Origin of the sequence: Marinomonas sargassi, assembly GCF_025716875.1 — a bacterium.
Classification (GTDB): domain Bacteria; phylum Pseudomonadota; class Gammaproteobacteria; order Pseudomonadales; family Marinomonadaceae; genus Marinomonas; species Marinomonas sargassi.
In genome coordinates this window covers 57672-288357 of the sequence record NZ_JAOVZB010000001.1, presented here as the reverse complement: position 1 = coordinate 288357, position 230686 = coordinate 57672, and the positions used below count along the sequence as shown (strand labels likewise).

At 41.7% G+C, this 230686-nt stretch carries 226 protein-coding genes, 1 tRNA gene and 1 riboswitch (2 of these 228 only partly in view); of the genes, 148 read left to right on the top strand and 79 right to left on the bottom strand.

Annotated elements, in window-relative coordinates:
• The 3 genes in view from pdxA to OFY17_RS01405 are tightly spaced (at most 2 nt apart) and all read right to left on the bottom strand, a layout consistent with a single transcriptional unit that may run on beyond the window.
• Positions 1–438 carry the 5' end (the start) of a 4-hydroxythreonine-4-phosphate dehydrogenase PdxA gene (gene pdxA / locus OFY17_RS01415; protein WP_263528905.1) on the bottom strand. It extends 582 nt beyond the left edge of the window, so 438 of the gene's 1020 nt are visible here — the first part of the coding sequence; the start codon lies at positions 436–438; its stop codon lies off the left edge, out of view.
• Positions 438–1697 carry a peptidylprolyl isomerase gene (locus OFY17_RS01410; protein ID WP_263528904.1) on the bottom strand — a complete coding sequence of 420 codons (1260 nt, stop codon included), beginning with the start codon at positions 1695–1697 and terminating at the stop codon, positions 438–440. The genes pdxA and OFY17_RS01410 overlap by 1 nt, the downstream gene beginning before the upstream one ends.
• A 2-nt stretch (positions 1698–1699) precedes the next feature.
• Positions 1700–3916 (bottom strand): LPS-assembly protein LptD, encoded by a 2217-nt coding sequence (locus tag OFY17_RS01405; protein ID WP_263528903.1) that lies wholly within the window; start codon positions 3914–3916, stop codon positions 1700–1702.
• A gap of 178 nt (positions 3917–4094) precedes the next feature.
• On the opposite strand from OFY17_RS01405, the gene djlA reads away from it, so the two are divergent.
• Positions 4095–4889, top strand: coding sequence for a co-chaperone DjlA (gene djlA, locus OFY17_RS01400; protein WP_263528902.1), 795 nt, complete (start codon positions 4095–4097; stop codon positions 4887–4889).
• 67 nt (positions 4890–4956) lie between these two features.
• Here djlA and OFY17_RS01395 read toward each other — a convergent pair whose 3' ends face one another.
• Positions 4957–5937 (bottom strand): alpha/beta hydrolase family protein, encoded by a 981-nt coding sequence (locus OFY17_RS01395; RefSeq protein ID WP_263528901.1) that lies wholly within the window; start codon positions 5935–5937, stop codon positions 4957–4959.
• An 87-nt stretch (positions 5938–6024) separates the two neighbouring features.
• Between OFY17_RS01395 and rpe the strand changes: the two genes are divergently transcribed.
• Complete coding sequence (gene rpe / locus OFY17_RS01390; RefSeq protein ID WP_263528900.1) at positions 6025–6699, top strand: ribulose-phosphate 3-epimerase; 675 nt, start codon at positions 6025–6027, stop codon at positions 6697–6699.
• Positions 6696–7376 (top strand): phosphoglycolate phosphatase, encoded by a 681-nt coding sequence (locus OFY17_RS01385; protein ID WP_263528899.1) that lies wholly within the window; start codon positions 6696–6698, stop codon positions 7374–7376. Before rpe ends, OFY17_RS01385 begins: the two co-directional genes overlap by 4 nt.
• A 73-nt stretch (positions 7377–7449) precedes the next feature.
• Here the strand turns inward: OFY17_RS01385 and OFY17_RS01380 are convergent, their stop codons facing one another.
• A complete protein-coding gene (locus tag OFY17_RS01380) occupies positions 7450–8565 on the bottom strand; it encodes a mechanosensitive ion channel family protein (protein WP_263528898.1) in 1116 nt (371 codons plus the stop codon).
• Positions 8566–8897: 332 nt separating this feature from the next.
• Between OFY17_RS01380 and OFY17_RS01375 the strand changes: the two genes are divergently transcribed.
• Genes OFY17_RS01375 through OFY17_RS01360 form a run of 4 tightly spaced genes read left to right on the top strand, consistent with a single transcriptional unit; the run spans position 8898 to position 11794 of the window.
• Positions 8898–9476, top strand: a complete 579-nt coding sequence (locus OFY17_RS01375) for an anthranilate synthase component II (protein ID WP_263528897.1) — start codon at positions 8898–8900, stop codon at positions 9474–9476.
• A gap of 9 nt (positions 9477–9485) precedes the next feature.
• Positions 9486–10526, top strand: a complete 1041-nt coding sequence (gene trpD / locus OFY17_RS01370; protein ID WP_263528896.1) for an anthranilate phosphoribosyltransferase — start codon at positions 9486–9488, stop codon at positions 10524–10526.
• A 20-nt stretch (positions 10527–10546) separates the two neighbouring features.
• Entirely contained in the window at positions 10547–11362 is an 816-nt protein-coding gene (gene trpC, locus OFY17_RS01365; protein ID WP_263528895.1) for an indole-3-glycerol phosphate synthase TrpC, read from the top strand.
• Between the two features lie 24 nt (positions 11363–11386).
• On the top strand, positions 11387–11794 hold the full coding sequence (locus OFY17_RS01360; RefSeq protein ID WP_263528894.1) for an OsmC family protein: 408 nt from the start codon (positions 11387–11389) through the stop codon (positions 11792–11794).
• A 105-nt stretch (positions 11795–11899) separates the two neighbouring features.
• Here the strand turns inward: OFY17_RS01360 and arsC are convergent, their stop codons facing one another.
• The 7 genes from arsC to flgA all read right to left on the bottom strand — a co-directional run bounded on the left by arsC (position 11900) and on the right by flgA (position 16025).
• A complete protein-coding gene (gene arsC, locus OFY17_RS01355) occupies positions 11900–12319 on the bottom strand; it encodes an arsenate reductase (glutaredoxin) (protein ID WP_263528893.1) in 420 nt (139 codons plus the stop codon).
• Positions 12320–12340: 21 nt separating this feature from the next.
• Positions 12341–13354, bottom strand: a complete 1014-nt coding sequence (gene arsB / locus OFY17_RS01350) for an ACR3 family arsenite efflux transporter (protein ID WP_263528892.1) — start codon at positions 13352–13354, stop codon at positions 12341–12343.
• 17 nt (positions 13355–13371) lie between these two features.
• On the bottom strand, positions 13372–14073 hold the full coding sequence (gene arsH / locus OFY17_RS01345) for an arsenical resistance protein ArsH (protein WP_263528891.1): 702 nt from the start codon (positions 14071–14073) through the stop codon (positions 13372–13374).
• A 191-nt stretch (positions 14074–14264) separates the two neighbouring features.
• Positions 14265–14339, bottom strand: a tRNA-Arg gene (locus OFY17_RS01340).
• 74 nt (positions 14340–14413) lie between these two features.
• Positions 14414–14893 (bottom strand): flagella synthesis protein FlgN, encoded by a 480-nt coding sequence (locus OFY17_RS01335; protein WP_263528890.1) that lies wholly within the window; start codon positions 14891–14893, stop codon positions 14414–14416.
• Between the two features lie 36 nt (positions 14894–14929).
• Complete coding sequence (gene flgM, locus OFY17_RS01330; RefSeq protein WP_263528889.1) at positions 14930–15241, bottom strand: flagellar biosynthesis anti-sigma factor FlgM; 312 nt, start codon at positions 15239–15241, stop codon at positions 14930–14932.
• 91 nt (positions 15242–15332) lie between these two features.
• Positions 15333–16025, bottom strand: coding sequence for a flagellar basal body P-ring formation chaperone FlgA (flgA, locus tag OFY17_RS01325; protein ID WP_263528888.1), 693 nt, complete (start codon positions 16023–16025; stop codon positions 15333–15335).
• A 141-nt stretch (positions 16026–16166) separates the two neighbouring features.
• Here flgA and OFY17_RS01320 point away from each other — a divergent pair, with 141 nt between their 5' ends.
• The 23 genes from OFY17_RS01320 (at position 16167) to OFY17_RS01210 (ending at position 41922) form a co-directional block, all read left to right on the top strand.
• Positions 16167–17096, top strand: coding sequence for a chemotaxis protein CheV (locus OFY17_RS01320; RefSeq protein WP_263528887.1), 930 nt, complete (start codon positions 16167–16169; stop codon positions 17094–17096).
• Between the two features lie 82 nt (positions 17097–17178).
• Entirely contained in the window at positions 17179–18015 is an 837-nt protein-coding gene (locus OFY17_RS01315; protein WP_263528886.1) for a CheR family methyltransferase, read from the top strand.
• Positions 18016–18186: 171 nt separating this feature from the next.
• The gene (gene flgB, locus OFY17_RS01310) at positions 18187–18582 is read left to right on the top strand and encodes a flagellar basal body rod protein FlgB (protein WP_263528885.1); all 396 of its coding nucleotides are present in this window, start codon (positions 18187–18189) and stop codon (positions 18580–18582) included.
• Positions 18583–18587: 5 nt separating this feature from the next.
• A complete protein-coding gene (gene flgC / locus OFY17_RS01305) occupies positions 18588–19037 on the top strand; it encodes a flagellar basal body rod protein FlgC (RefSeq protein ID WP_263528884.1) in 450 nt (149 codons plus the stop codon).
• A 10-nt stretch (positions 19038–19047) separates the two neighbouring features.
• The gene (locus OFY17_RS01300; protein ID WP_263528883.1) at positions 19048–19752 is read left to right on the top strand and encodes a flagellar hook assembly protein FlgD; all 705 of its coding nucleotides are present in this window, start codon (positions 19048–19050) and stop codon (positions 19750–19752) included.
• 12 nt (positions 19753–19764) lie between these two features.
• Entirely contained in the window at positions 19765–21462 is a 1698-nt protein-coding gene (locus OFY17_RS01295; protein ID WP_263528882.1) for a flagellar hook protein FlgE, read from the top strand.
• Positions 21463–21592: 130 nt separating this feature from the next.
• A complete protein-coding gene (flgF, locus tag OFY17_RS01290) occupies positions 21593–22336 on the top strand; it encodes a flagellar basal-body rod protein FlgF (protein ID WP_263528881.1) in 744 nt (247 codons plus the stop codon).
• Between the two features lie 72 nt (positions 22337–22408).
• On the top strand, positions 22409–23194 hold the full coding sequence (gene flgG, locus OFY17_RS01285; protein ID WP_263528880.1) for a flagellar basal-body rod protein FlgG: 786 nt from the start codon (positions 22409–22411) through the stop codon (positions 23192–23194).
• Between the two features lie 17 nt (positions 23195–23211).
• The gene (locus OFY17_RS01280; RefSeq protein ID WP_263528879.1) at positions 23212–24102 is read left to right on the top strand and encodes a flagellar basal body L-ring protein FlgH; all 891 of its coding nucleotides are present in this window, start codon (positions 23212–23214) and stop codon (positions 24100–24102) included.
• A 53-nt stretch (positions 24103–24155) separates the two neighbouring features.
• Complete coding sequence (locus tag OFY17_RS01275; RefSeq protein WP_263528878.1) at positions 24156–25244, top strand: flagellar basal body P-ring protein FlgI; 1089 nt, start codon at positions 24156–24158, stop codon at positions 25242–25244.
• Between the two features lie 8 nt (positions 25245–25252).
• Entirely contained in the window at positions 25253–26236 is a 984-nt protein-coding gene (gene flgJ, locus OFY17_RS01270; RefSeq protein ID WP_263528877.1) for a flagellar assembly peptidoglycan hydrolase FlgJ, read from the top strand.
• Positions 26237–26339: 103 nt separating this feature from the next.
• On the top strand, positions 26340–28316 hold the full coding sequence (flgK, locus tag OFY17_RS01265; protein WP_263528876.1) for a flagellar hook-associated protein FlgK: 1977 nt from the start codon (positions 26340–26342) through the stop codon (positions 28314–28316).
• A 7-nt stretch (positions 28317–28323) separates the two neighbouring features.
• Positions 28324–29649 carry a flagellar hook-associated protein FlgL gene (gene flgL, locus OFY17_RS01260; RefSeq protein ID WP_263528875.1) on the top strand — a complete coding sequence of 442 codons (1326 nt, stop codon included), beginning with the start codon at positions 28324–28326 and terminating at the stop codon, positions 29647–29649.
• A 21-nt stretch (positions 29650–29670) separates the two neighbouring features.
• Entirely contained in the window at positions 29671–31248 is a 1578-nt protein-coding gene (locus OFY17_RS01255) for an HD-GYP domain-containing protein (RefSeq protein WP_263528874.1), read from the top strand.
• A 514-nt stretch (positions 31249–31762) separates the two neighbouring features.
• Positions 31763–32647: a flagellin N-terminal helical domain-containing protein gene (locus OFY17_RS01250; RefSeq protein WP_263528873.1), complete on the top strand. Its 885-nt coding sequence runs from the start codon at positions 31763–31765 to the stop codon at positions 32645–32647.
• 1556 nt (positions 32648–34203) lie between these two features.
• The gene (locus tag OFY17_RS01245) at positions 34204–35085 is read left to right on the top strand and encodes a flagellin N-terminal helical domain-containing protein (RefSeq protein WP_263528872.1); all 882 of its coding nucleotides are present in this window, start codon (positions 34204–34206) and stop codon (positions 35083–35085) included.
• An 84-nt stretch (positions 35086–35169) separates the two neighbouring features.
• Positions 35170–35592, top strand: coding sequence for a flagellar protein FlaG (locus tag OFY17_RS01240; protein ID WP_263528871.1), 423 nt, complete (start codon positions 35170–35172; stop codon positions 35590–35592).
• 34 nt (positions 35593–35626) lie between these two features.
• Positions 35627–37045: a flagellar filament capping protein FliD gene (gene fliD, locus OFY17_RS01235; RefSeq protein WP_263528870.1), complete on the top strand. Its 1419-nt coding sequence runs from the start codon at positions 35627–35629 to the stop codon at positions 37043–37045.
• 37 nt (positions 37046–37082) lie between these two features.
• Positions 37083–37517 (top strand): flagellar export chaperone FliS, encoded by a 435-nt coding sequence (gene fliS, locus OFY17_RS01230; protein ID WP_263528869.1) that lies wholly within the window; start codon positions 37083–37085, stop codon positions 37515–37517.
• Complete coding sequence (locus tag OFY17_RS01225; RefSeq protein WP_263528868.1) at positions 37517–37810, top strand: hypothetical protein; 294 nt, start codon at positions 37517–37519, stop codon at positions 37808–37810. The genes fliS and OFY17_RS01225 overlap by 1 nt, the downstream gene beginning before the upstream one ends.
• Positions 37800–39908, top strand: coding sequence for a motility associated factor glycosyltransferase family protein (locus tag OFY17_RS01220; protein ID WP_263528867.1), 2109 nt, complete (start codon positions 37800–37802; stop codon positions 39906–39908). The genes OFY17_RS01225 and OFY17_RS01220 overlap by 11 nt, the downstream gene beginning before the upstream one ends.
• 2 nt (positions 39909–39910) lie before the next feature.
• Entirely contained in the window at positions 39911–40930 is a 1020-nt protein-coding gene (gene pseI / locus OFY17_RS01215) for a pseudaminic acid synthase (RefSeq protein ID WP_263528866.1), read from the top strand.
• A complete protein-coding gene (locus OFY17_RS01210; RefSeq protein WP_263528865.1) occupies positions 40927–41922 on the top strand; it encodes a PseG/SpsG family protein in 996 nt (331 codons plus the stop codon). The genes pseI and OFY17_RS01210 overlap by 4 nt, the downstream gene beginning before the upstream one ends.
• Positions 41923–41931: 9 nt before the next feature.
• On the opposite strand, the gene pseF is transcribed toward OFY17_RS01210, so the two are convergent.
• From pseF to OFY17_RS01190, 4 genes are all read right to left on the bottom strand, one after another.
• A complete protein-coding gene (gene pseF / locus OFY17_RS01205) occupies positions 41932–42657 on the bottom strand; it encodes a pseudaminic acid cytidylyltransferase (RefSeq protein ID WP_318013642.1) in 726 nt (241 codons plus the stop codon).
• On the bottom strand, positions 42654–43838 hold the full coding sequence (gene pseC / locus OFY17_RS01200; protein WP_263528864.1) for a UDP-4-amino-4,6-dideoxy-N-acetyl-beta-L-altrosamine transaminase: 1185 nt from the start codon (positions 43836–43838) through the stop codon (positions 42654–42656). The genes pseF and pseC overlap by 4 nt, the downstream gene beginning before the upstream one ends.
• A complete protein-coding gene (pseB, locus tag OFY17_RS01195) occupies positions 43825–44820 on the bottom strand; it encodes a UDP-N-acetylglucosamine 4,6-dehydratase (inverting) (protein WP_263528863.1) in 996 nt (331 codons plus the stop codon). Before pseB ends, pseC begins: the two co-directional genes overlap by 14 nt.
• A 122-nt stretch (positions 44821–44942) precedes the next feature.
• The gene (locus tag OFY17_RS01190) at positions 44943–45509 is read right to left on the bottom strand and encodes a DNA-3-methyladenine glycosylase I (RefSeq protein ID WP_263528862.1); all 567 of its coding nucleotides are present in this window, start codon (positions 45507–45509) and stop codon (positions 44943–44945) included.
• 105 nt (positions 45510–45614) lie between these two features.
• On the opposite strand from OFY17_RS01190, the gene OFY17_RS01185 reads away from it, so the two are divergent.
• The 5 genes from OFY17_RS01185 (at position 45615) to OFY17_RS01165 (ending at position 50294) form a co-directional block, all read left to right on the top strand.
• Positions 45615–46232, top strand: a complete 618-nt coding sequence (locus OFY17_RS01185) for an NUDIX domain-containing protein (protein WP_263528861.1) — start codon at positions 45615–45617, stop codon at positions 46230–46232.
• 233 nt (positions 46233–46465) lie between these two features.
• A complete protein-coding gene (locus tag OFY17_RS01180) occupies positions 46466–46933 on the top strand; it encodes a DUF1249 domain-containing protein (RefSeq protein ID WP_263528860.1) in 468 nt (155 codons plus the stop codon).
• A gap of 16 nt (positions 46934–46949) precedes the next feature.
• A complete protein-coding gene (locus tag OFY17_RS01175) occupies positions 46950–47531 on the top strand; it encodes a YqiA/YcfP family alpha/beta fold hydrolase (protein ID WP_263528858.1) in 582 nt (193 codons plus the stop codon).
• A gap of 145 nt (positions 47532–47676) precedes the next feature.
• Positions 47677–49575 (top strand): DNA topoisomerase IV subunit B, encoded by a 1899-nt coding sequence (gene parE, locus OFY17_RS01170; RefSeq protein WP_263529512.1) that lies wholly within the window; start codon positions 47677–47679, stop codon positions 49573–49575.
• 104 nt (positions 49576–49679) lie between these two features.
• A complete protein-coding gene (locus OFY17_RS01165) occupies positions 49680–50294 on the top strand; it encodes a UPF0149 family protein (RefSeq protein ID WP_263528857.1) in 615 nt (204 codons plus the stop codon).
• Between the two features lie 78 nt (positions 50295–50372).
• Here OFY17_RS01165 and OFY17_RS01160 read toward each other — a convergent pair whose 3' ends face one another.
• Both OFY17_RS01160 and OFY17_RS01155 read right to left on the bottom strand, forming a co-directional pair.
• Positions 50373–51569: an amino acid aminotransferase gene (locus OFY17_RS01160; RefSeq protein ID WP_263528856.1), complete on the bottom strand. Its 1197-nt coding sequence runs from the start codon at positions 51567–51569 to the stop codon at positions 50373–50375.
• A 308-nt stretch (positions 51570–51877) separates the two neighbouring features.
• On the bottom strand, positions 51878–54013 hold the full coding sequence (locus OFY17_RS01155; RefSeq protein WP_263528855.1) for a TonB-dependent siderophore receptor: 2136 nt from the start codon (positions 54011–54013) through the stop codon (positions 51878–51880).
• A 218-nt stretch (positions 54014–54231) separates the two neighbouring features.
• On the opposite strand from OFY17_RS01155, the gene OFY17_RS01150 reads away from it, so the two are divergent.
• From OFY17_RS01150 to OFY17_RS01130, 5 genes are all read left to right on the top strand, one after another.
• A complete protein-coding gene (locus OFY17_RS01150; protein WP_263528854.1) occupies positions 54232–55185 on the top strand; it encodes a helix-turn-helix domain-containing protein in 954 nt (317 codons plus the stop codon).
• A gap of 166 nt (positions 55186–55351) precedes the next feature.
• Positions 55352–56293, top strand: coding sequence for an ABC transporter substrate-binding protein (locus OFY17_RS01145; protein ID WP_263528853.1), 942 nt, complete (start codon positions 55352–55354; stop codon positions 56291–56293).
• Positions 56293–57312: a FecCD family ABC transporter permease gene (locus OFY17_RS01140; protein ID WP_263528852.1), complete on the top strand. Its 1020-nt coding sequence runs from the start codon at positions 56293–56295 to the stop codon at positions 57310–57312. The genes OFY17_RS01145 and OFY17_RS01140 overlap by 1 nt, the downstream gene beginning before the upstream one ends.
• Positions 57309–58361, top strand: a complete 1053-nt coding sequence (locus tag OFY17_RS01135) for a FecCD family ABC transporter permease (RefSeq protein ID WP_263528851.1) — start codon at positions 57309–57311, stop codon at positions 58359–58361. Before OFY17_RS01140 ends, OFY17_RS01135 begins: the two co-directional genes overlap by 4 nt.
• A gap of 49 nt (positions 58362–58410) precedes the next feature.
• Complete coding sequence (locus OFY17_RS01130) at positions 58411–59202, top strand: ABC transporter ATP-binding protein (RefSeq protein WP_263528850.1); 792 nt, start codon at positions 58411–58413, stop codon at positions 59200–59202.
• Between the two features lie 13 nt (positions 59203–59215).
• Here OFY17_RS01130 and OFY17_RS01125 read toward each other — a convergent pair whose 3' ends face one another.
• Complete coding sequence (locus OFY17_RS01125) at positions 59216–60388, bottom strand: MFS transporter (RefSeq protein WP_263528849.1); 1173 nt, start codon at positions 60386–60388, stop codon at positions 59216–59218.
• A gap of 179 nt (positions 60389–60567) precedes the next feature.
• Here OFY17_RS01125 and OFY17_RS01120 point away from each other — a divergent pair, with 179 nt between their 5' ends.
• The 3 genes from OFY17_RS01120 to OFY17_RS01110 all read left to right on the top strand — a co-directional run bounded on the left by OFY17_RS01120 (position 60568) and on the right by OFY17_RS01110 (position 63249).
• Positions 60568–61353, top strand: coding sequence for an AraC family transcriptional regulator (locus OFY17_RS01120; RefSeq protein ID WP_263528848.1), 786 nt, complete (start codon positions 60568–60570; stop codon positions 61351–61353).
• Positions 61354–61451: 98 nt separating this feature from the next.
• Positions 61452–62249 carry a siderophore-interacting protein gene (locus tag OFY17_RS01115; RefSeq protein ID WP_263528847.1) on the top strand — a complete coding sequence of 266 codons (798 nt, stop codon included), beginning with the start codon at positions 61452–61454 and terminating at the stop codon, positions 62247–62249.
• A 52-nt stretch (positions 62250–62301) separates the two neighbouring features.
• Complete coding sequence (locus OFY17_RS01110; protein WP_263528846.1) at positions 62302–63249, top strand: AEC family transporter; 948 nt, start codon at positions 62302–62304, stop codon at positions 63247–63249.
• Between the two features lie 99 nt (positions 63250–63348).
• Here OFY17_RS01110 and galU read toward each other — a convergent pair whose 3' ends face one another.
• The gene (gene galU, locus OFY17_RS01105; protein WP_263528845.1) at positions 63349–64176 is read right to left on the bottom strand and encodes a UTP--glucose-1-phosphate uridylyltransferase GalU; all 828 of its coding nucleotides are present in this window, start codon (positions 64174–64176) and stop codon (positions 63349–63351) included.
• 81 nt (positions 64177–64257) lie between these two features.
• Positions 64258–65139 (bottom strand): ArgP/LysG family DNA-binding transcriptional regulator, encoded by an 882-nt coding sequence (locus OFY17_RS01100; RefSeq protein ID WP_263528844.1) that lies wholly within the window; start codon positions 65137–65139, stop codon positions 64258–64260.
• A gap of 88 nt (positions 65140–65227) precedes the next feature.
• On the opposite strand from OFY17_RS01100, the gene OFY17_RS01095 reads away from it, so the two are divergent.
• The 4 genes from OFY17_RS01095 to OFY17_RS01080 all read left to right on the top strand — a co-directional run bounded on the left by OFY17_RS01095 (position 65228) and on the right by OFY17_RS01080 (position 69545).
• Positions 65228–65836, top strand: coding sequence for a LysE/ArgO family amino acid transporter (locus OFY17_RS01095; protein ID WP_263528843.1), 609 nt, complete (start codon positions 65228–65230; stop codon positions 65834–65836).
• 186 nt (positions 65837–66022) lie between these two features.
• Positions 66023–67102 (top strand): polyamine ABC transporter substrate-binding protein, encoded by a 1080-nt coding sequence (locus OFY17_RS01090; RefSeq protein ID WP_263528842.1) that lies wholly within the window; start codon positions 66023–66025, stop codon positions 67100–67102.
• Between the two features lie 133 nt (positions 67103–67235).
• Positions 67236–68375, top strand: coding sequence for a MalY/PatB family protein (locus OFY17_RS01085; RefSeq protein ID WP_263528841.1), 1140 nt, complete (start codon positions 67236–67238; stop codon positions 68373–68375).
• A 129-nt stretch (positions 68376–68504) separates the two neighbouring features.
• On the top strand, positions 68505–69545 hold the full coding sequence (locus OFY17_RS01080) for a Gfo/Idh/MocA family protein (protein ID WP_263528840.1): 1041 nt from the start codon (positions 68505–68507) through the stop codon (positions 69543–69545).
• A 112-nt stretch (positions 69546–69657) separates the two neighbouring features.
• On the opposite strand, the gene OFY17_RS01075 is transcribed toward OFY17_RS01080, so the two are convergent.
• The 15 genes from OFY17_RS01075 to OFY17_RS01005 form a co-directional block, all read right to left on the bottom strand.
• Positions 69658–70401: a polysaccharide lyase family 7 protein gene (locus OFY17_RS01075; protein WP_263528839.1), complete on the bottom strand. Its 744-nt coding sequence runs from the start codon at positions 70399–70401 to the stop codon at positions 69658–69660.
• 250 nt (positions 70402–70651) lie between these two features.
• Positions 70652–71380: a prepilin peptidase gene (locus OFY17_RS01070; RefSeq protein ID WP_263528838.1), complete on the bottom strand. Its 729-nt coding sequence runs from the start codon at positions 71378–71380 to the stop codon at positions 70652–70654.
• Positions 71381–71386: 6 nt separating this feature from the next.
• Positions 71387–71902, bottom strand: coding sequence for a type II secretion system protein M (locus tag OFY17_RS01065; protein WP_263528837.1), 516 nt, complete (start codon positions 71900–71902; stop codon positions 71387–71389).
• Positions 71899–73062, bottom strand: a complete 1164-nt coding sequence (locus OFY17_RS01060; RefSeq protein ID WP_263528836.1) for a GspL/Epsl periplasmic domain-containing protein — start codon at positions 73060–73062, stop codon at positions 71899–71901. Before OFY17_RS01060 ends, OFY17_RS01065 begins: the two co-directional genes overlap by 4 nt.
• Positions 73055–74017: a type II secretion system minor pseudopilin gene (locus OFY17_RS01055; protein ID WP_263528835.1), complete on the bottom strand. Its 963-nt coding sequence runs from the start codon at positions 74015–74017 to the stop codon at positions 73055–73057. The genes OFY17_RS01060 and OFY17_RS01055 overlap by 8 nt, the downstream gene beginning before the upstream one ends.
• A gap of 89 nt (positions 74018–74106) precedes the next feature.
• Entirely contained in the window at positions 74107–74709 is a 603-nt protein-coding gene (gene gspJ / locus OFY17_RS01050) for a type II secretion system minor pseudopilin GspJ (protein WP_263528834.1), read from the bottom strand.
• The gene (locus OFY17_RS01045) at positions 74706–75095 is read right to left on the bottom strand and encodes a type II secretion system GspH family protein (protein ID WP_263528833.1); all 390 of its coding nucleotides are present in this window, start codon (positions 75093–75095) and stop codon (positions 74706–74708) included. Before OFY17_RS01045 ends, gspJ begins: the two co-directional genes overlap by 4 nt.
• The gene (locus OFY17_RS01040; protein ID WP_263528832.1) at positions 75076–75537 is read right to left on the bottom strand and encodes a prepilin-type N-terminal cleavage/methylation domain-containing protein; all 462 of its coding nucleotides are present in this window, start codon (positions 75535–75537) and stop codon (positions 75076–75078) included. The genes OFY17_RS01045 and OFY17_RS01040 overlap by 20 nt, the downstream gene beginning before the upstream one ends.
• Before the next feature lie 2 nt (positions 75538–75539).
• A complete protein-coding gene (gene gspG, locus OFY17_RS01035; protein WP_263528831.1) occupies positions 75540–75986 on the bottom strand; it encodes a type II secretion system major pseudopilin GspG in 447 nt (148 codons plus the stop codon).
• A gap of 18 nt (positions 75987–76004) precedes the next feature.
• Complete coding sequence (locus OFY17_RS01030) at positions 76005–77207, bottom strand: type II secretion system F family protein (protein ID WP_263528830.1); 1203 nt, start codon at positions 77205–77207, stop codon at positions 76005–76007.
• A 2-nt stretch (positions 77208–77209) separates the two neighbouring features.
• Positions 77210–78700: a GspE/PulE family protein gene (locus OFY17_RS01025; protein WP_263528829.1), complete on the bottom strand. Its 1491-nt coding sequence runs from the start codon at positions 78698–78700 to the stop codon at positions 77210–77212.
• 1 nt (position 78701) lies between these two features.
• Positions 78702–80600 (bottom strand): type II secretion system secretin GspD, encoded by a 1899-nt coding sequence (gene gspD / locus OFY17_RS01020; protein WP_263528828.1) that lies wholly within the window; start codon positions 80598–80600, stop codon positions 78702–78704.
• A gap of 187 nt (positions 80601–80787) precedes the next feature.
• The gene (locus OFY17_RS01015; protein WP_263528827.1) at positions 80788–81288 is read right to left on the bottom strand and encodes a type II secretion system protein N; all 501 of its coding nucleotides are present in this window, start codon (positions 81286–81288) and stop codon (positions 80788–80790) included.
• 89 nt (positions 81289–81377) lie between these two features.
• The gene (locus OFY17_RS01010; protein WP_263528826.1) at positions 81378–82007 is read right to left on the bottom strand and encodes a hypothetical protein; all 630 of its coding nucleotides are present in this window, start codon (positions 82005–82007) and stop codon (positions 81378–81380) included.
• Between the two features lie 303 nt (positions 82008–82310).
• Positions 82311–83102 carry an inositol monophosphatase family protein gene (locus tag OFY17_RS01005; protein WP_263528825.1) on the bottom strand — a complete coding sequence of 264 codons (792 nt, stop codon included), beginning with the start codon at positions 83100–83102 and terminating at the stop codon, positions 82311–82313.
• Between the two features lie 272 nt (positions 83103–83374).
• Here OFY17_RS01005 and OFY17_RS01000 point away from each other — a divergent pair, with 272 nt between their 5' ends.
• The gene (locus tag OFY17_RS01000) at positions 83375–84103 is read left to right on the top strand and encodes an RNA methyltransferase (protein ID WP_263528824.1); all 729 of its coding nucleotides are present in this window, start codon (positions 83375–83377) and stop codon (positions 84101–84103) included.
• A 79-nt stretch (positions 84104–84182) separates the two neighbouring features.
• On the opposite strand, the gene gndA is transcribed toward OFY17_RS01000, so the two are convergent.
• Positions 84183–85706, bottom strand: a complete 1524-nt coding sequence (gndA, locus tag OFY17_RS00995) for an NADP-dependent phosphogluconate dehydrogenase (RefSeq protein ID WP_263528823.1) — start codon at positions 85704–85706, stop codon at positions 84183–84185.
• A 481-nt stretch (positions 85707–86187) separates the two neighbouring features.
• Between gndA and OFY17_RS00990 the strand changes: the two genes are divergently transcribed.
• The 4 genes from OFY17_RS00990 to OFY17_RS00975 all read left to right on the top strand — a co-directional run bounded on the left by OFY17_RS00990 (position 86188) and on the right by OFY17_RS00975 (position 89956).
• Complete coding sequence (locus OFY17_RS00990) at positions 86188–87744, top strand: phosphoenolpyruvate carboxykinase (protein ID WP_263528822.1); 1557 nt, start codon at positions 86188–86190, stop codon at positions 87742–87744.
• A 106-nt stretch (positions 87745–87850) separates the two neighbouring features.
• Positions 87851–88630, top strand: coding sequence for a TatD family hydrolase (locus OFY17_RS00985; RefSeq protein WP_263528821.1), 780 nt, complete (start codon positions 87851–87853; stop codon positions 88628–88630).
• 5 nt (positions 88631–88635) lie between these two features.
• Complete coding sequence (locus OFY17_RS00980) at positions 88636–89499, top strand: SDR family oxidoreductase (RefSeq protein ID WP_263529511.1); 864 nt, start codon at positions 88636–88638, stop codon at positions 89497–89499.
• A 40-nt stretch (positions 89500–89539) separates the two neighbouring features.
• On the top strand, positions 89540–89956 hold the full coding sequence (locus OFY17_RS00975) for a hypothetical protein (protein ID WP_263528820.1): 417 nt from the start codon (positions 89540–89542) through the stop codon (positions 89954–89956).
• Positions 89957–90039: 83 nt separating this feature from the next.
• Here OFY17_RS00975 and OFY17_RS00970 read toward each other — a convergent pair whose 3' ends face one another.
• Both OFY17_RS00970 and OFY17_RS00965 read right to left on the bottom strand, forming a co-directional pair.
• On the bottom strand, positions 90040–91959 hold the full coding sequence (locus OFY17_RS00970; protein ID WP_263528819.1) for a beta-ketoacyl synthase: 1920 nt from the start codon (positions 91957–91959) through the stop codon (positions 90040–90042).
• Positions 91960–92108: 149 nt separating this feature from the next.
• Positions 92109–93044, bottom strand: coding sequence for a glucosaminidase domain-containing protein (locus tag OFY17_RS00965; RefSeq protein ID WP_263528818.1), 936 nt, complete (start codon positions 93042–93044; stop codon positions 92109–92111).
• A 319-nt stretch (positions 93045–93363) separates the two neighbouring features.
• Between OFY17_RS00965 and OFY17_RS00960 the strand changes: the two genes are divergently transcribed.
• From OFY17_RS00960 to OFY17_RS00950, 3 genes are all read left to right on the top strand, one after another.
• Complete coding sequence (locus OFY17_RS00960) at positions 93364–94500, top strand: GGDEF domain-containing protein (protein WP_263528817.1); 1137 nt, start codon at positions 93364–93366, stop codon at positions 94498–94500.
• A gap of 429 nt (positions 94501–94929) precedes the next feature.
• On the top strand, positions 94930–95571 hold the full coding sequence (locus OFY17_RS00955) for a TetR/AcrR family transcriptional regulator (RefSeq protein WP_263528816.1): 642 nt from the start codon (positions 94930–94932) through the stop codon (positions 95569–95571).
• Positions 95572–95611: 40 nt separating this feature from the next.
• Positions 95612–96232, top strand: coding sequence for a LysE family translocator (locus OFY17_RS00950; protein WP_263528815.1), 621 nt, complete (start codon positions 95612–95614; stop codon positions 96230–96232).
• A 100-nt stretch (positions 96233–96332) separates the two neighbouring features.
• On the opposite strand, the gene upp is transcribed toward OFY17_RS00950, so the two are convergent.
• On the bottom strand, positions 96333–96989 hold the full coding sequence (gene upp, locus OFY17_RS00945) for a uracil phosphoribosyltransferase (protein WP_263528814.1): 657 nt from the start codon (positions 96987–96989) through the stop codon (positions 96333–96335).
• A 265-nt stretch (positions 96990–97254) separates the two neighbouring features.
• On the opposite strand from upp, the gene lon reads away from it, so the two are divergent.
• Together lon and OFY17_RS00935 are read left to right on the top strand one after the other, a co-directional pair.
• Positions 97255–99693, top strand: a complete 2439-nt coding sequence (gene lon, locus OFY17_RS00940; RefSeq protein ID WP_263528813.1) for an endopeptidase La — start codon at positions 97255–97257, stop codon at positions 99691–99693.
• Between the two features lie 104 nt (positions 99694–99797).
• Complete coding sequence (locus OFY17_RS00935; RefSeq protein WP_263528812.1) at positions 99798–101177, top strand: MATE family efflux transporter; 1380 nt, start codon at positions 99798–99800, stop codon at positions 101175–101177.
• Here OFY17_RS00935 and OFY17_RS00930 read toward each other — a convergent pair.
• On the bottom strand, positions 101174–101944 hold the full coding sequence (locus OFY17_RS00930) for a TlyA family RNA methyltransferase (RefSeq protein ID WP_263528811.1): 771 nt from the start codon (positions 101942–101944) through the stop codon (positions 101174–101176). The two genes, OFY17_RS00935 and OFY17_RS00930, sit on opposite strands and share 4 nt — an antisense overlap.
• A gap of 115 nt (positions 101945–102059) precedes the next feature.
• On the opposite strand from OFY17_RS00930, the gene OFY17_RS00925 reads away from it, so the two are divergent.
• Positions 102060–102887 carry a sulfurtransferase gene (locus OFY17_RS00925; protein ID WP_263528810.1) on the top strand — a complete coding sequence of 276 codons (828 nt, stop codon included), beginning with the start codon at positions 102060–102062 and terminating at the stop codon, positions 102885–102887.
• Positions 102888–102956: 69 nt separating this feature from the next.
• Here OFY17_RS00925 and OFY17_RS00920 read toward each other — a convergent pair whose 3' ends face one another.
• Positions 102957–103271, bottom strand: a complete 315-nt coding sequence (locus OFY17_RS00920) for a hypothetical protein (protein ID WP_263528809.1) — start codon at positions 103269–103271, stop codon at positions 102957–102959.
• Between the two features lie 172 nt (positions 103272–103443).
• On the opposite strand from OFY17_RS00920, the gene OFY17_RS00915 reads away from it, so the two are divergent.
• The 4 genes from OFY17_RS00915 to OFY17_RS00900 all read left to right on the top strand — a co-directional run bounded on the left by OFY17_RS00915 (position 103444) and on the right by OFY17_RS00900 (position 107117).
• Complete coding sequence (locus tag OFY17_RS00915) at positions 103444–104610, top strand: nucleotide sugar dehydrogenase (protein WP_263528808.1); 1167 nt, start codon at positions 103444–103446, stop codon at positions 104608–104610.
• Positions 104611–104708: 98 nt separating this feature from the next.
• Complete coding sequence (locus OFY17_RS00910; RefSeq protein WP_263528807.1) at positions 104709–105455, top strand: glycosyltransferase family 2 protein; 747 nt, start codon at positions 104709–104711, stop codon at positions 105453–105455.
• Positions 105445–106227 (top strand): glycosyltransferase family 2 protein, encoded by a 783-nt coding sequence (locus OFY17_RS00905; protein WP_263528806.1) that lies wholly within the window; start codon positions 105445–105447, stop codon positions 106225–106227. The genes OFY17_RS00910 and OFY17_RS00905 overlap by 11 nt, the downstream gene beginning before the upstream one ends.
• Positions 106227–107117, top strand: a complete 891-nt coding sequence (locus OFY17_RS00900) for a hypothetical protein (protein ID WP_263528805.1) — start codon at positions 106227–106229, stop codon at positions 107115–107117. The genes OFY17_RS00905 and OFY17_RS00900 overlap by 1 nt, the downstream gene beginning before the upstream one ends.
• 71 nt (positions 107118–107188) lie before the next feature.
• Here OFY17_RS00900 and OFY17_RS00895 read toward each other — a convergent pair whose 3' ends face one another.
• From OFY17_RS00895 to OFY17_RS00875, 5 genes are all read right to left on the bottom strand, one after another.
• Complete coding sequence (locus tag OFY17_RS00895) at positions 107189–108055, bottom strand: glycosyltransferase (RefSeq protein WP_263528804.1); 867 nt, start codon at positions 108053–108055, stop codon at positions 107189–107191.
• A 128-nt stretch (positions 108056–108183) separates the two neighbouring features.
• The gene (locus OFY17_RS00890; RefSeq protein WP_263528803.1) at positions 108184–108987 is read right to left on the bottom strand and encodes a glycosyltransferase family 2 protein; all 804 of its coding nucleotides are present in this window, start codon (positions 108985–108987) and stop codon (positions 108184–108186) included.
• Positions 108980–110008, bottom strand: coding sequence for a lipopolysaccharide heptosyltransferase II (gene waaF / locus OFY17_RS00885; protein WP_263528802.1), 1029 nt, complete (start codon positions 110006–110008; stop codon positions 108980–108982). The genes OFY17_RS00890 and waaF overlap by 8 nt, the downstream gene beginning before the upstream one ends.
• Entirely contained in the window at positions 110001–110948 is a 948-nt protein-coding gene (gene rfaD, locus OFY17_RS00880; protein ID WP_263528801.1) for an ADP-glyceromanno-heptose 6-epimerase, read from the bottom strand. Before rfaD ends, waaF begins: the two co-directional genes overlap by 8 nt.
• A 78-nt stretch (positions 110949–111026) precedes the next feature.
• Entirely contained in the window at positions 111027–112172 is a 1146-nt protein-coding gene (locus tag OFY17_RS00875; RefSeq protein ID WP_263528800.1) for an AGE family epimerase/isomerase, read from the bottom strand.
• A 97-nt stretch (positions 112173–112269) separates the two neighbouring features.
• Here OFY17_RS00875 and hldE point away from each other — a divergent pair, with 97 nt between their 5' ends.
• The 6 genes from hldE to OFY17_RS00845 all read left to right on the top strand — a co-directional run bounded on the left by hldE (position 112270) and on the right by OFY17_RS00845 (position 120206).
• Complete coding sequence (hldE, locus tag OFY17_RS00870; RefSeq protein WP_263528799.1) at positions 112270–113697, top strand: bifunctional D-glycero-beta-D-manno-heptose-7-phosphate kinase/D-glycero-beta-D-manno-heptose 1-phosphate adenylyltransferase HldE; 1428 nt, start codon at positions 112270–112272, stop codon at positions 113695–113697.
• A complete protein-coding gene (gene msbA, locus OFY17_RS00865; RefSeq protein ID WP_263528798.1) occupies positions 113698–115479 on the top strand; it encodes a lipid A export permease/ATP-binding protein MsbA in 1782 nt (593 codons plus the stop codon).
• Positions 115480–115571: 92 nt separating this feature from the next.
• Entirely contained in the window at positions 115572–116708 is a 1137-nt protein-coding gene (locus tag OFY17_RS00860) for a 3-deoxy-D-manno-octulosonic acid transferase (RefSeq protein ID WP_263528797.1), read from the top strand.
• Positions 116709–116728: 20 nt separating this feature from the next.
• Positions 116729–116844: riboswitch (TPP riboswitch) on the top strand.
• A gap of 64 nt (positions 116845–116908) precedes the next feature.
• Complete coding sequence (gene thiB / locus OFY17_RS00855) at positions 116909–117913, top strand: thiamine ABC transporter substrate binding subunit (RefSeq protein ID WP_263528796.1); 1005 nt, start codon at positions 116909–116911, stop codon at positions 117911–117913.
• Between the two features lie 9 nt (positions 117914–117922).
• Positions 117923–119512: a thiamine/thiamine pyrophosphate ABC transporter permease gene (thiP, locus tag OFY17_RS00850; protein ID WP_263528795.1), complete on the top strand. Its 1590-nt coding sequence runs from the start codon at positions 117923–117925 to the stop codon at positions 119510–119512.
• On the top strand, positions 119499–120206 hold the full coding sequence (locus OFY17_RS00845; RefSeq protein WP_263528794.1) for a thiamine ABC transporter ATP-binding protein: 708 nt from the start codon (positions 119499–119501) through the stop codon (positions 120204–120206). Before thiP ends, OFY17_RS00845 begins: the two co-directional genes overlap by 14 nt.
• A gap of 21 nt (positions 120207–120227) precedes the next feature.
• Here OFY17_RS00845 and OFY17_RS00840 read toward each other — a convergent pair whose 3' ends face one another.
• Together OFY17_RS00840 and OFY17_RS00835 are read right to left on the bottom strand one after the other, a co-directional pair.
• Positions 120228–121109 carry a DMT family transporter gene (locus OFY17_RS00840; protein ID WP_263528793.1) on the bottom strand — a complete coding sequence of 294 codons (882 nt, stop codon included), beginning with the start codon at positions 121107–121109 and terminating at the stop codon, positions 120228–120230.
• 12 nt (positions 121110–121121) lie between these two features.
• Positions 121122–122015 carry a DMT family transporter gene (locus OFY17_RS00835; RefSeq protein WP_263528792.1) on the bottom strand — a complete coding sequence of 298 codons (894 nt, stop codon included), beginning with the start codon at positions 122013–122015 and terminating at the stop codon, positions 121122–121124.
• Between the two features lie 323 nt (positions 122016–122338).
• Here OFY17_RS00835 and rpsF point away from each other — a divergent pair, with 323 nt between their 5' ends.
• From rpsF to OFY17_RS00805, 6 genes are all read left to right on the top strand, one after another.
• Positions 122339–122758, top strand: coding sequence for a 30S ribosomal protein S6 (gene rpsF / locus OFY17_RS00830; protein WP_263528791.1), 420 nt, complete (start codon positions 122339–122341; stop codon positions 122756–122758).
• Between the two features lie 22 nt (positions 122759–122780).
• On the top strand, positions 122781–123011 hold the full coding sequence (gene rpsR / locus OFY17_RS00825) for a 30S ribosomal protein S18 (protein ID WP_067013623.1): 231 nt from the start codon (positions 122781–122783) through the stop codon (positions 123009–123011).
• Between the two features lie 17 nt (positions 123012–123028).
• A complete protein-coding gene (locus OFY17_RS00820; protein WP_263528790.1) occupies positions 123029–123889 on the top strand; it encodes a hypothetical protein in 861 nt (286 codons plus the stop codon).
• 22 nt (positions 123890–123911) lie between these two features.
• A complete protein-coding gene (gene rplI, locus OFY17_RS00815; RefSeq protein ID WP_263528789.1) occupies positions 123912–124355 on the top strand; it encodes a 50S ribosomal protein L9 in 444 nt (147 codons plus the stop codon).
• 120 nt (positions 124356–124475) lie between these two features.
• Positions 124476–125852 carry a replicative DNA helicase gene (gene dnaB, locus OFY17_RS00810; protein ID WP_263528788.1) on the top strand — a complete coding sequence of 459 codons (1377 nt, stop codon included), beginning with the start codon at positions 124476–124478 and terminating at the stop codon, positions 125850–125852.
• Between the two features lie 80 nt (positions 125853–125932).
• Positions 125933–127495, top strand: a complete 1563-nt coding sequence (locus OFY17_RS00805) for a methyl-accepting chemotaxis protein (RefSeq protein ID WP_263528787.1) — start codon at positions 125933–125935, stop codon at positions 127493–127495.
• A gap of 86 nt (positions 127496–127581) precedes the next feature.
• On the opposite strand, the gene bioA is transcribed toward OFY17_RS00805, so the two are convergent.
• Both bioA and OFY17_RS00795 read right to left on the bottom strand, forming a co-directional pair.
• Positions 127582–128865, bottom strand: a complete 1284-nt coding sequence (gene bioA / locus OFY17_RS00800; protein WP_263528786.1) for an adenosylmethionine--8-amino-7-oxononanoate transaminase — start codon at positions 128863–128865, stop codon at positions 127582–127584.
• Between the two features lie 66 nt (positions 128866–128931).
• Positions 128932–129447, bottom strand: a complete 516-nt coding sequence (locus tag OFY17_RS00795) for a ComF family protein (RefSeq protein ID WP_263528785.1) — start codon at positions 129445–129447, stop codon at positions 128932–128934.
• 294 nt (positions 129448–129741) lie between these two features.
• Here OFY17_RS00795 and bioB point away from each other — a divergent pair, with 294 nt between their 5' ends.
• From bioB to OFY17_RS00600, 39 genes are all read left to right on the top strand, one after another.
• Positions 129742–130797: a biotin synthase BioB gene (gene bioB, locus OFY17_RS00790; RefSeq protein WP_263528784.1), complete on the top strand. Its 1056-nt coding sequence runs from the start codon at positions 129742–129744 to the stop codon at positions 130795–130797.
• Positions 130781–131962, top strand: a complete 1182-nt coding sequence (gene bioF / locus OFY17_RS00785) for an 8-amino-7-oxononanoate synthase (RefSeq protein ID WP_263528783.1) — start codon at positions 130781–130783, stop codon at positions 131960–131962. Before bioB ends, bioF begins: the two co-directional genes overlap by 17 nt.
• Positions 131963–131975: 13 nt before the next feature.
• Complete coding sequence (locus OFY17_RS00780) at positions 131976–132776, top strand: alpha/beta fold hydrolase (RefSeq protein WP_263528782.1); 801 nt, start codon at positions 131976–131978, stop codon at positions 132774–132776.
• Complete coding sequence (bioC, locus tag OFY17_RS00775; protein WP_263528781.1) at positions 132763–133569, top strand: malonyl-ACP O-methyltransferase BioC; 807 nt, start codon at positions 132763–132765, stop codon at positions 133567–133569. The genes OFY17_RS00780 and bioC overlap by 14 nt, the downstream gene beginning before the upstream one ends.
• Positions 133570–133599: 30 nt before the next feature.
• A complete protein-coding gene (gene bioD, locus OFY17_RS00770) occupies positions 133600–134280 on the top strand; it encodes a dethiobiotin synthase (protein ID WP_263528780.1) in 681 nt (226 codons plus the stop codon).
• A gap of 82 nt (positions 134281–134362) precedes the next feature.
• Entirely contained in the window at positions 134363–134833 is a 471-nt protein-coding gene (locus OFY17_RS00765) for a helix-turn-helix domain-containing protein (protein WP_263528779.1), read from the top strand.
• On the top strand, positions 134833–135987 hold the full coding sequence (locus OFY17_RS00760) for a sensor histidine kinase (protein WP_263528778.1): 1155 nt from the start codon (positions 134833–134835) through the stop codon (positions 135985–135987). The genes OFY17_RS00765 and OFY17_RS00760 overlap by 1 nt, the downstream gene beginning before the upstream one ends.
• A gap of 1 nt (position 135988) precedes the next feature.
• On the top strand, positions 135989–137335 hold the full coding sequence (locus OFY17_RS00755; protein WP_263528777.1) for a sigma-54-dependent transcriptional regulator: 1347 nt from the start codon (positions 135989–135991) through the stop codon (positions 137333–137335).
• A 67-nt stretch (positions 137336–137402) separates the two neighbouring features.
• Complete coding sequence (fliE, locus tag OFY17_RS00750; RefSeq protein ID WP_263528776.1) at positions 137403–137759, top strand: flagellar hook-basal body complex protein FliE; 357 nt, start codon at positions 137403–137405, stop codon at positions 137757–137759.
• A 27-nt stretch (positions 137760–137786) separates the two neighbouring features.
• Positions 137787–139451, top strand: coding sequence for a flagellar basal-body MS-ring/collar protein FliF (gene fliF, locus OFY17_RS00745; RefSeq protein WP_263528775.1), 1665 nt, complete (start codon positions 137787–137789; stop codon positions 139449–139451).
• A 6-nt stretch (positions 139452–139457) separates the two neighbouring features.
• Positions 139458–140471: a flagellar motor switch protein FliG gene (fliG, locus tag OFY17_RS00740; RefSeq protein WP_263528774.1), complete on the top strand. Its 1014-nt coding sequence runs from the start codon at positions 139458–139460 to the stop codon at positions 140469–140471.
• A 7-nt stretch (positions 140472–140478) separates the two neighbouring features.
• Positions 140479–141288, top strand: coding sequence for a FliH/SctL family protein (locus OFY17_RS00735; protein WP_263528773.1), 810 nt, complete (start codon positions 140479–140481; stop codon positions 141286–141288).
• A 2-nt stretch (positions 141289–141290) separates the two neighbouring features.
• Positions 141291–142622, top strand: a complete 1332-nt coding sequence (gene fliI, locus OFY17_RS00730) for a flagellar protein export ATPase FliI (protein ID WP_263528772.1) — start codon at positions 141291–141293, stop codon at positions 142620–142622.
• Positions 142623–142677: 55 nt separating this feature from the next.
• Positions 142678–143112 (top strand): flagellar export protein FliJ, encoded by a 435-nt coding sequence (gene fliJ, locus OFY17_RS00725; protein WP_263528771.1) that lies wholly within the window; start codon positions 142678–142680, stop codon positions 143110–143112.
• A gap of 48 nt (positions 143113–143160) precedes the next feature.
• Positions 143161–145044 (top strand): hypothetical protein, encoded by a 1884-nt coding sequence (locus OFY17_RS00720; protein ID WP_263528770.1) that lies wholly within the window; start codon positions 143161–143163, stop codon positions 145042–145044.
• A 1-nt stretch (position 145045) separates the two neighbouring features.
• Positions 145046–146911, top strand: a complete 1866-nt coding sequence (locus OFY17_RS00715) for a hypothetical protein (RefSeq protein WP_263528769.1) — start codon at positions 145046–145048, stop codon at positions 146909–146911.
• 53 nt (positions 146912–146964) lie between these two features.
• On the top strand, positions 146965–147918 hold the full coding sequence (locus tag OFY17_RS00710; RefSeq protein WP_263528768.1) for a response regulator: 954 nt from the start codon (positions 146965–146967) through the stop codon (positions 147916–147918).
• A gap of 48 nt (positions 147919–147966) precedes the next feature.
• Complete coding sequence (locus tag OFY17_RS00705; RefSeq protein ID WP_263528767.1) at positions 147967–150018, top strand: flagellar hook-length control protein FliK; 2052 nt, start codon at positions 147967–147969, stop codon at positions 150016–150018.
• Positions 150019–150134: 116 nt separating this feature from the next.
• Positions 150135–150653, top strand: a complete 519-nt coding sequence (locus tag OFY17_RS00700) for a flagellar basal body-associated FliL family protein (RefSeq protein WP_263528766.1) — start codon at positions 150135–150137, stop codon at positions 150651–150653.
• 5 nt (positions 150654–150658) lie between these two features.
• Positions 150659–151642: a flagellar motor switch protein FliM gene (gene fliM, locus OFY17_RS00695; protein ID WP_263528765.1), complete on the top strand. Its 984-nt coding sequence runs from the start codon at positions 150659–150661 to the stop codon at positions 151640–151642.
• 1 nt (position 151643) lies between these two features.
• The gene (fliN, locus tag OFY17_RS00690) at positions 151644–152159 is read left to right on the top strand and encodes a flagellar motor switch protein FliN (protein WP_263528764.1); all 516 of its coding nucleotides are present in this window, start codon (positions 151644–151646) and stop codon (positions 152157–152159) included.
• 5 nt (positions 152160–152164) lie between these two features.
• Complete coding sequence (fliO, locus tag OFY17_RS00685) at positions 152165–152602, top strand: flagellar biosynthetic protein FliO (protein WP_263528763.1); 438 nt, start codon at positions 152165–152167, stop codon at positions 152600–152602.
• On the top strand, positions 152599–153336 hold the full coding sequence (gene fliP / locus OFY17_RS00680) for a flagellar type III secretion system pore protein FliP (RefSeq protein ID WP_263528762.1): 738 nt from the start codon (positions 152599–152601) through the stop codon (positions 153334–153336). Before fliO ends, fliP begins: the two co-directional genes overlap by 4 nt.
• A gap of 2 nt (positions 153337–153338) precedes the next feature.
• The gene (gene fliQ / locus OFY17_RS00675; protein ID WP_263528761.1) at positions 153339–153608 is read left to right on the top strand and encodes a flagellar biosynthesis protein FliQ; all 270 of its coding nucleotides are present in this window, start codon (positions 153339–153341) and stop codon (positions 153606–153608) included.
• Positions 153608–154390, top strand: a complete 783-nt coding sequence (gene fliR / locus OFY17_RS00670) for a flagellar biosynthetic protein FliR (protein WP_263528760.1) — start codon at positions 153608–153610, stop codon at positions 154388–154390. Before fliQ ends, fliR begins: the two co-directional genes overlap by 1 nt.
• A complete protein-coding gene (gene flhB, locus OFY17_RS00665) occupies positions 154383–155522 on the top strand; it encodes a flagellar biosynthesis protein FlhB (protein ID WP_263528759.1) in 1140 nt (379 codons plus the stop codon). The genes fliR and flhB overlap by 8 nt, the downstream gene beginning before the upstream one ends.
• A 33-nt stretch (positions 155523–155555) precedes the next feature.
• A complete protein-coding gene (gene flhA / locus OFY17_RS00660; protein ID WP_318013641.1) occupies positions 155556–157679 on the top strand; it encodes a flagellar biosynthesis protein FlhA in 2124 nt (707 codons plus the stop codon).
• Between the two features lie 101 nt (positions 157680–157780).
• On the top strand, positions 157781–159049 hold the full coding sequence (gene flhF / locus OFY17_RS00655) for a flagellar biosynthesis protein FlhF (protein WP_263528758.1): 1269 nt from the start codon (positions 157781–157783) through the stop codon (positions 159047–159049).
• Between the two features lie 92 nt (positions 159050–159141).
• Positions 159142–159879 carry an RNA polymerase sigma factor FliA gene (locus tag OFY17_RS00650; protein WP_263528757.1) on the top strand — a complete coding sequence of 246 codons (738 nt, stop codon included), beginning with the start codon at positions 159142–159144 and terminating at the stop codon, positions 159877–159879.
• A 55-nt stretch (positions 159880–159934) separates the two neighbouring features.
• Complete coding sequence (locus OFY17_RS00645) at positions 159935–160315, top strand: chemotaxis response regulator CheY (RefSeq protein ID WP_456085669.1); 381 nt, start codon at positions 159935–159937, stop codon at positions 160313–160315.
• A gap of 9 nt (positions 160316–160324) precedes the next feature.
• Positions 160325–161116: a protein phosphatase CheZ gene (locus tag OFY17_RS00640; RefSeq protein WP_263528756.1), complete on the top strand. Its 792-nt coding sequence runs from the start codon at positions 160325–160327 to the stop codon at positions 161114–161116.
• Between the two features lie 12 nt (positions 161117–161128).
• Entirely contained in the window at positions 161129–163255 is a 2127-nt protein-coding gene (locus tag OFY17_RS00635) for a chemotaxis protein CheA (RefSeq protein ID WP_263528755.1), read from the top strand.
• A gap of 33 nt (positions 163256–163288) precedes the next feature.
• Positions 163289–164353, top strand: coding sequence for a protein-glutamate methylesterase/protein-glutamine glutaminase (locus OFY17_RS00630; RefSeq protein ID WP_263528754.1), 1065 nt, complete (start codon positions 163289–163291; stop codon positions 164351–164353).
• Positions 164353–165090: a flagellar motor protein gene (locus OFY17_RS00625; protein ID WP_263528753.1), complete on the top strand. Its 738-nt coding sequence runs from the start codon at positions 164353–164355 to the stop codon at positions 165088–165090. The genes OFY17_RS00630 and OFY17_RS00625 overlap by 1 nt, the downstream gene beginning before the upstream one ends.
• A complete protein-coding gene (locus tag OFY17_RS00620; protein WP_263528752.1) occupies positions 165083–165901 on the top strand; it encodes a flagellar motor protein MotB in 819 nt (272 codons plus the stop codon). The genes OFY17_RS00625 and OFY17_RS00620 overlap by 8 nt, the downstream gene beginning before the upstream one ends.
• A 68-nt stretch (positions 165902–165969) precedes the next feature.
• The gene (locus OFY17_RS00615; RefSeq protein ID WP_263528751.1) at positions 165970–166743 is read left to right on the top strand and encodes a ParA family protein; all 774 of its coding nucleotides are present in this window, start codon (positions 165970–165972) and stop codon (positions 166741–166743) included.
• A gap of 9 nt (positions 166744–166752) precedes the next feature.
• The gene (locus tag OFY17_RS00610; protein WP_263528750.1) at positions 166753–167607 is read left to right on the top strand and encodes a chemotaxis protein CheW; all 855 of its coding nucleotides are present in this window, start codon (positions 166753–166755) and stop codon (positions 167605–167607) included.
• A gap of 35 nt (positions 167608–167642) precedes the next feature.
• Positions 167643–168134 (top strand): chemotaxis protein CheW, encoded by a 492-nt coding sequence (locus tag OFY17_RS00605; RefSeq protein ID WP_263528749.1) that lies wholly within the window; start codon positions 167643–167645, stop codon positions 168132–168134.
• 22 nt (positions 168135–168156) lie between these two features.
• Positions 168157–168561, top strand: a complete 405-nt coding sequence (locus tag OFY17_RS00600; RefSeq protein ID WP_263528748.1) for a DUF2802 domain-containing protein — start codon at positions 168157–168159, stop codon at positions 168559–168561.
• Here the strand turns inward: OFY17_RS00600 and OFY17_RS00595 are convergent.
• Together OFY17_RS00595 and OFY17_RS00590 are read right to left on the bottom strand one after the other, a co-directional pair.
• Positions 168552–168800: an EscU/YscU/HrcU family type III secretion system export apparatus switch protein gene (locus tag OFY17_RS00595; protein WP_263528747.1), complete on the bottom strand. Its 249-nt coding sequence runs from the start codon at positions 168798–168800 to the stop codon at positions 168552–168554. The two genes, OFY17_RS00600 and OFY17_RS00595, sit on opposite strands and share 10 nt — an antisense overlap.
• The gene (locus tag OFY17_RS00590) at positions 168801–170969 is read right to left on the bottom strand and encodes a flagellar hook-length control protein FliK (RefSeq protein WP_263528746.1); all 2169 of its coding nucleotides are present in this window, start codon (positions 170967–170969) and stop codon (positions 168801–168803) included.
• Positions 170970–171102: 133 nt separating this feature from the next.
• Between OFY17_RS00590 and ccmA the strand changes: the two genes are divergently transcribed.
• The 12 genes from ccmA (at position 171103) to OFY17_RS00530 (ending at position 181269) form a co-directional block, all read left to right on the top strand.
• Positions 171103–171717, top strand: a complete 615-nt coding sequence (gene ccmA, locus OFY17_RS00585) for a cytochrome c biogenesis heme-transporting ATPase CcmA (RefSeq protein ID WP_263528745.1) — start codon at positions 171103–171105, stop codon at positions 171715–171717.
• Complete coding sequence (gene ccmB / locus OFY17_RS00580; RefSeq protein WP_263528744.1) at positions 171714–172379, top strand: heme exporter protein CcmB; 666 nt, start codon at positions 171714–171716, stop codon at positions 172377–172379. The genes ccmA and ccmB overlap by 4 nt, the downstream gene beginning before the upstream one ends.
• Positions 172376–173122: a heme ABC transporter permease gene (locus tag OFY17_RS00575; protein WP_263528743.1), complete on the top strand. Its 747-nt coding sequence runs from the start codon at positions 172376–172378 to the stop codon at positions 173120–173122. The genes ccmB and OFY17_RS00575 overlap by 4 nt, the downstream gene beginning before the upstream one ends.
• Positions 173112–173291 carry a heme exporter protein CcmD gene (gene ccmD / locus OFY17_RS00570; RefSeq protein WP_263528742.1) on the top strand — a complete coding sequence of 60 codons (180 nt, stop codon included), beginning with the start codon at positions 173112–173114 and terminating at the stop codon, positions 173289–173291. Before OFY17_RS00575 ends, ccmD begins: the two co-directional genes overlap by 11 nt.
• Before the next feature lie 15 nt (positions 173292–173306).
• A complete protein-coding gene (gene ccmE / locus OFY17_RS00565; protein WP_263528741.1) occupies positions 173307–173741 on the top strand; it encodes a cytochrome c maturation protein CcmE in 435 nt (144 codons plus the stop codon).
• Positions 173742–173770: 29 nt separating this feature from the next.
• Complete coding sequence (locus tag OFY17_RS00560; RefSeq protein WP_263528740.1) at positions 173771–175711, top strand: heme lyase CcmF/NrfE family subunit; 1941 nt, start codon at positions 173771–173773, stop codon at positions 175709–175711.
• A complete protein-coding gene (locus OFY17_RS00555; protein ID WP_263528739.1) occupies positions 175708–176217 on the top strand; it encodes a DsbE family thiol:disulfide interchange protein in 510 nt (169 codons plus the stop codon). Before OFY17_RS00560 ends, OFY17_RS00555 begins: the two co-directional genes overlap by 4 nt.
• A complete protein-coding gene (locus OFY17_RS00550) occupies positions 176214–176636 on the top strand; it encodes a cytochrome c-type biogenesis protein (protein ID WP_263528738.1) in 423 nt (140 codons plus the stop codon). Before OFY17_RS00555 ends, OFY17_RS00550 begins: the two co-directional genes overlap by 4 nt.
• Complete coding sequence (locus OFY17_RS00545; protein ID WP_263528737.1) at positions 176633–177817, top strand: tetratricopeptide repeat protein; 1185 nt, start codon at positions 176633–176635, stop codon at positions 177815–177817. The genes OFY17_RS00550 and OFY17_RS00545 overlap by 4 nt, the downstream gene beginning before the upstream one ends.
• Positions 177818–177882: 65 nt before the next feature.
• A complete protein-coding gene (zipA, locus tag OFY17_RS00540; protein WP_263528736.1) occupies positions 177883–178920 on the top strand; it encodes a cell division protein ZipA in 1038 nt (345 codons plus the stop codon).
• Between the two features lie 93 nt (positions 178921–179013).
• Entirely contained in the window at positions 179014–181032 is a 2019-nt protein-coding gene (ligA, locus tag OFY17_RS00535) for an NAD-dependent DNA ligase LigA (protein WP_263528735.1), read from the top strand.
• Entirely contained in the window at positions 181033–181269 is a 237-nt protein-coding gene (locus tag OFY17_RS00530) for a YheU family protein (protein WP_263528734.1), read from the top strand.
• Positions 181270–181292: 23 nt separating this feature from the next.
• Here OFY17_RS00530 and cysE read toward each other — a convergent pair whose 3' ends face one another.
• A complete protein-coding gene (cysE, locus tag OFY17_RS00525) occupies positions 181293–182108 on the bottom strand; it encodes a serine O-acetyltransferase (RefSeq protein WP_263529508.1) in 816 nt (271 codons plus the stop codon).
• Positions 182109–182222: 114 nt separating this feature from the next.
• On the opposite strand from cysE, the gene OFY17_RS00520 reads away from it, so the two are divergent.
• Positions 182223–182552, top strand: coding sequence for a hypothetical protein (locus OFY17_RS00520; protein WP_263528733.1), 330 nt, complete (start codon positions 182223–182225; stop codon positions 182550–182552).
• A 58-nt stretch (positions 182553–182610) separates the two neighbouring features.
• On the opposite strand, the gene mnmC is transcribed toward OFY17_RS00520, so the two are convergent.
• Together mnmC and OFY17_RS00510 are read right to left on the bottom strand one after the other, a co-directional pair.
• Positions 182611–184620 (bottom strand): bifunctional tRNA (5-methylaminomethyl-2-thiouridine)(34)-methyltransferase MnmD/FAD-dependent 5-carboxymethylaminomethyl-2-thiouridine(34) oxidoreductase MnmC, encoded by a 2010-nt coding sequence (gene mnmC, locus OFY17_RS00515; protein ID WP_263528732.1) that lies wholly within the window; start codon positions 184618–184620, stop codon positions 182611–182613.
• Positions 184610–185161: a peptidylprolyl isomerase gene (locus OFY17_RS00510; protein WP_263528731.1), complete on the bottom strand. Its 552-nt coding sequence runs from the start codon at positions 185159–185161 to the stop codon at positions 184610–184612. Before OFY17_RS00510 ends, mnmC begins: the two co-directional genes overlap by 11 nt.
• 89 nt (positions 185162–185250) lie before the next feature.
• Between OFY17_RS00510 and OFY17_RS00505 the strand changes: the two genes are divergently transcribed.
• The gene (locus OFY17_RS00505) at positions 185251–185538 is read left to right on the top strand and encodes a SelT/SelW/SelH family protein (protein ID WP_263528730.1); all 288 of its coding nucleotides are present in this window, start codon (positions 185251–185253) and stop codon (positions 185536–185538) included.
• A gap of 83 nt (positions 185539–185621) precedes the next feature.
• Here the strand turns inward: OFY17_RS00505 and OFY17_RS00500 are convergent, their stop codons facing one another.
• Together OFY17_RS00500 and OFY17_RS00495 are read right to left on the bottom strand one after the other, a co-directional pair.
• The gene (locus tag OFY17_RS00500; protein WP_263528729.1) at positions 185622–185924 is read right to left on the bottom strand and encodes a YciI family protein; all 303 of its coding nucleotides are present in this window, start codon (positions 185922–185924) and stop codon (positions 185622–185624) included.
• Between the two features lie 2 nt (positions 185925–185926).
• Positions 185927–186463, bottom strand: coding sequence for a septation protein A (locus OFY17_RS00495; protein ID WP_263528728.1), 537 nt, complete (start codon positions 186461–186463; stop codon positions 185927–185929).
• A 64-nt stretch (positions 186464–186527) separates the two neighbouring features.
• On the opposite strand from OFY17_RS00495, the gene OFY17_RS00490 reads away from it, so the two are divergent.
• The 6 genes from OFY17_RS00490 (at position 186528) to OFY17_RS00465 (ending at position 191871) form a co-directional block, all read left to right on the top strand.
• Positions 186528–187379 (top strand): PHP domain-containing protein, encoded by an 852-nt coding sequence (locus OFY17_RS00490; protein ID WP_263528727.1) that lies wholly within the window; start codon positions 186528–186530, stop codon positions 187377–187379.
• Positions 187380–187424: 45 nt separating this feature from the next.
• Complete coding sequence (locus tag OFY17_RS00485; RefSeq protein WP_263528726.1) at positions 187425–188045, top strand: L-threonylcarbamoyladenylate synthase; 621 nt, start codon at positions 187425–187427, stop codon at positions 188043–188045.
• Between the two features lie 115 nt (positions 188046–188160).
• The gene (gene rluB / locus OFY17_RS00480) at positions 188161–189057 is read left to right on the top strand and encodes a 23S rRNA pseudouridine(2605) synthase RluB (protein ID WP_263528725.1); all 897 of its coding nucleotides are present in this window, start codon (positions 188161–188163) and stop codon (positions 189055–189057) included.
• Positions 189058–189095: 38 nt separating this feature from the next.
• Positions 189096–189560: a DUF1499 domain-containing protein gene (locus tag OFY17_RS00475; protein ID WP_263528724.1), complete on the top strand. Its 465-nt coding sequence runs from the start codon at positions 189096–189098 to the stop codon at positions 189558–189560.
• Positions 189561–189622: 62 nt separating this feature from the next.
• Entirely contained in the window at positions 189623–190348 is a 726-nt protein-coding gene (locus OFY17_RS00470) for a response regulator (protein WP_263528723.1), read from the top strand.
• Between the two features lie 5 nt (positions 190349–190353).
• Positions 190354–191871 carry an ATP-binding protein gene (locus OFY17_RS00465; RefSeq protein WP_263528722.1) on the top strand — a complete coding sequence of 506 codons (1518 nt, stop codon included), beginning with the start codon at positions 190354–190356 and terminating at the stop codon, positions 191869–191871.
• Positions 191872–191899: 28 nt separating this feature from the next.
• Here the strand turns inward: OFY17_RS00465 and OFY17_RS00460 are convergent, their stop codons facing one another.
• Positions 191900–192826, bottom strand: coding sequence for a LysR family transcriptional regulator (locus OFY17_RS00460; RefSeq protein ID WP_318013640.1), 927 nt, complete (start codon positions 192824–192826; stop codon positions 191900–191902).
• 88 nt (positions 192827–192914) lie between these two features.
• The gene (gene argF / locus OFY17_RS00455; RefSeq protein WP_263528721.1) at positions 192915–193820 is read right to left on the bottom strand and encodes an ornithine carbamoyltransferase; all 906 of its coding nucleotides are present in this window, start codon (positions 193818–193820) and stop codon (positions 192915–192917) included.
• Positions 193821–194072: 252 nt separating this feature from the next.
• Here argF and grxD point away from each other — a divergent pair, with 252 nt between their 5' ends.
• The gene (grxD, locus tag OFY17_RS00450; protein WP_263528720.1) at positions 194073–194402 is read left to right on the top strand and encodes a Grx4 family monothiol glutaredoxin; all 330 of its coding nucleotides are present in this window, start codon (positions 194073–194075) and stop codon (positions 194400–194402) included.
• Positions 194403–194487: 85 nt separating this feature from the next.
• On the opposite strand, the gene OFY17_RS00445 is transcribed toward grxD, so the two are convergent.
• Positions 194488–195438 carry a LysR family transcriptional regulator gene (locus OFY17_RS00445; RefSeq protein ID WP_263528719.1) on the bottom strand — a complete coding sequence of 317 codons (951 nt, stop codon included), beginning with the start codon at positions 195436–195438 and terminating at the stop codon, positions 194488–194490.
• Positions 195439–195567: 129 nt separating this feature from the next.
• Entirely contained in the window at positions 195568–196446 is an 879-nt protein-coding gene (locus OFY17_RS00440) for a LysR substrate-binding domain-containing protein (RefSeq protein WP_263528718.1), read from the bottom strand.
• A gap of 206 nt (positions 196447–196652) precedes the next feature.
• Between OFY17_RS00440 and OFY17_RS00435 the strand changes: the two genes are divergently transcribed.
• From OFY17_RS00435 to OFY17_RS00395, 9 genes are all read left to right on the top strand, one after another.
• Positions 196653–197255, top strand: coding sequence for a YitT family protein (locus OFY17_RS00435; protein WP_263528717.1), 603 nt, complete (start codon positions 196653–196655; stop codon positions 197253–197255).
• A gap of 159 nt (positions 197256–197414) precedes the next feature.
• Positions 197415–199166 (top strand): ATP-binding protein, encoded by a 1752-nt coding sequence (locus tag OFY17_RS00430; RefSeq protein ID WP_263528716.1) that lies wholly within the window; start codon positions 197415–197417, stop codon positions 199164–199166.
• Positions 199163–200512 carry a cobyrinate a,c-diamide synthase gene (locus OFY17_RS00425; protein WP_263528715.1) on the top strand — a complete coding sequence of 450 codons (1350 nt, stop codon included), beginning with the start codon at positions 199163–199165 and terminating at the stop codon, positions 200510–200512. The genes OFY17_RS00430 and OFY17_RS00425 overlap by 4 nt, the downstream gene beginning before the upstream one ends.
• Before the next feature lie 2 nt (positions 200513–200514).
• On the top strand, positions 200515–201642 hold the full coding sequence (locus tag OFY17_RS00420) for a cobalt-precorrin-5B (C(1))-methyltransferase (protein WP_263528714.1): 1128 nt from the start codon (positions 200515–200517) through the stop codon (positions 201640–201642).
• On the top strand, positions 201639–202457 hold the full coding sequence (locus OFY17_RS00415; RefSeq protein ID WP_263528713.1) for a precorrin-6A/cobalt-precorrin-6A reductase: 819 nt from the start codon (positions 201639–201641) through the stop codon (positions 202455–202457). Before OFY17_RS00420 ends, OFY17_RS00415 begins: the two co-directional genes overlap by 4 nt.
• The gene (locus tag OFY17_RS00410) at positions 202454–203116 is read left to right on the top strand and encodes a precorrin-8X methylmutase (protein ID WP_263528712.1); all 663 of its coding nucleotides are present in this window, start codon (positions 202454–202456) and stop codon (positions 203114–203116) included. The genes OFY17_RS00415 and OFY17_RS00410 overlap by 4 nt, the downstream gene beginning before the upstream one ends.
• Positions 203116–204396 carry a precorrin-6y C5,15-methyltransferase (decarboxylating) subunit CbiE gene (gene cbiE / locus OFY17_RS00405; RefSeq protein WP_263528711.1) on the top strand — a complete coding sequence of 427 codons (1281 nt, stop codon included), beginning with the start codon at positions 203116–203118 and terminating at the stop codon, positions 204394–204396. Before OFY17_RS00410 ends, cbiE begins: the two co-directional genes overlap by 1 nt.
• Positions 204393–205133, top strand: a complete 741-nt coding sequence (gene cobI, locus OFY17_RS00400; protein WP_263528710.1) for a precorrin-2 C(20)-methyltransferase — start codon at positions 204393–204395, stop codon at positions 205131–205133. Before cbiE ends, cobI begins: the two co-directional genes overlap by 4 nt.
• Complete coding sequence (locus OFY17_RS00395; RefSeq protein WP_263528709.1) at positions 205130–205891, top strand: cobalt-precorrin 5A hydrolase; 762 nt, start codon at positions 205130–205132, stop codon at positions 205889–205891. The genes cobI and OFY17_RS00395 overlap by 4 nt, the downstream gene beginning before the upstream one ends.
• A gap of 19 nt (positions 205892–205910) precedes the next feature.
• On the opposite strand, the gene OFY17_RS00390 is transcribed toward OFY17_RS00395, so the two are convergent.
• The gene (locus tag OFY17_RS00390; RefSeq protein ID WP_263528708.1) at positions 205911–206834 is read right to left on the bottom strand and encodes a GGDEF domain-containing response regulator; all 924 of its coding nucleotides are present in this window, start codon (positions 206832–206834) and stop codon (positions 205911–205913) included.
• Positions 206803–209145, bottom strand: coding sequence for an ATP-binding protein (locus OFY17_RS00385; protein WP_263528707.1), 2343 nt, complete (start codon positions 209143–209145; stop codon positions 206803–206805). The genes OFY17_RS00390 and OFY17_RS00385 overlap by 32 nt, the downstream gene beginning before the upstream one ends.
• A 745-nt stretch (positions 209146–209890) precedes the next feature.
• Here OFY17_RS00385 and OFY17_RS00380 point away from each other — a divergent pair.
• Positions 209891–210511, top strand: a complete 621-nt coding sequence (locus tag OFY17_RS00380) for an FKBP-type peptidyl-prolyl cis-trans isomerase (protein WP_263528706.1) — start codon at positions 209891–209893, stop codon at positions 210509–210511.
• A gap of 73 nt (positions 210512–210584) precedes the next feature.
• Here the strand turns inward: OFY17_RS00380 and OFY17_RS00375 are convergent, their stop codons facing one another.
• The 13 genes from OFY17_RS00375 to OFY17_RS00315 all read right to left on the bottom strand — a co-directional run bounded on the left by OFY17_RS00375 (position 210585) and on the right by OFY17_RS00315 (position 223510).
• Positions 210585–211001 carry a GNAT family N-acetyltransferase gene (locus tag OFY17_RS00375; RefSeq protein WP_263528705.1) on the bottom strand — a complete coding sequence of 139 codons (417 nt, stop codon included), beginning with the start codon at positions 210999–211001 and terminating at the stop codon, positions 210585–210587.
• Between the two features lie 35 nt (positions 211002–211036).
• On the bottom strand, positions 211037–212227 hold the full coding sequence (locus tag OFY17_RS00370) for a cupin domain-containing protein (RefSeq protein ID WP_263528704.1): 1191 nt from the start codon (positions 212225–212227) through the stop codon (positions 211037–211039).
• Positions 212228–212317: 90 nt separating this feature from the next.
• On the bottom strand, positions 212318–213691 hold the full coding sequence (gene purB, locus OFY17_RS00365; protein ID WP_263528703.1) for an adenylosuccinate lyase: 1374 nt from the start codon (positions 213689–213691) through the stop codon (positions 212318–212320).
• Positions 213692–213843: 152 nt separating this feature from the next.
• Positions 213844–216063, bottom strand: a complete 2220-nt coding sequence (locus OFY17_RS00360) for an NADP-dependent isocitrate dehydrogenase (protein ID WP_263528702.1) — start codon at positions 216061–216063, stop codon at positions 213844–213846.
• 293 nt (positions 216064–216356) lie between these two features.
• Positions 216357–217532, bottom strand: coding sequence for a quaternary amine ABC transporter ATP-binding protein (locus OFY17_RS00355; RefSeq protein WP_263528701.1), 1176 nt, complete (start codon positions 217530–217532; stop codon positions 216357–216359).
• Entirely contained in the window at positions 217525–218424 is a 900-nt protein-coding gene (locus OFY17_RS00350; protein WP_263528700.1) for an ABC transporter permease, read from the bottom strand. The genes OFY17_RS00355 and OFY17_RS00350 overlap by 8 nt, the downstream gene beginning before the upstream one ends.
• A gap of 83 nt (positions 218425–218507) precedes the next feature.
• On the bottom strand, positions 218508–219509 hold the full coding sequence (locus OFY17_RS00345; RefSeq protein WP_263528699.1) for an ABC transporter substrate-binding protein: 1002 nt from the start codon (positions 219507–219509) through the stop codon (positions 218508–218510).
• A gap of 95 nt (positions 219510–219604) precedes the next feature.
• Positions 219605–220084: a MarR family winged helix-turn-helix transcriptional regulator gene (locus OFY17_RS00340; RefSeq protein WP_263528698.1), complete on the bottom strand. Its 480-nt coding sequence runs from the start codon at positions 220082–220084 to the stop codon at positions 219605–219607.
• Positions 220085–220278: 194 nt separating this feature from the next.
• Positions 220279–220899: a high frequency lysogenization protein HflD gene (gene hflD, locus OFY17_RS00335; RefSeq protein WP_263528697.1), complete on the bottom strand. Its 621-nt coding sequence runs from the start codon at positions 220897–220899 to the stop codon at positions 220279–220281.
• Between the two features lie 19 nt (positions 220900–220918).
• Entirely contained in the window at positions 220919–222037 is a 1119-nt protein-coding gene (gene mnmA, locus OFY17_RS00330; protein ID WP_263529506.1) for a tRNA 2-thiouridine(34) synthase MnmA, read from the bottom strand.
• Between the two features lie 86 nt (positions 222038–222123).
• On the bottom strand, positions 222124–222516 hold the full coding sequence (locus OFY17_RS00325; RefSeq protein WP_263528696.1) for an NUDIX domain-containing protein: 393 nt from the start codon (positions 222514–222516) through the stop codon (positions 222124–222126).
• The gene (locus OFY17_RS00320) at positions 222452–223162 is read right to left on the bottom strand and encodes a pseudouridine synthase (protein WP_263528695.1); all 711 of its coding nucleotides are present in this window, start codon (positions 223160–223162) and stop codon (positions 222452–222454) included. Before OFY17_RS00320 ends, OFY17_RS00325 begins: the two co-directional genes overlap by 65 nt.
• Positions 223163–223288: 126 nt before the next feature.
• Entirely contained in the window at positions 223289–223510 is a 222-nt protein-coding gene (locus tag OFY17_RS00315) for a cold shock domain-containing protein (protein WP_263528694.1), read from the bottom strand.
• A gap of 250 nt (positions 223511–223760) precedes the next feature.
• Between OFY17_RS00315 and clpS the strand changes: the two genes are divergently transcribed.
• On the top strand, positions 223761–224108 hold the full coding sequence (clpS, locus tag OFY17_RS00310) for an ATP-dependent Clp protease adapter ClpS (RefSeq protein ID WP_263528693.1): 348 nt from the start codon (positions 223761–223763) through the stop codon (positions 224106–224108).
• A 20-nt stretch (positions 224109–224128) separates the two neighbouring features.
• A complete protein-coding gene (clpA, locus tag OFY17_RS00305; protein WP_263528692.1) occupies positions 224129–226384 on the top strand; it encodes an ATP-dependent Clp protease ATP-binding subunit ClpA in 2256 nt (751 codons plus the stop codon).
• A gap of 74 nt (positions 226385–226458) precedes the next feature.
• On the opposite strand, the gene infA is transcribed toward clpA, so the two are convergent.
• Both infA and aat read right to left on the bottom strand, forming a co-directional pair.
• The gene (infA, locus tag OFY17_RS00300; protein WP_012070936.1) at positions 226459–226677 is read right to left on the bottom strand and encodes a translation initiation factor IF-1; all 219 of its coding nucleotides are present in this window, start codon (positions 226675–226677) and stop codon (positions 226459–226461) included.
• 228 nt (positions 226678–226905) lie between these two features.
• Positions 226906–227655, bottom strand: a complete 750-nt coding sequence (gene aat / locus OFY17_RS00295) for a leucyl/phenylalanyl-tRNA--protein transferase (protein WP_263528691.1) — start codon at positions 227653–227655, stop codon at positions 226906–226908.
• A gap of 513 nt (positions 227656–228168) precedes the next feature.
• Here aat and OFY17_RS00290 point away from each other — a divergent pair.
• Together OFY17_RS00290 and OFY17_RS00285 are read left to right on the top strand one after the other, a co-directional pair.
• Positions 228169–229014: a hypothetical protein gene (locus OFY17_RS00290; protein ID WP_263528690.1), complete on the top strand. Its 846-nt coding sequence runs from the start codon at positions 228169–228171 to the stop codon at positions 229012–229014.
• A 147-nt stretch (positions 229015–229161) separates the two neighbouring features.
• A protein-coding gene (locus OFY17_RS00285; protein WP_263528689.1) for a DNA translocase FtsK crosses the window boundary here: on the top strand, positions 229162–230686 show its 5' portion. It continues 1208 nt past the right edge of the window; 1525 of the gene's 2733 nt are visible here — the first part of the coding sequence; the start codon lies at positions 229162–229164; its stop codon lies off the right edge, out of view.

Sequence of the window (230686 nt, the reverse complement as noted above, 5' to 3'; positions counted from 1 at the left end):
GAAAAATTCCGTGTGTCCTGAGAAGTGAACCCCAGTTTCACAGAGGATTCCTTTGTGAACTGGCGGTGTGACGATGGCGTCATATTGTTTTTCTAAGCAGCCCCGACCTGCTTGAGTTAAGGTCTCTAAAACATAAGGGGCATTAGCAACATTTAGCTCGCCAGCTTTACTTGGTTCTGCCAACGCAATAGGGGACACATAGATGTTGCCCTTTGTATGGGAGCGAACATCTACAGTCTGATGAACTTCTATGATATTGGCTGAAACACCTAATGTTTGCGCCCTTTCTTCCATTAAACGGATGTCCGCTAACACCACAAGGCGTGCATCAAAAGACTGCTCTTTTAATGCACTAAGGATGATGTCTGGTCCAATACCCGCTGGTTCGCCAGATGTAATGGCAATAACTGGCGTTTCACGGCTTAGGTCTTGCGCCATTATGATTGCTCTTTTCTATCGATAAAAGCATCGGCACGAAGCTCGTCGAGCCAGTTACTCAATACGTCATCTTGCTTTTGGGCAGTTAAGGCTTGTTGTGCTTTTTGTCTTTTTACCTTGTCACTGATGTCTGCCTCACGACGACCTTCTACTGTGAGTATGTGCCAACCGAATTGACTACGGAACGGCTGGCTAATACCACCAATTTTGGTGCTATTCATCACTCTTTCAAATTCAGCAACCATGGTGCCTGGAGTTACCCAGCCTAAATCACCACCTTGCAGGGTAGAGCCTTGGTCTTCACTGTGCTCTTTTGCCGTGGCAGCAAAGTCCGCACCGCTAATTAGTTTCTGATAGAGCTCATCAGCGGCGACTTTAGTTTGTTCTAGGTCGCGAATTTCATTCGGTCTAACCAAGATATGGCGTGTCTTAGTTTGCTGTTGAAATGTTATAGATGGGGAGCGTTTTTCAGCTACCCAAAGTAGGTGGAAGCCTGCATTACTTTGTAATGGACCAACCAACTGACCTTGCTTACTTTCCAAAGCACGCACAAACAAAGGAGGTAGTTGGTTCAATGGTCGCCAGCCTAGGTCTCCGCCTTTGATGGCATTTTGCCCATCAGAGTTATCCAGAGCCTGTTGGATGAAATCCTGCTCAGATTGGATCTGTTGAGCGATGTTTTCAATTTCTTGTTTGGCGGTTGCTTGATTGCTGGCTCTTACAAGGATATGACGCAAACGTACTTGGTCTTTTTCTTTCGATAGACTGCTATCGGCAGAGCTTAGGTAATCGTTTATTTCCTGATCGGTAATAGAAATACGCTTACGTATGGTTTCTCGTTTGACGTTGCTGATTAAAATTTCTTGTTCTATTTGTTGGCGGTAGCGTGCGAAGTCAATGCTTTTGCTAGCGAGAACGTCCTTCAAACCTTGTAGGTCTACCTTCATATTATTCGCTACACCTAACACTGCTTTGTCTACATCCGCAGTAGAAGCGCGCATGCCGATTTTCTTGGCATAATTTACTTGCAGTGTCTCGTCTATTACTTGGTTCAATATTTGGCGGCGTATGTTATCCGTCATGATGCCGCCGGGAATACGGTCTTTGACAATTTGAAAGCGATTTAAAATGTCGCTTTCCATGATAGGTTGAGAATCAACAATGGCTGCAATTCCATCAATTTTTACAGGAGCTGCATACAGAGAGTTAAAGGGTAGCAATATAGAAAAAATAAGTGTTAAAAAAGAAAACAATTTCATGGTTAGTATCCAATTTGTCCTTCGTTCCAGTAAGTATCGGCTATGCTGGTTTCGCTGTTTGCACTGCCAGACTTGCTTAAACTACGTAAAATAAATTGTAAAAAGACGCCCCTGTCACGTTCGTCATCATCGTCAAGCCAATCTTGGTAGCTTAATGATACCTTGATACAGCAGTTTTCATAACCTAGGCCAGTAACTTGTTTAGTGGCATTGTTATCTAAAAAGTCATAGGTGTATTGAGAATACATCGACCAATTTTGGTTAAGTGGGAAGATAGTGGCGATGCTTGCTTGGTTAGCATCGTCATCCGAGTCACTGTTGTTTAGTGAATACAAATAACTAAGGTTGAATTTGACATCTTCAAGGGGTTCTAGTTTCGCTACAAACTCAACTAGGTTAATTTCGTTGTCATCAAGGCTGTAATTTAAGCTGTTTGTGACACTGAAATAGTCGCCGTAATAGCTAGCCGATGTGAGAACATCACTGTGGCTACTATCATCGACAGCACTGCTTGAGCTAGTGTCACCATCAATATCGACATATCTGTCTTTTAAATAAAAAGCTTGTCCAGCTTGAAATGACCACCTTTCACTATTGTCATTATCATAAAGGCTCGCTTCCAAACCTAAACTTATTTGTTCAGTATCACCAATACGGTCATTTCCAGAAAAACGTGAGTGATTAAATAAACGCGCGTAGGTTAGGGTTGGATCGGATGCATCAAAATCTTCGATGGAGGATTGATTGCTATAAGGCGCATTCAAATAACTGAGTTTTGGTTCCAAGGTTTGTCGCCACATCCCATCTTCTTTCATTAAACGGCGCTCAAAGCTTAATGATGTATCTAGGTAGTAAGAGTTGTGAGCGAGTGTTGTTGTGCTGGTGGAATTAGATGTGTAATCGTACACCTCGTAATCTCTGTAACGACTGAGAATGCCGGCAGAAAAGCTCCCCCACACAGGGTCATAATTTAAGCTAGTGTCTTGATTTATGGCTAAACGTTGACCATCAAAGTCATCTTCATCTGGATCATAAAAATCAGTATATTGTGCCTCTATTTTATAATCTAAGTAATTACTTGCTAACTGGTATGAGCTTTCTAATCTTGGTTTCCATTCGAATGGTTTGTCTTCGGAGTCATCAGGTGTTTGATAGGTTAGATAAGTCGCTTTGTTAAGAAAGTTACCTTTATCAAGTTGAATGTAGAGGCTCTGCTCGTAATTGTCCTTCTCACCAATTGAAGTGCTATTAGCTTCTGGGTAAAGGTCTTCTGTTGGGTTTTCTTCATAGGTTAAGCCAGCGCTGAATACATCATTGAATTGTTGAGTTGACGACAACTTTCTGAGTATTTGTAACCCTTCTGTGGAGTCTTCAAAACTGGACTGTTCAAATACAGTTTCACCGTAAGGGCTAAGATGCCTGAATTCTAAATCTATTCCTTCACCTTTGTTTTGAATGTAATGGGGGGTGATTGTCGCATCGTAATTGCTGGCAATATTCCAGTAGAAAGGTGCTGATAGACTGAAGCCGTCATCGTTTGAATAGCTAGCACTTGGGAATAAAAAGCCTGTATGACGTTGTTCGTCAATAGGGAAACGTAACCAAGGGAAGTAAAAGACTGGCCAGCCAGCAATACGTATGTGTACATGCTTGGCGGTACCAAAACCAGTATTTGGGTTCAGTGTGATTGAGTGACCGTATAACTTCCAGCTTTCTTGGTTTGGCTCACAAGTAGTGAAAAAACCTTCTTCAATAAAGACAACGCCTTGCTGATCATTGGTTAGAGATGCCGCTTCTATTCGAGCATTGCTTTCATAATTGAGAAAGTGGGCGTTTTCAAAAACGGTGGCATTGCTATTGTTACCTGAAATATTGTTATCTGAAATGTAGCTATTTGAACTGGAAATAAATTGATCTGCACTTTGTAACGTGACATTGCCCTTGGCCTGATAATAGCCGTTAGGCACCCCTTCTATGCTATCTGCAGATAATGTGGCTTTAGGTTGGAGGATTTGCGCGTTGCCATCTAAGTAGGTGACACCATTTTTGTCTCGATAAATGAGGTCGGCAACCAATGTAGTGTTAGTCTCATTGGTTGCCTGCCAGCTATTCACATAGCTGCCCTGACAATATTTATTCAGTTGGCCTTGTTGCTCAGCTGTTAATGTATCTCTCGAAACCCAGTTCCATTGGCTCTCTTGAGCATATGCAAGAGGCAATATGAAAAGACTTTGAAAAATTACTATGTAGGATCGTAAATACTTAACCATGCACGGTATACTTGTTACCAAATTTTATGACAGAAAATCAGATGCTACCTATGAGCAGATCTATGTGTAGGGCAGATGATAATCTAAGCAGGCCCATAGGGGCTACCGATTCTGGAGAAATATCTTTATGTGGAAGTTTGTTGGCGCAATTCTTGGCGCAATTTTAGCTGGTCTCTTTGGTGGATTAATTGGCCTTGTGATCGGTAGTTTTCTTGATAAAGCACAAAGAGAGGGTAGCTTCGGTAAGTCTAATAGAGGTGCTAATGCGCGCTTACAACAGGATACTTTTTTTCGCACCTTGTTTCTCTTAATGGGGCGCTTAGCAAAATCGGATGGTCAGGTGACAACAGCGGAAATTGAACTTGCTGAAGCCGTCATGCAGCGTTTAGGTCTATCTCATGTTGCCCAAAGGCAAGCGAAGGAGCTATTCAATGAAGGTAAGTCTGCTAATTTTAACCTTCAAGAGGTATTAGAAAACTTTAGGCAAGTGATTGGTACGGGAGACCTTGCGAGAACCTTGTTAGAAGTATTGTTGGTTTCTTCCTATGCAGACGGTCATTTTAGTCTTGAAGAGAAAACCTTTGTTTCACAGGTTTGCGCTTATTTGGGTATTTCAGTAAATGAATTCGAAGCGATACATGCTCAAGTAAAACAGCAAGCGCACTTTAGACAAGGCTATCAGTCATCTGGAGACGCCACAGCGTCAAAAGACTTGTTGAAAGCTGCTTATGAATCCTTAGGTGTTAAAGCAGAAATGAGTGATGCGGAAATCAAAAAGGTCTACCGCAAGTTAATGAGCAAAAATCACCCGGATAAGTTGATTGCACAAGGCTTGCCAGTACAAATGATTGAGTTGGCCAAAGAGCGCACTCAAGAAATTCAATCTGCCTATGAATTGATTAAAAAGTCACGAAAGTCTTAAAGAAGGCACGAACAAGTCCACGGGCTTCAGCGTGTGGATAAGCTTTATTCACTTCATCAAGTGAAGATTAGGAACCTACAGGGCTGTTATAAAATAGCCCTTTTTTAAACTCTGGCAGGTTTTTTCTTTGATCTATTTGATCGGTATTCTGCTTTAGAAAACCACGCACCCGCTGAATGAGTTTTTGAGTTCTGTCATCGCCAATGCCGTTATCAGGTATGGCGCTAAACAAAATGTACTCTCCTTGTACTTCCTCTCTTTGATTGCTGGCCTGTTTTCGCCACGCAATAAACCTAGGGTGTCTATTTTGCGATTCAAGATAATAATCTAATGCTGGTAAGGGTAGCTGCTTAATGTATTGGGCGAGGTCATATTGAGCCACACCGCTGGGTACTTCCATATCGATAAAGACAGCGCCTGCAGCAGAGGTAGGTTCTTGTGCTAAATACTTTAACGCGTATGCGGCACCTGTTTTGTGGCCGAGTAAGATCAACTGTTCTGCGTTATCTTCTTTGGTTTTTTCTATAACGGCGTTAATACGTGAAAACACGTCTTCTTCATTGGGTAAGGCCTCTGAGTCCACACCCTCTTCTGCTGTTGCGGATGAAGGGATCTCAGTAATACTCATGCGGTTGATAATGTCAGGAATTTCTATGGAAAGGGTGCACCAGCCATGTTGCGGTAAAGCATTTCGTAATGGTGCTATGGCATCAGGCCAGTTTGGGTGTTGATTATCCGAGTGTAATAAAACAACACAGCCTTGCGTTTCTGAGGTGCTAGCTTCTCTGTGAAGTGTCAGGAAAGTCGTTCCATTTGCTTCTAATTCAACGACTTGATGAGTGAGCCCTTTTGATATGAGTGAGCCTTTTAATGCTTCAATTCGTGCTAGTTGTGGCTGAGGAATAACATATTCCGTACTGCGTTGTGGGACAGTGCTTTCGTTTGACTCTTGTTCTTCTGCAGGTGCGCTATCTTCTGAGAAAGCTAAGTTGTGACTCAAGGCGAGGGAAGCAATAATAATTTTAAAGAGAGCGGTATTTTTCTTCATTGTTTTCAATACTTCTTATGTTCGCCTTGTTAAAATGCTGACTAAAGTTTCAATCCTGAGTTTATTGTGTCATTGCTGGAGCCAGATATGAATGATTTTATCATTGCCCCTTCTATCCTTTCTGCCGACTTTGCCCGTCTAGGTGAAGAAGTAGACAACGTTCTAGAGGCTGGGGCTGACATCATACACTTTGATGTCATGGACAATCATTATGTTCCCAATTTAACGATTGGCCCTATGGTCTGTAAAGCATTGCGTAAGCATGGTGTTACTGCTGAGATAGATGTTCACCTTATGGTTAAGCCTGTAGATCGCATGATAGGTGATTTTATTGAGGCTGGTGCTTCGATTATTACTTTCCACCCAGAAGCGAGTGAGCACATAGATCGCTCTCTACAAATGATCCGAGATGGTGGTTGTAAAGCGGGTTTAGTATTTAACCCAGCGACACCCTTGCACTACCTGAAACACGTTATGGATAAAGTGGATATGGTGTTGTTGATGTCGGTTAACCCGGGTTTTGGTGGTCAATCCTTTATCCCAAGTACACTGGATAAATTGCGTGAGGCGAGAGCCCTAATCGATGAAAGTGGTTACGATATCCGTCTGGAAGTGGATGGCGGCGTGAGTGCAAAAAACATTGCTGAAATAGCAGCGGCGGGAGCTGATACTTTTGTTGCTGGGTCGGCTATTTTTGGTAAAGATGACTACAAAGCTGTTATAGCCGAAATGAGGGAAGAATTAGCGAGTGTGAGAAAATGAAGACGCCAAAATACTTCTCAACTTGGTTTGAGGGATGGCCTGAACTCGTTTGTTTAGACTTAGATGGTACCTTGGTTGATAGTGTTCCTGATATCGCAGCGGCACTGGATAGCGCTTTAACGGAATTGGGCGTTGAAGCTGCTGGGGAAGAAAAGGTTCGTACATGGATCGGTTTTGGCGCTTCAAAGCTGATTGAGCAAGCACTTGAGTGGGCGCAACTAAGTGAAGATCAGCATGATGATGCTTACCGTCTTTTCTTAACGCATTATCATCAACACCTTACCGATAACTCTACCTTGTACCCCAATGTGAAATCGCTTTTAAAAGCCTTTAAACATAATGGCGTTCCTTTGGCATTAGTAACAAACAAGCCTAGTGTATTTGTAAAACCTATTTTGGATCATTTTGAGTTAACGGAGCAATTTGGCTGGTTATTAGGTGGCGATACACTTGAAGAGAAAAAACCATCAGCTCTACCTCTGTTGTTTTGCAGTGAATCGATAGAGGCTTTACCAGAAAAATGCTTGATGATTGGTGACTCAATTACAGATTTCAAGGCGGCACAAAATGCAGGCTTTAAATGTGCCTTGGTGTCATATGGTTACAATCAAGGAGTCGACCTCAGATCATTAAAAGCCGATGCAGTGATAGATGATTTAGCCGAATTGTTGATCTAAAAAATCGCTGTTCTTTGATTAGAGTGAATGAAAATGCCAAGTGGAAATACTTGGCATTTTTGTATCTGTAAGTTTATTTTTTTGACGTTTCTGAGTCTGCACTTTGGTCCATGTTATTTGCTGCCATGTGAACGGTGTGAGTAGGGAAGGCCACTTCAGCTCCATGGGATTCGATAATCTGCATCGCTTTAAAAAGCACATCTTGTTTAACGTTGTGGTAGGTGCGCCAGTCGACTGTTTTGGTGTAAGCGTAAATAAAGAAATCTAACGAGGATGGGCCAAATTGATTGAAATTGACCATAAAGGTCTCATCTGTATCTAGGTCTTCATGATTAGCTATCATGGATTTTATATCCGCTAGGATGGTAGGGAATACGCGAAAGTCATCGTATCGAACGCCAATGGTTTCGTTAATCCTGCGGTGAGTCATACGCGATGGATTTTCGACTGAAATCAGTGAAAAAGTCGAATTTGGAACATAAAGGGGGCGTTTATCAAAAGTGCGGATGCGCGTTTGTCGCCAACCAATCTGCTCCACAGTACCCTCTATGTTTTTATCTGGTGAACGTACCCAATCACCAATCGCAAAAGGTCGGTCTAAATAAATCATTAAACCGCCAAAAAAATTGGCTAATAAGTCTTTTGCGGCGAAGCCGACCGCCACACCACCTATGCCGCCAAAGGCGAGTACCCCAGAAATGCTGTAGCCTAGAGTTTGTAAAATGACCAAGGTTGAAGTGATGATAATAGAGGCACGAAGCAATTTACTGATGGCGCTTGCTGTTGTGTCGTCAACTTTTTGCTCAGGCTTGTCCGATGCGATGAGTGCTTTTTCTGTTTGTGAAATAACTCTAATGATGAACCAGGTGAGCAAAACAATAATGCCGATCTCGCGAGATAAAGTAATGAGATCGGCAATACGAGGCTCTATTTCTGAACCGGATATCTCTGCGGCAATGCTCAATCCTACTAACCATACAAAAACGCCAGCAGGTTTTTGGGCCGCAATGATAAGGATGTTGTCCCAAAGGTTTTTAGTTTTTTCTAACTGTTTATCAATACGGATTAGTGTTCGACTAACTATGCTATTAGCGACCATGGTGGCTAGGACGATAATGAATACACGGATAATCCAGTGCATTTGGGTGTCACCTAAGCCAATGTAATATTGTATTGCTTCCCAATTCATGAGTTACCCTTTTAAAGTGCGGTGTTTTGTATGGTGTTATTTTATCGAAATGAAGGCTTGTTAGTACACAATTAAAGCGGTTTATAAAAAGAAATAGGGCTTGCAGGGTCATCCACTTAGTTTGTTCGTTAGAGTGAATGATTTATCTTGTGCTTATAAATTTACCTGTTGCTGGGGATATAGTTAGATAGTTTTCAGGCAGCCATAAAAACAGTAGCTTCACTAGGAAATCAGTGTTAGTCATTGAGTGCTAAATCCTTTAAAATCGAACGCTATTTATTTTTTGCCCTTTTGGAAAAAGTAGGGGCATTTTCTGATTTAAGTTGCCTTACATGCTTTTGATGATCGATAACTACGACTCCTTCACTTACAATTTGGTACAGTATTTTCGAGAGCTTGGTGCTGATGTAAAGGTGTATCGTAATGATGAAATCACTGTCGAGGAAATTAAACGCCTTGCGCCAACCCATTTGGTTATTTCCCCTGGGCCTTGCACGCCTGATGAGGCGGGGATTTCTCTGGCAGCAGTAGAGGCTTTTGCAGGAAGTATCCCTGTATTAGGGATTTGCCTCGGTCATCAGTGTATTGCTCAAGTATTTGGTGGAAAAGTAGTTCGAGCTAGGCAAGTTATGCATGGTAAAACTTCCTATATTTACCATGAAAATACTTCGGTCTTTTCAGGCTTGTCTAGCCCTCAATTAGCGACGCGTTATCATTCTCTGGTAGTGGAGCCTGATAGCTTGCCTAATTGTTTAGAGGCAACGGCTTGGAGTCGTGACTCAGAAGGCCAAAAAGACGAAATTATGGGTATTAGGCACAAAACTTTATCGGTTGAAGGGGTGCAGTTCCATCCGGAGTCCATTCTTACGGAAGCTGGACACGCCTTATTAGCCAATTTTTTAACACGTTAGGAGAAGCTGGTGGATATAAAAAAAGCAATTGCCGCTGTTGTTGAGGGCCAAAATTTAACGGCTGATGATATGCGTCTTGTTATGACAGACATAATGACAGGTCAAGCTACTCCGGCTCAGATTGGTGGCTTCTTGATTGGTTTACGTATGAAAGGTGAAACCGTCGAAGAAATTACCGCCGCAGCACAAGTGATGAGAGACTTATCTACTAAAGTCCAGCTTGAAGGCGATCATATTGTTGATACTTGTGGTACAGGCGGTGACGGTGGAAGTCTGTTTAACGTCTCTACTGCCTCTGCTTTTGTTGTTGCCGCTGCTGGTGGTCGAGTTGCGAAACATGGTAACCGTTCCGTTTCTTCTAAGTCGGGCAGTGCTGATGTTCTAGAGCAGGCTGGTGTGTTTTTAGGGTTAGACTCTACACAAGTCGCACGCTGTGTTGATGAAATTGGCCTAGGTTTTATGTTTGCGCAAAACCATCATTCAGCGATGAAGCATGCCATTGGCCCACGTAAAGAAATGGCTACGCGAACTATCTTTAACCTCCTAGGCCCTTTGACAAACCCTGCAGGTGCAAAACGCCAAGTAATGGGTGTATTTGATAAAAAATGGGTTCGACCAATTGCTGAGGTATTGCAGGCTCTAGGCAGTGAACATGTCATGGTAGTGCACTCTGCGGATGGTCTCGATGAAATGAGTATCGCGACACATACTTATGTGGCCGAACTAAAAGACGGTGAGATTTCTGAATATACGGTATCACCAGAAGACTTTGGGATTCCTTTGCAATCTATTGATACCATTCAAGCGGCTGATGCTGAAGCAAGCCTTGAGTTGATTAAGACGGCTTTAGAGGGCAAAGGCAAAGTGAACCCGGCTAGAGATATTGTGGCATTAAATGCTGGCGCGGCGATTTACGTTTCAGGTGTGGCTGACTCTTTGGCGGAAGGTGTCAATATTGCCGAAGATGTTATTGGCGGCGGAACAGCAAGAGTTAAAGTTTCTGAGTTGGCAAGTTTTACTCGTTGTTTTATGAGTTCTGACTCAATTTAAAAAATAGGATTAATAGATCAATGCAAGTAGAAACACCGACAATTTTAAGAAAAATAGTAGCCCGTAAGTTTGAGGAGATTAATGAACGTAAGCTTCATACTTCCTATGCTGATCTAGAGGCTGCAGCGGCAGATGCCAATATTCACAACCCCTCTAGGGGCTTTGCTAAATCGTTGCGCAATAAAATTCATAATGGTGATGCTGGTGTGATTGCTGAAATTAAGAAGGCTTCACCCAGTAAAGGTGTGCTTCGTGAGTTGTTTGTGCCTGCGGATATTGCAAAATCTTATGAGAAAGGCGGTGCAGCTTGTCTGTCGGTTTTAACGGATAGAGACTTCTTTCAAGGCCATGAAGATTACTTAGTTGAAGCGCGCGCGGCTTGTCAGTTGCCTGTTATTCGTAAGGATTTCATTGTCGATGAATATCAAGTCTTAGAGGCCCGTTCAATTGGCGCGGATTGTATCTTGTTGATTGCGGCTTGCTTGAGTGGCGAGAAACTACGCGAATTGGATCTAATGGCCAGAGATCTTGGTATGGATGTTTTAGTCGAGGTTCATAACCGACCTGAATTAGAGTTGGCGTTGGAATACTCTAGTACAGAGCTATTAGGTATAAATAACCGTGATTTACATACCTTTGAGCTTAGCTTGGAGCATACCTTTGAGCTGATGGGCGATATCCCTTCTGACCGTTTGATTGTTACTGAAAGTGGTATCCATACTAAAGATGATGTCTCTATTATGCGCGAGAAAGATATACATGCCTTCTTGGTTGGTGAGGCTTTCATGCGTGCACAAGAACCTGGTGAAAAGCTTGCAGAGCTTTTTCAAGCATAGAATAAAATATAAGTAGGTTAATTGATGAAGACGAATGTAAGTTGGCAAGAAGACGTACACTTTACCGCAGAAACAGGCTCTGGTTTTAAGGTAGAAATTGATGGGAACCAGACTGCTGGGCCAAGGCCGATGGAATTGTTACTTGCTGGTTTAGGCGGTTGTACTTCTTATGATGTGGTTAATATATTAAAAAAATCTCGCCAAGATGTTGTGTCTTGTGTCGCTCAAATTGATGCGGATAGAGCGGATGAAGTGCCTGCAGTTTTTACTGAAATTCGAGTTCATTTTGTTGTTACAGGCCGAAACCTAAAGGAAAAAGTGGTTGCTCGTGCTGTTAAATTATCTGCAGAAGAATACTGTTCTGCTTCTTTAATGCTAGAGAAAGGCGGCGTTAAAATTGTTCACAGTTTTGAAGTGATCGAGGCTGAATAACCGTACATAATGCCAGATAAGCAAAAAGCGCATGGTGGAATGCTCGGTTTACTTTGAGTAATTCTTCATGCGCTTTTTAGTACATGTGTTTTTTAGTAATAGTGGCTATCTTACTCTATTGCCTTGTACATCTATGACCATCTCTCCATCCTCTTTATAAAAAGGTGCCTTTGGCCAATTTTCTAGCAAATCTAAAACAGCTTCGCTTGGTCGGCATAATTGAACACCTTTAGGTGAACAGACGATCGGACGGTTCACCAAAATAGGGTGTTTGAGCATGGCCTCTAAAATAACCTCATCACTCACTGTTAGGTCTAATAATCCAAGCTCCTTTGCTGGTGATTTGGTTGTACGCAAAGCACTTCTTGGTGTTAAGTCAGCCGCTGCAAATAGCGCCTGCAGTTGAGGCCTTGTCCAACCTTCCTTTTGATAATCGATAATTATTGGCTGATAGCCAGCTTTTTCAATGATACTCAGAACGTTTCTTGATGTTCCACAATCGGGATTATGGTGAATAACAATCATAGTCTATCTTCCTTAATAGCTTTAAAACCAATGACGGGTGCGGTTTACAAACCAAACTAGAGATAACATCACGGGAACTTCAACCAGCACACCTACAACAGTTGCTAGTGCAGCACCGGAGTGCAGGCCAAACATGGATATGGCGACGGCTACGGCGAGCTCAAAAAAGTTAGAGGTTCCTATCATGCAAGCAGGAGCAGCAACGTTATGTGGGAGCTTCATGTATTTAGCTAACCAGTAGGCAATAGCAAAAATGCCATAAGTTTGGATTAGTAATGGTATGGCGATTAATGTGATGGCTTCTGGGTTGTTTAAGATGGTCTCAGACTGGAAACCAAACAATAGAGTGACGGTAGCCAGCAGACCTATCACTGACCAAGGCTTCATTGTTTTTAAAAAAGCATCTAGCTTGAAATGGTCACCATGTCGATCAAGTTTCTTTCTAGTGATAACGCCAGCTATTAGCGGAATCAAAACATAGAGTACGACTGATAGAAAAAGGGTATTCCATGGCACGCTAATATCAGTAGCGCCTAAAAGAAAACCAGCGATTGGAGCAAAAGCGAAGATCATGATGATGTCATTAATAGACACCTGAACTAACGTGTAGTTTGCATCGCCTCGAGTCATTTGGCTCCAGACAAATACCATAGCGGTACAGGGTGCAACGCCCAATAAAATCATGCCCGCAATATATTCTGTTGCAGTATCGGGGTTAACCCAGTCGACAAATAGTACTTTAAAGAATAGCCAGCCGAGTAGAGCCATAGAGAATGGTTTTATCAACCAATTGATAATAATGGTTAAAACTAATCCTTGTGGTTTTTTGCCGACATCTTTCAAAGACGAAAAGTCAATCTGTACCATCATCGGATATATCATCAACCAGATAAGTATGGCGATCACGATATTGACGTGTGCAAACTCTAACTGAGCAATAAGGCTAAACAAGGCGGGAAAGCTATTGCCTAGTACTACGCCGATGATAATGGCTAATCCAACCCAAACGGAGAGATATCGTTCAAATAGCCCCATGTCTCTATATTCCTTATTTAAATGGATTTTTGGTTGACGCGTGCGCTGAGTTCTTCTGCATTTTCGACTCGTTCTGAGTAACGGTCGACTAGGTAGTCTTTATTATCGCGAGTAAGAAGGGTGAATTTCACGAGCTCTTCCATCACGTCGACGATACGATTGTAATAAGAAGAGGGCTTCATTTGATTGTTGTCGTCGAACTCTAAAAAGGCCTTTGCAACAGACGATTGGTTTGGGATAGTTAACATTCTCATCCAACGACCAAGAACACGCATTTGGTTAACGCTATTGAAGGATTGAGAACCTCCGCTTACTTGCATAACCGCTAGGGTTTTTCCTTGAGTTGGGCGAACAGCGCCAATACTTAAAGGTACCCAGTCTATTTGGCTTTTAAAAACGCTCGTCATAGATCCATGTCGCTCGGGTGAGCACCACACTTGTCCTTCTGACCACATCATAAGTTCTCTTAGCTCGATGACTTTAGGGTGAGATTCATCTGTATCTGGTTGTGGTAATCCAGTTGGGTTGAATATACGAGTCTCAGCGCCAAGAGACTCGAGAATACGAGCTGACTCTTCTACAACCAAGCGGCTAAAAGACCTCTCCCTAAGTGATCCGTAAAGTAATAGGATACGTGCCTTATGGGAGCTTTGATTTACTGACATCTTGCTATGATCAATAGTATCAAAAGCTTCTGTGTTTAAATTCTTTGGTATCATGGAGGAATATCCTTTTTTTAATATATATGAATATTCGTATATATGGTCTTTTTAGTCAATCAAATTAATGGCTTGAGGTTGTTTTCTCTGTGATTGCTAATGCTCTGTAATTCAGAATTATATGGCTTGTATATGACAATTTTGTGATTTAGGTGGGATCAAAGTGTTGGGGTGGAATGTATATTAAATGATGGTGTCCCTGGCAGGAATCGAACCTGCAACTAACCCTTAGGAGGGGTCTATTATATCCATTTAACTACAGAGACATTGAAGGGATGTCATTATAGTTTTTTTAGTGTCCTATAAACAAGAATGGAAGTTGATTTGTTTGAACGGTTTTTTATGCTCGGCCAATAGTTTGTTTACTGCTTATTGGGCGTGTTGAGCCTGATGAGGTATAAACTTTGTTTTTGCCGCTGTGGCCTTGAAGGAGTTCGAAAAGGTGTTTGTTTCTTTTTTGGAGAGTGCTAAGAATACGTGAATTAGTGTGGTTTTTTGTTTTGCACTCTTTAAGTAATGTTTCACACTCACGGATGAGGAGGCGAATGTCGTCAAAATGACTGTCTTGTTTATCTAGCCACACTTTGAACTCTTCTTCAGTAGGTTTTTTTCTATCCAAAATGTTAAATTTGATAAGGATGTTTAGCCGCTTTTCGTTAAGCTGATCCATCTCATCTAGAAGAGATTGTTTTTGTTCGGAGAGATATACAATTTTTGAGGTGTCGGAGTCGTTATAAGCATGACGTTCTTTATCAAGAAGCAAAGATAGCTTTTCTAAAAGTTCTTTGCTTTTGATAAAAACAGGCACTAAAGGGATCATAAATAAGGCTTTGAGAAGGGCGCTTTATTTATCACTTTAGAATAAGTGATCCATAGAGGCCATATTGCTAGCAAGCTTTTGAGTGTCTATTTTGTATTCACCCGCAGCAATAGCGTTTTTAATTTGTTCTACTTTATCCATATCTATATCCGGTAAGCTGCTAATTTTTGCGTGTTGATCGTGAAGTGACTGTGCCGCGCCGCTTAGCTTTACAGTGTCTTCAGCTAATGTGCCGCCACTTTTCACAGCACTTTGATTGCCTACAGTGTTACCTGTCGCTTCATCTTTATGAGCACGTTCGTTCTTGATGCTGCTTTGGCTTGAAAGACCAGTAAATTGTATTGCCATTGGGTTTCCTCGCCCTAATATGATTGCCTGCCTATTTTATCGACAAGCCCTCAAGAAACTTTAGTAAGAAATTTCTTTTTTATATAACCAACTAATAGTTTACAAGAACCTCACTACTAGTTACAACTTTAGCATACACAATTCGCCCAGAACTTGTGTTTTTAACGCGAATTTGTTGTCCTTTTTTACCATGCTCTAGTGCTATGCCATTCATCTTTACGACAATTGTTCCACTGCTTGCAGTGATCAGTACAGAGTCACCTTTGTTAATAACCCTAGGGAAATCAGTAAGGCTGTCCGTAATAAAGGTATTTAACGGCAAGTTTCGCGATGCAATAAGCCCATATGGCGGATTATTTTCAGTGAAGATTTGCCCTCTTATATTGGATATGTCTACTTCACCGATACTTGTGTTGCTTTTATCTATTACTTGTCCCCGATTAATAGGTGTTGCCGTTTTAATTGCAGAAATAGTGATTGATTGTGTTACTGGTAAATACGATTTCCATACAGGGGAACTACACTTAATCTCGTAGTTTGTTCGTTTGATTGCGTCAGGTCGTTGATTTTGAATATGGATTGCATTGTCATCGCAAGTAGGTAAATAATTTAAAGTCGCCTGATTGTTTAAAGTAATATTTATAATTGCATTAGGATATATAGTAGATAATCTAGGTATTTCTACATCTTCTATGAATACTTGCACTTTTTCTTGTAGTGAGATGGCAAATGCCAAGTTCGTTTGTAGATATAAAAAGGCTATTAATAGCCTTACAATAAGCATGCATTACCCTCAGCATAATAAAAATTGGTTAAAATATCGTTTGCTAGTAAAATATTTGAGCTCACTTTATCATCAGGTGATACAATTTAATACTTTGGATCTTATTACCTTGCATAATAATTACACACTTTGGAGGCGTTTATGGCTGGCGTTTTAGATACGGTTAATCAGCGTACACAGCTGGTAGGAGAAAATCGTCTAGAATTGTTGCTTTTTAGATTAAATGGTAAACAAGTTTATGGGATTAACGTTTTTAAAGTTAAAGAAGTTTTACAGTGCCCAAAACTAACCACTATGCCTCATAGCTCCAAAGTTGTTCGAGGTGTTGCTCATATTCGTGGCGGCACTATACCAATTTTAGACTTGGGCTTGGCCACTGGTGAAAGTCCAATGCCAGACATTGAAACATGTTTTGTTATTATCACCGAATATAACCGCCGCATTCAGGGCTTTTTAGTTCGTGGCGTTGAACGCATTGTTAATATGAACTGGAGTGATATTCAGCCGCCACCAAAAGGTTTATCGAACGACAATTATTTGACTGCGGTATGTCAAGTTGACAAAGAGATGGTTGAAATTATTGATGTTGAACAAATCCTTTCTGAAGTTGCTCCTACAAGGCAAGAGATTTCAGCTGGTATTGTGGATGACGATGTACAAGAAAATGCTCGTCAACATCATATTTTGATAGTTGATGACTCTTCTGTTGCGCGCAAACAAATTAAGCGTTGTATGGAACAAGTTGGTTTCAAAACAACTGTTTTGTGTGATGGTCGTGAGGCGCTAACATTTCTTCAGGATATGGCGGGAGAAGGCAAGGACCCATGTGAGGAGCTTTCAATGATTATTTCAGATATCGAAATGCCTGAAATGGATGGTTATACACTCACTAGAGCAATCCGAGATGATAGTCGATTAGCAGACCTGTTTATTTTATTGCATACCTCTTTGAGTGGTGTTTTTAATGAGGCTATGGTGAAAAAAGTAGGTGCTGACGGATTCTTGGCGAAATTCCAGCCAGATGAACTAGCTCGCTTAGCAATAGAAACTGTTCAAGCTAAATCAGAATAAAACACTAAGTTAGAATTGTGTGGATACTAAATAGTTTGCCTGTTGAAAAAGGGTGCTTTAGAAAGCTTATTATGGAGAGTCAATGTTTAGCAGCGCAAATGCGGTAACACCTCATGGTTATGCTAGGTTTAAAGAGTACCTGCAAAAAGTGTGTGGTATTGCGTTAAGTGATAACAAACAGTACTTGGTTGTCAGTCGTTTAGGAAAAATTCTTGAAAGAGAGAACTTTTCTAAGATTGAGGATCTACTGGATGTTATTGAACGATCTGGCAAATCTAAATTAAAAGAAGAAGTTATCGATGCGATGACGACAAATGAAACTCTTTGGTTTAGAGATACTCACCCCTTCAACATTCTTAAGAATAAAGTTCTTCCTGAGATGAATAAGTCGCCATTGCGAATTTGGTCGGCCGCATCTTCAACAGGACAAGAACCGTATTCAATCAGTATGGTGATTGAAGAGTTTAAGAGTGCAAAACCTGGTGTTTTGAAAGCGGGTGAAAAAATTGTCGCTACAGATATATGCTCTTACATACTGCAACATGCTAAACAGGGTGAGTATGATAGTTTAGCAATAGCTCGGGGTTTAGGAGCTGACCTACAAAAACGTTATTTCGATAAGGTAAATGACCAAACTTGGAAGATTAAGTCCCCGCTTAAAGCTAGAGTGGACTTCCGTTACCTTAATCTAATAGAGCCTTTCTCTTCTCTTGGTAAATTTGATGTGATTTTTTGTCGCAATGTTTTAATTTATTTTACTGCTGAGCTTAAGCTCGATATTCTGAAAAGAATGCATGCTTGCTTAAAACCAGGTGGGTACCTGTTTCTTGGTGGCTCGGAGGCGTTAACAGGCCTATCCGATTACTTTGAAATAGTGCAATGTCATCCGGGTATAGTGTATCGCGCCAAAACGACATAAAACCTAAAATATAATATGAAGGCCCGTCTATTCTAAAATAGACGGGCTTTTTTTTTGCCACTTTTTGCCGCCTTGTTAGATTTAATTCTTAAGGTATTGATTTATAAGTATTTATTTATTTGGCATTCTAATTGCTTGTATAGAGCTGAATTACATTATTTTGAGGTTTTAATGGCGATATCCTTTGATAAAGCATTTGCTGGCTACGATAAGACTTTGCAGTTTAGAAGCGCTAGAGCAGAGGTGCTTGCGAATAATATTGCTAATGCTGATACGCCAAACTACAAGGCAAGAGATCTGTCGTTTGATTCCTTATTACAGGATCAAAGTAATAAGTTGCGTTTGGCTGGAACCAATGAAAAACATATAGGTGGTTTTGGCGATACTGATAGCTTGGGTGGCAGCCTTTTGTATCGAAATGCTAGTCAGCCTTCTTTGGACGGAAATAATGTGGATTTGCAAAGAGAGCAAGCTGAATATGCGCAAAACTCTTTGCAATTTGATACAAGTTTTATGTTTTTAGACCGCAAAATCAGCGGCATGAAAAAAGCACTTACTGGGAATTAATAACCATGTCTTTAAGTAATATTTTTGCTATCTCTGGATCTGCAATGAGCGCTCAAACCGTACGTTTGAATACCGTTGCGAGTAATATGGCGAATGTCGATAGCGTGGCTAGCTCAGCAGATCAGACATATAGGGCAAGAAAGCCAGTTTTCTCTCAAATGATAAATGACAATATGAGAAAGCATGGCTGGAATAGAGCTTTAAAAGACGAAAGTGGTGCGGGTATCGGTGTCAAAGTTGATGCTATTGTTGAATCTGATGCGCCTTTACAGCCAAGGTATGAGCCAGATCACCCTATGGCAAATGAAGAGGGTTATGTGTTTTACCCAAATGTAAATCCAATAGAAGAAATGGCTGACATGATGTCTGCGTCACGGTCTTTTCAGACGAATGTGGAAATTATGAACTCGGCAAAAAGCATGATGCAAAAAATGCTAATGCTCGGTCAGTCATAGGAGCGGATAGATGGATAATATATCGGATACAAAAGGTCTTGGTGGGCTTATTTCCCAATATGGAACAGATGCCGCTAAAGCTAAGTCCGGAATAGAGAAATCAGAAGTACAGAAGAAAGATGATTCGCTGGCAGATCAGAACGTTTTTTTGAAACTGTATATTGAGCAACTTAAGGCGCAGGATCCTACTGCACCTCAAGACTCTAATGACATGGTTGCGCAGATGTCGCAGTTTAGCTCGTTGGAACGCCTAACTGGGATCTCAGATCACTTAGAAAGTATGTCTACCTCATTGACATCGAATCAAGCGTTAACAGCCTCAACTTTAGTTGGTAAATCGATTCTTACTGATGGTAATAAAGTGACGTTAGCAGAAGGGTCGGATGGTGCTTTATTGAAAACTGAAATTCCAGCGGACTCCTTAGAGGCAACGTTAAAAGTATTTGATGCGGATAATAATCTTGTTCGCACTACCCCTTTAACATCCGGGGAATATAAATGGGATGGGTTAGATGACGAAGGTAATGCAGTGCCTGCAGGGGAATATCGTTTTGAGGCGTCCTCAGTAAATGCAAATGGCGAAGTGGCAACTATGACTACCAAACTTCCTGCTCGAATACAGGGAGTAACAATAAATGGTGATAATGGCACCATTTTAAATGTAGAAAGCCACGGGAAAATTAAACTAACGAATGAATTAGAAATATTAGGGTGATTGGAGAGCATTATGGGATTTAATACGGCATTATCAGGCATAAAGGCTTCTGCAGACTTTTTAAGTGTGACAGGTAATAATATTGCGAACTCCGATACTACAGGCTTTAAAAAGTCCCGTATTGAATTTGATGACCTCTACAATAGCAGCGTACTGGGTGCAGGTAGTGGTAATAGCATAGGTTCAGGTGTCAGTGTAAGTAAAGTGGCACAAGAGTTTTCACCGGGCAACCTGTCATATACAGATAATAATTTGGATATCGCTATCGATGGTAGTGGCTTTTTCATTATAGATGGTGGAGTCGCTCAATCTTATACTCGCGCAGGTAACTTTAAGCTTGATCAGGACGGGTATTTTGTTACTAACAATGGTGCAAATCTACAAGGCTATAACGCGGTAGATGGTCTAATTGGCGGTAGCTTAGAGTCTATGAAAATCCCTACGGGACGAATTCCTCCCGAGAAGACTTCGGAAATGGAGTTGAAGTTTAACTTAGATTCAGAGAGTGAAGACGTTCCTCCATTTGTAGCTAAAGAGTTCGACCCAGTAGACCCAGATACATACACTTATACCCAAACACAAGGTGTTGTGGATGCTGAGGGTAAAACAAATATTATTACTTATTACTATGCTAAAAGCCGTTTGCCTAATACCTATCAGGTGTATGCAACCGTTAATGGCAATATGACAGGTGATGATGGTCAGCCGTTCATGGGACAAACTTTTGCTACATTTAACTCGGCTAAGAGTAATGTTGATTACAATGGTGATGGTGTAAACGAAGAGCCATATGAATTGTTGTATGTGGGGGCAACAGAGCCTAATTTAACTGATATTGGCGCTGGAACAAAAACGCCATTGTCTGTTAATGGTACATTGGGTGGGTTGGCCATTGCTGGTACTTTGAACCCGGAAGAAATGCAAGATACTACAGGTGTTGCACGAGAAGAATTTGACCCACTCGAGCCTTCTACTTATACCTATGGTAATACAAGAACCATTTATGATTCTTTGGGTGAGTCGCATACAATAGGGTATTACTTCATTAAACAAGGTGAAGAGAATACCTATGAACTTAAGGTTACAATGGATGGAGATGAAAAGTTTGTTAACCCACTTACAGGTGAGGAAACATTCTATCTAGAGTCAGATACTATGGTCTCATTTGATGAGGCGGGTAATTTGCTTGGTACATACCGAGGCTTACCTCCGTTTAGTGTTTCCGAACCTATTAATTTGGAGTTGGTTGGTTTGGACCCTACTAATCGGGCTTTTACTACGTCTTTTGATTTTACTGGCTCCACTCAATATGCCCTGAATAGCTCAGATAATTTTGAGCAAGATGGTTATACCGCAGGTGAATTACAAGGGGTGAGTTTTGATAATGATGGTTTCTTAATAGCGAATTATACCAATCAACAAACGGCAACTCTTGGCCAGATAGCACTGGCAACATTTGATAGTACAGACGGTTTGGTGCCGAACGGTCATACGTCATGGCTAGCGAGTACGAATTCTGGTCAGGCAGATATTGGGCGCCCAAATTCTGGGGTATTTGGTAAAATCCAAGGTGGGTCATTAGAAGAATCTAACGTTGAGTTAACGACGGAGTTGGTTGCTCTGATTGAGGCGCAGCGTAATTATCAAGCGAATAGTAAAACATTAGAAACAGAAAATGCTGTTACGCAGACGATAATAAACCTTCGTTAATTTTTCTGGAGAGAGAAGTTTAAAGCTGAGGTAGCGCAAGCCATCTCGGCTTTTTTTTGCCCTTTTTATAGTTGGTACGATTCTTGAAGGCTTAGTTAATAACAATGTTTATTTTTCTGGGAGTAGAGTTGTGGATAAAGCTTTATATTTGGCAATGAGTGGTGGTGTACAAACCATGAATGCCCAGACAATACATGCAAATAACTTAGCGAATGTCAGCACGACAGGTTTTCGTTCGGATTACGAACAAGCGCGATCCATGCAGGTGTATGGGGATTACCACCCAAGCAGAGTGTATGCAATGACGGAAAATCCGGCGACTCGATACACACAAGGTGACATGATTCAAACAGGTAGAGAGTTGGATGTGGCCGTCGCTGGAGAAGGGTTTATAACTGTATATGATGAACAAGGTCGAGAAGCGTATACCCGAGCTGGTGACTTGCAAATTAATGCCGCAGGTCAGCTAGTAACAGGTAGTGGTTTGCCTATTGCTGGCGTTAATGGTCCAGTTTTTTTGCCGCCTGCAGACAGAATTCATATTACGGCTGATGGTTCTATATCCATTGTCCCACAGGGGGGGGCTGGTACAGAAGTGGCTATCTTAAACCAGATTAAGCTGGTGAATCCTGATATTGAAAATTTACGCAAAGAAGAAGACGGTTTGATTCATTCACGTGATGGACAAGAATTTGATATTGATCCAAATGTGCAGCTGGTATCGGGCTTTGTTGAAGGTAGCAATGTTAATGCGGTGGAAGAAATGACCCACATTATGAATCTTTCTCGCCGCTTTGAAATGAATGTCAAAATGATGGATACCATCAAAGGTAATGCGGATGCTGCTGCGCGAGTTTTACAGCGCCCTTCTTAAATCAGCATTCATTACAATGATTTTAGTTAGATATTGATAAATACAGAATAATTTATAGGAAAAGAGGTCGGTATGAATTCATCGTTATGGGTAAGTAAAACCGGTTTGAGTGCAATGGATAAGCAGTTAAACGTGGTTGCCAATAACTTGGCTAACGTTTCAACTACAGCGTTTAAAAAAGACAGAGCGGTATTTGAAGATCTAATGTACAAAACAGTTCGAGCTCCGGGTGGTTTGAGCGCACAAAATGCAGAGTTGCCTTCAGGGCTTCAGCTGGGTACAGGTGTTAAGGTAGGAGCAACGCAAAAAGACTTTTCAAATGGTGATTACAATTTAACAGATAGACAGTTAGATATTGCTATTCAAGGTAAAGGCTTTTTACAAGTTTTGCAGCCAGATGGAACTATCGCTTATACGCGTAATGGCAGTTTACAACTTAATAGTGAGGGGCAAATTGCAACCGCAGGCGGACTACTTTTAGAACCTGTTATCCAAATCAACCCAGACGCTGTTGAAATTATGATTGCAGAAGACGGTGTTGTTTCTGTTCGTATGGCAGGCGAAGCTGATTCACAGCAGGTAGGTGCGATTAATATCGCAGGCTTTATTAATCCAACGGGATTAAGCTCAGCAGGGCAGAACATTTATCAAGAAACGAATGCAAGTGGACCGCCAATTGTCGGTGTTCCTGGCACAGATTCATTAGGGACAATTTCTCAAGGTATGTTAGAAGCATCTAATGTTAACTCTGTTGAAGAGCTGGTTAATATGATTAGTACTCAGAGAGCCTACGAAATGAACTCTAAGGTTATTTCTGCAGCGGACGGTATGATGAGTTTTGCAATACAGCAGCTATAGGTTACGCGTGGCATAATATGAAAACTAAGTTAGCAATCTTAATTTTACTGAGTGTGTTTTTGTCGGGTTGTTTGTCGTGGGAAGTAGACCCTGAACAAGCTGATGCTGATACGCCTGTCGCTGAAGGTGAAGAAACCCCTGCTGAGGATGAAGAGGCACCTGAAGGTGAAGAGGCGCCTGAAGGTGAAGAAGCACCTGAAGAGGGAGAGGATGCCGAGCAAACTGAAGAAGATGCAGAACCTGAAATAGAAAGAAAAGGTTATGTTCCAGACGGCACTGATCCATTAAATGGCCCAGAAGTTACTCAGTCGGTAAGAGAGAATGACCCATATTATGCGCCAGTATATCCTAATAACCTGTCGCCTTCACAAGCACCTACTGGCGGAATTTATCAGGTAGGAATGGGGGATGCTTTTTTTGGTGATAGGAAAGCGAGTAAAGTTGGAGATATTCTGACTATTAATTTAAATGAGACGACGACTTCTACAAAAGCGAATGCGGCTACTGTCTCTAAGTCCGCTTCAGCAACAATAGAAAACCCAACGGTGTTGGGAGAAGAACTCAAAATAGATACTCTGCTTCCTCAGCAAGGAACAGATTTTTCCGGCAATGCTTCGGCGAACCAAAACAATAGCTTAAGCGGTACCATTTCAGTTACTGTGTATAAAGAACTACCTAATGGTTTATTGGCCGTTAGAGGAGAAAAATGGTTAAGGTTAAATCAAGGAGATGAGTATATTCGTTTCTCTGGTATTGTTCGTAAGTATGATATTTCCCCAGATAACACCGTTGATTCGGAGCGAGTGGCTGATGCACGAATTACTTACTCAGGTACGGGAGATGTCGCAGCGGGAAGTGAGCAGGGTTGGGTGAGTCGTTTACTTAACTCGCGAGATATGCCCTATTAAACTCGGGCGAGATTAATGCAAAGTGTGAATGCGCATTTTAATTAGGTGACTAGATGAAATACATAACATTATTCGCTTTGGCTTTTTTATCGTTTGCTGTCCAAGCTGAACGTTTGAAAGACATAACAAGTGTGCAAGGGGTTCGTGATAACCAATTGTTTGGCTACGGGCTAGTGATTGGTTTAAATGGAACAGGTGATAGTACTGCATTTACAGACCAAAGCTTCGCCAGCATGTTATCTCGCTTCGGCGTAACCTTACCTCAAGGTGTGAATGCAACTTCGAAGAATGTTGCTGCCGTTTCTTTAACGGCATCATTGCCAGCTTTTTCTAAGCCGGGGCAGAAAATTGATGTGACGGTATCGTCAATCGGTAATGCCAGCGCTTTGCGAGGAGGCACATTATTGCTTTCAACTTTGAAAGGTGCCGATGGTGCCGTTTACGCTATTGCTCAAGGCAACCTAGTCGTTGGTGGTTTAGGTGCCAATGGTGCAGATGGATCAAGAACCTCTTCAAATATTCCCACAGTTGGTCGAATCCCAAATGGTGCGAGTGTGGAACGATCTGTTCCTAGTAGTTTCAATGTTGGTGATACTCTCACTTTTAATCTTAACCGACCTGACTTTACAACAGCGAAACAAGTTTCAGACAAAATTAATAACCTATTAGGCCCTGGTGTCGCAACAACGCTAGACGCTACTTCTATTCGGGTTTCTGCGCCAAGGGACCCTAGTCAAAGGGTGACCTTCCTTTCTATATTAGAAAATTTAGAAGTGGATGTGGCTGCAGAGCGTGCTCGTATTGTCGTAAACTCAAGAACAGGGACAATTATTATTGGCCAGCATGTGAAGGTATCTCCTGCTGCCATTACACACGGTAGCTTGACTGTAACGATTAACGAAACTCCGCCAGTTGTTGGTCAAGATGGTGAATTGACTGGAGGAGAAACGATTATTTCTCCTCGTGAAGGTTTAGAGATTAGCCCTAACAGCGGTCATATGTTTGTTTTTGATCCAGGTGCTTCTCTTAATGACATTGTTCGCGCAGTTAACCAAGTTGGCGCTGCCCCAGGTGATGTGATGGCCATCTTAGAGGGTTTAAAGCAGGCCGGTGCCATTAACGCAGATTTGGTTGTGATATAGGTTAATAAATGAATTCAGTACCACCAACTCAAGACTTTTTTGCGGATTTCTCAACATTAGCAGCGTTGAAAACCAAGGCTCAAAAAGACCCTGAGTCAGCGTTGAAGGATGTTGCCCAGCAGTTCGAGTCTATCTTTATTAATATGCTTTTGAAAAATATGCGATCAACCAATGAGGCGATTGGTAGTGATCTTTTTTCAAGCAACCAAACTAAGCAATATCAAGATATGATGGACTCCCAGATGGCGCAAAGTATTGCTAGCTCTGGGGGAATTGGCCTTTCTGATGCTCTTATACGTCAATATCAAGGGCAACAAGGTATTGTCTCTTCTCCTGAAGCGAAAGAAAGGGGTGATACAGATTTTCTAAACCAAGTTGCTAAACAAGACTTAGCACGAGTGCAGGCATTGGCTCGCCAAGCCTCTAATGATTTCATGGAATCTATCAAAAACGATTCCTCTCTAGCTACTCAAAGTACTGCTAGTGCTACTAACGCATCGACACCGTCTGCCTTATCCGTAGTCTTTGAAACACCTGAAGAATTTGTGAAAACACTATGGCCTCATGCTCAAAAAGCCGCAGAAACTCTAGGTGTTAACCCTAAAGGTATCCTAGCTCAGGCGGCTTTAGAAACTGGCTGGGGGAAATACCCTATAGCGAAAGAAGATGGTGGCGCAAGTTTTAACCTGTTCGGTATTAAGGCTGATAGTCGCTGGCAAGGCGATAGAGCGGTTGTTAATACTTTAGAGTTTAGGGATGGTGTTGCAAAGCGTGAAAGAGCGGCTTTTCGTGCCTATGAATCCTTTGGTCAAAGCTTTGATGATTATGCTAATTTTCTTCGTACCAGTGAACGGTATAAAGATGCCTTGCAGTCAGGTGACAATTCGGCAAACTTTGCCGCTTCCCTGCAAAAAGGAGGGTATGCAACGGACCCTAACTACTCAGAAAAAATTAGTCGCATTGTTGAAAGTGAGTGGTTTCAACGCCTGTAGCCTTTTTTTGTGGTTAATTACACATTGGTAAAGTTCTTGCATTAGTAGTCGATAGACTTAGATAAGATTTTGATTTTTCGACAAAAGTGCTAGAGGTGAGCAAATGCGCTCAGATTTATATTCCATAGGTTTATCTGGATTGCAGTCCAGTAATGCCCGTATCCATACGACAGGCCAGAATACGTCGAATGTCGATACTGAAGGCTATAGCCGTCAAAGAACGGATACTGTTAGCTCCCCCACAGGTGGAGTTGTTCTTCAGGAAACCTCTCGCCTAGTCGATCACTTTGTTAGTGCTCAAATGAGCTCAGATAAGTCCAATCATGCCTACTATGATACTTACCACTCTATGATCACAGTCTCAGATAATTTGTTATCAGAAGAAAGTGTGTCTTTAACAACTTATTTAAATAAGGCGTTCTCTGCACTACAAACTGCTAATAACGATCCGACTTCTACTTCTTTGAGAGAGCTTGCCCATGCCAGCTTAAATAATCTTGTAGACCAATATGAAACATTGTCGAGTATTGTTTCTCGACAAGAATTACTGGTTGATGAGCAATTAGCAGCATCGCTAGTGGATTTGAATTCGATAACATCAAAAATTTCAGATTTAAACGGTAAAATTTTACGGGATGAAGGCTTATCTCGCTCTCCTGCTAATGAGCTTAGGGACCAGCAAGAGGCTTTAGTGCAAGAGTTGTCACAGTATGTAGAAGTGAAGGTAAAGTTTTTAGATAACGGGATCATGAATGTGCAGTTGGCAAATGGTCAACCTTTGGTGACGAATAATATGTCAACAGAGATAACGACTGCCCGAGATCCTTTGGATACTAAAAAAATCAAGCTCATGATGGATTTTGGTAAGTATGAAATTGGACTAAAAACGGAAAATTTAAAAGGTAGTATAGGGGGGCTTGTTGATTACAGGGCTCAATTTAGTACTTATGCTGATCGAACATTAGGACAGCACGCTATCTCAATAGCTGATGCAATGAATGTCCAAAACGCCAAAGGTTTGGATGCGAATGGGCAGTTTGGTCGAGATTTGTTTACGGTAGGTGATATTCAAATTTATACGTCGGACGATAATATTGAAAAATTAGACGGTATTTCAGTAAGGGTGTCGGCAGACGAGGCAAAGAAAATTACGACTGATAGTTATGAATTAATTCGAACCGATGATACCCGTCTAGCGATTAATCGATATGATATTAATGGTAAAAGAAATGGGCCTCCATTAGTGTTTGATCCCACGCAGATGACACCGGATAACTCAGGTTATTACAAAATTGAAGAACTTGGACTGGATATTCGAATAGCGGATTTGGATAGTATTGAGTCAGGAGATGTATTTCGCTTTGTTCCAACTGAAGGTGTAGCTAAAAGTTTGAATTTGAATATTCAGAATGGCGATTTAATCGCCCTCAGTGCCCCTGTTGCTGTTAGTACATCTTCTGAAAATTTATCTAATTCTAAAATATCTCTTCAGTCTATTAGTAATACAGACCCAGCCACATCGGCTTTTGCTGCAGATGGCTCTTTGTATCCCATTGCACCCCATACCATTTATTTTACCTCTTCTGATTCTTTTGTGGTGAAAGACTCTTATGGTGGCGAACTGGCCCGTGTTACCGGTGTGAGCCATTTTAATAACTTGCTTGAACAAGCGGGATTAGCAGGTGATGCAGGCTTTGATGTATCAGTTTCTTCTCGACCACAAGTAGGGGACGAGTTTTCAATTAATACAGATCAGATAGGCCCTGCCGACAACTTTAATGGACTTGCTCTTATTGAGTTACAGAGTGATTTACTCGTGGGTGGAAAAGCGAGCTTAACAAAGTCTTTTGCTGGTTTTGTTGCTTATGTGGGAACCAAAACAGCAGAGATTGAGGGGCATGCTCAATCCAGCGAAATTGTACTAAATGATAGTCTGGCAAGGCGTGATAGGCTATCTGCTGTAAGCCTTGATGAAGAGGCAGTGAATTTATTGAAATATCAACAGGCATACTCGGCGTCAGCTCAAGTTATTACGGCAGCTCGAACAACGTTTGATACGTTACTTGGAATCATGAGGTAGTTGCATTATGCGAGTAACAAATAACCTTATATATGGTCAGTCAAATAGGTCGATTAGCCAAGCGAATGAAAAAATTCTTGGAATTCAGGAAAAAGTGTCAGGCCAAACTGGCATTGTGAGGCCTAGTGATGACCCTGTAGGAGCAAGCCAATTACTAATGTATAAGGGTAGTACTGATCAACTTAGATTGTATGATGATGCAATGAAGATGGCGACAAGCAACCTTGAGTACCAAGAGGTTGCCCTAGATAGTTTAAATGACTCTATGGATGAAGCAAAAACGCTGTTTATTCAAGCGCAAAATGATATCAACACTCAAGATGACTTAGACGCAATTGTACAAGAGATTGGCATGATTACAGACTCGATGGCAGAGTTAATGAATGCCCGAGGTGCGGACGGGAGTTATGTGTTTGCAGGAACAGATACTCTAGGCCCTGCTTTTGTTTTGAATAGTAACGGCCGATACGAATGGGCTGGAAATGAGGGGCAGAAGCTTGCTCAGATTTCAGAGCATATAAAAATTCCTGTGACAGATTCTGGAAAAAAACTATTCCAAGATGTTTGGACAAATTTATCTTTCTCTTCTGACGTCTTGGCGGGGAATATATCTTTAACGGCTAAAGTGAAAGACAGTGGTGATTTTGGTAAATTTATGGATGACCACTATGATCCAGAAAATATTGCAAACAATGCCTATGTGTTGACGACTCTTCCTATTCTAGCAGAGGGCGAAGAGTTTCAGTTGGAGGAGTTGATTGATGATATCAACTTCGGAGAAAGCGAAGATATCTCAGAAATGAGAGATTACTGGCGTTCTTTTGATGGTACGCCCGGTACCTATAGTATAAAAAACTCTGCAGGTGAAGAAATTGCTTCTGGGTATTATAAAGCGGGGCAACCAATAACCTTTAGTGGCATGCAATTTATTGCGAGAGGTGAGCCCGGTGCTGTTGTTGGTCTTTCTTTAGATAAGCCAAGGCGTGAGAATGTGCTGAATGAAATAAAAGATGTTCTAGATGTACTAGGGAATGACTCATCAACACATGAGCAAAAAGCACAAGCTTTTGCAGATGTAACAGCAAGTTTAGATAATGCTCAACGTATGGTGCTTGAAGGGCGATCTGCAGTAGGCGCAAGACTCAATACTTTGAGAGACAGAGAAGACTTTAGCTCCGCGAATCAGCTTTCTAATGCGGTAGCTAGAGACAGAATTGGTGGGTTAGATGTGGCTGCAGCAGCAACGGAATTGTCCATGAAAGAATCAGCACTAGATGCATCGCAGAAGGTATTCTCACGCATAAGTAACTTATCATTATTTAATAAAATATGATTTCTAATATTAAGGTTATAGATGCCATCGTTTAAGTTTAACGTAGAGTCTTGTTTTGGAGCCGATATCTTTGTTGGGTATTTCAATGTTGATGAAATTCTTGACATTATGGGCATCAAAAAAGAGGTTATGAAGAGCAAAAGGGTTAAAAACCTGATTTCTATGCATGGCCGTGACGATAGAATTGTTCCAATTGCTAAACGTCAGGTAGCTTTTGATGTCCTAAGCTCTTACCTTGACTCAAGCTTTATGCCTTTTGACTCCTACTATGTGAATGATGATAAGTTATTGACTAGCCGAAGCGATCGACTTTACGATGCTGAAGAGCGTTTTTTAATCCTATGTATGTCTTTAGTTTATGGTAAGTCTGTAAAGGGGTTGAAGGTTTTATACCCAGACCTTAGTACTAAGGAACTTAGGTCTAAAAAGTCAAAGGGTAAGAGCCTGTTCCGCTATTTTAGAGAAGAGCTGAATGACCAAACGAGAGACTATATACAAACTTATAAAGAGCGCTTAAAGAATGCTGATGATAAGCCTGCTGGACGCGAACCTGTAAAAGAAGAGGCGGCACCTCCAGCGGAAAATGTAAAGGAAGAAGTTGCAGAGACTGTTGTAGCTGCAAAACCTAAAAAGCCAGTTGTAGAAACTAAGTTAATACCCACCTCATTTGAAGTTGAAACTCCTGCCGCTCTTAAGCTTTTTAAAAATGGTCATATATTGATTTCCGCGCAAATTGACCGAATGAAACGTGGTGAACCGATTGAGTTAGCGGAGCTAAAAGTGTTTTGTCAGCGGCTTATTGAATCTCATACGCGAAATAATTTTTCTTTATTAGCTATTCGCCATATTAAAGACGCCTCGTCATACCTAGAGCAACATGCTATGGGGATGGCTGTACTAGGTATCCATTTTGCAAAAGCTCTCAAATTGTCAAAATCCTATATTGAAGTGATTGCACTTGGCGCTCTGCTGTTTGACCTTGGTCGTTTCCGCCTACCCATGGCGATGGTCATGAAAACTGAGAAAATGACAGATAGTGAGTTTGATTTATTTCGCAAGCACATTCAGTTTGGTGAGCAAATATTACAGAAGGTAGAAGGTGTTCCTAAGGCCGTATTTCAAATGCTCTATGATCATCATGAAAAAGTAGATGGAAGTGGTTACCCAGAAGGGAAACAGGGAAAGGAAATATCTGTTTACGGAAAGATAGCTGCGATCATTGATGCTTATGACGCAATTACCTCAGAACAAGCACATAAACCATCTATTGGCCCAATCCGGGCTTGCCAGCGTATGAGAAAGGAATCAGGTTTAGCTTTTGACAAAGAGTTAATTGGGGTGTTTTTGAAAAACATTGGCGTTATTCCTGTTGGTTCCTGTGTCTTGTTATCGAATGGTAGAGTGGGCTTTGTATTAACTCTTAATAAATCTTTTCGACCATCACTAGTTCGCCAAGTATATAGCATGACAAATAAAAGCTTTATCGAGCCTTCGGATATTGAGCTTAACAAGTCAGCTGGTGTGAATGCTGATGTTACTGTAACAAAAGAAGTAAGCCCCCAGTCCCTCAAATTACAGTTTTTAGACCACATATTGTAGCCACCTATTAATGTTGGCCCATTTGAGCCTTGTGATGTTGTTTTATCATGTGAAGGCCTCCCTTATTTAACCTTTAAAGTAAGAGTATGGTATTTCTCATGGGTTTGTAACTTCCCAAGCCCTCTATTCACTTTCTATCTTTTTATTACCTATCATATTACCTCATCCCTACTAGAGAAAAATTAGCGGTTTTTCCTCCTTGATTGGCTTTTTTTAGAGCCGCAATTTTAAAAACTTTAGCTTTTCTTTTGAAATATATTCCTTTTTTTAAAGAAAGTGCTCTTTTCAGTTTTTTTTCAAAAAAAGTGACAATTTTTCTTAAAGTTCTTCACGTTAAGAACGATAAATCAAAGTAACAATATTGGAATATAAAATAATAAATAAAACCCAAAATTGTTAAAAAATAGTTAAAGAACGTTGCTCTGGTGACGATAACTTTAATAAGAGACAAAAAATAAAATAATCAATTAAATCAAAAACTTGTCTCAATTCAAAATACATTAGGAGAGAAAAAATGGCTTTATACGTAAACACAAATGTATCTTCGTTGAACGCGCAACGAATGCTTAGTAATTCCAGTAGAGATTTAGATGTAAGTTTTGAAAGACTGTCTTCTGGACGCCGAATTAACAGTGCTGCAGATGATGCGGCTGGACTACAAATTTCAGATCGTTTGACGTCTCAGATTAACGGTTTGAACCAATCTGTGCGAAATGCAAATGACGGTATTTCTCTAGCGCAAACAGCTGAAGGTGCGCTAGACGAAACAACAAGTATGCTACAACGAATGCGGACGCTTTCTATTCAGGCTGCCAATGGCTCAAACTCAGATAAAGATCGAGTGGCACTGCAACAGGAAATGGCACAGCTATCGGAAGAGATTAATCGTGTAGCCGAAACAACTACCTTCGGTGGAAGAAACTTACTAGATGGTACTTTTGAAGGAATGTTCCAAGTCGGGGCAGACGCCAATCAAACTATTAGTTTTACCATGCAATATGGCGGTAAGAACAATTCAATAGATTACCAAGCCAATAATGGTTTCACTGTATCAGGGTTGTCTAATCAGGCTTCAGCGCAGGTGACGGTAACAACGGCATCTGTTTCTACCACTGTTAATGCGCAGAGTATGATTGGCATTATCGACGACATGATAGCAGCAGTGGACTATAAGCGAGCAGAGCTGGGTGCGGTACAAAACCGCTTTAGTTCTACAATTAACAACTTGAGTAATATCTCTGAAAATGTATCAGCTGCTCGTGCACGCGTACGGGATGCCGACTTCGCGGAGGAAACTGCGAACTTAACAAGTACACAAATTTTACAGCAAGCAAGTAGTACTATTCTCGCTCAGGCTAATCAGCGACCACAGGCTGCATTATCTTTATTAGGTAACTAATTTTACCTGAGCGAAACATAACTTTATAGAAACAAGATTTTTGTGCGAAGAAATCGAGTTTCGTCTCGGAAATTTAGGCTACTTCTCTCTCCTAGAGGTGCCTCTTATGCCGGGTGATTTTTCACCCGGCTTTTTTTTGCCCAAATTAAGTGAAGTCTAGGGTAAATATGGCGTTAAGGCTTATATCAAAGACGTTTTTCTCGCAGATAGAGCGGAGGAGTCTCTTTGATATTAGCTTTACAGGACAGTTCTGTATGCCGCTTACAGCTGTCCAGAAAGTGTTGAGTGCCTTGGTTTTAGGCTCTCAAGTTAAGTTTATTTTTAGGAGTCGATTAATGGAGTAATTAGCACGGTTAATTAAACAGGTCTCTAAATTTTTGTAGTTATCCATTTCCACTTGTTGTGTGCGAGTCGCAGCATTAGCACTTATTGGAAATTCATTTTACGAATCTGTTTGATGCCTTGACTGGCGTACTTTGTATTTCCGAAGGAGGGACTCGATGTCGAGTGTCTATGCCGTTAATACGGAGTGTGTGCTTGAACTGCTATTTCAACAGCAGTGTTTTATCGACTTTATTTTTTAATTTGTTTGTAGAGGTTTTTTATCGCAAAAAGTATCGAACTCAATAGTTTCTACAGCGATGCTGTTCTCCCAATGGATGGTCGGTTTGTGCCTGCATGACTCTGGTAGAGCTCAGTGTATAAGGTTTTCTGGACTCATATGTTATCTGTGAATGAGTCTAGGTGTGCTTTGTCATGTCAGTCTATAAAGCCACTGAGTTTAGTGGAGGCTAAGTCACATATGTTGTCTGCATTTTTGTATGGATAGCTTTGCTTTTAGTGGCTTGTGATGAGTGGTTAAGGTGCACGACATTATGTGCAGTGACTTTACATATTAGTTCTTTGCATATTAGTTCGTTGCATTTTTATGGAGCCTAGTCGCGTCTGAAAGTTGAGCGATTTGATGAAGTGATCATGATTGGTTCGGTAGCCAGTTTAATGGCTTGTATAAAACGCATGGGATAAATCCGTCTAAAAATTGGCCTGAAAGCTAGTGTTGTCGCAATAGGTGGATTCATTGGAGTGTTAAAACACAGCACGTATTTTTTAACGCTTATGATGCTGAATGTTAATCGGCTTCAAGCGTGATCTATGGTGCGGAAAAATACGGAACTAAATGTGTTTTGTAGGCTAAATATTGCCAGTTTTTTCGTATGGCGGTGGTTATCTGATTTTTGCGTTTTTACATTGCAGATGAATGTGTGAATGTGGCTTGCATGAAAGTCTGCACTTTTATGGTTTTTAAGTGCTTTATATAAGCATTTTATCGATTTTGTTAAATAATAAAGGTTTTTTTAACAAAAAATAGAAAATAACTGAATTTCTTTTAGTTCTTTTAGAACAATTAGTTAGGCAGTTTTTTTCCGTGTTGTAGGTGATTTTTTACCTGTTTAAGGTAATTTTTTTCCGAAAGAAGCTAAAGGTTTTAAATTGGATGTCGAAAACCTTAGTACGATCTGCTTATGCAGGAATTCATTAAAACTTAGGAGGCTGTGATGGCTCTTTATGTAAATACCAATACCTCTTCTATCAATGCGCAACGTCAGTTGATGCATTCTAGTAAAGATTTGGATACTTCTTTCCAGCGTTTGTCTTCTGGTAAGCGTATCAACAACGCGGCGGATGATGCGGCAGGTCTATTGATCTCAAATCGTTTAACTTCACAGATTAATGGTCTAAACCAATCTGTACGTAACGCAAATGATGGTATCTCTCTTGCGCAAACGGCCGAAGCCGCTTTGGATGAGTCTACTTCGATGTTACAACGTATGCGTACATTGGCGATTCAGTCTGCAAACGGCTCGAACTCTGATAAAGACCGTGTGGCACTACAGCAGGAAGTTAAGCAGCTTTCGACAGAAATTAACCGTATTGCTGAGAACACAACTTTCGGTGGAGAGAATCTTTTAGACGGTACTTACGAAGGTATATTCCAAGTAGGTGCAGACTCCAACCAAACTATCAGTTTCTCTATGGTTACTGGTGGTACTAACAATTCTATTGATTACTCTGCTAATTCTGGTTTCACGATCTCTGGTTTGAGTGTTGAAGCAAGCTCACAAGTAGGTATTGACACTGTTTCTGTATCAACCGTTGATAACTCTCAAAGTATGATTGCTGTTCTTGATAGTATGATTGCTGCTGTTGGCTCAAAACGAGCTGAGCTTGGTGCGATCCAAAACCGTTTTGGTTCTTCGATCACTAACTTAAGTAACATCTCTGAAAACGTATCGGCTGCACGTGCGCGAGTTCGTGATGCTGACTTCGCTGAAGAAACGGCTAAGTTGACAAGTTCTCAGATTCTTCAGCAATCGAGTTCATCTGTATTAGCGCAAGCAAACCAACGTCCACAAACAGCATTATCTCTATTGGGATAAGCTAGAAATTAAGTGACAGTTATAAGTTGGGACTTAAGCTATGCAAGCTGAGTCCCTGCTTTTGTTTCTTTGGAGGGATAAGACATGACAATCAGTTCAAATGATTTTTCTAAGCATGCTTTGAACTATACTATTGGTCCAGAGCGTCGTGCTGCAGAAGAGTTTGCTGCGTTAAGACAGTCAAATTCTCAGGTTGTGCAAACATCAGCCGATACAAATAAAGCTGGTAAAGAAAATCGGGAGTCTCAGTCACAAAGTGCTTCGGTAAAAATTGAGCCTTCGGACATTGAGGTCATGAATAAAAAGGTTTCCCAGTTAAATGTTCATTTAACATTCGAAATGACGGAAGACCGTGACCGTAATATCGTTAAAGTATTGGATCAAGATACGGGTGATATCGTTCGACAGATTCCAACGGAAGAATTTCTCGAAATGGCGGAACGAATTGATGCTATTATGAGTCAACTTAGTGATATCAGAGGTACCTTGGTTAATAGTGAGGTATAGCTGAAAACTTAAAAAACGTGTTAGGGGAAAAGCTATGTCGATAGGCTCTCTTGGGGCAGGATCTGGAATGGATCTTGAAGCTTTAGTTGATAAATTAGTAAGTGCTCAACGTGACGCAAAAGTCCGTATTTACCAAGATAAAATCAACGAATACGAAGCAGAGCTATCTGCCCTAGGTAAAGTGAGCTTGGCTATAGAGGATTTTAAGTCTATCTCTCAAGCGCTAAATAACGAAGACCTTTTCACTAAACGTAATGCTTTTATTAACCAAGAAGAAGGGCAAGAGTCGATTGCAATAACGACAGACAATACTGCGGGCAATGGATCTTACTCAATAGCGGTTGAGCAGCTCGCTCGTGGCAGTCGGGTTATGTCTGCAACAGGCACCTTTTCTTCTAGTGATGAAGTTATCACTAATCAAGATGCTATTCTTACTTTTCAAGCGGGTAGCAATGAGTTTTCTATTGATGTCCCTGCGGACACTACTCTTTCTGAACTTCGTAATCTAATTAACTCTTCTGAAGATAATTTTGGTGTTTCTGCCAACCTAGTTGATGATGGTAATGGCAATTTATTTTATACCGTAACCTCTTCTATCCAAGGGGCGGGTAACTCGTTAGCCATAAGTAGTGAGTTAGCTTCCATCGAAGTTGATGACTCGGCTGATGCCAGTATCGAAGACGTCGTTGAAGTGTATTCCGGTTTAACAATTGATAGTGTGTCAACAGAGGGCTTGTTTGCTGGAATGTACACTCCTGTTGGTGATGAGTCTAGCAATGCCATTATCACAGTGGATGGTATTCAAGTTACCAATGATACTAATGTGTTTGAAGACACGGTAGCAGGGTTGTCTATCGAGGCGTTAGAAGTATCAGATGGCGCAAAAAAAGTTGAAATTAGCTTCGACCAACAAACGGTACAACAAACAATAGAAGAGTTTATCGTTGCTTATAACGATCTCGCTTATACATTTAAAGAAAATAGCGCAAAAGGTGAAGTGCTAAATGGCAATAGCCTTCTTCGAAATCTAAAAAATTCATTGGTTAATGAGTTAACGTCAACAAGATCCGATGCAGGGGACTTTACAACCATCTTTGATTTAGGGGTTAAGCTTGGAAGTGACGGTATATTAAGCTTTGATAGCTATAAGTTTGAAGAGGCGATAAAATCGGGTTATGCCGATGTAGCGGCATTATTCTCTGGTGATGGGGGATTAGCTGAGTCACTTGAAAATGTACTTTCTAGCTATACTGGTGCAGCAGGAATGACAAATGCGCTAAAGGATTCGATAAGAAGTTCGATAAGTACTACAGAGGATTCATTAGAAAACTATGAAGAGCGTATGATTCGTTATGAAGAATCACTTCGAGATAAGTTTACGGGGCTAGATTCACGCTTAGCGGGAATGAACGCTCAGGGTAATTATTTGAATTCTGTACTTGCGAAAATGTAACTTTAATTGAATTGATATTTAGGTAATGGGGTTGAATATGTACAACAGTAAAGGGATACAAGCTTATCGAAAAGACTCATTGAAGTCTGACCTAGCATCGGCTGATCCTCATCGTGTCATTCAGCTTCTCATGCAGGGTGCATTAGAAAAGTTAGCTTTGGGTAAAGGCTGTATTGAACGCTCAGATTGGGAAGGAAAGTCTACTTCCCTAACTAGAGCAGTAGAGATTATTAATGCATTGAAAGATGCATTGGATAGAGATGTGAACCCGGAGTTAGTAGACAACCTTGATATGCTATATGAATACATGACAATGCGTATCACTGAAGCAAGTGTGAGCAAAGACATTAGTATTATTGATCAAGTGATGGGACTGCTTTTACAAATAAAGGGTGCGTGGGATCAAATTACACCAGCTGATAAACAAGCGGCCTATCAAGGTCAACAAGAAGTTCAAGCAGGTGCTGTGTAATGCTGGATATGTCTCACTTAACCGAGTTAAGTGATGAACTGGAAAAAAGCGTTACTGAAAAAGATATAGAGAAAATTCAAACATTGTGTGAAGAAAATGATGCATTTATTCACACAATCACCCCTCTTGATAATCAGTTCGATAACGAGAAAGTTAAAGCGTTTATTCTGGTTCATCAATCTGCGATTCAACTTATGACTGAAGTGCATAAAGAGATGCAAAGTAAGTTGTTTCTTACTAATAAATCGCGCAAAAGTGTTAATAAATACAAAGGCATAAAAAATGCGAAATGAGGACAACTCTTTTCATATTAAGAATGTAGAGTCATTTACGACATATTTTGAAAAAGGGCTGAATCGGCTTCGTCAGCATGACGCTGAATTAACCGATCGCTATATACGTAATATGTCTATGTTTGCAGAAGTGATGCCACATATATATGAGTCTTTTCAAGGGTATCAGCCTCAAAAACGTCATATTTATATGGAGGAAAGCGGTGAGCTTAACTTATTCAGAGAGGATGTAAGAGCGCCTTTATTTTCGGAAAATCCTAAACAGCAAGCCGCGAAGCGGGTAGCAAAAGCGCTTAGCCAACCAACTAAAACACTCTTAAATCTTGGCCGTACTAAGGATCACCCTAGTAGACACGTTCATTTCAGCAATAAAATTTTAGATCAGATGTCGCTCCAATCTGAAGGCCTAGAGTCTCAACAAGAATGGCCAGCCTTCACTGGTGCCGTAATTTTATTTGGTATTGAATTCGGCTATCAACTTGAAATGATTCTTGCACAACGTTCAATTAAACATTTGTACTTATATGAGCGAGATTTGGACTTGTTTTATTACTCGCTCTTTGCAATTGAATGGGAAGACATTCTTACAACTTTTAATAGAGATGGTAGAACGATTCATTTCTTCTTAGGGACAAATGCTGAGGAATTTACAGAAAAATACATCATTCAACTCGAAGAGAATGGGTATTTTATGGCGCCTGAAACTTATTTGTACTCATCTTATTCTAGTCCGGAAAATAATGAAGCAATTGCTTATTTTAAAAAGCATTATACTCGTCAGGTTATGGGGTGGGGATTCTTTGATGATGCTTTAATAGGTGTGGCACAGGGATTATCTTCCTTACCAAAAACAAAGTTGGCGCACTTTACAGGTCGAGATGCTGTGCCTAAATGGGTAACGAATATTCCTGTTTTTATTTTAGGGAATGGCCCTTCTTTAGATCAAGGTATTGAGCTGATAAAAGAAGTACGTGATCAAGTTTTACTAATATGTTGCGGTTCTACGATTAACACCCTGAAAAAGCTTGGTATCACACCAGATATACATGTTGATATTGAGCGGTTAAAACAAACCGTCGATAAATTTTCTTTTTTAGACCAAGAATACCTAGATAAAATCTGGGGACTGTCCGTGAATGTTATGCATCCAGGTCTGTTTGATTGTTTTAAACGTTCTGGTATGGCAATGAAGCCGGGTGAAGCAATTACTTCTTTGATGCTTTCACAAGCTCGCCAGCACGGTGATATGAAAGAATATGTCCAACTAAATTATTGTAATCCTGTTGTGGCGAATTTAGCTCTATCTTACGTGCACTTTTTTGGCTTTAATAATGTTTATTATCTTGGTGTTGATAATGGCTTCAAAGATAAAACTAGCCACCACTCTGTTCATAGTGGTTATTATAAGGATGGTAAAGAGTCTGGCTTTCAAACCTTTCAAGATGCCAAATTAGTTGAACGAGAGGGTAACTTTGGTGGAGTCATCTATGCCACTAGCATTATGGACACCTCGAGAGTGCAATTGGAATCGTTAACTCGACAGTTAAACCAAAGACGAAACTTCGCCAGCTTTAATTTATCCGACGGGGCTAAAATCGAAGGGGTTACACCACTACCACTAGAAGATGTCTTGATCTTAGACCCTAAGATAGATCACGCAAAAGTAATCGATATCTTAGAAGCTGCTTTTTTTACTGAAGCACCTGAAACCTTGGTTAATCAGTCTGCAGAAGTGCTGATTTCCGTGGAAGATTTCATTAAAGTGAGCAAGCGTCTCCAGCAAGGGTGGGATGATAGTATTGTCACTCGAAGTCAGGTTTGCGACTTACTTTGGTCACATCACCGTCATATATATTTTTTAAAAGCGACAGTGCACCGTCATATATACGAGCTCCTCATTGGCTCTTTTACTTACTCTGCTTTCTTAATTGTTCAATTTTTATTCCAGTATCAAGATGAAAAAGAGGTTGTAAAACGAGCACGCTATCTCTTTGAGCCTTGGTGTGAGTTCCTTGAAGAAATGCCAAGTATGCTGAAGCAAGCCTCTGAGTTTGTAGATGAAGGTAATGATCACCTAGTGACCTACTACAACGGATAATTATGTTCCAAAATACCCCTTTTATTATTGCTGAATTATCAGGTAATCACGATCAGGATTTTGAATTAGCTAAGTCTATGATTCATGCAGCTGCTAAAGCAGGTGTAGACGCAATAAAGCTACAAACCTATAAACCAGAAACCATGACCTTAGATATTCGTCATGGGGAATTTATGGTATCGGAAGAGAATAGTTTGTGGCGTGGTAATAATTTATACGATCTATATGCCAAAGCATCCACCCCTTGGGAATGGCATCAGCCTCTCTTTGAGTTGGCAAACTCTCTTGGTTTAGTTGCTTTTAGTTCGCCTTTTGATTTAAGCGCGGTCGACTTTCTAGAAACGCTTGATGTACCCCTCTATAAAATTGCTTCTTTTGAACTGACAGATATTCCCTTGATCCAAGCGGTTGCCAGAACCGGAAAGCCTATGATTATGTCGACAGGTATGGCTTCTAAAAAAGAAATACAAGAAGCAATAGCGGCAGTGAGAGGTATCGGCGATAACCCACTGATCTTATTGAAGTGTACCAGTACTTACCCGGCAAAAATTGAAGACACTAACTTAGTCACTATGAACGATTTAGCTGGCTTCACGGGGTGTTCCGTAGGTTTGTCTGATCATACTCAAGGGTTAGCCGCAGCTGTTGCAGCAACCGCACTGGGTGCTACGGTAATAGAGAAACATTTTGTCTTGGATCGAAGTGCTGGTGGCGTTGATTCTGCGTTCTCAATGGAGCCAGATGAAATGGCTGATCTTGTTTCAGCGTGTCGTGCTGCAAAAGCTTCTTTAGGAGCGGTCACTTATGGCGGCTCCGATTCTGAGCAAGCATCGAAAAAATATAGACGCTCTATTTATGTAGCAGCTGATTTAGATGCAGGAACTGTTTTATCTGAACAGCACTTACAAATCATTCGTCCTTCATACGGTCTAGAACCAAAGCATTGGCCGGATGTATTAGGCAAAACACTCAAAGCGGATGCTAAGAAAGGCCAGCCCCTTACTTGGGATATGATGGCATGAGAGCGCTTGTCCGAGCCGATGCGTCTGTAAGCATTGGTATGGGGCATAGAGTGCGTTGCCAAGCATTAATATCCGCTTTACAAAGCCTCTGTTGGCACTGTCAGTTCGTTGTACATCACGATCACCGTAGCTTTGCTTCATCTGAAGATATTCTCATTTATTCTGAGCAAGAACTGCTCGTTTTAGCAGAACAAGCCGATTTGGTGATCTTGGATCATTATGGCTACCAAGCAGACGCTATTACTCTTTTATATAAGCATCAGCCTAATCTACTCGTTTTAGATGATATGAATGATAGGGGTGAATTCTCATCTCGTTGGCTACTTAACCCGTTAAAAGAGCATTATCCGCCCAGTGTCGAGTTCCCTTTATTAGGCAGTCATTACGCACTCTTGCGCCCAACCTTCTCTGAGCTGACATTAGATACGTCATTGCAACGCGATAAATTGCTGGTGGCGCTAGGAGGAACAGACCCTCTTTGCTTAACCCTACCTATTATAAAGTCGTTAATAAAAGCTGATTTTGAATCAAAAGATATATTGGTTTTGGTGGGAAGTAACGCGAAAGGTGCGGACGCGGTTATCGACTTTTGTCACGACCAAGGTATTGCTTTTGAGCAAGGGATTGATGATGTTACGCCATTAATGAAGCAAGCGAAAATGGCGATCTCAGCAGCAGGGGGAACCTTGTTTGAATTGGCTTGTTGTGGTGTCCCAACCTTATTTGCGCAAGTAGCGGATAATCAAACACGTTCGCTAGAGCAGCATGTTCCTTTGGATTGGTGTAAAGCTGTTCGCTTTGATTTGTTAGAAGAGCAGGGCGATTCAGAGCAATTAAAGGTGCTTATGACGCTATGTCATGACATGTGGTCTGATAAGTCGTGGCAAGAGCGTGCTCGCTATATTGCACGAAATTTGGTGGACGGAAATGGAGCGAATCGCGTTGCTCAAATCATACATGACTATGTAGTGAAATCTACTGAGCCTAGTTAGATAAGTAACCTAAATGGTGAACTCTGACGCTTGTTTTAGTAGCATGATTTGCGTTAAACGTAGCCAGTCTTCTTCTGTATCTAAGTCTTGAATTCTATGCCTTGGCAACATAATTGGCTTAGCTTTTTCGCCAAAGATAACCCCATCTTCTAACCAATTCTTGGTACTAGCCCAATAAAACTGACCTGCATCGTGAATAGCTTCCGTTAAATCTTGAGATCGTTGGTTTATGGATTCAGGAAACATAGGAGCCAGTTTCCCCTCGGCTGTTATGTGTAATGCCCTTTGAATAGGGAAATCGAAGCTAGTGGCCGAAAAGCAAAAACTTGCGGATGGGAGTATTTCTAAACCTTTTGATAAATCTTGTGCTGTTAGTAATGGGCATGTTGCATATATTAGGCAAGCCTCATCTGGTCTATCACCTGCAGCAATGAGCTCTTGTAAGGCATGCTGCATAACAGGAGTGGTGCCAGTCATATGGTCAGAGAGAGCTTTAGGGCGCAAAAATGGCACCTCAGCACCAAAGCTTTGTGCTATTTCGGAAATTTCTGCGTCATCCGTAGAAACAACAACACGATCAAATAGTTCTGATTGAATAGCTGTTTCAATGGAGTAAGCAATTAAGGGTTTGCCATTTAACAGGCGGATATTTTTGCGTGGAATTCGTTGGGATCCACCTCTAGCGGGAATAACAGCCACTCTTCGTGGGTTTTGCTTTACAGGTGCCGTACTCACAATACAACTCCGTTCTTTACCAAAGCATCACGTAACACCAGCGCCACTCTTTCTTGTTGTTGCTTTGTTAAACCCACGAACATAGGTAAGCTCAATGTGCGCTGGTAATAGTCTTCTGCGACAGGGTAATCGCCAAGTTTAAAACCAAACTGTTGATAATATGGTTGATTATGCACAGGAATATAATGAATTTGTGTGCCGATACCTGCATTTCGTAAATCATCAAAAACGGCTTTTCTCGTTTTTGGATACTGTTTTGGCAGAAGAATAGGGAACAAATGTAAAGATGAGGTGCTGGATTCTGCTTGGAAAGGCAGTGTAATAGGTAAGTTTTTTAGCAGCACTTGGTAGCGTTGAAACTGCTGATGCCTTTGTTTTATAAAATCATCCAAGCGTGACAGCTGAGACAAGCCAAGCGCAGCTTGCAGCTCTGTCATACGATAGTTGAAACCCAAAGTATGCTGCTCATAATACCAATCACCTGGAACCTGAGTTAGCTCATCTGGGTCTTTTGTCGTGCCTTGATGTGCGTGTGTTTTCATGTGCTTTGCGAGATTTTCATCGTTAGTTACCGCCATGCCCCCTTCAGCAGAGGTAATAATTTTCACTGGATGAAAGCTAAAGACACAAATGTCGCTGAACTCGCAGTTTCCTACATACTTGTTTTGATATTTCGCCCCAATGGCATGGGAAGCATCTTCAATAACGCGAAAACCATATTGTTTTGCTAACTTAGCGATGGCTTGCATATCACAGGATTGACCAGCGAAATGAACAGGAATGACGACCTTAGGAAGTCGGTCTTGCTGCTTGGCAAGTATAAGCTTCTTTTCAAGAGCCTCAATGCTCATGTTGTAGGTGTTAGGGTCAATATCCACGAAATCGACATGGGCGCCACAATAGCGGGCACAATTGGCAGATGCTATGAAAGTATTAGGCGAAGTCCAAACATAGTCGCCGTCTTTTACACCTAATGCTAAACAGGCTAGGTGTAATGAAGATGTTGCACTGTTTACGGCACAGGCGTAGCGAGCATTCACTTTTTTAGCTAAGGTCGTCTCAAACTCGACAACACGAGGGCCTTGAGTGAGAAAGTCTGATTGTAAGGTCGACACTACTTCAGCGATGTCTTCATCGCTAATAGATTGTCGGCCATAAGGAATAAAATCAGTGTGCGTCATCGAAGGTTAATATCTCTTCAATACTTAAAAAGTGAGGGTTGCTACCAGATTGGTATTCATAGCCCGGCTTGACTAATTGCCCTTGTTCGCCCAGTTTGTTGTTTCCAAAATCCATGTCTTCTTGGTAGAACTTGATGCTTGGAGAAATCACATAATGATCTTCAAACTCATAAGTGTGGAAGGAGTCATCTGCTGGACACATGACTTCGTGAAGTTTTTCTCCGGGGCGAATACCGACTTCCTTGGTTGGTGTGTTTGGTGCATACGCGGCAGCCAAATCCATAATGCGGACAGAAGGTATTTTAGGAATAAAGATCTCGCCACCATGCATACGGCTAAAATTCTTTAGGACAAAATCGACACCCATGGGCAGGGTGATCCAAAAGCGTGTCATTTCTGGGTGAGTAATCGGAATGGCATCCGCTTGCTCTGCAACCAGCTTTTGGAAGAAGGGGACAACAGATCCGCGAGAGCCCACAACATTGCCATATCGAACCACAGAGAAGCGCGTTTGACCTTTACCGACCATATTATTGGCGGCGACAAATAATTTGTCAGAAGCCAGTTTTGTGGCACCGTATAGGTTAATCGGCGCAGCTGCTTTATCTGTGGATAAGGCAATGACCTTTTCCACATTGTTAGCAATCGCTGCCGCAATAACGTTTTCTGCCCCGTGAATATTGGTTTTAATGCATTCCATCGGGTTGTATTCCGCAGCGGGAACTTGCTTTAGGGCAGCGGCATGAATGACAAAGTCCACATCTCGCATTGCCTGAGTCATACGATCTTTATCGCGTACATCACCAATAAAGTAACGCATACAAGGGGCATCAAAATCCTGCTGCATTTCGTATTGCTTCAGTTCGTCTCGAGAGTAGATAATGAGGCGCTTAGGTTGGTAGTTGGCTAACAGTGTTTTTACATATTGGCGACCAAAGGAACCTGTGCCACCTGTGATTAGGATGCTTTTATTATTAAACATGTATTAATACCAAACCCAAAAATGAAATGATTAAAAGACTATCTAGTTATATCGGCTGCTTCGCTGAAACATTAACAAAAACAAGGATCTGCTTGTTCTATATGTAAGTTTATGGGCAACGCTCACTCTGTTCTTTTACGAGCGATACAGTCTGCAATATGATCGTTCACCATGCCTGTCGCTTGCATAAAAGCATAGCAAGTCGTGGGGCCTAAAAACTTAACCCCACGCTTTTTAAATTCTTTCGCAATGTGCTTTGATAAATCAGTAACCGCAGGCACATCAGCAAGCTCCTTTACTTGATTATCTATGACTTTATTGTCACTAAAAGCCCAAAAGTACTGACTAAAAGACCCGAATTCATCGGCAATCTTTAAAAAGACTTTTGCATTATTAATGGTGGCTTCGATTTTACCTCGATGGCGCACAATACCTTCATCTTGTAATAACCTTTCAACATCCTGTTCTGTCATGCTTGCCACTTTGACTGGATCAAACTGATAAAAAGCAGTGCGGTAGCCTTCTCGTTTTCGCAAAATGGTAATCCAGCTTAAACCGGATTGGGCACTTTCGAGAGTCATACACTCGAACAAGGAAACGTCATCATAAACTGGTATTCCCCATTCATTATCATGGTAATCAATGTACTCAGGGGAACTTAAACACCAAGAGCAGCGTATCTCTTCCATATATTATTCTCCTACGCCATATCAATGTGTGCAAAACTGCATACAATAGATGGATCATATCAAACTTACTATCTGAAAATAGCCTGATTTCAAGGAATTTGTAGCATGTTTAAACCGACTTACAGCCAACAGGATGTAGAAACGATAGAAGAAGAAACCCTGTATAAAGGCTTTTTTCAAATGCGCAAACGTACACTTAAGCATCGAAAGTTTAATGGCGAGTGGAGTAACATCATGACGAGGGAAATGATGGTTCGTGATGATGCGGTATGCGTACTACTATTTGACCCCGAGCGAGATAAAATCCTGCTAATTGAGCAATTCCGCCCTGCAGTTTATAAGGATGATTCCCCTTGGTTGCTGGAGTTGGTCGCAGGTATGGTCGAAGAAGGTGAAAGTGACGAGGAGGTTGCACGTCGTGAATCATTCGAAGAAGCGGGTGTAGAAGTCAAACGTCTTGCTTACATGTTTAAATTTTTACCCTCACCGGGTGGTTTGGTTGAACGGTTGAGAATGTATGCTGGTGAATTTGATTCCAGTGCTGTTAACTTGAATCAGACGTATGGATTGGACCAAGAGAATGAGGACATCAAGCTGCACCTCTATGATGTCAGTGAGATAAAGCAGCTACTTAAGCAGGATATAAACAATGCCAGTACTATTATGGGATTGCAGTGGTTTGAGTTAAATAAAGGGGATTTAAAGAAAGCTTGGGGTTATTAGGTCTATAATGGCAAGGTGGAAGTTTTATATAAAGAGGTTGCTAAGTAAAAATCCCACCTAATAAAAACAACAATCAAACCGTTAAGTTTCTAAAAAACTATTTCCTAAAACAGCGTACTTTCAAAACTACGTGCTTTCAAAAAAAAGGATACTCAGAGAAGAGTCATCTTTAATTAAAGAATAGCAATCAGCAGGAGGCTGCATTTTACTATTCGTATTTTCAAAAGGCCGATATGACGCAAAAGAGTTCCAAGAACTATGTTCCAGATTTAGTCAGTTTACAAATGCTAGGTGAGCTTAATTATCGTCGCCTTGGTAAGCTGATGCGTGGACAAGAGAATCAAACAGTCTGGCATTTTTCTGTGCATAGTGCGGGTGATCAAGAAAGCCGTTTATCTTTGACTCAAGGTGAGGTAAGCCGCTTTACCTCGGAGTTGCATTTGGAATTTGGCCCAGAAACAGAAAAAGAACTGCTATTTACAACCACACTCTCTATGACAATACGCTTATATCATGACGTAAAACTGGCTGAGATAACCGATGGTCATAGACAATATAGTGGGTCTTACCCTTACCCAAATGATGCCATGTTGCACCGTGATGAGAAGTTTCGCCTCAATCAACAGCTCGCAGATTTATTAGAGCTGTGCTTAAAACATGGGCATAGACTTAGCGATACTCCTCCTTTTCAATTTGCTTAAAACAGTGAGATAACCTGTGCCAGTACTTTTATATATACACGGATTTAATAGCTCAGAGAGTTCTTATAAAGCCCAACTTTTAATCGAAACGGTGTCAGAGCTAAATAAGGAACGAACCGTATTATCGCCTCGCTTATCATGGCAGCCTTCAGTCGCCATCAAACAATTAGAAGATATTATTCAAGATAACCTTTCAAAAGGTGTCACGCTTATCGGAAGCTCATTGGGTGGCTTCTATGCTTCTTATCTCGCAGAAAAATATCAACTTAAAGCCATACTGATAAACCCAGCAGTAGAGGCACCAATCCTGTTACAAAATCACCTTGGTAAACAATTAAACCCTTATACGGATGAAGAATATGAGCTAACACAGGCTCATATGTTGGAATTAGAGTCGCTAGTCGTAAAGCAACCTACCGAGTCTTTATATTGGTTGATGGTACAAGAGGGGGACGAAGTGTTGGATTACCGAGCGGCACTAAAGGCGTACCCACAACCTCATAAGTTAACCCATGAAAAAGGCGGAAATCATCGCTTTGAAGGATTCGATCAATACCTGAATGAGATACTTGTATTCGCAGGCATCGCTGATAACTAGTTACCTCCTTAACCTATTTCACACTTAGTAAACCAGTGATAGACTCTAACTCATTCTGTTTATAGCTTATGTTGCGCCATTTCAGAGTATTTGTCTTTAATGGATTGTTATGCGCAGCAACACCAAATTGGAAGAACACATACCCATGTCTGCAAAAGAATATAACGCTGGATCGATAGAAGTTCTGAGCGGCTTAGACCCTGTCAAAAAACGTCCGGGAATGTACACGGATACCACTCGCCCAAACCACCTAGCACAAGAAGTTATCGATAACTCAGTTGATGAGGCGTTGGCAAAGCACGCTGATCGTATTGAAGTGGTTTTGTATAAAGATGGCTCTTTGAGTGTGGAAGATAACGGCCGAGGCATGCCGGTAGACATTCACCCAGAGGAAGGGGTTTCAGGTGTCGAGCTGATCCTGACGAAACTACACGCTGGTGGTAAGTTCTCTGGTGATAACTACCAATTCTCAGGTGGTTTGCACGGGGTAGGGGTATCAGTAGTAAATGCCTTATCTACCTCTCTGGAAGTATGGGTTAAGCGTAATGGCACCCAATACCACATTGGTTTTGCCGATGGCTTAAAAGTCTCAGAGTTAGAAGAAATTGGTACGGTAGGTAAGAAAAATACCGGTACTAAAGTGAAGTTCTCCGCAGACCCTTCTTACTTTGATAGCCCTAAATTTTCCTTGTCTCGTTTGAAGCATCTTCTTAAAGCCAAAGCTGTATTGTGTTCTGGTTTACAAGTTATATTTATCGACCAAAGTGGCGCGGAAGAAGTTCGAGAAGAATGGTTCTTCCAAGATGGATTAAAAGATTATCTCGCCCAAGCGAACTCTGGCTTTACTTTATTACCTGAGCAACCTTTTGTTGGTGGCTTAACAGAAACTACTCAAGGTGTGGATTGGGCTGTGCAATGGCTGCCAGATGGTGGTGAATTGGTCACAGAAAGCTATGTGAACTTGATCCCAACAGCACAGGGCGGTACTCACGTAAATGGCCTAAGAACAGGTCTATTAGAAGCGATTCGTGAGTTCTGTGACTTCCATAACTTATTGCCCCGTGGCATTAAATTAACGGCGGAAGATGTTTGGGATCGTTGTAGTTATGTGCTGTCTGCTAAACTACAAGAACCTCAGTTCTCAGGACAAACCAAGGAGCGTTTGTCGTCTCGCCAAATTGTGGCCTTTATTTCGGCAACAGCAAAAGATGCATTCAGCTTATGGCTTAATAAGCATGTGGAAGATGCGAATAAAATTGTTGAAATTGTCATTTCTAGCGCTCAAAAGCGTTTAAAAGCTAGCAAACAGGTTGTCCGTAAAAAAGTCACTCAAGGCCCTGCATTACCGGGTAAATTAGCCGACTGTTCTGGTCAAGACTCAGCACGAAGTGAGCTTTTCCTAGTAGAGGGTGATTCGGCGGGTGGCTCTGCTAAGCAAGCCCGTGAGAAAGACTTCCAAGCAATTTTGCCGCTACGAGGGAAAATACTAAACTCTTGGGAAGTTGATTCTAGCCAAGTGCTGGGCTCACAGGAAATTCATGATATTTCCGTTGCCATTGGTGTGGATCCTAATGATGAAGAATTAAGCGGCCTTCGCTACGGTAAAATTTGTATTCTTGCCGATGCTGACTCGGATGGTCTGCACATTTCTACGCTCATCTGTGCCTTGTTTGTTCGCCATTTCCCAGCTCTAGTAAACAAAGGCCATGTCTTTGTTGCTATGCCGCCTCTGTACCGTATAGACCTAGGTAAGGAAGTTTATTACGCACTGGATGATGAAGAAAAAGACATCACTTTGCATAAGCTGGCAGCAGAAAATAAACGTGGTACACCAAATGTACAGCGATTCAAAGGATTGGGTGAGATGAACCCGTCTCAATTGCGTGAAACTACTATGGCGCCAGATACACGTCGCTTGATTCAGCTTACTATGGAAGATAGACCCGATACGGACGAACTTCTTGATAAACTGTTATCGAAAAAGCGCGCAGGTGATCGTAAGCAATGGTTAGAAACCTACGGCAACTTAGCCATAGTGGATTAATCTAGAAATGCTCGATGGCTATCTGAATAGGCTAAACTTACATTCAGCCTTGAACGATATTCTAAATGTGCACGACACAGTAATAACGCAGATGGACCAAGCATATGCCTGAAATGAAAGAAGAGAATGTCATTAGTGAAGACGTACTTTATGAAAAGATTGATCACTACTTACAAGCGTTTGGTGGTGATCGTTCTTTACTTTGTGTGTCGGAGTTAGATGGCTTTCTTACTGCGTTAGGCTGTTCAGTAAAAGAATTAGAGCCTGACACTTGGATCAATGCGATTTGGGGAATAGAAGAAGACCAGCCTCAATGGGATAACAGCGAACAAGAAGACGAGTTTCTCAGCCTAGTGCTCATCATGTACATGGAAACTATGAATAGTCTAATGTTTGGCAGCTTTTATCCCATCTACCTAGAGCAAGAGTTTGATGGTGAGTATAAACTCATTGTCGATGAATGGTGTGTTGGCTTTATGCGAGGCGCTAAGTTGATTGGTTTAGGGCTTAATGGCGATCGTGAGTTTTTTGATGAAGTACTGGCTCCTGCACGATTATTCGGAACAGAAGCTGGCTGGGAAAAACAAAAATCCATGGTGCCAGAGGAAATTGCGTTTTGGCAGGACAATTTAGAGCCTTCTATTCTTCGTTTGGCCCAGCATTATCACCCTGAAATAGAACCAGAAAATAACAGCTTAGAAGAACGTATATTACACTAACAAAAAAGGCCTCATACGAGGCCTTTTTTCTTTCCTTGATCTACTCATAGCTATCAAGAAAAAGAGATGGAAGGGTAATTAGCCCACTACTTTAGCAATGGATTCACACAAGTAGTCGATGTTGTCATCACTCACACCGGCAATACTCATACGACCTGTATCAGCGATATAGATAGAGTACTCACTGCGTAGGGTACGAACCTGCTCTAGTGTCAAACCAGAATAAGAGAACATACCACGCTGGTCTTGAATGAAGCTAAAGTCTTTGCTGACACCAGACTTAGCTAATTTAGCAACTAGCTTCTCGCGCAAGCCGTTAATACGGTCACGCATTTCTGCTACTTCTACTTCCCACTCAGCAGTAAGTTCTGGGTCGCTCAAAATGGTGTGAACAACCGCAGCACCGTGGGCAGGTGGCATAGAGTAGTTGGCGCGAATGGCTTGACCAATAATAGAGAAAGCGGCATTCGCTTCGTCGGCAGTTGAAGCGATAATGCTTAAGCCACCACAACGCTCACGGTAGATACCGAAGTTCTTTGAGAAAGAGTTGGCAATTAACATATCTTGCACATTGGCTGCCATGTAGCGAGCACCTGCAAGGTCTTCATCTAAACCATCACCAAAACCTTGGTATGCAGCATCCACTAAAGGTAGCAAGCCACGTTCTTTAACGAACTCGGTTAAGCGCTCCCAATGGTTAAACTGCAAATCAATACCTGTAGGGTTATGGCAGCAAGCATGAAGCAGCAATACATCACCTTCTTGCACTTCCGCTTCTAGCGTTGCCATCATGTCATCAAAACGTAGGCCATTAGTTTCTGCATCGTAGTAAGGGTAAACCTTCACTTCCACACCAGCAGAATTGAAAATAGATTGGTGGTTACCCCAAGTCGGGTCACTTACCCAAAGGCGAGCGCCTTTCAAGTTGGCGCTAATAAAATCAGCCGCTACTTTTAAAGCACCAGTACCACCTGGTGTTTGGCCAGAGCGAATACGACCAGAAGCAATTAAAGGGTTATCTTCACCTAAAACAAGGTTTTGAATAACAGGCTCAAATTCAGCTGCACCGTAGATTCCTAGATAGCTTTTAGAATCTTCTTGCTCAAGCAAAATCGCCTCGGCTTTTTTCACACTGTTTAAAATAGGGGTGTGCCCATTGTCATCTTTATAAACACCTACGCCTAAATCAATTTTCTTAGGATTAGGGTCATTTTTATGAGCAATGATCAGTGCTAAAAGAGGGTCGCCAGAAACGGCTTTTAAATGCTGGAACATAATGTTTACTGAGTCCTTATGCAGAGCCAAGATGAAAAATAAAGTTAAGTGGAACGCAACTGCATTTTGCCGTATTGAGCGAAAAATACAATCGAATCGACAAAGTGATTTTTATAAAACTGTAAGAGATAGCATACACCTATGAATGATGTATAAGGTGGTTTTCAAAATGCCTACATTTGAAGAATGTATTCATCACTTTTGCACAGTGATTAAATGGATATATAGAAAAGAACAAAGCCAACGTGGTTAAACGTTGGCTTTGTTCTTATGGGTAGTATATTACATTCTAAATTAAAGGGGGAAATTTAAAATGCATAGTTAGCACTTGCCATAAAGTTTCTTCCAGCTCCGTAAAAGTTGAAGATCGTTGTTCCTCCAACGCGTTCGTAATAAGTTTCATCTAATAGATTGTTAATTTTGAAAGATACTTTTAGATTGTCATTAATCTGTTTGTTGATTGCTGTATCAACCAAGGTATAGCTTGGGGCTACGACTTCTACACTGTCTCTTCCTGTTGCAGAAAAACTGCTTAAGAAGCTGAAGCCTGCTCCAATATCTACGTTCTCAAGTAGGCCACTGGCAGACAAACGGTATTTTGCCCAGCTAGATAGTGTATGTTTAGGCATAAGACTTTCCGTTCTCAAATCACTGCCGCTGAGTGTTTCAGTGTCCATATAGGTGTAACCAGCTAAAACATCCCAAGCACCAAATTGGCCGCTTAATTCTGCTTCGAAACCTCGAATACGAATTTTTCCTGATGCTTCGTAATAGGATTCGCCAGTTACCTGTTCTGAGCGGTTAGTATCGGTCAGTTGAAATACACTCAAGCGGCTGTTTAATAAGCCATTGGCGTAACTGCCTTTTAGTCCGGCTTCAAACTGTTTGCCAACACGAGGGTCAATGAAGTCGCCGTTTTCATCGGTACTGGTTTGCGGTTTAAATACTTCTGAATAACTAGCGTACAATGCTTGGTTGTCTGTTACATCCAATACAGCCCCAGCATAAGGTGTAAATGCCGTGCCGCTTTCTTCTTGACTGCCTGAATCAAGCTCATAGTTGCTGATACGAGCCCCTGTAATGAGAGCTAAATTCGCCATGGGGCGAAACGTCAGCTTTCCATAGACTGCTTGTTCACTTTCAGATGCTTCGGAGTCTGAAAGGCTGAATGTAAATAAGTCACGAGTGATTGCAGAGGAATCAAATGTTGAGATGTTATAAGAGCCGGTAAGACTTTGGTCGTCGCTACTGCCATCTGTACTTTCTTGTTTAGCATCAACACCAACAACAAATTCACTAACATGTCCCATAACTTCAAAGGGCTGGCTATAACTAGCATCGAAAGCAAATGCGCTTTCTTTACGATCTTCTTTAGATGCGTATAAAGTAGTGAAATCACCGTCATCATCAACAGAGCTTAAAATGTAAGCATATTCATAATCTACGTTTCGCTCAGAAGCTCGAGCGGCAATGCGCCCACGGCCACCGTTATCAAATTGTCGAGTTATATCCATAAATATGTCGGTAGATTCTGCTGTAAACTCATTCCAATCTGCCCCTATAAAAGTAGAACGATCTACATCTAATAATGTGCCATCAGCATAGGTCGGTAGACCATTGTTAGGGACGATGTCTTTGTTTTGATGAAGTACACCAATAGATAATTCTGTTTGCTCATCTAGGTCTATTTCAACTGTCGCATAAATACTCTGGTCGACGTTATCGTTTTCATCTACCTGACTTGAAGTGTCAGTTTGGGAAAGAACTAAACGTCCACGAACGCTGCCGTCGTCATTTAGTGAGCCAGAAATATCAGTGCCTAAATTGTAGCGTCCCCAGCTCCCAGCTCCGACATCAATGGAAGCTTGAGTGTCTTCTGTGGCTCGCTTTCTTACTAGATTTATAATTCCGCCAAGTTCGCTTGTGCTACTGAATAAGCCAGAAGGGCCGCGCATAATTTCAATACGATCAAAAGCTGACAAGGAAGGTAATGAACCATACTTACTACTAATGGGAGCTGATAAACCATCGATTAAAGCATCGTCATATTCATAGCCGCGAGAATAAATAGAAGAGCGCCCACTATCGTTAGTTAATGTACGTAAACCAGGGGTGACTTTTGCTGCGTCATCTAAGTGTACGAATCCACGATCCTCAATATAATCATTTGTTAATACCGTAATGGACTGAGGTATATCTTTTAATGATGATGGCGTTTTTGTTCCTATGGAAACGGCTTCGATGTTATACCCCGTTAGCTCTTCACTTGGTACGGCATCGTATAGTGCATTTCCTTCGACAGTTAGGGTCGGTAGGCTGGCGGTTTCAGAAATCTCCTCTGCTAGCACTGTCTTAGGAAAAGGAGCCAAAAGTAAAGCGATCGATGCGATGGTTAGCACTCGAGAATGATTTTTTTTACATTGTTTATGAGTAACTGTTTTCATATGCTCTTGTATTTTTAGCCTCTACTAGGTTTATGTTCAAACGTAAAAGAGAATCAATTGCGTTTGAGTTATGTGGGGCGTATTATTCCATATGAGCTGAGTAAATCTTTTATTCGTTTTAATCAATTTGTTATGCGTATCTCTCATTTTTTATCGATTTCTGTCTTTTATTAGACCTGTAAATGTACGCTTTATATTGCTAGATAGGAGCTTGTTTAATGATGTCCCCTGATATAGAAAATACAGCAGATTTCCTTAAAAAATATCGATTGAGTGTTAGCACTGATGAGTTAAAAAATGCTTCACTTTCATCTGCATATTCCTCGCCTAATATGGAAGGGATGATGATTTCTGAGCCACTGAATTCAGGAATGATTTTCCATATGGCTAATATTAAAGCGACACAAGACCTTAGTTTTGAAGCTGAATTTTCATCGAATTTTAAAATAGCTCTTATGTTTTCTGGGGATATGAGATTTAGGTATGGAACACAAAAAGTGTTCATGGAAAAAATGGGTAAAACGGCAAGGGTGATGAATTTTAATCAATCAGAAGGTTGTTCAATGGATGCTAAAAAAGGTGATCATAGAACAGCATTATACCTTTCTGTGCAGCCTGATTGGTTTGAAGAAAATGGTATTGAATCCCCTCGATTAAATAATATTTTAAATAACCACCTTACCGCGGAAGACTGGGAGTTACCTGACTTCCTGTGGCATCAGGCAAAGTTGTTATTTGCTCAAAACGATCAAAGTTATGTCAGTAGAATGGCAAGAGAAGGCTTTGCACTATCCTTCATGTCAACTTGGTTAGGCGAAATGACTCAGGAAGGAAAAGGGGTTCAGCGTTCGGATGGTCGTCGAGCCCATCAGTTTAAAGAACTATTGAATAGTGATGATGTTCTTACTATGAGTTTAACCGCTATTAGTAACCAATTAGGTATGAGTTCTGCTACATTGCAACGTTATGCTCGTGATTATCTTAATATGAGTTTGACTCAATATTTAAGGAAGCGTCGATTAGATTTAGCTAAAACTGCTTTACATCAAGATGGTGTGTCAATCATGGAGGCATCATTACTCGCTGGCTATAATCACTCGAGCAATTTTACGACGGCTTTTAAGCGCCAATTTGGTGTATCTCCTGCAGCTTCTTACTCCCTTTCTAACTGATCTCCTTTGAGATATATATCGAAATAAAAATGGAGAATATGATAATTGTTGTCATTTGCATTTATTTTTCTTTTGAATAAGAATGCCCTCCAAAAGCAATTTGATTATTTATTAACTAGGTAAAAGTTTTTCTATTTTTCTTTCAATATGTAAATAAGAGGCCTTTATGTTTTTCCTACGTCGCTATTTTTATGCAGGTTATTTTTTATTGGGGCTGTTGTGTAGCTCGAATCTGTATGCGGAAGAAATCCATGTTCAAACGCAATACGGTACCGTAACTGTTAAGGATGAATTGAAACGAGTAGTTACTGTTTATGAAGGCGCGTTAGATTCTTCGTTTGCGTTGGGTATTGAGCCAGTCGGAGCCATTTCCACCCGTGGTGGGGAAGGAGTAGCAAGCTACATTCAACGAACGGCCAAAAATGTCCCTTTGGTAGGAAGCATGCGAGAAATTAATATTGAAGCTATTGTGGCGCAGAGACCAGACATTATATTGGCACCTTGGTATCTGTCTAAAGAAAAATATAACTTGTTATCTAAGATCGCCCCGACCATTGTTCCTGTTGAAAAGGGGATTCGCCCTGATGCTTGGATTGAGGAGTTACGCCTTTATGCCAAAGCGCTAAATCGTGAAAGTAAGGCAGAAGAGGTGATTCAACAGGTTAATATTCGTATTGATAGTATTAGAGAAACAGTCCAGCAACACATCCCTGAAAATGAACGTGGAGTATCTCTAATTCGTTGGATGCCACAAGGTGCCATGGTATTAACGACAGAGTTCTTTTCTAACGTGATTTTGGCAAAAACAGGGTTTGAAGTAACCGATGCCAATTTAGTGAAAGAAGGTCGCCCGCATAGTAGCGCATTAAGCTTAGAAAATTTGTCGGTAATTGATAATGATTGGCTGTTTATGGCGACTTTAAATGCAGAAGCACAAGATGCTTTGGCAGCCGCTCAAGTATCTCCAGCATTCTCTCGCTTAAGTGTTGCGAAAAAAGATCGTGTTATACCGGTACATGGTCAACTTTGGACAAGTGCAACTGGACCAATTGCCGTAGGTGCAATCCTTGATGATATACAAAACGTAATTGACACTAAGCTTAAGTAATGGCGTTCTTGTTTCATCCTATTCCTTCACAACGTCCAATGAGCAGTATGCTTGTTCCTGTATACGCGTTATTTGTACTTTGCTGTTTCTGTAGTCTGTTGTTTGGGGCTGGAAGTGTTAGCCCCATGGACGCTGTTCAGGTGTTGCTTGGGCAAGGGACTGATGAGGCTATTTTTGTAGTGCATGAACTACGCTTGCCACGCACTATTATTGGTTTAATTGCTGGGGTATGCCTTGGTGTATCCGGTGTATTGATGCAATCTGTTACACGTAATCCATTAGCAGAGCCTGGTTTACTAGGGGTCAGTGCTGGCAGTGCATTCTCGGTAGCGTTAGCTTTAGCGCTAGGTATGAGTGTAGCGACGTTACCCATTGAATTAGCACAAGTGGGTGCTTTAGTAGGGTGCTTCTTTGTGATTGGAATTGCAAAGCTACAAGGCCAGAGAAATGACCCTATTCGTTTGGTTTTGGCTGGCGCAGCATTAACGAGTTTACTGACTGCATTGACCTCTTTATTACTTATGTACAACGAATTTGCAGCAGACGAAATTCGATTTTGGATAACGGGCAGTATTGCGGGAAAGCGTTTTGACCAGCTGGTAGAAGTGGTTCCATCTCTAGTAATTGCCTCATTGTGCTCGTTATATATTGTTCGCCCGCTCGCATCATTAATACTTGGTGAGAATGTGGCGATAGGGTTGGGTTACCGTCCGCAGCGTGTTCGTCTGATCGTTGTATTTGTCGTCGCTCTATTAGTAGGAACCTCCACTGCCATTGCTGGACCGATTATTTTTGTTGGTTTAGTTGTGCCTTTTGTTGCACGTGCGTTAGTTGGAACGGATATTCGAAGAACATTATGGCTGTGTTTACCATTAGGGCCTTTGATGATCATCAGTGCTGATATCTTATCTCGATTAATTGCTCAGCCGACGGAAATGCCATTAGGTGTGCTGACCGCTATTATTGGTGCTCCGGTGTTGTTGCTAATAGTTCGAGCACAACGGCTACCAACATTATGATAAACAAAATCTCTTCTTTTACTGGGTACTCATATTTGTCCATTGGGCCTTATTCCTGCTTACTGGATAAAAGAGCCATTACTAGAAATTTTATTCTTGCTGCTATTTTAGTTCTGGTTTGTATTGGTGGATTGGGAAGTGGCACTGTGCCCTTGTCACCTTGGGAGGTGGTTAATGCCCTGTTAGGAAAGGGGGATGCAATGGCGCAGTTTGTTGTGCAAGAACTACGGTTAAAGCGCTTACTCGCAGGTATTTATACAGGAGCCGCTTTCAGTTTAGCAGGCTGTTTAATGCAAACGCTTGCCCGTAATCGATTAGCCACTCCCGGCATTATAGGTATAGATAATGCTGCGATGGCATTTGCAGTGTCTTCCATTGTTAGTACTAGTATTTCGATTGCACCATCGGCGATGGCATTAGCTGGATCTGCAACAGCAGCGGCACTAGCATTTGGCTTGTCTGCTCATAGCGGTACACGTGGTTATCGTTTTATCGTGGCAGGTATTGCTATTGGTTCAGTAGCCGGTGCAATGACCCAAATTATGTTAAGTCAAGTTGCCGTTGATACTGCCAACACAGCCTACCCTTGGACTGTAGGAAGCTTAAATTCACCTTCTAAATTGATGGTTCACATATTGGGCGTTGGTTTATTAATTTGTTTAATCGGCTGCTTGTTGTTAACCCATGTATTTTCTTTATTGCCTTTTTCTGACCCTGTTGTGACTGGCTTAGGGCGCAACATGAAGCACCTTCGTCTCATCGCATTGAGTTTGTCTATTCTACTGACTGGGTTGGCTGTTTCTGTGGCTGGCCCTGTAGGGTTAATCGCATTAATTGGCCCTGAAATGGCGAGAGTACTGATGCAATATCGTGGCACACCCTTGATAAGCTCTGCTTTGACTGGCTCTCTCATTATGGTCGTTGCGGATATCGCTGGTCGTACTGCCTTCTCTCCGGTTGAGATTCCTGTTGGTATTTTGACTTCTATTGTGGGAGGCCCATATTTAATTTGGGTGTTAATTCGTCAAGATACCAATCGCTCTTTATGAAAACTCTATTACCTATATAACTAAGGGAATTTTATTAATGGATCTGGGGATGTCGACTGTTCTAAGTGCTAATAATTTAACGTTACAACATGGCAAAACTACCATTATTGAATTATTAAACTTAGCGTTACCTATCGGAAAAGTAACCGCTATTGTTGGCCCTAATGGTTGTGGTAAATCAACACTATTACATGGCCTATCACGGATACATGCCCCAACAAATGGCTATGTTTTGTTGGATGGAAAAGACATTCATAAACAACCGTCTAGAGAGGTTGCTCGACGTTTAGCCCTCTTACCACAGGATACCATTTCGCCTGACGGAATGACTGTTTCTGAATTGATACGTTTTGGTCGTCATCCACATCAGGGCACAATGAAGCAATGGTCAATGAGTGACGAAGAAGCCATCTCTTATGCGCTAAATGCTGCCAATTTAAATGAGTTAGAAAATAGGTTGTTGGATACTTTATCTGGGGGGCAGCGACAACGTGCTTGGATCGCGATGACGATTGCTCAAGAAACGCCTTTGTTGTTACTAGATGAACCTACCTCAGCCCTAGACCTAGGGCATCAAGTGGAAGTGTTTGAGCTGATAAAGGCGCTTTCTAATAAAGGCAAAACGGTTGCTATGGTTGTCCATGATTTACCTAGCGCATGTCGTTACGCGGACCATATTGTGGCAATGAAAGGAGGTAAAATTATAGCCGAAGGCCCTCCTAAAGAAGTGATAACGAAAGAGTTAGTATTGGAACTGTATGGTATTGAATGTGATTTACTTCTTGATCCGACAACACAGACTCCAATACTTATTAATATTCGACGAGTAAGGAATGGCTAAAAGTACAAGTGCATTATCTCACTTCATTCCCTTGCTCTGGATGCTCTGGAATGTTGAAGGCCAGTAGTAGTGACACTACTGCCATAGCAGCCCCTGCGTAAAATACGCTGGCTGGGGAGATGAGCCATAGCAACCCAAAGCTAACTGGAATGAATACGGCGGCAATGTGGCTAATGGTGAAAGACACACCCGCTGTAGAGGCGATGTCCGCAGGGTCGGCTATTTTCTGGAAGTAAGTTTTAATTGCCAAGGCGAGGGCAAAAAATAGGTGGTCAATCACGTATAAACCTGCGGCAACTTCTGCTGTTTCCACAAGGGCGTAGCTGACGAAAACCAATATTAGGCCAACATATTCAAAAATCAGGGCTTTACGTTCACCGACAACGCCAATAAAGCGGCCAATGCGTTTTGCGAAGAGCCAATTGAAGGCGTAGTTGATTAAGAATAGTAAGGTGATGTCTGCCGCTGAATAGCCGAATTTTTCGACCATAAGGAAGCCTGCGAAAACAACAAAGATTTGTCTTCTAGCGCCGCTCATAAAGACCAGTGCGTAGTAGAGCCAGTAACGTTTCCGTAAAACCAATTTTTTGTTTTGTCTGGTTTTACCTTCAAAGGCTGGGAAGGCGAGCCAAATAAAGATCACGATAGCGAGAGCGGTTGTGCCTGCTATCACGTAGACCCATTTGTATGCCAAGCCAACTTGCTCAAGCAATACCCATAGCACTCCGTAAGTAATCAGGGAGGCTAACGCGCCAACGGAGATCATCTTGCCCAGTACCTCGGGAGCCTCTTCCTTACTTAACCACTGTAGAGACAAGGACTGTTTTAGAGTCTCGAAATAATGGAAGCCAATGGACATGAGTAAGGTGGTACACAGCAACCCAGAAACAGAAGGGAAGAAACCAGTAATAGCGACACCTATGGTTAGCATCACCAATGACAGCACCATAAATTTTTGCTCCCGTAGGAACAGAAGTATAAACACAGCAGTGAAGGCGAGGAAGCCGGGTATCTCACGTACGCTTTGTAATAGGCCAATTTCAGCGCCTGTGAAGTTGGCTTTTTCAATAACAAAGTTATTTAGCAGTGCTTGCCAGCTGGCAAAGGAAATAGGCAATACGATCGCCACGAGCATGAGTAGCGTCTTTGGTGTTTGCCAAGAATGCGAAGCGCGTTCTTTTATCATTATGGTGTCCTATGCAATGGGTCGCTTGTCAGTAAGCGATGTTGAATAGGGTTATATTATCAAGTATGGTTTTGTCTTAATTTCGTTAATAAGTCAATTTATATCGATAAAGTGACTTTTATCTAGAAAGTGATTATGTGGAAAGCTTTTTATATTTAAGTAAGAGATGAGTAACTGCAATGAAGCCAGCTGAGATTCGTAAGACAACAGATGAAAGAATTAAGCTGGCGACAGAAGAAACTGTGCTCGCTCGGCAATTTGATATGGGCGTGGGGCATCAGGGGAGGTTGCACAGCCATACTTGGTATCAGCTTATGTATGCTTCCCGTGGTTTGTTAAATGTGTCGTTTGAAGACCAGTTTATGGTGGTGCCACCGCAGAAAGCGATTTGGTTACCACCCCACTGTGAACATAAAACCTTTGCACCGAGCGGGGCTGAGTTTCGTAGTTTGTACTTCCGTCCTGACAAGGTAGAAAGCTTAGGTCAGCAAGCTAAAGTTTTTACCGTTTCACCGTTAATACGAGAGCTTATTTTGGCCGTTGCCACCCGTTGTGATACTGGCTCAGTGTGGCAAGAGAGTGATGAAAGACTGCTCATGGTATTGTTGGATCAATTGCTTAGTCAGCCTGCTAACCAGCTAAGTTTATTGATGCCCAAGGATATCCGAGTACAAGGTTTAGTCACTTCTTTAGAGGCTGACCCCTGCGACGATACGACGCTAAAAGATTGGGCAAATACCCTAGGCCTATCTAGCCGTACCTTGAGCCGAATCTTTCTTGCTGAGACTGGCATAGGTTTTAAGGAATGGCGCCAAAAGGTACGTTTGCTTCATTCGCTCTCTTTGTTAGAGCAAGGACAATCTGTGACCCAAGTGGCGTTAGAAGTGGGTTATCAATCCACTTCTGCATTCAGTTATGCGTTTCAACAAGTATTTCATGTCCCCCCGAAAAGTTACTTTCGTTAGGAATTTTCACTATCACATTAATAAGAATCAATATCATTTAAGCTGTAGATCCTTTATATTAGGCGCACTTTTTAAGTGAGATAAGAGCGGAGCAGACAATGCCAGTTTATGAGAATGTTCGTGTAGAAGTGCCATTAAAAGAGCGGTTAGCCAATGTTGTGAGTGTGGTGGATTTATCGCCAACACTACGACGTGTACGCTTACAGGGGGCTGACTTACATGACTTTCAATTTGATGAACTAGCACCTGAAATCCATGTAAAACTCTTTTTTCCTACTGAATCACAGCCTGAGCTACGTTTACCAAAAGCGACGCCTGATGGTAAAAGTGCTGACTGGTCTGGCCTAAAAGAGGGGCTTTTATCCCCTTGTCGAAACTACACCATTCGTGCCTTTGATGCGGAAGCCGGTACTGTCGATATAGATTTGGTATTGCATGATGAGGGTGTGGGTGGCCCTTGGGCAAAACAAGCGCAAGTGGGCCAGACTTTGGGTTTATTTGGCCCTAGGTCTTGGAAGTTCCCGCCACTAGGAGCGGTTAATTATGTTTTCTTTGCCGATGAAACGAGTGTGCCTGCATTAGCGCGCTGGTTAGAAATCTTACCGAGTGATGCCAAGGTCGAAGCCTTTATTGAAATGCCCTCTGCTGAAAGTGAAATCCCGCTTCCACATCATGGTGGAGCGACGATTCATTGGTTGCAAAATAATGATGGATTTTATGGGGAAAGCTTAATAAATGCCGCGAACAACCTTAGCAGCCAAGCTCTGAATGCCAACACTTGGGTGTGGGGAGCGACAGAAGCTCACGCTGTTGCAAGTTTAAAGCGCTTTTTTCTGCAAGAAAGTGGTGTTAATCCGAGTAACATTGATGTAGTTGCTTACTGGAAACAGGATTAAGTGTTTTAATAAGCGGGTTTTGATAGAGCATGTAACACAATAAGGAGTATCTGTGTTTACTTTGTCGCTGACGGTCTTACCCGTTTTCTTATTATTGCTACTTGGCGCATTTTTCCAACGTTTACGCTTCCCTATGGAAGACTTTTGGCTGGGCGTCGACAAACTATCCTATTGGGTGTTGTTCCCTGCACTATTGTTCCATAACACCTCGCAAATCGACTTTTCTAATCCGCTGTTAGCAAAATATGCGCTTATCCTTTTATGCGCACTATTTGTCACGACACTGTTTGTTTTTTCTAGTACTTGGCTGACAAAGGTGACTGCTCCGGTTGCATCTTCTATGCTTCAGGCTGGCGTACGTTTTAATTCTTTTATTGTGCTGGCATTGTCCGTCACCCTTTACGGCGATGAAGGGTTAAGGCTAGCGACATTAGGCGCCGCTGTGCTTATTCCTTCTATCAATCTGTTATTGATCATCTCCATGGTCATAATGCATGGTAAAACCCCTGAAAATGGCTCTAAGTTGGCTGCTATGCCGAAGCTATTAAGTGGGGCTTTGATCCGTAACCCACTTATTTTGTCTATTTTTCTTGGTTGCCTTGTTAATGTGCTTGGCTTCTCTCCGATTGTATTGGTATCGGATGTGATGGAAATGTTGTCGAGGGCTGCCTTGCCATTAGCGCTTTTGGCTGTGGGGGCGAGCGTTAAATTGAAGGCCATTCGCTCTGTGGGTGTAACCTTTGTACTGTCTTCTATTGCCCGCTTTGTCATTTTTACTGCTGTGATCGGTTTAATGTGCTGGTGGCTAGATATTCGAGGTTTGCCTGCTCTAGTGGCTATGTTGTTTGGCCTTGTTCCTACCGCAACTTCTGGCTATGCCCTTGCACGACAATTGGGCGGTGATAGTGACAAAATTGCTGTGTACATTGCTATGCAGACCTTGTTGTCAGTTTTTACTGTGCCAGTGAGTGTATGGTTAAGTCATTACTTTTTTCTTTAAATTGAGCTCTGCTCATTTCATACAGACCTAAAAAAACCAGACCATAGTTTCTATGGTCTGGCTTTTGATTTTGTTGCTTGCACTTATGCGAACCGTGTTTTAGCCTTGGCTATAAATGTGCTTGTAGCAGTGATTAGTCGCGTCAACAAAACCGTCTACACTACCGCAATCAAAGCGCTTTCCTTTGAATTTATAAGCTAATACACAGCCTTCTTTTGCTTGCTGCAAAATAGCGTCAGTAATCTGAACTTCACCGTTACGACCCGGTGGTGTATTACGGATTTTATCAAAGATATCCGGCGTCAAAATGTAGCGACCAATGATAGCTAGGTTAGATGGTGCTTCTTCTTTACTTGGCTTTTCTACCATGTCAGTAACACGGAATAAACCATCCATCATAGATTCACCCTTGATCACACCATATTTGTGCACTTCGTCTTCTGGTACCTCTTCGATGGCCACAATGGTGCATCGGAACTGGTTGTAGAGTTTTACCATTTGCGCCATGACGCCATCGTCTTCACCAAAACAAAGGTCATCGGCTAAGACAACACCAAATGCTTCGTCACCAATAAGTGGCTCACCTGTAAGAATGGCGTGGCCAAGACCGAGCATGTTGTTTTGGCGCGTGAAAGAGAAGTTAACGTTGTTGATTAGGTGGCGAATACCTTCTAGGTATTGCTCTTTACTAGAACCTGAAATCTGATGTTCAAGTTCGTAACTAATATCAAAGTGGTCAGCAATGGCACGTTTACCACGGCCAGTGACGAATGTAATGTTGTTGAGGCCAGCGGCTTCAGCTTCTTCTACGCCGTACTGTACTAAAGGCTTGTTTACGATAGGAAGCATTTCTTTCGGCATAGACTTGGTGGCCGGTAAAAAGCGAGTACCGTAGCCTGCGACAGGGAATAAACATTTGCGAATCATAAGTATCCTTAAAGTAACATTTCAAAAGTAGTGGTTAATCTAAAGGTTTAACCATTAACCAGTCGATTTTTATTATTGGCGTTAATATAACGTATTTTGTGTGACAGTTTTTATCACCTCGGTTAATCGATCCAATACAGGGGAGTTCAGTTTGTACCAATGCCAATAAAGAGGCAAGGCCAGTTTCTTTGATGGTAATAAAGAAATGAGTGCCTTACTTTCCAGTTGTTTCTGTACTTGGATACTAGGTACTAAAGCACAGACTGTGCCACCCATTACCAGCTCCACAAAACCATGGGAAGAAGGGTACCAATGGTTATTGCGATTATCGGCTTGGATATTTAAGCATTCATTTTGGTATCTGGACCAAAGTTCGTCGTTTTCGTCGAATACCAGAGCCTTTGATTGTAATACATCTTTAAGGTCGTCTTCGTGCTTTATATTTTCTTTAATAAATGCTGGCGTGGCGACGACTTCATAATGCATATAGCCAAGAAAAATAGAGTCTCCACCTGTTACAGGAGTACCGATATCACTTAAGCAAGCGATGACTTCGCCTTTTTGTAATAGTTGTCTTGTCTTCCCCTGATCGGCCGCTTTGATATGCAATTTGGAATTAGGTTGCTGAGCAAATAACCCCATCACCTGAATAAACCAAGTGGCTAGAGAGTCATTATTAACAGCTATGCTAATGGGCTGATTATCAGTTTCTACCTCTAATTCGCTTCTTAACCCTTCCTCTAACATGGCGACTTTATTGAAGTGTGCGAGCATTTTTTCGCCCAATGGCGTTGCTGTAATGGGGCGAGCACGAATAAGCAGAGGTCGTCCACAAGCGTTTTCTAAGCGCTTGATATTTTGCGAAACGGCAGACTGGGTCAGGTTTAAATAGCTTGCCGCTTTGTCAAAGCTTTGAAACCTAAGTACCGCATGTAAGCTAGAAAGCGCTCTATAATCCAACATAATATTTTCTAATGAAGTTTAATTTTAATTAATTTTAATTTATAGATTGAGTGCTTTAAGATCAACCCAAATTTAGTAGGAGAGCACTATGATTGCTTTTATGAGTGGGTTGATAACGGGTGGCGGATTAATTATCGCAGTTGGCGCCCAGAACAGTTTTTTATTGGAGCAGGCACTAAAGCGACACTATGCTTTTCCACTCGCGCTGATGTTTATTCTAAGTGACGTGGTCGCTATTACTTTAGGGGCCTTTGGCTTAGGTTTAATTTTACAAACAAATGAATGGTTGTTTACTTTATCTAAATGGGGGGGCGTTGCTTTCTTAATGTGGTTTGCTTTCGGAAAGCTGCGAGCTTCTTTTCAAGAGGAGCACTTGATTTTAGAGCAATCCTCGAAGCGTCTGGCAGTATGGCCTTTATTTTTAACTGGGTTAGCCGTGACTTGGTTAAATCCACATTTTTATTTAGATACCATGATTTTAATGGGGAGTTTGGCAAATCAATGGCAGAGCGAAAAGTGGCAATTTGTATTCGGTTGTTCGGTAGCTGGTATCGTTTGGTTCTTGCTGTTGGCTCTGGTTGGTCATTTATGTGCCCAATGGCTAGGAAAAGCGTCATTTTGGCGTTGGTTTAATAGGGTAAATGCTTTGTTGATCTTTTCGATCGCGATGAAGATAGCTTTGCAGCCACTTTCATGACTTTTCTCAAGTCTCCAAGGTTTGATTCTTTAATCTGAACCTCAATCGAAGAAAGTAAGTATTTGTTCTGACAATATATTGTCTCTTTATTTTTTACCCCTATATAAGAGAGAATGTCGTTAAAATTCGGAAAGCGCATTCAAATAGATGCGTTTTTCTCATTTCTTCTCTAAACAAGGCACAAGAATGAAATATCAAACACTAATCTGTCTGTGTGTATCTGCATTATTTTCCCCTTTAGCGACAGCTGAAAAAGTAGTGAATGTATATAACTGGTCTGATTATATTGACCCTAGTGTATTAGACAAATTTACTCAGCAAACGGGTATTAAAGTTAACTATGATGTTTATGGTAGTAATTTTGAGTTAGAGAAAAAATTGCAAGCAGGACAATCTGGCTACGATGTTGTTATGCCTTCTAATCACGTATTTGAACGCCAGCTAAAAGCGAATTTTTATCAGAAAATAGATAAAAGCAAGCTAGAAAATATTGGAAACTTAGACCCTGTATTACTTCAACAAATGGAAAAGTACGACCCTAATAACCAATATAATGTTCCTTATGCTTGGGGTACGGTTGGTATTGGTTATAACAAGGCTATGATTGAAGAGCGGTTAGGAACTCAACAAATCGATTCTTGGGATGTGTTTTTTAACCCTGAGGTCGTATCTAAATTAGAAGATTGCGGTGTGACCATGCTGGACGCTCCCGCGGACATGCTGTCTCTAGTAAATCTTTATCGTGGCGTTTACCCAAACAGTGAAGATGAAGACGAATTAGAGAAATCGATAGGCCTGCTTAATAAGATTAGGCCTTACATTCGTAGTATTAACTCCAGTTCGTACATTGCCGATTTAGCGAATGGAGATATTTGCCTTGCTATAGGCTATAACGGTGATGTTTTGCAGTCGCAAATTCAGGCGGAAGAAGTAGGAATTGATATAAACTATGTGATACCTCGTGAAGGCGCTGAAATGTGGTTTGACGTTATGGCGATTCCTGCCGATGCTCCAAACCCAGACGAAGCATTAGCCTTTATTGACTTTATTTTGCAGCCAGAAACGTCAGCTGCTATTTCGAATTATGTTTTCTATGCTATGCCAAATAATGCTGCTGAGCCCTTTCTAGATAAAAGCATTGCTGAGAATACAGGTGTTTATCCCCCTCAAGATGTGAAGGAAAAGCTTTATGTTCAAGTATCTGGTTCAATGGATTACTACCGAACTCAGAGCAAGGCATGGATAGACTTTAAAAATAGCCATTAATAGTCATTAAAAGATAGCCATTGAGATTTTGTTATTGAAAGCAACGGAGCTTAATAGGCTCCGTTTTACGTTACAGTTTTAAGGTGACTTATTAAAAGTCATCTTCAAGGAATTAAGTTGGAGAGTAGTGATTATGGATACCTTGTTAGCAAGCTTTGATATGGTAATTGATCGTTCAGGAATGAGCAGCGATAAGTGGTCAAAATACCCTGAAAATATCATTCCTATGTGGATTGCCGATATGGACTTTGATGCGCCTGACTGTATTAAAGAAGCATTATCTCAACGTATAAATGAAGGTGTGTTTGGTTATACCCATACGCCTAAAGCATTGGTTAGCGCAATTCAAAACCATCTTACTTCACATTACGGTTGGTCTATCTCTTCCGCTTCACTTTCGCATTTACCAGGATTGGTGTGTGCTTTATATATTAGCGTTCGAGCTTTCTCTAATGAAGGGGACAGTGTTGTTGTTCCAGGGCCTGTTTATTTCCATTTAACCAAAGCCCCTATTTTGGCTCAACGAGAACTTACCTCTGTGGATATGGTGGAGGAAAATGGCCGTTGGGTACCCGATATGGCGGCCTTTGAACAAGCCTGTGCAAAACCCAATAGTAAGATGATTCTACTTTGTAACCCTCATAATCCCGGGGGTACGGTATATACCAAGGATGAACTGCTCAGCATTCATGCATTAGCAGAGAAGTACGATTTGATCGTAGTGAGTGATGAAATTCATTGCGACCTGATTTTAGATGACTTGCCCCATGTGCCTTTCGCCAGCTTGAATGCTGACGCTGCTAACCGCAGTATTACTCTAATGGCGCCCAGTAAAACCTTTAATGTTGCTGGCTTAGGATATGCCTTTGCTGTTATTGAAAATGCCAAGGTACGTCAGCGTTTTAACAATGAAAAAGCAGGCCTAGTGCCTTCTCCTAATATGTTGGGCTATACCGCTGCGATAGCCGCTTATGAAGGTGGTCAGGAGTGGCATCAAGCTATGTTGAAGTATCTAGCAACTAACCGTGATTTGTTAGCGGATAGGCTGGCAGCGACACCAATCAAAATGCTGCATATCGAAGCGACTTACCTTGCATGGCTTGATGTGTCTGCTTTGAAACTGGAAAACCCTCATAAATTCTTCCTAGATGCTGGGGTCGGAATGTCCTGTGGCAGTGAGTTTGGTAACCCTGACTTTTTACGTTTGAATTTTGGCTGCCCTAAAGTCACTCTTGAGGAAGTCATATCCCGTATGGAAAAAGCCATTCAGTAACCTATGTGGATAAACTTTTGATCCACCTTAGTAGACTATAATGGTGTTAGCGTTCAAACTTAGCCAGTTTTTATTACCGACTCGGTTTTTGGCAGTCATGCTATTGATGGTACTTATGGAGATAGTCCTATGAAACAGTTTAATTGGGGTGTGGTTGGTACAGGCCAAGCAGCGCATTTATTCGCCAGTGATTTTAGCTACGCTAAAATGGGTGAGCTTAAAGCTGTCGCGTCTCGAGACAAGGCATGTGCCGATCAGTTTGCCGCTGAATTTGATATCGAGCTGGCTTTTGTCGATTACTTTTCTTTAATTAATAGCCCAGAGATAGATGTGGTTTATATAGCCACGCCACACGTTCATCACTATGACCTAGTGAAAGCCTGTATTTTGGCTGGCAAAGCTGTGTTGTGTGAAAAACCCTTCACCTTGAATGAGGCATTATCACAATCACTCTATGATCTAGCATTAGAAAAAAACGTATTCGTTATGGAAGCCATGTGGACACGTTTTAATCCTGTGATTGAACAGGTGTTGGAATGGGTAGAAGAAGGTGAAATCGGTAGCCTTCACAGTGTTCAAGCTAGCTTTCACTTCCTTGCTTCGACAGACCCAAGTCATCGTATTCTGAATCGCGAGTTGGGTGGCGGTGCTTTATTAGATGTCGGTATTTATCCAGTTTTCCTTGCTCAATTGTTATTCGGTAAGCCGGACTTTGTACAAAACCAAGCGGTTATTGGTGATACAGATGTAGATGTTTTCGAGCAAATATTACTAGGCTGGGAAACAGGGCAATTGGCTTCACTCGATGCTTCTATTATTTCTTCTAACCCTAATCGTGCAATTTTATCGGGTGAAAAAGGTTACATTGAAATAGACTCGCCTTGGTATAAAGCCAAATCTTGTCGTCTTGTTGATGAAAGCGGAAATGAGCGTGCTGTCGAGTTTGATTTTTCAGGTAATGGTTTTCAATTTGAAGTTGATGAAGTGAACCGTTGTTTGGAGGAGGGCTTAACTCAAAGTCCGAACCACAGTTGGCAAGACAGCCTTGAACTAATTTCGACATTGGATGAGATACGCCAAGATATGGGTGTTAGCTACCCTTGCGAAGAGCAGGATGATCATCATGATGTTCATGAGCACCACCATGAGCACAGCCATCACAAGCATTAGTTTTTTAGCCTTGCAGCAATAAAAAAGCCCCCAGTAGATAGTACAACTACTGGGGGCACTCAAGTTATTCGCAGTCCAATTGCATGTGTTCAGTTTATTTATCTAAAGTAACTTAGTTCGCTTGCGTGTAGTACTTCAGAGTTTTGAATTGTACTTTTGCTGTTCCAGAGGTTTGGTTATAAACACCGGCTTTGAAATAGTTTTCTAGGTGATCCCAGTAGCCAATATCGTATTTATTTAAGCCTGAGATGGTAGCGCCGTCACGTTTGATGGTTAGCTTGCTATCAGTAACCCTAATTTCAAACTTAACTGGGTCATCTTTATGCTCACCAATGTCTACTTTTAGGTAATTTTTACAGTCTTTACAAGCGTCTTCCTTGATAACAGCCCAGTAGTGATTTTCAATGCCATCTCGTTCTCTTTCCCAGACTAAACGAACTAATGGTTTGTTAATCGCGTTGCTGTTGCCTGATACATCGTGAATTTGCATGAAGGTGATTTCATCAACTTCACCATCTTCTGGGTTAATTACTTCCACTTCTCCGATCATTTTATTCGTGTACGAAGAGTCTGAAGAGTACCATTCATCCATTTGGCGTAGCTCAGAGCGAGCAAGGTAGCCAGTCATTTCAAAAGTCATCCACTTGTTGCCGCTGTCTGGAACATAGAAATAATCATTATAGGCACCAGCGAAGTCACCTTGTTTAATCAAGGTATTGCTGCCAGGAGCTTGGAGCTTGGAGTCATCAAGTACTGATTGGTAACGAGAAGTAGAGTAAGGAGCGCTTTCTGCGAATGTGAAAGACGCGCATGCAAGAGTACCTACCACACAAAGTGGTACGAATATTTTCTTCATATTTTTTACACCTGTTTTTTATTTTTATTTGATTTTTATAAGAAGCCCTAAATGGAAGCATTACAAGAATATGTAACAACGTCTCTTAGGACTTCTGGGAGCAAGTTATAAAATATATTAATAGTAATGTCAATTATTTGTAATACAATCGTAATAATTGAATGATTTTTAGTTAGATTTTTAGTGGCGGTTTACTTAGATTTAAAGTCAAGAATTTCAATTGGTTACTGATTGTTTTCCTAGGTATTTCCTAAGCTAACGCTTCGTTTAATAGCTGAAGGTGGTAAAATATTAACCCCGAAATGGCTATTCCAGGCCCAAAGGGAATCTCTTTGGATTGCTTTCTCTGACTTAACAGATTGAGAGTTATAGCAATGATACAAGCGGCTATAATCGATAAAAAAATGTCTGTAACACCAATTAATGCACCCGTTAGAGCAAGCATTTTAGCATCCCCTAATCCAATGCCTTCAATGCCTCTTAATCGATAAAAGAACCACCGTAGGAAGGCGATAAAACCGTATCCAACCATAGCTCCAATAATATGCCCCTCTAAGTTGTCCCCGTGTATTATTAAGAAGCTAAAAGCTAAACCAAGACCCAATACTATGGTTTCATCAGGGATGTACATATGCTCCCAGTCCACTAGAGCTCCGACTAATATGCAGCCGATGACACCACATATTAAGCCCATAGCAAGTGGGTCATGAATATATAGCCAAGCAGGAATGCAAGCGATCAGAAAAAGCATTGCCAAGCATAGGTGTTTTTGTTTTCTTACAATCAATTCGCTTTTTAACTGATGTAAATCCCATATAGTTGATTGTGGTTGCTTGGTAGCGGCTTCATCTTTAATGTTTAGATACTCTTTAGCATCTGCTTCCCATTGCTTGTAAGCAACTTTAGGCATTTGCGCCGCTACTAAAGATATGAGTATCCCAACAATAAATACTGTAATGACAAATACTATTGCTTCCATATTTTGCTAATCCACCACTAGGGTTAAATTGACTATTCCATTTGCAACGGGAGTAATTTGGAATTCTTCTAACGTCGTGCCTGCTTCTTCTAAGTTCTGGATAAGCTCCAGAACCTTAGTATAAGGGGCATTAAGAAAAACACTCCGAACCTTGCTACTACTAACATTGCTGATGGATTCGGGGTAGAAGCCCAGTTGACTTGTGAGGTCTCTCATAAGATCTTGTAGCTGACTTGCCGTTCTATCCTGAGCCAATACAAGAGAGCTTTTCAAATTGTCTTTATTCGTCTGCAAAGCTAAATTTAATTCTTCTGTTGAGGCAATCTTTTGCTTAATTGCGGCTTTCTCTGCCATTAAAGGCATGAGCACCAAGGCGCTAACGATCAGTACCAATAGCAATGCACTCAAAATCTCAATCAAGATTTTCTCTCTGGGATTACATTGTTTATAGAATTGAATCCCCGCCTTAAGAAAGGTGGAGCGGTTAATTTCAGCAATGAACCAATTTTTAATCATACTCATTGTGTCACCCTTACTTCAAATTCACCGACAACAGTGCGCTCTTCTAACCGATTCCAGCTATTTAGAGTGACGCTTAGTCCTTTGCTTCTTATTTGATCTTCAATACGCTTTAAATCTTGCTGATTTGTTACTTTCCACGCAATAAGGGCTGTGCCACGCCGCCATGATAAGGATTCAATGTAGTTGTTATTCCCCACTTCATTTAAAACGCTCTCAATGGCATGCAAGAAGCCCGTTACATCGGCATTAGCTGGCGTGCCTGTTAGGGCATTTATTTTTGCCTTGATCTGGCGGGGTAGGTCGATGATGCGGTCGTCAGGGAAAATCGTTTGATATTGCATTAAAACGGCCTGATTCAAGTCTTTGGCTTGATTGTTTAAAACGCTGTTTGTGTACATTGCCAAACTCGTCATAATCGTTAAGCCAATAACCGTTAAGCCTAACCAGCTTTTTAGCACTTGCAACCAAGAGGAATGCGTTTCTTTTTTAGCATTAGCTTTTAGGTTGGGCACTATCTTTTTCGAGTCTATGCCCTTAATAACTTCCTCCAAAGAGTACGGAGTAGGTCGAGTCGTGGTGCTTTGATTGAATGAACAAAATATATCCAATGACACACCGATTATCTGCTCTTCTTCGTTTGTATAAATGTAATTCCCAAATTCGACGGGAGCATCCTCTTTAAATGACCTAAGGGGATTTAGTAGTGATTGTGGTGCCAATAGCTTGGTTACAGGCAGCTCCAAAGTACTGATGCACGACTCAACCTTGGCAATAAGTTGCTTGCTTATTGCCACTGTGTAAGCTGTATTGCCTTCTAAGTGATAAGTTAATTTTGTGTCTTCTAAGTTAGTCGCAATCATTGGCTCAATGTGATTACTAATAACAGCGTGCGCGTATTTTGCTGTCTTAGTATTCAGCTCAATGGTATGAAAATGAGTGCTTCCATTGGGTAATAGCACCCATGCTTCAGAAGCTACGCCTTTGTAGTTATTTGAAACTGTGTTAATCCACAGGTTCACATCATTAATACTAGCGTTATCTATTTTTTCGCTAACCTCAGTCTCTAATAAGGCTGTGCCATCAAATATATAGTCTTCTTCCTCTGATAAACTGAGCTTGGCTTGTAGAACAAATAACAGGCCGTTACTGTTTTTACTCATAACTATTATCCTTGAGGTTGAAACGTTGCTTCATGTAAGTATTGGGCGGCAGAAAAGCGCGACTACTGGATTTAATAATGTCGTTTTCATCTTTTGAGACCAGAGTCTGCAGCCAATAGATTTGATCTTTAGTGGTTAACTTTACCAGTCCGAAAACATCGTTTGTTCTCGTTGACCATAGTGCTTCCTCAAGTTTTATATTTTCAAAGCTCTGATCCCCATGGAATTCACTCAAGTTAGAAAATGGCTTGTCTTGTTGGCGTCCTACAATCAGTTTTGCTTGCTCTTCTGATAAGTCTTCAAGGGTCGCTAGTAAAACTTCTTTGGGAGCTGTGTTTAAGTTAATCGTAGATTTTGTGCTATCTACCGCACAAATAAAGGGAAGTACCTTATTAAATTCCGTCGTATTTAAGTTTAAAAGAGGCCACTCAGAATCACCTTGAACACTACCGTTTGGCGTTCGGTATGAGGTAGATTTTGCAATATAAAAAGCGTCCTCAGCACCAGATAAGCTGGTTTGTCCATCTAGATCAATCCAGTCCTTAATGACACCGACCCAACTTGAAAAGCCAGAGCCATTTACATTATCCGATAAACGCATCAAGGCATTGTGTGTTTCAAGCACTTGCTCTCCATCTGTAAACTTATTTACGTTAATACAACTATTAAAATCTGTTACCAAGATATCTAGATTGCCTCCCTCAATGTCAAAGCTGACGCTACTTAATATTCTACCGTTACGTCCCGGCCATTCATTTAGGAGTAATTGGTTTTCAATCCAAGCTTCACCTGCTAATAGATACTCGGTTCGAGTTTCGGTGTTGATTTGGCTATCCAACAGCTTACTTGTGTGATTAACATGCAAATGTGTTTTGCTGACAAAAGTCGTGACAATGGCAAGCGCGATCAAGCTAAGCAGCAGGGTTGAGCCTTTTTGTTTTATATTCAACTTCATTTTTTTATCTCTTACCCATATTGCTTTATCTATCTATATCTGAGTTTAAGTAAGTACTCACTATGGCGGTGTTAAAATACTTAATAGTGTTAACGTGAGGAAATCGTGTTCCTAGATTGATACGAAGGCAGCTCGACAATCATATTTAATGGTGCTGTGTCATGAATTTGAATGGTCACCTTCACAGCCACAGGTGTTGAGTTTTCTACTCTGCTGTCCCATGTGGGGTGCCAATTCAGGTCATAGCCCATGTATTCCGCTTTGAAACTGGTGACATTCTCAAACACTTTAGTTTTCTTTGAATCATTAGCTCTATCTAACACTTGATAATAATTTCGGTTTAATTGATTCCCTGCAAAAGCCAGATTCACTCTCTGATTTGTACTACGTTCGTCATCGGTTGGATTCGGCCAACCCGCTTTGGTAAAGGTTAAGCTATCTGGCATTCCTATAAATGCGCTTTCGATAAAACCAGAAGTATCCCTAACGGAGCGATTCATCACCTGAAGCAGATCTTGTCTAATTCTGGTTAGAATTTGAAAATTTGCCTCCAAAGATTTCGATTGCTTTTGAACCGTATTTTTAACCTTATTACTGTTGACGATTTGGTCGCTAATGGCGATTCCCACCACGCTCATAATCACCAATGAGATAAGTGTTTCTACTAGAATGTAGCCGCTCATTTTTTTCATCGGATTAACCCTGTCGCTAGGTAAATCTTCGATGAATGTACCGCTTTAGTAGGTGCGACCTTAAGTGCTATGTCTAGATTCAACCGAGTTAGGCTGCCAGTTGATTTCTCTATGGATGTATCTATCAGCCAAACATGACCGCCTTGCTCAACCTCACTTTGACCTAAATTTATTCTCGTTTTATGGTGAGCCAGAATCTTCAGCTCCGCTGCTCTATTTTGTGCCACTAAAATGGCGAGGCTCTTCACTCGCATTTTGTCAGTACTATTTAAAGCGAGGCTATGGGATGAATGTGCCATGACCCCAAGCATGGAAAGAATGACAATAGAAACCAAACTTTCGACTAGGGTAAAACCTCGCGATTTCTTATTTGATTTTAATGTCATTGATTCCGTCTCCATAAAGGGTCTTAGAATACGCCTCGTTGCTTATCACTAACTCAAAAGGGGTATATTCCCCACTGGACATAAAGTAAATTTTGCCTGAGTGGCTACTGCCATTTAGGTTTTTTAGCGATATTGCATAGCTAACGTCTTCGATGTTGCTGAAGAGGTTGTGGTCTTCCACCCACTGGTCGAATTTCATAGAGAAAACTGACCATTCTCCTTCTGGGGATGTGATCACTTGAAAAGATTTAGTATTCAACCAACTTTCGTCAAAGAGCCTTTGCAGTTCTTGCCTTACCAAAAAGCCAGTTTTCTCAATTGCCCCTTTATCTTGATTAGGAATTAGGCTGGGCACAGATAGACCGGCAATAATGGCTATGATGGTCAAGGCAATAAGAACTTCTAATAAACCGAAGCCACGTTGCTTACTAACCCTCTTCATACCTATAGCTCGCTGGAAAGTATGTCCGCAGCTGTATCTTCACCACCGGATACGCCATCGGAACCATAGGAAATAATTTCAAATGGACCTGTAGAGCCCGGGCTAATATAGAGAAAATCATTGCCCCAACCATCCTTAGGCAGTTTTCGCATATAACCATCGGATGACCAGTTATTTGCTTGCGGGTAGCCGCTTGGCTTTTCGACAAGCGCATCCAGCCCCTGATTTGTCGATGGGAATACTTGGTTATCAAGTTTGTACATGCTTAACGCCGTGACAATGCTAGATATTTGCGCTTTTGTAGCGGCTACTTTTGCTGTGTCGCCCCGTGAGAATAAAGTAGGGGCGGCCAATGTGGCGATGATGGATAAAATCGCCACGGTAATTAATACCTCGAGTAAGCCAAAACCAGCTTGTTTTTTGCGACCTGCGAATCTTGTTTTTTTCATGACTAGTACCTTTTAACGTTAACCTATAAATGAGCTCATATTCATAATTGGCAACATGATTGCCAAAGCGATTAATAACACTGCACCACCCATAAAAATGAGAAGGATGGGATTGATCAGTGAAATTGCCGCATTCGTGATATTGTGTATTTCTTTACTTTGCTCGACGCAGGCTTTTTCTAACATAGCGCCAAGCTGCTCTGAGCGTTCTCCTGATTCAATTAAATGCATCATCATAGATGGTAATATATTGGTGTCCCTGAGTTGTTTAGACAAAGTTTTACCCTTCGAAACCTCACTCAAGACTCCCTCTAGCCTGTCTTTAATTTCTTTATTGCTGAGTGATGCGCCCGAAATTGACATAGCTTGTGAGAGTGGGATACCAGCATTAACCAGCATAGAAAGTGTTGAAATATAGTTTGTACTTTCGATGGTTTTAATTACCTTGCCAAGCAATGGCAGACATAACTTGAACTGGTCAATTTTTAGCCGGATATTAGCTTTTCTAGATAACAAGGAATACACCGCAATCAGTGCTGCGAGGCTCAAAATAATCCATGCCCAATAGGTGACTAATAATTGACTTAGAGTCATCATGACAGAGGTTAGGGGGGGCAAAGCTTGGCTTTGATCTTGGTATGTGTCCACTATGTCTGGCATAACAAAACCGAGCAAATAGCCTGTGATCAGCAAGGATAAAGTGACCAAGATACTAGGGTATAACATTGCCAACTTGATCTTTTGGTTGTTTGAGTAGTGGTTTTCACTGTGCTCAGCCAATCTGAGCAGTACCTTGTTTAAGGTGCCTGATTCTTCGCTTGCCTCAATACTTGCAAGATAAAGGGGAGGGAAAGACTTCGGGTAATCGCCTAAAGCTGAAGATAAGGTTTTACCTTCCCGTACCGCCTTAGTTGTATTATCAATCATCTTTCTCATGCTTTTATCTTTGGTTTGTTCAGCAGCGATGACCATGGCTTGGTCAAGAGGCAAATTAGGGCTTACCAATGTGGAAAGTGTTCTAAATAAAATACTCCTTTGCTTTGGGTTCATAGCATAGGAATGCTTTTTATTTTTTGTGGCAGAGTGGGTGGCCTTTATCTGAATCGGCACCAAGCCTTTGTCTCTAATTTTTTGGCGTAGATCTGCTTCGCTGGTAGCCTCAAGCGTCCCTTTTACTTTTTTGCCAGCGGCATCAACTGCGGTATATGCAAATGTATTCATCGTTAATTCACCATGGCTTCGCTAACGTCTACGACACGGAGAATTTCATCAATGCTTGTTACACCATGACCGACCTTAATAAAGCCCTTTTCAATAAGAGATTCCCCCTTTGCGATGGCTGCTTTTTCAATGTCTAATTCATTTACATTGGCATTGATTAAGGCTCTTATTTCATTGTTCATAATCAGGAATTCATAAATAGCCACTCGGCCTTTATAGCCTTCAAACTCACACTCAAGACAGCCTTTGTGTGTGTAATGGTGTGCCCCTTCATCGAGTAGTCCTTCGAACTTTTTAGCCAGATCTGGGGTAACTTTGTGTTCTTCTTTGCAATGTGGACATAACAGCCTAATCAGACGCTGTGAAATAACGCCCTGCAAGGACGAGCTGATGTAGTGGCGCTCCACCTGCATCTTAACTAAGCGAGAGATGGTACCAACGGCTGAATTGGTATGAATGGAGGATAAAGTAAGGTGCCCTGTGGTGGAGGACTGTAAGGCGAAATCGGCGGTTTCGTTATCGCGAATTTCACCTAATAAAATGACGTTGGGGTATTGTCGAACGACGGAACGCAGAGCCTTCGCAAAGGTGTATCCAGCCTCAGGCGACACTTGAGTTTGTACTATGCCAGTCCCTTTCATTCGATACTCGACGGGGTTTTCAATGGTAATAATGCTTTTGTCTGGTGTATTCAGCATTTTTATACCCGCGTACATGCTCGTTGTTTTACCGCTGCCTGTTGGGCCTGCCAGTAGCACTACGCCTTTAGGCCTTGTCATTAGGTATTCAAATTTTTTACGCTCTGAATCAGATAAACCAAGATCCTCTATATCCTTTTGCATATCGTCGGCTGGAAGTAAGCGAATAGAGACCCTTTCGCCGAATATAGAAGGTAAGGTGGAGATCCTTGTGTCAAAAGGTCTGCCTAGAAAAGACATAGTTACTGCGCCGTCTTGAGGCATTTTTTTAACGAAGGTATCGAGCTTTGCCATGATCTTAATGCGAGCAATAATGGCTTGAGCTACCCCTATCGGTACGCTGGTAATGTCTTTGTAACGGCCATCAATGACAAATCGAATAACCAATTTGTCTGCTGTGGATTCCAATGCAATATCATTGGCCTGCTTCTTAACTGCTTGGCTGAAGATGGCATTTACAAACACAATGATTTCCGAGTTCTCTTCACTGTATGAAATTTCAGCGCGTTCATTAAATTCATTGGCGGCGTCGTTCAAATCAATGTCAGCTTCTAAACCTTTGGTTAGGGTGCTTTCACCTTTCTCATGGTAATGATTCGCCTTGTGAGTCTCGAATTCGTTTTTAGAAAGAAACTGAATATCAAGCTTGTTGCCATGAACTCTTATTAGTTCTGCAACGGCGGCCATTTTGGCATCCGGAGAAGCGATAATTTGTAGCTTGCCGTCCTTGTTAGCTATCAATACATCATTCTTCTCTACAAATGTTCTAGAGATTAAATCTATTGGGTTAGCCATATCAGTTAAATAACCCTTCTACGGTTGCTGGGCGTGTTTCTCCACTAGGTAAGCGCATCTCGATAGACTTAAACTGTCGGTAACTGTTTTCAGTGACCGCTTTAATATGCTTTCTATCGCGGAGAATAGTAGGGCGGATATAAACCACTAGATTTTGACTCACTAGCTGAGTCGAGCTACTACGAAATAAAGCCCCAAATAGTGGGATATCACCTAGAACAGGAACTTTTTGATTAATGACTTCTTCATCATTTTTGAAGAGGCCACCTAAAAACAATACCTCGCCGTCTGGAACGATTACATCGGTAACTATTTCGCGTTTTGTGGTGATAAAGCCAAGGGTGGAAACTTCGGATGATACCGCTTCTACCACTTGAGAAACCTCTAACCGAACTTCATTGTTTGCATTAATATGGGGGGTTACTTGAAGTGTTAACCCAACATCTTGGCGTTCTGTAATAGTGAATGGGTTCCCTGTGGTATCGTTATAAGAGCCTGTTTCAACTGGAATGTTCTGTCCGACAAGAACTTTACCAATTTTGTTATCCATTACTGTAATAGAAGGGTTTGATAGCAGATTTGCAGCGGAGCTACTGTCGATGGCTTGCAATATACCACCTAGGTTGAATTTACCGTCGCTAAAGACGGCGCCGATGGTACCACCGTTCGTTAGCGTTGGCGTACCAGAAGCAATACTCGTTGCTATTGAGGAAATACTGTTTCCCGCTGAGGTGAAATTGGTGCCAGCTACGGGAGTAGAGGTGCCATCAGTTCCGCCCAAGAGCCATTGAATTCCTGCTTCTTCAATATTGTCCATATTGATTTCTGCAATTACTGCATCGATTTTTACTTGTGCTCGCGGCACGTCCATCTCTTCAATAACAGGTGATATTTCTCCCATAATGCTGGGGTCTGCACGTACCACTAATTGGTTCACATCTTTATCAGCCACAACCATGGATGCGGTATTTTGCTCTTCTGTGCTGCTGGGGTTAGATAATAAGCTTGAAATAAGCGTTGCTGTTGTTTCAGCATCTGCGTATCTCAAAGGAATGACATGCAAGCGTGAAGATCTTGTTGTCTCAACATCCAGTTCTGAGATAAGTGCTTCTAGATTGTTTAAATTTTCATCCTTACCTTGCAGTATTAAACGATTGGTACGTTCGTCTGCAGTGACTTTGGTGCCATTAGCTGCCCCTTGATTGGATTGCTCGGATGAGTTTTGTGAGCCGCCGCTAATGGAACTCAGAGTTTCCAACATATCACTTGCCCAAGCGTGTTTTAAGTTAACCACTCGAATGTTTAGATCTGTTGCCTTATCTAGGTTTTGAATCAGCTTTTCTAATTCACGAATATTCTCTGCGTGGTCGCTTACAATGAGTGCATTCATGTCATTTGCTGAAGCTATATGCCCAAAAGAAGGAATGAGAGGGCGTAAAATTGGGACTAAATCGGAAGCAACTGCGTTTTGTATCGGGATGATCTGCGTAATTAAGATGGAACCTGTGACCTTGCCTTCTTCATCGAAGTATATGCCGTTAGATTTGGCTTTGTTTTCCGGCAAGATTTTAATCCCACTCTCTGTTTGAATAGCCGTATAACCATGCACAGACAAAACAGAAAAAAACAGCTGAATCACTCCCTCTTTATCTAACGACTTGTCGGATAAGATGCTGATTTTGCCTGTTACATTAGGATCAATAATGAAAGTCTTACCAGTAATGCTGGATACTTGATTTAAAAAGGCTCGAATATCAACACTCTTATGGTTGATTGTCCAAGTTGGAGAAAGTTGTAGATTGTTTTTCTCTAGAGCCCCTTCAGCAAGCAATGGTGAAGACATAGTAAAGGTGGCTAAAATAAGAGCCAAAATGTTAAGCGTTGTGTTGATCAATTTCATGTAATGCCTACTTAAAACTATAATTTTATTTTTGTTATTTATGATCAAAAGCTCCCCCAATCTGAACAATTAGCTGTTCTAGGATACTGAAGATCATTTACTAGTTTTGATGCACTGATTCCGTTCACTGACGTCATTCCACCAAATACAATAGAAGTATTAGGTGGGGTTTATGGTGTTCTGTTATTTATTGCCCTATATGATTTGTTTCCAGTGCTGAAAATGTCTTTGCAATGGACTGAGAGGGTGTAGTATCAGATTCAAAAATCACTTCTTCTTGACTTGAGAAGCTAAGCTTTTCGAGTTGCCCATTACGCTCAATCACGACAAACTCATCTCGAACCTCCGATAAAGTTACTCCAGATGCGAACTCTTCGGATACCAATACAGTTCTTTCTTCTCGACCATCGATGAGCAAAATAGCCATTGCTTGCTCTGGGATAGAGGATGTCATTACACCTTGTAAAGAAATATTCAGGCTAGTTTCTTCCATTAACTGGTGTGACTGAGATTGCCTGCCAAATAAGTTGCCACTCGCTGTATGATTATGCGTTGTGCGTTTGGTTTTTTTGTCTGGTTCATGGGCTGCTACGGGAGCGGATGGTGTAATAGAGTCAATAGCCACATAGTAGCTGCCGGCTCCTACCGCTATCGTAAATATACTCACCTTTAATAATGCTAACTTCATAATCTTATTATTCTCTGTTTAACTTCTTCGCCTTAGTCTCTCGACCAACCAGACAACCACTCATGTCAGTTAGAAGGGACTAAATGCTTTCAGAACAGCGTGGATAAACCGAACTGAAAGTAATTGCTTAAGCTCGATAGACTAGTGTCACTGCTGAATACACTATTGTTTTTATATTGACCATAAATGTTGATGCCCGTGTAAAGGTTATAATCTAGGCCAATGGTTGTTGTGAGCTCGCTAAGCTCTGAATTGCTGGAATCAAATGATAAAAAAGTAGGACGTGTTTCAGCACTAGCAAATACACTCAAAGCAGTCATGAATTGATGGTGAATGGTTAAAGAAAAATCAAAACCAGTGCGTTCATAACCAGTGTCTTTGGTTCGGCTAATAGAGGCTGTCATTTCGCCTCCCCAATTAGACTTGGTTAAATCGCTCATGTTGTAAGCAATAACCCCAAAGGATTCTAGTTTTCGACTGCTTGTGAGACTTTCGGTGGAATAGTACAGGCCGGAGTAAATTGTTTTTTCAACGTCTTGCGCATGCCCAATAGACACTAGATAGCCATTTTCAACACCGCTCTCAGCTCGTAGTAAGAGGGATGCTGGTACCAATATATCTTCTTGTGCTTGTGCGACTTGAATAGATAAGAGAGAAGACAGACATAGTAAACAGTATAGCTTCTTCTCTAGAAGCGTCTTTAATGTATTGATATTCAAAGTATTATTCTTATTTTTATAGTTGTTAGTTATTGCTCGCCGTACATTATATGGGGCGTAGCTTATTATTGTATTTGTTATATTTTAATATAAATGTTTATTATGCCGTGTATTAGGTATTTTAAAAAGCACTTAATTTAAACAAGTGGTTAAAAATGTGCAGAGGCTTTGAGTAAGTGCATGGCCATAAAGTCATAGAGGTTGCTTTATTGCAGAGACAAAAAAGCCAAAGTGGGGACCACTTTGGCTTTTTTTAATAGTCATCAATGTCCTACTAAGTAAGGAATTGAAAGGCTATAAGTCTTACTCACCTAAATGTTGATTTAGTAAAGGCAGTAGTGCTTTGAATAAACGTGGTGCTGCACAAACAACATTGCCTTCTTTCACACTTGGTGAACCGTTAAAGCCTGCGAATAAACAGCCTGCTTCAGTAGCTAGGAATAAAGGTGCTTGCGTTTCCCACTCACGAAGCTGAAGACCCCATGCACCGTCCAAGCGGCCCGCAGCCACATTCGCTAGCATAAGTGCAGGAGAATCTTGCATCACAACGCGTGCGCCTTGCTCAGCAACTTTAGTAAGAACAGTAAATTGATCGGCAAGGTAAGCTTGAGTGCTTTCTGTTGCAGGGAATTGAGCGCCTAGCGTTGTATTATCTAGTGCGCGTGCAGAGGTACTGCGAATTCGAGAATTGTTTAGGTAAGCGCCACGGCCTTTACTCGCATAGAACTCATCTCTTGTGTGAGGGTTGAGTACTAGAGCGTGCTCCACTTTACCGGCAACCAAATAGCTCATTGTAATGACGTGACCAGTTAGGCCGCGTGAGAAAAGATGCTGACCTTGAATAGCGTCGATGATCCACTCGCCTTCAGTACCTTCTTGAACCGTACCTTGTAGGCGGGTTGTGATGGTGTCTTCTGGGTACGCTTTTTCTAGGTGATAAACAATGCTGCGTTCTGCACCAGTGCAAACCGTTGTGTAGAACTGATCTGCTGATTGACCTTGTTCCTTGTCAAACAATAATTTTTCTTGTGAGTGAACTATATATTCTGCTGCAGTACGAGCCGCTTTAAGCGCGACATTGATTTTAGGTTGCATAATTTACCGTCAATATTTTCGTCATTAGAATGCACTCATTGCCAATAGGACAATAAGTTGCCGATTAAAGTGTTAAAGAGCGTGCGCCACGTCCATACCCTTGATTCATAAAGTGATAGAACATGACGTCAAAATAAGAGCGCGAATTCTAGCGTAAAGAGGCTCGCTTTACTAGCAAAAACTTGGTGAAAAACTGAACAGTTACAAGTTTTGAATTAAATATCTGTTACCATAGTAAAGATTCAAAATCCGTTAAGATTGGTGCTTTAGAAATGCAGAATAAAATTAGAATTGTCCTCGTTAACACGTCTCACCCCGGTAACATTGGTGGAGCGGCAAGGGCAATGAAAAACATGGGATTGGCAGACTTATATTTAGTAGCGCCTAAAGAGTACCCAAGTGAAGAAGCTGTGAGTCGTGCTTCTGGTGCAACGGATATTTTGCATAATGCGGTCATCGTAGACACACTAGAAGAAGCTCTCGTTGATTGTCAGTTAGTGATTGGTACCAGTGCCCGCGAGCGAAATATACCTTGGCCTTTAGTGGACCCAAGACAAGCGGCAGATTTGGTGTTTGATGAAGGCCTAGAAACGGCTTTTGTTTTTGGTCGTGAGGACAGAGGGTTAACAAATGAGGAGTTACAACGTTGTAATTACCATGTTCATATTCCTTCAGTTGAAAGCTTTAGCTCCCTAAATTTAGGTGCCGCGGTTCAGGTTATTGCTTATGAACTACGCATGAAGTCGCTTTTATTAAAAGATAAACCGCCTGTGACTAGCAAATGGGATGTACCAGCAGCGAATGTGGAGCAAATTGACTACTTGCTTGAGCACCTAGAAAAGGTGTTGGTCAAAACAGAGTTTCTTGACCCTAATACTCCTATGCAAGTGATGACCCGATTCCGTCGTCTGTTCCAGCGTTCAAGGCTCGATCAACAAGAAGTCGGTATGTTGAGAGGCATGTTGACCTCTATGGAAAAAAAGGCAAAAGACCAACCTTAAGTATATCGTTTAGAATAAAAAAACCGCCTATGAACTTTCATTCATAGGCGGTTTTTTAGTTTTGCTGTATTAGGATAATTTAAGCTTTACGCTCAGGTCTGCCTTCTTCTTGCCAGTAAGTATGGAACTTCTTCCCTGGCTCTGCATCTACGCGCTCATAAGTGTGAGCACCGAAGTAGTCTCGTTGAGCTTGTAGTAAGTTGGCTGGCAATACTTCTGAGCGGTAGCCATCGAAATAAGCCAAAGCTGAGAAGAATGAAGGTGTTGGAATGCCTGATTGGGCAGCTAGAACGACCGCTTTACGAAGACTTGTTTGTTTTGTTGCCATAGCATCAGCAAAGTAATCACTAAGCAATAGGTTTTCCAGATCAGGATTCTCGGTAAAGGCATCGGCGATTTTCTGTAGGAACGAAGCTCGGATGATACAACCGCCACGCCAAATTTTAGCGATATCGGTAAAGTTCAGTTTCCAGTCATATTCTTTTTGCGCTGCACGCATTAATTGGAAGCCTTGTGCGTAAGCACAAATTTTTGCGCAATATAAAGCTTCTTCAATCGCTTTTTCTACGTCGTCCGCTGAAATTTCACCACTTTCAACGTCCGATACTAGTTTGCTTGCAGCAAGCTCACGTTCGCTTGTTAGTGTACTTAGTGCTCGAGCGTAAACGGATTCACTTATGATGCCAGCAGGAACTCCCATTTGTGTTGCACTAATGGAAGTCCAGCGGCCTGTGCCTTTTTGACCAGCACTATCTAGAATCATATCGACCAATGGTGCGCCAGTTGCATCGTCATACTCTTGTAGAATATCGGCAGAAATTTCTACAAGGTAGCTGTTTAATACGCCTTGGTTCCATTTTTCGAAGAGCTTACCGATTTCTTCTGGTTCGTAACCTAATAAAGAGCGTAGTAAATGGTAGGCTTCACAAATTAGCTGCATATCAGCGTATTCGATACCGTTGTGAACCATTTTTACGTAATGACCAGCGCCATTCGGACCCAAGTAAGCAGTACAAGGCTCACCTTCTTTAACTGGCTTGCCAGGCGTGTTACTAACAATCGGCTTACCATTGCTATCAACTTTCGCGGCCACGGCTTCCCACATAGGTTGTAGGTATTTCCATGAATTGGCATCGCCACCAGGCATAAGTGATGGGCCAAAGCGAGCACCGACTTCACCACCAGATACGGCCGTGCCGAAGAATTTCAGCTTTTCTTTATATTCCGCTTCTCGGCGAATAGTGTCTGTCCATTGGCTGTTACCGCAATCCACAACAATGTCATCGGGCTCTAAGCCTGCATTGATCAGGTTGTTACAAACGGCATCGACAGGGTTACCTGCAGGAACAAGTACGACAATAACTCTTGGCTTGACTAGGTTGTTAAGCATTTCTTCCATGCTTTCACAGCCGATGATACGCGGTTGAGTCACTGACTCTGGTCGCTCTGCGGCTTCCGTGTTTAAGGTGTCTTGTACTTTACTAGTATCTAGATCAAATCCTGCAACACGATAACCATGATCGGCTAAATTTAAGGCTAAATTCTTACCCATGACACCTAGGCCAACAAATCCAATATTGCAGTTCTGATGTGTATTTGACATAAAAAACGATCAACCTTTGAACGGAGTTTAAAAGAAAATTGGTTGCTTATCCTACCATAAAGCTTGGTTATTCAGACCACCTATATGTTCCAAAAAATGAAAATATTACGCTTTTTTGACTTTTTCTAATACAAAGTGATTTTTTTAAAAATAATTACAATTTTTTTTCAGTAGTAAAAAGCGTTTTTTTTAACCTTCTTTGTTAAAAAAGAAAGAAAATTACAAGCTTATATTTTGGCGGATAAAAAAAGAGAGCTTATCTCTAGTTGAAACTACGTAAAAACCTACCAAAAAGTATTTTTGTATTACAAATCAAAGTGTTAGAAACGTCATTTCTCTTTCAAATTCGTAATTAAAGAACATAAAGTTATAAGCTTGTCTGTTTTTAGATTATCTTGTTACTATCGTTTTGCTTAATAAAAGCACAGATAAAACCCTGAAATTTATTAGACAGTGATGACTGTGTAGAGGATGTAGTGAGATGAGTTCTGCAATAAACCAACCGGTAAAACATAGACAATTAACCGCGCCACAATTAGTCGAAAAAGCGCTGGAATATGGTGAGGGGAAACTTGCGGACAATGGGGCACTTGTTGTTGAAACAGGTGCTCGTACAGGTCGATCTCCAGCTGATCGCTTTATTGTAGAGGAAGACTCTAGTAAAGATTCAATTCAGTGGGGAGCAGTGAACAAACCTTTTCCAGAAGTTAAATTTTCACCTTTATGGGATCGTGTAGCTGACTACCTGAATTCAAATACATCATATGAGTCCACGGTGCATGTTGGTGCCGGTGATGAATATTACCTACCGGTTATTATGCGTACTGAAACTGCATGGCATCATTTATTTGGTCAAAACTTATTTATAACGCCAGAGACTTATAATCCATCTAATAAAGGTGAGTGGCAGATTTTAAATGCTCCTGGTTTTGTATGTGATCCTGAGCGTGACGGAACGAACTCTGAGGCCTGCGTTATCCTTAATTTTGCTGAGCGTAAAGTTTTGATTGCTGGCATGCGTTACGCAGGTGAAATGAAAAAAGCTATGTTCTCTGTGCAGAACTACTTATTACCAGCCCATGATGTTTTACCGATGCACTGTGCGGCGAATGTTGGCACAGAGCAAGATGTAACTTTGTTTTTCGGCCTTTCTGGTACAGGTAAAACAACCTTGTCTGCCGACCCTGCTCGTTCACTAATTGGTGATGATGAACATGGCTGGGGTAAAGGTACGGTATTTAATATCGAAGGTGGCTGCTACGCTAAAACCATCGATTTGTCTCAGAAAAATGAGCCGATCATTTGGGACGCGATTAAATTTGGCACCATTGTCGAAAACGTTGTACTGGATTCGAAAACAAGAGTAGCGGATTATGCAGATACCTCTTTAACTCAGAATGGACGTGCTGGTTACCCACGTGCACACATAGAGAAGAGAGTGGCAGAAAATCGCGCAGGGGAGCCAAATGCAATTGTGTTCCTGACTTGTGATCTAACGGGTGTTTTGCCACCAGTGTCTATTTTGACGAAAGAAGCGGCGGCATACCACTTCTTGAGTGGCTACACGGCCTTGGTAGGTTCTACTGAGATGGGAGCAGGAAGTGGCATTAAGTCGACCTTCTCAACGTGTTTTGGCGCACCTTTCTTTCCTCGCTCGGCAGATGTTTACGCTGAACTGTTGATCAAGCGTATTGAAGAGTTTGGTAGTCAAGTTTACTTGGTCAACACTGGTTGGACTGGGGGAGCCCATGGCAAAGGCGGAAAACGCTTTAGTATTCCAACAACACGAGCTGTTATTGCTGCGATTCAGTCTGGGGCTTTACTCGGTGCTAAAACGGAGCATCTAGCTGATGTGAATTTGGATATTCCTACTGAGGTGCCAGGAGTGGATAGTGTTTTATTAAATCCTAGAAACACTTGGTCAGATCAAGCCGAATACGAGTTGCAAGCGAAAGACCTGATCTCTCAGTTTGTGGAGAACTTTAAAAAGTTCGACACTGTTTCAGATGTTATTAAAGCGGCAGGGCCGTCTTTATAACTTTCTGGTTTGAATGACTAAAAGCCGCACTTCAAAGTGCGGCTTTTTTTATGGCTGTCATTTATATATTGGTATATTAGGTTATAAATCCTGTAATCTTTAGGTTATGTATATTGATAGCCATTGCCATTTTGATTTTGACGTTTTTGATGAGCGAAGAGACGCTTTAATGAAAGCTTGTCTTTCTGCTGGTGTGTCGGGCTTTCTTGTACCTGGAGTAAAACGATCGTCTTGGTCAAAGCTTTCGAACCTACAGCAAGGTTATTCCCAATGGCGTGTTGCCTATGGTTTACACCCCTACTTTTTATCGGAAAGTGCTGATGACGATCTTGGGTATTTGGGAGATCAATGTGAAGGCGGAAATGCCATAGCGATAGGTGAGATTGGACTGGACAATTGGCCGGGAAGTTTTGATATGGCAGTGCAAATAAGTATTTTTTGCCAGCAATTATCTATTGCTAAATCATTAAAGCTTGCTGTTATCATACATGCACGTAAAAGCTATGATTTAGTGTTCAAATGCTTACGTAAAACAGGCTTTCAACATGGTGGCGTCATCCATGCTTTTAACGGCAGTGTTGAGCAAGCTAAGCGTTTTATCGACCTTGGTTTTGTGCTGGGTATTGGTGGTACGATTACCTATCCAAGGGCGAAGAAGGCACACCGAACTTTAACTATGTTAGATAAAGAAGCCTTTGTCTTAGAAACAGATTCACCTGATATGCCCTTGTGTGGTCGACAGGGAGAAATTAACACCCCTTTATCTGTAATAGATGTAGCAAAGCATGTTGCTAGTTTAAAAAGCATGACGGTAGAAGAGGTTGCTAATCAGGCTAATAAAAATTTGCTGACAGTATTCCCTAAGTGGAACGAGGATGTATTTTGACAACTGTGGAAAATATTAATGCTCCCATTCGTATATTGCTACTCGGTAGTAATACTGAGGTAGGCTCCTCCTTATTGGAGTTGGGAAAAGAAAGAAGTGAATTTGAGTGGTTATGCCCAGATGAGTCTGTATTGCAGGGTGACAATGCCAAAGCTCACCTTCAAGAAATGCAATTTGATGTTGCCATTGATGCTTTGAGTATACGTTCAGCATTACAGAATGACTTTAGAGAATACCAATCTACTTTAGCCTACTTGAGTGAAGAGTCTGATGCACCATTAATCATGATTAGTAGTGCTAGGGTTTTCTTAGGCGACAAAACGGTAGCCTATAGCGAAGATGATATACCAGATGGTACAAGCCCATATGCTTTGGCTTTGGTTGAAGCTGAGTCTATCGTGGTAAAAAATCCTAAAAATATTGTTTTACGTACTGGCTGGTTGTTTAGTGGTAAAGGCGACGATTTTGTTTGTCGAACATTAGAGCTTATCGAAGATGGTGTTAATCTTGCTTATAAAGATGATTTGATTGGCAGTCCAACTCCCGTATCCGATTTGGCACGTGTTATTTTTTCCGTTATTAATCAGGGGCACTACGGCGCTGAAAATACTGGGGTATATCACTATTGTGGTGCAGAAGAAATCAGTTGGGTTGGTCTAGTGGAGGCGATTGTTGCCACCTCGAGTCAGCTGCGACCAGATGTCCAACAAGAAATTGAGGTGATTTCTGAAACAGATTTTGAAACGGTTGAAAGGCAGCGGCAGTCGCTATCTTGTCGAAGGATTTTTAATCACTTTGGTGTAAAGCAGCGCCCGTGGCGTTCTAAACTGAGGAATTTGGTGAAGGAATTGCATCGCAATAAATCATAACCAATTAAGTCTAGCGGGAACAAAAGACATAGGGGGCAATGTGTATAGAATAAACCATAAGGCAATAGTATTTCTTTTTGTTGTTCAAGCATTTGTTGGGCTTCTCTGGTATTCCTTCAAACCTATGTCTTTTATTGAGCAGGAACTAATTGGCAGCCCTGCTGAGTCACTTTCCTCTGTTGTAATGCTGTTGTTTGCATTGTCTATTTATATTTATCTATTGTTTACGGCGTGGCTGTTGTCAAAAATGCACGGAGTGTCTAGTGCTACTCGATGTAGTGCCGTGTTGGGAATGTGGTTATTTGTTACCTTACCAAACTACGTTTTTATTAGTTTACACTTTGACTTTAATCAAGGTGAAACCCTATACCTATTGTCGTATGGTGCCTTGAGTTGCTTTATTACAGCGGCTATTTTGCCTCTTTGGGGGGCTTCTAGGTCTATCTTTAAGAGTTGATGGTTGTAAGGGGTAAAGTTCTTAGGGTAGAAAAAACTACCCATATGAAGTTATGGGCAGTTTAGTCGTATGGTAGTTTTTACTTAAACTAAATCGTCAAACTCATTCTGAATATCGATTAGATCTACCGCTATTTCATAACCAGGCAACTTAATGTGCTCATTGGTTATTTCTAAATCTTCTCCACCGAGTACATTGTGGCCGAACTTGTAGACAGGCAAAGCCTCCCCACGAATAGCGGCTTGGTTGTATTCTTCAGCAGCATTCACTACAAGCTTATTTTTTTCTTTGTAGGTGTTAAGTTGTGCTGCATCGTAGCGCTTTTCTAGCATCTTCATCACTTGATTAGGTGACAGCAATACGGCAGTCGCATTGTTACCGCCAAACCCTTTCGAATTTAGAAGTGCAGCATCGAAGTGGTCTTTACCGTAATTTTGGTGCTTTAGCTGAAATTTTAGGCCGTCTTGGTAGACATCGTCAGCTACTAGGTCCGACGTTGTAATTCCCGGTAAAATTCCGTCTTTCCAAACGCCTAATGATAGGTGGAGCTGATCACCACCCGCAGTACCTTGTGAATGACCTAAAAAGGCTTTCATCGCGGTAACAGGAATACCTTGAGCACCAAAGCTTGTGGCAGCTTTGCTTAATACATGGGACTCAGTAACGCGATTTTGCGGTGTGCTGGTTCCATGGGCTTGGATAAAGGTGCGTTCTGTTAAACCATCGTTTCCTATAATGTTTTTCAGGTAAGCCATGGCTTTGCTCATGGTGAGGTAGTTACCAATACCAGGAGCTGAAATAGACTTCTTGTGTCCATCTGCATAGGAGAAGACGGCTGGAACAGCACCGAAGATTTCTGCGCCTAATTCAATGGCAAGCTCATCATCCATCAATAATGTCCACTGGCTGGACTCACCTATAGTGAAACCGCAGTTTTGGGCAAACGGGCGACAGCTTCGAGTGTGATCTGGTTCTGCTTGATTGGATATTTGATCAAGGGCCAGCAATGCAGTGTCTTCTGCCAAAGCTCCCATAGTTCGGAAGCCTTCTATGATCTCTGGAGTAATAGGAGCGTCACTGCCGCCGACCATAGCAACTCGGAATTTACCAGATTTGATGCCTTCAATAGCTTTTTCTAAGTTAAAGAAGTAGGTGGCACAAGCGCCAATAGATGTACCTACATTACCGGTACTGCCTAGTAAGTAAGCATTTACAAAATCTGCTGGCATTTGGGCGTAGCCAAGAGGAAGATGCTTAGATGTCGTGCGTTTCCCCATTAGTGCAGATTTAAGCATTCCGCCAAATCCTAGATCATCCATTTGACCTATTGAGTTAGCTGCATAAACGGCCATTTGATCAGGTGCAACATGGCTGCGAATGGTATCCCATTCAATACCACTGCTTTTTATCGCATCAGAAGCGCCGTATACCGTCATTTGTAATCCACGGGGATGATTACGGCTTTGGTAAAGCTTTGATGGATCAAATCCTGTAGGTAATTGTCCAGCGGCTTTGACAGATAAAGATTTGGTATCCTTGATGAAGGTTTCAAGGTTTCCATTCACTGTTACTTTACTCAAAGTGCTAGAGACTTCTTCGATTTGCCAGTTGGTAGGGCGGTTTTTAGGAAGTGATCGGGTTTTTGCAGTAAAACTGAGTTTTTCTTCTGACTCGGTTGCATTTAACGACGTTGATGTATGGATAACAACATTATCAACATCAAACAGATCTGGGTGTATTCTGCGTATTAAAGTTTGGGCTAGTACGGAATCACCAATTTGGTCTACTAATTCTTCTGCGTCAAATGCTTCACCAGATTCAGTAAACCATTTGCCATTTTTGTATTCAGCCATCTGAGTGATGGTGGCAAGATCAAGTAAAACGTCTTGCTGTACTGAGCTTGGCAGAAGGTCAATCACAATGCGTCGATACGCTTGATGCGAAGATGTACGACCAGCTGAATTTATTCCGCCAAAGCCAACGATAACAGGTAAACGGGCCAATTCAATTTCCTCGTTCTATAAATGAGTCATATATTACGTGGTTGTAAAAAAGAGATGAGGATACTTCGTCACCTGCGATGTAAGTACGTAATACGTGTAATTTTCTTTTTATATTTTGTTGGCTTTCGCCCTAAAGAAAACGCGATAGATTATTGTATCTCAGAAAGTGTCTGAGCGTGGTTAAAACGCCACAGTTTATTATAATTTATTAAGCCTTCAATTTCCTCTACATAAACTTGGCCTTTTTCTGAGTAATGAATAAGGCCATGAGTTAAATCTAAACCAGTAATTTCTTTGTTTTCATCTCGCAGCATGGCACGAGTAGCGCGAAGTTTCTTGTAAGCACCATTGCTGTTTAAGTTATTGATGTATGCAAAGACAGACTCTTTAGCTCCAGCGAACTTACGTACCTCGTGGTTCGCGTCTGAGTTTCTTGATGCAGGCACGAGTCCGCAGCCTTTTCTAAAGCACCATTGACCAAAGAAGTTGTTTCCTTGTGTGGCAAAACGCGATGTTCCCCACGCAGATTCATTGGCGGCTTGAGCTAATACCAGGGAAGCTGGAATGATATCTATATAAACAAGCAGTGTTGATAGATGTTCTTTGTTATAAGAATCCAAAACTTTTAATTTAGAACGCTTGCGCAAGGATGAGATCCATTGGATGTCCGAAGGGGACAGCTGCTCATCACTTTCAATTAAGTCCATAAGACGCTGACGGTTCTGTAAAACCAAAGTGTTCTTTTCTTTAATGAAAGGCGTTAAAAAATTAAAGAATGTTTCTTTGCGTTCTTTGATGTTAGCTATCTTGGCAAAATCTGGAATGCTGCCGTTAGAGGCGTTGTTGGTTGGCTTGTTAACTGGTTGCTTAGTAACAGGCGTTTTATTCTCTGCTTTGCTTTCTTGGGCTTTAGGCTTGTTAGCTAATTGCTCAACGGCTTGCTGCGGCTCTGAAGTCTCAGTGGCGCTTTTCTCCGCTTGTTCAGCGCTTTTGGAGACCTTGCTTTCTTCAATAGAAGAGTCCACCCTAATCCATAGGATGAGAACCAAGATAAGGGAAATTACCCACAGTATTTTCTTTTCCATAAAGTATGACTCTGTAACAATTGATTGTTTTAATACAAGGCTTAGTAGCCGAATATGTAACAAATTCAGCTGAAAATATTTGCCATTATCCTTAAATTGTAGAGAGTTTAATAGGCTTTCACGAATATTTTGACTATTCAGATGCTCCCTTTCTTTATAAGTCGTGCTAATAGGTTTTCTATGACGGTGCTTTTTCTTGCAAAAGAAGATTACCTCGTTTTACTGCCCTTTTTACAGTTGTGTTGGTATTGTTCTGTCGTCATGGGTAATAAACTATGGCATTGTAAGTTTTTTTGAGTTGGAGAGTTTTAGTAGGTTTATGCTTGAGCGACTGAAGTTATTGTTTTTCCCTAGTCTCATTTTTATTTCCAGTATTTATGCCAGTATAAATGTCGACCTGTTGTCGCCTTTATGGCTCAGTCTGCTACCTCTTTTACCTTTTATTATGGCAACACTTGCGTTGGTACTGGCGTGGCATTTCAACAAAGGTCGAGTGTTGGTGTTGGTGCTTCTCTTATTGTTACCAAAACTTTATGGTGACTACGTAAGTGAAGGTTCATTTGTTGCTTATTTAGTCGTATCTTGCCTTTGTATTGCCCTATTAAGCTTTCTGCCTGAAAGGGGCTTAATGAACCGTTTTGTTATTAATCGACTGCTTTTCATTTTTATGCTGGTGACTTGGTGTTACGCCATTGAGCAAAAATGGGTGTCTTTTTCCTTTCTTAATTTCACTTTCTTACAAACGAATAAGACATGGTCTGACGTTCTTTTATGGGGCGTTTTGTTAGTGAGTTTATCGACAGTATTTCTTTCTTGGTGGTCAAGTAGAGATGCTTTTAAGGCCTGTGGCTTTATTAGTATTTTAAGCTTAATAGGAATTCATTATTTTTCTTTTTCAGGACATAGATTGGATGTTCTGTTAGCGGCCCAATTTTTGTTATGGATTTGGTTTGCTTTGATGGAAGGGTATCGAATGGCTTACCTAGACGATATGACGAAATTACCCGCTAGAAGAGCATTAAATGAACGTTTGATAGGGCTTTCTAAGCGCTATGCCATTGCCATGGTCGATGTGGATTTTTTTAAAAAATTTAACGATAGCTATGGCCATGACATGGGGGACAGGGTTTTACAAAATGTTGCCGATCAAATGAAGCGGTGGTGTTCTCCGGGAAAAGCATTTCGATATGGTGGGGAAGAGTTCACCATAGTTTTTTCGAATGATAAAAAAGAGGAAATTAAAGAGGTTTTAGAAAACGTTCGTTTAAATATTGAAGAATCCTTAATTGAAGTATTTGATCCTAAAAAGAAGAAAGATATGGAAGTTAGTGTCACTGTGAGTATTGGCCTTGCTTTGGCGGAGCAGGGAGAAGCGCCGGATTCGACTTTAAAACGAGCTGACGCTGCTTTATATGTGTCAAAAAAGAAAGGTCGGAACCGAGTCACTATTGCTTAATAAAACAACTTTTTACGTAGGTATTGTAAAAAAACTGAACAAATGGTCAAAAAAGTTCCGTTAAACTATTGAACTTGGAAATGAACTGCCTATAATGATTCTCAATCAATTTATTAGCGTTCTTTATTCTTGTAAATAAAGAAAGCTGTACCTCGATAAAGGGGGAGCAAAACATTAACTTTCAGTGTCTTAACTGAAAGTTAATCACAGCGCCAACGTGGTGTAACAGTTAGCTTGATGATGAATGCCTATAGTTATTAAGTCTCTGTTACGAGGGGAAATGGGGAGCCAATTGGCTCCCTTTTTTTATGCGACCTTTAGATTATTTACTTACAGAGTGCTAACAATGATAATCTTATTAGTGATTGTCTAGGGTGCGGTGTTTATACCTTCCCTGTAAGTAAATGTTTTCTGCGAGAGACTACCCCGTTGACTAAAGTAATAAGAGCGAAAGATCAGCTTAAATCTCATATTAGGGCGCAAAATCAAGCGCTTATCTTGGAAACCTCAGAGCGAGTGTTTGCTCGTCAAGGGTTGGCTAAAACCACGACACAAATGATTGCTGATGAAGCGGGTTTGCCTAAAGCGAATGTCCATTATTACTACCGTTCCAAGAAGGATTTATTAGAAGCGGTTTTAGAGCGCATACTAAGTCTTTGGTTAGAGTCTGTTAGTGAATTTAACTTTGAAGATGGTCCGAAATTGAGTCTTACTCGATATATAAGCGAAAAAATCGACCAGTCTAGAGACAATAAAAATGCTTCTAAGGTATTTGCTATGGCGCTTATCGGTGAAGAGCCTTTTGTATTAGATTACTTAAGAAAATTCTTTGTGACAGAGCTGGCGCGAGAAAAAGAAACCATAGAGCAGTGGGTAGAGTCTGGCTTAATGGAGAAAGTTTCCACCGAGCATTTGTTTATTAGTATTTGGGCAATGACCCAGACTTATGCGGATTTTGATGCTCAAGTGAAAGTCTTTTTGCAGAAAGATGTGCTTGAGGAATCAGATTACCAAGAAGCGAAATTATTTATCACTCGTATGATTCTTGCTGGTTGTGGTGTGAAGGGCTAATAAGAGTTTGTAATAGCTAAAGTATTCAAGGAGGTAGTGTATGACATTAGAAAGTGGAATTACTTTTTTTATCGCCATCTTTATTTTCGGAGTTACACCGGGGCCGGGAATCTTTGCCATCATGGCTAAAAGTATGTCGAAAGGAGCGAAGGCCAGTGTGTCGCTTTGTGTTGGTATGGTAATGAGCGACATAGTGTATTTAGTTATGGCCTGTTACGGATTGGCTGCTATAGCCTCTGCATGGGAAGAAGTGTTTATTGCTATTCGTTATATTGGTGCGGCATATCTTATCTACCTAGGTTGGAAAATGTGGACAGCCCCTATTGTTTCTCCTGATGATCAGTCGAAGCAATATGAGTCGCAAAGTGAGATGGCGAGTTTTTTACAGGGCTTTATGATTTCAGCCTCTAACCCCAAAGTGGTTTTATTCTACATCGCATTTTTACCGACCTTTATGGACCTTACTGTCTTAAATGGTGCGGATATTGTACTGGCGGCTATTTTGGCTTTTGTGGGCTTGATGTCAGGTATCTCTATGGTATCTCTAGGCGCAGCGCAAGCAAGAAAGCTTATGAAGTCTGAGCGCAGTGTTAGAACTCTGAATAGGACTTCTGGCGGTATTATGGCCAGTGCAGGCGCTTTTCTCGCTTTTAAAGGCTAGGTTTTGAATCGCATCAGAACTTTTAAAAAGCCCTAGTTTAAGCCATTTGAACTAGGACTTTTTTATGAAGTGCTTCTTGTGATATGTGGCCTTGTTATGTCTAAAGTGTACCGTAGATGCGGTCGCCTGCATCACCAACTCCCGGGCGAATATAGGCGTGGTCATCAAGCTCTCTGTCAATCGTGCCAATGTACATGGCGACGTCTGGGTGGGCTTTTTTAAAAGCCGTTATACCTTCTGGTGCTGAAAATAAACAAATAAAACGAATGTGATTGGCACCCATTTCTTTCATTTTATCTATGGCCATAATGGCGGAGTTACCAGTAGCCAGCATTGGGTCGACGACGATAATGGTACGCTCATCGATTGAATGGGGCATTTTTAGATAATATTCAACAGGCTGTTTGGTTTCTGGGTCGCGATATAAACCTATATGTCCTACCCGTGCGGAAGGGGATAATTTCAAGACACCTTCGGCTAACCCATTGCCAGCCCGCATGATAGTAACAACGCAGAGTTTTTTCCCTTTTAAGACAGGGCTCATGGTTTTTTCTAATGGTGTTTCCACTTCAATGTCAGTAGTCTCTAAATCTCTAGTGGCTTCATAGCCTATTAAAGTCCCCAGCTCTTCTACTAACATGCGAAATTCGCGTGTACTGGTGTTTTTATCTCTTAAACTGGTGAGTTTGTGTTGAACAAAAGGGTGATCAATTACTGAAATATCGTTATAGATCGAGAGCAGTTCATCGTGAGACATTAACCTTTCCTTTTAATAGCCCAGTGTAAATTTATTTTTTGTAATCTGGTTCGTTATTCATCATAGCATTAAGTAAAATAGGACTGTATTAAAAACCTGTCCTATTGGTCGAATTTTTTGACAGGCTAGGTAGGTGTTGTTTTTAGAAAAAGTGCCACTACATAAACGATAGTTCCATAAAAGGATATTCCCATAAAAGGATAGCCTCATAAAACGACAGAGTTTTGATTTTCACCCGATTGAATACATAGAGATAAAGTACCACATGAGTAATGACGAGCAATACTTCAATGAGCAAGAAGAAGCAGATGTAATAGCAGAAGACGAAAGTGTTGTTATTGACGACCCAAAAGGGTTGGCTTTGCCAGATGATGTTTTGCCGGATACCCTATTTATCTTGCCCATTTCTAGTAGGCCATTTTTTCCTGCGCAAGTGCAACCAGTTATGGTGGATGCTGCACAATGGGAGGAAACGTTAGAGCGTATTGCAGAAAATCCTCAAGCGGCTGTTGGCCTAATGTACGCGGATAAAAAAGGTAATGAGCTTCCGAGCATCGGCTCGTTTCGCTCTATTGGATGCGTAGCACGGGTTCATAAGGCTGAAAAGCGAGATGATAAGCTTACCTTTTTAGCACAAGGAATTAAGCGCTTTGAAATTGTCGAATGGCTAACAGATAAAACACCTTATCTAGCTAAAGTTCGTTACTTGACGGATGTTAGGTCGAGCGATGATGAATCAAAAGCCTATTCCATTGCGATCTTGGATGCCATTAAAGAACTGATCCGTTTGAATCCGCTGTTTAGTGAAGACCTTAGACAGTATCTTGGTCGTTTCTCGTTTAATGAGTCAGGTTTATTAGCAGACTTTGCTGCATCAATCACCACGGCAGAACCTGAAGATTTATATGAGGTGTTGGCAACCGCCGATGTCAAAGAGCGTATGCCTATGGCTCTCTCGCTCTTGAAGAAAGAGTTAGATATTGCGCGTTTACAGAATGAAATTAGTGCTGAGGTGAATGATAAATTGAGCCACCATCAGCGAGAGTTTTTCCTAAAGGAGCAACTTAAGGTTATCCAAAAAGAGCTGGGTGTATCAAAGGATGATCGTACTTCAGATGTGGATACTTTTACGGCTCGCCTCGAAGGGAAAACACTTACAGATTCTGTGAGTAATAAAATTCAAGACGAGTTGCATAAACTGAGCGTGCTTGAAACGGGATCTCCAGAATATGGCGTGACTCGTAATTATTTAGATTGGGCAACCTCTTTACCTTGGGGAATACAGTCTGAGGATAATCTTGATATTGCCTCGGCAAGAGATGTGCTTGAATCTCACCATGCAGGCTTGAGTGATATCAAGGATCGTATCGTTGAATTCTTAGCGCTCGGTGCTCACCGTGGTGAAATGGGCGGTTCTATCTTATTGCTAGTTGGTCCTCCGGGTGTTGGGAAAACCTCGATTGGTAAGGCAGTAGCGGAGTCTTTGAATCGTAAGTTTTATCGTTTTAGTCTAGGTGGCATGCGGGATGAAGCTGAAATCAAAGGCCACCGTAGAACTTATATCGGCGCTTTACCGGGTAAGTTTGTTCAAGCTCTGAAAGACGTGAGTGTTGAAAACCCAGTTATCATGCTGGATGAAATTGACAAAATAGGCTCATCTTTTCAAGGGGATCCCGCCTCTTCTTTATTGGAAGCATTAGACCCAGAGCAGAATAGTGAGTTTTTAGACCACTACTTAGACATGCGGATCGATTTGTCGAAAGCACTTTTTATTTGCACGGCAAATCAACTGGATACTATTCCTTCTCCATTATTAGATCGAATGGATGTAATTCGCTTATCTGGCTATATAGCGGATGAAAAATTGGCAATTGCTAAGCAGCATCTATGGCCGAAATTGCTGAAGAAAAATAAGTTATTGAAGAAACAGTTAAACATCACTGATGCGGCATTGCGACATATTATCGAACATTATGCTCGAGAAGCTGGAGTCCGAGGCTTAGATAAGCTGTTGCAAAAAGTGTTGCGTAAATCAGTTGTTAAGTTAGTAACGGGTGAAAAAGAGCATATTAATGTTGGTGTGAAAGACGTAGAAGAGCTTCTAGGTATGCCCTATTTTCGCGCTGAAAAAACTCTGCAAGGGGTTGGTGTTGTGACTGGGTTAGCTTGGACTTCCATGGGGGGAGCAACCTTACCTGTTGAAGCCAACAAGGTACATGACTTAACTCGTGGCTTAAAAGTGACTGGAAAACTCGGTGATGTCATGAAAGAGTCGGCTGAAATTGCTTACTCTTATGTGTTCTCCCATACTAAAAGCTATCAAAAATCACCTGAGTTTTTTGATAAGAGTTTTATTCATTTGCATGTACCTGAAGGGGCAACACCAAAAGATGGCCCGAGTGCAGGTATTACGATTGCTACAGCGTTAATGTCATTGGCGAAAAACAAACCTGTACGAAAAGGCCTTGCGATGACAGGGGAGCTAACTTTGACGGGTCAGGTGTTGGCAGTAGGAGGTATTCGCGAAAAAATTATCGCAGCTAAGCGCAGTAAAATTCAGGAAATAATTCTACCTGAACCGAATCGTGGCGATTATGAAGAGCTACCGGACTCTGTCAAAGAAGGAGTAACCGTTCATTTTGCAGAACGCTATTCAGAGGTTGAGAAAATTGTCTTTAACAGCGAAAATAGCCACATACATTAACTAGGCGCTGCATAAGTCTCTAGAAATGATATGTTATCAAGCCGGATAAGCATTGGTTGTCCGGCTTTTTTCGTAATAAACCATTGTATTTTTAGGAAATAAATATGCCTAAAAGGGCGAAACTGACACAAGGCTCCACCTTAAAACATGTGTTTAGCATGTCTTTGACAGGTGCATTGGGGCTGATGTCTATTTTCTTGGTTGACCTTGTCGATATGTTTTTCCTTTCTATGCTGGGAGAGAAAGAAGCCGTTGCAGCGGTGGGTTTTGCCAGCGCTATAATATTTTTCACTATTTCAATAGGGATTGCTGTCTCTATTTCGGCAACAGCATTAGTTTCTAAGGCAATAGGTTCGGGGAATATTGATCTCGCAAAACGACGTGCAGTGAACGTTTTGGTTTATGGCGTATTTTTCTCCTCTATCGTAGTTTGGTGGTTGTGGCCAAAAGTACCTCATATCCTCTTATATATTGGTGCAACAGGCAGAACGCTGGATCTTGCAACAGACTATTTACAAATTCTGATCTTGGGCATGCCTGCGGTGATGGCGAGCATGATAGGTGCGGGCATAATGCGTGCGCTTGGTGATGCTCGGCGTGCTATGTATGTGACCTTGGCTGGTGGAATCGTCAACGCGGTGCTGGATCCTATTTTAATTTTTGGTCTTGGATTAGGGGTGCAGGGCGCGGCAATCGCTTCTTTGTTAGCGCGATTCTTTATGGTGGCAATTTCGTATCATGGCGTCATGCATATCCATAAGATGTTGGGCACTTTTGATTTAATGGAATTCATTAAAGACGCGAAAGGGATTTCGCTGATCGCTGTGCCAGCAATGCTAACTAACATGTCTTCTCCCTTGGCTAATGCCATTGTCATGGAATATACCTCATCGTTTGGTGATGATGCTGTTGCAGCTGTGGCTATTATCGGGCGAGTCATTCCTGTGGTCTTTTGTGGTATTTTTGCGTTATCAGGTGCTGTTGGGCCAGTGCTTGGCCAAAACTATGGGGCTGTTCGATTTGATAGAATGCATAATGCCATTAGCAGTGCTGTACTTTATGCGTTTTGCTATTGTGCCGTATTGTGTGTGTTTTTATATCAAGTACAGGACTGGTTAGTAGAAGTTTTTAATGCTTCAGCGGAAAGCGCTGAACTGATAAGGTTTTTTTCTACTTTCGTTTCTTTTAGCTTCTTTTTTCAAAGCCTCCTCTTCATCGCCATTGCTGTATTCAACAATTTGGGTAAGCCTTTTGTTTCAACGCTTTTAAACTTTGGCCGCGCAACATTGGGAACTTGGCCTCTCATTGCGTTTTTTGCCTTGTTTATGGATGCCAATGGTATTTTGTTTGGTCAGGCTGTGGGGTCAGTTATATTTGGTTGCTTAGGTTTTTATATGGCAAGGAAATATATTGAGACGTTAGAGGAAAAAGAAGCGTCAAACATTGCCCCTTCTCGCTCGAACAATCATGATGAGCCTCTTTAATAATTAGATTGCTGTTTACTTGCCCAGAGTAGATATTCGCGATTGCCATCTCCACCCTTAATAGGGCTTTCAATATAGGTGCGAACGGTAAATCCTAGCTCTGTAACAAAGGCTTGGATATCTCTTGATAGTTGTTCTACTCTCCTGGTGTTTTTTACTATCCCGCCTTTACCAATAAATTCTGGCCCAACTTCAAATTGCGGTTTGACTAATGTGATTAGGTGTCCGCTTGAACTTAGCAAATCAGGCAGCTGAGGCAGGATTTTTGTTTGGGAAATGAAGGATACATCCATCACAGCAAGATCAAAGCCATTGTCGGGAAAATTTGAGCCTAAGTCCTGAGCCGTGAGGGAGCGCGCATTAACCCCCTCTAAACAAGTGATTTGTTTGTTGTTTCTTAGGCTTTTATCAAGCTGGTCGTGCCCGACCTCAATACCAACAATATGCGCAGCTCCATGTTGTAAGGCGCAATCACTAAAGCCTCCAGTAGATTGGCCGATATCTAGTACTTGGAACCCTTGGATATTCAGCTGAGTGTGTTTTAGCGCGCCTTCTAGTTTCAAGGCCCCGCGTGAAACGTACTTATCAGATTCATCGTGAGCAATTTTTAATTCGATATCAGAGGGGAGTATAAGGCTGGGTTTGTTCGTAAGGAGCCATTTATCATCTTGCTTATAAGACACGCGTTTTGCTTTGATAAATGCTTGAGCCTGCGAGCGGGACTTCGCTAGCTTGCGCTCGGTTAGAATGAGATCGATGCGTAACATAAAACTGTCCATGAGCGGTGTAAGCTATAAATTTTAACAAAAAAACAAAAGGTTAAGTAGAGTCGATAGGTTATCTTTTAGTTTGATGGCCGATACTTGAGGAGCAATCAAAGAGATGAAAACGCTAATAAGTGCTGCAGAACTAAAAGAGCTGATAGGCCAAGAAAGCTTAGTCCTCTTGGATAGTCGATTTTATTTGACTGATCTCTCTAAAGGCCAAAAAGAATACGATAAAGGGCATATTCCGGGGGCTATTTTTGTCGACCTTCATACTGAACTCGCTGGTCAGGAAACAGAAAAGTCTGGTCGTCACCCGTTACCAACAGAATCCGATTTTGCTAAACAGCTTCAGCTTTGGGGGATTACTTCATCCAGTCAGGTGGTGATCTATGATGATATGGGTGGTGCAATAGCGGCTCGCGCATGGTGGATGATTGCTCAGCAAGGTATTGATGTTCGAGTCTTAGATGGCGGCTATCCAGCTTGGTTGAAAGAAGGTTTTGATACCACTGTTGAAAATAGTCAATATCTCGCTAGTGAGTCTAAATTGGATGTCTCTTTTCCATGGAGTGTTGAAGAAAAAGCAGTTATCAATAATCTTGACCAGCGAAGCTTTCAGCTAGTGGATTCAAGAGCGTCAGATAGATTTAATGGTGAGAATGAGACTATAGATCCAATCGCAGGACACATCCCTGGCGCAATTAATAGGCCTTTTGCTGACAACTTAGATAGGGATGGCTATTTTAAACCTTCGGAACAGCTTCATGTTGAATGGCAAGATTGGTTGATGTCGACTGGGGATGACTATGTATATTATTGTGGCTCGGGTGTGACCGCATGCCATAATGTGCTGGCACTGAATTACGCTGGAATGTCTGCGAAATTGGTTTACGTAGGTTCTTGGAGTCAGTGGTCAAAAAGATTGCTTAAAGAAGCTTCTTGATTCAAATTTCAAAAAAAGCCCTCAAAGGATAGAGGGCTAAAGTGGCGTTGCTTGCATATGCATATAGCTTTATTTCGGTGTTACACCAGCTATAAATATCTGTACTTGATGGTTTACTCCCCATATATGCTGCTTGATATCCATTAAAAAACGCTCAGCTTCTCTTAACGTGACGATCCCATCCACTAGTTGCACGCCAATTCCTTCTTGAGTGAAAAAGAAGTGCCAAGAGTGGTTGCTAACGACGGCGATACCTTCGCCATTGCTGTAGTTTGCTTGCGTGAATGAATAGTTATGTGGGATGAAACAAGAGAGTTCTTGATTTGCTTCACCGTAATTAAGGTCGGGGATATAGCCTTGACGATCTACCAACTCAAACTTCATATTGTATTCCTTATTATTTTCTTTAAAGCCTAGCTCAGAAACATAGATTTTGCGTTTTCTTCGATAAATCTCTGTCAATAGTGCGATCCAGAGCAGCTTATCGTCTTATTGTTTGTAATATATGAGCTATAAAATCAGTTTGTCTTTGGCGAGAACTGATTAGGAAAAGCTTATGAAAATAACTGTTGTGGGCACAGGGTATGTAGGAATCTCTAATGCGATTTTACTGGCAAAATTTAATCAAGTAATAGCGTTAGATATTGTCCCTGAAAAAGTGGAGATGCTTAATAGCGGAGTATCACCAATTGAGGATAAAGATATAGAAAGGTACCTGACTGAAGAGCCACTTAACTTTCTTGCTACCTTGGATAAGGTAGGGGCTTACCAAAGTGCCGAGTATGTCATTATTGCAACGCCAACGGACTATGATCCTGACACCAATTACTTCGATACAAGTAATGTTGAAAGTGTTATTCAGGATGTAATGTCGATTAACCCAGATGCAATTATGATTATTAAGTCCACAGTGCCTGTGGGCTATACCCAATCTGCGATGTTGCGTTTTTCAACAAATAATCTAATTTTTTCCCCAGAGTTTCTGCGTGAGGGTAAAGCTCTGCACGATAATTTATACCCGTCTCGTATTATTGTCGGGGAGGAGTCCGAGCGGGCTAGAGTTTTTGCGGAGCTTCTAGTTGAAGGAGCAAATAAAAAAGAAGTGGATGTTTTGTTGACTTCCTCAACAGAAGCGGAAGCTATTAAACTTTTTGCTAATACTTACTTGGCTATGAGAGTAGCTTTTTTTAATGAGTTAGATAGTTATGCAGAGACGCATAACCTTAATAGCAGGCAGGTTATTTGTGGGGTAGGTTTAGACCCTCGTATTGGAAACCACTACAATAACCCCTCCTTTGGTTATGGTGGTTATTGTTTGCCAAAAGACACTAAACAGCTCTTAGCTAACTATGACAAGGTGCCTAATAATCTAGTTCGAGCTATAGTTGATGCCAATGTAACAAGGAAAGACTTTGTTGCTGAGTCAATTCTAAAAAAGAAACCTCAAGTGGTAGGTATTTATCGCCTTGTAATGAAAGTTGGCTCGGATAATTTTAGAGCCTCAGCTATTCAGGGGGTTATGAAGCGAATTAAGGCGAAAGGCGTTAAAGTGGTTGTTTATGAGCCTGCTTTAAGTGAAGATTCCTTTTACAACTCTAAAGTTATAACTGACCTAGAAGAGTTTAAAAAAATATCGGATGTAATAGTTGCGAATCGAATAACAGAAGATGTACTCGATGTTGAAGATAAAGTTTATAGCCGTGATTTGTTTGGTGATTCATAGGTGAACTAAAAACAGTATTATTTATTGGAAAAACTTGATTAAGATTGAATGGGTTTAATTGAATGGTATCGTCGGAAAAAAAGACTATTGGCGTATTAATGATAGTTAAAAATGAAGCTGCTCACCTAAAAATGTGTTTGGATTCAGTAGTGGAGTGGGTTGATGAGATTGTGATTGTCGATTCAGGCAGTGAAGATGAAACCGTTAACATTGCAAAGTCATATACACAGTCTGTTTATACTAGCCTTCCTTGGCCCGGGTTCGGTAAGCAAAGGCAAATAGCTCAATCTCATATGACAACGGATTGGGTTTTAGCTTTGGATGCTGATGAAGTGGTTTCTGAGGAGCTTAAAAAATCTTTGTTACGTTTAGCGGATACAGAAGCTTTAGATACTTGCTTTCTTGTGAACCGCTTTAGTAAAGCGTTTGGGAAATATATTAAACACTCTGGTTGGAGTCCGGATTGGATTATTCGTTTTTATCCTAGGAATTTGACTCAATATAATGATGATTTAGTTCATGAAAAGATCTTAGTTCCCGATGGCGCGCATGTGAAAAAAGTGATTGAGGGGGTGTTGCTGCATGATACTTATGACAACTTACATCACTATATTTCTAAAACAACAGGTTACCTTAAAGCGTGGAGTGACCAGAGAGAAGGTAAGAAAAAGTCCAGTTTAATGAAAGCGTTAATTCATGCTTGGGGGTGCTTTATAAAAATGTACTTTATTAAACTGGGATTTTTAGATGGGAAGCATGGTTTCATCCTAGCTTGGTTGGGTATGCACTCTACGTTTGTTAAATACATTGATTTGTGGCTAAGAGAACAAAGAAATGAGAATTAGTTTGATCGTTACCACATATAACTGGAAAGAAGCTCTTTCTGTGACGTTAGATAGTATTAAAGCGCAAACTTTACTTCCTTATGAAGTAATTATCGCTGATGATGGCTCCAAACTTGACACGGTAGAAATGATTCAGGGTTATATGGAAGACTTTCCAACAACTTTGTTTCACTCTTGGCAAGAGGATACCGGTTTTCGCTTAGCTGCGAGCCGAAACAAAGCGATAGCTAAAGCCCAAGGTGATTATTTAGTGATTGTTGATGGTGATCTTTATTTACCGAAAACTTTTATTGAATCTCATGCCAACGCTGCTAAAAATAAGTGTTTTGTTCAGGGTGGTAGGGTGTTATTAGGCCCTGAAGTAAGTAAGCAGGTTTTGAAGGAGAAGCTTAGCCCTTCTTTTTTCAGTCCTGATATTCGTAATCGCCATAATATGATTGACTCTAATCTATTGAGTAGCTTATTTACCAAAATTCGTAACACAGATAAGTCGACTAGGGGTTGTAACTTCGCCCTATGGAAAGAAGATGCGATCATGGTAAATGGCTATAACGAAGATTTTGAAGGCTGGGGTAGAGAAGACAGTGAGATGGTAATTCGTTTACTCAACAGCGGTTTAGATCGTATTTATTTGAAGTTTAAAGCAGTCGGTTATCACATTTATCATAATGAAAATTCTCGAGACATGCTCGATAAAAATCATGACATTTATCAGAAAGCCCTTGAAGAAAAGCTAGTACGTTGTGTGAACGGAGTGGATAAATACTTTTAATGAAAGCTTGTATTGTTTCTAATGAGTTTTATATCTCTCATTTTTTGATGCGGGACGTCAACCCTGATCACTTTGATGTGATTTTTGAAAATCAATTTTACGTTTCGCCTAAGAATAAAACTTGGGAGAGATTTAAAGCTTTCTTACCTTTTTCTGCTGGTAACCATAACTCAGTTTTAGCCTTCGCTATTGAAGATATCATCCTCTTAGATCAGATATATCGTGAAATTGGTAAACCTAAAGTTTGGTTATGGAATCCAATTTCATCAATGACTTCAAAAAATAGGAAGCTATTTTTGTCGTATGTTCGTAGGAAGTCAATTGAGGTATGGACTTTTGATCGCCAGGATGTCGATAAATATGGCTTTATTTTTCATAATCAAATTCATTCTTCATCTTTAATTAATAATGAAATAAAGCAAAATAACAAGAAAAGGGTTTTTTTCTCTGGTGTGGATAAAGGCCGTTTAGGCACGTTACGTACTATCGAAAAAAAGCTAAAAACACTTGCTGTTGATGTATATTTTCATGTGGTTCGAGAGAAAAGCAAGGAATATAATTCGCAAGAAATAGAAATTACCACAGATAAGTATTTAAGCTTTGACGAATATCTGTCTGAGGTGAAGCGTAGCGATATTTTAGTTGATATAGCTCAAGGCGATCAGGACGGTATAACCTTACGTGTAATAGAGGCTATGTTTGAGAATAAAAAGTTAATTACTACTAATTTGAATGTGAAAAAGCTAAAGGGGTATAGGCCAGAGAATGTCTATTTGTATGGCTATGAAGATAGGTCTCTAGAAGCGTTTATTTTATCTCCGGTACAACCGATTAGTGATATCGATAAAAAGCAGTATACCTTTAACCACCTATTAGAAGAGATGTTTTAATCTACAGATAGAGAGTGAATGATGTAGGCTTTTTAATATTATATCTTGTAAAGAAGCCTACATCGATTCTATTAATTTTTAACTAGCTTATAATGCTTTTTGCTGAGATCGACGTTAAAGATTTTTTCTATTTTATCTTTCAAACGATAGCGTTTGTATTCTTTTGGTATACCGTTCTTAGGCTTTGGTATAAACATTCCATTAGAGCCGCTGTTAAAAATAGATTGCATGACCTTTGGATGCTTCCCTGTAAAATGTCGCATAATTAATGGATCTATTTGATCATAGCTGACTTTTTCTGCACTTCTATTCCAGTACTGACTTACCTTTTCATCTTTTTTCTCTAATTGGTCAATCGTTCTTGTCCAACCATAATGGTACATCTTAATTCCAGGTCGAATGGCTTTTGGGTATCTTCGACCCTTTCTACCATCGAGGACAATCCAATATAGGCCGTCAGGTGCATAGGTTCTGATTGAGTTACGTATGATCCTAACTTCAGAGCGGTACCAGTGTGATGAGTCTATATAAGTGTTCTCGTTTCCCCAGAAATGGATATAATCGAAGGCAATGCCTTCAACTTCAGGGTCGTTCAGGTATTTTTGACAAACAGAACGGATTTTTTCAATGTCCTCTTCATGGACTATTTCATCGGCTTCTAAATAGAAAGCCCAATCACCTGTACAGTTAAATTGTGCAATCATTTTCTGCTGGCCATAAACATATCCACGAGAGCGCATTTTATCGTTCCAGTTTGTCTCTATAATGCGTATTTTGTCATTGTTAAGAGATTTTAGTGCTTCTAGGGTATTGTCTTCACCATCACCAACGCTGATTACAAACTCGTCTACCAAGTCCAAAACTGACTCTATGCTTTGTAGGAAGGGGTAGCCGAGTAATTGCCCATTTTTTATAAATGTAAATGCACTGATCTTCATCGTTTCTCACTTTTAACGCATATTCGAATTTATTTGTAGTGATAGCTTTGGTCAAAAAGCTGTCTATATATCCATTTTTCCATAATTATAAAATGGTCTTGCCTCTATAATTATTTGGTGCCTTATCGTTAGAGATATTTAGACATAGCCTCTTCCCCCCATTTTTCTTCCACGCTGATTAGATTATCTCTATCTTTGAATGGAGGGAATTTTGTTTTGATGGTTAATCTAATATAGTGATGATTGAAAGCGTCTAATGCAATATGGATAGGTTTTATATCACCATGTTCAATGCTACGTTTTTTTACTCGCATCGAAAGGTCAAAGTCTGCGCCTTGAATTCTTTCGTCCCATAAACCTATTTTATCAAGCGCAGAGCGCTTGATCACAACGGTGTTTCCTACAAAACCTTCTATTACTTTACCTTGAAACTTGTTTCTGCGTTCATCGGTAAATCTATCCCAGTTTTTATACATGATTTTATGCATTCTTCTGAGGTTTTTTTCATGAGTTCCAAATATGGATAGCGTATTCTTGATTTTTTTCCAGCGTCTTTTTAGCTTTTTGCTTTGAACTTCATCCTCGATTCTCTCAACGCCACAGCTAGTAGCAACTTCTAGCCCATTGCTTTCCATACTTTGAATTAAGGTCTCATCCCAGTGCTTTCCAACGATAATGTCATTATTTAAAAAGCACATGTATTCGCCTGAGGAAGCTTTAATCCCTTGGTTTTGAGAATAGGGATATGAATAGTTTCCATCATTTCTAATAACAGTAGCGCCGTGCTTTTCAAAAAAATCAGCGCTTTCATCGGTAGACTTATTATCAATAATAATAAGCTCAAATTCACTTTTCGTGTTTTTCTTGAGATATTCAAGGAATATTTTATTCATTCCTATCTGGTTGTGTATGGCAGTAATGATACTAATCACTTGGATTGATCCTAGTTTTCGGGTTTGATACGGCGGTAATGACGTCTTTAGGTAATAGGTTATTTTGGCAGTTAGTATGACCCAAAGGGCATTGCCGTTTAAAACAAGGAGAGCACTCCAAGTGAAGGTTGTGAATGGTACTTTTTTCTGTCAAAGGAGGAGTGAATAATTCGCTGGTTGAACCGTATATTGCATGGACGTGGGTGCCAACAGCGGCTGCAATGTGCATAAGCCCTGAGTCATTACTGATTGCTTTTTCTGCGGCCGCTAATAGGTCGACGGTATCAATGAGTTGTGTTTTTCCACAAAGATTAAATGCAAATTCACCAAGATTCTTTGTGATTTCATTACCTTCTTCGATATCTTTTGGACCCCCTAACACCCAGACCTGATAGCCTTCTTGAATGAAGTGCTGGGCTGTTTCTCTGAAATGACTTAATGGCCATTGTTTAGAAGGGCCAAATTCGGCTCCTGGCATCATGGCGATGGCAGGCCTTTGACTTAACTCTAACTTTTTGTAGAGTTCTGCTTGGTTTTCAGTATCCACTTGTAGGCTTGGATCAGGAAGTTGCTTAGGTGGATAAGCTTCTGATTTATTTACGCCAAGAGAAACGAATCGTTTAACGGTCTGGTTAAGAATGGACTTGTCTAGTTTTCGACGTTCATTAAGCAAAAAGTATCTTTGCTCACCATGAAACCCGATACGATGTTTTATCTTGGCAAAAAATGGAACAAGAGCACTTTTCCATGATCGTGGTAACACAATCGATTGATCATAGTGTTCGTTTTGCAGGGATGCGCCTAATGCTTTTCGAGTCTTCAAGCTCCACTCACCATGAGCGGTAGGTAGCGCAATAGCATTACGCACTTGTGGCATACGAGCTAAAATAGGTAATGACCAATTTGGTCCAATCACATCAATGATGGCGTCTTTATCTTGATTTTTTATGGTTATGAATAGGCTTTGAGCCATCACCATATCACCAACCCAAGATGGACCAACGAGTAAATATTTAGCCATGATTATCTAACCAGTTTAAATAATCTTGAACACCTTGGGCTAGGCCTCGAAAATGCCCATCGTAACCACTTTGACGTAGTTTGGTAATATCGGCTTGCGTAAAGCTTTGGTAGGCACCTTTTAAATGTTCAGGAAATGGAATGTATTCGATTTCCCCTTTTTTATAATGGTTTATTACCGTTTCTGCTATGGTCCTAAAAGGTTCAGCACTCCCTGTTCCTAGATTGAAAATACCACTTTTATCTGAATTTTCTAAAAACCAAAGTTTGGTATTCACAAGGTCTTCAACATATATGAAATCACGACTTTGCCCGCCAGCTTCGTAACCATCGTATGCACCAAAAAGTTTTGGATTTTCGTCTGCTAAGACTTGGTTTCTTAGGTGGAAGGCAACGCTTGCCATGCTGCCTTTGTGTTGCTCTCTTGGACCATATACATTGAAATAACGAAAACCAACGATTTGGCTTTTTGCAGTAGGTAAAATATTGCGTACGTATTGATCAAATTGAAACTTTGAATAAGCGTACATGTTCAGCGGTTTTTCATGTTGGCGAGATTCTTCAAAAATTGGACCTGAGCCATAAACAGAAGCAGAAGAAGCATAGGAAAATGGCACTTTATGAGAGAGGCAAAAGGCTAACACGGCTTTTGAATATTGATAATTAACATCCATGACATATTTACCATTCCATTCAGTGGTTGCTGAACAGGCACCTTCATGGAAAACAGCGGTAGGTGTTATGTCTAAAGTATCATTCTGTATGGCGTCCAGAAAGTCGTACATATCCATGTAATCAGCAATGTTTAAGTCAGAAAGGTTTAAACATTTTTTTCCATCGGTAAGATCATCCACCAAAAGAATATTGCTGATCCCTTTATCATTAAGAGCCTTAATAATATTACTGCCGATGAATCCGGCTCCGCCTGTCACGATATACATAATGTATTGTCCTGTATTGGAGGGCTGCTAAAGTACTTTAAACTAGCGACTTAGCCCTGTCTGCTTCTATATACCAACCTATGGTTTGGAAGCCTGTGAATTCAATTTTGCCCATGTTATCACTTCCGTAAGGCCGAGAAAAATATGATAGGTGCTAGTGCCTGGTAAGGGGTAGTCTTTGGCTTGGTTATCCTCGGTTAAATATTCGTTCCATCGGCCTTCATCTAAGAAATAATATTCTTTGATGAAGGTAAAAGCGACTTCTATTCTATGTTGCTTTTCCTCTTTGCCTATGGGTAGGACAGTAATTGCTTTTAAGTATTCCGTAATAGGCCAGATGCGCTTTTCCCTGTCTAATACCTGATAGTCTAGGTTACTGATTTGATTATAAATTCCACCTTTTTCTGATAGGCCATGTTTAATGGCCGTACCCCACAAATGGTGCGCAAGCTCTAGGTATTCTGGATTGGCTTCGATTTTATAAGCCTGATGAAGTAGCCATACCCATTCGAAATGGTGTCCCGGTTCTATTTGATGGCCTATCTCATTGTGAACTGTCCAGTCGTGATGGAAAAACTCTATTAAGGTCTTACTTTTACTGTCATAGAAATGGCTAAGTGCTAATTCAAGCAGCGAATTAATGACTGTTTTATAGCCTTCCTCTTGCGTGGTTTCATAAGCTGCAATATAGCCCTCCAATAGATGCATGTGAGGGTTTTGTCGACGTATTTGCGAATTATTAATAGGGTAGGCCTCATAGAATCCACCCGTATCTGCTTGCATATGGTCGATCAGAAAACGATGAGTCTTTGTTATGTAAGAAAGAGCTCTAGCATCTTTCGTTACTTGATAATAGTGACTGAACGATAGCAGAACAAACGCGAGTGCATAGGCGTCAGACTGAGTGTCTTGTACATTGAGCTCGTCATCTAATGAAAATATCCACCTATTATCTTGGAAATAATGAGTGATAATGAATTCAAATAAAGGTTGTAAACTTGCTTCCCAGTGTTTTTTGTTTTTAACCGCTACAGCATGGCTAAAAGTATACAGCTGTCGACATTGTGTCAGTAGGCGAATGCGCCCGACTCGATTACGGCTTAAATCATGGTTTAAACTTTCGTAACTAAATCCTTGATCTTTATCTATTCCATACTTGTGCCAGTTTTCCAGTAATTGTTCGAATAGGAAGTCTTCGCACTTTGGAAGAGAAGAGCTCAGCATAATATAAATAGCCTTATTTCATGTGTTATTGGTATGTCCAACTTGATTGATGAGTATGATAAGATGGCGGCTTTAAAAAATCGACGATTATATGGTTATGAACTCTTCATATTTGAATTTTAAGGATAAGCACATTCTTGTTGTTGGGGATGTGATGCTAGATCGTTACTGGCATGGTGGTACTTCACGTATTTCTCCAGAAGCTCCGGTCCAAGTAGTAAAAGTATCTGACATTGAAGATAGGCCTGGTGGCGCGGCCAATGTCGCTCTAGGGTTGGCTAAGTTGGGTGTGTCAGTCACCTTGGTTGGTGTTGTTGGTAATGATGAAAATGCCAATGTACTCCAGAAGTGCCTAGAGAAAGAGGGTGTCAGCTGTCAGTTTGTATCTTCTCCGGATTTACCAACTATTACCAAGTTAAGAGTGATGAGTCGCCATCAACAATTGATTCGTCTGGATTTTGAAGAGCGTGTTGATAGCTTGTCGCAAAATGAAGCGGTTTTTAAACAAGTTGAAGCCTGCTTGAAAGACGTTGATGCAGTCATTTATTCAGATTATGCAAAAGGTTGCTTGGCTGATGTACAAAGGCTTATTCAAGCCTCTAATGACGCTCAAGTTCCAAGCCTCGTTGACCCTAAGGGTAATGATTTTTCTATTTATCAGGGGGCAACGCTAGTAAAGCCTAATTTACTGGAGTTTGAAAACATCGTCGGTGTTTGTGGTTCTTTCAAAGAGCTGGAAGAAAAAGCGAATGAGCTTCGAGAAAAGCATGATTGGCAGGCTTTGTTGGTAACTCGTGGCGAAGATGGTCTTGTGCTTTTTGAAGACGGCAAGGCACCGTTCTCTCTTGCTACAGCGGCAAGGGAGGTTTTTGATGTGACTGGCGCTGGTGATACGGTTGTTGCTGTTCTGACAGCTGTTTATGTGACGAGCAAACGTTTCTGTGATGCAGTGGAGTATGCGAATCAGGCAGCCGGTTTTGTTGTTGGGAAGTTAGGAACAGCATCTATTTTGGCAGACCAGCTTGAGGCGATTATGTATCAACGCTCGCATTCTGCAAATTTTGGTGTTTTATCTCCGAATGGACTTCTAGAACAAATTAAGTTTGCTCAAATGAATGGCGAAAAAGTGGTTTTTACAAACGGTTGCTTCGATATTTTACACCCAGGGCATGTCACTTATATGAAACAGGCGAAAGCGTTAGGTGATCGTTTGATTGTGGCAGTGAACACGGATGCTTCGGTCAAGCGATTAAAAGGTGAAAAACGCCCTATTAATGACCTGACTCATAGAATGGCAGTACTTGAAGGTATGGGAGCAATCGACTGGGTAACTTGGTTTGATGAAGATACGCCACAAGAAATTATTGAAGCTTTATCTCCTGATATATTAGTTAAGGGTGGAGACTATAGTATCGATACAATAGTCGGCGCCGAGCATGTGCTTAAGCAGGGCGGTGATGTGAAAGTTCTATCTTTTGTTGATGGCTATTCCACAACGTCAATAATTAAAAAGGCGAACCTTTAAATGCAAGGCGATATAGCTAAAGTTGAAGAAACAACTACGAAACCTTCTGGTATGAAAATCTATTTTCGTCTTCTTCGTTATGTGGGCTCTTCATGGGTATATTTATTACTTAGTATCATCGGCTACTTACTTTACGCAGCCATGGAACCGGCATTAGCCGCTTTGTTGAAGCATATAGTTGATGTCGTATCCGAAGGTCAAATAACGGACAGTCGTACACTAATCCCCCTTGCTATCTTGGCTATTTTTATTGTGCGTGGAATCGGGACATTTTTAGGTGGCTATTTTATGGCCAAAGTGGCTAATAAAGTGGTGTTTGACCTTCGTACGAGTATGTTTGACAAACTGGTTTTACTGCCATCTAGTTACTTTAACTCTATCCCTACAGGTCGGTTATTAGCGAAGTTAACGTATGATACCGAACAAGTTATAGGATCTATTACTCAGGCTGCCCGTGTATTGCTACGAGAGGGCCTGACAGTGATAGGTTTGTTAGGTTATATGCTCTATATGAACTGGCGCTTATCAATTTTGTTTTTATTGGTTGTGCCTATAATTGGGCTTGTTGTTTCTTATGCATCTAAACGTTTCCGTAAGCTAAGCACGCGTATCCAAAACGCAATGGGCGGGGTTACTGATGTTGCTTCTGAGGCGATTAAAGGCCAAGAAGTAGTAAAAATTTTTGGCGGTACTGAATATGAAATAGAGCGTTTTCGCTTAGCAGCTGAAGAGAATCAGCGGTCACAATTAAAGATGGAAAAGACAAAGTTCTTGAATGTTCCTATTGTGCAATTCCTTCTTGCGATATCTATGTCTATTTTGATTTGGTTCGCGTTGAGCCCAACAATTAGCGCTCATATGACTTCAGGTGATTTTATAGCCTTCTTAACTGCGGCGGGCATGTTAGGGAAACCGATCCGCCAATTAACTGACGTGAATAGCACTCTGCAAAAGGGTATTGCTGCTTCATACAGTATTTTTGAATTCCTTGATATGAAGGAAGAAGAAAACACTGGATCAGTTAAAACAAATCACTTAAAGGGGGATATTGAACTGCGCAATATGTCATTCAAATACCCAGAGTCGGAGAGCCTAACCCTAAAGAATATTAGTCTAAAGCTCCCAGCAGGTAAAACGCTTGCTTTGGTGGGGCGTTCTGGTGGTGGTAAGTCCACTATGGCGAACTTGATACCTAGATTTTATAACATTGAATCTGGTGAGATACGAATTGACGACTTGCAGATAGAAAATTATGAGCTGGCTTCCTTACGATCGAATATCGCCTTAGTGAATCAGCAAGTTGTGCTGTTTAATGGTACGATTCGCGAAAATATAGCCTATGGGTACTTGAGAGAAAGTACAGATGAAGAAGTGATTGCAGCGGCAAAAGCCGCTAATGCGTGGGACTTTATTCAGGACTTAGATGATGGTTTAAATACCATGGTTGGCGAAAATGGTGTGCTGCTATCTGGAGGTCAAAGACAACGTATTGCTATTGCAAGAGCAATTTTGAAGAATGCCCCAATTCTTATTTTGGATGAGGCGACTTCTGCTTTAGATACAGAATCCGAAAGGGCGATACAGACGGCTTTGGATGGTTTAATGCAGAATCGCACTACCATTGCGATAGCCCACCGCCTCTCAACCATAGAAAATGCAGATATTATAGCAGTAGTTGATAAAGGCGAAATTATTGAACAAGGTTCCCATAGCGAATTGCTCGCTAAAAATGGTGCTTATGCTCAACTGCATAGTCAGCAGTTTAGTGAGCCAACAGACTAATTATGTGGTTGTACTCTTTTCTATTATTTCTAGTTACGCCTTTCTTATTGTGGAAGGCGTGGAGCTTTAAAAGGAAATATTCAAACTATCGAATGAAAGAAGCTTTTGGCTTCTGGCCTGAACAGCAAGCGGATATTTGGATTCATTGTGCTTCGGTTGGAGAGGTATTGGCAGTTCGCCCGCTATTGGATGAGTGGCGAAGAAAGTATCCTCAACATGCAGTACTAATTACTACGATGACACCAACTGGTGCTGAGCAGGCTACAAAGCTTTTTCCTTTTGCTGACCATAAATACCTTCCTCTTGATTATACCCTTTGTCTACGAATAGCGTTGAAGCGATTGCAATGTAAGCACTTACTAATCGTAGAAACAGAGCTTTGGCCCAACTTACTCAAACAGGCAAAGTTGCATGGTTTACGTGTAGATATTATTAATGCGCGTTTAAGTGAGCGTTCTTTTCTGCGCTATCAAAAAATTTCGACTTTATCTTCGACGTTGTTTTTACTACCAAATCATTTTTTTTCACACGCCGAGGCGGATGCAAACAGAATCAAACAGCTCGGTGCGAAAGATGTTTCTGTGACTGGCAATATTAAGTTTGACTTAAGTGTGCCTCAGGCTGTGTTGGTCGATGATTGGCGTCAGCAGTTGGGTGGTCGCTTTGTTTGGATAGGAGCAAGTACCCATGAAGGAGAGGATGAGGTATTACTGCGTGCTCATGCTGCTTTGCTGAAAAACAAACCTGATTCACTGTTAATACTTGTTCCCCGACACCCCGAACGTTTTAGTAGTGTCTTTGATTTAGCCAAAAAAGAGTTTAACTCTGTAGCGCTTCGTAGTGAAACACCTTTAGAAGAATGGCAAAACTTGCAAGTTGTTGTCGGCGACTCAATGGGTGAAATGATGCATTACTACCAAGCCTCTGATGTTGCCTTCGTGGGTGGTAGCCTAATAGAGCGAGGTGGGCACAACCCAATAGAGCCAGCACTACTGGCTCGACCAGTTCTGGTGGGGGCACATACCTTCAACTTTTTGGATATTACCAATCAACTTATTGAGGCTGGTGGTGCTATTCGTTGCTCAGATGAACTCAACTTAATTACGCAGCTTGAAATCTTGGCTAGAGATAAGTCTGTGCAAGATGAAACCGGTACAGCTGCTCAAGAGTTTGCATTAAGAAACCAAGGGGCCGTTTCTAGAGTGATAGATCAAATAGACTTCCACTAGGTAACTCTATTACAATAGCGTCGATACTCATGGGGTGTTTTAGTCTTTGCGACTAAAACTGAGAAGCAGGATTTTCGCTAACCCATTGAACCTGATCCAGATTATGCTGGCGTAGGAATTGAGTTCGCAAATTATCATGAAACTTACCTGGTGATTTGCTTGTCTTGCCCACGCCGCTCACTTATTTTTAGGAGCGCACTTTGAATTACCTGATTACTTCTACTGCTGCCATTCTTGTTGCTATGATAGCCCTTATTTCACCTTTTTCTAATGCAGAAACTTTGAATGTATATACCTATGATTCGTTCTCGTCGGATTGGGGCCCGGGTCCAAAAATCAAAAAAAACTTTGAGAAAGAGTGTGGCTGTACATTAAATTTTGTAGCTTTGGATTCTTCTGTTGGAATTTTGTCCCGTGTTCAACTAGAAGATAAGGGGTCTACTGCAGATGTCTTATTAGGCCTTGATCTGAACTTAATGAAAGCAGCAAAGGAAACGGGACTGCTTGCTACTCATTCAGTAGATACTTCTGCTGTTACGCTTGATGGTGGCTGGAGTGACGATCACTTTGTACCATTTGATCATGGTCATTTCGCCTTTATTTATAACTCTGAGACGATGCCAACACCACCAAAAAGCTTAAAAGAGATTGTTGATAATCAAGATCTTCGCGTTATTTATCAGGACCCAAGAACCAGTACGCCTGGTTTAGGTTTACTGTTATGGGTGAAGTCTGTTTATGGTGATGAAGCGGCTGATGCTTGGGAAAGCCTAGCTAAACATACTGTGACAGTGACTAAAGGTTGGTATGACGCTTATAGCTTGTTCCTTAAAGGTGAAGCAGATGTAGTGTTAAGTTACACAACATCCCCTGCTTACCATATTGTTGCCGAAGGTGAGCACAAATATAAAGCCGCCCCAGCAAGTGAAGGTTTATACCCTCAAGTGGAAGTCGCAGCCCTTATGAAAAATGCACCTAATGCAGAACTGGCGAAGCGCTTTATGAATTTCATCTTAGAGCCGGGGTTCCAATCCACTATTGCAACAGGTAATTGGATGTTGCCAGTTGTTGAGACAACAGAGCCGCTTCCTGCTGCTTTTGATACGGCACTTCAGCCTGTCACGAACCTTGTGTTGCCAGCAGAGAGTGTTGCGAAGGATCGTAAAGCTTGGGTGAATGAGTGGCTTGAAGCAACAACTCGATAGCCTGCTTTTATGTTGCTATCGCCATTAAAAACTCTTTTCCCAGCTCTGCTTGGAGTGATGTTTTTTATCCTATTAGGAGCTGCCAGTTTGGCGGCTCTTTTACGTTATGGCGATATAAGTGAGTGGGGAAGTTATCTTTCCCAAGCTTACCTTTGGCGAATTATAAAGTTCTCTTTGTGGCAGGCTTTGCTGAGTAGTGGGTTAAGTCTCATTATTGCCATTCCTGTTGCCTCTTGCCTGACGCATCGAAGATTTTTTGGACGTTCATCTCTATTGCAACTTTTCTCAGTGTCTATGGTAGTACCAACCATTGTGGCCATACTCGGGCTGGTGGTTGTGTATGGGCGTTCGGGTTGGCTGAACCAATTGTTTGGTATTCAAATCCCTTTATATGGTTTAGTTGGAATTTTATTGGCGCATGTGTTTTTTAATATGCCGCTGGCGGTTAGGTTGCTTTTACAAGGCTACGATTTAATCCCTTCTGGACAATGGCGACAGGCTTCTCAGTTGGGTTTTTCCCGTTGGTCTGCATTTCGATTTATTGAATGTCACTATGTTAAAAAAGTGCTGCCCGGTACTTTCTTACTTATCTTTATGTTGTGCTTTTCCAGTTTTGCTGTGGTTCTCAGTTTAGGGGGAGGGCCAAAGTCGAGCACCTTAGAAGTAGCCATTTATCAAGCGCTTAGATTTGAGTTTGATCTTAATAAAGCCAGCTTTTTGTCCCTGCTGCAGGTAGTGATCTGTACCCTATTCGCTGTTTTTGTTTATCGCTTTGCTCCAAAAAATAGACAAGATGCGAGTTTGTTGAAAACTAAGCAGTTTCAATTAAAGGACTCCGTATGGGCAAAGGGTGCAGATGTTATCTCATTATTTTGTGTTTTTATCTTGGTTATTCCGCCCTTTTTAGCCATATTTGAGCCTGTGTTCTCTTCGGTCTTTATTGAAACGTTAATGTCATCAGGCTTGTGGAAAGCTACTTTTGTATCAATAAAAGTGGCGCTTCCAGCCGGTGTAATAAGTGTGCTTTTAGCGATTTGTTTTGGTGTGCTGGCTCGATATTGTATGGAGAGAAAGTATCTTTGTATGCTGCCGCATAAAATTGAACACCTTGGAAGCTTGATTTTGATGATGCCGGGCTTAGTCATCGCCACTGGTATGTTTTTGTTTTTACGAGATTTAGGTATTGGGCTTGAATCCAGTTATTGGGTTGTTGTTTGGGTTAATGCTGTCATGGCGCTGCCTTTTGTTTTACGTGCTCTGATGCCAATTTTATATCAGCAAGAAAGACGCTTTAGAAATGTGTATTTAAGTCTGGGGATTCGGTCTTGGGCTAGGTGGTGCTTGGAGTGGCCTCATATAAGAAAAAGTCTTGCTCAGGCGTTTGGTTATGCTGTTCTTTTATCCCTTGGTGATATGGGGGTAATTGCACTGTTTGGCAGTCAAGGTTTAGTGTCTTTGCCATTGTACCTTTTTCAGTTGATCGGTTCTTATCGGCTAGAGGAAGGAGCGTGTGTGGCTGTGGTGTTATTGACGCTTTGCCTAGTGTTGTTCTACGCCTCATCGAGGTTGATTGGAGGGAAAGCAAATGTTGAAAGTTGATTTGCAGTATCAGTGGGATGCTTTTTCTGCCCATTATCAAGTCGATGTTCAGCCCGGTATCACCAGTTTACTGGGTGGCAGTGGTGAAGGAAAAAGTACCCTGTTGCAGTTGTTGGGTGGCTTCTTAGATGGAAAAGGCCAGCTCTCTTTTGATGGTCAAGACTTTAGTAAAATGGCCCCTTATGAACGCCCCATATCGACATTGTTTCAGAGTGATAATTTATTCCCTCAGTTAAACGTGTGGAAAAATGTTGCTATCGGTTTGTCGCCATCTTTACGTTTGAGTGAAAGTGAAAAAGATAAAGTGATATGGGCTCTTGAAAAAACTCAGCTTGTTGATAAAGCGGGACGTTTTCCACAAGAACTATCGGGTGGACAAGCTCAGCGTGTTGCCATTGCCCGTGCCTTAGTTAGAAATAAGCCAATTCTGCTATTGGATGAGCCTTTTAGCGCATTGGACCCAGCATTGCGTGAAGAGATGCTCTACCTTGTGAATGACGTCACTAATGAATTTTCGCTAACGACTCTGCTTGTTACTCATTTGCCACAAGAGGCGAGTTTGGTTGGTGGGAGAGTTCTTTTGATAAAAGGTGGAAGAGTACTTGCCCATGAAGAAGCTACTATTTTAAAGCAGGCTTCTTTGCCCCCTCTATTTGCGGATTATTTTGGTGCCTCGACTAGCAAGTCATTATAAAGGTGAACCTTAAGTTGCTTGCTAGTGTTTGCTGTGCAGTATCGTTGCCACAAAAATACCTGAAAATATAAGCACAATGCCGAAGTAGTGAAAACTAAATAGGCTTTCCCCCAGGAAGATAACTGACAGCCCAATACTAAAAACAGGAAGTAGGTGAATGAATTGCCCAGCAGTGGCAGCTCCCAATTTTTGAATTCCTATATTCCAGCATAAGAATGCGCCAATGGATGCGAAGAGCGCCATGTATAAAATAGTACTTAGATTTCCTAAAGTTAAATTCTTGAGTTGTGTCTCGCCGAATAAGAAAAAGAGAGGGGCCTGAAAGATCAACCCTATGATGGCTGTGCTGGTGAAGAAGCCAATTAAAGACATGTCTTTCGGCCTTTTTGCAATTAAGACGGAATAAACCGCCCAACTTACCGCTGCAGCAATAATCCATAAATCGCCTGTTGAAATGGTTAGATGTATGAAGGTGTCTAAACTTCCACGACTAACAATGACAATGGCACCAATAGTAGAAACTAGAATTCCTAAATTTTGAAGTTTTGACGTTCTGCTCCCCAATAATATCCTCGCTGTAATAAGAATCATCACTGGCATAATTGAATTAAGCAGTACTGCATTGGTAACGGTCGTCGAAGTGAGCCCAATGTATAAAAATAAATTGTAGTTGCAGATGCCAAGCCAGCCGAAAAGTGTGAGTAGTGGCCAGTTTTCTGCGATGACCTTGCGTTCTAACCAGAGTTTTTTATAGGCGAACGGTAGCATGATTAGGCAGGCTCCGCTCCACCGGAGAAATGAGATGGTATAAGGATCTATGCCATTAGAAACAGATAAACGCCCTAAAATGTAGTTTCCTGACCAAAAGGCAATGGGAAGTAATAGATAGATAAAAGCTGGCATCGATGCCCCTTGCTATTTTGCTTTTTTAGCCCAGTTTTGAACAAACAAACCCATTAGGATGCAGGCCAATCCAACTAAAGTGGATTGTAGAATCGGCTCTCCAGCAAATTGAGATAACCAAAAAATGGACAGTAAAGGTGACAAGAAAATCAGGTTGGCAACTCGACTTGCACTAGATGTTAACTTGAGAGCTTGATTCCATAATACGAAACTAAGACCCATCTCGAATACACCAATATAAACAGCGCCCCATAGCCCCTCTTTGTTCCAGTGAGTGAGTTCACCTGTCAGTGCAGCATATAGTGTTATTAGGGGCAACGCGAAAGCAAAATTTAGTGTTAAACCAATCAAGCTAGGTCGTTTATCTTTTGTATTGAGTAGCCAATACAAAGCCCATATCACAGTGCTTAGTAGGGCAAATACTACGCCAATGCCATTAGAAAACTCCAGAGATGTAACTTGACCCCGAGTAGAAATATAAATTACGCCAAAATAGCACATTGCCGCAGCAATATAGTCAGTAGGCTTTAGCCGTTGTTTTAAAATAGGGACAGCCATAAAGCTTAACATTATGGCCCATGTGTAGTTGATGGCTTGAGCTTCCTGGGCAGGGAGCATGTCATAGGCTTGAAGCAAAATTAAGTAATAGATAAAAGGGTTGATGGCGCCGAAGAATAGGGATGTCTTCCACGATCGTTTGGCGAACGTGAAAAGCTCTTTAGCATCCCCTTTAAATGTAATTAACGTCACTAAAAATCCGAGAGACACAAGATTAGCAATAAGGAGTAATTGAGTGGGGGATAAGTATTTAAGGGATATTGAAAATGCAGTCGCCACAGTAGACCAGAGTAGAACAGCACTGAGTCCAAACAAAGTTGCTTGTATATTATTGGTTAGAGCTTTCATCCGTGTTTAACCCTTCGTTCGGATAACCCTGAATAGGGCTAATATTTATGAGCGTTGATGACTGGAATTCTATAGTGCTCTTACTTTATTCGTAAGTCTTTATTCATCCTGTGAACATGTTTTTGGTTAAGGCGATGGCCCTTATTTATAGGGTGCTTTGTATAGTTGAAAACTAATTCTGTCCTTTCATTCTTATTAGGCGTATTTCGTTTACTTATTGGTCAGCTGTGCTGTATAATGCGCGTCCCTGTTAATTAATACTCCTTGTCTCACAGCTTCATCACAGGGGAAGCGTGGAGACTAAGAACCCATAAGGAGCTTAAATGCGTCATTATGAAATCGTCTTTCTGGTTCATCCAGATCAAAGCGAGCAAGTACCAGCAATGGTAGAGCGTTACACTAACCTAATCACTGAAGATGGTGGACAAGTTCACCGTTTAGAAGATTGGGGTCGTCGTCAACTTGCTTACCCAATTAACAAAATTCACAAAGCACACTATGTTCTTATGAACATTGAGTGTACTGATGGTGTTTTGGCTGAATTAAACGACACATTCCGCTACAACGATGCGATTATCCGTAACTTGGTAATTCGTCGCAAAGATGCGGTAACTGACGTTTCTCCTATTAAGGCTTCTGAAAGCCGTGAAGATCGTCGTGCTCCTCGTCGTGAAGAGCGTGAGACTCGCGAAACTGAAGCTCCTGCTGCTGCTCCTGAAGCCGCTGCAGAATCTGAAGATTAATTTTTATTATTAGGAGATGGTTATGGCTCGTTTTTTCCGTCGTCGTAAATTCTGCCGTTTCACTGCAGAAGGCGTTAAAGAGATCGATTACAAAGATCTAGAAACACTTAAAGGTTACATCACTGAAACTGGTAAAATTGTACCTAGCCGTATTACTGGCACTAAGGCACGTTACCAGCGTCAGTTAGCGACTGCTATCAAACGCGCTCGCTATATTGCTTTACTTCCTTACACTGACAGCCACTTTAATTAATAGGCTAGAAGCGTCATATGAGCGGTTTAGCTAAATGGGTTATGGAGAAACGTTTGAACGCCATTATTGGTGTTGTAGTTTTCTCATTCATACCTATGCTTTTTTGGTTAGCCGCAGCCATTCTTGGCTTGGTGATGCTTCGTAAAGGTGTAAAAGAAGGAATACCTGTATTTGCTTGGGGTTTATTGCCGGCCATTGTGCTGTTGATTGTCCAAGGCGATGCGACAACTTTGTTGGTATTAACGAACGTGATGTTGTTGAGCTATGTACTTAGGTCAACCATGTCATGGAGTTGGGTACTGTTATCGGCAAGTTTTATTGCGGTAATAAGTACACTACTTCAGCCTCTTTTGATGCAAACTGTTTTGGATTTAGCTGTTGGCTTAGTTCAAGAAGTGATGAAGTCAGAGGGTGGCGAAGTTCCTGAAAAAAGTGCGATCTTTGATCAAGCTGTAATGGTGATATCTGTTTTCCAAGCAGCGGTGGCAGTAATGTCAGTATTTTTGGCCAGAAAATGGCAAGCAGGGCTCTATAATCCTGGTGGATTGCGTAGCGAGTTTCATCAATTAAGGTTGCCAGTGCCCTTTAGTTTAACTTTAGGTGGAATGGTTGTTTTAGGGGAGAGCTTAGGCGGTTCCTTTACTATTCTGACTTTAGCCGCAGTTCCTGCTTTGGTGGTGACTGGCTTGGCACTAGTACATGGTATTTTTGCAAACAAAGAAATTGGGGTAGTTGGACTGATCGCATTTTATCTTGCAGGTTTTTTTGTTCTAACGGCATACTTCTTCAATATTTTGGTTGTGCTTAGCGTAATCGACAGTTTTGTAGATATCCGTTCCAGAATAAAAAAGAAATCGTCCGACTCAAGTAATGATTGATGATTAATTAGAGGTGATCGAGATGGAAGTTATTCTACTCGACAAAGTAAACAAGCTAGGCGGTATCGGTGACACTGTTTCCGTTAAACCAGGCTACGCTCGTAACTTTTTGATTCCAAACAAAAATGCTGTGATGGCTACAAAAGCTAACTTAGCTACTTTTGAAGAACGTCGTGCAGAACTTGAAGCTAAAGCAGCTGAGCGTAAAGCAGCAGCAGAAGCTCGTGCAGAAACATTAGACGGCAAAACTTTCACTCTTACAGCTAACGCTGGCGAAGGTGGTAAGCTTTTCGGTTCTATTGGTGCACGTGACATCGCTGAAGCTATTTCTGCTGAAGTTGAAGTTTCTAAAGCAGAAGTTCGTCTTCCTGAAGGTGCAATTCGCACAACAGGTTCTGTAGAACTAAGCATCCATTTGCATGCTGAAGTATCTGCAACAGTAACTTTGGATATCGTTGCTGAGTAATTCACGAAAGCGAATTATTTGTATAAAAAAGGGTGTCTTGCAGATTGCAAGATGCCCTTTTTTTATTGCCATGCTAAGCTAGCAATTCTGTTTTTTTATGTCCCTATCTGGAAGTTTTTTGTGCAATTAGATGATTCTGAAATCGCTTCAATAAAGTTACCCCCATATTCAATTGAGGCCGAGCGCTCTGTGGTCGGTGGTCTAATGCTTGACCCACAGGCATGGGAAAAAGTATCTGAACTGGTTATTGCGGATGACTTTTATCGTCCTGAACATAGGTTGATTTTTGCCGTAATTGCTCGCTTAGCGGATGAGTCTGAACCTATTGATGTGGTAACGATTGGTGAGAAATTAGATAAGCGAGGCGATTTAGAAGAAATAGGTGGTATGGCCTATTTGATTGAAGTTGCAGAGGCAACACCTAGTTCTTCAAATATTGCTTCTTACGCTGATATCGTACGCGAAAGATCCGTTTTACGACGTTTGATCGCGACCACGAATGATATTTCGGCTAGAGCTTTTCGACCAGAAGGTATGACAGCGGCAGAAGTCTTAGATGAAGCTGAACGAAAGATTTTCCAAATTGCCGAGGGTGGCGAGAAGAAAGGCGGTCCTCGAATTGCTTCAGACATTCTGAGTGCCACGGTAGATAAAATTGATGAGTTGTATCATCAAGAAGGTTCTATTACAGGGTTAAGTACAGGTTTTACAGACTTAGATGGTATGACGGCGGGTTTGCAGAAATCAGATCTGGTGATAGTGGCCGGTCGACCATCTATGGGTAAAACGACATTTGCCATGAACCTAGTTGAAAACGCTGCCATGATTACTGATAAGGCGGTTGTTGTTTTCAGTTTGGAGATGCCTTCTGAACAATTGATGATGCGTATGCTTTCTTCTCTTGGCAGAATTGACCAAACTCGCATGCGCTCAGGTCAATTGATTCAAGAAGACTGGGATAAGCTGATGTCGGCTGTGAAAATGCTAAAAGACCGTAAGCTGTTTATCGATGATACTGCTGGTATTAGCCCAACAGAAATGCGCTCACGCGTTCGCCGTATTGCCCGAGAGCATGGTGGTGTTGCTATGATCATGGTCGATTACCTTCAGCTGATGCAGATTCCGGGGTACAGTGAAGGTAGGACGAACGAAATCTCAGAGATTTCACGATCCTTGAAGGCGATTGCAAAAGAGATGGAATGCCCAGTTGTCGCCCTGTCTCAGCTGAACCGTAGTTTGGAGAATAGACCTAATAAACGCCCAGTAAACTCAGACTTACGTGAATCTGGTGCCATCGAGCAGGATGCTGATGTTATTTCCTTTGTTTACCGTGATGAGGTTTATCACGAAGACACTCCTCACAAAGGTATCGCTGAAATCATTATTGGTAAGCAGCGTAACGGTCCAATCGGTACATGCCGATTGGCCTTCGTAGGAAAATATACTCGCTTCGAAGATTTAGCGCCTGGGGCATATCAAGATTTTGATGATGAGTAAGCAAAATATTTAGCTGTATGTTTTCGAGAAAATATAATTCTCGGTGGTAAGTAATCAGTAAATAAGGAAGTCTAATTACTATGCGTAATGTGCAAGTAACGAATAGAGAAAATGATTTTTCAGGCAGTTTAGTTTTAGTCTCGAGTACTGATGTAAAAGGCAGAATTAAATTTGTTAATGATGACTTCTGTACAGTAGCTGGTTATGACAGGGAAGAGCTAATAGGTTCTCCTCATAATATGATTCGTCACCCTGATGTGCCTGCTGCCGTTTTTGCTGATATGTGGTCTAACCTTAAAGCTGGTAATAGCTGGATGGGGTTGGTGAAAAACCGCTGTAAAAGTGGTGACCATTACTGGGTTAGTGCGCATGTTAGTCCACTACTAGATGGTGGCAAAGTTGTTGGTTACGAATCGGTTAGGCGCAAAGCAACTCGTTTAGAAATTCAGCATGCTCAGTCTATTTATGATCGAATTAATGGTCAGAAAGGTTTGCTACCTTGGTCTGTCAAAGTCTCATCTTACTTTATGAACGCCTCTTGGCCATTGGGTGTGCTTTTTGTTTTGTTAACTTGTGTCTCTCTATTATCAAATATTCCGTCGTTACAAGTTGTGTCACCTATTATTGCCCTGCTTGGATTGTGGCTTGTTTATAGTCAAGCTAAATCATTAGGTGCCGCAATCTCCACTTTACCTAAGGAGTCTGGCAATCTAATTGGGCAGTATTTATATTGTCGTTTTGTAGGTGCTAAAGCGGCGATTAAATTTGCAAAAATTCATCAAGATGCAGCAGCGAATACTTTTCGCTATCGTTTGAAAGAGGGAGCAAAGGAATTGCAGAGTAGGGCGTCAGAAGCCCAAATTGAGGTAGAGGTGAACTTATCTAATTCACACTTACAGCGTAACACCTTTCAGAAAGTAATGGAGGACAGCTCACTACTGTTATCTGGAGTAAATCAAATATCTACCCATGTTGGTGTGGCTGTCGAGGCAACAGAATCTGTGGGTGAGTTAACGTCTGAAAGCCGAAAACTGGCAATTAAGACAGGTGAAACGGTCAAGCAGGCTTATAGTGATATTGCAGATGCGAAGCAAGTAGTTGCAGCGTTGGCAGAGCGTAGCGATAAAATTAATGAGACGGTGAACTCTATTAGTGATATTGCAGAACAAACTAACCTTTTAGCATTGAATGCGGCGATTGAGTCTGCTCGGGCTGGTGAGGCTGGCAGAGGTTTTGCTGTGGTCGCTGACGAAGTAAGGGCATTGGCTATTCGGACACAAACTGCGACACAAAATATTAACGCCATAACAGATGAATTAAAAAACAATACAGACCATGTAAGTTCAGTAATTGATAAGGGAGCGTTGGTTGTATCTGAGGGCGTTGATAAAGTGAATCAAGTGGCAGATAAAATGGCTAATATTGAATCCGCTATCGATAAAATCGTTGAAATGACCGCGCAAATTAACGTTTCTTCTGAGGAACAAGCAAAAGTTGCGAATGACCTCAATCATAAAATGCATGAAGTGGATGAGTTAAGTGGTAGCAGTATCGAGAGTGCTGAAAAGATTGTGGCCAATATTTCTCATATTGAAGAGGAAGCCATCCAGCAGCGTAATTTAGCTGAGCGCATTAAACAGTAAGCTATCTCATGATCTATATAGATAGTTAGAATAGGCTATTTTCTTGACTTAGCAGCCCCTTTATAAAAGGGGCTTTTTTATTGCTGTTATTCTAGGTTTTTAACGACTTGATAAATAGCTTGTCCAAGTTTTTCTATTTGGTTCTTTTCTATAATGTAAGGTGGCATTAAATAGATGAGTTTGCCAAAAGGTCTGACCCAAACGCCTAGGTCAACAAACTTCGGCTGGATCTCATGTAAGTTTACTGGTGAGTGCAGTTCAACAACTCCAATTCCTCCTAGGCATCTGACATCTTTCACTTGCTTTAATGATGAGCAGGGGCTCAGAAATTCTTGAAGCCAATTCTCTAATTGACCCACTTTTACTGGAATATTGTATTTTGTTAATAATTTTAAACTGGCGTTTGCCGCTGAACAAGCGAGTGGGTTTGCCATGAAAGTCGGGCCGTGCATAAAAACACCTCCTTTCTCGCTAATACCAAGTGCCACTCTATCATTGGTGATGGTCGCTGCTAGCGTCATATAGCCACCGGTGAGTGCTTTGCCCACGCACATGATGTCAGGGCAGATATTGCTGTGTTCAGTGGCGAATGTTTTACCTGTTCTTCCAAACCCAGTGGCGATTTCGTCAAAAATTAACAAAATATCAAATTCATCACACATGGCTCGGATATGGTTTAAGTAATCTGGGTTATAGAAACGCATGCCACCTGCATTTTGAACAACAGGCTCAATAATAAAGCCTGCTATCTCTTGATGATGTTGTTCGAAAGTTTGGCGTATTTCATTCAGATAATTAGCTTGTACTGGTTTGTCTATGCCAGTAGGTGGCGGTGATACAAAAAATTGCTGAGTAAGCGCCTTATTGAAGAGGTTGTGCATGCCATTCTCAGGATCACAAACCGACATGGCGGCAAAGGTGTCACCGTGGTAGCCACTTTTAGGAGTAACAAAGTGTTGTTTCTTGGGGTTTCCCTGTGTGTTCCAATATTGAATGGCCATTTTTAATGCCACTTCTACCGAGACTGAGCCCGAGTCGGAGAAAAATACTCGTTGTAAATCGTCGGGTGTGATCTTGATGAGCTGTTCTGCTAGTTCAATGGCTGGTTTGTGAGTAAATCCGCCAAACATAACGTGTGAGAAGTTTTCGAGCTGCTGTGTTATTGACGCATTAATAACTGGGTGATTGTAACCATGGATAACACTCCACCAAGATGACATGCCATCAATTAGCGTTCGCCCATCACTCAGTGTTATTTCACAACCTTGTGCACTCTCAACCAGAAAGTGGGGTGTAGGATTGCTCATGGAAGTGTAGGGGTGCCAAAGGAGTTGCTTGTCTAATTGTACGTAGTCTTGGGTGGTTTTCATCAATCACACTCTTTATTTGTTGGCAGCATACTAAAACAAAAAAGTGTCGCATGGCTAGTCGATGCCTCAGTTCAATGGGGTGTTGTCGAGTTTGTTTTCATGGTCAGGTGTTCTGGCAAGTGTCCAAATGTCGATTTTTTTTGCGCCGTGCTTTTGTAATAGCCTGCAGCATGCATTGATGGTGCTGCCAGTCGTCATGACATCATCAAAGAGTGCGACATGTTGAGATATTGGGTGGATAACCTCATAGGTATTAATAGGGGATTTCTGTCTCTCTTTTTTAGTAAGTGTATGCTGGGCGTGAGTATTTATGTTTTTCCTGATTTGGTTGGAGTGGCTATTTGAAAGTAGAGTATCACCCGAAAGCTCATTGATATACTGGATTAGGTGAGTGGTCATGATTTGTGTTTGGCAAAAACCTCTTTCTCTAATTCTGTCTGGATGGCTAGGGACGTAGATGACTTGTTCGGGCCAAGTTTTACCTGAGTAGAAGTCGATCAAGTGTTTGCTGAGTAGAAAGGTGATAGGCCGAATGAAGTGATTTTCTTGCTGGAATTTTATTCTGTGGATGAGGTTTTTCATAATACCTTCAAAGCGGTAGGGTGCAATACACTCTTGATAAAGGGGTGGTGATGTTTGGCATTGTCCACAGAGTAGGTCTGTAGCATTAAGAGGTATTTGACAACGCTGGCAACTTGGAGAGTTAATCTGAAAGCCAAGTTGGCAATGCTCGCATAAGGGAAATGGGCTTTTGGAGTAGCATATAAAACATCGATTAAATAACAATCTCCTGTAAACCTTCTTTATTTTTATTGTTGACAGATCTATCCAGTCCATTAGTATTGCTCCATTCATTTCTTTAAATTTGAGGATAGCATGCCTGTAGCTAATGCCAGTGAGCCACGTTTTGATTGGTCTCATGCCGAAGTTAAAGCGCTTTTTGATTTGCCTTTTATGGATCTAATGTTCCGTGCACAAACGGTTCACCGCGAGAACTTTACGCCTAACGAAGTTCAGGTTAGTACCTTGTTATCGATCAAAACAGGTGCTTGCCCAGAAGATTGTAAGTACTGCCCACAAAGTGGCCATTACAATACTGAACTTGAAAAAGAAAAAATGATGGAAGTACGCAAAGTGCTTGAAGAAGCGGCATTGGCGAAAGAAAAAGGTGCGAGTCGTTTTTGTATGGGAGCGGCATGGAAAAAGCCTTCAGAAAAAGACTTTCCTTACGTTTTGGAAATGATTAAAGGTGTTAAAGAATTAGGTTTAGAGTCTTGTGTGACTTTGGGTACGCTTAATGACGATCAGGCACAGCGTTTGTCTGAAGTGGGTTTGGATTATTACAACCATAACCTTGATACATCAGCGGAATACTATGACAGCATCATTACCACTCGTACTTATCAAGATCGTTTAGACACACTTTCTCGTGTTCGTGATTCTGGAATCAAGCTGTGTTGTGGTGGCATCATGGGTATGGGTGAAGAGCAAAAAGACCGCGTGGGTTTATTGCGCCAATTATCTCAAATGTCGCCTCATCCAGAGAGTGTGCCAATTAACATGCTGGTTAAAGTGGAAGGTACTCCCCTTGATAGCGTTGAAGATTTAGACACTTTTGAGTTTATTCGTACGATAGCGGTTGCCCGCATCATTATGCCTAAGTCCCATGTGCGTCTATCAGCTGGTCGTCAAGGTATGAATGAACAAACCCAAGCCTTATGTTTTATGGCGGGTGCTAACTCCATTTTCTATGGAGAGAAACTGTTGACGACAGGTAACCCTGAAGCTGATAAAGATATGGCTCTGTTTAAAAATTTAGGCATAGTGCCAGAAGAGCGTGAAGAACATTCTGATGAAGCTGTGGCTGAAGCCATCGCTGCGCAAGCTGTAAAACAAGAAGAATCAAAGATGTTTTATGAAGCAAGCGTCTAACACACCTGACTGGGTTCTGTCAGCGCTTGATGAAAGGCGTCAGCAGAACCTTATGCGCAAAACAGTTACTTTAAATAGTCCTCAAACTCCTCGTACTTCTATTAATGGGCAAGAATATACCGCTTTTTGTTCGAATGATTATCTTGGTCTTGCCAATCACCCAAGTCTGATAAAAGCATTACAAGAAGGTGCTGATCAGTATGGTGTTGGCGGTGGTTCCTCCCATTTGGTTTGTGGTCATTTATCTCCCCATCAAGCTTTAGAGGAAGCGCTTGCTGAGTGGTTAGGTTATGAGCGAGTAATGTTATTCAGTACTGGCTACATGGCTAATCTTGGGGTGATTTCGGCATTGGCGAATAAATCCCGTCCAGTAGTGCAGGATAAGTTGAATCATGCGTCTTTGATTGATGGGGCTGTTTTAGCGCAAGCAACATTACGTCGTTACTTACATGCTGATGTGGCTAGTGCAGAAAAACTTTTATCTAAGGCGACAAATAAAGGGTTATTAGTGACGGATGGCGTTTTCAGTATGGATGGAGATATCGCCCCCCTTGCTGAGCTTTCCGAATTGGCTTCCCGCTACCAGTGGATGTTCATGGTTGATGATGCTCACGGTGTCGGCTGTTTAGGTGATTTGGGGAGAGGCTCTTTATCTCTTGCAGGCTTGGATTCTCAATCTTTGCCTATCTTAATGGGGACATTCGGTAAGGCCTTCGGGACTTCGGGGGCTTTTGTTGCGACATCCCATGAATATGCTGAGTACCTAACTCAGTTTGCTCGTCCATATGTTTATACGACTTCTATGTCTCCAGCGATGGCTCATGCCACTCTAACATCACTCAATATTATTTGTTCGGGTGAAGGTGAAAGTAGGCGTGCGACATTGGCTGAAAATATTGCTTATCTACGTAAAAGGCTTGCATCTTTGCCTGTAGAATTGATGGAATCGACCACAGCTATTCAGCCTATTGTGATTGGCGATAGTGCAAAGGCGATGCAAATTAGTGAGTCATTAAGGTCTCTCGGTATCTTGTGCACTGCTATTCGTCCTCCGACTGTACCAGTTGGCTCCGCTAGGTTAAGAATTACCTTATCTGCTGACCACTCACAGGCAGATTTAATGCTACTATGTGACTCACTTGAGCAAGTTTTAACAGCAAAATAGCGAGAAGTTGAGTATGCGAGCAAGAATCGAAACGGAATCATTTGGAGACGCATCTAATCCGGCCATATTTATGGTGTCTGGTTGGGCTATGCCAAAGGAAGTTATGCATGGTTTTGCTAACGCTTTAAAGAAACGTTTTTATGTAGTAGTTGCGAACTTGCCCGGAATTTCCTTGAGCGAAGGTTGGATTGCTCGCTCTCGTATCGGCACTAACTATGATATTGATGCTCTAACTGAGCAACTTATCGAAGCGGCCCCGAAAGGAGCTTGGTGGCTGGGTTGGTCGTTAGGAGGGATGATATCCGTCTATGTTGCTGCTCGTCGCTCTAGTTGTGTTCAAGGTGTGATTACCTTATCCACTTCGCCTAGTTTTGTGCAAAGGGATGATTGGCCTCATGGTATGCCTTTGACGGATTTTGATGTGTTTTCTGCTTTGGTGGAAAGTAAGCCAGAGCAAGGTTTAAAACGCTTTGTTATGTTACAGGCTAAAGGAGCTGAAAAAGAGCGTGAGTTAGTCCGCTCTCTGCAGTCTCTATTGCCCATGAAAACGTTAAATAGCCCTGCTTTGATTGGGGGGCTGCGGTTACTTAAAAATCTAGATGTACGTCGTGAATGGTCGCTTTTGGATATGCCTAACTTACATTTGTTAGGCGAAAAGGATGGTCTAGTTTCAGCAAAAGTGGCTGAGTTAGATAAAATAGCGAACCCTTTTCAACATTGTTATGTTTTCCCCAATTGTGCCCATCAGCCCTTTTTAGAATATCAAGAAGAGTGCGTGCACCAAATAGAAACTTTTATCGATGCTAATAAATGAACACCCTGAAGTGCTTAATTATAAACGTCAGTTGGTTAAGCACTTTGACCGCGCCTCTCTGTCCTATGATACGTATGCCGAGTTCCAACGAGTTGTTTTAGACCGCCTTTTGCCCATGCTCCCTAGTGGTTCTTATGACCGAGTGTTGGACTTAGGAGCTGGTACAGGGCAAGCCTTATCTGACTTAATTCAAAAAACACAGCCTTCTTTTTGTTTAGCATTGGATTTATCCTGCCAAATGTTGTCCGTCGCTCAGAGTCGTTTCCCTGAATTGGATGAGGTGCATTATCTTTGCGCAGACGCTGAGTCGCTGCCTCTTGCCAATGGTAGTTTGGATCTGGCTTTTTCGAGTTTGGCGATTCAATGGAGCCTCTCGCCTGAGGCGTTATTTGACGGTCTATTTCAGGTGCTTAAGCCCGGTGGTTATTTTGTGTTTTCCACACTTTTAGAAAACTCTATGCCAGAGATAGAAGGTGCGTGGTCGGCGATAGGAAGCCCTAATCACGTTCATCGGTATGTATCTTCAAACGTCTTAAGTGGTCAACTTGAAGAGGCGAATTTTAAGGTTCTTTCTCTTTATAAGTCGAAAATTGCTATGCAATTTGATTCTCCTGAGAGTGCGATTAACTCCTTGAAAAAAGTTGGGGCTAGTTTGATTCGTTCTGATGAGCATAACACTGTTTCGCCAAGCAAATGGAAAGCTTTTATAAAAGAGTATGAAAGGCAACGCAGCGAAGAGGGTATACCTCTAAGCTATCAAGTTGCCTTCGTTGTAGTTCAGAAACCCTATTAGTTATTCTTAAAAATGGGTTAGGAGTTATTTTTGAAAAAACGTTTTTTTGTTACTGGAACAGATACAGATGCTGGTAAAACATTTGTAACAGTGGGACTGTTAGAGGCAGCGAAGCGAGCTGGTCTTAGAACCATGGGGTTAAAGCCTGTCTCCGCAGGTGCGAGCTTGATAGATGGTGAGCTTAAGAATGATGATGCGTTACAGATTCAGCAGGCTTGTAGCGTTAAAATGCATTATTCTCAGGTGAATCCAATTGTCTTTGAACCAGCCATTGCGCCTCATATTGCTTCTCAGCAAGCCAATAAGCTAGTGACAGTATCTCGATTAGAGGGTTATATAAAAGGCGCTATGTTAACGCCCCATGACTTTGCTTTAGTGGAAGGTGCTGGTGGCTGGCGCGTGCCTTTAAATGATAGGGAGCTTTTGTCTGACCTCGTTAAGGCGTTAGATCTACCTGTTATTTTGGTTGTAAATATGAAGTTAGGTTGTTTAAATCACGCTATTTTAACGGCTGAGTCTATCGCCCGTGATAGTTTGAAAATAGCGGGTTGGGTTGCCAATAACGGTGATCTGCAAAAAATGTCTTGTTATGATGAGAACTTAGCAACGCTTAAGGCGATTTTGCCTGCGCCATTATTGTCCGAATTACCTTGGTGTACTGAGTCTGAAAAGCTGAATCTTGAGTTTGATCGCATCCTTGAAGCGTTATAAAGTGAAATTAGTCCTTGAAAAAAGTGAGTAAAAACACAATATATACAGTAAGTTAAGGTGTTTTTAATAGAAAGGAGATGATGTGAAGGCTTGGTTGTGCGGCTTAAATGACGAAGAGAAATCAAGTGTTTCCAGTATTCTTACTTATATTGGCGTGGAGCACAGTGCCTTTTTACATGCCTTTCCATTGCCGGACTTTGTTGTATTGGGCAAAGAGGTAACAACTTTTGAATTAGATGAGGCTGTCGCTGTCATCTCCCTAAATGACTCTTTAGATGTGGTGGGGAACTACAATACGTGGCTTGCTCCTCTACCTTGGCGTTCTCAACATTTATCCGTCATCCTCAAAGAGATAAAACAACGCCAAACCTTCCCTCAAATAGCGGGCGTTAACTTGAATTTACATGTTCGTCACTTAGAGGCACTGTTGATCCGTCAGGCATTAGTGTCTACTCAAGGAGTGGTGTCTAAAGCCGCTCAAAACCTACAGATACAGCGCACCACCTTAATTGAGAAAATGCGTCGCTACAATATAAGTAAGTCGGAGTTTTAGTGACTAAAGATGAGGAAATAGCGGAGCTGAAGGCCGCCTTTAAAGCATTTACTGAATCGTCTGAAGTATTGACTCAATCTTACTTAGAGCTTCAGCAGGAAGTAACTCGCCTTTCAGAGCAGTTAGCGGCTTCGGAGCACGCCAAACAAGAAGAGCAGGATAAAAATCGCGTTTTAGTATCGCAATTTCAGCAGCTTTTCGAGTCTATGCCGGTCGGTGTTTTATTGTTAAATGATACTGGCGTTGTGGTAATGGCAAACCCTGTGGCTGAGAAGCTGTTTAATTTGTCCCTTGTTGGTCAGTCGTGGGGAACCATAGTGCCGTTGAGCTTTCGTCCGCAAGAGGATGATGGTCACGATGTAACTATGGTGACAGGACGTCGCGTTCGAGTTGAAACGGCTTCTTTAGGCAATGCGCCAGGGCAGTTGGTGATCTTAGTAGATTTGACGGAAGCCTACCATTTGCAGAAAAAGCTAAACCATCATGAACGCTTATCAAATATGGGTAAAATGGTTGCCGCATTGGCGCATCAAATAAGAACCCCTTTGTCATCTGCCACGCTTTATGCAGGTCATCTTCAAAAGGCGGAGCTGGCTCCAGTGATGAGGCAAACCTTTGCGAATAAGTTGGTAGACCGCTTATCTAATATTGAAAAGCAGATTCGAGACATGCTGATTTTTTCACGTAGTGAAATTAAATTGGATGATACCGTCTGTGTAGCAGATTTTGTTAATGAATTAGTTGAGCATTGCCAAGATATAGTTGAGCAAAAGAGCATGCAGTTTGAGAGTGATTTAGGGACTTTTGCATCGGAAGACTATATACGTTGTAATAATGAAACGCTGCTAGGTGCCTTGTTAAACTTGTTAAATAATGCAATAGATGCACAAGATGATGGCGAGCTAGTTCGCTTGTATTGCCATATTGAGGCAGGTAATTTAAAACTGATCTTTAAGGATCGGGGTGTGGGCATGTCTAAAGAGCACTTAGAGCATGTTCAGGATGGTTTTGTGACAACAAAACAGCACGGAACAGGATTGGGTTTGATGGTGGTTAAGGCGATTGCCAGAGCTCATCATGGGCATTTTGAAATAGATAGCATAGAGGGCGCTGGGACAACAGCGAGTTTTTCAATTCCTCTCATAAGGGTATGACATGTCCGATGTAAAATTATTGATTGTTGAAGATGATAAAGGTTTGGCCGAGGCGTTAGAAGACACGCTAATGTTGGCTGGATATCAATGTAAAATGGCTTACAGTGCAGAAGAAGCTGTGGTTGCCTTAAAGCATAACCCTTTTGATATGGTTGTTTCTGACGTCAACCTTCCTGGTATGGATGGTTATGGTTTACTTCAGCATGTGGTCGAATATTACCCTGAACTTCCCATTATGTTGATGACGGCTTACGGTGATATAGCGCACGCGGTGGAAGCTATGCGAGACGGCGCTGTTGATTATTTATTGAAGCCCTTCAAAGAAGAAGAATTACTGGATGCCATTGCTAAATATACGGTGAAAGTTGCGCCATCAACGAATGGTCAACCGATCGCTAAAGACCCTGCCAGTGTGTCCCTATTAGAATTGGCTAAAAGAGTGGCTGTAACAGATTCTACCGTATTGATTTGTGGTGAAAGTGGTACGGGTAAGGAAGTGTTGGCTCACTATATCCATCAGAATTCAAGTCGCCCCAATGCACCATTTGTTGCTATTAACTGTGCTGCCATTCCAGAAAATATGTTGGAAGCCATTCTCTTTGGTTATGAAAAAGGTGCGTACACTGGAGCGGTGTCTTCCCAAGCTGGTAAATTTGAGCAAGCTAATGGTGGAACCTTGCTTCTTGATGAAATTACTGAAATGGATGTTGGCTTGCAGGCCAAGCTGCTGCGAGTGCTACAGGAGCAGGAAGTTGAGCGTTTAGGTGGTAAAAAATCCATTCCTCTTGATGTACGTATTATTGCGACAACGAACCGGGATTTGGCTGAGTATGTTCGTGAAGGTGGTTTTAGGGAAGACTTGTATTACCGTTTGAATGTTTTTCCTCTGCGCTGGCTGCCGATCCGCGAGCGCAAGGGAGATATACTTCCTATTGCTCAGCACCTTCTTGCTAAACATGCGGCTAAAATGCGTATGACATCGGCGACTTTTAAACCATCAGCACAAAGTAAATTAGAATCTCACCCTTGGCCCGGTAACGTTCGAGAGTTGGATAATGTCATTCAGCGGGCTTTGATATTAAGTGCCAATGGTCAGATTCATGATGATCATATTGCATTTGATATGATGAGTCTGTCGCCAGCAGACGCTGAACCTGAAGTGGATGAAGATAGCGCAGCCTCTATCCTTGGCAAGGGTGTTCAGCAGCACGAATTTAGAATTATTGCTCAAGCTTTGATCGATGCGAATGGTAAGCGTAAAGTGGTCGCTGATAAATTAGGTATTAGTCCTCGAACATTACGTTATAAAATTGCTAAAATGCGAGAAAGTGGTATAGATGTTGATTGATTTTTGTATCTTGTTTTCATTCGCTTTATGATAAGCTAGATATAAGTGTTTTTTAAAGGTGAGTAGCATGGTTACTGGTCGGCCAGACATTAATCAAGTGTTGTCCCAAATGAGGGAGATGCAATCGCAGGTTCAAGCTCCGAAATCCTCAGTGCCTGATGTTGGTTTAGGTAATGGTGAGGAAGTTCAGGGTGTTGAACGGGCTGATTTTGCGGAAATGCTAAAAGCAGCAGTTGATAATGTGAATACTTTGCAAAAAGATGCCACTCAACTTGCTCAGGCTTATGAACGTGGTGACGAAGGTGTTGACCTTCCTGAAGTTATGATTGGCTTGCAAAAGTCCAGCGTATCCTTTGAAGCAATGACGCAAGTTCGCAATAAGCTTGTGGACGCGTACGAAAAAATTATGAATATGCCTATCTAGGCACAATAAACCGCTTGGCGCTTTTTAATGGATAATGTTCCTGCTGAACAATCAGAGCAAAAGCTCTATTTAGAATTAGTTACAGGCTTTAATAAACTGACAGTGATTCGTCAGTTAGCATTAATGGTCGGTCTGGCTGCCTCTATCGCCATTGGCCTATCTGCGGTTTTATGGAGTAATGGACCAGACTACAAGCCTGTTCTTAGTAGTATTACGGACTACAACGCCGACCAAATTGTTGAAATTCTAAGTATCAATAACATCCCCTTCAAACTAGATGAAAATACAGGTGCTCTACTTGTAGAGTCTGACTTTTATCATCAAGCGCGATTGAAGCTCGCAGGCTCTGGTATTGTTTCAGATAATATTGTCGGTCTTGAAATCATGGACCAAGAGCAAGGCTTGGGCACTTCTCAGTTTGTCGAGTCGACTCGATATCGTCGAGGCTTAGAAGGTGAGCTGAGTAGAACCATAACTAGCTTGCAAAGTATCAAAAGTGCTCGAGTTCATCTTGCTATCCCAAAAGAGTCTGTATTTGTTCGCGATACTCGTAAACCCTCCGCTTCTGTATTTCTTGAGCTCTACCCTGGTAGGCGTTTAGATACGAGCCAAGTTGATGCCATTGTTAATCTAGTTGCCTCAAGTATTTCTCAATTAAGCGATAAAGATGTCACGGTAGTCGACCAAAGGGGAACTCTACTCACAGAGAAAAATACTGACTCTGAGTTATCCGTTGCTGGTAAGCAGTTTGACTACACACGTAAAGTTGAAGATGTTTTATTACAGCGTGTGAATAACATTCTTGGGCCTGTTGTTGGTCAAGGTCGCTTTATGGCAGAGGTCTCAGCAGATGTTGACTTTACCGCGATTGAGCAAACGGATGAGCAATATAACCCTGACTTACTTGCATTACGTAGTGAGCAAACATTAAGAGAGAACAGAGCGAATGGCGCCGGAAGTGGTGGTATTCCAGGAGCACTAACCAATCAACCACCAGGTGTGGTAACTGCGCCTGAAACCGCTGATGAAAGCGGTTCGCCCATTGGTGGAGGTGGTACTTCCGGACAGTCACGAGAAGAAACTACTCGTAATTTCGAGCTAGATCGAAGTATAAGTTATACCAAACGTCAGCAAGGCACCGTTAGGCGACTTTCTGTTGCAGTTGTGGTTGATGATTTAGTTAGCCTAGATAGTGAAACATCGGCTCTTATTAGAACACCTTGGAATGATGATGAGTTAGGTCGTTTGACTTTGCTGGTGCGTGATGCGGTTGGGTATGATCCATCCCGTGGTGATAGTGTCAGTGTCATTAACTCGCCATTCGCAGTTCCTGATCCAGTGGAACCTCCGGTTGAGGTACCTTTCTATAAGCAATCTTGGTTCTTGGATTTATTACAGCCCACACTCGTAGGTATATTTGTACTGATTTTATTACTTGTCGTTGTTCGCCCTGTACTGAAAACGCTTAGTGAGCAGAGTAAAATTGCGGTTGCAGAAGATACCGAAGCGGCGATTTTCTCAGATGAGACAGATGAAATTGCAGATGATCAGGTGTCACTAGTCAGCGCAGAAGATATTATGGTGCCAGGTTCTCCTGAGAAGATTGATCGTCAGTTGAATGCAATCCGAGGCTTAATCGCCGAAGAGCCAGAGCGAGTGGCTCAGGTTGTTAAACAATGGGTAGGTGAGTAATTAACCATGAGTGATGCAGGTCAAGCTTCAGATTTAAGTTCCATCGAAAAGGCAGCTGTTTTACTGATGTCTCTTGGTGAGAAAGATGCCGCTCAAATACTGAAGCATATGGGGCCTAAAGAAGTTCAAAAGATAGGTTCCATGATGGCTAACATGTCAAACGTTCAGCGCCATCAAGTTGAAAAAGTATTGGATGATTTTCTAGTGCTAGTGGGCGATCAAACAGGCCTTGGTCTTGGGGCGGATGGCTATATTCGTAACATGCTAAGACAGGCGCTTGGTGATGAGAAAGCTGGCAGTTTGATCGATCGAATTCTACTTGGCGGTAACACTACTGGACTAGACACCTTAAAGTGGATGGAATCCCGTGCTGTTGCTGATGTTATCCGTTATGAACACCCGCAGATTCAAGCCATCGTAATCTCATATTTAGAATCCGACCAAGCTGCAGGTATTTTAGCTAACTTCGATGAACGCGTACGTTTGGATATATTGCTGCGTGTCGCTGCATTGGAAACTGTACAGCCTGCTGCGTTAATGGAGCTGAACAATATTCTTGAACGACAGTTCTCTGGTAACCAAGCGACTCAATCAACCACTATTGGTGGCGTGCGTACCGCTGCGAATATCATGAACTTCATTGATAGCTCTGTTGAAGCGGAGCTTATGGAGTCGATTCGCGATGCCGATGAAGATTTGGCGAATACTATCCAAGACTTGATGTTTGTATTTGATAACTTGATCGATGTGGATGACCGTGGAATACAGGTTATCTTACGTGAAGTTGAGTCTGAGACATTGATTTTGGCGCTGAAAGGTGCTGACCCAGATATGCAAGAAAAAGTATTTAAGAATATGTCATCTCGTGCTGCAGATATGTTGAAAGATGATCTTGAGGCCCAAGGGCCGGTTCGTGTGAGTGAAGTGGAAGTTGCTCAAAAAGAAATACTGGCTGTAGCCAGACGCCTAGCTGATAGCGGTGAAATCGTTCTCGGTGGTGGCGGTGAGCAGATGGTTTAAATAAGTTATGTCTGCTGACAATTCAGATAAAGATGTTCGTAAATTAACTGCTTATGAACGCTGGGAGCTTCCTCATCTTGATGGTGGTGAGGCTGTCGTTGATTCAGGTCCTGCCATTTTAGTTCGCAAAGAAACTGTGGTTACTTCAGAGGAGGTTGACCAAGAGTCTTTGGTATACGAGCCACTAACTGCCTCTCAATTAGAAGAAATACGTTCTGCTGCTTATGATGAAGGCTTTATTCAAGGCGAAAAAGAAGGGCATGAAAGAGGTTATGCCGATGGTTCACTCAAGGGTGAAGCAGAAGGGTTTGAAAAAGGTCATTTAGAAGGTTACGAGGCGGGGCTAGAAAAAGGCCTTTTGGAAGCAAAAGAAGATGCGAAGGTTAAGCTTGAGGCGATTGAAACGCTTTTACAAAGCGCCGTATCTGAAATAGTATCTCCATTAGAAAATAGTCGCGCTGCAGTAGAAGCTATTCTTTACGAATCAATGACTAGAATGGTCGAAAATATCTGCCTCACCTCAATGACACAAGAGGCAAGTCAGGAGCTTAAAAGCCAACTCACTAGAGTCTTCGAAGAGATTGGTGAGTATGAAGGTAGCATTAAGATACGACTGAACTCCGATGATGTCGCTGTTTTAAGTGAACTTGATGTGATCTCTAGGTTGAACCTAAAAGTTGAAACTGACGATCTTCTTGTTAAAGGTAGTTTTGTATTGGATTCTAAGTCTTTTCATATTGATGGGCGTATCGAGCAAAGATTAGCCGCAGTTTTTGATGAAATACGTAATCTCCCCGCTTCCGAATCAGGTGAATAGTTTTGCCTACTCTCCAAGATCGCTTAAATAAACTTAGCCATGTATCCACTGAGCTTTTAACGCCACGTATTGAGGGAAAAGTGACTCGTATGGTGGGATTGACTATGGAAGCTGTTGGTTGTGTCGTAGCGTTGGGTGATCGTTGTTCTGTTCAAGTTAGAAAAGATCGTTGGGTGGAGTCTGAGGTAGTTGGCTTTACCGGTGATCTTACTTATCTTATGCCAACCGAAGCGATAGATGGTATATCCCCAGGGGCTCGTGTTAGACCATTGCTGGGTGACAGTCAGATGCCTGTTGGTGATGAACTGTTAGGTAGAGTGGTAAATGGTTTAGGTAAACCCTTGGATGGGAAAGGGCCAATAAAAGCCAAGGATATGGTGAGCTTGCATGGCGATGTCATTAATCCGCTGCAACGTAAGCCAATTAGCGAGACGCTAGATGTTGGCATTAAGTCGATAAATAGCTTGCTAACAGTCGGAAAAGGCCAGCGTTTAGGTCTTTTTGCTGGTAGCGGTGTCGGTAAGAGTATGTTGCTAGGGATGATGACTAAGTTTACAGAAGCCGATATCACGATAGTTGGGCTAATCGGCGAGCGGGGTCGAGAAGTAAAGGAATTTATTGATCAGATTTTAGGTGAAGAAGGTCTTTCTCGTTCTGTTGTGGTTGCCTCTCCTGCTGACGATTCTGCTTTAATGCGACTGCGTGCTGCTATGCTGGTAACACGAATTGCTGAATATTATCGAGACCAAGGGAAAAGTGTTTTATTGCTGATGGACTCCTTAACTCGTTATGCACAGGCTCAGCGAGAAATTGCCTTGTCCGTTGGTGAACCCCCAGCGACAAAAGGTTATCCCCCTTCGGTTTTTTCCAAACTGCCTCAGCTCGTTGAGAGAGCAGGAAACGGCCGAGAAGGTGGTGGTTCAATCACAGCATTCTATACCGTTCTTACAGAAGGTGATGATCAACAAGACCCTATTGCGGATGCTTCGCGAGCTATTTTGGATGGCCATATTGTATTATCGCGCCGCCTAGCGGAAGAAGGGCATTATCCTGCGATTGATATAGAAGCTTCTATATCAAGGGCGATGCCTCATATCGTCAGTGAAGATCATTTGCTTGGTGCCATGAGAGTTAAGCAACTTTATTCTAAGTTTCAGCAAAACCAAGACCTTGTATCAATAGGTGCTTACAGTAAGGGGAGTGATCCAGATTTGGATCAGGCGATTGTACAAATGCCTGAAATAAGAGGTTTTCTTCAGCAGTCGTTAACAGAAAGTTTTTCTATTGACCAAAGTTTAGAAGCATTGGTCGCCGCGATGACCAAAGCACAGTAGACTACTGCATATAAAAACGTCTAATATCAAATCTATTGTCTGAGATGGATAGAGCATGAAAAAATCACTCCGTATTCAAACACTTGTGGATCTTGCAAAACGCAAGGAGGATGCTGCTGCGCAAAAATTTGCTCAAGATAAGGCTTTGGTAGAAGCAAGCGTTTCGAAACTACAAGAGCTAAAAGAATACTCAGAGCAATATGAATCTGAGCGAAATTTGTTAGGTTTGAGTCCTTATCTGACGACTAATTACCAGCACTTTGTTGATAGGGTTAAACAGGCGATTGTTCAACAAGAAGCCGCTGTTGTCAGAGCTGAGCAGCAGGCTGGTATGAGTATGCGATTATGGTTGCAGGAGCGATCAAAAACCCAAAGCATGGATTGGCTAAAAGAAAAGAATCATAAAGCCGAACAACTTATTGAGAGCAAGCAAGAGCAAGTAGGTAGTGATGAGTTTGCTATGAGGCGTTTTTGGGATACTAGCCATTAGTTTTAACTCTGAGCTTTTAAAGGTAAAGGTTGGGTAGTCTGGAGTAATATGAGTAAGCAAGGTAATTTGCTTGATATGCCTTTACTTTCTGAAGAAGTAGAAAAAGCATTGTGTGAGTATGAACTAGCACCCCAGTCTGGCTTGAAAAAGCTACGGACTGCTTTGCTTTATTTAAATAAACATCAGCCCCCTAACTTAGAAGATAGTCTATTGTCTCAGAAAATGAGCTCTATAGAGGGGGCAATAGACCGACTGATTCTTTCAAGCTCTCCTTATTCCGCTGACTTTCACCATTCTTTTTTATCTGCGTTTGACGCAGTCTTTCAGATTATTTATGCCGCTCAAATAAGTGAAGAGCGTATCGATCAACTGGTTTTTCTTCTGTCTAATGATCGAAGTTGTTGGCATAGCTTAAAGAGTATTGTCGATTATTCTGCTCAATTGCCAGATTTAAAAAGCTACGAGGCGCACTTTGACCTCAAGAAGATAGGTTTTGAATTTGAAGCTTTGCTTGAGCGGCTTAGTCGTCTTGGTTCTGTGTCTTTTCAAGTTACCTCTGCGAATGATAATACGATAATAGGGCGTCTTGTATTGGAAACTGTGCAGACTCTGGCATGGTTGAAAGCACATTATCGAGTGTTAGATTGGCAATTGGTTTTTGTTGAGAAAAGCATTGATTTGCGAGAACTGTGTGAGTCAAGTTATCTGCCTTTGTTTCAGCATGATGGGCTAGAGGTTAGTACTCGAAACAAGCTTCTAACAAAATATGAAACTCAATTGAAAGGGAGCTTTTATCAAGAGTTTGAGCTGACGCTTCCTGACCATGTCGCTCGCGTGACAGATAAAAGGTACTCTCGTCTTGTCCCGTGTTTTGATACAGTATTGCCAGATGAAATAAGTGATGGCGGTTTTCCAGTTCGTCATGGTGGTGCATTTTATCTAGGTGCTATGGATGTAGGAAATGGTCGAAGTGAAGTTCAATATCGCCAATGTTTAGGTCGGGATTACTTATCTTCGTTCTTATTTGAATTTGATGTCGGTGAATCTAAAGTAGTATTTGATTGTGGGGAGTGTTTGAGATTAGACACAGCCTTATTTGTCGATATAGAAAAAAGTGACGAATCTAATTTGGCTTTTATCGTGCTTTCAAATGAGCAAAAAGTCCCATTAGTTACCCATGTTTTCGGAAGCAATGTTCTGGAGTATATAGAGCAAGCTTCAGTGTCCGATTCGTTTAATATTGCGCTAATTGAGCAGGTTGGAGAGTGTTTTGCTTTACCTTATTTATCTAAGCGTGATATCGAGGCTGTGCCTGCCTTTATGGCAGTGCCTAAAACTTGGTTCAAAAATGTTTGGTTATCTAAGAATAATGATGCTTTTTTAGAACCATGGTTATTTGAGTATAAGTCCCTTTCATATTTATCTTGTTTGCCTGCAGTGGAGGTGTTTCAAGGTTCTTCGCAATCTGCAGGGAAAAGTGGTTATTACGCAGGTCAGCTGTTCGGCAAAGATGTCTGGGTTGAAGCGTCCTTAATAAGGGTTCTAACACCATGTTTAGATGTTCATTTTTTTGACTCTTTTGATGGAAATGAGGCTATTCCACCATTTGTTGTTTATGAAGGGCAGTGTTTTGATCAAGTGTTATTAGGAGCAAAAACTTTACAAGATAAGCCAAGTAAAGGCTTTTCAGTGATATTGGAGTGGCGAAACCAGTCAGTTATTTTGTTCTTTCAAGCTTGTAATTGGTATGCTTCTTTACCGTTTGGCTATGATACGCAAGATTTTTTTGTGCCCTCTACTGAAAACGGTAGAATGATAGAGGAAGTTTTTTCCTCCATACAAGAAGAGTTTGTTGTTATAAATAAGAATAATTTTACATCTTTAGTGGGTGGTATCTGGCCACCTTCATTGTCTATTGAAAAGAAAGGCTAGCATGAATACACAAAATGTTTCCCCTGAGTTGCCGAGAAAAGAGCTTGTTGGTCGATTACAGAAAGGTGTATTTGGCTTGTTGTTTCTTTTGCTGTTGTCGTTTGTCGGTTTGTTTTTTGTGATGAACTCGACAATTGAAAAGCATAAAATCCAACAGACAAAGCTTAATGATTTAGTGTCGGTAGTACACCATGCGGAGGAGCATTGGCTTGAATGGTTGCTCATTGAAGATAGGCAACTATACGATGAAGGCAGTTTAGGGCATTCATCGAGTCATTTACATCAAGTACTAACTGGGGAATATCAGTTAATCGAGCAAGACTTAATGATGTTTGAATCATTGTCTGGTGACGAAATAGCTGGTGCCAAGGTGCTTTTAGATAGCTTATCCCATAAATTTCTCTTGCCTCTCTCTGAAGATGATCGAACCTCCATTTATTATGCGATTGAGGTGTTGGAACGTTTAGGTGATGAGCTTTCCGAAATGAGTGTTATTTATGAGTACGAGCGCCAAGTATTTGTTGAAAAGTTAATATGGTGGCCTATTGGAGCCTTTGCGTTGTTAGCCTTCTTTATCGTCTATTGGGCAGCAAGTTATGTAAGGCAAATGCGCTCAGGTATTGCTGATTTACATAATATTGTTGATAGACATAAGCATTCCATAGTCGGGGCACATCGTAGTTGTATTGATGAATTTACCCACTTGGGGTACATGTTGGACAATGAGCTAGAAACTCAAGGTTTTGATCTTGCATTAACTGCAGCGAACTTAAAACTTTTAGAGATAGTTTTCTCTAGTATCGAAGAGCCATTTTTTGTTACCAATGATGTTGGTGATGTTGCATGGATGAGTGCCGGCGCCGAGCGACTATGGATTTCTAACTCTGCTGCATTTGAGCCTGTTCTTGGTATCTACTCAGGCGTAGATACTCCAGTTGGAGAACGTGTGGTTGACTCGGTTCTTTTATCTGATAAAGAAACCATAGTTAAATTGTCATCTGGAGTGTATGGGGTAAAAGTTAATCGCCTTAGTGGTGCGCCTGACTCAGAAGAAGAGAGTCTAAGAAGTATCATTGTTTTGGAGTCTAAGTCTGAGGAAGCTGAGTTGAAGATTTTACATAATAGTCTTCAACTCATTGAAAAAGATATTTGGACTGCGCCAATTCGAATATTAAGGTCGGATTCACCCTATGTAAGTTTTTCACAGTCCTTAGAGTCTATACGTAGAAATGTGGTTGAGCTGTTTGAAGAAGTGAATAATGTACTTGGCGACGACAATATTGAAGAAGTTACTAAACTACAACAAATCCCTTTTTTAATGTCTCAGAAAATCTACCAAACTGAAGGTCTTGATGACGAGCTGATTCCTCAAAGTGATGCCCTGGTTGTCTGTCAGGATATTCATCCCGAGTTAAATAGTGTGGCAGATGTATCAGAGCAAGTTCGGGATTCTTTGTTGCTGGGGTATGAGCTTGTTCTTAAGAGACTGCAACTAGTAGAGAAGGATTTGTCTTCTGATGTTGTACTTCTGAATGATGTAGAGCGTTGGCTTAATGAGGTCCGTGTTGGTGTATTGTCTAGTCTTTCGGCGACAGAAGGTGAAAGTGCTAATGTTAGGCGTCGTTTCTCTGTAGATCTAGAGCATGACATTAGCAAGGTTCAGACCCAAATTGAAGAAATGAGAGCTGTTGCTGAGTCTAGTTTGTCTTCGCTACAGTCTGATCGTACTATAGGTTCGGAAAGACTGGATTTAGCACGTGAGTCGATCAATGAGATGGTCGATAAAGTACAAGAAATAATGGATAAAACAACTCCCCAAGTTGAGGGCGATAGTCTGCAGCTTCTTGAAGGATCGAGAGGGGAATAAAAAAACACGGTGATCTTTTACCGTGAGTTATTTTATTTTTTTGAGTGATTCCAATGAAGAAAGTGTTGACCGTATTGGTTGCAGATGATGACCCTTCAGATCGACTTTTATTAAAAGAGATACTGGACCGCTTTGGTTATAATGTGATCTTAGCTGAAGATGGGCAAGATGCAGTTAATAAGTATGATCCGTCAAGCATTCATCTAGTCTGTTTAGGGACGAGTGTACCCAGTAAAAGTGGCTGGGATACGGCGCTTGAAATTCAGGCGAAAGCTGGAGATAACTTTACTCCGATTGTTTTTTCTTCAAAAGAAGCTCCCACCGTAGCGCCTGCTAACTTTTTGCGAGTGGGTGGCGTTGGTTTTATTTCTAAACCTTATAGCCCCTACTTTGTTGTTGCCAAATTGAACTCTATTGTGCAGTTGTTTGTTCTTCAAGGGGTATCGAAAGGGCAATTCGACCTAGATTATGAGAACTCTCCACAACTGGCTGCAGCTGATGATATTCCAGTCGATTTGTCTTTCGAATATGTATTAAATGCTGACTCACTTCGAAATAGTGATCCTTTGCCCTATGTTTTAAACGTAATTACTTCTTTACCTGGTGGAAGTGTACTGTCTCGTCAGATATTTATGATTTTATCAGAGCTGTATTCGAATGCGCTCGAACATGGCGTTCTCAACCTAGATTCTAATAGTAAGCATTCTGTTGATGGTTTCTCTGTCTATTATGAAGAACGGCAAAAAAAGCTAAAGCAGTTGACTGAAGGGTACGTGAAAATTTCCGTTAAAGTGGTTTCCCATTGCAATGAAAGAAACCTGATTTTATATGTTGAAGACAGTGGGAAAGGCTTTGACTTTAATGAAGTTAGTTACGAATTGCCTAATGAAGAGTTACTGTATAACCGTGGTCTGGCATTAGTGAAAGGACTATGTTCGAAAATAGAGTTTTCGAAAGGAGGCAGAGCTGTTTCAGCTTACTATGATTGGTCTACTTCTCCACTTTAATAAATTGGCCTCCCAATTGCATAGCTTTCAATATCGTTGGAGGAAGTTATGCGCGCAGATTCAAATACGGTATTGTCTTTATCATTAGATAATCCGACTAAAACCACGAAAGTGTCGAAGTCTCCCAGCAGTCAAGGAGAGGCTTTTGAAAGCGAACTTAATATCGCGAAACAAGCCGGTTACTCACCAAAGCAAGCGAGCTCTTCTAGTTCTCCTGAAAGCCATGAGGCTTCAGTTGGAGTTGTGGGCGGAGCAACTGATACTGGTGTTGCTACTTCAAGTAAGCCGAATTCTAATCAAGTTGATATGTCTACTACAGCGGAAGTTGTGGTTGATAAAGATGGCAATGTTTTGCAGCCTGAAGGTAAAGAAGTTCTCGTAAGTGGCTTACCATTAGACCCATCTGATATGAGTGGCGTAAAAGTGGAGCCACCAGCCACTGTGGTTAAAAAGGTTGATATACCTCTTTCCAAAGAAGAAATTGTCGCGCTCAATCAATCTTTTAATGATGCAGTTACTACTGACCTTGCAGTGAATGATGAACATCTTAAGTCTGCGCAATCCTCCCTCTCCCTGAGTGAATTAGATGTAGAAACTCTCAAAGTCGCTGAGTATGACTCCCTAGAAACACCAATTAGTTCTAAAAAGGTTGCGCATAATACCCAAGATAATATTTTAAAGGATCCGTCTATAGTTCCTGAAGTAGCACAGCGCATAGGCACCTTTGAAGTAGGTGATTCTATTGTCGATGCAAATACAACGATCGACGATCCATCTGATGCTAGCGATAATGTAACGTCAATTGCTGGACAAGGTCCTATAAGAGTTAACGAAGACTCTATTGTTCAGGGGGAAGTGCTGTTAACTGATGCAGCTCCATTACCTGAAAATTCTCTGAATAGCGCAGCTGTTAAAGAAGTTGTTATTGAGGATGAGTCATTAATTACACCAAGCGTGGGATCTGTATCTAAAATTCAGAACTCAGAGTTAGATACCAATGATCCTCTTAACACTGAAACTGATTTGGAAAAAACTTCTGTAGAATCTGCAAGCCAATCATCGGATAAATTAGCCTCGTTGTTGGCCCTTGTTCAATCTAATGCTTTTCAGAAAAATGCAACTCACAATAGTTTAAATACTGAGTCTATGGAAAAACAGGTTCAGCCTTCAAAAGAAGCGTTGCTTTTGGATAAATCATTGCTTTCTGAAGGAGGGGGCGCTCAATTGCAGGTTGGTGATGAAAGTGCCGAGGAACTGTCTTGGGTTCTGTCTCAGATGGATAAAAGTAACGGTAAGGTTGTTCCTATAAATACTTTCGCTTCTGCTGTATCTGGTTTAAGTAAGGAGGGGGGGGCACCAAGCTCTCTTATAACTGATCAGGTTAGTGAGTCGGCTAACATATTGTCTGAAGAATTGACTGATGATCTCCTATCGGGAGAAGTGGATATTAGTCTTGATGATGCGTTGGCTGGGGAAGATAATGTTGTTGTCGATGAGCCTATTGAACTTAGGAAAAAAGAACTGGAAACAATGCTAGGGCGTATAGCTATTCAATCGGAAGGTAAAGAGACCGGAGATTTGCCAGCTGGTGGTTTGAATAGTTCTTTGCAGGGTGTTAGTGCTGTTCGTTCCGCTTCTCCTTCAATAGCAGCACAGCAACCTAATTTAACCATGACAGTACCGCCTGAACACCCTAATTGGGCAAATGAAATAACACAGAAGGTTAGTTGGGTAGCGCGCGAAGGGGGGCATACGGCACATATCCGTTTGGATCCGCCAGAATTGGGGAGTTTGACCGTAAAAGTGTCTGTTGATAACGATGCAACGACCCAAGTAAGTTTCGTTGCTGCAACGCCACAGGCTAGAGATTTGCTGGAAAGTCAAATGAACCGATTAAGAGATATGTTGGCACAGCAAGGTATGGATTTGAGTAAGGCCGATGTTGATGTTTCTCAACAAGATGCCTCTCAAACGCAAAGAGAGCAGGACGATACGAATTCGAACGGTCAAGGTGTTGCTTTTAGTGAAGAGTCAGATGATGGGTTAATTTCAAGTAATACCTCCTATGTTTCAGCCAGCGGGGTGGATTACTATGCATAAAGTCATAAAAATTGATGGTGCTATGTTGGATTCTTTGTAGAATAGAGGGGCAGTTACGTTAGAGTGTCTATGTGCTCTATAATAGGAATTTTTATATTAAGTAAGGTTTGTAAATAATGGCTGACGACGATTTAGACATTGGTGGTGAAGAAGAGTCCTCTGGTGGTAAAAAAAAGCTGATAATCATCATTGCTCTTGTTGTTGTTTTATTGGGTGGCGGAGCCGCAGCTTTTTTTCTTTTCTTTAGTGGTTCAGATGAGCCTGTTGAAGAGGAGGGTGGTGAAGCTCCAATGGAAGAGATGGTTGATATTCAAATGCCATCCATGTTCTTGGCATTAGATCCGGCTTTCATTGTGGATTATATGGTAGATGGTAAGCAGCGTTATGTTCAGCTGAGTTTAACGGTACAGTCTAAAGATGCGGGGCAAATTAATGCGTTGACTCTTCATATGCCATTGATAAGAAACAGCCTACTACTATTGTTTGCTAGCCAGTCCTTTACTGATTTACAAACCCAAGCAGGAAAAACAGCATTAAAAGAAGCTTCTGTAGATGCCATCAATGGTATTTTGCAGCAAGAGACTGGAATGGGTGGCATAGATAATGTTCTGTTTACTAACTTTGTGATGCAATAATCATTATGTCCGCTCAAGACTTATTATCTCAGGATGAAATTGATGCCCTCTTGCATGGGGCAGATGAAAAGCCTGAAGAGGAAGATACACGAGATGCCAATGGTGTGGCATCTTACGATATTACGAGTCAAGAACGTATAGTTCGTGGGCGAATGCCTACACTAGAAATGATTAATGAGCGTTTTGCACGTTATACACGTATAAGCTTATTTAATATGCTCCGACGAACTGCTGATGTGTCCTCTGGTGGCCTTCAAGTTATGAAGTTCGGAGAGTATGTTCATACACTCTATGTTCCTACTAGTTTGAATCTGGTTAAGTTCCGACCTTTGAGAAGCACCGCGCTCTTTATTTTGGATGCGAAGTTAGTCTTTAAATTAGTTGATAACTTTTTTGGTGGTGACGGTCGCCATGCCAAGATAGAAGGGCGTGAATTTACACCTACAGAAATTCGTATTGTTCAGTTGATGTTGGAACAGGTATTTGTTGATTTAACTGAAGCCTGGGCTCCCGTCCTCAAACTTGATTTAGAATATATCAGTTCAGAAGTAAATCCAGCGATGGCCAATATCGTTAGCCCTAGTGAAGTGGTTGTTGTGTCTACTTTCCATATTGAATTGGATGGCGGTGGCGGCGAACTTCATATTACCTTGCCTTATTCTATGATTGAGCCAGTTCGGGAATTGCTTGATGCAGGTGTCCAAAGTGATGTCGATGAAAAAGACGATCGCTGGGGTAAATCACTTGAGCAAGATATTCAGGATATTAGTGTTAACTTGTCCGTCGGTGTGGCGAACCGAAAAATATCTCTAGGTGAGGTGTTGAAGTTTAAAGCTGGGGATGTCATCCCAATTGAAATGCCAGAGTTTGTGACTGTCCGAGCTAATGATTACCCTTCTTTCAAAGGGAAATTAGGTATGAGTAATGACCGCTACTCGGTACAAATGGTTGAAAGTTTTAAAATGAATAAAGATAAGGTAGCTAAGTAAAATGGCGAATGAAGAATCTCCTGATCAAGCAGGTATGGACGAAGGTTTAGCCGATGAATGGGCTGCTGCGATGGAAGAGTCTGGTGACAACGAAGGCGATGGCGATGGTCTAGCAGATGAGTGGGCTGCTGCCATGGAAGAGTCTGGTGATGCTGGTGGTGGCGATGATTGGGCCGCTGCTATGAGCGAACAGGAAGAGGTGACGCCTGTAAAGCTGGATGAGCTTTCAGGGGCAACCGTTCCTGTTGGTAGTATTGGTTCTGATCTTGACCTTATTATGGATATCCCTGTCAATTTGTCCATGGAACTTGGTAGTACTGAGATTGCCATACGAACCCTAATGCAGCTTACTCAGGGCTCTGTTGTTGAGCTTGATCGTTATGCAGGGGAGCCTTTAGATGTTCTGGTTAATGGTACTTTAATTGCTCATGGTGAGGTTGTGGTGGTAAATGATAGATATGGTATTCGCTTGACTGATGTTGTGAGTCCAAGTGAACGCTTAAAACGGTTGAAATAACGTCATTGACTTTTCATCGCTTGCTTAGTTTTATATTGGCAGTCATATCAGTTATGGCTGCTTCTCTTCTTTATGCTGTTGATTATCAAACATCACCTACTCCAACTTTCTCCATCTGGAAAATTGTTCTTTCTTTAGTTTTTATTGTTGTTTTTATTCCAGCTTGTCTTTGGTTGGTGAAGCGTTTTCAACTGGCTCAAATGAAATTAGGGCAATCTGATATTAAAGTGCTTAATGTTCAATCATTGGGAACAAAAGAAAAGCTAATGCTGGTTGAGGTAGAAGGGGAAAAAATATTGATTGGCGTTACTCCTCATAATATTACTCACCTCAAAGATATTCCCTCTCAGAAGAAAAGTTTCGCCTCTGTTTTAGAAGATGTTGATATTGAGGGGCAAGAATCATCGGAATGTACGTCTATATTACAAGAGGCAAAAAAATGAGAATTGCCTTGTTGTTTTTAATGTTTCTTTTGCCTAGTTTTACATTTGCTGAAAGCGGCTTGCCGGCAGTGACTGTAGTAACTAATCCTGATGGTAGTCAGGATTACTCTGTATCTCTGCAGATTCTCTTCATTATGACGGCATTAACGCTGCTGCCTGCGGCGTTAATGATGATGACATCTTTTACTCGAATTGTGATTGTTTTTGCGATTTTGCGTCAGGCGATCGGTTTACAGCAAACGCCTTCTAACCAAGTTATGATTGGTATGGCGCTCTTTTTAACTTTGTTTATCATGACGCCCACTTTGGATAAGGTTAATGAGGTTGCCCTTCAGCCTTATCTAAATGAAACTCTGACTTCTGTACAGGCTGTTGAGGCGGCATCGGTTCCTATGAGGGACTTTATGCTGGCACAAACAAGGGAGGATGATATTGCTTTGTTCGTTAAGTTGGCGGGCAAAGAGGGGACAATACAGTCAATGGAAGACTTGCCCTTTACTATCTTGATGCCTGCTTTTGTGACTAGCGAATTAAAAACCGCTTTCCAAATCGGTTTTATGATCTTTATTCCTTTCTTGATTGTCGATATGGTGGTTGCTAGTGTATTGATGGCCATGGGTATGATGATGTTGTCTCCGATTATTATCTCTTTGCCTTTTAAAATAATGCTCTTTGTAATGGTTGATGGTTGGGCAATGATTATGGGTACTTTAGCCGCAAGCTTTGGGATTTAGCGATGAACCCTCAAGTGGTTTTAGATTTATATGGGCAGGGCTTCTACCTGATCGTATTGATTGTGGGTGTTGTTATGTTGCCCAGCTTGTTAGTTGGTCTAATTGTTAGTATCTTTCAAGCAGCGACACAAATTAATGAGCAGACGCTTTCTTTTCTTCCAAGGTTGATTGTGACTATTTTGGTCATAATGCAATTGGGTCCATGGATTTTGACTAAACTTATGGATTTCACAAATAACTTATTTATTAATATTCCTATGATAATAGGCTGATGTTAGAGCTTAACCCTGATCAAGTTTTAAATCTTACTATTAGCTTTCTTTTGCCTTTTTTTCGTATTGGCGCATTCTTTATGGCTCTTCCTTTAATTGGGAGTCGTCTTGTTAACACCCGTATACGTATTGCATTTTCTTTTTTAGTGGCTGTTGTGGTTACCCCAGTCATTGAAACCCCAGATTATGACCCTGTCTCTCCTGCTTATATTGTGTTAATTGCAGAGCAATTGATAATTGGTTTTGTTTTGGGGTTTGTTGTTACCGTGCTATTTCAGTTGTTTTCTTTAGCGGGTCAGTTGGCCGCAATGAAGGCAGGTTTGGGTTTTGCTATGTCTAATGACCCTGCTAACGGTATTTCTGTTGCGACAATGGGACAATACTACTTGTCTATGGTGGCTTTGGCCTTTCTTGGTACAGATGGACACTTAGTGATGATAGAGTATCTTGCTGAGAGTTTTAATTATTGGCCTATAGGGGGTGGTTTTGATCATCAGCGCTATTGGCAGTTGGTGCTTCTCGGCGGCTGGATGTTTGAAAAAGCTTTGCTGATAGTGATGCCGCTGGGAATAGCAGTATTAATCATCAACTTGTCTTTTGGTGTTGTTGCAAAGGCGTCGCCCCAGTTAAATATTTTTGCCTTGGGTTTCCCAATAATTATGTTGTTCTCTCTCTATTTCTTCTGGATTATGTTGGATGATTTTCTGGATATCTACTTGCTGTTTTTTAGGGAAATTATAGACTGGCTAAAAGTAACATGGGGGATTCAGCTGGATGGCTGAGAACGAAGACGGTAGTGAAAAAACCGAAAGTGCCAGTAGCAAAAAGCTACAGGATGCCAGAGCCAAGGGTAATTTACCTCGCTCGAAGGACTTAAGTTCGGCGCTTTTACTGATTGTTGCTGCGGTAACAATATATGGTACCGGAACGCTTTTGGTTCGTGACTTATCTGTCTTGTTTAATTTCAATTTCATTGTTGAACGAAAAGATATATTTGATTTAAGTCGAATGGTTTTTCATTTGTATGAGTCTGTTGTCGCTATGATGGACTCTATGATTTTGTTGATGAGTGTATTGGCGGCGGCTGGGATAATTGGCAGTATTGCTTTGGGGGGATTGAACTTTTCTTGGGAACCTCTTCTGCCCAAGTTGAGTAAAATGAGTCCTATCGCAGGCATTAAGCGTATGTTTTCAATGCAATCTTTGGTTGAGCTATTGAAGTCTATTGCTAAAGTGTCGCTTGTTGGTTTGGTTGCTGTTCTGGTTATCAATTATTTTCTTCCTGAGACCTTGGCGCTGACATTTCAAGCAATAGAGCTGTCGGTTGCTCATGGCATTGATATTGTTGTTTGGTCGTTTGTTTTTGTGACTCTTGCATTGGTTTTGATCGCTGCGATTGATGTGCCCTTTCAGATCTGGTCACATAAAGAAAAGCTAAAGATGACTAAACAAGAAGTAAAAGACGAATTTAAACAGCAAGAAGGTGATCCTCAGGTTAGGGGCAGGATCCGTCAATTACAGCGCCAAGCAGCAATGAATAGAATGATGTCTGATGTGCCAGAGGCAGATGTGATTATTACCAACCCGACCCATTTCTCTGTTGCCCTTAAATATGATCAAACGGGAGGAAGTGCTGCGCCAATTATGATAGCCAAAGGTGGAGACTTTATTGCCCTGAAAATACGTGAAATTGGCAATCACTACGATATCCCTGTGATACAATCGCCTGAATTAGCGCGTGCAATTTACCGCCATACTGAAATTGGTGATGAAATACCGCAAGGTTTGTTTAAAGTGGTTGCGCAGTTGCTGGCTTATGTTTATCAGCTGCGTAATGCCCGTACTGGTGCTCCAATGCCTGACCCTATGCCTACATTGGACGTGCCTGATGAGTTTAGGTGGGATGGTGAATAATCATACTGTACTGTTTGTTTATAGGAATTTAGTGTGAATTTTGACCGTAGTCGACTTGCAGGGCAAGCTCAAGGTATATTCAGGGGAAGCCTAGGTATTCCTGTGCTGTTATTATCGCTTCTTGCGATGATGATTTTGCCGATTCCATCATTTTTGTTAGACGTTCTTTTTACTTTCAATATTGCTCTCGCAATCGTTGTGTTACTAGTCGCTATCTATTCATTACGTCCTCTAGATTTTGCCGTTTTTCCTACTGTTCTTCTTGTCTCTACATTGATGCGTCTGGCGTTGAATGTGGCTTCAACGCGTGTGGTGCTTTTAGATGGACACGAGGGTGGTGATGCCGCAGGTAAGGTAATTCAGGCCTTTGGTGAAGTGGTTATCGGTGGTAATTACGTTGTTGGTTTTGTGGTGTTTGGCATATTGATGATTATCAATTTTGCCGTAGTAACCAAGGGTGCTGGCCGTATATCTGAAGTAAGTGCCCGTTTTACGCTAGATGCAATGCCGGGGAAGCAAATGGCCATCGATGCGGACTTGAATGCCGGCATGATAGATGCGGAACAGGCTAAAACACGTCGAATGGAAATAGCATCTGAAGCAGAATTTTACGGGTCTATGGATGGTGCTTCAAAATTCGTGAAGGGCGATGCCATTGCGGGTTTGTTGATTCTAGGGATCAATATTATTGGTGGCTTATCGGTAGGTATAGCTCAGCATGACCTTTCATTTAATGAAGCGGTTGAGAGTTACTCGCTTTTAACAATAGGTGATGGTCTAGTCGCACAGTTGCCATCATTAATGCTGTCTACTGCAGCAGCCATTATGGTTACTCGAGTTAATGAAAGTGGTGATATGGGCTCTCAGGTTATGAGCCAAATGTTTGGTTCTTCCAAGGTCTTGTATGTTGCTGCTGGCGTTATGACTATTATGGGTGTAGTGCCAGGTATGCCTCACTTTTCTTTTCTTTCTCTAGCGGCTTGCTTAGGTGGCTTAGCTTTCTTCTTGGAATATCGAAAAAAACAAAAGCCCAAGCAAAAGCAAGGTTCTGTTAGTAAACCGGGGGCTGAAGGGCGTAGTGAGGTGCCTGCGGAAGCTAAGGACCTTAGTTGGGACGATGTTGCTCCTGTAGATATGTTGGGCTTAGAGGTCGGTTACCGTTTGATACCTTTGGTGGATAAAAGCCAAGGTGGAGAATTGTTGGCGAGAATTAAAGGTGTACGTAGGAAGCTTTCTCAAGATTTGGGCTTTTTGGTGCCGAGTGTGCACATTCGAGATAATCTAGATTTAATGCCGAATGCCTATAGAGTCACCTTGATGGGGGTGAGTTTGGCTGAAGCTGAGGTGCACCCTGATAAGGACTTGGCTATTGATCCGGGACAAGTGTTTGGTGCGATTGATGGTATTGCAGGTAAAGACCCTTCATTTGGTCTTGATGCGGTGTGGATTGACCCTAAAAGTAGAGATCAGGCTCAAACTTATGGATATACTGTGGTTGATGTGAGTACGGTAGTGGCCACACATATCAATCAGATTATGCATAAGCATGCGTATGAGCTCATAGGTCATGATGAAGTGCAGCAATTGCTGAGTCTCTTGAAGCAATATAACCCTAAGTTAGCTGAAGAGTTAGTGCCAAATACTGTGCCTTTAAGTGTGTTGTTGAAAGTGTTGCAGAACTTGTTGATCGAAGGTGTGCCTTTGCGTGATATGCGGACTATTGCCGAGTCTATTATGGGGGTTCAGCCGAAGACGCAAGATCCGATGATATTAACGGCAGCGGTTCGAACTTCCTTATCGAGGCTTATTATTCAAACGTTAGCGGATGGTGTTGAAGAAATACCTGTTCTTACGCTAGAGCCGCAGCTTGAAAAAATGTTAATGCAGACAGTGCAGCAGAGTCAGCAGTCTGGTGTTAAAAATGAAGAGGCTTTAATTCTTGAGCCACAAATGGCAGAGCAATTGCAGTCATCGCTTAAGCAATCTGCTGAGCAGCAAGAGGCAATGGGAAATGCACCAATTTTGGTAGTTTCTGCGCCGATTCGTCCTATGTTGGCGCGCTTTATGCGTTATGGAATGGTTAATATGTCGGTTCTCTCATACCAAGAGGTTCCTGATCATAAACGTATTACTGTTGTTGGTGTTATTGGTCAATAGTTGCTATGTAAATAAGGCCGTTATTGAGTCTATATTTATGTGTTTCTTTCGGGTAAGCTATGGATTTGTAAGCAAAATACATTGAAAGGATTAGGTTATTCATGCAAATTAGGCGGTTCCGAGCACCAGACATGCGGCAAGCGATACGAAAGGTACGCGATGCAGTAGGCCCTGACGCCGTTATCCTGTCTAATCAGCGATTGCCTACAGGTGAAATTGAAATAGTTGCCGCTTTAGATTATGACGGTTCTATGCCCACCAATATTTCTTCAAAACCAAAAGATAAACCTTCCTTCTCTTCAAAATATCAAAGTGAGCTTAGTTCTGATTATCTTGGTCGAATAGAAGAGGCCAAACAGGCTGAACCTGCCTATGGGAAAGGTGCTAGGGAGTCTGAGCTTGAGTCTCCAGCAGTTGAATCTCGTCGCCCTGTTAAAAATGAGACGACTTCTGCGGTAAATAATCCTGAAAGTGTTAAACAGCTTCATGATATGGAGCTAGAACTGAAAAATGTTAAGGCAATGCTCGAGCGGTCAGGTCGCAATGAAGGGCTGAAACGATCGGCTGTTGATGAGAACTCTAGTCGAACGGAAAGAAAGCTTCAGGGCTTGGGTTTGTCTGATGCTATTGTTGCTCAGTTGATGCGTGAGGTTACGCTGAATGGTCGAGAGGATGATTGGAATCGTCTTTTGGCTCGATTGGCTGAAACCATTCCTGTAGCATCTAGTTCTGATGAGCTCAGAGGCTGTATTGCGTTTATGGGGCCTACTGGTGTAGGCAAAACGACTTCGATAGGCAAGATCGCAGCGCAGCATGTTTTAAAATATGGCACGGGTGGCGTTGTCTTGATCACTACGGACACTTATCGTATTGCTGCCCATGAACAGCTGCGAACATTTGGTCGTATCTTAAATGTTCCTGTTGAAGTGGTTAATGAATATACAGATCTCAATGATGTATTAGATAAATACGCAGATTATTCGTTGGTATTGGTTGATACGGCTGGTATGAATCCGAGAGATTCAAACCTTGAGCGTCAGTTGCTCATGATGAAACGAGCACGAGCTAATTTAAAGAAAATGTTGGTGTTGCCCTGCACTAGTCAAAGGCAAGTGTTAAAGTCGGTTGTGGATGTCTATTCTCAAGTGGGCTTAGATGGTTGTGTGTTAAGTAAGTTAGATGAGTCAGCCTCGCTTGGTGAAGCTGTTAGTGTTGTTGTTGAAGAGGGTTTGCCAGTTGCATATATTGCAGATGGTCAGCGTATACCGGACGATATTCAGGCAGCAAGGGCTCATAATCTTATTAGTAGGGTTGTTTATACGGCAGAGCACTATAGTCAACTGTATGGACAGCTAAAATACGGTAGTTAATATACGTTGCTGGAAATGTTATATCATGCTCTATTATAGTATGGTTGATTAATGCGATTAACTTTAATGGTGAAGGTTGCTTAGAATATTTTATGCAGACCAAAAACGGATATAGTACATACTCTAAAAAAACGGCAGTATCTATTGATGCTATCGTCGATCAATATGGCCATTTAGTTAAAAAGATTGCTTATCATTTACTGGCTCGTTTGCCGGATAGTGTGGATGTCGATGATTTGACTCAAACTGGCATGATGGGGTTGATAGAAGCATATAAGCGCTTTGATTCTTCTAAAGGGGCTAGTTTTGAAACTTATGCGGGTATCCGTATCCGTGGCTCAATGATGGATGAGGTTCGTAAAGCGGACTGGGCGCCTCGTTCCGTTCGCCGTAATGGTAGAGCGGTTACAGCAGCCATTAAAGAGCTTGAAGCTAAACTGGGTCGTGAAGCTTCCGATTTAGAAGTGTCTTCACATATGGGGATAGCTATTGACGAATACCATGAAATTATACATTCATCTATGTCTACCCAGCTTTTTAGCTATGAAGAAATGCTAGACTCTGATACAAATAGTTTAGACACTGCTGATGCTGGACACGATAATTCGCCTTATTCATTGGTAGAAGAAGGCGGTTTTCAAACCCATTTAGCTGCAGAAATAGAAAATTTGCCTGAGAAAGAAAAGCTAGTATTGTCCTTATATTACAATGAAGAGCTTAACTTAAAAGAAATAGGTGCTATCTTAGGTGTAAGTGAATCAAGAGTAAGCCAAATACATAGTCAAGCAGCTGTGCGTTTGCGAGCAAGATTAAGTAGTTGGCGAGAATAAATTATGAAATACGGAATTTTACCTTTGAGGTGTGGAGGTTGCATTGGATAAAAACATGAAGATCCTGATTGTTGATGATTTCTCGACAATGAGACGAATCATTAAAAACTTGCTGCGGGATTTGGGGTTTACCAATACGGTTGAAGCCGATGATGGTGTGACAGCATTACCAATACTTCAAGGAGGCACAATAGACTTTCTTGTGACGGATTGGAATATGCCAGGTATGACCGGTATTGAGCTGCTTAGGGCAGTTCGAGCGGATAGTAAACTTAAGACAATCCCTGTCCTTATGGTGACGGCGGAAGCAAAACGTGACCAAATCATCTCTGCGGCGCAAGCAGGCGTAAATGGTTATGTTGTTAAGCCATTTACAGCAGTGGCTCTCAAAGAAAAAATTGAGAAGATATTCGAACGAATAGACGCTGCTAAATAGGGAGTTTAAATGTCAAATGTATTAGAGTCTGATTTAGAAGACTTTGGCGCTCTGGTAAAGCAAAGTAGCCCAGAACTTCTAGAGTACCTTGAAAAAGGTGATTTCAGCGGTGCTTTTAATGTTATTCAAGATCTCAGTGAAGCAAGGCATAAAAGCTTTTACAACGAAGTTGGAAGCTTAACAAGAAGCCTTCATGATGCAATTCGTGATTTTCAAATTGAATCTATTGGCTCTTCTTCAAGTCAACAAGAAGGGGAGGCTACGTCAAAAATAGCGGACGCTTCTGATCGATTGAATTATGTCATTGAAACAACGAGTGCGGCAGCAAATAAAACCATGGATATGGTTGATGAAAGTGTTCCAGTGTCTAGTGAACTGCAGCAAAGAGCCAAGGAATTACGTAAAGACTGGGGGCGTCTAATACAAAGAGATTTAACACCGCAAGAATTTCGAGAGCTGTATAAGCGTATTGATACATTCTTAGCTTATGCTGATGATAGTGCTACTACCTTGCATTCAAACCTCAACACAATTCTTCTAGAGCAAGGTTACCAAGACCTTACTGGTCAGGTAATTACTAGAGTGAATGATTTAATTCGTGATGTAGAAGAAAAGCTTGTGCATCTCGTTGCTGTTGCTGGACGAGTTGATAGTATTTCTGGTGTTAAGCACCAAGATAAAAAAGTGGCAGAGCATGATGATGATCGTGGACATGGCCCAGCTATTAATAAACAAAACAACCCTGAAGTACTGAATAGCCAAGACGACGTAGACGACTTGCTATCAAGTCTTGGTTTCTAGAAGGAGCTGAGGATGAGTTTCGAAGTCGATGATGAAATTCTACAAGATTTTTTGGTTGAAGCTGGTGAAATTCTAGAGCAGCTTTCCGAACAGTTAGTAGATTTGGAAAACAACCCAAACGATAATCCATTGCTCAACGCTATATTTCGAGGCTTCCACACCGTTAAAGGTGGTGCGGGGTTCTTGCAATTAACGGCGTTAGTTGATTGTTGTCATTACGCAGAGAATGTTTTCGATATTTTGAGAAATGGGCAAAGAGATATTGATGCCGATTTAATGGATATCGTACTGCAGGCCCTTGATGCAGTTAATGAAATGTTCGAAACAGTGCGCTCTGGTGGTGATCCAGAGCCTGCAGACCCTGAATTGATTTTAGCTCTAAGTAAGTATGCTAAGCCACCTAGTGCGGATGAAGTTGCAGAGGAGGCTGAGCCTGAACCAGCAGTTGAGGAGCCTGTTGAAGATCCTGTGGTTGAATCGTCTGAAGGTGAATCTGTTGATATTACAGATGATGAGTTTGAATCTCTGCTTGATGCTCTAGGTGAGAAGGCGGAGGCAGGAAAAGATGCAGAAAAACCACCTGTTGAGGCATCAGATTCCGATGATATTACTGAAGATGAGTTTGATGCATTACTAGACCAGCTTCATGGTGGTGCTCCAGGTATAGACTCCTCAGCACCAGAAAAAGAAGAAAAGGCCAAACCTGCAGTAAGTAGTGCAGCGGCTGAAGATAGCGATCTCATTACAGAAGATGAGTTCGAATCACTTTTAGATAGTTTACAAGGTAATGACTCTTCTTCACCAGCTGATTCTACTGAAAAAGCCAAAGTTGCACCTAAGGCAGCAGAGAAACCTAAAGTTGAGCCAAAACCAAAGGCAGCAGAGAAACCTAAGGTTGAGGCTGCCCCAGCTAAAGCGGCAGCTAAGCCTAAAGCTGCTACTAAAGATAAGGCTCCAAATGCTCCAGTTGCTCAAGAAGCAACCGTTCGTGTAGACACTAAACGTCTAGATGACATCATGAACATGGTAGGTGAGCTGGTACTTGTTCGAAACCGTTTAGTTCGACTTGGTCTTCAGAGTGAAGATGAGTCTATGGGTAAAGCGGTAGCAAACCTCGATGTTGTTACGGGCGATCTTCAAAATGCAGTAATGAAGACGCGAATGCAGCCAATTAAAAAGGTATTTGGGCGCTTTCCTCGAGTAGTTCGAGATCTAGCGCGTAACATGAAGAAGGAAGTAAACCTTGTTCTTCGTGGTGAAGAAACAGATTTAGATAAAAACCTTGTAGAAGCCCTAGCTGACCCTCTAGTTCACTTGGTGCGAAACTCAGTAGACCACGGTGTAGAAGGCCCTGATGCTCGTGAAGCGAAAGGTAAGCCAAGAGTCGGTACGGTTATTTTATCTGCGGAGCAAGAAGGCGATCATATCCTATTGTCTATTGAAGATGATGGTGCAGGTATGGACGCTAATTTGCTTCGAGGGAAAGCCGTCGAAAAAGGTTTAATGGATGCAGATGCTGCTGACCGTTTGACTGACAGCGAAGCATTTAATTTGATCTTTGCTCCAGGCTTCTCAACGAAAGTTGAAATTACAGACGTTTCTGGCCGTGGTGTCGGAATGGATGTGGTAAAAACCAAAATATCACAGCTTAATGGCTCATTAGACATTAAGTCTGTATTGGGGCAGGGGTCTCGCTTCATTATCAAGGTTCCATTAACGTTAGCAATTATGCCTACATTGATGGTTACCCTTGCAGATCAGGCATTTGCCTTCCCGTTAGCAAGTGTTAATGAAATATTCCACCTAGATCTTAAGAAGACCAATATAGTTGATGGTCAACAGGTTGTTGTTATTCGAGGGAAAACATTACCTATTTTCCACCTTAAGAGCTGGCTTGTGAAAAATGGCGGTAGGGAGTTGCCTGCGGAAGCTCATGTCGTTGTAGTTCAAGTCGGTATAAATGAGGTTGGTTTTGTTGTTGATCAGTTAGTTGGTCAAGAAGAAGTTGTTATTAAACCTCTAGGGAAAATGCTACAGGGTACTGTGGGTATGTCTGGTGCAACCATTACTGGAGATGGCCGTATTGCTTTGATCCTTGATGTTCCTAGTATGCTGAAAGGCTATGCTTCAACAAGATAATAATAGATACGGCTTAGGTTTAGGGGATGTTTTATGCCAGTGAAGGTTCTGGTGGTCGATGACTCAGGTTTTTTTCGTCGCCGTCTTGTAGAAATATTTGAGTCAGATCCTAGGCTTAAAGTCGTAGGCACAGCTACCAATGGAAAAGAAGCGATAGAAAAAGTTCAGTCATTATCTCCAGATGTTGTGACTATGGACTATGAGATGCCTGTTCTTGACGGTATTGCTGCTGTAGTAAATATCATGAAGCTTAAACCGACGCCAGTTTTGATGTTCTCTTCATTAACTCATGAAGGAGCTAAGGTTACTTTAGATGCTTTGGATGCTGGAGCGGCGGACTTTATGCCGAAGAACTTTGAAGATATTTCAAGGGACTCTGCAGTTGTTAAGAAAGCGCTTATTGATAGGGTTCTAGCAGTAGCAAGAACTCGTTTAGCGGGAAGTCGTGCTCCTGTTGAACCGCTTGCTCCACGTAAAGCTCCTAAACCTATTGTTACGGCTAAAGGTGTAATAATACCTCGAGTCAGGAAAAGAGTAGGTTTAGTTGCAATTGGTACTTCTACTGGTGGTCCTATGGCTCTTCAAGCCGTACTAAGCCAACTTCCCAGTGACTTTTCAGCCCCTTTGGTTTTAGTTCAGCATATGCCAGCTGCGTTTACTGGCGCCTTTGCTGAGCGCCTAAATAATATTTGTCAAATCACTGTCCGAGAAGCAAAAAATGGTGATCGCTTAGAGGCGGGTGTGGCTTTGTTAGCACCAGGTGGTAAGCAAATGATGGTCGATCCGAGAAATGGCGGCTGTGTCAAAATATTAGACGGTGACGAAAGACTAAATTATAAACCATCGGTTGATGTGACATTTGGATCCGCGTCTAAAAGTTACCCAGGAAAAGTTTTATCAATTGTGATGACAGGTATGGGGGCTGATGGTAGAGAAGGCGCCCGAATGCTAAAGAACTCAGGGTCAAAAGTATGGATTCAGAGTGAAGAATCTTGTGTTATTTATGGCATGCCTATGGCTGTAGAGAAAGCGAATTTGGCCGATGATATTATCGATCTAGAGCATATCGGTGAGCGTATAGTACGCGAGGTTGGCTAATGGATCTGATTACATTAGCTGGACTGGTTATTGCCTTCAGTGCAGTATTTTTAGCGAATTGGTTAGGCGGTGGTGAAGTTGTTCTTTTGCTCAATTTGCCATCTGCAATTATTGTTATCGCTGGCAGTATAGGCGCCACTCTAATTCAGAGTAATATCCAAGAGTCGATTAGGGCTTTGTCGCTATTGAAATGGAGCCTGATTCCGCCTGTTTATGATTTCAATAGTGCCCGAGCAATTATCAATAATCTTGCTCAGAAGGTCCGTCGTACTTCTCTTTTATCTCTAGAGTCAGATGTTCATTCTTTTGGTACTCCATTCTCATCACGCGCTTTACAAATGCTAATAGATGGCGCTGACCCTACCTTGTTAGAACATCGACTGCATGATGATGCAAACCGCCTTTATGATAAACGCATGAAAAGCGTGTCCTTCTTGGAGGCTATAGGCGGATATGCCCCTACTCTTGGGATTATGGGATCGGTGCTTGGCTTGATACAAGCAATGGCGAACCTAAATAGTCCAGAAGCATTAGGGCATGGCATTGCTGTCGCTTTTGTTTCAACTTTATACGGTCAAGGTTTTGCTAACCTTGTGGTATTCCCCATTGCTAATAAATTATCTGGTTATGTGGACAAAGAGTTGTTGTACCACCAACTTTTAATTGATGGTATGTGTGGTATTGCAACAGGTAAACACCCCAGCCGATTAGAGTTAGAGCTCGATTCGTATGAATGACTCGCCATATAGACCTAATGTAAATCGTCGTGTGGCAAATAAGAAACGTTCTAATGGAGCGCAAAACCGTGATCGTTGGATATTATCTTACGCTGATTTTATTACATTGATGTTTGCGTTTTTTGTTGCTCTCTATTCTCTATCAGCGCAAACACCTGGAGACGAGCAACGTTTAAAAGAAACGTTAGATGGGGTGTTTGAAGCGGTTCAAAAGTCCATCAAACCGATTAATATTGGAGAACCTGTTGTTGGTGAGCCAAAAGATGTTGAAGTGATAGAAGCTAAGCCTATACCAACAGCTCCTCCCTCGATTGAAGAAGAGACCTCGTCTGCAATATATGCCTTGCTTAGCCAAGCGGTAGAGAATCAGTTCTCTGGGTTACATAAAACAGGGCAGGTGGCTATCTCTGAGTCTGCTCACTGGGTAAGCTTAGAGCTGAAATCGGGGTTGCTTTTTGATCCTGGTGAATATGATTTGAGGAATGAAGCGGTAGCTTTATTAATTTTGATTGGTAATATCCTTAAAGCTTATCCTTCAGTAATTTTGGTAGAAGGTAACACCGACGACTTACCCGTTAATTCAAACTCTCTTATATCTAATTGGCACCTATCTAGTTTGCGATCGTCTTCAGTTGTAGAAGAGTTAATCTACAGAGGAGTTAACTCTAAGATGATCGCCCCTGTAGGCTTTTCAAGCGAGCACCCTAAGGTGCGAAATACAAATGCGTACGCTCGCCAGCAAAACAGAAGGGTGATTCTGAGAATTAGTAAACGTGAGGCTGATAATGTCCACGATTACTTGTTTAATTAGTATGTTACTGTATATGATTACAAAGAATTAATAAGCAATATAACAGCAAGGGTTCTAGGGGAGTCAGAGTGCACATTTGGGCAGTAGCGAATCAAAAAGGCGGCGTAGGAAAAACAACAACGGTTGTCTCTTTAGCTGGTTTGTTGGCGGATGCTGGGCATCGTGTTCTTATGGTAGATCTCGATCCACATGGTTCATTGACTAGTTATTTTCGTTTTGATCCTGATTCTATAGAGCAAAGTGCCTATAATCTATTTCAAGTCTCAGGGAAAATTCCAACTGACCTTCCTCCGTCATTAATTCTTGAAACAGGTCACCCGAACTTATCTCTATTACCATCTTCTACAGCGTTGGCTACTTTAGAGCGCCATGCGCAAGCACAAGGTGGTATGGGCTTAGTTATCTCAAAAACATTGGCAATATTATGGGATGACTATGATTATGTGTTGATTGATAGCCCACCCGTTTTAGGGGTATTAATGATCAACGCTTTAGCCGCTTGTCAGCAGCTTGTTATCCCTGTTCAAACTGAGTTTTTAGCCATCAAGGGCTTAGAACGTATGGTTAGAACCTTGACTATGATTAATCGCGCCCGTAAACGTCCCGTGCCTTTCTTAATAGTACCGACATTATTCGATAGGCGAACTCAGGCGTCTAACAAAAGTCTTAGAAGCCTTAAAGACACCTATGAAGAGCTGGTATGGCAATCTGTAATACCTGTTGATACAAAATTAAGAGATGCGAGTACTGCAGGAATAGCACCGTCAGCATTGGATTCTAGTAGTCGGGGGATTCAGGCTTATGAGAACCTTATGAATTCCTTGCTGGATTCGGCAGGATAATATCGAGATATGAAAGATACTAAAAATAAAGAGCAGGTTCTAATCGGCCCTCAAGCTGCTGTACAAAGCTATCTCGATGAATTGCTCCGTGAAGCTACGACTTCAAAAGAAGAGGTCAGTGACGAAGTTACAGAGAGCGATGAGAGCATAATAGATTCGCCTGTTAGTGAAGCTGATGACTTGCAGGTTAAGACGAAAGAAGCTGAGACTATTGAGCCAGAGCCAGAGCCAGAGCCAGAGCCAGAGCCAGAGCCAGAGCCAGAGCCAGAGCCAGAGCCAGAGCCAGAGCCAGAGCCAGAGCCAGAGCCAGAGCCAGAGCCAGAGCCAGAGCCAGAGCCAGAGCCAGAGCCAGAGCCAGAGCCAGAAACCGCTAAACGCGTTGCGAAGACAGAACCTTTACCTTGGGCAGTTGGCCGCTTTGAGTGCTTACTATTTTATGTTGGCGGCTTAAAAATGGCTGTTCCCTTGGTTGAACTGGGGGGAATATATCAGAGCAACCTTGATAAGCTCACCTCTATTTTTGGTCAGCCTGACTGGTTTATGGGAGTCGCTAATGTGGGAGAGTTCAATCTACAAACGGTTGATACAGCCACATGGGTTATGCCTGATCATTACGAGGGAAGCTTAAAAGACAATTTTCAATTTGTAATCCAATTAGATAGATCAAATTGGGGAATTGCCTGTGATCGTATAGCAGAAGCGATAACCTTAGAGCCGTCACAAGTACGATGGCGGAGCGATAGAAGTAAAAGGCCTTGGCTTGCTGGTACCGTGATTGATCATATGTGTGCCATACTTGATGTACAAGGCTTTATAGAATTGTTAGAAGATCCAAAAAATGGATTTAAAAACACCCTTAAATAATTAAATGATCGTTTTTTGATCTTTGGAGACGAATAATGGCAACAAATTTAGCTATTAACCCAGCAACTCAAGCAGAAGATCCAATGTTGCAATGGGTAACATTCCGCTTAGAAGATGAAATTTATGGTGTAAACGTAATGCAGGTGAAAGAAGTATTACGCTATACCGAAATTGCACCGGTACCAGGGGCTCCAAGCTTTGTGTTGGGTATTATTCATTTACGCGGCACTGTGGTTACGGTAATGGATACTTGTCAGCGCTTTGGTCTGACATCTGGTGAAATTACAGATGCAACTCGTATCATGATTTTAGAAGTGGATGGCCACGTTATTGGAATGATGGTGGACGCTGTATCTGAAGTTGTCTACCTGCGTCAATCTGAAATCGAAGTATCGCCAAGTGTAGGTAATGATGAGTCATCAAAATTTATCCAAGGTGTTTGCCATAAGAACGACACACTTTTGATATTAGTGGATCTGGATAAATTATTATCTGAAGATGAGTGGTCTGAAATTGGTTCAATGTAAGTTAGACGGGTAATGATAGACTATGGAATCGCAATGGATATTTAACCTTCTGTTGACACTTCAGTTTGTCATTATGATTGCTCTGGTTGTTTGGCTGTTTCGTACTTCAAAAAAGCTAAAGAAAATGAAAAAGGTTTTTGAAGAAGCTGAATTGAATCAAAAGAAGCAGGTGCAAGTGCTTGCATCTGGCTCTATAGGAATGGGGCGTAGACTGGTAACGATAGAGAAGAAACTGAATCTTGCTGTTGAAAAACAGTCGGAAATTCTCTCTAAGGAAGGTAGTGTTTCTTATAATCGAGCTATGGAGCTCCTAGAAATGGGAGCAACTATCGATGATTTGGTCTCAAAGTGTGGCTTGATTCGTGCCGAAGCAGAGCTAATTAACTTACTGAAAAAAGAATCTCGTCGTAACTCAGATTACCACTGAGTTTCTTTTAAGCTATGTGCAAAGGCGATAATTTCTGCAACAGCAAGGTATAAAGCCTCTGGAATTTCTTCCCCTAACTCCAAGGTGCTGAGCATTTCTACCAGCTCAGGGCTTTGGTGTAGCATGACATTATTTTCTTTAGCCACTGCCATGATCTTTTCTGCAAGCTGACCACTGCCTTTGGCAACGACAGTGGGTGCCTTGGTGTAATCGTATTTTAACGCAACGGCTTTTTGCATTTAAGTTCTCACATCAATTAATGGTTTTCGTTGTTGTTGGGCTGCTTTTTGGATATTGGTTAGCTGGGCTTGGAATGTATCTAGACGTTCCACTTCAATATCTTTGCTTTTTAATTGGCTGCTTAGCTTCTCCATATTCTGCTGCAGCTTTTGTATTGTCTCTCTCTCCTCTGCCACAAAGATGACACTGACTTTATTGCCTTGAATACTACTTCTTGCTTCAAACCGTCCTGTTTCTTCAAAGTCGAATTTAAGTTTTACTAGCCACCTTCTCTCTTGTTTTTGTTCATTCTCAGTGCCTGAGTCTTGATTTATCTCAATTTGAACTAATTCCTGAAAAGCCCCGTTTTTTATAGGAAGCTCGATATGGAGAGGGTAAATCGTCGCTGTGTTTTGATTTACTTCGGGAAAATGTCTTAATTGACTAGTGGTAATGCGTTCAATTGCGTTGGCGATTTGCTCCGTAGGTATGCTTCCTAAGCGCAAGGCGCCAGAGCTTTCTTGTACTTCTTTTACCCGAGATAGGTTGAGTTTGAAATCATCAGCTAATTGGCTGGTGTTGTTTTTTAATAGTGAAGATTCAGAAAACAGCCCTGAGTTTTGTATAGCCTGCTTCATGTTGTCTGGTGAGCGGGTTAACTCATTTAGATTGGGGATGCCTCTTAATAGCTGACCTAATGCTGCTTGTGTTTGAGTGGGCAATGCTGGTGACTCACTTACAGTGTGTAAAGCCTTAATGAGCTGCGACATATCGTTGAAAGGCAATTTTTTTGGCAGGCTTTGCTTAAGCGCCTCAAATTGAGGAGGCGTGACCTCTGATTGATTTTTAGAAGGTAAGACTTGCAGATTATTGTTGGCATCGACAAAAACACGAATTACCTCGCCTCGCTTCAACTCATTCTGGCTAACAAGATGGAACTCCGTTTTCCCGTCTGTGACAGTAGCTAAATAGGATGGTCCATGGGCATTACTAGGTGTCATATTATTAGCTGTAGCACTAACTAGATTGTTTGTTTGGCTACTAGCAATCGGTGTGTTGGCCTTGTTAACCGCCTCATTAGGAATGTTTACTTGCTGTCCCGCTGATGTACTTATGTTTGTTGTTTGGGAGCTAGGGTTAGCTGCATTATTTGATGGGTTCGCTGGAGTTGCCCCTAAATTATTTACTGGCTGATTGTTTGTATTTTGGATTGTTGGTGGCGTTAAAGCTGAACCTGCCGCTCTATTGTCTGCAGCCACAGGGGGCGTTGCGGTCGATTGACTTTGCATTGGTTGATTAACCGCTGTATCTGGGCTTTTATTGGTACTTGGAACGTTAGTTGATAGTTGTGAAGGGGGCGATGTAACAGATTGAGCACTTTGAGGCGTTTTTAGGTTTGCTGTATCAATTGTCTTACTTAGCGTTGAGTCAATGTTTGTCTGTTGAATGTTTGGCGTTGTTGGACTTGTTGAGCTAGGGGTTAATGTGGCGGTGTTTGAAGATAGTGTGTTTGAAGGTGCAGTACTGGAAGGTGTTGTGCTTGAAACTATAGTGTTCGAAGAGGCAGCTAATAAAGGTGTGTTGGGCTGTGCTACAGCACTATTCGAAGCGGGTGATACTTGAATATTTGTTTGTGAAGGGCCGGCTGGCATGACCGTATTCTTGTTGTTTGTTGCCGCTATTGCTTGAGGCGTTTGCGGTGCCAACTGTTGTGGGGTTTGGTTTGGCTGTGTTTTAGGTATGGTATTTTCTGATGTACTAGGTATTGGAGTGGATACGACCGTGAGGTTTAAGACTCTTGAAGCTAGTGTTAAATTCTCAATGCGACTATTAATAGCGGCCTTAGTGTCATGCACTTGATTAGGTGTGGTGTTTTGGGTGGTGGTAAGAGTCGCGGTATTGTTACCTGTTTTACTGAGTTCAGCGGTTTTAACATTATCTAGGTTGATCGGGGTACCTGAATTGATAATAGTGAAAGGCTGTTTTGGGCCTACCGCGTGCAATAGTTGAATTGGCTTACCTTGTTGTTGAAGTACTTCACTGCCTTGAAAGCGGATTAGACTAAGGCTGTCGATGAGTTTTATCTCACTGAATAGTTTTGCCAGAGTTCCAGTGTTGCTCAATGCACTGCTATGGTTAGCTTGTTGGCTTTTACTTGCATTAAGTAAAGAGCTAATGTCAGAAAACATATGACAGACCTACTGATTCGTTATTTAAGAAAGAATCTCATATAATGATGACGCTTCTTTTAGTACGTTTTAAAAGTGCTTCAAAGGAATATTAGTTAGCTTAGTAACTTATCGGTCTAAATGGGCAAACCTTTTGCAATCAGCTGATTTTTTAACGATAACCGACCTTTGGATTGAACGTGGAGAGAGAGTTCTATGTAAGGAGCTTTCCTTTAGTGTTCAATCTGGTGAGGTTATTCGCATCCTAGGTGAAAATGGTGCTGGCAAAAGCAGTTTATTAAAAGCTTTGCTAGGGACGGTTTTGATAGACGAAGGTTCTATTTTATATTTAGGTGAAGACATCACAGCCGATCGATCCAATCTACACAAAGACACCCTCTATATAGGTCATTCTGTTGGCCTTAAGAAAGCGCTCACTGTACGCGAAAACTTGGCTCTCTATTGTCCAGATGTCTCAATCGAAGGCTACCAGCCAATATTGGAAGAGCTAGGTTTAGCTCCGTTCCTCGACATGCCGGTCAATAAACTTTCACAAGGGCAAGCTCGCCGTACAGCCTTATCACGGCTATGGTTGACTCAAAAATCCTTATGGATATTAGATGAACCTTTTTCCGCTTTAGATGACCAAGCTTGTTTACTATTGGAAAAGAAAATTGAGCAACATAGTTTGGCCGGTGGTGTGGTGTTATTAACCACTCACATTCCTCTGTCCAGCATCCAGCCACGTGAGCTTGAGTTCGCTGTATGACTTACTTTTCTTTTTTTAAGTCTGAGAGCTTGCTGCTATGGCGACATAAACAAGACACCTTAAATGCTCTGTTGTTTTTTGTGATTGTAGTGACTTTATTCCCATTAGGAATTGATGCCACTCCCGATTTTTTGACTGTCTCTGCGGGCGGTATTATTTGGTGTGCGACTTCTCTAGCTGTGCTGATGTCGATAAGTCGCATGTATCGAGAAGATTATGAAGACGGTTCACTAGAGCAGTGGCTAGTGAGTGGGTTATACCTACCCTTTTTAATATTGCTGAAAGTGACTGTTCAATGGCTGTTTATGATTGCTCCTTTACTTTTGATATTGCCTATCGTCGGAGGCATGTTGTATTTATCTGAAGAGAGTTTTTGGGTGCTAGTTGCGACGCTATTACTAGGTTCCCCAAGTTTGTTTTTAATCGGCTCCATCGGCGCTGCGCTAACGGTATCTTTGCAGCAAGGCGCCATGTTATTGATGTTGTTAATATTGCCCATGTATATTCCTATTCTTATTTTTGCCACTTCTGCTATTAAGGCATCTGAAATTGGGCTGCCCTATTTGGGCTCTCTAGCGATGTTGTTGGCTATTTCTTTACTGTCTTTGGTGTTTGCTCCTTTTATGGCAGCGGCATCCATTAAAGCGAGTGTGAACGAATGAGCTGGGCGTGGTTTCATAAGTTAGGGTCCACTAAGTGGTTCTTTTTGTGGTTTAAAAACTGGCCTCTGCCATTATTTTTAGTGGGTGTATTGGTTTTTCTGATGGGCATTATATGGGGGCTAGCATTTGCTCCTGAGGATTATCAGCAAGGCAATAGCTTTCGTATCATTTATATCCATGTACCTGCAGCCATACTTGCTCAATCTTGTTACCTTGCGATGGGAATAGCCAGTTTTGTTTTCCTTGTCTGGAGAATGAAGTTATCCCCCATATTTATTTCGGCAGTAGCGCCAATAGGTGCCTTAATGGCATTGATTGCACTGATTACAGGGTCCATATGGGGCAAGCCCACATGGGGCACATGGTGGGTTTGGGATGCAAGGCTGACATCTGTTCTCGTGTTGTTTTTACTCTATATGGGAATTATCGGTTTACATAATGCCTTTGAAGATAAGCGTGTGGCGGACAAAGCGGTATCTGTCCTAGGCTTGGTTGGACTGGTGAACTTGCCAATTATTAAATACTCTGTGGAGTGGTGGAATACCTTACATCAAGGGGCGACTTTCTCTTTAACTAAATCTCCTGAGATGCCAATGGAAATGTGGCTGCCTTTACTTATAGCCTTGCTTGGATTGTCTTGCTTGCTTGCCAGTCTGGTACTATGGCGTATGCAGACCACCATAATGAAGCGAGAGATGAAGTCGAATTGGTTAAAGCAAGAGGTGTTGAAAAATGGCCTTTGAAACATTTTCTGAGTTTTTGGTAATGGGTAAGCACGGGGTATATGTCTGGACGGCTTATGGAATCAGCTTCACCCTGATATCCTCATTGGCTATACATACCCTGAAGCAGAATACTCAAATACGAGCAAAACTACGCCGCCGTATGAATACGCCTTCCCGAGATAAGTAGCCGAGATAAGTAGACATGCATCCAATTAGAAAAAAACGTTTACTTATCATTGCTATTATCGCGCTCATATTAACCACAGCAATTGGCTTGATCCTGTTCGCGTTGCAGCAAAATATTAACTTATTTTACTCCCCCTCCGATATTTCTTTAGGAAAGGCTCCTAAAAATGCCACTATTCGAGCAGGTGGAATGGTGGTTGAAGGAAGTATTAAACGCAACCAAGAGAGTCTTTATGTGCAGTTTGATGTGACAGACTTTCAGCACAAAATTACCATAGAGTACAAAGGAATATTGCCTGACTTGTTTCGAGAAGGGCAGGGTATTGTTGCTCAAGGAAAGCTTAATAGTCAGGGTGTGTTTGCAGCGGAGCAAGTCCTGGCTAAACATGATGAAAAATATATGCCTCCAGAAATATCTGATGCATTGAAAGCGGCTGAAAGTCAGCCATAATTCCCAACGTAAGTAACTTTAGGCTTTTTATGCTTCCTGAAATCGGACAATTTACACTGATATTAGCTTTGTTTTTTGCCAGTTCGCTTTCGATCTTGCCCTTGGTTGGCTATTGGAAAAAAAGTTTAATATTGACCGCCACAGCTAGGCCTTTAACACTCATTGTGGCTTGTCTTGTCTTTATTAGCTTTCTTACTCTGAGTGCTAGCTTTTTGCTTGATGACTTCTCTGTTCTTTATGTGAGTCAAAACTCAAATAGCCAGTTGCCTATTTATTACAAATTCAGCGCCCTTTGGGGAGGGCATGAAGGCTCGCTATTACTTTGGGCGTTGGTGTTGTCTGCTTGGAGCTCTGCCGTTGCGCTACGCTTAAAGCAATTACCACAAGAGATTGGCGCTATTGTGCTGGCCGTATTGGGTGCGGTGAGTACTGGCTTTCTTGCCTTCTTGATTTTCACCTCTTCGCCTTTTGTTCGTTTGTTACCTGATAGCCCTATAGATGGTGGAGACTTAAACCCTGTACTTCAAGATTTCGGTTTAATCGTTCACCCACCTATTTTATATATGGGGTATGTCGGCTTCTCGGTGGCTTTTGCTTTTGCTATTGCAGCGTTAATTACTGGCCAAATGAATTCAGCTTGGGCTCGATGGGCAAGACCCTGGACGGCGGTATCTTGGGCGTTTTTAACCCTTGGCATTACTTTAGGCAGCTGGTGGGCATATTACGAATTGGGCTGGGGAGGCTGGTGGTTTTGGGATCCAGTGGAAAATGCTTCTTTCATGCCTTGGTTAGCTGGTACGGCTTTACTCCACTCTTTAGCGGTGACGGAAAAACGTGGCGTCTTTAAAAGTTGGACAGTATTGCTGGCCATCTTTACTTTTAGTCTTTCCTTGCTGGGAGCATTTTTAGTGCGTTCAGGCGTTTTAACCTCTGTTCATTCTTTTGCTGCTGACCCAACTCGCGGAATGTTTATCCTCGCCTTACTGGTAATTTTTGTCGGTGGTAGCTTATTACTCTATGCGCTGCGAGCTACACAGGTTAGGTCGTCCATTGCTTTTGGTATAACAGGCCGCGAGGCTTGGTTGTTACTGAATAATATTTTATTGACTGTGTTAACTCTGACTGTGCTACTAGGCACCTTGTACCCTTTGTTATTTGATGCTCTAGGATTAGGGAAGATATCCGTGGGGGCGCCATACTTTAATAGCGTTTTCACACCAATTGCTTTGTTACTGATTGTTTTTATGGGCATAGGTCCATTGTCAAAATGGAAAAATACAAGTTGGAATGCTTTATGGCGCCCTTGCCTGTTAGCGCTCGTATTGTCCGCGCTTTTGTCTAGTGCTTTGGTGTACTTTAATTCTTTCTCTTTAATGGCTTGGGTGAGTCTGAGTGTTGCTTTCTGGGTGTTGTTTTTATCTCTTTTAGATTGGCTAAATAAAATTTCGTTGGGAAGAGAGGGCTTATTGGTTCGAGCCTGTAAGTTACCACGTAACTACTATGCCATGATCTTGGCTCATGTTGGTGTTGTCGTTAGCTTAGTCGGCGTTCTGCTGGTGAGTGTTAATAGCCATGAAGTGATGGTGCGTTTATCTCCTAGCGAGTCTAGCCTTGTGGCTGGGTATGAGTTCCGCTTTGACTCTATGGAAGAGGTGAAAGGGCCTAATTATGTGTCTGAGCGAGGGCAGTTCACTGTATTCAAAGACGAAAAACAAGTAGCCGAACTCTATCCTGAAAAACGCTTTTTTACGACACGCCAACAAGTGATGACTGAAGCCGCGTTAGATGCAGGTTTTACAAGGGATCTATATGTCTCGTTAGGCGAAAAATTAGAGGACTCATCATGGGGTGTGAGAATCTATGTTAAATCCTTTGTGCGATGGATATGGTTAGGCGGCCTCTTTATGGTTGCTGGCGGCCTATTGGCAGCGTTAGACAAGCGCTACCGAAGACGAGTGGAGGTAGCATGAAAAAGTTAGTGCGTTTTTTACCTTTTATAATCTTCATTAGCCTAGGCGTTATTTTCTACTCACAATTGGGTAAAAACTCTCAAGAGTTGCCTTCTGCCTTGGTTGGAAAAAAAGTACCAGATTTTAAACTTGTCTCTCTTGTTGAAAATACCCTGCAAACCAACAGTGATCTGCCAAAAGAAGCTTATTTAATAAACTTCTGGGGAACCTGGTGTCCTGCTTGTCATCTAGAGCACCCATTTTTGAACCAACTTGCTCTGCAGGGCGTTACTATTCTTGGTATCGATTATAAAGATGATGCCGAGCAAGCTAGGCAATGGTTAAGCGAAAAGGGTAACCCTTACATAGATGTACTAATGGATGAAACAGGAGTGTTCGGATTAGATATGGGTGTAACAGGTGCGCCAGAGACCTTTATTATCGATAGCAATGGAATTGTAGTTCACCGTCATCAAGGGCCTCTCAATGCTCAAAATTGGTCGACTATAAAAGGTTTCCTGAAATGAGTCATTTATATAAATGTTTGGCTTTTAGTTGCTTGTTCTTGATTACGTTATTTGCCGTAAATAGCATGGCGGAAGAACTGCTGACTTTTCGCTCAGAGCTAAATCAAACCCGCTACCAAAGTTTGGTCGAGGAGTTACGCTGCCCCAAATGTCAAAACCAAAACTTAGCAGATTCTAATTCATCCATTGCAATAGATCTTCGAAAACAGGTCTATTTGATGATTGAGTCAGGTAAATCAGACCAAGAAATTGTCGATTATATGGTGGCAAGATACGGTGAGTTTGTACTCTACCGTCCTAGCTATTCATCGGCTACCTATCTACTGTGGTATGGGCCTTTTGCCTTTTTAGTACTTGGTTTGATGGCATTTATTATGGTGCTTGTAACCAACAAAAAGAAAGTGAGAACCTCATTATGATGCTGGCCTATGCTCTGATGGTTTTGATTCTCCTTGTCTGCTTTTTGTTTCTATATAGGGCAGTGGTTCGATCTCTGTTGAGTGCTTCAAATAGCTCTTCTCTATCTACTTCTTTCTTGCAAATTCGCCACACAGAAATTGCCGAAGAGTTTGCTCTGGGGCGGATAACAGCGGATGAGCGAAAACAACTTCTGTTAGACCTTGAAGCAGAAGGAAGTCACCCGTTATTACCAAAGTCATTTGCTAGAAGAAGCAACACTTTAGAGTCTTGGTTGTTTTTGGCGATGGTGGCGTTTGTAGTGCTAGGGAGCATGATTCTTTATGACAGGTTGGGGTATGGCAAAGAAGTTATCTTTACTCAGGCAGTCGCCTCGCAAAATGTTTCGCCTCAAGAAGTGAGTGACTTTTTAGCCTATCGAGCAAATCGATATGATCGACCTGAAGATTGGTACTATCAAGCCACTAATTTTATGCAAAATGGTGATTTTCAAACCGCAGTGGAATCTTTTGAAAAGGCCTTAGCCAAAATGCCAGAGAGCGCGGATGGGCGTATCGCTTTACAGGTAGAGTATGTACAAGCTTTGTTTTACGCCAATGGCAGTCGCAGTTCGGATAAGATTCATCAAGAAGTGGATAACATCCTAAAAGTAGAGCCAACCCAAGCGATTGTTTTAGGATTAAAAGGCGTCGCGGAATACAGTGAAAACAACTATTTGGGTGCCGTATTGGCTTGGCAAGAAGCCATTCGCTATAACTCCAACTCTAGTGAGCGAATCGCATTATTGGGGGCAATAGCCAAAGCGCGAGATGCAGGTGGGATAAGCTATCAACAGGTTCCCCCTGTGATTAGTCATCAAATTGCAGTGCAGCTAGAAATGAATTCCCCCGAGCAGCAGTGGCAAGCAAACGATGTCGTATTGGTGTATGCCAAGGTGGAAGGTCAGCCTATGCCGGTTTCTATTCAGCGGGTCTTTCCTGAGTCACTTAATCAACCTATTTTATTGACCAACCTTGATGCTCTGATGCCAACCGTGACATTAGCAGAAACCAAGAAAGTGGATCTAATCGTAAAATTATCCGATATTCGAGACAATGATCTGACAAAAGGTCGCATTATCGGTATAAAAGAAGACGTATTTACAAATCATAAGGGCATTATCAGAATCAAAGTAAGCTTATAATTGAATACTAAAGCGCTTCGTTTGATAATACCTTCAACTTTAATAGATGTAATTCGGAATATGTAATGGAATTCAGCTTACGTGAGTGGCTCATCTTGATTGGAATAGTGATCATTGTCGTTATTCTCATAGATGGTTTTCGCCGATATAAAAAAGGTCAAGAAATTACCCAGTCAGAAGATGATTTTGATGATTATGACGACACCTTGTTTCGCCAAGATGGGGATGTGATTTCGAATAAACGGCAAGTTTCTGCGCCAGATCCTATAGATAATGCTTTTGAAATGGCGAGAAAAACAGCCAAGGCACCTTTGGCAGAAGTGCCCCATAAAGTGGATGCCGGCCCAGAGTTAAAACGTAATGATGATATTAACCTAGACGAATTATCACATCTTGTGCCTGAAAGGGATTTTGGTGACTCTGCGGTTTCTGATCAGGATTACTCTGATGATGGATTTTATGAGCAGGATGATCTGGATTTAGGTCTAGAAGAAGATTATCAAGATAGCGACTACCAAAATGACGATTATCATGATGATGAAGTCGCTGAAAGTGCGCAGGGTGATGAAGACTTTGAACGTCATTATTCAGAAGTAGATATTAACCAAGTGACACCAATGGGTGAGCTTGATGAAGATGAACACATCGAAGATGACACTGATGTGGCAGAAGTAGAAGAAATTATTGTTATCAATATCCTAGCTCCCCAAGAGCAAAATTATGCTGGCATGGAGCTGCTTCAGCTGATCCTGAATTGTGGTATGCGCTACGGGGATATGGATATTTTCCACCGTCATGAAGATGGTTTTGATCGAGGTCGAGTGCAGTTTAGTATGGCAAATGCTATGGAGCCTGGCACCTTTGATCTCGATAATATGGGTGAAACCGAATGCCCAGGAGTTAGTTTCTTCATGGGACTTCCGGGGCCTAAAAATAGCATGAAAGCTTTCGATTTCATGTTAGAAACAGCGCAGACATTAGTGCGCCACCTAGGCGGTGAATTATTAGATGAGCGTCGTATGCCAATGAGTGAACAAACCATTGCCCATTGCCGACAGCGAATACGAGACTTTGAGCGTCGTAAATTAACTCGCGCTAAATAATGAATTAATCGGGGCCCTAAGGGGCCTCGATTGGTTAAGGCAAATACTTATTTTTGGAATGATTTTAATTAGACTATGAGCCAAGAAATCAAGATGACGTATCAGCAAATGTTAGACCTGATACAAGAGCTTAATGAATACAGCTACGCCTACCATGTAAAAGATAATCCTCTGGTTTCTGATGCTGAGTACGATCACCATTACCGTACATTGCAAGCTGTGGAGTTGGCTAACCCTGAGTGGATTCAAGCAAACTCTCCGACACAACGTGTGGGTGAAAAACCAGATAGTGGCTTTGCAAGCGTTGAACATACTGTGCCAATGTTATCTTTGGACAATGCTTTTAATAATGAGTCCTTGAGTGATTTTGATACCCGAGTTAGAAAATTACTAGGTTCAGAAGAAGAGTTAACCTATTGCTGTGAGCCTAAGTTGGATGGTCTGGCAATCAGCTTACGTTATGAAAATGGTCATCTTGTACGAGGTGTGACTCGTGGTGATGGACTATCAGGTGAGGACATTACCTCAAATATTAAAACCCTATATTCCATACCTATGACACTTCGCACGACAACACCGCCAGAAGTATTAGAGGTGCGTGGTGAAATCTACATGCCTAAAGATGGCTTCGCTAAATTGAATGAAGAAGCCAATAAAAAAGGTGAGAAAGCGTTTGTTAATCCGAGAAACGCAGCAGCAGGAAGCCTAAGGCAACTCGACCCCAAAATCACTGCATCACGTCCTTTGGTTATGTGCGCCTATTCGATTGGCTATGTAGAAGGTTGGGAACAGCCAGAGAGCCACTTCGATGGCTTGATACAGCTAAACGAATGGGGTTTTCGTACCAATGAACTGATGGAGCGAGTAGTTGGTCCAGAAGGCTGTATTGAATACTACGAAAAGCTTAATCAAAAAAGAGAAGGCTTAAGCTACGATATAGATGGCATCGTTTATAAAGTAGACGATATTGCACTACAGGCGAAGTTAGGCTTTATTGCCCGTGCTCCCCGTTGGGCTATTGCCCGAAAATTCCCCGCGCAAGAAGAGATTACTCAAGTTCTAGGTATCGATTTTCAAGTCGGCCGCACAGGTGCTATTACACCTGTCGCTAGGCTAGATCCCGTTTTTGTGGGTGGGGTCACAGTATCTAATGCCACACTTCATAATAAAGACGAAATTGCTCGCCTTGATGTCAAAGTAGGCGACTTTGTGGTGATTCACCGAGCGGGTGATGTTATTCCCAAGGTGGTACGAGTCGTACTAGATAAGCGAACGGATGATGTAAGCGATGTACTTTTCCCTGATACTTGCCCTATCTGTGATTCCGCACTTGAGCAGGTATCGGGTGAAGCCATTATTCGTTGTACGGGTGGCCTAGTATGTGGCGCACAATTAAAAGAATCTTTAAAACACTTTGTGTCCCGTAAGGCTATGGATATTGATGGTTTAGGGGACAAACTCATAGAGTTGCTGGTGGATAAAGAGCTGGTTAAAACCCCCGTTGATATCTTTACTTTGCAAAACCAGAGAGAGACGCTGTTAAATATAGATCGCATGGGAGAGAAGTCGGTAGATAATCTTTTAGCTTCAATTGATGCGGCTAAGAACACCCAGTTTAACCGTTTCATTTATGCTTTAGGCATTCGTGAAGTGGGAGAGGCAACGGCTAGAGCACTAACTAACTACTTTAAAACCTTAGATGAGCTTATGTTGGCGGATGCGGAAGCCTTGATTGAAGTTGATGATGTGGGGCCAATTGTGGCTCAACATGTTCGAAACTTCTTTGTACAAGATGCTAATAAAACAACAATACAGGGCTTGCTTGATGCCGGTGTGGCTTGGAAGGAAAAACAAGTCGTCGCAGGCGAGTTACCTCTTACAGGTAAAACCTATGTGGTCACAGGCTCACTAAGCCAATTTAGCCGAGATCAGGTGAAAGAAAAACTGCAGCTGTTAGGAGCAAAAGTCAGTGGATCAGTGTCAGCGAAAACCGATTGTTTAGTGGCGGGTGAAAAGGCTGGCTCGAAGCTGACGAAAGCACAGTCTCTGGATATTCCTGTGATTGATGAAACAGCTGTTATTGAGTTGCTAAAGCAACATGGAGCGATTTAGTTGGATACCTTGATTCCGCACGATTCTTTGTCCCCTGACGTACTCGAACGCATCTTAGATGATCTGGTTACTCGTGATGGAACAGATTACGGTAACTATGATTTATCTATAGAGCAGAAGCGTATACAGGCCTTACGGTCATTGGAAAGTGGTGAGGCTGTGTTGTTGTTTGATACGGAAAGCGAAACCATTAAAATGATTCCAAAAAGCGCATTAGCGAATTATGATTTCATGTGAAGTCATAATTCGCTAAGTGCCAATTAGCTTTTGTTTTCTTTCAGGCAATGATTGATATTATGATCCATCTCAAGAGCTGGTTTCGCCTCGGTATTGCGGCCAACGACTTTTGCCGGCACGCCAGCTACGGTTGTATGGCTCTCCACATTTTCTAAAACCACGCTACCTGCACCTATCTTAGCGCCTGAACCTACTTCAATGTTGCCAAGTATTTTGGCACCCGCTCCGATCAACACACCCGAGCGTATTTTCGGGTGACGATCGCCGTCTTCTTTTCCTGTTCCGCCTAGAGTGACAGATTGCAAAATAGAGACGTTGTCTTCGATAACACAAGTTTCACCAACAACTAAGCCGCTTGCGTGATCCAGCATGATGCCACGGCCTATGGTTGCCGCTGGGTGAATATCCACACTAAAAACCATGGACATTTGGCTTTGTAAGTAGAGTGCTAAGCTTTGTCTATCATTCTTCCAAAGCCAGTTGGCAATGCGGTAAGTTTGCAGCGCATGGAAGCCTTTAAAGAATAGTAAGGGCGTGGTTAGTGAGCTGCATGCCGCATCACGTTCTTTGATCGCGAGAATATCTTGCTCTATGCTCTTCACAATACCTGACTTTTTGTCGGACATGGCTTCGTCAAAGACTTCCCGTAAAACCATGGCTGAAATGGAGATGCTGTCTAATTTACTGGCAAGTAAAAAACTTAATGCAGAACATAAGGATTCGTGACGTAATATTGTAGTATTAAAGTAACTCGCTAAAATAGGTTCGTCTTTTGCTAAAATTTCAGCTTCTATTTGCAGCGATTGCCAGAGGTTTTCCGAAGTCACGTTCGATATCATTGTTCTACTCAAGGGGTGTTTTCCTTTGTTTATTGAGGCTGATCGGGTAGCTTATAGGCATAAGGTTAAACTGTACAAGGGTCAAAAGAAAGTTTGCTAGAAAATGGAGAGAATATGTCTACAAAAAACGTTGCCGATGCACTGCATATCTTTTATGAACTCAATGCCGCTTTTTCTGATGCTTACTGGGAAACCAATGACATCAATCAGAAAGACTACTTTTTTTCGATGAAGAGTATTTTGCAAGATGAGTTAGACGAACTACACAAGCTCAGTTTACAAGACCATATTTACCCTTATGAGCCAATGAATCCGAACTTGAAAGAGTTGAGTAAAAAACTTAAGGGGCTATTGCCTGATATAAACAAGCATATTTATCGCCAGCAGACGGTTAATAAATTGTCTGAACTTATTCCAGATGCTTGTGAGTTATTTGATTACTAAGTGATGAAAATGGCATCGAGTAGGGTTATTAGCTACCCGATGCATTAGTTGCTTCGTCCTACACGCCTCGTTTTATTTGTTTAACGACAAATCGACTCGGGTGCAGCTTATAAGCAACTTCCTGCTCTAACGGCGATGGGGTGTTGGTGATTAAGCTTGCAATATAAGCGCCGCTTAGAGGCGTTGATACTAATCCGCGGGAGCCGTGAGCAATATTTATAAAGATATTTTGCAACGGCTCGCTTACCTCATCAGATTGCCACTTGGCATTTTTCGCTAAATTTCCATATTCTAGTTTGAGTGTGTCTGTCGATTGCAGAGGCCCAACTATTGGCGTGTAATCTGGGGATGCGCAGCGAAATGAGACTCTTCCCTGACACTTTACAGTAGACAATGTATTACTAGGTAAAGATAAGAGATTTTCTAAAATCTTCAGGTTGCGCTCATGGCCTTCTTGGCGAACTTCAGTGCAGGGGTCTTTTAAGTCGTATGTTGAGCCAAAATGGATGGTATTTTGAAGCGGTGGAGAGACATAGCCAAAATCACAAAGCACTTTTTTGATATCTAAACTTGTATTGCTGATGCCTTTATCACGACAAACTCCTTCTGCTTCCGTTTTGTCAATGTGTGCAACTTGGCCGCGGATGGCAGAGGTTGGCATCTTATTTTGAATATCTAAGTCGTTAAAGTCATTCGCATTGCATAATACAACATGCGAAAAAAACTCTTCTTTCGTTTGTGAATGTGCCTTCCAAAAAGGGGCTTTTGTTTTACTATTGAGCGGGGTTGCAACTTTCTCCAGTGACTGCAATGAAGTTCCCAACTGTACACTTATATTTTTGTGAGCTAATAAGGTTTTACAAAGCTTGCTTGGTGCAACCCAGCCAGATAGTGGTAGCAGTAAACTGTTAGGCTTTTCTAATGAGACCTGTAGAACTTTTTTAGGGTACAGGTTGCTTTGCAATATTTTGTCGAAACGTTTTGCTTCTTTATCGCTGGTTGGTATTTGGATTAGACCACATGGTCCCCAAAACCCATGGCTTGAGTCTAATTGATTGTAGAGTCTGGCTGCGTGTAGATAAGATGTTAGATAGAACCGATTCAGTGGCGTGTCTTGTGCCCCCAGTTTAGGATAAAGCATGCCTTGAGGGTTCCCAGAAGCCGCGCAAGCAATTTGCTGGCCTTGCTCCCATACTTCAACCTGAATACCTTGTTGGGCAAGAGCGTAAGCTGTGTTTGCCCCAGCCAAGCCGGAGCCAACAACCAATACTTTTGAAATAGAGGGCGTTTCCTCTGGTCGTATATTAAACCAGCCTTGGCCTTGTGCCATACGTTGCGGATAGGGCAAGCAACCTTGGTTTAATTCTCCAAGTGCCATTTCACGTTTTCTACCGAAGCCTTTTACCTTACGGACATCAAAGCCGACTTCCTTTAACCCCCTACGGACTATCCCCGCCGCGGTAAAGGTTGAAAAGGTTGTCCCTGTATGACTTAACCTGCGAATATGTTGGAAAAGTTTGTCCGTCCACATTTCGGGGTTTTTACTTGGTGCGAAGCCATCCAAAAACCAAGCATCCACATCGGCATTTAAGGCGCTAAATCCTTCTTCAGCCTCTCCAAACCATAGGCTAAGCTGTATGCGACCTTGTGCTAACTCAATACGATGAAAGCCATGGCAGAGTTCAGGGTAGTTGGTTACGAGTTCTTGGCTAAGGTTTTGTAGCGAAGGCCACATATCTAAAGCCGCAGCCAAGGACTCTTTACTGAGAGGGTATTTTTCAACCGAAATGAAATGAAGCTGACTATTGCAAGGGGCGCTTTTTATAAACGCTTGCCAAGCGCATAAGAAGTTTAGGCCTGTGCCGAACCCCGTCTCTGCGATTACAAAGTGCCGTTGGGATAACTCTTTCCAGCGACTTTCAAGTTGATTGTGTTGCAGGAAAACGTATTGGGTTTCTTCAAGTCCGGAGGCTTTATCGAAATACACATCGTCAAATTGGGTAGAAACGGGGGCACCATCATCCCCCCAATTTAACTCTGGTTTAGCAACTTGGTAACTAGTTAACACGTACAACGCTCTTAATGATTACAGGCTCTTTAGGAACATTTTGATAAGGCCCAACATTCGCCGTAGGTACACCAGCTATACTATCGACAATATCCATTCCAAGTACAACTTGGCCAAAAACAGTATAGCCTGCACCGCCACGAGCACCATGGTTCAAAAATGGGTTGTCGACATGGTTAATGAAAAACTGAGCCGTGGCACTGTTCGGATCTTGTGTTCTTGCCATAGCAAGAGTACCACGATTATTCGCTAATCCATTTTGACCTTCATAAGCGACGGCTTGATGGGTTTTCTTACGCCCCATATCTTCAGTAAAACCACCACCTTGAACCATGAAACCACGGATGACACGGTGGAAAATGGTATCATTGTAAAAACCTTCATCGACATAGCGTAAAAAGTTTGCCACCGTTTTAGGTGCAGCTTCTTCGTTTAGATCGATACGAATAGTACCTTTAGTCGTTGCTATGTCGACTTCGACCGCTTCTGCCTGAATGCAAAAAGCAAATAAAGTAATACCGGTTAAGATTAATTTACGCATAGTGACTTCCTTTAGTATATTTGCGCACAATAATATTGGCTGCGCCCTGATGAGCCAAGAGTTTTGTTAATTTATTGGAGATAAAGTAAATGCGAACCGCTGTTGTAGAGATAGAGTATTGCACCTTGTGCCGTTGGATGCTTCGTGCGACTTGGCTAGCTCAAGAGTTGCTAACCACTTTTGATGATGACGTGAAAAGTGTCACCTTACTACCAACGCAGGGCGGCATATTTAAAATTCGAGTAAATGGAAATGAAATCTGGTGTCGAAAAGCCGAAGACGGCTTTCCTGAAGCGAAAGTCTTGAAACAACGAATGCGCGATGTCATTGACCCTGAAAGAGACCTTGGACACTCAGATGTAAAACCATCTAGTTAAAATGGTTTTTACGGTAGAGATAAGGCTAGGTTGAAAAAGACTTTTTTTGAATAGTTGAAGCTGTTCTAATCCGTCTTTCCTAACTAATTAGGAAAGACTTGTTTGAAAGGTTTTACTGTTACTGTTTGATAAACTCCAGCAGCGGCATAAGGGTCTGCATTTGCCCACTCCTGAGCGGCCTCTAAACTTTCAAACTCAGCAACGATAATACTGCCAGTAAAACCTGCACTGCCAGGATCATTAGAATCAATTGAAGGGTTAGGGCCTGCTAAAATGAGTCTACCCTGATTTTGCAGCACTTCTAATCTTGCTAGATGGTCAGGGCGAGCTGCTTTTCTGGCTTCTAGACTGTTTTCTATATCGGTACAAACAATAGAGTAGAGCATAGTTATTCCTTATTCTTTATATAAGCCGAAAGGTAAATACCCTGCAGTATGATGAATGCGACTGTCATTCCGAGTAGACCAAATAGTTTGAAGTTTACCCAAACGTTTTCGCTATAAGTAAAGGCGACGAACAGGTTTGCAGTACCTGAAGTAAGGAAGAAAATAACCCAAGCTAGGTTCAATGACCGCCAAACTTTAAAAGGAAGTGCGAGCTTTTCGCCCATCATGCGCTGAATGATATTTTTTTTGCCAATAAATTGGCTGCCAAAAAAGACGATGGCGAAAAGCCAGTTAACAATGGTGGGTTTCCATTTTATAAAGTCGCCATCTTGCATAAATACGGTAGCACCACCTAATAGGACTACCAGCACCAATGACACTATGTGCATCTTTTCTACCGACTTGAATTTAAACCAAGTGTAACCTACTTGTGCCAGAGTGGCGGGAATCAAAATGGCTGTAGCCTGAATGATGTCTCCTGTCGTTTTGTATACCAGAAAGAAAATCATGATAGGCAGAAAGTCGAATAATATTTTCATATAAAAACCAATTTATGTATGCTGGAGCAATGATAACGATCATTCTATATAAAGAACAGCGTCTATGACGGAAGTTCAGCGTTACCGAAAGGTAGATCTACACACCCATTCCACCCATTCAGATGGGCGACTTACCCCTACTGAACTTGTGGATCTTGCTGTCGAGCAGGGCGTTTCTCTGTTTGCCTTAACAGATCATGACACTATTAGTGGCTTGCCAGAGGCACAGTTACGCGCTGAAGAGCATGGATTGAGTATTGTCACGGGAGTCGAAATATCCACCCAGTGGAAAGGTATTCCTTTACATATGGTTGCTCTGAACTTCGCGCAAGATGATCCAAATATTCTAGAAATAGTAAATGAAAACCAGCAAATACGTCTTGACCGAGCACGTAAAATTGCAGATTTACTGGTGAAAAAGGGCCTGCCTGATTTATATGATGAAGCCGTTGCATTAGCTGGTAGTAGCCAAATTGGGCGCCCACATTTTGCAACATTATTAGTAGAAAAGGGTCTAGTAAAAGATTCTAATAAAGCTTTTGATCGCTACCTTGGTAATAAAAGGTTAGGCCAACTTCGTGATGTATGGCCTGAGCTAGAGCGAGTGTTGACCAGTTTGTCAGGGAAAAATGTAGAGCTGATTTTAGCCCACCCTAGGCGTTATCCGCTGACCGTGACCAAGTTGAAGCGCCTGCTAGAGGATTTCAAACATTGGGGTGGAACTGGCCTAGAAATAGCCTCAGGCAATGAAAAGCCTGATACTGTTCGTTTCTTAGAACGCTTATCAAAAGAGTATGGTCTTAAAGCATCTGCGGGTAGTGATTATCATGGCCCTTTTGGTCCTTGGATGCAGGTGGGTAAATATACGCAAATACATGAAAGTGGTATTGATCTTGTTTGGCAGGCTTGGAATTAGTCACGGCACAGGATTGAAATGTTTTTACTGTTTACGGAGTAGATATTGAGCCAGTTTTTTCAAGTACATCCAGAAAACCCTCAAGCTCGTTTGATAAAGCAAGCTGCGGAAGTGATCCGTCAGGGAGGCGTGATTGTCTATCCGACGGATTGTGGCTATTCGCTTGGTTGCCATCTTGGTGATAAGTCGGCCTTGGACCGTATTCGAGCGATTCGCCGCTTGGATGATAAGCATAACTTTACGTTGGTGTGTCGCGATTTGTCAGAGATATCGACCTATGCTCGGTTTGATAATCGTCTATATCGATTACTAAAACACAATACGCCGGGACCCTATACTTTTATTTTTGGAGCCACTTCTGAAGTTCCCCGTCGTCTGTTACACCCGAAAAGAAAAACCATTGGCATCCGTATTCCTGATAATAAAATAGCATCCGCTTTGTTAGATGAATTGGGCGAGCCTATCATGAGCTCGTCGCTTATTTTACCTGGAGAAACGGACCCTATGACAGACCCTTACGACATTCGTGATACGTTAGAACACGCGTTAGATTTAGTCATTGATGGAGGCTTTTGTGGTTTGCAGCCAACCACTGTAGTGAAGATGGATGCCAATAATATTGAAATATTACGCCAAGGCGCAGGTGATTCCTCTCCTTTTGCGTAAAATGTCGTATTTTGAACTGTCAAGGACAGTTCCCTGTAGCTTATAATGTAGCCAGTGAAATAAGTATTAATTAATTATAAGGTTGCTGAGAAGCATTCCTAAAAGAGGTTCGTTAATGAACGAAAAGTTGCAAAAGGTTTTGGCTAGAGCTGGCCAAGGCTCCCGTCGTGAAATGGAAACTCGTATTCGCGAAGGTCGAGTACTTGTAAATGGTGAAGTCGCAACACTTGGGGATCGTGTCACCCTTGACGATGAAATCTCCATTGATGGTTACCGTATTGTTTCCACTGAGGCGGGTGCTAATCGACGAGTTATTATTTACAACAAACCTGAAGGTGAAGTGTGTACTCGTAAAGACCCAGAGGGACGTCCGACGGTTTTTGATAAGTTGCCTAAATTACGAGGTGAACGTTGGATTGCGGTTGGCCGTTTAGATATTAATACATCGGGTTTATTATTATTTACAACCGATGGTGAGTTGGCGAATAGATTAATGCACCCATCGACACAAATTGACCGAGAATACTTGGTTCGTGTGATGGGTGAAGTGACAGATGAAAACCTTGCGACCCTTAAAAAAGGTGTTAACTTAGATGATGGCATGGCGAAGTTTACGGATATCGTAGACGGTGGCGGAGAAGGTATTAACCGCTGGTTCTATGTCTGTGTTATGGAAGGGCGGAATCGAGAGGTACGTCGCCTTTGGGAGTCTCAAGGTTTAAAAGTTAACCGTCTAAAACGCGTACGTTTTGGCCCTATTTTCTTACCCTCAAAAGCTAAGGTTGGTCGTTGGGTAGAGATGGAAGAGGTTGATGTTAATTCATTGTGCCAGATGGTTGATTTAAAAGCATCGGAAGTAAAAGCAAAAACCAAGCAACAAGCTTTGAATCTGAAGCGTAATAAAAATAAGGCGACAGCAGGTGGATCACGACGTCCTAAAGGGTTTGATTGGCAGGGCTCTGATAAACCTGAGTTCAAACCTAAGAAGGCCGGAAAAAGATCATTTCGTTAGGTAAGTAAGCAACCCATTAGTAGTAGGAGTTTTATAGCATGGTTCGCTGGATAGTCGCAGTGGTTTTGATTTTAATCGTTGTATTTTTTGTTTATGTTAATTTTGCTAATAAAGCCCCTGAAGATTTAGGTGTGACAGATGGCTTCCTTAAAGCATGTCCGTCAACACCTAACTGTGTGTCAAGTCAGGCTGATATCGAAGACAGCGCTCATTATTTTGAGCCGATTGTGTATTTTGGTACCCGTAAAGAGACACAACTAAAAATCGAGTCTTATTTATTGAATCAAGGTCGTGCTCGTATTGTGAAAAGCGAGTTAGGCTATGTGTACTTTGAAGTTAAAAGTAAGCTTATTGGTTATATCGATGATGTAGAGTTTTATTTACCTGAAGGTGATAGCGTCGTGCATTTCCGCTCAGCGTCACGAGTTGGTTACTCAGACCGTGGTGTGAATCGAGAGCGTATTGCCCAAGTTAGAGAACTCTTAGCGGACCAAACTAATTAAAAGTCAGTATTTATTATCGATTTATACATTATTTAAAAATAATAACTGGACGAGGATTGTTCATGAGTGCAAATGGCAACCAAACAATTTTAATTGTTGAAGATGATGAGCGCTTAGCTCAACTTACCCAAGAATACCTACAAAAAAATGGATTTATTGTAGATATTGAATCAGATGGTCGTAATGCCATCTCAAGAATTATTGCGGAGCAACCTTCGTTAGTGATACTTGACCTCATGCTACCAAGCGCAGATGGCTTTACTGTTTGTCGAAGTGTGCGAGAGGAATACAAAGGTCCAATTTTGATGCTGACAGCACGTAGTGATGATGTTGATCAAATTTTGGGTTTAGAGATAGGTGCGGATGACTATGTCTCTAAGCCAGCCAAGCCTCGAGTTTTATTAGCAAGAGTTCAGTCTTTATTGCGTCGTAGTAATCAAGTTGTTGAAGGCTCTGTAACTTCTGGCGCGACTAAAGAAGAGCAGCTTCTTACTTTTGGACCTTTAGTAATAGACAATTCTCGTCGCGCAGCTTGGTTAGACGAAGAAGAGATCGAGTTAACCAGTGCTGAGTTTGATTTACTTTGGTTGCTATCAAGTAATTCAGGTCGTATTTTAAGTCGAGAAGAGATTTTCAGTGACTTACGTGGCATTGAATATGATGGTCAAGACCGTTCTGTTGACGTGAGAATTTCCCGTATTCGCTCGAAAATAGGAGATGATCCAATCCATCCGCGCCGTATTAAGACAATACGTAGTAAAGGTTATTTGTTTGTGAAAGAAATATAACCATTATGAAGGATGAGATATGGCGGTTATTTCGGCATCTGGTGATACTAGGTGTCGTTATATTGTTAGGCAGTTATACCATCCTCCATTTTGTTCAAGATAAGCTAAATGTCTCGAAAACAGAGCAGCTATTATGCGTAGATGCTCAAATCAGTTCAGCCCTTCTATTGTCTGGTGCAGAAAGTCAGCTGCCAGAATCCCATTTCAATTGGTATTTTCATTCGACTCAGCCTTTCGTTATTAGTGAAGTTGCTTCGTTTTTCGAATCTGGTTTATTGGTGAGGTTAGACGGCGTACGGTATCAATATACGATAGTTAGTCCCGAAGTACCCTTGTTGACAGGGATATCTTCTCAAGCAGATAGCCACTTGAAATTTGAGTCCTTGTTGGGGCTTTTGTTGCTGAGTGAAAAAATTAGCTACCTTGATAAGATCGCATTAATCGAAAGTATGTCTTGCTTGTCTGTATCTAATACTAAGGCTACTTCATCAAGCCCATTAACAAGTATTACTTTTCAACATGATAATCACCATGAGTATGGTTATATTTGGCAGGATGAGTCAGCCGAAGGGGCCTTATATTTAACGCTTAAACATGAAGAATATATTGCCTTTAAAACGGTCATTTTGTTGGTCGTGATTGTCATTGTGGTCATTATGCTACTGGTGATTTGGCGACAATTTATGCTTTTAGAAGCAAAAAGTAAGATGTTTGAGAAAATTACATTAGAAATTGCTCGGGGTAGAGGTGGCTTGTCCAAAGATATTTCTGACAGTAATGGCGCCTTGAAGGAGCTCGCCTTTTCATTTGATTCTATGTCATCTCACATTGAACGCTTGTTAAAAGTCCAAAAAGAAATGATTCATGCTATCTCTCATGAATTGAGAACTCCAATAGCCCGACTCAGATTTGGCCTCGAAGTAATGAAAGATGAGGTGAGTGATAGTGTGGGGACAACAATCAATGCTCTAGAAGGGGATGTTGAAGAGCTCAATGTCTTGGTGGATGAAGTATTAACTTATGGCCAGCTGGAGAGTGACTCATTGGAGTTACATTTCAATAAAGTTTCTATTTATTCACTAATCAATGAAATCGTTCAGCATAATCAGTTGTTACTTAAGCATTTAACCGTTGAAGTAAAAGTGGAAGACGTTAATGAGTTGGTCGTAGCAGATCAGCACCATCTAAGTCGAGCTATGCAGAATTTGATTTTAAATGCTTCAAAATACGCAGCGACAAAGCTAGTGGTGACTTTTTCATCTGATAGTGAGCGTTGGCAAATAGATATTGAAGATGATGGACCAGGGATTATTTTTGAAGATAGAGACAAGGTCTTTATCCCATTTCAGCGATTAGATAATAGCCGTACTCGTGCTTCAGGGGGATATGGTTTAGGACTAGCCATTGTACAACGTATCGCGTTTTGGCATGGTGGCGCGGTATTGATTGGTGATAGTGATATTGGTGGAGCTAAGTTTAGTTTTATCTGGTCTAGTAGTCATCATAAGGAGACACTGGCCTGACTTAAGCCAGTGTCTGTCAGAAATTTGCTTATAAATCAGGAGCCAAAATGCCTTTCAGGTTTTTGAAGCAGGTTTTTGATGCAGTAGATATTAGATCTTCCATATAAGCGTTGTTACGCTGATCTTTTCTGATCGCTAAATACAGTTTGCACCATACCCCTTCTTCCCCTAACGATTTAGTAATCACATATTGCCTATTGGTATATTCAGTTAATGCCCAATTTGGCAAGCAACATACACCACGACCACTAGCAACTAGTTGCATCATCATGAGAGTCAATTCACTGTGCCGAATCTTAGCAGGTGAAATGCCAGCTGGGTTTAAGAAATGCTTAAAAATATCGAGGCGCTCTGTTTCCACTGGATAGGTGATTAAGGTTTCTTTGCTAAAACATTCTGGTGTTAAAAACTCTTCTTTCGCTAGAGGATGATGACGAGATAAAGCGACTTGAGATTCATACTGAAAGAGCGGAATGTACTCGATATTAGGGATGTCTTGAGGGTCAGAAGTAACCACTAAGTCTAAATCGCCACGCGCTAGGGCTGGAAGAGGCATGAAGCCAAAAGCCGTGGATAGATCGAGTTCAACATCAGGCCAGTGCTCTCGAAAGTGATCAATAGTAGGCATTAACCATTCGTAACAGCTATGGCATTCGATGGCGATATGTAGACGTCCACTTTCCCCTTCCGCAAAACGTTGGATGTCTCTCTGTGCTGAGCGAAAAGACAGTAAAACATCATCAGCTAATTGAAGTAGACGCAAGCCTGCGCTGGTAAAGCGAACAGGTTTTGTTTTACGAATAAATAGCGAACAGCCAAGTTTTTCCTCAAGGTCTTTTAGCTGATGGGAAAGGGCTGACTGAGTTAAGTGGACTCGTTCAGCGGCTTCTACCAAGCTACTTGTTTCTCTCAGTGCAGTAAGGGTTTTTAAATGTCTAACTTCAATAATGCTCATGATGTTTCACTTTTTATGAGTTTTACTCAATACTAATTTCGTAAAAAAGCTCATTCAATTTATTATCAAATGAGCTTAAGGTTTAACGCTAGTTACATAGTAAAAATTCGAGTAATGCCTTTTGCGCGTGTAGTCGGTTTTCAGCTTCATCCCAAACCACAGAATCAGGGTTATCTATAACCGCAGCTTCTACTTCTTCACCCCTATGAGCTGGCAGACAATGCATAAACAAAGCATCTTTATTGGCTTTCGCCATGAGCTCAGTATTGACTTGGAAACCATCAAAATCTTTCAGGCGTTTCTCTTGCTCATCTTCTTGTCCCATAGATGCAAAGACATCTGTGACAATTAAATCTGCTTCACGAGCCGCTTCATGGGCATCGTGCAAAATAGTGACGCGATCTTGATGTTCAGCCACTAAATCAGCATTTGGTTCGTAACCTTTAGGGCAAGCAACAACCAACTGGAAGTCAAGTAATGCCGCAGCATTAATGTAAGAGTGGCACATGTTGTTGCCATCTCCGACCCAGACAACTTTCTTACCTTCAATTGAGCCGCGGTGTTCTTGATAAGTTTGCATGTCGGCTAATAACTGGCATGGGTGGTAGTCATCCGTTAGTGCGTTAATCACGGGTACGGAAGAATACTTTGCGAAGGTCTCAATAGTGGCGTGATCAAATGTTCGAATCATCACTGCATCAACCATACTAGAGATGACACGTGCACTGTCTTCAATAGGTTCGCCACGGCCAAGTTGAGTATCACGAGGAGAAAGAAAAAGTGCGTGACCACCAAATTGCGCCATACCTGCTTCAAAAGACACTCGAGTTCGCGTTGAGGACTTTTCAAAAATCATAGCTAGAACTCGGTTTTTCAGTGGTTGAAACTGAGTTCCTTCTTTGTGAATTTTCTTAAGCTCAGAAGCTCGCAGTAGTAGTTGTTTAAGCTCATCAGATGAAAGGTCTTTCAGAGTAAGGAAATGTCTTGGCGACACGCTAAAGCTCCTTGATTGTCTTTTTTAAACGGAATCGACCAATTTAATACACTAGCGTATGTGAGTAAAGTGGAATTCGCGATAGAAATGAAAAAGCATTGACCTTAAGGGCTTGAAAATAATCTAACTGTCCTCATAAATAGGGCAAGTCATAATATATTTTAATGCTGGGGCTTTTGACTTAGCCTGTAGGTTAGTATCCTACTAGGGTTCATAAAGTTATCTGGCTAATTTAAGTGCGAGGTTTTAAGCATGAGTAATACGATCGAAACGATTAAAGATCAAATCAGTTCTAATGACATTCTTCTTTATATGAAGGGTAACCCTAGAGCACCACAGTGCGGTTTTTCTTCGCAAGCTGTACAAGCTCTGATGTCATGCGGCGAACGCTTCGCTTTTGTTAATATTTTAGACAACCCTGATATTCGTGCTGAGTTACCAAAGTATGCAAACTGGCCGACTTTTCCACAACTTTGGGTCAAGGGTGAGTTAGTTGGCGGTTGTGACATTATTGTTGAAATGGCAAATAATGGCGAACTGCAAACTTTAATCAAAGAAGCGGCAGATTCTTCTGAAGATTAAGTTTTAGGAAGAGTTTAGCAGAGTGATTGCTAAATCATAATTTTTAAAAAGCGTGTTTTACTCGTAAGGTAGAACACGCTTTTTTTTACAGAGTTTTGGCTTTAAGTTCATTGGCTACATCGATTACTTGCCTTCTAAACCATATGTGGCTGGCATCATGGTGCAGTAATGGGCTCCAAATCATTTGTAGTTCAATCTGTGGTATCTCGAAAGGTGGCTCTACGATGGCAAGGTTTGGGTTGTCTTTATTTATCATGGCCACTTTTCTTGGCAGAGTCGCTATCAAGTCTTGTTCAAGGGCAAGGTGCATAGCTGTATGGTAACTGCGTGTGAATACACGAATACTGCGTTTATGGCCGAGCTCTTGTAAGGCTTCATCCACCCAGCCAAGCTTTTGTACATCATTTGGGTCCATACCAACGCCAATCCCAAAGCCAGTCTTACTCACCCATATATGTTGCGCTTGCAAATAGGCGTCAATATCAAAGTTGTCTTTAACTGGGTTGTCCGAGCTCATCATGCAGACAAAAGTATCTAGCCAAACACTCTTTTGGTGGAAAGATTGAGGTAATTCCTCGAAACGGTTGATAGCCATATCTATCTTGCCTGCTTCCACATCATGGAAGGTGACATCACTGGGGGTCATGATATCGAGAGTAATTCCTGGAGCATATTCACGTAAACGGCTTAATAGGCTTGGAATAACAGTTGATGTTGCATAGTCACTGGCCATGATTCTAAAAACGCGGGTACTAGTACGTTCGTTGAAGTCGGATTCAGGTTGTAGTGCTTCTTCTAGCTCCAGCAAAACCTTGCGCACGATAGGCTGTAAACGCAGAGCTTTTTCAGTTGGCTTCATGCCTTCACTGGTTCTGACTAGCAAAGGATCATGTAATATATCCCGTAAGCGTTTTAAACCATTACTCATTGCCGGTTGAGTAATATTTAGCTTATTCGCCGCGCGAGTTACATTGCATTCTCTCAATAGAACATCAAGATATATGAGTAGATTAAGGTCTATTTTATTAATATTCATAATGTTTGAAATTCATATGTTGATGGATAAAAGAACTCAGTTTGAGAGCCGCTAAAAAAGTATACATGGAAACCCTATATTCTAAAATGAGTATAAGGAAGCCTTTTTCTATTCATGTATTTAATGCCTTTACTCGGGTGATGTTCCTCGGCATTGGTCTATAAAATGCTGAGCATTTTGGGTCAGCGTGGTATTTTTAGGGGTAACGATTAATAAGTTTCTTTTCAGCTTAAGTGGCGTTTTATAGAGTCGAATTAAGCCAGCATTAAGCTCTTGGGATAACGCGATACGTGATAAGCAACCAAGCCCCATTTTATGTATTACGGCTTGTTTTACTGCTTCCATATGAGCCAATGAAAGCGACACATTTAATTGTGGTATACGGCTGGCAGTGGCTTGTTCAAGAATGTTTCGTGTTCCAGACCCAGCCTCACGCATAATCCAATTAGCTTGCTCTAAATCCTTCCATGATAGCTCTTCAGGTCTGTCTTCTTGGGATGAACCAAAGACAAGTAATTCGTCTTCTTGCCACACCTGTGTCATGAGCTCTGCGTGTTGGCAATAACCTTCAATAAAACCGACTTCTGCTTTACCCGTTAATAGTTGCTGAATAACACTTTGGGTATTACCAATGTCTAATGAAAAACGAATATTAGGGTGCTGCTCTTTAAAGAGAGACATTTGCTCAGGTAAGAGATAATTACCAATACTGACACTGGCGGCAATGTGCAAAGAGCCACTTAGCTCATTATCACTGCCCATACTCTCAATTTGTTCAATTTGGCTCAGCACTGCTCTGGCTTGGGGCAATAAGTGCCTAGCTTGGGGCGTAATTTGTAAACGCTTTCCATGTCGTCGGAATAAAGGGCGGCCAAGTAAAGATTCTAATTCACGTAATGCTTGGCTAGCAGCAGGTTGGCTAATGGCGACCATGTCAGCGGCAGCAGTGACTGAACCTGTATGAACAACCGCTTCAAAAATTTGTAATTGCCTTAACGTAATTCTCATTTACTCGTTTTCGTCCTGTTGCTGAGTGAAATAGTTGAGTTAATTTTTACCATGCCTTTTATGGTACGGAAAATGCTTTCAATTGACAGCGGAAACAGGTAATAATTTCCGCTGTCAAATTCGACACAAAAAACAGCCTCCAAAAGAGGTTAACTTTAAATGTCTGCGATCAATCAAAAGTTGGTACAGCCAAGTAAGGACTTGTCATGAAACGAAATACTCATCGTTGGCTCTCGATTCTAGAGGGCTGCATTCTTGTTGCGCTAGGTATTCATATTCTCAACTCAGCAGGTTTACTCATTAGTGGAACTGCAGGTATGAGTATGATTTTAATCAGACTGACCGATTTCTCATTTGGTGAGCTGTTCTTCTTTCTTAATATACCGTTTTACTGCTTAGCTTGGTTCACATTAGGGCGAGAATTTACTTTGCGAACCTTTATTAGCGTGAGCTTGCTGTCTCTTTTGTCCGAATGGATGACCCATTATGCGACCTTAACCATTCACCCATTATTGTCTGCAACGCTTGGCGGTTTACTGGTTGGCTTCGGTTTGATTATTTTGTTTCGTCATAATGCATCCTTGGGCGGGCTAAATATATTAGCGGTTTTTCTAGAGCGTAAGTTTTCGATTCATGCGAGCAAGACCACATTAATCGCAGATGTAGGTATCTTTATAGCAGCTCTTGTTTTTCTGGATTTGAGTCAGCTTGGTTACTCTTTACTTGCCTTTATTCTGCTGAGCTCAGTGGTTGGCCGTTATCATCGCCCTCCAGAGTGGGCGCAGGTGCAAGATCAAGAGATCCATTAAAACCCTGTATTGGTTTTGTTCACTCTAAGTTGAGAGCTTTGTGTTTGACATGTAAATAGGCCAAAGATAAGGTCAAACAAGACAAAGCACTAGAAAAATGCCTACAATAATGGCTTTTACTTCTTTCTCATATTTTAGTGAATAACAACAGGTAACATCATGACTCGTCTTGTTCATAATGACTTCCCTTTTACTGCGGTAGCAGGACAAGAGCGGCTAAAGCTGGCACTCATATTATGTGCCATAAACCCCAAAATTGGTGGCGTATTAATTAGTGGCCCAAGAGGCTCTGCTAAGTCCACTTTAGCTCGTGGGTTAGTTCATATAATGCCAGCACTTGTTGATGTCGATGAGCAAGTGCCTTTTGCAACACTCCCCCTTGGAACCAGTGAAGATCGCTTGCTAGGAGCTTTAGATCTTCAACAAGTTTTACAAGACAAACAAGTTGCCTTTAAAGAAGGGTTGTTAAGCAAAGCCCATGGTGGCGTGCTGTATGTGGATGAAGTGAACCTGTTAGCTGACCACCTTGTTGATCAGTTACTCGACGTTTCTGCCAGTGGTGTGAATCGAGTAGAGCGCGATGGTGTCAGTCATGAGCATGACTCTCGGTTTTTATTAGTCGGCACAATGAATCCAGATGAAGGGGAGCTACGCCCACAATTACAAGACAGATTTGGTCTGCTGGTGGAGCTCAGTAATACCTATGGTCTTGAAGAGCGCATTCAAATTGTTCGTCTAAGAGAAGAGTTTGACCAAGACCCTTCTGCTTTTATCGAAGCCTTCAAATATAAACAACGTAACCTTAAAAATAGTATTTTAGCTGCACGCCTAGCTCTGCGGGATGTGCGTTGCTCTGATGAATGTCGTATGGACATTGCTAGAAGGTGTCATATGGCCGAAGTTGATGGTGTGCGTGGCGATATAGTTTGGGTACGATCTGCAATAGCCCACGCAGCTTGGCATGGCAGAAAACAAGTTGCTGCTGACGACATTCTAGCCGTTGAAGAATTTGTGCTTGCACATCGAAGACAGCATAAATCTCAACCACCTCAGAACTCAGCTTCGCGAAAGCCGACACCTTCTTTCTTACCTGATACACAACCAACGAATAGTTCGTCTTCCCATGAAAAAAGTAATGAATCCAGTGGCGGCGAAGGGGAGTGGGGCGCTATGAAACCTCAAAAGCAAGCCGCTACTGCTCCAATCAATTTAGAGACGGCGAATGTATCACCTGACCAGAACAGTACAGCGAGCATTGTAAAAGAGGTGTCGCCGGGAAAGTTACAAGGTAAATCAAAAGGCGGAACTCGGGCTAACGAGGCAAATAAAGGCAGTGATGTGGATTGGTTTCGTAGCTTTGTACGAGAGCCGCAGGCTTGGCCTCCATCACAGTTGATCAATAAGGCAGAGAAAACGGGACAATCGTCTTTACACCTTATTTTGTTGGATACCTCAGCGTCTACGCTCAAACAGGGTGGGTTTGCTAAAGCCAAAGGCGTCATCCTTGATATTGCTAATCGTGCTTATTTGGCGCGGGAGCAAATTTCTGTGTTGGGCTTTGGTCAAGATAATGTGTCTTCCATTTTATCCAAAGTTCGAGCACCCAAAGAAATAGCCAATTTAATAAATGATTTAGAGGCTGGTGGTGGCACGCCGTTCCGCGTGGCGATACAAAACGCTAGTCGACTCTTAGATAAAGAACACATCAGTCAACCAGATTTAGTTTGCTATACCTACATACTGACAGACGGACGAACTCAGGCCGATGTATCCGATATTTCTTTACGGGGCAATGTGGTGTTGATTGATATTGAAAATGCACCAATTAAACGGGGTCGTGGCATATCATTAGCAGAGCAATTGTCCGCTCAATACGTAGCAGTGGATGCAACGCCAGAGGTGAGTCTATGAGCCGCCCAACAGTCTATTGCCCAGCGTTATTCTTAACGGCTCCGGCATCAAACCAAGGGAAAACCACAATTACAGCAGCGCTCGCTCGATATTATCGCGAGTTGGGTAAAGTGGTAAGGGTATTTAAAACGGGGCCAGACTATCTTGATCCTCAAATCCTGACACAAGCTTCTGGTCAACCAGTCGAGCAACTAGATATCTGGATGGCTGGAGAAGCTTACTGCCAAGAGAAATTATACTTAGCCGCTCAAGAAGCAGATCTCATATTAGTAGAGGGGGCAATGGGGATGTTTGATGGTGAGCCTTCTAGTGCAGATCTAGCGGCTCGTTTTGGCATTCCTATGGCCATTGTGATGGACGTAAAAGGCATGGCACAAACGGCTGCTGCCTTGGCTACAGGGTTGGCAAACTTTCGAGATGACGTGCAAGTGGCTGGCTTAATTGCGAACCGCTGTGGCAGTGAGCGACATGCTCAACTGATTCGAGATGCATTGCCTGAAACATTACCTCTGCTAGCCTCTTTAAAACGTGATGACAGTGTGACCTTACCTGAGCGTCACCTTGGTCTAGTACAAGCCGAAGAGGTGAAAGAGGAGCTGGAGGAGCGTTTTCAAGCCGCTGTTACTTGGCTTACAGAAACACCAGATAATGGTTTGTTAACTTTGCCTGAGCCAGTGGCCTTCTATTCAACTATTGAAGAGAACGCAGCAGATGAGCCTGATCTTGAACCTGTATTACTAGGTAAAACCATAGGTATCGCCAAAGATGCCGCGTTCAGCTTTATTTACGATGCAAATCTCATTGCATTAGAGAAGCTGGGAGCAAAAGTGGTATTTTTCTCCCCTTTAAATGACAAGACTTTACCTCAAGTTGATGCCCTATGGCTGCCGGGAGGTTACCCTGAACTACATGCCCAAGCTTTGTCAGAAAACCATGCAATACGTACAGAGATTCAACACTTTTATGAATCCGGAAAGGCGATTCTGGCTGAGTGTGGCGGTATGTTATATAGCTTAGAAACGCTGACAGATTTAGAGGAAGAGACTTACCCTATGCTGGGTATTCTTGAAGGCCAAGGCGCTATGCGCGGGAAACGAGGTTGTCAGGGAATGCAGACTGCTGAATTGCCCCAAGGCGAAATACGGGGTCATGCTCACCATAGATCTCGAAGTGCAAATACACCAGAGCCTGTGGGCTACGGTCGTAGACAGCGCCACCCTGCACCGGGTGAAGCTCTTTATCAAGATAAAGGCCTTACGGCCAGCTATCTACACCTATTTTTCCCTTCTAATTTGACCGCAATTGGTAAGCTATTTTTACCGTCTTCCATCGGTGAAAATCGCTAGTTATGTGGCCAGAAAGTGCTGAATCAAACGCTCCCTTGCGTACAGGGCTAACCACAGGCACATGTGCAACAGCCTGTTGTGTTGCGGCGGTGCAGGCACTTTTTACACAGATAAAAAATTCATCCGTGATTGTCACCTTGCCAAAAGGCAAAGAAGTCAGCTTACCTATTGTCGATTATGTAGATATTGAAGACGGCATAAAAACCTCGACCGTGAAAGACGCAGGCGATGACCCAGACGCTACCCATGGTGCAACCGTGTTTGTTGAATTGCGCTTAAGTCCTGAAGTGGGGGTGCGTTTTCATGCGGCGAAAGGGGTAGGCACTGTGACTCGAACAGGATTGTTGCTAGAGGTGGGAGAGCCTGCCATTAACCCTGTTCCTCGTAGAATGATGACAACTCATTTACTAAATTTTACTGAAACCTATTTATATGAAGGAGGTTTTGATGTTTCCGTCGGCGTGGAGAACGGTGAGAACATTGCCCAAAAAACCATGAATCCCCGTTTGGGAATCTTAGGTGGCCTTTCTATTTTAGGCACGACTGGCATTGTGAGGCCGTTTTCATGTGCCGCTTACATCGCTTCGATTCATCAGGGGATTGATGTCGCCCGTTCAAACGGGGTGACTCACCTTGCGGCTACGACAGGGAATAGCAGTGAAGCTGCTATACAAGAGCATTATTCCCTAGAGGATATGGCGCTGATTGAAATGGGAGACTTTGTCGGTGCCGTGCTCAAACACATTAGAAAAGTAGAATCAGGGGATAATACGCAAATACAGAAACTGAGTATTTGTGGTGGCTTTGGCAAGATCAGCAAGTTGGCTCAACGCCACATGGATCTCAATAGTCGATCTTCGAGCATTGACCTAAATGCACTAGCAGAACTTGCAGCCAGCCTAGGGGCGAGTGACGACATTCAAGCAAAAATGCAAGGCGCTAATACCAGTGTGGAAGCTTTGTCGCTAGCTCAGGATTTATCTAAGCCTTTGGCGAATCTGGTATGCTTGAAAGCGTTGGAGTTCGCTAGAGAGTACATTCCAGCGGCTATTGAATTAGAAGTATGGGCAATAAATAGACACGGTGATTTTGTCGGTAAAGCATCAGATAACAAAGGGGATATGCTATGAAAATTCTCTTGTTAGGTGGAACCGCCGATGCTAGATATCTTGCTGATGCTTTGCACTCTGCTGGCCTTGCTGTGATCTATAGTCTCGCAGGACTGGTTCGAGTTCCCAAGGTAGATTGTGAACTTGTGGTTGGCGGCTTTACTCAATTTGGTGGCTTAACCAATTATATGAAGCAAAATAATATTGGTGCCATTTTAGATGTGACTCATCCCTATGCATTAAACATGAGTACTAATGCAGTTGAAGCAGCTCAACAAATAGGTATCCCCTGTTGGCGTTTCCAGCGGCCAGCATGGCACAGGCACGAAAATGACCTTTGGACTGAGTATGTGTCCGATGAAGAGTTATTAATAAAATTACAGGGTCATACTTGTCCGTTATTAAGCGCGGGGCAAATGAGTGAGAGTTTTTTACAGCAAGTACTTGCCATTCCCAGTGTCAAAAAAGTGATATGGCGTACGGCCGTAAAACCCAAGTTTGATCTGGGCTCATTGTCATCGGCCAAACCATTGGTATGGCTAAAGGCGATAGGGCCTTTTTCCTACCAAGATGAATATCAATTGCTGGAAGATTATCAAATAGATGTGCTGGTGAGTAAAAATAGCGGTGGCGCATCTACCTATTCCAAATTAGAAGCGGCAAGGGATCTCTCTTTGCCTGTATTCTTGCATCAACGACCAACATTACCTGAAGTAGAAAAAGAGTTTGGTGATATTGAAGACTGTTTAAAAACTTGCTTACGAGAGTGGAGTAAGCGTTTTAGCCGTCATCTATCACCATCAACACATCCATTATCAAAAGACAGCCAACAGTGACTCATAACATCCTAGAAAAAAATTATCAGTATGAAAGTAACCCTCAACAAATAGAACAGGACAGCTTTCGTCAAATTCGTGAGTTAACGGACTTGTCTGCTTTTACACTCGATCAGCAACAGGTTGCCATGCGTATTGTGCACAGCCTTGGCTTTCCAGATGTGGCGGAGCAAGTGAAGTTCAGCAAAAATGCCACACAAGTGGGTAGAAATGCTTTGGCGAATAATGCAGCTATTTTATGTGATGTGGAAATGGTGAAACAGGGTGTGACGAAGCGCATGATTGATCGTGAGCCTCTGTGTTTTTTGAACTCCCCTAAAACGGCAGAGCTGGCGAAGCAAAGAGGCGAAACTCGCTCCATGGCGGCGTTATCTCTTTGGCAGGAGCACCTAGAAGGTAGTGTTGTACTGATTGGTAATGCACCTACCGCTTTATTTCGATTATTAGAAATGATTAAAGAAGGAGCGCCAAAACCAGCATTAATCATTGGTATGCCAGTCGGCTTTGTTGGTGCACAAGAATCAAAAAAAGCGCTTTGGGATGCCCATCAAACGTTAGGTATAGAATGTATTACCTTATTAGGTCGCATGGGCGGCAGCGCGGTGACATCGGCAAGCTGTAATGCCTTGTTGCGTTGTAACTTAGGTGAGTATTACTAATGAAAATTCATGTAATAGGGCTGGGTGTACACCAATTTTCTCATTTAGATTCAGCCGCTCAAAATGTACTTTCTAAGTTGTCCCAAGAAGATATAGTGCTCGGCTCACCTCGTCAGCATGACATGCTTGTAAATTACCCCCATGCGGCCAAAAGAATTGATCTACCGAAACTGAGTCAGCTAAAAAACAATGTGCAGGATTGGCAGATTGACGGGGTGAAAAGCCTTGTCGTATTGGCTTCAGGCGACCCTTTATTTTACGGTATTGGCGCTTGGCTAGGTCGTAATTTCCCTCCAGAAAAGCTGACTTTTTATCCGAATGTATCGAGCATACAAATGGCCTGTCACCGGCTCGGCTTGTCCCTACAGGATGTTGAAACTGTTAGCTTACATGGCCGACCTTTGGGTTCATTGCGCCGCCATTTACAAGCGCATAAAACCTTGGCCCTATTAACGGATCAATACAGTCAGCCTAAACATATTGCTCAAGAGTGTGTGCTAGCTGGGCTAGATGATAGTAAGATTTTTGTTTGTGAAGCTTTAGGCTACGAAACAGAAAAAGTTCGCTGTTTTGTCGCAAAAGATTTGCAAAATACCGATGAAGTTTTTTATCCACTTAATGTAATTGTTGTTAAAACGAGCCCACAAAAAAGCTTTTACCCGTCATCCCCCGGCTTTCCGGATCCCCTTTTTGTGACAGATAAAGGGGAAGGCAAGGGGATGATCACTAAGCGAGAAATGCGCTTGGCTATCTTGTCGTTAATGAATATCGAAAATGGTGATCTTATTTGGGATATAGGGGCTGGCTGTGGTGGTGTTAGTAGTGAGCTATCTTACTGGCACCCCAAAAGTCAGGTTGTCGCAATTGAACATCACCCTGAGCGTCTAGCTTGCTTAAAAGCTAACCAAGAGCGCTTTGGGCTAGTGCAAAACCTTTCAATCATTGCCGGTCGGGCTCCAGATGTATTCCAGAGTTTATCTGTTGAGCAGAGTGTCCCCAATAAGGTGTTTATTGGGGGAAGTGACGGAGAGCTGGCGAGTTTATTAGCTTATGTTTGGTCTTTATTGCCTGCTGGTGGCTGTTTAGTGGTGAATGCTGTTACGGAAGAAACCAAATATACCATTTTAGATTTTGCCAATTTACGAGAAGAAGCTGGCGATAGTGATGAGTACAGCTTGCAATTGACAGTGAACAAAGCAGAAAAGCTCGCTGGCCAGCGTGTGTATCGACCTAGCCTTCCTGTCACTCTTTTCCAATTCCGAAAAAAAGGTACTGTATGAGCCGCGAGAATACGCAACAAAAAATAGGCAGCTTTATCGGAGTGGGTGTTGGCCCTGGTGACCCTGAGCTGATAACGCTTAAGGCTTTGAGATTGATTCAAAATGCGGTGGTTGTGAGCTATTTAACAAATGATAACGGCAGCTCTCAAGCCAAAGAAATCGCCAGAGAGGCTTTTTCTAATGTGGTCGAATCTCAAATTGAAATCCCTATTGTGATGCCTATGTCCACTGATCGTCGTTTAGCTAATACCGCCTATGATGCTGGTTCAAGGGCCATTGAGAATCAGCTATTAGAAGGCAATGATGTGGTCTTCTTATGTGAAGGCGACCCCTTGTTTTTTGGTTCTTTCGCTTACTTACTGGAGCGCTTAAAGGGGCGTTTTAGCTGCCAAGTGGTGCCGGGAATTTCATCTGTTCATGCAGCTTCTTCCGCTCTGATTCATCCCTTAACAGTATTAAAAGAATCCTTTGCTGTGGTCAGTGGGCGACATACAGATGAACAATTGGATATGGCGCTAGATAACCATGATAGCGTAGTGATTATGAAAGCAGGTCAGGCCAGACCGAGAATTTTGTCAGCCTTAAAGAAAGCAGGGCGAATGCAAGATGCTAAATATTTGGAATATATTGGCCGTGATAATGAGAAGTTGGTAGAGGATGTCTCGACACTAGAAAATACGAAAGGGCCTTACTTCTCACTCTTTGTGGTTACGAAACAAAGAGTGAGCACCCAATGATACGGATTATTGCGCTTACGCCAATGGGTCGAGATTTGGGAGAGAAGCTGCAAGTGAAATGGCCCGACGCCGCTTTGGAGTATAAGCCAAAGCCCTTTGCAGATACTGTTCGAAAATCATTCCAGCAGGGTGATTCGCTAATCTTTATTTGTGCGACAGGCATTGTAATGCGAACACTCGCACCCGTATTACAGGATAAGTACCAAGACCCGCCAGTATTGGTTTTAGATGAGGAGGGAACGTTTGTTATCCCTTTACTATCTGGCCATGAAGGGGGAGCCAATGACTGGGGGGCGCAGGTTGCAAATTATCTGAACGCGCAACTGGTCATGACGACGGCAAAGCCTTATTTAAACCCTGTGTTTACCTTAGGTATGGGGTGTGAACGAAACTGCCCTTTGGAGTATCTTGAAGAGCTTATGTTGTCAGCTTTGGCTGAGAAGGGCTTAACCCCCAGCGACATCCATTCTCTGAATAGTATTGATATAAAGGCCGATGAAACTAATTTAATTAACTTGGCAAATAAGTATGGTTGGCCGTTCTTGACCTATAGCGCTGAACAGCTGCGAACTATAGAAGCTTTACTCAGTACCAAGTCAGAATACATATTTAAAACAGTGGGTGTTTATGGTGTGGCGGAGTCTGCAGCTCTATATGGGGCACAGAGTGAGACTCTCTCGCAGTCGGAACTTCATTTGAATAAAATAAAAAATACCAAAGCCACAGTCGCCATTGCCCGATCTTTTCCTGAGCTCTAGTTCATTAGTTGGTCTGTTCTTAGACCGCAGTATTCATTGTGCTTTTTTCAACCCAGAGAACTTTATTTTTACCGCTATTCTTTGCATCTCTTAAACGTTCATCTACTTCATTGAAAACAATATCTGGCTGACAGTTAGGGGTTGGGAATACGGTTGCTCCACCAATACTGACAGTAATATCTCCATTAAAATTGTCATGTTGGTAGCTTAGATGCAAACCCTCAATGCTTTGCTGACACCACTTTGCAATCTCTTGGGCTTCTTCTGTTGATATGTCTGGTAATAAAGCGACAAACTCTTCTCCACCATAACGTGCGACAAGCCCTAGACTGTCAATCTTGTCTGATAATACATCAGCCACTTTCTTTAGTACGCTATCACCGGTGGCATGACCATAACAGTCGTTATAATGCTTGAAGTTATCAATATCAATGATCAATAAAGAAAGGCATCCATGTTTATGAACTGCTGATTGCCATACATCTACCATGGTATCTTGGTATTTTCGTCTATTGGCAATGGAGGTTAAAGGGTCTATATGAGCGAGTTCCTCTAACATCTTTCTTTGTTTTACCAATTGTAAATGCAAACGCACACGAGCTTTTACTATGCTGGCATTCAAAGGTTTCTGAATATAGTCACAAGCGCCCATTAATAATGCTTTTTCTTCATTTCTTGAATCATCAAGAGCGGTAATGAAGATGACAGGAATAGAGCTGGTTTTCGAATTTCTACTCAGTTGATTCATTGTCTCGAAGCCATCCATATCAGGCATGAGAACATCTAATAAAATAAGGTCAGTCTGATAATCAATGGCTTTTCTAATTCCTTGAGTGCCACTTGTTGCTACCATGACATTAATCTCATCTCTTAGAATATCGCCTAATATTTTTAGGTTGATTTTGTCATCGTCAATGACGAGTACTCGTTGCTCTATTGCCATTAGTTTTACCTTGAAGTTCTGTTATGAGGTGAGAAGAAAGCTCTTCTGCGACTTCAAATTCTACATTTTTAACATTATAAATTAGGTGTTCAACATCTAAAGCGTATTCTGTTCCCTTCGCCATTTTTCGTAATAGGGAAAAGTAGTTTTCCACAAAAAAATCTGAGTTTTTCAATAATGGGGTAATGGACTCTAGTTTTTTGGCCAGTAAGTGGCTGCAAAATTCGTTATCTTTTTCAGGTAGCGTTTGAATTAATGATTGTTCTATTTTATTTACTAGGCTTCTTATTTCCCCTTCGATAACAGCAAGTTCGTTAGCGCTCTCGTCATTACTTTGGATGAAAGTTGTACAGAGTGCAGCAAGCCTAAAATCACCCACGTGCATTGAGTTTGCTTCTAATAGACGAATCATACTTACAATGTCACTATTTTCATTAACAGAGAAGCATTGGTATTTAATGTAAAAGGCGGAGACAAGTTCAATATATAAGTCTTGTTTACCATTAAGGTTACTAATTGCTTTCTCGATATCTAATGTGTCGATAGTTTTTAGCTTTGACAATATTTTTTCATAGGATGCTTCATCATGCCCTTTATTGTCAGTATCTGGGTTCGAGCCTCGGTTTAGTTTCTTGGTGTTTAGGTGCTGTTGTAATGTTTTATATAACTCTGATTTGTTGATCGGTTTATCTAAATGATCATTCATTCCTGCGTTTAATGATTGCTCTCTGGCTTCTTTCGAAACGTGAGCCGTCATGGCAATAATAGGTAAATCTTTATAGCTAGGAGATTGTCGGATAATACGTGTCGCTGTCAGTCCGTCCATAACAGGCATTTGAATATCCATTAAGACAAGGTCATATTCTTCGCTATAGATTTTTTTAATAGCTTCTTCGCCATTTTCAGCGACGCTTAATTGAAGCTTAGTTTCTTCCAAATAGCCTTGGATAACTTTTTTATTGATAATATTGTCTTCGACTATAAGCACCTTAAAATCAAAAAGGTTGGGGGCTTTGGTGATACTTTCTGTTGTCTCGTTTGTTTTTAGCGGTGTGTCGTCTATTGGCTCCACGGGAATAATAAAGCTAAAGGTAGACCCTTGTCCCAACTCACTGTTTACCCAAATTTTTCCGCCCATTAGTTCGCAAAGCTGATGAGAAATGGTTAGTCCTAACCCTGTGCCACCATACTTTCTTGTCACGCTATCATCGGCTTGTTGAAAAGGCTTGAACAAGTTTTCGCTAAACTCCTTGGGCAAACCAATGCCTGTGTCAGTAACGTCGCAGCGCAAGGCATATTGTTGGCTATGATTTTTTTCTGGATAAAGACGGATACTGATACCACCATGGTGGGTGAACTTTACAGCATTTGTGACAAGGTTGAGTAAAATTTGCTGTGTCCGTAATGGGTCACCAAGTATAAGCTCTGGCAGAGTCGGGGAAATGTCCACTGTTACCATTAACATTTTTTCTTCGATATGAAGTGAATTCATGGCAATGGCATGATCAACAGTATTCTTTAGGGAAAAAGGTACTTGTTCAACTCTCATCTCTCCAGCTTCGATTTTTGAGAAATCTAAAACGTTATTGATCAGTGAAAGTAAAACCTCTCCGGATGCTAAGATTTTATTAATATAGTCTTGTTGTTCGTCATTTAGTGGAGTTTTAAGGGCTAAATGACTTAAGCCAAGAATCCCATTAATAGGTGTTCGTATTTCGTGGCTCATTCTGGCGACAAAGGAAGACTTTGCCTTTAATGACTCCTCTACTAGGTGCTTGGCTGTTTCTAGTTCTTTGGTTCTTTCTTTTACATTGCGATCTAGATCAGTGTTAATTGACTGTAATGCTTCGCTGTATTCTCGTAGCTTTTCGTTTGCTTCAATAGCAATACTTTCAGCGTCTTTGATTTTCGTAATATCACGACTCACTCCACAAACATATATGGCTTCGTTTTCAGCATTAAAAATGGGGACAAGTAGGGTGTCGACGCAAATTTCTTTATCGAGCTTGGTTGCATTTTGAATAATAGATATAGGCTTGCGAGCGTTGATTGCTTTTCGGTAGGTGTCATAGAGGCCTTCAACAATAGTATCTCCCCACGTTTCTCGGATGTTCATGCGGTGTATTTGAGTATCTAATGGCAAGCCCATTACTTGTTTTGAGGCAGGATTATTATCAAATAAAGAAAACTCTCCGTTCTCTTCTACAGCCATGATAAACATGAAGTCAGCAGAGTAATGCCATAGTTCAAAGAAGCAATCTATTACTACTTGATCGTGTTCTTGTTGATTAAATTCAGCAATCAAATCCATAGTGCGTAAAAGCCTTAATCTTCAATAGTAATATCTTATTTGCTTCTTGTATGAGGCTTTTTAATTGAGCTGATTGCAAGGAAGCTGCTCAGTGTTTTGATAAGAGTGCTAAGACTAGTGTTTGCCTGCCAAGCGGGTTTACGGTTATTTTTTAGGTGTGAGGATTTTATAAAAACTGATAAATCACGAGTGAGTGTGTCCATATCCTTATACCTCAAAAATATCCTATAGCTTAGTAAATTCAGTATATTTGTTTTCTTAAATGTAGATTTAAATGTCGAAATGTTTTTAAAAAAACAGCAGCGATCAAAAAAAGTACAATAAATAACAAACAATAACAAACATTATTTCTGCACATTCAGACAGGAAAGTATTTTTGATCAGTTAAATTATGCGGGTATGTATTAAATAAATTTATAGGTAGGAGGGGTTATATGTGATTCGACCACAAAAAACAGCTGCAAACTGAAAATAATAGCACGCCGATGAAAATAGCCTCCCAAACTGCAGAGTGAGTTTTCTTATGTTTATTTTCAAAACTATCAGGCACAAAGTTCTTCGCTTTCATTTTTATGTTCTCGTCTATGAGTGACAATGATTTAAATAGTAATGAATGTCATTTGTATTGTCTATGTTTTTGTTACTCTTCTTACGAAGCGGTTTTTGAATGCTCAAACATTTTAAAAGGGCTTGGCTATGCTACAATTCGCGTTCAATTTTTTATGTGAATTAAGAGAGAGTAAACATGTCAGAACTTGTGTTCGACTCAAATGAAGCGAAAATCGCTTACGGTATTGGTCGTCAGATCGGTGACCAGCTACGTGGAAGTGATTTAGGTGAACTATCTTTGACGCATCTTTTTGCGGCTATTGAAGATGCTTTAAATCAAGCTGAAATGCGTGTTCCAGGTGCAGAGCTAGAAGCCGCGTTTGCTGAACTTCAAGAAAAAATGGAAGAAAAAGCTCGTGTTGGCTCTGAAGAGACAGTACAAGCTGGTGAAGCATTTCTTGCGGAAAACAAAGCGAAAGACGGCGTACAAGTTACAGAGAGTGGTTTGCAGTTTGAGGTACTTGAAGAAGGTACTGGTGCAACACCAAGCCGTGAATCAACAGTACGAGTACATTACGAAGGTCGTTTAACAGATGGCCAAGTTTTCGATAGCTCTATTGCCCGCGGTGAGCCAATTGAATTCCCTCTAACAGGTGTTATTCCTGGTTGGACAGAAGGTCTACAGTTGATGAAAGAAGGTGCGAAATACCGTCTTACTATTCCTGCTGAATTGGCTTACGGTGCTCAAGGCGCTGGCGCAATGATTCAACCTTTCTCTGTATTGCAGTTTGATGTTGAATTGATTGCGGTTGTGTAATTCGCCGTAATAATAAAAAAGAGCCTGTAGCGTTGCTATAGGCTCTTTTTTTATTTTCAAAATAAGGGGGTTATTAAATATCCCTTTCCATGCGTACGTGCATTTTTCCTGCCTCTAAGAAAATTTTTCCATCGGTTTTAAAGTTCTGTCTTTCATAAAACATCTGCACATCTGTTTGAGCATTTAGAAAAACTTTACGTAACCCCATTTCCCTTGCCACTTGAATGGCTTTATTCAATAACATGATGCCATAACCTTGATGACGGTAGCTTGGTAACACTGCCAAACGGCCCAGCTGTCCTTCTTCTGTTAATCGGCAGCAGCCTGTTGGCACTGCTGTTGTACCAAATGAAACAAAGTGCACGGCTTGTGTGTCTTCTTGGTCCCATTCATCTTGGGCGTCAACGCCTTGTTCATTGATAAATACTTGGGTGCGAACAAAAACCAATTGTTCTCTACTACTGTTCCAATCGGAGGTGAGTGCTCTCACTGTATCTACTCCTAAAATGATGACCTATGACGATTCTATTCTGGTGCTGTTAGCTCAATAAGCCCTTGCTGGCGAATGAGAAACTGTATCAATGGTACGATATCTTTATGTTGAGAAAAATCTAGAGCGGAAAAATCAAACTCTACTTGATCGCAAATGGCTTGCACTAGAGAAGTGAGACTTTCATCTACATCTAAACTATCGCTATTACAGAATACTCTGCAAGTCGAAGGCTCTTTTTGTTGATAGTAACAAATGCGTGCATCCCCTGGACGAATAAAAGTTTGACCATTTAACGCGCTTTGGTAAGTAGCTTCTTGTTCTTCACTTGAAAGAGGGGAAAGGTACTCAGGATACTTTGTCTCACTCATAGTGTTACCCAACCAGTCAGCTAAGGTATCCGGCTGATTGATTAAGCGCTCTAATTGAGCTTTTAAGTATTGGATATCGTCCGCATGTATTTCAGCGCTATGTTGGCGTTTACCTGTTTCTGGCGCAGAGAAGCGATCTTTCACATTGGGAGTGTCGCAGAGTATGTCTCGTACGCCAGTCAAAGCATCTTGTAAACTAGGTGCCCTAAAACCAATGGAGTAGGTCATACAGTCATCGTCTAACGCCCTGCCATTGTGAGCAAAGTTGGGTGGAAGATACAAAATATCTCCTGCTTCTAGCTCCCAATCCATATCTTGATTGACGGTGAAGTTATCGAGAATATGCAGAGCAACGTCAGGAATTGAGCTGTCTTGGTATTCATCTGGTGCCAGTACTTGCCAGCGACGTTTTCCTGCCGCTTGAACAAGAAAGACATCATATTGATCGTAATGAGGGCCAACACTGCCACCTTCTGTTGCATAGCTGACCATCACATCGTCTAGTCTCCAGCTAGGTAAAAACTGGAACTGTTCTTTGAGCTCTTGCACTTCGGGAACCCAGTGATCGACAGCCTGAACTAATAATGTCCACTCTTTTTCAGGCAGTGTTGAAAAAGTGTCTTCATTAAATGGCCCCGTGAGCATTTGCCATGGTGTTTGTCCTTTCTCAATCACAATCCGAGACTCAACTTCCTCTTCTATGGCCATACCAGCTAATTCATCAGCTTCTAATGGTAGTGTGAAGTTAGGAAGCCCTGAACGAATAAGTAGAGGCTTCTTCTGCCAATACTCATCTAGAAAGGTTTGTGCCGTCATTCCACCTAGAATGTCTAAAGGCGTGTTTAGGTCCATCATATAGATACTGAGCTCTTTGGGTTGATGAAAGAATTAAAACATAAAAAAAGAGCCGATAAATCGACTCTTTTTCATTAGCATGTTGTCAGCTTAGCTACGGATAGCTTTTGCTTGAGCGACAGCGTTACCAATATAAGTAGCAGGTGTTAGTGCTTTTAATTCCGCTTTTGCTGATTCTGGCATATCCAGTGTTTCGACAAAGGCTTCGATCGTTGCTTGATCAATAGCACGACCACGAGTCAGCTCTTTAAGTTTCTCATAAGGAGACTCGATGCCGTAGCGACGCATGACGGTTTGAATCGGCTCTGCTAGTACTTCCCATGCCGCATCCAAATCAGCAAGCAAGCGAGGTGCATTGATTTCCAACTTGCTAATGCCTTTAAGGGTGGCTTGATAAGCGATTAGGCTGTGTGCAAGACCAACACCTAGGTTACGCAAAACAGTTGAGTCAGTAAGGTCACGTTGCCAGCGAGAGATCGGCAGTTTAGCGCTTAGGTGACCCATAATAGCGTTGGCAATACCCAAGTTACCTTCAGAATTTTCAAAGTCGATTGGGTTAACTTTGTGAGGCATAGTGGATGAGCCAATTTCACCAGCAATGGTTTTTTGCTTGAAGAAGCCCATAGAAATGTAGCCCCAAACATCGCGGTCAAAGTCGATCAATATCGTATTGAAGCGAGCAATGGCATCATACAATTCAGCAATGTAATCATGTGGCTCAATTTGAGTTGTGTATGGGTTCCACGTTAAGCCTAGAGAAGTAACAAAAGCTTCTGCATGTGCTTGCCAATCCACATATGGGTAAGCGGAAAGGTGAGCGTTGTAGTTACCAACCGCACCGTTAATTTTGCCTAGAAATTCCACTTTTTCGATTTGTTTTAGTTGACGGCTTAAACGCGCAGCAACATTGGCCATCTCTTTACCAATAGTTGAAGGTGAAGCAGTCTGTCCGTGAGTACGAGATAGCATAGGCTGTTCAGCGTGCTCAATAGCAAGATCTTCAATCGCCTTAACAACGTTTTTAAGCTCTGGAGTAATGCCTTCTTCCAGTGCTTCACGAAGCATTAGGGCATGGGATAGATTGTTGATATCCTCAGAAGTACAAGCAAAGTGAACAAACTCAGAGATAGCCGCTAATTCTGCGTTGTCTGCCATTTTGTTTTTAATGAAGTATTCAACCGCTTTCACATCGTGATTGGTGGTTTTCTCAATGTCTTTAATAGCTTGAGCATCAGCTTCGCTGAAGTTGTCTGCTAATTGGTCTAAAAAGGCACTGGCTTGGGCGCTTAGTGCAGGAACTTCGTTGATTTGTGGGTGACTGGCAAGAGCTTGTAGCCAGCGAACTTCCACTATCACACGCATGCGCAATAAGCCGTATTCGCTTACTGAGCGACGTAAAACGTTGGTTTTTGATCCGTAACGACCGTCGATAGGGGAAATTGCATTTAAGCTAGTTAATTCCATTGAGATAACGCCTCGAACATGGTTTTCAGGGAGCGGCTATTATAGGCAAAAGAGAGAAGGTAATACAGGGATTCAGGGTAGCTAGTTGCATAAAAAAAGCCCAGATACTTTAAGATAAAGTATCTGGGCTTGGTATTGAGCTGATGGCTAAATTATAGAGAAGCCAAAGCTTGGTTGAAGGTAGCACTCGGGCGCATTACCTTAGCCACTTCTTCAAGGTTAATGTTGTAGTAGCCAGCAAGGTTAGCTGCTTTACCTTGAACCTCTGCTAACTCAGCAACAATAGTTGTTTCTTGGTCAGTCAAAGTTTTCGCTAAAGGTGCAAACTTAGCAGCAAGTTCAGCATCACTTGTTTGTGCTGCTAATTCTTGAGCCCAGTACATAGCTAAGTAGAAATGGCTACCACGGTTATCGATACCGCCAACTTTACGAGAAGGTGACTTGTTAGTATCTAGCAGTTTACCTGTCGCTTTATCTAGGCACTCAGCAAGTACTTTTGCTTTCTCGTTGCTGTTTTTGATACCAAGTTCTTCGAAAGAAACGGCCACAGCCAAGAATTCACCAAGAGAATCCCAACGTAGGTAGTTTTCTTCCATAAGCTGTTGAACGTGCTTAGGAGCAGAACCACCAGCGCCAGTTTCGTACATGCCACCGCCGTTAAGCATAGGTACGATAGATAGCATTTTCGCAGAAGTACCCAGTTCTAAGATTGGGAATAAGTCTGTTAGGTAGTCACGTAGGATGTTACCTGTTACAGAAATAGTGTCTTCGCCACGGATGATGCGCTCCATAGAGAAACGGATCGCTTCGTTGTAAGGCATGATGCGAATATCAAGGCCTGTTGTATCGTGTTCTTGTAGGTAAAGCTCAACCTTCTTGCGAAGTTCGTTATCGTGAGAACGTTCTTCTTCTAACCAGAAGACTGCAGGAGTGTTTGATTGACGAGCGCGAGTTACGCCCAACTTCACCCAGTCACGGATTGGAGCATCTTTAGTTTGACATGCACGCCAGATATCGCCTTTCTCAACAGCGTGTTCCATAAGAACGTTACCTTGAGCGTCAACAACGCGCATAGTACCAGCTGCTGCTACTTCGTATGTTTTATCGTGAGAGCCGTATTCTTGAGCTTTTTGAGCCATCAAACCAACGTTTGGAACCGTACCCATAGTTGTTGGGTCGAATTCGCCGTTTGTTTTACAGAAGTTAATGGTCTCTTGGTAAATACGAGCGTAAGTGCGGTCAGGGATAACAGCTTTAGCATCATGTGCTTTACCATCGCGGCCCCACATTTTGCCTGAGTTACGAATCATTGCAGGCATAGAAGCATCAACGATAACGTCACTTGGTACGTGTAGGTTAGTAATCCCTTTGTCTGAATCAACCATGGCTAGTTCAGGGCGAGTGCTGTAAACCGCTTGAATCGCTTGCTTGATTTCTTCTTGTTGAGCTTCTGGTAGTGATTTGATTTTATCGTATACGCTACCTAGGCCATTGTTAGGGTTAACGCCGATTTCTTTGAACAACTCGCCGTATTTCTCAAAAACATCTTTAAAGAATACTGTCACAGCGTGACCGAATACGATTGGGTGAGAAACCTTCATCATGGTTGCTTTCAAGTGAAGAGACCACATGATGTTGTCTTCTTTTGCTTCTTGTAGAGAAGCTTCAAAGAATTCGCGAAGTTTAGCGCAGCTGATGTTCATGCTGTCTAGAATTTCACCTTCTAAAAGAGGAAGGGATTTTTTCACTTCAACAGAACCATCTTGTGCAACAAATTCGATGTTAACTGTTTGCGCAGAATCCATAGTTACAGATTGCTCAGTAGAGTAGAAATCGCCACTGCGCATATGATCAACGTGAGATACAGATGTTTTCTTCCACTTACCCATTGAGTGAGGGTTTTTACGGGCGAAGCCTTTTACTGCAGCTGGTGCACGACGGTCAGAGTTACCTTGACGTAAAACAGGGTTTACTGCAGAACCCAATACTTTCGCGTAGCGAGCTTGGATGTCTTTAGCTTCAGCGGTTTCAGCTGACTCTGGGTAATCAGGAAGTGCGTAGCCTTGTGCCTGAAGCTCTTTAATAGCCGCAGTAAGCTGTGGCAATGAAGCACTAATGTTAGGCAGTTTTACAATATTTGCTTCTGGTGTCAGTGTCAGTTCACCTAGGAATTGCAAACCATCTTCAACTTTCTGATCTGCTGGAAGTAGGTCAGAAAATGAAGCAAGGATACGGCTAGCAAGAGAGATATCAGTAAGTTTTAACTCGATGTCTGCTTCTTTTGCGAAAGCGCTAAAAACAGGAAGCAAAGAAGCGGTAGCTAATGCTGGTGCTTCATCGGTTAGTGTGTAGTAAATAGTTTGGTTTGACATGTAATTCCCCTAACATTTTAGGCTTTAGCCTATTGGATCTAAGATGACTTTAGTGGTCATTCCTTGAATGTAAATTAATGGAACAGGATAAAATTTTGAACATTATACTATCTAAAAATATCTCATAGAGATATCGGCTTAGTTATATATTGAGAATTGATATCACTTATTCTGATGTTTTAGTGTTTTTGGAGTAGAGTTAATGTCCCATATAGGTAATAAGCACCAGAGGTGAAGCTAATAAAATGGCCGCAAAAGCGACCATTTTAAGCAGAATGAGTAATGGTTAACGATTAAGGTGCCAATACATCTGCGAGCTTACTTGCCTCTAAACGGCCAATCAATTGTCGATATTTATCAACAACAGGGATATCAAATTGAGTATTTAAGCTCAAAGGGATGACATCTTCTAGAAGTTGATTTGGGGCAATAGACGAGACGTCGAGCAACTTGCCATCCAACGAATCGGAATCTTGTAAACTAGCCAGTGTCTTTTTCGTTAGAATACCTTTGTAGCCTTCATGATCAAATACGAAAGCATAGGATTGGTTTTCTGGGAAGCTTTTTCGTGCTTCGCGTACTGTTGTGCCTAATACCTTATCCGTATTTTCTGTCATGACAGTTGCTACGCTTAACGCTTTGGCTCTATTAACGTCTTTTGCGAAGGCTGTTACATATTCATCGACTGGATTAAGAACGATATCCACCGGTGTGCCCACTTGAACCAGTTTGCCGTCTTTTAGTACAGCAATCCGATCACCTAGGCGTAGTGCCTCATCCAAATCATGGGTAATGAAGATAATGGTTTTATGCAGGGTTTCTTGCAGTTCAATGAGTTGGTCCTGCATTTCACTACGAATTAATGGATCAAGCGCGGAGAAAGCTTCATCCATTAAGAGAATTTCTGCGTCAGTACACAAGGCACGAGCAAGACCGACACGTTGTTGTTGACCGCCAGAAAGCTGAGAAGGAAACTGATCTTCGTAGCCCGCTAGCCCTACAGTGTCTAACCATGAAGTTGCTTTTGGCTTCCATTCGTTTTTCTTTAAGCCTTTTATAGAAAGACCATAGCCTACGTTATCGAGAACGCTGCGATGAGGCATTAGACCAAAATGCTGAAACACCATCGCCATTTTGTGGCGTCTAAATTCCGTGAGCTCTTTTTGCGGTAACTCCATGATGTCTTCGCCATCAACAAGAATTTTACCTGCGGTGGGGTCAATCAAACGGTTGAAGTGGCGAATAAGAGTAGACTTACCTGAGCCTGATAGCCCCATAATGACAAAGATCTCACCACGCTTTACATCAAGGTTAATGTCTTGCAAACCAACGGTATGGCCAGTTTGTGCGAGTACATCGTCTTTAGAAGCACCGTCTTTTACTTTTTGCAGAACTTTTTTCGGTGTTTTACCAAAAATCTGATAAAGGCCTTCAATCTTAATTAGGATATCTTGTTCTGTATTACCCATGATTAGAGCCCTCTAAATGTTTTTGAGCACGCTTAGCATAGGTTTGTGATACTCGGTCAAAAATAATGGCCAGAGCTACGATGGCTAAACCATTGAGCAGACCTAAAGTGAAATATTGATTGGTGATGGACTTCAGTACGGGTTGCCCTAAACCTTTTACGCCAATCATAGATGCTACAACAACCATGGCAAGTGCCATCATGATAGTCTGGTTAATACCCGCCATAATAGTTGGCATAGCTAAAGGGAGCTGTACGCCAAATAATCTTTGGCTACGGGTTGCGCCATAGGCAGTAGCGGCTTCAAGGGTTTCTGTATCAACCAAGCGAATACCAAGGTTTGTTAATCGAATAACAGGTGGTATCGCATAAATTATTACGGCTATGACGCCAGGGATCTTACCGATACCTAAAAGCATAACTACTGGAATGAGATAAACGAAGGCAGGCATCGTCTGCATGATATCGAGAAGAGGTGTAATAATAGATCGTGCTCTATCTGATTGCGCCATTAGTATACCAATGGGAATGCCTATTGCAATCGACATCAAGGTACACACAGTGATAATACTGAGGGTGCGCATGGTGTCTTCCCACATGCCAAAGTAGCCAATGGCTAGCAAGGATACCAATACTCCGGCTGACAGCTTTAATGAACGAGAAGCGTAATAAACTAACCCTAGAACTGCCCCGAGCACTATCCACCAAGGGGTGCTGATGAGTAAATCCTCAAACCATATTAAGAAGCTTAATAGTGGATCGAAGAGAGATTCGATGGTATCGCCATATTCACGAGAAAAGTCGCGATATGCCCCATCAAGAGTTTGTCTAAAGGATAGGAGTTCCCTTCGACTCATATCAGGGAATTCAGTAAGCCACGAGGAGTTTGCCATAAGTAACGCCATTAAAACTAAGAAAGAAGTAATGCCACCTTCTGGTCAGAAGGTGGCATTAGAGGTATAGAGCTTTGGGGGTATTATAGAGAATCTAAAGCTTTGATAAGTTTTGCTTTAGTCTCAGCATCAACCCACTTAGACCAAACTGCTTCATTGTTAAACATGAAGTATTCAGCACCGTATTGACCGTCTGCTTGGTTTTCTTCCATCCATGCTAGCAACGAGCTCATATTGTCGTTTTTGAATGAACGCTGCTTAAGGTACGAGAAAGCACCAGGGGCACGGTTCTCAAATTCACTTGTTGTTACAGTGAATACAGGAGAAGGTGGGTACATAGTGACTTTAGGGTCTAGGCAATTTTCTTGAGTAGTACAGGTAGTGAATTCTTCAACATCTGTTTTACCGAAGTCTACTTTCACCATTTTGTATTTACCAAGTAATGCTGTTGGTGCCCAGTAGTAACCGAACCATGGTTCTTGACGCTCATAAGCTCGGCTTAATGAACCGTCTAAACCAGCAGCGGAACCTGGATCAACAAACTCAAAACCTGCATCAGCTAGGTTCATTGCTTTGAAAAGGTTTTGGTTTGAAATTTGACAGCTCCAACCAGCAGGGCAGCCAAAGAAGCCAGATTTAGAATCACTTTCAGGGTGAGGGAACTTATCAGCGTGCTTGATAACACCTTCAATTGTTGCTACTTCTGGGTACTTTTTAACCATGTACTCAGGTACCCAAAAGCCTTCTTCACCGCCATCAGATAGAGAAGCAGAAGCGATACTTAATTTTTTCTCAGAAACGGCCTTATCGATTACGTCTTTTGCAGAGTTTGTCCATAACTCAGGAGCAATATCTGGCTCGCCTTTTTCAACCATAGAAGTGATGGCAGCAACAGTATCACCTGGAACTAATTCAACATCACAGCCATAGCCATTTTCCAAGATGAATTTATCTAAGTTGGCAATAAAAGACGCAGACTTCCAGTTCATGTCGGCAATTGTAACGGATCCACATTCAGTGTCTGCAGCAAAAGCTGAAGATGCTGCAACAGTTGTTGCAATAGATAGGAGTAATTTTGAACGCATGATAAAAGCCCTGTTAAGTTTATTTATAATAATGATTAGATCTCAAACTATTTAAAGTTTACATGTCTAATGTTTAGACATCAAATCTATTTCTACTATTCAAGGGTTGTATTGATATCCAGAAAGGGGGCAGCGTCCAATGATTCTGCATCTAACATGATGGCAACTCGTTGTAACGAAGATAGAATTTGAGTCTGTTCCCATTCTTTTAAAGAAGTGAATTCGTTTACAAATTTCTCATGAAGAAGAGGGGGAGCTGACTGGAGTACTGAGTTTCCGAGTTCTGTTAAACGAGCATTTACTACACGTTTGTCTTTTTGTCCCCTCACTCTCTCCACGTATTTACGCTCCTCTAAACGGTTAAGAATAGTGGTTACCGTGGCTTGGCTGAGAGAAACGTTATCTGAGATGCAGCGAACTGTGACATCTCCAAGCTCTGCAATAGATCGTAATACCATGATTTGAGGTATGGTTAACCCACATGTTTTGACGACTCTTTTTGATTGCAGGTCCGTGGCTCGGATGATGCGGCGTAAATGAACAAGTACGTCATGAAGGTGTTGGGGTTCAGTCATAAATAAACAGTGACCTAAAAGTGAATATGTTGAAGATGGTAAGTAAATTAGTTTTACATGCTTAGAGTTCAAAGTATATAGGTTTGAGCTCTAATTATCTGACTTTGAATGAAAGCCAAATAATTAGAGCTCACAGCTTTATCGTGGCATAGATTACATTGAATAGCCTGTAATAAAGTGCTTTCTAGAAGTCGTTATTTTAACGCGTTAATCAGTGCTTTGCGTTTAAATATCAGGTGCCAGCGCTTGCCACCGAGCTGTCGCCAAAGCATAGCGGCTCGTACTCCTGCCATTAAAGCGGCGCGAACTTGATTGGCGGTGTGTGGTTGCTGTAAGAAGCGACTCTCGCCACGGACCTGAATCCGAAATGACAGAGTGCTTAATGTGTCTTGGTACATGCCTGATATTGCAGCGATCATATTTTCATGAAGAACAGAATCGTACATGTCTTTCTTTTGCTCTATTACTGAGATTTTACTGCCAATGCTTTTCAGCATATCAGGAGACTTTGCTAGTTTGCTTTCTAGGTGAATCAAACTTAACGCATATCTTAAAGTTTCTGGGTTAACGCTTGCTCTATCTTTGCTAAGTGCTTTATGTACAGTGTTTTTACCTAGAGATAGGTTGCTTTGGTAGTCCCATTCACCACCGTATATATCAACGGTTTTAGAGGCATTGACCATTAATATACTAGAGACTAACGGCTCAAGATGGCGGTTCTCAATTTGGCCGCTTTTTGCTAGGCCCGCTACTAATTCAGCCGCTTGAAAGATGGCGGCTAATGCGATGGTTTGTTCTGTTTCTTTAGTGCTCACGTGTCACAGGCTCTCAGTATTAAACTTGTTTGTTAAAAGCAGAATTGATAATGCCGCCACCTAGGCAAAGGTCATCTAAATAGAAAACCACAGATTGCCCCGGTGTAATCGCTCTTTGAGGTTCTACAAAAGATACTTCTATGCGGCCATCATCGGACTCAGATAGAATGCACTCTTGGTCTGGTTGACGATAGCGGCACTTTGCTTTGCAGGTGAGAGGTAACTCAGGCTTTTCACGGGCTACCCAATCAAATTGGTCTGCTAGCAAATGAGTTTTAAATAAAGACTCATGTTGCCCTCCCTGTGTCACTACAAGAACGTTGCGCTTAAGATCTTTTTCCACCACATACCACGGGTCATCAGAGTAGTTAGCAAGACCTCCGATACCTAGACCTTGGCGTTGACCAATTGTGTGGTACATCAGTCCATGGTGTCGGGCAATCTTGTCCCCTTCGAGTGTTTCTATGTCGCCGGGTTGTGCTGGTAAGTATTGCTCAAGGAAGTCCTTGAATCGTCGCTCACCAATAAAACAGATACCTGTACTGTCTTTTTTGTTGTGAGTTACTAGACCAAATTCTTCGGCAAGACGTCTCACTTCCGGTTTCTCAAGTTCGCCAACAGGAAAGAGAGTTTTGGCTATTTCGTCTTTACCTACGGCATATAAGAAGTAGCTTTGATCTTTGTTTTGATCTAGTCCTTTAAGCAAAACCGGCTCACCCGCTTTTTCGCCTCGGCGAACATAATGTCCTGTCGCAATAAAATCAGCACCCAAGGCTAATGCGTATTCAAGAAAGGCTTTAAACTTAATTTCTTTATTGCATAGAATATCAGGATTAGGGGTTCTACCCGCCTTGTATTCTTCAAGAAAATGCTCAAACACATTGTCCCAATACTCAGCCGCGAAATTGGCCGTATGTAACTTGATGCCTAATTTGTCAGATACAGCTTGTGCATCAGCAAGGTCGTCTTTCGCAGTGCAGTATTCTGTACCGTCGTCTTCATCCCAATTTTTCATGAAAAGGCCTTCTACTTGATAGCCTTGTTGCATCAAAATAAGGGCGGAAACAGAGGAATCTACGCCACCTGACATACCAACGATGACTTTTTTAGAACTGTTTGAATTAGCGCTTTCTTTCATGGCCTTTGTATTACTCGTAACGGGTTGTTGCTGATCTCTCAATAGTGAGGATACTTAATATATAGCGCTATATAGTAACACTTTATTTAGCTTGAAGGATGAAGAAACTCGTCAGATATAAAGGATAAAGGTACGGTTGAATTTTTGCGGTGATCTACAATGCATTTTCCCACTAAAGGGCTGCGATGAGGGTGTGCCATGATTTCTTCATAAGTGAGCCAGTGACTAGACTCAATGTCCGAGTCTAATCTGTTGTTAGCGTGAGCAACAGGGTCGCAGACAATACATACCCTGTGATAGGTATCAGCGCCTTCATAAGGAGTAAAGGTGTACAAACCTAACAAGCCGACAGGCTGAACTTCCCACCCAGACTCTTCTAAGGTTTCTCTGATGACAGCTTCCGCTAGGCTTTCATTATTTTCTATGTGTCCTGCGGGCTGGTTTAGTACTAGTTGGCTGTCTTGATACTCTTTCACCATCAGGTACTGGTCTCCCCTTTGTACGAGTGCTGCGACGGTGAGGTGGGGAAGTCTTGTTCTTTCTTTTTTGCTCAAAGTTGTGCACCTCTTGAAGAAGTTCATCCGTAGGCTCGATAAAACACCATTCCCCACTTGTTGTATTATCTATAGAGTAAGGGCCGATGGCATAACGTATCAATCTTAATGTTGGGAAACCAACCGCCGCTGTCATACGGCGGACTTGCCTATTTTTACCTTCTTTGATTTGTAGCTCTAACCAACTAGTTGGTATGTTTTCTCTATGTCTAACGGCGGGGTTTCTAGGCCAAATATTAGGTTCTTCTATGTGTTTTGCTTGTGCCGGCTTGGTAAGGCCATCTTTTAGATCTACGCCTTGTCTCAGTTTTATGAGTGCTTCATTCGTGATGTTTCCTTCCACTTGAACCCAGTAGGTTTTTGGTAGCTTGAAGTCTGGGGATGCTATGATGTGTTGTAATGCCCCTTTATCGGTTAGTAGCAATAGACCTTCTGAATCAAAGTCTAGGCGTCCTGCTGGGTAAAAGTAGGGTGCCTGTATAAAGTCCGCTAGCGTCGATTTATCGCCTTCTTCTGAGAATTGGCTCATGACCCTGAAGGGTTTATTGAATAAGATTAAGTTAGATGACATATGAAGGTGCGTATACTGATAGTTTTGTTCGTCAGTATATCAGATGGTTAGGCTAACTGCCTCACTGCCGTTAGTAAAAAGGGCTAGGCAGTTGCTCGATTTTTTGGTGATGTTTGGCTGAAGTGTTTAGCTGCTTTCTGCTTCTTCAGTTGGACTAATGTCTATTGCGTGTAGTCCTTTATCTCCAGGTTCGACATTAAATGTAACGCTTTGGCCTACTTTTAAGGTTTTGTAGCCTTCTACGTTGATCGCAGAATAGTGAATGAATAAATCTTCGTCGAATTCCTCTGACACGATAAAACCGTATCCTTTGGCATTGTTAAACCACTTCACAGAACCTTTGTGCATGAGTTACTCCTTATTTACTCGATGTTTCATAAAGTTTTCTTAGTTTTTTCTTCCTATGGAGAATGGCGCATTAGATAATTTTATTTATTAAAGATTGATCGCCTATTTAATGGGCTTGATAATGAGCGTAGAAGCTCTTTTGATATTTGTAAAATCTATATGGTGATGTTTAACGTATATTGGAAAAGAGTCAAAAAGGTGTTAAGAGTTATATTAGGCTAATGCTTAGTGTTAGCCACAGAGGATAAAAATGAGAGAAAATTCGAAAATTAAGTGTATGTCAGACGAAGAAAGACACGACGGCACGAGTATTGTAATTTCTGAGCAAGAGCTTGCTCTTCAACCGCCCTCAATGTATCAGGTGGTACTGTTTAATGATGACTATACGCCAATGGATTTTGTCGTATTTGTTTTACAGCGTTTTTTCTCAATGGATGGGGAGAAGGCAAATCAAATTATGCTAGAAGTGCATACCAAAGGGAAAGGCGTTTGTGGCGTCTATCCTTTTGATATTGCAGAAACGAAAGTAGCCATGGTTCAACAGTTCGTAGAACAAAACGAGCACCCTTTAATGTGTGACCTTCAGAAGGTCGACTGATTCAAAGCGAGGGCATAGCAATGTTAGATAAAGAACTAGAGCAAACCCTAAATGCTGCTTTTACAGCGGCTCGTGATAAGCACCATGAGTTTATGACCGTAGAGCACTTGTTATTGGCTCTTATTGATAATGGTGCAGCGTCCGCAGTGTTAACGGCCTGCGGTGTGAATCTTGATGTATTAAGTAAAGAACTAGAGGAGTTTGTAGACAGTACGACCCCTCTGATTCCTGAAAACGATGAAGAGCGAGAAGTGCAGCCAACTCTTGGTTTTCAGCGAGTATTACAACGAGCCGTGTTTCATGTTCAATCGTCTGGTAAACGAGAAGTGACCGGCGCGAATGTTTTGGTGGCAATTTTCAGTGAGCAAGAGAGTCAAACAGTTTACCTGCTTAAAAAACACGGTGTTGCGCGCATTGATGTGGTGAATTTTGTTGCTCACGGTATCACTAAATCTGGCGAAGCGTCAGGGCAAGAGAGTGAGCAGGCTGAAGAGGGCGATACCCCATCCGTTGCACCGCTACAAAAGTTTGCTGTGAATCTGAATGAAGAGGCCAGTGCAGGCCGCATTGATAAATTAATAGGTAGAGAGAAGGAAGTGGAGCGAGTTATCCAAACCCTCTCTCGTCGCAGGAAAAATAATCCATTGCTAGTAGGTGAGTCAGGTGTCGGTAAAACGGCCATAGCGGAAGGTCTTGCGAAGCGAATAGTCGATGGACAAGTGCCAGATGTAATCTCAGATGGTGTCGTGTATTCACTCGATTTAGGTGCATTATTAGCGGGTACTAAGTACCGAGGTGACTTTGAAAAGCGCTTGAAGCAATTGCTAGGCGAGTTGAAAAAGCTACCTAATGCGATTTTGTTCATTGATGAAATTCATACCATTATCGGAGCAGGGGCAGCATCTGGTGGTGTTATGGATGCCTCTAACTTATTAAAGCCTGTATTAAGTTCAGGTGGACTGCGTTGCATCGGCTCCACTACTTTTCAAGAGTTTCGTGGCATCTTTGAGAAGGACCATGCTCTGGCTCGACGCTTTCAAAAAGTTGATGTAAATGAGCCAAGTGTTGAAGATACTTACCAAATATTAAAAGGCATTATCAGTTCTTTTGAAGAACACCATAATGTGAAGTATGAAGAGGCTTCTTTGCTGGCCGCTGCAGAGTTAGCTCAGCGCTATGTGACAGATCGTCATATGCCAGACAAAGCAATAGATGTGATTGATGAGGCTGGTGCATACCAGCGCTTACAGCCTGAAGAAACGCGTAAAGCTTTAATCACCACAGAAGAGATTGAAGATATTGTCTCTAAAATAGCGAGAGTACCTGTTAAAGCGGTTAATTCTGATGATAGACAAGTTCTGTCGAATTTAGAGCGAAATTTGAAAATGGTGGTGTTTGGTCAGGACGATGCGATTAGTTCTTTGTCCGCGGCAATTAAACTCTCTAGAGCTGGCTTAAAAGCGGAGCAAAAGCCAATTGGTTCATTTTTGATGGCAGGCCCTACTGGTGTAGGTAAAACGGAAGTAACTAAGCAGCTTGCTAAGCAACTAGGTTTAGAGCTTATCCGCTTTGATATGTCTGAATATATGGAGCGCCATGCGGTCTCTCGGCTCATCGGTGCGCCACCAGGTTATGTCGGCTTTGATCAGGGCGGTTTATTAACCGAAGCTGTGACGAAGAACCCTCACAGTGTTGTACTGCTGGATGAAATTGAGAAAGCCCACCCGGAAGTCTTTAATTTGCTTTTGCAGGTAATGGATCACGGTACTTTAACGGATAACAATGGTCGCAAAGCCGATTTCCGTAATGTGATTTTGATTATGACGTCGAATGCAGGCGCAGAGGAGCTGGCTAAGCGCTCAATCGGTTTCTCTAATCAAGATAACTCAACAGACGGTATTGAGATCATAAATAGAACCTTTACACCTGAATTCCGTAATCGACTGGATGCTGTTATTCAATTCGGTCAGCTGGATGAAAGTATTATCTTCAATGTGGTAGATAAGTTCTTAGTGGAGTTGCAGGTGCAGCTTGACTCCAAGAATGTTCTTTTGGAAGTGTCAGACACGGCTCGTGGTTGGTTAGCTAATAAGGGTTACGATCGTCAAATGGGTGCAAGACCAATGGCGAGGGTGATTCAAGAACATTTGAAGAAGCCTCTAGCGGACCAAATTCTATTTGGTGATCTTAGTAATGGCGGGCACGTGAAAATTTCCCTAAATGAGAAAAAGGACGAACTACAATTTGATGTGATGGAAGAAGCTGTATTGCATTGATATGTTTATCTCGAGACATAAAAAAGCCGGATTACATTCCGGCTTTTTTATGTCTGCTTACTTGCTCGTTATGATTAACGCGCGCGGTAAACAATACGTCCTTTAGAAAGGTCGTAAGGAGTTAGTTCTACTTTTACTTTGTCACCGGTCAAAATACGGATGTAGTTTTTACGCATTTTTCCAGAGATATGAGCAATTACTACGTGTCCGTTCTCTAGTTCGACACGGAACATGGTGTTAGGCAACGTATCAATGATAGTGCCTTCCATTTCTAAGCCTTCTTCTTTTGCCACAATATGTGTCCTATGGTGTTGAATCTTTTGTTTGGTATACGCTGAGCCCAACAGGGAAAAAGCAAAAAAAGAGTGATTCTTTGCTATCTAACGTAACTTTAAATATCGATTGCATCTCAAACTGTTAACTTTCGAAATGCAGCTGAATTTTAATCGAGCGTATTTTGCCTAAAAAAGCACCGTAAGGCAAATTCAACTGGTACATAACGGAGATGAATTTGGACGTTGTTAGGGTAAAATATCGTGTTTTATACCTTCTCTCCCTAAAGATATTAATTTTTCATTTGGATTTGGAGTCGGAATTGCTTGTTTGAGCGTTTCGATAAAATATTCTCTAGGGATAAGTTTGGCTCCCAATGAAATGAGGTGTTCAGACTCCACTTGGCAATCGATTAATTCAATATCGCATCCTATCGCGAGTTCACAGAACTGCTTTAAGGCAACTTTGGATGCATTGGGTACAAGTGAAAACATGGATTCACCAAAGAATATTCGCCCCATTGCAATGCCATAAAAGCCGCCAACCAGTTTTTCTTCTTGCCAAATTTCGATTGAGTGGGCGTAGCCAAGTTTATGTAGCTCAATATAAGCATGTTTTATTTCTTCTGAGATCCATGTTCCTTCTTTTTCTGCCCTAAGGTCAGAGCAATAGTCAATTACTGATGAGAAATCTCTGTTAATAGAAAAACTCCATTCACTCCGTTTAATGGACTTTTTAAGCGATTTGGATATGTGAAGCTCTTGTGGTTGTAATACACATCTTTGTGCGGGGTGCCACCACAAAATAGGATCAGGTTTGCTAAACCAAGGGAAAAAACCATGGCTGTATAGGTGAGTAAGGCGTGTCGTTGATAGGTCACCGCCAACTGCGACTAAGCCTTCTGGATCATCAAGTGCTTTAGCTGGATTAGGCGTATCATAGGGAGACTCGGATAAAAAGGCTAACTCTACTGGATCATTTTCTTGTTTGCTAAGCATAATAGGAAGTTGCTTCGTTGTTACTGTAAGGCTCTTGAAAGCAAACGATAAACTTTTTGATAGATAATATATATAAAAAACTAAAGTTATTATGCCGTTTACCGATATCTGTATGCAAAGGAAGAAAAAGTACTGAAATTCAACTTATTCAAAGTGTTTTATAGTGCTAAAGTCTTCTATTTTTAGATTCTTCTACCCGTGAAATTGTAAAAGTGGTTTTTTCTTGCTTGTTTTTTGCTCAGAACGGAGAAAAAAACAAAAAAAGTGCAAGCAGAGCTTGACCCGTAAGATAAAACTTGGTTTAAATCAATGTAATGCTAAACAATGATTTATGTAATTACTTGTTGAGGTATTAAGAATTAATAAGTTTTACTTCTTTCTGACAAATGTCATAAAAGTGAAACTTGTTAGTTTTAAAGTGTTTGAATCGTTGGAAACAGCGTTTCTAAATTAGGTAAAGCGTTATTTTTAAGGTCTATAAAAGGCCACATATAATATAAAGGGGATTCTTTAATGAAAGCTATTAAACTTGCTTCTGTATTTGCGGTATCTGCTGTTGCAGCTGCTGTTTCTACTTCTACGATCGCTGCTGATGCCGTTATTTCTGGTGAAGCTGGCATCGAATATACAACAACAGATACAGTTGACTCTGTTGACGGAACTGATTTGAGTGAAATTGAATTATCAGTTGATACTGGTGTTGTTTACGCTGAGCTTGAAATTGCTGGTACTTCTTCTGATGAAGATGTTGATATCGGTCTTGAAAAAATCTACGTGACACAAGGTGCTGTATCCTTCGGTCGTTTTGATGGTTCTGTTTCAACTGGTGCTTTCATGGGTAGCCTTGATGAGCAGCTAGGTGGTGTCGATTTAACCACTTCTGGTGATACTGATGATGCCGGTGTTCGTTACAAAGTTACTCCTGAGTTTACTGTTGCTTTAGAAGCAACTGACTCTACTACAACTGAAGATTCTGACATTGGCGTAGCAGCTTCTTACGTAACTAGCTTTGATGCAATTAAAGTGGGTATTTCTGGTGGTTCAGTGGGCGATGCAAACGCAGTAAACGTTGGTTTTTCAACAACTGCTGGTCCTTTGACTATTTCTCTTGACTATGGTGTAGGTGCAAGTGGTGCTACTGGCTCTACAGATGTAGAAAAAATGACGTCTACAGCTTCTTTTGCAGCTACTGAGGAATTAACTTTTGCTCTTGAGCTTGCAAATAATATGGAATCTAAGAAGACTGGTACTTACTTCATTGCTGAATACGCAGTTGGTGATTTAACTTACTACTTGAAAAATTTTGCAGGTGATCTCAACACTGACTCCACATCTGTTGGTGTAACTGCATCTTTCTAAGACCTTTCTTTATTTAGACAGTGTTTCTTAGTGTAAATACGAAAGCCGACCCTTTGGGTCGGCTTTTTTTATGGTAAGCTTAGCGGATTATAGGCTTCATGAAAGTAGCCATATTTTGTTTAGATTTAGCATAAAGGAATACCTGTTTTGCCAGAGAGTACGAGTGAGTCAGTACGATCACCAATTTGGAATATGTTTGCTAAGCAGGCTGGTTTTATTGTCGCCCTGTTATTTTTGTTCTTTTTTGGATTAGCAACCTATAGCTATCATCCAGATGACCCAAGCTGGTTCTATTCCGGCACAAACAATCCTATTCAAAATTCAATGGGGCCTGCTGGTGCGGTTATAGCGGATTTAACTTCTAGCTTTTTTGGAGCCCTCTTTTATACCCTTCCACCTTTATTTATTTGGGTTGCCATTGTTTTATGGCGAAACCCCCATGCTATGTTACCCCTCAACAATGCTTTGCTGTGTACAGTAGGTAGTGTTCTTTACTTATCTTTTGGTTCTGTCTTGTGTTTCTTGCATACGGTTGGTAATCCCGAACTACAATATGGTTCTGGTGGTATTCTTGGTAATGGCCTAGGTCAACTTTTATATGGTGTGATTGGCTATGACGGCTCAACCTTGGTTAGTTTGGCGCTGGTGCTTCTATCTGTAACTTTGTTGTTTCAATTGCACTGGTTAAGTTTGATGGACCGATTGGGTGAGGCGGTTTATAAAATTGTTATAAATCTGCGAGAGAAGCAAATTGAACGACGTCAGAAAAAGGGTGAGAAAAGTTTAGCTCGCCCAGATGAAGATGGACTAGATGAATTAGAGGAGCCAGAAGAGCCGGCTATTTTCCGTAAGAAAAGAAATAAACTCGACTCTTCTAAAAAGGAGAATCTAGATAAAAATGAGAGCCTAGCTACTGAAGATGAAGAGTCTCAGCAGCAAGATCCTTTGGAAAAAGAACAGAAGAAAGAAAGTGCTTTTTCTAAGCTAGCCTTACCTTCTATTTTTTCGAAAAAGAAAGAGAGTAAAGAGGATGTTGTCGAATTTACGCCAGAAGAGCCAGATTTCGGTGGCTTAGATTCATTGTCTGTTGACGATGCTGATATGGAAATTGGCGATACGCTTTATATTGAAGAAGACTTTTCTGAAGTTGATCCAACGGCAGCACAAAAAACTTCACAAACCTTATCTGACCCATTAACCGAAGAAAAGGCTGAATCAGTCGAGCATTCCCAGATAACAAAAGAGCAAGCAGATAATGTATTATTTGGGGATCAAGCAGCGACTACTGACACGATTTCTCCACATAAACCTGCTGTTCGTACCCTATCGGAAGCAAAACAATTAGATTCATTAGATAGCTCGACGCCAGACTCAACAGTGGAGCAAAGAAATGAGCCTTCTTACTCATTACCTGATCGTTCAGTGCTTACCCAGCCTAAACCTAAAAAGGGCGGTTATACGGAAGATGAGCTGCTTTCTCTGTCCGAGTTATTAGAGCAAAGGTTGCTAGATTTTGGTGTAAAAGTGGAAGTGGTTGAAGTAAATCCAGGCCCCGTAATTACTCGTTTCGAAATACAGCCAGCGCCGGGGATAAAGGTTTCCAGAATCACTAACCTCGCAAAAGACCTTGCTCGTTCTCTGAGTGTGATGAGTGTTCGTGTGGTTGAGGTAA

Coding starts and splice junctions, on each gene's coding strand:
- OFY17_RS01410 (WP_263528904.1), bottom strand. CDS start 1,697: ATGAAATTGTTTTCTTTTTTAACACTTATTTTTTCTATATTGCTACCC.
- djlA (WP_263528902.1), top strand. CDS start 4,095: ATGTGGAAGTTTGTTGGCGCAATTCTTGGCGCAATTTTAGCTGGTCTC.
- OFY17_RS01395 (WP_263528901.1), bottom strand. CDS start 5,937: ATGAAGAAAAATACCGCTCTCTTTAAAATTATTATTGCTTCCCTCGCC.
- rpe (WP_263528900.1), top strand. CDS start 6,025: ATGAATGATTTTATCATTGCCCCTTCTATCCTTTCTGCCGACTTTGCC.
- OFY17_RS01385 (WP_263528899.1), top strand. CDS start 6,696: ATGAAGACGCCAAAATACTTCTCAACTTGGTTTGAGGGATGGCCTGAA.
- OFY17_RS01380 (WP_263528898.1), bottom strand. CDS start 8,565: ATGAATTGGGAAGCAATACAATATTACATTGGCTTAGGTGACACCCAA.
- OFY17_RS01375 (WP_263528897.1), top strand. CDS start 8,898: ATGCTTTTGATGATCGATAACTACGACTCCTTCACTTACAATTTGGTA.
- trpC (WP_263528895.1), top strand. CDS start 10,547: ATGCAAGTAGAAACACCGACAATTTTAAGAAAAATAGTAGCCCGTAAG.
- OFY17_RS01360 (WP_263528894.1), top strand. CDS start 11,387: ATGAAGACGAATGTAAGTTGGCAAGAAGACGTACACTTTACCGCAGAA.
- arsC (WP_263528893.1), bottom strand. CDS start 12,319: ATGATTGTTATTCACCATAATCCCGATTGTGGAACATCAAGAAACGTT.
- arsB (WP_263528892.1), bottom strand. CDS start 13,354: ATGGGGCTATTTGAACGATATCTCTCCGTTTGGGTTGGATTAGCCATT.
- arsH (WP_263528891.1), bottom strand. CDS start 14,073: ATGATACCAAAGAATTTAAACACAGAAGCTTTTGATACTATTGATCAT.
- OFY17_RS01335 (WP_263528890.1), bottom strand. CDS start 14,893: ATGATCCCTTTAGTGCCTGTTTTTATCAAAAGCAAAGAACTTTTAGAA.
- flgM (WP_263528889.1), bottom strand. CDS start 15,241: ATGGCAATACAATTTACTGGTCTTTCAAGCCAAAGCAGCATCAAGAAC.
- flgA (WP_263528888.1), bottom strand. CDS start 16,025: ATGCTTATTGTAAGGCTATTAATAGCCTTTTTATATCTACAAACGAAC.
- OFY17_RS01320 (WP_263528887.1), top strand. CDS start 16,167: ATGGCTGGCGTTTTAGATACGGTTAATCAGCGTACACAGCTGGTAGGA.
- OFY17_RS01315 (WP_263528886.1), top strand. CDS start 17,179: ATGTTTAGCAGCGCAAATGCGGTAACACCTCATGGTTATGCTAGGTTT.
- flgB (WP_263528885.1), top strand. CDS start 18,187: ATGGCGATATCCTTTGATAAAGCATTTGCTGGCTACGATAAGACTTTG.
- flgC (WP_263528884.1), top strand. CDS start 18,588: ATGTCTTTAAGTAATATTTTTGCTATCTCTGGATCTGCAATGAGCGCT.
- OFY17_RS01300 (WP_263528883.1), top strand. CDS start 19,048: ATGGATAATATATCGGATACAAAAGGTCTTGGTGGGCTTATTTCCCAA.
- OFY17_RS01295 (WP_263528882.1), top strand. CDS start 19,765: ATGGGATTTAATACGGCATTATCAGGCATAAAGGCTTCTGCAGACTTT.
- flgG (WP_263528880.1), top strand. CDS start 22,409: ATGAATTCATCGTTATGGGTAAGTAAAACCGGTTTGAGTGCAATGGAT.
- OFY17_RS01280 (WP_263528879.1), top strand. CDS start 23,212: ATGAAAACTAAGTTAGCAATCTTAATTTTACTGAGTGTGTTTTTGTCG.
- OFY17_RS01275 (WP_263528878.1), top strand. CDS start 24,156: ATGAAATACATAACATTATTCGCTTTGGCTTTTTTATCGTTTGCTGTC.
- flgJ (WP_263528877.1), top strand. CDS start 25,253: ATGAATTCAGTACCACCAACTCAAGACTTTTTTGCGGATTTCTCAACA.
- flgK (WP_263528876.1), top strand. CDS start 26,340: ATGCGCTCAGATTTATATTCCATAGGTTTATCTGGATTGCAGTCCAGT.
- flgL (WP_263528875.1), top strand. CDS start 28,324: ATGCGAGTAACAAATAACCTTATATATGGTCAGTCAAATAGGTCGATT.
- OFY17_RS01255 (WP_263528874.1), top strand. CDS start 29,671: ATGCCATCGTTTAAGTTTAACGTAGAGTCTTGTTTTGGAGCCGATATC.
- OFY17_RS01250 (WP_263528873.1), top strand. CDS start 31,763: ATGGCTTTATACGTAAACACAAATGTATCTTCGTTGAACGCGCAACGA.
- OFY17_RS01245 (WP_263528872.1), top strand. CDS start 34,204: ATGGCTCTTTATGTAAATACCAATACCTCTTCTATCAATGCGCAACGT.
- OFY17_RS01240 (WP_263528871.1), top strand. CDS start 35,170: ATGACAATCAGTTCAAATGATTTTTCTAAGCATGCTTTGAACTATACT.
- fliD (WP_263528870.1), top strand. CDS start 35,627: ATGTCGATAGGCTCTCTTGGGGCAGGATCTGGAATGGATCTTGAAGCT.
- fliS (WP_263528869.1), top strand. CDS start 37,083: ATGTACAACAGTAAAGGGATACAAGCTTATCGAAAAGACTCATTGAAG.
- OFY17_RS01225 (WP_263528868.1), top strand. CDS start 37,517: ATGCTGGATATGTCTCACTTAACCGAGTTAAGTGATGAACTGGAAAAA.
- OFY17_RS01220 (WP_263528867.1), top strand. CDS start 37,800: ATGCGAAATGAGGACAACTCTTTTCATATTAAGAATGTAGAGTCATTT.
- pseI (WP_263528866.1), top strand. CDS start 39,911: ATGTTCCAAAATACCCCTTTTATTATTGCTGAATTATCAGGTAATCAC.
- OFY17_RS01210 (WP_263528865.1), top strand. CDS start 40,927: ATGAGAGCGCTTGTCCGAGCCGATGCGTCTGTAAGCATTGGTATGGGG.
- pseC (WP_263528864.1), bottom strand. CDS start 43,838: ATGACGCACACTGATTTTATTCCTTATGGCCGACAATCTATTAGCGAT.
- pseB (WP_263528863.1), bottom strand. CDS start 44,820: ATGTTTAATAATAAAAGCATCCTAATCACAGGTGGCACAGGTTCCTTT.
- OFY17_RS01190 (WP_263528862.1), bottom strand. CDS start 45,509: ATGGAAGAGATACGCTGCTCTTGGTGTTTAAGTTCCCCTGAGTACATT.
- OFY17_RS01185 (WP_263528861.1), top strand. CDS start 45,615: ATGTTTAAACCGACTTACAGCCAACAGGATGTAGAAACGATAGAAGAA.
- OFY17_RS01180 (WP_263528860.1), top strand. CDS start 46,466: ATGACGCAAAAGAGTTCCAAGAACTATGTTCCAGATTTAGTCAGTTTA.
- parE (WP_263529512.1), top strand. CDS start 47,677: ATGTCTGCAAAAGAATATAACGCTGGATCGATAGAAGTTCTGAGCGGC.
- OFY17_RS01165 (WP_263528857.1), top strand. CDS start 49,680: ATGCCTGAAATGAAAGAAGAGAATGTCATTAGTGAAGACGTACTTTAT.
- OFY17_RS01160 (WP_263528856.1), bottom strand. CDS start 51,569: ATGTTCCAGCATTTAAAAGCCGTTTCTGGCGACCCTCTTTTAGCACTG.
- OFY17_RS01155 (WP_263528855.1), bottom strand. CDS start 54,013: ATGAAAACAGTTACTCATAAACAATGTAAAAAAAATCATTCTCGAGTG.
- OFY17_RS01150 (WP_263528854.1), top strand. CDS start 54,232: ATGATGTCCCCTGATATAGAAAATACAGCAGATTTCCTTAAAAAATAT.
- OFY17_RS01145 (WP_263528853.1), top strand. CDS start 55,352: ATGTTTTTCCTACGTCGCTATTTTTATGCAGGTTATTTTTTATTGGGG.
- OFY17_RS01140 (WP_263528852.1), top strand. CDS start 56,293: ATGGCGTTCTTGTTTCATCCTATTCCTTCACAACGTCCAATGAGCAGT.
- OFY17_RS01135 (WP_263528851.1), top strand. CDS start 57,309: ATGATAAACAAAATCTCTTCTTTTACTGGGTACTCATATTTGTCCATT.
- OFY17_RS01130 (WP_263528850.1), top strand. CDS start 58,411: ATGTCGACTGTTCTAAGTGCTAATAATTTAACGTTACAACATGGCAAA.
- OFY17_RS01125 (WP_263528849.1), bottom strand. CDS start 60,388: ATGATAAAAGAACGCGCTTCGCATTCTTGGCAAACACCAAAGACGCTA.
- OFY17_RS01120 (WP_263528848.1), top strand. CDS start 60,568: ATGAAGCCAGCTGAGATTCGTAAGACAACAGATGAAAGAATTAAGCTG.
- OFY17_RS01115 (WP_263528847.1), top strand. CDS start 61,452: ATGCCAGTTTATGAGAATGTTCGTGTAGAAGTGCCATTAAAAGAGCGG.
- galU (WP_263528845.1), bottom strand. CDS start 64,176: ATGATTCGCAAATGTTTATTCCCTGTCGCAGGCTACGGTACTCGCTTT.
- OFY17_RS01100 (WP_263528844.1), bottom strand. CDS start 65,139: ATGTTGGATTATAGAGCGCTTTCTAGCTTACATGCGGTACTTAGGTTT.
- OFY17_RS01095 (WP_263528843.1), top strand. CDS start 65,228: ATGATTGCTTTTATGAGTGGGTTGATAACGGGTGGCGGATTAATTATC.
- OFY17_RS01090 (WP_263528842.1), top strand. CDS start 66,023: ATGAAATATCAAACACTAATCTGTCTGTGTGTATCTGCATTATTTTCC.
- OFY17_RS01085 (WP_263528841.1), top strand. CDS start 67,236: ATGGATACCTTGTTAGCAAGCTTTGATATGGTAATTGATCGTTCAGGA.
- OFY17_RS01080 (WP_263528840.1), top strand. CDS start 68,505: ATGAAACAGTTTAATTGGGGTGTGGTTGGTACAGGCCAAGCAGCGCAT.
- OFY17_RS01075 (WP_263528839.1), bottom strand. CDS start 70,401: ATGAAGAAAATATTCGTACCACTTTGTGTGGTAGGTACTCTTGCATGC.
- OFY17_RS01070 (WP_263528838.1), bottom strand. CDS start 71,380: ATGGAAGCAATAGTATTTGTCATTACAGTATTTATTGTTGGGATACTC.
- OFY17_RS01065 (WP_263528837.1), bottom strand. CDS start 71,902: ATGAGTATGATTAAAAATTGGTTCATTGCTGAAATTAACCGCTCCACC.
- OFY17_RS01060 (WP_263528836.1), bottom strand. CDS start 73,062: ATGAGTAAAAACAGTAACGGCCTGTTATTTGTTCTACAAGCCAAGCTC.
- OFY17_RS01055 (WP_263528835.1), bottom strand. CDS start 74,017: ATGAAGTTGAATATAAAACAAAAAGGCTCAACCCTGCTGCTTAGCTTG.
- gspJ (WP_263528834.1), bottom strand. CDS start 74,709: ATGAAAAAAATGAGCGGCTACATTCTAGTAGAAACACTTATCTCATTG.
- OFY17_RS01045 (WP_263528833.1), bottom strand. CDS start 75,095: ATGACATTAAAATCAAATAAGAAATCGCGAGGTTTTACCCTAGTCGAA.
- OFY17_RS01040 (WP_263528832.1), bottom strand. CDS start 75,537: ATGAAGAGGGTTAGTAAGCAACGTGGCTTCGGTTTATTAGAAGTTCTT.
- gspG (WP_263528831.1), bottom strand. CDS start 75,986: ATGAAAAAAACAAGATTCGCAGGTCGCAAAAAACAAGCTGGTTTTGGC.
- OFY17_RS01030 (WP_263528830.1), bottom strand. CDS start 77,207: ATGAATACATTTGCATATACCGCAGTTGATGCCGCTGGCAAAAAAGTA.
- OFY17_RS01025 (WP_263528829.1), bottom strand. CDS start 78,700: ATGGCTAACCCAATAGATTTAATCTCTAGAACATTTGTAGAGAAGAAT.
- gspD (WP_263528828.1), bottom strand. CDS start 80,600: ATGAAATTGATCAACACAACGCTTAACATTTTGGCTCTTATTTTAGCC.
- OFY17_RS01015 (WP_263528827.1), bottom strand. CDS start 81,288: ATGAAGTTAGCATTATTAAAGGTGAGTATATTTACGATAGCGGTAGGA.
- OFY17_RS01005 (WP_263528825.1), bottom strand. CDS start 83,102: ATGCAACCTAAAATCAATGTCGCGCTTAAAGCGGCTCGTACTGCAGCA.
- OFY17_RS01000 (WP_263528824.1), top strand. CDS start 83,375: ATGCAGAATAAAATTAGAATTGTCCTCGTTAACACGTCTCACCCCGGT.
- gndA (WP_263528823.1), bottom strand. CDS start 85,706: ATGTCAAATACACATCAGAACTGCAATATTGGATTTGTTGGCCTAGGT.
- OFY17_RS00990 (WP_263528822.1), top strand. CDS start 86,188: ATGAGTTCTGCAATAAACCAACCGGTAAAACATAGACAATTAACCGCG.
- OFY17_RS00985 (WP_263528821.1), top strand. CDS start 87,851: ATGTATATTGATAGCCATTGCCATTTTGATTTTGACGTTTTTGATGAG.
- OFY17_RS00965 (WP_263528818.1), bottom strand. CDS start 93,044: ATGGAAAAGAAAATACTGTGGGTAATTTCCCTTATCTTGGTTCTCATC.
- OFY17_RS00960 (WP_263528817.1), top strand. CDS start 93,364: ATGCTTGAGCGACTGAAGTTATTGTTTTTCCCTAGTCTCATTTTTATT.
- OFY17_RS00950 (WP_263528815.1), top strand. CDS start 95,612: ATGACATTAGAAAGTGGAATTACTTTTTTTATCGCCATCTTTATTTTC.
- upp (WP_263528814.1), bottom strand. CDS start 96,989: ATGTCTCACGATGAACTGCTCTCGATCTATAACGATATTTCAGTAATT.
- lon (WP_263528813.1), top strand. CDS start 97,255: ATGAGTAATGACGAGCAATACTTCAATGAGCAAGAAGAAGCAGATGTA.
- OFY17_RS00935 (WP_263528812.1), top strand. CDS start 99,798: ATGCCTAAAAGGGCGAAACTGACACAAGGCTCCACCTTAAAACATGTG.
- OFY17_RS00930 (WP_263528811.1), bottom strand. CDS start 101,944: ATGTTACGCATCGATCTCATTCTAACCGAGCGCAAGCTAGCGAAGTCC.
- OFY17_RS00925 (WP_263528810.1), top strand. CDS start 102,060: ATGAAAACGCTAATAAGTGCTGCAGAACTAAAAGAGCTGATAGGCCAA.
- OFY17_RS00920 (WP_263528809.1), bottom strand. CDS start 103,271: ATGAAGTTTGAGTTGGTAGATCGTCAAGGCTATATCCCCGACCTTAAT.
- OFY17_RS00915 (WP_263528808.1), top strand. CDS start 103,444: ATGAAAATAACTGTTGTGGGCACAGGGTATGTAGGAATCTCTAATGCG.
- OFY17_RS00910 (WP_263528807.1), top strand. CDS start 104,709: ATGATAGTTAAAAATGAAGCTGCTCACCTAAAAATGTGTTTGGATTCA.
- OFY17_RS00905 (WP_263528806.1), top strand. CDS start 105,445: ATGAGAATTAGTTTGATCGTTACCACATATAACTGGAAAGAAGCTCTT.
- OFY17_RS00900 (WP_263528805.1), top strand. CDS start 106,227: ATGAAAGCTTGTATTGTTTCTAATGAGTTTTATATCTCTCATTTTTTG.
- OFY17_RS00895 (WP_263528804.1), bottom strand. CDS start 108,055: ATGAAGATCAGTGCATTTACATTTATAAAAAATGGGCAATTACTCGGC.
- waaF (WP_263528802.1), bottom strand. CDS start 110,008: ATGGCTAAATATTTACTCGTTGGTCCATCTTGGGTTGGTGATATGGTG.
- rfaD (WP_263528801.1), bottom strand. CDS start 110,948: ATGTATATCGTGACAGGCGGAGCCGGATTCATCGGCAGTAATATTATT.
- OFY17_RS00875 (WP_263528800.1), bottom strand. CDS start 112,172: ATGCTGAGCTCTTCTCTTCCAAAGTGCGAAGACTTCCTATTCGAACAA.
- hldE (WP_263528799.1), top strand. CDS start 112,270: ATGAACTCTTCATATTTGAATTTTAAGGATAAGCACATTCTTGTTGTT.
- msbA (WP_263528798.1), top strand. CDS start 113,698: ATGCAAGGCGATATAGCTAAAGTTGAAGAAACAACTACGAAACCTTCT.
- OFY17_RS00860 (WP_263528797.1), top strand. CDS start 115,572: ATGAAAGAAGCTTTTGGCTTCTGGCCTGAACAGCAAGCGGATATTTGG.
- thiP (WP_263528795.1), top strand. CDS start 117,923: ATGTTGCTATCGCCATTAAAAACTCTTTTCCCAGCTCTGCTTGGAGTG.
- OFY17_RS00845 (WP_263528794.1), top strand. CDS start 119,499: ATGTTGAAAGTTGATTTGCAGTATCAGTGGGATGCTTTTTCTGCCCAT.
- OFY17_RS00840 (WP_263528793.1), bottom strand. CDS start 121,109: ATGCCAGCTTTTATCTATCTATTACTTCCCATTGCCTTTTGGTCAGGA.
- OFY17_RS00835 (WP_263528792.1), bottom strand. CDS start 122,015: ATGAAAGCTCTAACCAATAATATACAAGCAACTTTGTTTGGACTCAGT.
- rpsF (WP_263528791.1), top strand. CDS start 122,339: ATGCGTCATTATGAAATCGTCTTTCTGGTTCATCCAGATCAAAGCGAG.
- rpsR (WP_067013623.1), top strand. CDS start 122,781: ATGGCTCGTTTTTTCCGTCGTCGTAAATTCTGCCGTTTCACTGCAGAA.
- OFY17_RS00820 (WP_263528790.1), top strand. CDS start 123,029: ATGAGCGGTTTAGCTAAATGGGTTATGGAGAAACGTTTGAACGCCATT.
- rplI (WP_263528789.1), top strand. CDS start 123,912: ATGGAAGTTATTCTACTCGACAAAGTAAACAAGCTAGGCGGTATCGGT.
- OFY17_RS00805 (WP_263528787.1), top strand. CDS start 125,933: ATGCGTAATGTGCAAGTAACGAATAGAGAAAATGATTTTTCAGGCAGT.
- bioA (WP_263528786.1), bottom strand. CDS start 128,865: ATGAAAACCACCCAAGACTACGTACAATTAGACAAGCAACTCCTTTGG.
- OFY17_RS00795 (WP_263528785.1), bottom strand. CDS start 129,447: ATGAAAAACCTCATCCACAGAATAAAATTCCAGCAAGAAAATCACTTC.
- bioB (WP_263528784.1), top strand. CDS start 129,742: ATGCCTGTAGCTAATGCCAGTGAGCCACGTTTTGATTGGTCTCATGCC.
- bioF (WP_263528783.1), top strand. CDS start 130,781: ATGAAGCAAGCGTCTAACACACCTGACTGGGTTCTGTCAGCGCTTGAT.
- OFY17_RS00780 (WP_263528782.1), top strand. CDS start 131,976: ATGCGAGCAAGAATCGAAACGGAATCATTTGGAGACGCATCTAATCCG.
- bioC (WP_263528781.1), top strand. CDS start 132,763: ATGCTAATAAATGAACACCCTGAAGTGCTTAATTATAAACGTCAGTTG.
- OFY17_RS00755 (WP_263528777.1), top strand. CDS start 135,989: ATGTCCGATGTAAAATTATTGATTGTTGAAGATGATAAAGGTTTGGCC.
- fliE (WP_263528776.1), top strand. CDS start 137,403: ATGGTTACTGGTCGGCCAGACATTAATCAAGTGTTGTCCCAAATGAGG.
- fliF (WP_263528775.1), top strand. CDS start 137,787: ATGGATAATGTTCCTGCTGAACAATCAGAGCAAAAGCTCTATTTAGAA.
- fliG (WP_263528774.1), top strand. CDS start 139,458: ATGAGTGATGCAGGTCAAGCTTCAGATTTAAGTTCCATCGAAAAGGCA.
- OFY17_RS00735 (WP_263528773.1), top strand. CDS start 140,479: ATGTCTGCTGACAATTCAGATAAAGATGTTCGTAAATTAACTGCTTAT.
- fliJ (WP_263528771.1), top strand. CDS start 142,678: ATGAAAAAATCACTCCGTATTCAAACACTTGTGGATCTTGCAAAACGC.
- OFY17_RS00720 (WP_263528770.1), top strand. CDS start 143,161: ATGAGTAAGCAAGGTAATTTGCTTGATATGCCTTTACTTTCTGAAGAA.
- OFY17_RS00715 (WP_263528769.1), top strand. CDS start 145,046: ATGAATACACAAAATGTTTCCCCTGAGTTGCCGAGAAAAGAGCTTGTT.
- OFY17_RS00710 (WP_263528768.1), top strand. CDS start 146,965: ATGAAGAAAGTGTTGACCGTATTGGTTGCAGATGATGACCCTTCAGAT.
- OFY17_RS00705 (WP_263528767.1), top strand. CDS start 147,967: ATGCGCGCAGATTCAAATACGGTATTGTCTTTATCATTAGATAATCCG.
- OFY17_RS00700 (WP_263528766.1), top strand. CDS start 150,135: ATGGCTGACGACGATTTAGACATTGGTGGTGAAGAAGAGTCCTCTGGT.
- fliM (WP_263528765.1), top strand. CDS start 150,659: ATGTCCGCTCAAGACTTATTATCTCAGGATGAAATTGATGCCCTCTTG.
- fliN (WP_263528764.1), top strand. CDS start 151,644: ATGGCGAATGAAGAATCTCCTGATCAAGCAGGTATGGACGAAGGTTTA.
- fliP (WP_263528762.1), top strand. CDS start 152,599: ATGAGAATTGCCTTGTTGTTTTTAATGTTTCTTTTGCCTAGTTTTACA.
- fliQ (WP_263528761.1), top strand. CDS start 153,339: ATGAACCCTCAAGTGGTTTTAGATTTATATGGGCAGGGCTTCTACCTG.
- fliR (WP_263528760.1), top strand. CDS start 153,608: ATGTTAGAGCTTAACCCTGATCAAGTTTTAAATCTTACTATTAGCTTT.
- flhB (WP_263528759.1), top strand. CDS start 154,383: ATGGCTGAGAACGAAGACGGTAGTGAAAAAACCGAAAGTGCCAGTAGC.
- flhF (WP_263528758.1), top strand. CDS start 157,781: ATGCAAATTAGGCGGTTCCGAGCACCAGACATGCGGCAAGCGATACGA.
- OFY17_RS00650 (WP_263528757.1), top strand. CDS start 159,142: ATGCAGACCAAAAACGGATATAGTACATACTCTAAAAAAACGGCAGTA.
- OFY17_RS00645 (WP_456085669.1), top strand. CDS start 159,935: ATGAAGATCCTGATTGTTGATGATTTCTCGACAATGAGACGAATCATT.
- OFY17_RS00640 (WP_263528756.1), top strand. CDS start 160,325: ATGTCAAATGTATTAGAGTCTGATTTAGAAGACTTTGGCGCTCTGGTA.
- OFY17_RS00635 (WP_263528755.1), top strand. CDS start 161,129: ATGAGTTTCGAAGTCGATGATGAAATTCTACAAGATTTTTTGGTTGAA.
- OFY17_RS00630 (WP_263528754.1), top strand. CDS start 163,289: ATGCCAGTGAAGGTTCTGGTGGTCGATGACTCAGGTTTTTTTCGTCGC.
- OFY17_RS00625 (WP_263528753.1), top strand. CDS start 164,353: ATGGATCTGATTACATTAGCTGGACTGGTTATTGCCTTCAGTGCAGTA.
- OFY17_RS00620 (WP_263528752.1), top strand. CDS start 165,083: ATGAATGACTCGCCATATAGACCTAATGTAAATCGTCGTGTGGCAAAT.
- OFY17_RS00610 (WP_263528750.1), top strand. CDS start 166,753: ATGAAAGATACTAAAAATAAAGAGCAGGTTCTAATCGGCCCTCAAGCT.
- OFY17_RS00605 (WP_263528749.1), top strand. CDS start 167,643: ATGGCAACAAATTTAGCTATTAACCCAGCAACTCAAGCAGAAGATCCA.
- OFY17_RS00600 (WP_263528748.1), top strand. CDS start 168,157: ATGGAATCGCAATGGATATTTAACCTTCTGTTGACACTTCAGTTTGTC.
- OFY17_RS00595 (WP_263528747.1), bottom strand. CDS start 168,800: ATGCAAAAAGCCGTTGCGTTAAAATACGATTACACCAAGGCACCCACT.
- OFY17_RS00590 (WP_263528746.1), bottom strand. CDS start 170,969: ATGTTTTCTGACATTAGCTCTTTACTTAATGCAAGTAAAAGCCAACAA.
- ccmB (WP_263528744.1), top strand. CDS start 171,714: ATGACTTACTTTTCTTTTTTTAAGTCTGAGAGCTTGCTGCTATGGCGA.
- OFY17_RS00575 (WP_263528743.1), top strand. CDS start 172,376: ATGAGCTGGGCGTGGTTTCATAAGTTAGGGTCCACTAAGTGGTTCTTT.
- ccmD (WP_263528742.1), top strand. CDS start 173,112: ATGGCCTTTGAAACATTTTCTGAGTTTTTGGTAATGGGTAAGCACGGG.
- ccmE (WP_263528741.1), top strand. CDS start 173,307: ATGCATCCAATTAGAAAAAAACGTTTACTTATCATTGCTATTATCGCG.
- OFY17_RS00560 (WP_263528740.1), top strand. CDS start 173,771: ATGCTTCCTGAAATCGGACAATTTACACTGATATTAGCTTTGTTTTTT.
- OFY17_RS00555 (WP_263528739.1), top strand. CDS start 175,708: ATGAAAAAGTTAGTGCGTTTTTTACCTTTTATAATCTTCATTAGCCTA.
- OFY17_RS00550 (WP_263528738.1), top strand. CDS start 176,214: ATGAGTCATTTATATAAATGTTTGGCTTTTAGTTGCTTGTTCTTGATT.
- OFY17_RS00545 (WP_263528737.1), top strand. CDS start 176,633: ATGATGCTGGCCTATGCTCTGATGGTTTTGATTCTCCTTGTCTGCTTT.
- zipA (WP_263528736.1), top strand. CDS start 177,883: ATGGAATTCAGCTTACGTGAGTGGCTCATCTTGATTGGAATAGTGATC.
- ligA (WP_263528735.1), top strand. CDS start 179,014: ATGACGTATCAGCAAATGTTAGACCTGATACAAGAGCTTAATGAATAC.
- cysE (WP_263529508.1), bottom strand. CDS start 182,108: ATGATATCGAACGTGACTTCGGAAAACCTCTGGCAATCGCTGCAAATA.
- OFY17_RS00520 (WP_263528733.1), top strand. CDS start 182,223: ATGTCTACAAAAAACGTTGCCGATGCACTGCATATCTTTTATGAACTC.
- OFY17_RS00510 (WP_263528731.1), bottom strand. CDS start 185,161: ATGCGTAAATTAATCTTAACCGGTATTACTTTATTTGCTTTTTGCATT.
- OFY17_RS00505 (WP_263528730.1), top strand. CDS start 185,251: ATGCGAACCGCTGTTGTAGAGATAGAGTATTGCACCTTGTGCCGTTGG.
- OFY17_RS00500 (WP_263528729.1), bottom strand. CDS start 185,924: ATGCTCTACTCTATTGTTTGTACCGATATAGAAAACAGTCTAGAAGCC.
- OFY17_RS00495 (WP_263528728.1), bottom strand. CDS start 186,463: ATGAAAATATTATTCGACTTTCTGCCTATCATGATTTTCTTTCTGGTA.
- OFY17_RS00490 (WP_263528727.1), top strand. CDS start 186,528: ATGACGGAAGTTCAGCGTTACCGAAAGGTAGATCTACACACCCATTCC.
- rluB (WP_263528725.1), top strand. CDS start 188,161: ATGAACGAAAAGTTGCAAAAGGTTTTGGCTAGAGCTGGCCAAGGCTCC.
- OFY17_RS00475 (WP_263528724.1), top strand. CDS start 189,096: ATGGTTCGCTGGATAGTCGCAGTGGTTTTGATTTTAATCGTTGTATTT.
- OFY17_RS00470 (WP_263528723.1), top strand. CDS start 189,623: ATGAGTGCAAATGGCAACCAAACAATTTTAATTGTTGAAGATGATGAG.
- OFY17_RS00465 (WP_263528722.1), top strand. CDS start 190,354: ATGAAGGATGAGATATGGCGGTTATTTCGGCATCTGGTGATACTAGGT.
- OFY17_RS00460 (WP_318013640.1), bottom strand. CDS start 192,826: ATGAGCATTATTGAAGTTAGACATTTAAAAACCCTTACTGCACTGAGA.
- grxD (WP_263528720.1), top strand. CDS start 194,073: ATGAGTAATACGATCGAAACGATTAAAGATCAAATCAGTTCTAATGAC.
- OFY17_RS00445 (WP_263528719.1), bottom strand. CDS start 195,438: ATGAATATTAATAAAATAGACCTTAATCTACTCATATATCTTGATGTT.
- OFY17_RS00440 (WP_263528718.1), bottom strand. CDS start 196,446: ATGAGAATTACGTTAAGGCAATTACAAATTTTTGAAGCGGTTGTTCAT.
- OFY17_RS00435 (WP_263528717.1), top strand. CDS start 196,653: ATGAAACGAAATACTCATCGTTGGCTCTCGATTCTAGAGGGCTGCATT.
- OFY17_RS00430 (WP_263528716.1), top strand. CDS start 197,415: ATGACTCGTCTTGTTCATAATGACTTCCCTTTTACTGCGGTAGCAGGA.
- OFY17_RS00425 (WP_263528715.1), top strand. CDS start 199,163: ATGAGCCGCCCAACAGTCTATTGCCCAGCGTTATTCTTAACGGCTCCG.
- OFY17_RS00420 (WP_263528714.1), top strand. CDS start 200,515: ATGTGGCCAGAAAGTGCTGAATCAAACGCTCCCTTGCGTACAGGGCTA.
- OFY17_RS00415 (WP_263528713.1), top strand. CDS start 201,639: ATGAAAATTCTCTTGTTAGGTGGAACCGCCGATGCTAGATATCTTGCT.
- cbiE (WP_263528711.1), top strand. CDS start 203,116: ATGAAAATTCATGTAATAGGGCTGGGTGTACACCAATTTTCTCATTTA.
- cobI (WP_263528710.1), top strand. CDS start 204,393: ATGAGCCGCGAGAATACGCAACAAAAAATAGGCAGCTTTATCGGAGTG.
- OFY17_RS00395 (WP_263528709.1), top strand. CDS start 205,130: ATGATACGGATTATTGCGCTTACGCCAATGGGTCGAGATTTGGGAGAG.
- OFY17_RS00390 (WP_263528708.1), bottom strand. CDS start 206,834: ATGGCAATAGAGCAACGAGTACTCGTCATTGACGATGACAAAATCAAC.
- OFY17_RS00385 (WP_263528707.1), bottom strand. CDS start 209,145: ATGGATTTGATTGCTGAATTTAATCAACAAGAACACGATCAAGTAGTA.
- OFY17_RS00380 (WP_263528706.1), top strand. CDS start 209,891: ATGTCAGAACTTGTGTTCGACTCAAATGAAGCGAAAATCGCTTACGGT.
- OFY17_RS00370 (WP_263528704.1), bottom strand. CDS start 212,227: ATGATGGACCTAAACACGCCTTTAGACATTCTAGGTGGAATGACGGCA.
- purB (WP_263528703.1), bottom strand. CDS start 213,691: ATGGAATTAACTAGCTTAAATGCAATTTCCCCTATCGACGGTCGTTAC.
- OFY17_RS00360 (WP_263528702.1), bottom strand. CDS start 216,063: ATGTCAAACCAAACTATTTACTACACACTAACCGATGAAGCACCAGCA.
- OFY17_RS00355 (WP_263528701.1), bottom strand. CDS start 217,532: ATGGGTAATACAGAACAAGATATCCTAATTAAGATTGAAGGCCTTTAT.
- OFY17_RS00350 (WP_263528700.1), bottom strand. CDS start 218,424: ATGGCAAACTCCTCGTGGCTTACTGAATTCCCTGATATGAGTCGAAGG.
- OFY17_RS00345 (WP_263528699.1), bottom strand. CDS start 219,509: ATGCGTTCAAAATTACTCCTATCTATTGCAACAACTGTTGCAGCATCT.
- OFY17_RS00340 (WP_263528698.1), bottom strand. CDS start 220,084: ATGACTGAACCCCAACACCTTCATGACGTACTTGTTCATTTACGCCGC.
- mnmA (WP_263529506.1), bottom strand. CDS start 222,037: ATGAAAGAAAGCGCTAATTCAAACAGTTCTAAAAAAGTCATCGTTGGT.
- OFY17_RS00325 (WP_263528696.1), bottom strand. CDS start 222,516: ATGGTGAAAGAGTATCAAGACAGCCAACTAGTACTAAACCAGCCCGCA.
- OFY17_RS00320 (WP_263528695.1), bottom strand. CDS start 223,162: ATGTCATCTAACTTAATCTTATTCAATAAACCCTTCAGGGTCATGAGC.
- OFY17_RS00315 (WP_263528694.1), bottom strand. CDS start 223,510: ATGCACAAAGGTTCTGTGAAGTGGTTTAACAATGCCAAAGGATACGGT.
- clpS (WP_263528693.1), top strand. CDS start 223,761: ATGAGAGAAAATTCGAAAATTAAGTGTATGTCAGACGAAGAAAGACAC.
- clpA (WP_263528692.1), top strand. CDS start 224,129: ATGTTAGATAAAGAACTAGAGCAAACCCTAAATGCTGCTTTTACAGCG.
- aat (WP_263528691.1), bottom strand. CDS start 227,655: ATGCTTAGCAAACAAGAAAATGATCCAGTAGAGTTAGCCTTTTTATCC.
- OFY17_RS00290 (WP_263528690.1), top strand. CDS start 228,169: ATGAAAGCTATTAAACTTGCTTCTGTATTTGCGGTATCTGCTGTTGCA.